At 65.8% G+C, this 230,686-nt stretch carries 195 protein-coding genes and 1 pseudogene (2 of these 196 cut by a window edge); 96 read left to right on the top strand and 100 right to left on the bottom strand.

Going from position 1 to position 230,686, the window contains the following annotated elements:
* The 3 genes in view from FHW58_RS06430 to FHW58_RS06420 are tightly spaced (at most 2 nt apart) and all read left to right on the top strand, a layout consistent with a single transcriptional unit that may run on beyond the window.
* On the top strand, positions 1-407 hold the 3' end of the coding sequence (locus tag FHW58_RS06430; protein WP_179672229.1) for a glycosyltransferase family 4 protein. Its footprint begins 661 nt before the window's first position; the window shows 407 of its 1,068 coding nt (coding positions 662-1,068); its start codon lies beyond the left edge, outside the window; it ends in the stop codon at positions 405-407.
* Complete coding sequence (locus tag FHW58_RS06425; RefSeq protein ID WP_179672228.1) at positions 397-1,800, top strand: MBOAT family protein; 1,404 nt, start codon at positions 397-399, stop codon at positions 1,798-1,800. Before FHW58_RS06430 ends, FHW58_RS06425 begins: the two co-directional genes overlap by 11 nt.
* A gap of 2 nt (positions 1,801-1,802) precedes the next feature.
* A complete protein-coding gene (locus FHW58_RS06420; protein WP_179672226.1) occupies positions 1,803-2,957 on the top strand; it encodes a hypothetical protein in 1,155 nt (384 codons plus the stop codon).
* Here the strand turns inward: FHW58_RS06420 and FHW58_RS06415 are convergent.
* The 13 genes from FHW58_RS06415 to FHW58_RS06355 form a co-directional block, all read right to left on the bottom strand.
* The gene (locus FHW58_RS06415) at positions 2,944-3,681 is read right to left on the bottom strand and encodes a class I SAM-dependent methyltransferase (RefSeq protein ID WP_179672224.1); all 738 of its coding nucleotides are present in this window, start codon (positions 3,679-3,681) and stop codon (positions 2,944-2,946) included. The genes FHW58_RS06420 and FHW58_RS06415 overlap by 14 nt on opposite strands.
* Positions 3,682-3,690: 9 nt before the next feature.
* Positions 3,691-6,117: a glycosyltransferase gene (locus FHW58_RS06410; protein WP_179672222.1), complete on the bottom strand. Its 2,427-nt coding sequence runs from the start codon at positions 6,115-6,117 to the stop codon at positions 3,691-3,693.
* Positions 6,114-7,322 (bottom strand): TIGR04063 family PEP-CTERM/XrtA system glycosyltransferase, encoded by a 1,209-nt coding sequence (locus tag FHW58_RS06405; RefSeq protein WP_218892714.1) that lies wholly within the window; start codon positions 7,320-7,322, stop codon positions 6,114-6,116. Before FHW58_RS06405 ends, FHW58_RS06410 begins: the two co-directional genes overlap by 4 nt.
* Positions 7,322-9,247: an XrtA/PEP-CTERM system amidotransferase gene (locus FHW58_RS06400; protein WP_179672218.1), complete on the bottom strand. Its 1,926-nt coding sequence runs from the start codon at positions 9,245-9,247 to the stop codon at positions 7,322-7,324. Before FHW58_RS06400 ends, FHW58_RS06405 begins: the two co-directional genes overlap by 1 nt.
* Positions 9,248-9,249: 2 nt before the next feature.
* Positions 9,250-10,410, bottom strand: a complete 1,161-nt coding sequence (locus tag FHW58_RS06395; protein ID WP_179672216.1) for a TIGR03088 family PEP-CTERM/XrtA system glycosyltransferase — start codon at positions 10,408-10,410, stop codon at positions 9,250-9,252.
* A complete protein-coding gene (gene xrtA / locus FHW58_RS06390) occupies positions 10,397-11,884 on the bottom strand; it encodes an exosortase A (protein WP_179672214.1) in 1,488 nt (495 codons plus the stop codon). The genes FHW58_RS06395 and xrtA overlap by 14 nt, the downstream gene beginning before the upstream one ends.
* A 182-nt stretch (positions 11,885-12,066) precedes the next feature.
* Entirely contained in the window at positions 12,067-13,308 is a 1,242-nt protein-coding gene (locus FHW58_RS06385) for a TIGR03087 family PEP-CTERM/XrtA system glycosyltransferase (protein WP_179672213.1), read from the bottom strand.
* A 4-nt stretch (positions 13,309-13,312) separates the two neighbouring features.
* Positions 13,313-14,350, bottom strand: a complete 1,038-nt coding sequence (locus FHW58_RS06380; protein WP_218892632.1) for a FemAB family XrtA/PEP-CTERM system-associated protein — start codon at positions 14,348-14,350, stop codon at positions 13,313-13,315.
* Positions 14,347-15,177: an XrtA system polysaccharide deacetylase gene (locus tag FHW58_RS06375; RefSeq protein WP_179672211.1), complete on the bottom strand. Its 831-nt coding sequence runs from the start codon at positions 15,175-15,177 to the stop codon at positions 14,347-14,349. Before FHW58_RS06375 ends, FHW58_RS06380 begins: the two co-directional genes overlap by 4 nt.
* Positions 15,174-16,319, bottom strand: coding sequence for a non-hydrolyzing UDP-N-acetylglucosamine 2-epimerase (gene wecB, locus FHW58_RS06370; protein ID WP_179672209.1), 1,146 nt, complete (start codon positions 16,317-16,319; stop codon positions 15,174-15,176). Before wecB ends, FHW58_RS06375 begins: the two co-directional genes overlap by 4 nt.
* A gap of 12 nt (positions 16,320-16,331) precedes the next feature.
* Positions 16,332-17,861 (bottom strand): TIGR03016 family PEP-CTERM system-associated outer membrane protein, encoded by a 1,530-nt coding sequence (locus FHW58_RS06365; RefSeq protein ID WP_179672208.1) that lies wholly within the window; start codon positions 17,859-17,861, stop codon positions 16,332-16,334.
* Positions 17,845-18,579, bottom strand: a complete 735-nt coding sequence (locus tag FHW58_RS06360) for an XrtA-associated tyrosine autokinase (protein WP_179672206.1) — start codon at positions 18,577-18,579, stop codon at positions 17,845-17,847. Before FHW58_RS06360 ends, FHW58_RS06365 begins: the two co-directional genes overlap by 17 nt.
* 10 nt (positions 18,580-18,589) lie before the next feature.
* Positions 18,590-20,113, bottom strand: a complete 1,524-nt coding sequence (locus tag FHW58_RS06355) for an XrtA system polysaccharide chain length determinant (RefSeq protein ID WP_179672204.1) — start codon at positions 20,111-20,113, stop codon at positions 18,590-18,592.
* Positions 20,114-20,235: 122 nt separating this feature from the next.
* Here FHW58_RS06355 and FHW58_RS06350 point away from each other — a divergent pair, with 122 nt between their 5' ends.
* Together FHW58_RS06350 and FHW58_RS06345 are read left to right on the top strand one after the other, a co-directional pair.
* Positions 20,236-20,832 (top strand): XrtA/PEP-CTERM system exopolysaccharide export protein, encoded by a 597-nt coding sequence (locus FHW58_RS06350; protein WP_179672202.1) that lies wholly within the window; start codon positions 20,236-20,238, stop codon positions 20,830-20,832.
* Positions 20,833-20,920: 88 nt separating this feature from the next.
* Positions 20,921-21,655: a long-chain N-acyl amino acid synthase gene (locus tag FHW58_RS06345; protein WP_179672201.1), complete on the top strand. Its 735-nt coding sequence runs from the start codon at positions 20,921-20,923 to the stop codon at positions 21,653-21,655.
* Here FHW58_RS06345 and FHW58_RS06340 read toward each other — a convergent pair.
* From FHW58_RS06340 to prsT, 3 genes are read right to left on the bottom strand one after another with little or no spacing between them, the layout of a single operon-like run.
* Positions 21,624-22,385 (bottom strand): serine protease, encoded by a 762-nt coding sequence (locus tag FHW58_RS06340; RefSeq protein ID WP_179672200.1) that lies wholly within the window; start codon positions 22,383-22,385, stop codon positions 21,624-21,626. The genes FHW58_RS06345 and FHW58_RS06340 overlap by 32 nt on opposite strands.
* Positions 22,382-24,382 (bottom strand): hypothetical protein, encoded by a 2,001-nt coding sequence (locus tag FHW58_RS06335; RefSeq protein ID WP_179672199.1) that lies wholly within the window; start codon positions 24,380-24,382, stop codon positions 22,382-22,384. Before FHW58_RS06335 ends, FHW58_RS06340 begins: the two co-directional genes overlap by 4 nt.
* A gap of 5 nt (positions 24,383-24,387) precedes the next feature.
* Positions 24,388-26,937, bottom strand: coding sequence for an XrtA/PEP-CTERM system TPR-repeat protein PrsT (prsT, locus tag FHW58_RS06330; RefSeq protein WP_179672198.1), 2,550 nt, complete (start codon positions 26,935-26,937; stop codon positions 24,388-24,390).
* 133 nt (positions 26,938-27,070) lie between these two features.
* Between prsT and FHW58_RS06325 the strand changes: the two genes are divergently transcribed.
* Together FHW58_RS06325 and FHW58_RS06320 are read left to right on the top strand one after the other, a co-directional pair.
* Positions 27,071-28,351: a nucleotide sugar dehydrogenase gene (locus FHW58_RS06325; RefSeq protein WP_179673298.1), complete on the top strand. Its 1,281-nt coding sequence runs from the start codon at positions 27,071-27,073 to the stop codon at positions 28,349-28,351.
* Positions 28,351-29,412 (top strand): SDR family oxidoreductase, encoded by a 1,062-nt coding sequence (locus tag FHW58_RS06320; RefSeq protein ID WP_179672197.1) that lies wholly within the window; start codon positions 28,351-28,353, stop codon positions 29,410-29,412. Before FHW58_RS06325 ends, FHW58_RS06320 begins: the two co-directional genes overlap by 1 nt.
* Here the strand turns inward: FHW58_RS06320 and FHW58_RS06315 are convergent.
* The 13 genes from FHW58_RS06315 to FHW58_RS06255 all read right to left on the bottom strand — a co-directional run bounded on the left by FHW58_RS06315 (position 29,369) and on the right by FHW58_RS06255 (position 41,731).
* Positions 29,369-30,775, bottom strand: a complete 1,407-nt coding sequence (locus FHW58_RS06315) for a SpoVR family protein (protein WP_179672196.1) — start codon at positions 30,773-30,775, stop codon at positions 29,369-29,371. The genes FHW58_RS06320 and FHW58_RS06315 overlap by 44 nt on opposite strands.
* Positions 30,772-31,893, bottom strand: coding sequence for a DUF444 family protein (locus FHW58_RS06310; protein ID WP_179672194.1), 1,122 nt, complete (start codon positions 31,891-31,893; stop codon positions 30,772-30,774). The genes FHW58_RS06315 and FHW58_RS06310 overlap by 4 nt, the downstream gene beginning before the upstream one ends.
* A 1-nt stretch (position 31,894) precedes the next feature.
* The gene (locus tag FHW58_RS06305) at positions 31,895-33,829 is read right to left on the bottom strand and encodes a serine protein kinase (RefSeq protein WP_179672192.1); all 1,935 of its coding nucleotides are present in this window, start codon (positions 33,827-33,829) and stop codon (positions 31,895-31,897) included.
* An 82-nt stretch (positions 33,830-33,911) separates the two neighbouring features.
* Complete coding sequence (locus tag FHW58_RS06300; RefSeq protein ID WP_179672191.1) at positions 33,912-34,823, bottom strand: LysR family transcriptional regulator; 912 nt, start codon at positions 34,821-34,823, stop codon at positions 33,912-33,914.
* Between the two features lie 70 nt (positions 34,824-34,893).
* On the bottom strand, positions 34,894-35,193 hold the full coding sequence (locus FHW58_RS06295) for a hypothetical protein (protein ID WP_229265065.1): 300 nt from the start codon (positions 35,191-35,193) through the stop codon (positions 34,894-34,896).
* Between the two features lie 452 nt (positions 35,194-35,645).
* Positions 35,646-36,014, bottom strand: a complete 369-nt coding sequence (locus FHW58_RS06290) for an Hpt domain-containing protein (RefSeq protein ID WP_179672189.1) — start codon at positions 36,012-36,014, stop codon at positions 35,646-35,648.
* Positions 36,015-36,074: 60 nt separating this feature from the next.
* Positions 36,075-36,947, bottom strand: coding sequence for a proteasome-type protease (locus FHW58_RS06285; RefSeq protein ID WP_179672188.1), 873 nt, complete (start codon positions 36,945-36,947; stop codon positions 36,075-36,077).
* A gap of 42 nt (positions 36,948-36,989) precedes the next feature.
* Positions 36,990-37,790 carry a transglutaminase family protein gene (locus FHW58_RS06280; RefSeq protein ID WP_179672187.1) on the bottom strand — a complete coding sequence of 267 codons (801 nt, stop codon included), beginning with the start codon at positions 37,788-37,790 and terminating at the stop codon, positions 36,990-36,992.
* A 14-nt stretch (positions 37,791-37,804) separates the two neighbouring features.
* The gene (locus FHW58_RS06275; protein ID WP_179672186.1) at positions 37,805-38,752 is read right to left on the bottom strand and encodes an alpha-E domain-containing protein; all 948 of its coding nucleotides are present in this window, start codon (positions 38,750-38,752) and stop codon (positions 37,805-37,807) included.
* Between the two features lies 1 nt (position 38,753).
* Positions 38,754-40,184 carry a circularly permuted type 2 ATP-grasp protein gene (locus FHW58_RS06270; RefSeq protein WP_179672184.1) on the bottom strand — a complete coding sequence of 477 codons (1,431 nt, stop codon included), beginning with the start codon at positions 40,182-40,184 and terminating at the stop codon, positions 38,754-38,756.
* 99 nt (positions 40,185-40,283) lie between these two features.
* Complete coding sequence (locus tag FHW58_RS06265) at positions 40,284-40,814, bottom strand: PRC-barrel domain-containing protein (protein ID WP_179672182.1); 531 nt, start codon at positions 40,812-40,814, stop codon at positions 40,284-40,286.
* A 118-nt stretch (positions 40,815-40,932) separates the two neighbouring features.
* A complete protein-coding gene (locus FHW58_RS06260; protein ID WP_179672181.1) occupies positions 40,933-41,235 on the bottom strand; it encodes a hypothetical protein in 303 nt (100 codons plus the stop codon).
* A 115-nt stretch (positions 41,236-41,350) separates the two neighbouring features.
* The gene (locus FHW58_RS06255) at positions 41,351-41,731 is read right to left on the bottom strand and encodes a hypothetical protein (protein WP_179671056.1); all 381 of its coding nucleotides are present in this window, start codon (positions 41,729-41,731) and stop codon (positions 41,351-41,353) included.
* On the opposite strand from FHW58_RS06255, the gene FHW58_RS06250 reads away from it, so the two are divergent.
* Positions 41,640-42,572: a ferritin-like domain-containing protein gene (locus FHW58_RS06250; RefSeq protein WP_373996636.1), complete on the top strand. Its 933-nt coding sequence runs from the start codon at positions 41,640-41,642 to the stop codon at positions 42,570-42,572. The genes FHW58_RS06255 and FHW58_RS06250 overlap by 92 nt on opposite strands.
* On the opposite strand, the gene FHW58_RS06245 is transcribed toward FHW58_RS06250, so the two are convergent.
* The 4 genes from FHW58_RS06245 to FHW58_RS06230 all read right to left on the bottom strand — a co-directional run bounded on the left by FHW58_RS06245 (position 42,569) and on the right by FHW58_RS06230 (position 45,332).
* Complete coding sequence (locus FHW58_RS06245; RefSeq protein WP_179672179.1) at positions 42,569-42,949, bottom strand: DUF2147 domain-containing protein; 381 nt, start codon at positions 42,947-42,949, stop codon at positions 42,569-42,571. The genes FHW58_RS06250 and FHW58_RS06245 overlap by 4 nt on opposite strands.
* Positions 42,950-43,011: 62 nt before the next feature.
* Entirely contained in the window at positions 43,012-43,815 is an 804-nt protein-coding gene (locus FHW58_RS06240; protein WP_179672178.1) for a PP2C family serine/threonine-protein phosphatase, read from the bottom strand.
* Positions 43,816-43,968: 153 nt separating this feature from the next.
* A complete protein-coding gene (locus FHW58_RS06235; protein WP_179672176.1) occupies positions 43,969-44,724 on the bottom strand; it encodes an anti-sigma factor domain-containing protein in 756 nt (251 codons plus the stop codon).
* Complete coding sequence (locus FHW58_RS06230) at positions 44,721-45,332, bottom strand: sigma-70 family RNA polymerase sigma factor (protein ID WP_179672174.1); 612 nt, start codon at positions 45,330-45,332, stop codon at positions 44,721-44,723. Before FHW58_RS06230 ends, FHW58_RS06235 begins: the two co-directional genes overlap by 4 nt.
* Before the next feature lie 167 nt (positions 45,333-45,499).
* Here FHW58_RS06230 and tssA point away from each other — a divergent pair, with 167 nt between their 5' ends.
* Genes tssA through FHW58_RS06145 form a run of 17 tightly spaced genes read left to right on the top strand, consistent with a single transcriptional unit; the run spans position 45,500 to position 68,058 of the window.
* Complete coding sequence (tssA, locus tag FHW58_RS06225) at positions 45,500-46,564, top strand: type VI secretion system protein TssA (protein WP_179672173.1); 1,065 nt, start codon at positions 45,500-45,502, stop codon at positions 46,562-46,564.
* 43 nt (positions 46,565-46,607) lie between these two features.
* A complete protein-coding gene (tssB, locus tag FHW58_RS06220) occupies positions 46,608-47,117 on the top strand; it encodes a type VI secretion system contractile sheath small subunit (RefSeq protein WP_179672171.1) in 510 nt (169 codons plus the stop codon).
* Positions 47,118-47,120: 3 nt separating this feature from the next.
* On the top strand, positions 47,121-48,623 hold the full coding sequence (gene tssC, locus FHW58_RS06215; protein ID WP_179672169.1) for a type VI secretion system contractile sheath large subunit: 1,503 nt from the start codon (positions 47,121-47,123) through the stop codon (positions 48,621-48,623).
* Between the two features lie 39 nt (positions 48,624-48,662).
* Positions 48,663-49,142, top strand: coding sequence for a type VI secretion system tube protein Hcp (locus FHW58_RS06210; protein WP_179672167.1), 480 nt, complete (start codon positions 48,663-48,665; stop codon positions 49,140-49,142).
* Between the two features lie 12 nt (positions 49,143-49,154).
* Positions 49,155-49,664, top strand: coding sequence for a type VI secretion system baseplate subunit TssE (gene tssE / locus FHW58_RS06205; protein WP_179672165.1), 510 nt, complete (start codon positions 49,155-49,157; stop codon positions 49,662-49,664).
* Complete coding sequence (gene tssF / locus FHW58_RS06200) at positions 49,661-51,511, top strand: type VI secretion system baseplate subunit TssF (protein ID WP_179672164.1); 1,851 nt, start codon at positions 49,661-49,663, stop codon at positions 51,509-51,511. Before tssE ends, tssF begins: the two co-directional genes overlap by 4 nt.
* The gene (gene tssG / locus FHW58_RS06195) at positions 51,496-52,518 is read left to right on the top strand and encodes a type VI secretion system baseplate subunit TssG (protein ID WP_179672162.1); all 1,023 of its coding nucleotides are present in this window, start codon (positions 51,496-51,498) and stop codon (positions 52,516-52,518) included. Before tssF ends, tssG begins: the two co-directional genes overlap by 16 nt.
* 13 nt (positions 52,519-52,531) lie before the next feature.
* Positions 52,532-55,189 carry a type VI secretion system ATPase TssH gene (gene tssH, locus FHW58_RS06190; RefSeq protein WP_179672161.1) on the top strand — a complete coding sequence of 886 codons (2,658 nt, stop codon included), beginning with the start codon at positions 52,532-52,534 and terminating at the stop codon, positions 55,187-55,189.
* Positions 55,190-55,192: 3 nt separating this feature from the next.
* Positions 55,193-55,684, top strand: coding sequence for a GNAT family N-acetyltransferase (locus FHW58_RS06185; protein ID WP_179672160.1), 492 nt, complete (start codon positions 55,193-55,195; stop codon positions 55,682-55,684).
* The gene (locus FHW58_RS06180; RefSeq protein ID WP_179672159.1) at positions 55,681-56,385 is read left to right on the top strand and encodes a hypothetical protein; all 705 of its coding nucleotides are present in this window, start codon (positions 55,681-55,683) and stop codon (positions 56,383-56,385) included. Before FHW58_RS06185 ends, FHW58_RS06180 begins: the two co-directional genes overlap by 4 nt.
* The gene (locus FHW58_RS06175) at positions 56,373-58,355 is read left to right on the top strand and encodes a type VI secretion system tip protein VgrG (protein WP_218892630.1); all 1,983 of its coding nucleotides are present in this window, start codon (positions 56,373-56,375) and stop codon (positions 58,353-58,355) included. Before FHW58_RS06180 ends, FHW58_RS06175 begins: the two co-directional genes overlap by 13 nt.
* 13 nt (positions 58,356-58,368) lie before the next feature.
* On the top strand, positions 58,369-60,228 hold the full coding sequence (gene tagH / locus FHW58_RS06170; RefSeq protein WP_179672158.1) for a type VI secretion system-associated FHA domain protein TagH: 1,860 nt from the start codon (positions 58,369-58,371) through the stop codon (positions 60,226-60,228).
* A gap of 13 nt (positions 60,229-60,241) precedes the next feature.
* Positions 60,242-61,576, top strand: a complete 1,335-nt coding sequence (gene tssK / locus FHW58_RS06165) for a type VI secretion system baseplate subunit TssK (protein WP_179672156.1) — start codon at positions 60,242-60,244, stop codon at positions 61,574-61,576.
* Between the two features lie 3 nt (positions 61,577-61,579).
* Entirely contained in the window at positions 61,580-62,869 is a 1,290-nt protein-coding gene (icmH, locus tag FHW58_RS06160; RefSeq protein WP_179672155.1) for a type IVB secretion system protein IcmH/DotU, read from the top strand.
* Positions 62,870-62,882: 13 nt separating this feature from the next.
* A complete protein-coding gene (gene tssM, locus FHW58_RS06155; RefSeq protein ID WP_179672154.1) occupies positions 62,883-66,392 on the top strand; it encodes a type VI secretion system membrane subunit TssM in 3,510 nt (1,169 codons plus the stop codon).
* A complete protein-coding gene (gene tagF, locus FHW58_RS06150; protein ID WP_218892629.1) occupies positions 66,374-66,976 on the top strand; it encodes a type VI secretion system-associated protein TagF in 603 nt (200 codons plus the stop codon). The genes tssM and tagF overlap by 19 nt, the downstream gene beginning before the upstream one ends.
* Before the next feature lie 26 nt (positions 66,977-67,002).
* Positions 67,003-68,058, top strand: a complete 1,056-nt coding sequence (locus tag FHW58_RS06145) for a hypothetical protein (protein WP_179672152.1) — start codon at positions 67,003-67,005, stop codon at positions 68,056-68,058.
* Positions 68,059-68,060: 2 nt separating this feature from the next.
* On the opposite strand, the gene FHW58_RS06140 is transcribed toward FHW58_RS06145, so the two are convergent.
* From FHW58_RS06140 to FHW58_RS06100, 9 genes are all read right to left on the bottom strand, one after another.
* Positions 68,061-69,446: a serine/threonine-protein kinase gene (locus FHW58_RS06140; protein WP_179672151.1), complete on the bottom strand. Its 1,386-nt coding sequence runs from the start codon at positions 69,444-69,446 to the stop codon at positions 68,061-68,063.
* Positions 69,439-70,320 carry a DUF3365 domain-containing protein gene (locus tag FHW58_RS06135; protein ID WP_179672149.1) on the bottom strand — a complete coding sequence of 294 codons (882 nt, stop codon included), beginning with the start codon at positions 70,318-70,320 and terminating at the stop codon, positions 69,439-69,441. The genes FHW58_RS06140 and FHW58_RS06135 overlap by 8 nt, the downstream gene beginning before the upstream one ends.
* Before the next feature lie 3 nt (positions 70,321-70,323).
* Complete coding sequence (locus tag FHW58_RS06130) at positions 70,324-71,118, bottom strand: hypothetical protein (protein WP_179672148.1); 795 nt, start codon at positions 71,116-71,118, stop codon at positions 70,324-70,326.
* A gap of 82 nt (positions 71,119-71,200) precedes the next feature.
* The gene (locus tag FHW58_RS06125) at positions 71,201-73,570 is read right to left on the bottom strand and encodes an acyl-CoA dehydrogenase (RefSeq protein WP_218892628.1); all 2,370 of its coding nucleotides are present in this window, start codon (positions 73,568-73,570) and stop codon (positions 71,201-71,203) included.
* Between the two features lie 105 nt (positions 73,571-73,675).
* Positions 73,676-73,957 (bottom strand): hypothetical protein, encoded by a 282-nt coding sequence (locus FHW58_RS06120; protein ID WP_179672146.1) that lies wholly within the window; start codon positions 73,955-73,957, stop codon positions 73,676-73,678.
* A 73-nt stretch (positions 73,958-74,030) separates the two neighbouring features.
* Complete coding sequence (locus FHW58_RS06115; protein ID WP_179672145.1) at positions 74,031-74,945, bottom strand: bestrophin family protein; 915 nt, start codon at positions 74,943-74,945, stop codon at positions 74,031-74,033.
* Positions 74,946-74,954: 9 nt separating this feature from the next.
* The gene (locus tag FHW58_RS06110; protein WP_179672143.1) at positions 74,955-75,923 is read right to left on the bottom strand and encodes a cytochrome d ubiquinol oxidase subunit II; all 969 of its coding nucleotides are present in this window, start codon (positions 75,921-75,923) and stop codon (positions 74,955-74,957) included.
* Positions 75,916-77,271: a cytochrome ubiquinol oxidase subunit I gene (locus FHW58_RS06105; protein ID WP_179672141.1), complete on the bottom strand. Its 1,356-nt coding sequence runs from the start codon at positions 77,269-77,271 to the stop codon at positions 75,916-75,918. Before FHW58_RS06105 ends, FHW58_RS06110 begins: the two co-directional genes overlap by 8 nt.
* Positions 77,264-79,582, bottom strand: a complete 2,319-nt coding sequence (locus FHW58_RS06100; RefSeq protein ID WP_179672140.1) for an FdhF/YdeP family oxidoreductase — start codon at positions 79,580-79,582, stop codon at positions 77,264-77,266. The genes FHW58_RS06105 and FHW58_RS06100 overlap by 8 nt, the downstream gene beginning before the upstream one ends.
* A 134-nt stretch (positions 79,583-79,716) precedes the next feature.
* Between FHW58_RS06100 and FHW58_RS06095 the strand changes: the two genes are divergently transcribed.
* The gene (locus FHW58_RS06095) at positions 79,717-81,126 is read left to right on the top strand and encodes a PLP-dependent aminotransferase family protein (RefSeq protein ID WP_179672139.1); all 1,410 of its coding nucleotides are present in this window, start codon (positions 79,717-79,719) and stop codon (positions 81,124-81,126) included.
* A 473-nt stretch (positions 81,127-81,599) separates the two neighbouring features.
* Positions 81,600-82,373, top strand: coding sequence for an alpha/beta fold hydrolase (locus FHW58_RS06090; RefSeq protein WP_179672138.1), 774 nt, complete (start codon positions 81,600-81,602; stop codon positions 82,371-82,373).
* 115 nt (positions 82,374-82,488) lie between these two features.
* On the opposite strand, the gene FHW58_RS06085 is transcribed toward FHW58_RS06090, so the two are convergent.
* Positions 82,489-83,505, bottom strand: coding sequence for an alpha/beta fold hydrolase (locus FHW58_RS06085; protein ID WP_179672137.1), 1,017 nt, complete (start codon positions 83,503-83,505; stop codon positions 82,489-82,491).
* Positions 83,506-83,620: 115 nt separating this feature from the next.
* Positions 83,621-84,805 carry a tyrosine-type recombinase/integrase gene (locus FHW58_RS06080; RefSeq protein WP_179672136.1) on the bottom strand — a complete coding sequence of 395 codons (1,185 nt, stop codon included), beginning with the start codon at positions 84,803-84,805 and terminating at the stop codon, positions 83,621-83,623.
* A 180-nt stretch (positions 84,806-84,985) separates the two neighbouring features.
* Here FHW58_RS06080 and FHW58_RS06075 point away from each other — a divergent pair, with 180 nt between their 5' ends.
* Together FHW58_RS06075 and FHW58_RS06070 are read left to right on the top strand one after the other, a co-directional pair.
* Entirely contained in the window at positions 84,986-86,956 is a 1,971-nt protein-coding gene (locus tag FHW58_RS06075) for a U32 family peptidase (RefSeq protein ID WP_179672135.1), read from the top strand.
* A 425-nt stretch (positions 86,957-87,381) separates the two neighbouring features.
* Positions 87,382-90,594 carry a di-heme oxidoredictase family protein gene (locus FHW58_RS06070; protein WP_308937265.1) on the top strand — a complete coding sequence of 1,071 codons (3,213 nt, stop codon included), beginning with the start codon at positions 87,382-87,384 and terminating at the stop codon, positions 90,592-90,594.
* A 97-nt stretch (positions 90,595-90,691) separates the two neighbouring features.
* Here FHW58_RS06070 and FHW58_RS06065 read toward each other — a convergent pair whose 3' ends face one another.
* On the bottom strand, positions 90,692-91,321 hold the full coding sequence (locus FHW58_RS06065) for a DUF1080 domain-containing protein (protein ID WP_179672134.1): 630 nt from the start codon (positions 91,319-91,321) through the stop codon (positions 90,692-90,694).
* A gap of 12 nt (positions 91,322-91,333) precedes the next feature.
* Between FHW58_RS06065 and FHW58_RS06060 the strand changes: the two genes are divergently transcribed.
* Together FHW58_RS06060 and FHW58_RS06055 are read left to right on the top strand one after the other, a co-directional pair.
* On the top strand, positions 91,334-92,233 hold the full coding sequence (locus FHW58_RS06060; protein WP_179672133.1) for an alpha/beta hydrolase: 900 nt from the start codon (positions 91,334-91,336) through the stop codon (positions 92,231-92,233).
* Between the two features lie 40 nt (positions 92,234-92,273).
* Positions 92,274-93,950 (top strand): FAD-dependent oxidoreductase, encoded by a 1,677-nt coding sequence (locus FHW58_RS06055; protein ID WP_179672132.1) that lies wholly within the window; start codon positions 92,274-92,276, stop codon positions 93,948-93,950.
* Between the two features lie 65 nt (positions 93,951-94,015).
* On the opposite strand, the gene FHW58_RS06050 is transcribed toward FHW58_RS06055, so the two are convergent.
* Genes FHW58_RS06050 through FHW58_RS06025 form a run of 6 tightly spaced genes read right to left on the bottom strand, consistent with a single transcriptional unit; the run spans position 94,016 to position 98,634 of the window.
* The gene (locus FHW58_RS06050; protein WP_179672131.1) at positions 94,016-94,312 is read right to left on the bottom strand and encodes an RNA-binding protein; all 297 of its coding nucleotides are present in this window, start codon (positions 94,310-94,312) and stop codon (positions 94,016-94,018) included.
* 12 nt (positions 94,313-94,324) lie between these two features.
* Positions 94,325-95,101: an enoyl-ACP reductase FabI gene (gene fabI, locus FHW58_RS06045; protein WP_179672130.1), complete on the bottom strand. Its 777-nt coding sequence runs from the start codon at positions 95,099-95,101 to the stop codon at positions 94,325-94,327.
* A complete protein-coding gene (locus tag FHW58_RS06040) occupies positions 95,098-96,291 on the bottom strand; it encodes an acetate/propionate family kinase (protein WP_179672129.1) in 1,194 nt (397 codons plus the stop codon). The genes fabI and FHW58_RS06040 overlap by 4 nt, the downstream gene beginning before the upstream one ends.
* 4 nt (positions 96,292-96,295) lie before the next feature.
* A complete protein-coding gene (locus FHW58_RS06035; RefSeq protein WP_179672128.1) occupies positions 96,296-97,237 on the bottom strand; it encodes a phosphate acetyltransferase in 942 nt (313 codons plus the stop codon).
* Between the two features lie 51 nt (positions 97,238-97,288).
* A complete protein-coding gene (locus tag FHW58_RS06030) occupies positions 97,289-97,471 on the bottom strand; it encodes a hypothetical protein (RefSeq protein ID WP_179672127.1) in 183 nt (60 codons plus the stop codon).
* On the bottom strand, positions 97,468-98,634 hold the full coding sequence (locus FHW58_RS06025) for a PepSY domain-containing protein (RefSeq protein WP_179672126.1): 1,167 nt from the start codon (positions 98,632-98,634) through the stop codon (positions 97,468-97,470). The genes FHW58_RS06030 and FHW58_RS06025 overlap by 4 nt, the downstream gene beginning before the upstream one ends.
* 121 nt (positions 98,635-98,755) lie before the next feature.
* On the opposite strand from FHW58_RS06025, the gene FHW58_RS06020 reads away from it, so the two are divergent.
* Entirely contained in the window at positions 98,756-100,948 is a 2,193-nt protein-coding gene (locus FHW58_RS06020; RefSeq protein WP_179672125.1) for a TonB-dependent siderophore receptor, read from the top strand.
* Here the strand turns inward: FHW58_RS06020 and FHW58_RS06015 are convergent.
* Both FHW58_RS06015 and FHW58_RS06010 read right to left on the bottom strand, forming a co-directional pair.
* On the bottom strand, positions 100,945-102,318 hold the full coding sequence (locus tag FHW58_RS06015) for a DUF2799 domain-containing protein (RefSeq protein WP_179672124.1): 1,374 nt from the start codon (positions 102,316-102,318) through the stop codon (positions 100,945-100,947). The two genes, FHW58_RS06020 and FHW58_RS06015, sit on opposite strands and share 4 nt — an antisense overlap.
* 52 nt (positions 102,319-102,370) lie before the next feature.
* Positions 102,371-103,060 carry an SDR family NAD(P)-dependent oxidoreductase gene (locus tag FHW58_RS06010; protein WP_179672123.1) on the bottom strand — a complete coding sequence of 230 codons (690 nt, stop codon included), beginning with the start codon at positions 103,058-103,060 and terminating at the stop codon, positions 102,371-102,373.
* A gap of 107 nt (positions 103,061-103,167) precedes the next feature.
* Between FHW58_RS06010 and FHW58_RS06005 the strand changes: the two genes are divergently transcribed.
* On the top strand, positions 103,168-104,082 hold the full coding sequence (locus tag FHW58_RS06005) for a LysR family transcriptional regulator (protein ID WP_179672122.1): 915 nt from the start codon (positions 103,168-103,170) through the stop codon (positions 104,080-104,082).
* A gap of 3 nt (positions 104,083-104,085) precedes the next feature.
* On the opposite strand, the gene FHW58_RS06000 is transcribed toward FHW58_RS06005, so the two are convergent.
* From FHW58_RS06000 to FHW58_RS05990, 3 genes are all read right to left on the bottom strand, one after another.
* Positions 104,086-105,864, bottom strand: coding sequence for a sensor domain-containing phosphodiesterase (locus tag FHW58_RS06000; RefSeq protein WP_229265063.1), 1,779 nt, complete (start codon positions 105,862-105,864; stop codon positions 104,086-104,088).
* A 15-nt stretch (positions 105,865-105,879) separates the two neighbouring features.
* Entirely contained in the window at positions 105,880-107,541 is a 1,662-nt protein-coding gene (locus tag FHW58_RS05995) for a methyl-accepting chemotaxis protein (protein ID WP_179672120.1), read from the bottom strand.
* Positions 107,542-107,720: 179 nt separating this feature from the next.
* A complete protein-coding gene (locus FHW58_RS05990; protein ID WP_179672119.1) occupies positions 107,721-108,944 on the bottom strand; it encodes a hypothetical protein in 1,224 nt (407 codons plus the stop codon).
* A gap of 56 nt (positions 108,945-109,000) precedes the next feature.
* On the opposite strand from FHW58_RS05990, the gene FHW58_RS05985 reads away from it, so the two are divergent.
* The gene (locus tag FHW58_RS05985; RefSeq protein WP_179672118.1) at positions 109,001-109,489 is read left to right on the top strand and encodes a hypothetical protein; all 489 of its coding nucleotides are present in this window, start codon (positions 109,001-109,003) and stop codon (positions 109,487-109,489) included.
* On the opposite strand, the gene FHW58_RS05980 is transcribed toward FHW58_RS05985, so the two are convergent.
* From FHW58_RS05980 to cyoA, 8 genes are read right to left on the bottom strand one after another with little or no spacing between them, the layout of a single operon-like run.
* Positions 109,470-110,060: a 2'-5' RNA ligase family protein gene (locus FHW58_RS05980; protein ID WP_179672117.1), complete on the bottom strand. Its 591-nt coding sequence runs from the start codon at positions 110,058-110,060 to the stop codon at positions 109,470-109,472. The two genes, FHW58_RS05985 and FHW58_RS05980, sit on opposite strands and share 20 nt — an antisense overlap.
* Positions 110,057-110,596 (bottom strand): response regulator transcription factor, encoded by a 540-nt coding sequence (locus FHW58_RS05975; RefSeq protein WP_179672116.1) that lies wholly within the window; start codon positions 110,594-110,596, stop codon positions 110,057-110,059. Before FHW58_RS05975 ends, FHW58_RS05980 begins: the two co-directional genes overlap by 4 nt.
* Positions 110,593-111,978: an ATP-binding protein gene (locus FHW58_RS05970; protein ID WP_179672115.1), complete on the bottom strand. Its 1,386-nt coding sequence runs from the start codon at positions 111,976-111,978 to the stop codon at positions 110,593-110,595. Before FHW58_RS05970 ends, FHW58_RS05975 begins: the two co-directional genes overlap by 4 nt.
* Entirely contained in the window at positions 111,959-112,744 is a 786-nt protein-coding gene (locus FHW58_RS05965; RefSeq protein ID WP_179672114.1) for an SURF1 family protein, read from the bottom strand. Before FHW58_RS05965 ends, FHW58_RS05970 begins: the two co-directional genes overlap by 20 nt.
* Positions 112,741-113,142 (bottom strand): cytochrome o ubiquinol oxidase subunit IV, encoded by a 402-nt coding sequence (gene cyoD, locus FHW58_RS05960; RefSeq protein WP_179672113.1) that lies wholly within the window; start codon positions 113,140-113,142, stop codon positions 112,741-112,743. Before cyoD ends, FHW58_RS05965 begins: the two co-directional genes overlap by 4 nt.
* Entirely contained in the window at positions 113,139-113,768 is a 630-nt protein-coding gene (cyoC, locus tag FHW58_RS05955) for a cytochrome o ubiquinol oxidase subunit III (RefSeq protein WP_179672112.1), read from the bottom strand. Before cyoC ends, cyoD begins: the two co-directional genes overlap by 4 nt.
* Positions 113,761-115,767, bottom strand: a complete 2,007-nt coding sequence (gene cyoB / locus FHW58_RS05950; RefSeq protein WP_373996635.1) for a cytochrome o ubiquinol oxidase subunit I — start codon at positions 115,765-115,767, stop codon at positions 113,761-113,763. The genes cyoC and cyoB overlap by 8 nt, the downstream gene beginning before the upstream one ends.
* Entirely contained in the window at positions 115,764-116,759 is a 996-nt protein-coding gene (cyoA, locus tag FHW58_RS05945; protein ID WP_179672110.1) for a ubiquinol oxidase subunit II, read from the bottom strand. The genes cyoB and cyoA overlap by 4 nt, the downstream gene beginning before the upstream one ends.
* Before the next feature lie 134 nt (positions 116,760-116,893).
* Here cyoA and FHW58_RS05940 point away from each other — a divergent pair, with 134 nt between their 5' ends.
* Both FHW58_RS05940 and FHW58_RS05935 read left to right on the top strand, forming a co-directional pair.
* On the top strand, positions 116,894-118,258 hold the full coding sequence (locus FHW58_RS05940; protein ID WP_179672109.1) for an MFS transporter: 1,365 nt from the start codon (positions 116,894-116,896) through the stop codon (positions 118,256-118,258).
* Positions 118,259-118,448: 190 nt separating this feature from the next.
* Complete coding sequence (locus FHW58_RS05935; protein WP_179672108.1) at positions 118,449-120,245, top strand: thiamine pyrophosphate-requiring protein; 1,797 nt, start codon at positions 118,449-118,451, stop codon at positions 120,243-120,245.
* On the opposite strand, the gene FHW58_RS05930 is transcribed toward FHW58_RS05935, so the two are convergent.
* Positions 120,242-121,933: a methyl-accepting chemotaxis protein gene (locus tag FHW58_RS05930; protein WP_179672107.1), complete on the bottom strand. Its 1,692-nt coding sequence runs from the start codon at positions 121,931-121,933 to the stop codon at positions 120,242-120,244. The genes FHW58_RS05935 and FHW58_RS05930 overlap by 4 nt on opposite strands.
* A 220-nt stretch (positions 121,934-122,153) precedes the next feature.
* Here FHW58_RS05930 and FHW58_RS05925 point away from each other — a divergent pair, with 220 nt between their 5' ends.
* From FHW58_RS05925 to FHW58_RS05885, 9 genes are all read left to right on the top strand, one after another.
* Positions 122,154-123,752, top strand: a complete 1,599-nt coding sequence (locus FHW58_RS05925; RefSeq protein WP_179672106.1) for an inorganic phosphate transporter — start codon at positions 122,154-122,156, stop codon at positions 123,750-123,752.
* Between the two features lie 14 nt (positions 123,753-123,766).
* The gene (gene ppk2 / locus FHW58_RS05920; protein ID WP_179672105.1) at positions 123,767-124,687 is read left to right on the top strand and encodes a polyphosphate kinase 2; all 921 of its coding nucleotides are present in this window, start codon (positions 123,767-123,769) and stop codon (positions 124,685-124,687) included.
* Positions 124,688-124,764: 77 nt separating this feature from the next.
* A complete protein-coding gene (locus FHW58_RS05915; RefSeq protein WP_179672104.1) occupies positions 124,765-125,763 on the top strand; it encodes a DUF5700 domain-containing putative Zn-dependent protease in 999 nt (332 codons plus the stop codon).
* A 24-nt stretch (positions 125,764-125,787) separates the two neighbouring features.
* Complete coding sequence (locus tag FHW58_RS05910) at positions 125,788-126,147, top strand: glyoxalase superfamily protein (protein ID WP_179672103.1); 360 nt, start codon at positions 125,788-125,790, stop codon at positions 126,145-126,147.
* Positions 126,148-126,197: 50 nt separating this feature from the next.
* Positions 126,198-126,608 (top strand): hypothetical protein, encoded by a 411-nt coding sequence (locus FHW58_RS05905; protein WP_179672102.1) that lies wholly within the window; start codon positions 126,198-126,200, stop codon positions 126,606-126,608.
* A 589-nt stretch (positions 126,609-127,197) separates the two neighbouring features.
* Positions 127,198-127,557 (top strand): ankyrin repeat domain-containing protein, encoded by a 360-nt coding sequence (locus FHW58_RS05900; RefSeq protein ID WP_179672101.1) that lies wholly within the window; start codon positions 127,198-127,200, stop codon positions 127,555-127,557.
* A gap of 239 nt (positions 127,558-127,796) precedes the next feature.
* Complete coding sequence (locus tag FHW58_RS05895; RefSeq protein WP_179672100.1) at positions 127,797-128,156, top strand: hypothetical protein; 360 nt, start codon at positions 127,797-127,799, stop codon at positions 128,154-128,156.
* A 6-nt stretch (positions 128,157-128,162) separates the two neighbouring features.
* Positions 128,163-128,990 carry a hypothetical protein gene (locus tag FHW58_RS05890; RefSeq protein ID WP_179672099.1) on the top strand — a complete coding sequence of 276 codons (828 nt, stop codon included), beginning with the start codon at positions 128,163-128,165 and terminating at the stop codon, positions 128,988-128,990.
* A gap of 35 nt (positions 128,991-129,025) precedes the next feature.
* Complete coding sequence (locus FHW58_RS05885; RefSeq protein WP_179672098.1) at positions 129,026-129,616, top strand: DUF4337 domain-containing protein; 591 nt, start codon at positions 129,026-129,028, stop codon at positions 129,614-129,616.
* 90 nt (positions 129,617-129,706) lie between these two features.
* Here FHW58_RS05885 and FHW58_RS05880 read toward each other — a convergent pair whose 3' ends face one another.
* The 3 genes from FHW58_RS05880 to FHW58_RS05870 all read right to left on the bottom strand — a co-directional run bounded on the left by FHW58_RS05880 (position 129,707) and on the right by FHW58_RS05870 (position 134,357).
* Positions 129,707-132,034, bottom strand: coding sequence for a GH92 family glycosyl hydrolase (locus FHW58_RS05880; protein ID WP_179672097.1), 2,328 nt, complete (start codon positions 132,032-132,034; stop codon positions 129,707-129,709).
* Between the two features lie 95 nt (positions 132,035-132,129).
* On the bottom strand, positions 132,130-132,999 hold the full coding sequence (locus tag FHW58_RS05875) for a MurR/RpiR family transcriptional regulator (RefSeq protein ID WP_373996634.1): 870 nt from the start codon (positions 132,997-132,999) through the stop codon (positions 132,130-132,132).
* Positions 133,000-133,136: 137 nt separating this feature from the next.
* Positions 133,137-134,357 carry a cyanophycinase gene (locus FHW58_RS05870; protein ID WP_179672095.1) on the bottom strand — a complete coding sequence of 407 codons (1,221 nt, stop codon included), beginning with the start codon at positions 134,355-134,357 and terminating at the stop codon, positions 133,137-133,139.
* 149 nt (positions 134,358-134,506) lie between these two features.
* Here FHW58_RS05870 and FHW58_RS05865 point away from each other — a divergent pair, with 149 nt between their 5' ends.
* Positions 134,507-135,835, top strand: a complete 1,329-nt coding sequence (locus tag FHW58_RS05865; protein WP_179672094.1) for an amino acid permease — start codon at positions 134,507-134,509, stop codon at positions 135,833-135,835.
* A 52-nt stretch (positions 135,836-135,887) separates the two neighbouring features.
* Here the strand turns inward: FHW58_RS05865 and FHW58_RS05860 are convergent, their stop codons facing one another.
* Together FHW58_RS05860 and FHW58_RS05855 are read right to left on the bottom strand one after the other, a co-directional pair.
* Positions 135,888-136,796, bottom strand: coding sequence for a polysaccharide deacetylase family protein (locus tag FHW58_RS05860; protein WP_373996665.1), 909 nt, complete (start codon positions 136,794-136,796; stop codon positions 135,888-135,890).
* Between the two features lie 101 nt (positions 136,797-136,897).
* The gene (locus FHW58_RS05855) at positions 136,898-137,593 is read right to left on the bottom strand and encodes an SDR family oxidoreductase (RefSeq protein ID WP_179672092.1); all 696 of its coding nucleotides are present in this window, start codon (positions 137,591-137,593) and stop codon (positions 136,898-136,900) included.
* 174 nt (positions 137,594-137,767) lie between these two features.
* On the opposite strand from FHW58_RS05855, the gene FHW58_RS05850 reads away from it, so the two are divergent.
* The 4 genes from FHW58_RS05850 to FHW58_RS05835 all read left to right on the top strand — a co-directional run bounded on the left by FHW58_RS05850 (position 137,768) and on the right by FHW58_RS05835 (position 144,587).
* Entirely contained in the window at positions 137,768-138,268 is a 501-nt protein-coding gene (locus FHW58_RS05850) for a TspO/MBR family protein (RefSeq protein WP_179672091.1), read from the top strand.
* Positions 138,269-138,392: 124 nt separating this feature from the next.
* Positions 138,393-140,603 carry a TonB-dependent receptor gene (locus FHW58_RS05845; protein ID WP_373996633.1) on the top strand — a complete coding sequence of 737 codons (2,211 nt, stop codon included), beginning with the start codon at positions 138,393-138,395 and terminating at the stop codon, positions 140,601-140,603.
* A 4-nt stretch (positions 140,604-140,607) separates the two neighbouring features.
* Entirely contained in the window at positions 140,608-143,676 is a 3,069-nt protein-coding gene (locus FHW58_RS05840; RefSeq protein WP_179672089.1) for a hybrid sensor histidine kinase/response regulator, read from the top strand.
* Entirely contained in the window at positions 143,673-144,587 is a 915-nt protein-coding gene (locus tag FHW58_RS05835; RefSeq protein WP_179672088.1) for a diguanylate cyclase domain-containing protein, read from the top strand. Before FHW58_RS05840 ends, FHW58_RS05835 begins: the two co-directional genes overlap by 4 nt.
* Here FHW58_RS05835 and FHW58_RS05830 read toward each other — a convergent pair whose 3' ends face one another.
* Together FHW58_RS05830 and FHW58_RS05825 are read right to left on the bottom strand one after the other, a co-directional pair.
* Positions 144,588-145,751 carry a glycerate kinase gene (locus tag FHW58_RS05830; RefSeq protein ID WP_179672087.1) on the bottom strand — a complete coding sequence of 388 codons (1,164 nt, stop codon included), beginning with the start codon at positions 145,749-145,751 and terminating at the stop codon, positions 144,588-144,590. It abuts the gene before it with no gap.
* A gap of 9 nt (positions 145,752-145,760) precedes the next feature.
* Complete coding sequence (locus tag FHW58_RS05825; RefSeq protein WP_179672086.1) at positions 145,761-147,086, bottom strand: MFS transporter; 1,326 nt, start codon at positions 147,084-147,086, stop codon at positions 145,761-145,763.
* A 129-nt stretch (positions 147,087-147,215) separates the two neighbouring features.
* Between FHW58_RS05825 and FHW58_RS05820 the strand changes: the two genes are divergently transcribed.
* Entirely contained in the window at positions 147,216-148,313 is a 1,098-nt protein-coding gene (locus tag FHW58_RS05820) for a sugar diacid recognition domain-containing protein (protein ID WP_179672085.1), read from the top strand.
* Positions 148,314-148,456: 143 nt separating this feature from the next.
* Positions 148,457-149,845, top strand: a complete 1,389-nt coding sequence (locus FHW58_RS05815; protein ID WP_304506253.1) for an amino acid permease — start codon at positions 148,457-148,459, stop codon at positions 149,843-149,845.
* A gap of 42 nt (positions 149,846-149,887) precedes the next feature.
* Here the strand turns inward: FHW58_RS05815 and FHW58_RS05810 are convergent, their stop codons facing one another.
* Positions 149,888-150,322, bottom strand: a complete 435-nt coding sequence (locus tag FHW58_RS05810) for a nuclear transport factor 2 family protein (protein WP_179672084.1) — start codon at positions 150,320-150,322, stop codon at positions 149,888-149,890.
* Positions 150,323-150,397: 75 nt separating this feature from the next.
* On the opposite strand from FHW58_RS05810, the gene FHW58_RS05805 reads away from it, so the two are divergent.
* Positions 150,398-150,955, top strand: coding sequence for a flavin reductase family protein (locus FHW58_RS05805; RefSeq protein WP_179672083.1), 558 nt, complete (start codon positions 150,398-150,400; stop codon positions 150,953-150,955).
* 36 nt (positions 150,956-150,991) lie between these two features.
* Positions 150,992-152,299, top strand: coding sequence for a sodium:proton antiporter (locus FHW58_RS05800; protein WP_179672082.1), 1,308 nt, complete (start codon positions 150,992-150,994; stop codon positions 152,297-152,299).
* Here FHW58_RS05800 and FHW58_RS05795 read toward each other — a convergent pair.
* Genes FHW58_RS05795 through FHW58_RS05775 form a run of 5 tightly spaced genes read right to left on the bottom strand, consistent with a single transcriptional unit; the run spans position 152,292 to position 157,448 of the window.
* The gene (locus tag FHW58_RS05795; RefSeq protein WP_179672081.1) at positions 152,292-153,356 is read right to left on the bottom strand and encodes a tartrate dehydrogenase; all 1,065 of its coding nucleotides are present in this window, start codon (positions 153,354-153,356) and stop codon (positions 152,292-152,294) included. The two genes, FHW58_RS05800 and FHW58_RS05795, sit on opposite strands and share 8 nt — an antisense overlap.
* A gap of 52 nt (positions 153,357-153,408) precedes the next feature.
* On the bottom strand, positions 153,409-155,709 hold the full coding sequence (locus FHW58_RS05790) for a xanthine dehydrogenase family protein molybdopterin-binding subunit (protein WP_179672080.1): 2,301 nt from the start codon (positions 155,707-155,709) through the stop codon (positions 153,409-153,411).
* On the bottom strand, positions 155,672-156,694 hold the full coding sequence (locus tag FHW58_RS05785; RefSeq protein WP_179672079.1) for a xanthine dehydrogenase family protein subunit M: 1,023 nt from the start codon (positions 156,692-156,694) through the stop codon (positions 155,672-155,674). The genes FHW58_RS05790 and FHW58_RS05785 overlap by 38 nt, the downstream gene beginning before the upstream one ends.
* The gene (locus FHW58_RS05780; protein ID WP_179672078.1) at positions 156,691-157,209 is read right to left on the bottom strand and encodes a (2Fe-2S)-binding protein; all 519 of its coding nucleotides are present in this window, start codon (positions 157,207-157,209) and stop codon (positions 156,691-156,693) included. The genes FHW58_RS05785 and FHW58_RS05780 overlap by 4 nt, the downstream gene beginning before the upstream one ends.
* Positions 157,206-157,448, bottom strand: a complete 243-nt coding sequence (locus tag FHW58_RS05775; protein ID WP_179672077.1) for a hypothetical protein — start codon at positions 157,446-157,448, stop codon at positions 157,206-157,208. The genes FHW58_RS05780 and FHW58_RS05775 overlap by 4 nt, the downstream gene beginning before the upstream one ends.
* 165 nt (positions 157,449-157,613) lie before the next feature.
* Here FHW58_RS05775 and FHW58_RS05770 point away from each other — a divergent pair, with 165 nt between their 5' ends.
* The 9 genes from FHW58_RS05770 (at position 157,614) to FHW58_RS05730 (ending at position 167,499) form a co-directional block, all read left to right on the top strand.
* Complete coding sequence (locus FHW58_RS05770; protein WP_179672076.1) at positions 157,614-158,642, top strand: acyl-CoA dehydrogenase; 1,029 nt, start codon at positions 157,614-157,616, stop codon at positions 158,640-158,642.
* Positions 158,630-159,517: a PIG-L deacetylase family protein gene (locus FHW58_RS05765; RefSeq protein ID WP_179672075.1), complete on the top strand. Its 888-nt coding sequence runs from the start codon at positions 158,630-158,632 to the stop codon at positions 159,515-159,517. Before FHW58_RS05770 ends, FHW58_RS05765 begins: the two co-directional genes overlap by 13 nt.
* The gene (locus FHW58_RS05760; protein ID WP_179672074.1) at positions 159,514-160,116 is read left to right on the top strand and encodes a bifunctional 2-polyprenyl-6-hydroxyphenol methylase/3-demethylubiquinol 3-O-methyltransferase UbiG; all 603 of its coding nucleotides are present in this window, start codon (positions 159,514-159,516) and stop codon (positions 160,114-160,116) included. The genes FHW58_RS05765 and FHW58_RS05760 overlap by 4 nt, the downstream gene beginning before the upstream one ends.
* Positions 160,113-160,826, top strand: a complete 714-nt coding sequence (locus tag FHW58_RS05755; RefSeq protein ID WP_179672073.1) for a glycosyltransferase family 2 protein — start codon at positions 160,113-160,115, stop codon at positions 160,824-160,826. The genes FHW58_RS05760 and FHW58_RS05755 overlap by 4 nt, the downstream gene beginning before the upstream one ends.
* Positions 160,827-160,965: 139 nt before the next feature.
* Positions 160,966-162,282 carry an Nramp family divalent metal transporter gene (locus FHW58_RS05750; protein WP_179672072.1) on the top strand — a complete coding sequence of 439 codons (1,317 nt, stop codon included), beginning with the start codon at positions 160,966-160,968 and terminating at the stop codon, positions 162,280-162,282.
* A gap of 111 nt (positions 162,283-162,393) precedes the next feature.
* On the top strand, positions 162,394-163,236 hold the full coding sequence (locus FHW58_RS05745) for a universal stress protein (protein WP_179672071.1): 843 nt from the start codon (positions 162,394-162,396) through the stop codon (positions 163,234-163,236).
* Between the two features lie 13 nt (positions 163,237-163,249).
* Positions 163,250-163,948, top strand: a complete 699-nt coding sequence (locus tag FHW58_RS05740; RefSeq protein WP_179672070.1) for a Crp/Fnr family transcriptional regulator — start codon at positions 163,250-163,252, stop codon at positions 163,946-163,948.
* 2 nt (positions 163,949-163,950) lie between these two features.
* A complete protein-coding gene (locus FHW58_RS05735) occupies positions 163,951-164,694 on the top strand; it encodes a Crp/Fnr family transcriptional regulator (RefSeq protein ID WP_229265062.1) in 744 nt (247 codons plus the stop codon).
* Between the two features lie 126 nt (positions 164,695-164,820).
* On the top strand, positions 164,821-167,499 hold the full coding sequence (locus tag FHW58_RS05730; protein ID WP_179672069.1) for a bifunctional acetate--CoA ligase family protein/GNAT family N-acetyltransferase: 2,679 nt from the start codon (positions 164,821-164,823) through the stop codon (positions 167,497-167,499).
* Between the two features lie 118 nt (positions 167,500-167,617).
* Here the strand turns inward: FHW58_RS05730 and FHW58_RS05725 are convergent, their stop codons facing one another.
* A complete protein-coding gene (locus FHW58_RS05725; RefSeq protein WP_179672068.1) occupies positions 167,618-168,640 on the bottom strand; it encodes an SDR family oxidoreductase in 1,023 nt (340 codons plus the stop codon).
* Positions 168,641-168,821: 181 nt separating this feature from the next.
* Between FHW58_RS05725 and FHW58_RS05720 the strand changes: the two genes are divergently transcribed.
* The 5 genes from FHW58_RS05720 to FHW58_RS05700 all read left to right on the top strand — a co-directional run bounded on the left by FHW58_RS05720 (position 168,822) and on the right by FHW58_RS05700 (position 176,026).
* Positions 168,822-171,068: a bifunctional diguanylate cyclase/phosphodiesterase gene (locus FHW58_RS05720; RefSeq protein WP_179672067.1), complete on the top strand. Its 2,247-nt coding sequence runs from the start codon at positions 168,822-168,824 to the stop codon at positions 171,066-171,068.
* A gap of 111 nt (positions 171,069-171,179) precedes the next feature.
* The gene (locus FHW58_RS05715; RefSeq protein ID WP_179672066.1) at positions 171,180-172,064 is read left to right on the top strand and encodes an ATP-binding protein; all 885 of its coding nucleotides are present in this window, start codon (positions 171,180-171,182) and stop codon (positions 172,062-172,064) included.
* 25 nt (positions 172,065-172,089) lie between these two features.
* The gene (locus FHW58_RS05710; RefSeq protein ID WP_179672065.1) at positions 172,090-173,355 is read left to right on the top strand and encodes a hypothetical protein; all 1,266 of its coding nucleotides are present in this window, start codon (positions 172,090-172,092) and stop codon (positions 173,353-173,355) included.
* Complete coding sequence (locus FHW58_RS05705) at positions 173,348-175,384, top strand: hypothetical protein (protein ID WP_179672064.1); 2,037 nt, start codon at positions 173,348-173,350, stop codon at positions 175,382-175,384. The genes FHW58_RS05710 and FHW58_RS05705 overlap by 8 nt, the downstream gene beginning before the upstream one ends.
* Before the next feature lie 9 nt (positions 175,385-175,393).
* Positions 175,394-176,026, top strand: a complete 633-nt coding sequence (locus FHW58_RS05700; RefSeq protein WP_179672063.1) for an OmpA family protein — start codon at positions 175,394-175,396, stop codon at positions 176,024-176,026.
* A 2-nt stretch (positions 176,027-176,028) separates the two neighbouring features.
* Here FHW58_RS05700 and FHW58_RS05695 read toward each other — a convergent pair whose 3' ends face one another.
* Positions 176,029-176,223: a DUF1653 domain-containing protein gene (locus FHW58_RS05695; RefSeq protein WP_179672062.1), complete on the bottom strand. Its 195-nt coding sequence runs from the start codon at positions 176,221-176,223 to the stop codon at positions 176,029-176,031.
* A 36-nt stretch (positions 176,224-176,259) separates the two neighbouring features.
* Positions 176,260-177,279: an aldehyde reductase gene (locus tag FHW58_RS05690; RefSeq protein WP_179672061.1), complete on the bottom strand. Its 1,020-nt coding sequence runs from the start codon at positions 177,277-177,279 to the stop codon at positions 176,260-176,262.
* A 56-nt stretch (positions 177,280-177,335) separates the two neighbouring features.
* Here FHW58_RS05690 and FHW58_RS05685 point away from each other — a divergent pair, with 56 nt between their 5' ends.
* Positions 177,336-178,298 carry an AraC family transcriptional regulator gene (locus FHW58_RS05685; protein ID WP_179672060.1) on the top strand — a complete coding sequence of 321 codons (963 nt, stop codon included), beginning with the start codon at positions 177,336-177,338 and terminating at the stop codon, positions 178,296-178,298.
* On the top strand, positions 178,295-178,663 hold the full coding sequence (locus FHW58_RS05680) for a cupin domain-containing protein (RefSeq protein WP_179672059.1): 369 nt from the start codon (positions 178,295-178,297) through the stop codon (positions 178,661-178,663). Before FHW58_RS05685 ends, FHW58_RS05680 begins: the two co-directional genes overlap by 4 nt.
* Here FHW58_RS05680 and FHW58_RS05675 read toward each other — a convergent pair.
* On the bottom strand, positions 178,660-179,754 hold the full coding sequence (locus FHW58_RS05675) for a calcium:proton antiporter (RefSeq protein ID WP_179672058.1): 1,095 nt from the start codon (positions 179,752-179,754) through the stop codon (positions 178,660-178,662). The genes FHW58_RS05680 and FHW58_RS05675 overlap by 4 nt on opposite strands.
* A gap of 59 nt (positions 179,755-179,813) precedes the next feature.
* Positions 179,814-180,416 (bottom strand): TetR/AcrR family transcriptional regulator, encoded by a 603-nt coding sequence (locus tag FHW58_RS05670; RefSeq protein ID WP_179672057.1) that lies wholly within the window; start codon positions 180,414-180,416, stop codon positions 179,814-179,816.
* Positions 180,417-180,501: 85 nt separating this feature from the next.
* Here FHW58_RS05670 and FHW58_RS05665 point away from each other — a divergent pair, with 85 nt between their 5' ends.
* From FHW58_RS05665 to FHW58_RS05635, 7 genes are read left to right on the top strand one after another with little or no spacing between them, the layout of a single operon-like run.
* Complete coding sequence (locus FHW58_RS05665) at positions 180,502-181,782, top strand: NAD(P)/FAD-dependent oxidoreductase (RefSeq protein WP_179672056.1); 1,281 nt, start codon at positions 180,502-180,504, stop codon at positions 181,780-181,782.
* Positions 181,782-182,546 (top strand): DUF1365 domain-containing protein, encoded by a 765-nt coding sequence (locus FHW58_RS05660; RefSeq protein WP_179673291.1) that lies wholly within the window; start codon positions 181,782-181,784, stop codon positions 182,544-182,546. The genes FHW58_RS05665 and FHW58_RS05660 overlap by 1 nt, the downstream gene beginning before the upstream one ends.
* A complete protein-coding gene (locus FHW58_RS05655) occupies positions 182,543-183,748 on the top strand; it encodes a cyclopropane-fatty-acyl-phospholipid synthase family protein (protein ID WP_179672055.1) in 1,206 nt (401 codons plus the stop codon). Before FHW58_RS05660 ends, FHW58_RS05655 begins: the two co-directional genes overlap by 4 nt.
* Complete coding sequence (locus tag FHW58_RS05650) at positions 183,717-184,340, top strand: chalcone isomerase family protein (protein ID WP_179672054.1); 624 nt, start codon at positions 183,717-183,719, stop codon at positions 184,338-184,340. Before FHW58_RS05655 ends, FHW58_RS05650 begins: the two co-directional genes overlap by 32 nt.
* Complete coding sequence (locus FHW58_RS05645) at positions 184,337-185,635, top strand: MFS transporter (protein ID WP_179672053.1); 1,299 nt, start codon at positions 184,337-184,339, stop codon at positions 185,633-185,635. The genes FHW58_RS05650 and FHW58_RS05645 overlap by 4 nt, the downstream gene beginning before the upstream one ends.
* Positions 185,632-186,165 carry a DUF3833 domain-containing protein gene (locus FHW58_RS05640; protein ID WP_179672052.1) on the top strand — a complete coding sequence of 178 codons (534 nt, stop codon included), beginning with the start codon at positions 185,632-185,634 and terminating at the stop codon, positions 186,163-186,165. Before FHW58_RS05645 ends, FHW58_RS05640 begins: the two co-directional genes overlap by 4 nt.
* Positions 186,153-186,929 (top strand): SDR family NAD(P)-dependent oxidoreductase, encoded by a 777-nt coding sequence (locus tag FHW58_RS05635; protein WP_179672051.1) that lies wholly within the window; start codon positions 186,153-186,155, stop codon positions 186,927-186,929. The genes FHW58_RS05640 and FHW58_RS05635 overlap by 13 nt, the downstream gene beginning before the upstream one ends.
* Here the strand turns inward: FHW58_RS05635 and FHW58_RS05630 are convergent.
* A complete protein-coding gene (locus FHW58_RS05630) occupies positions 186,926-187,360 on the bottom strand; it encodes a DUF2177 family protein (protein ID WP_179672050.1) in 435 nt (144 codons plus the stop codon). The two genes, FHW58_RS05635 and FHW58_RS05630, sit on opposite strands and share 4 nt — an antisense overlap.
* 153 nt (positions 187,361-187,513) lie before the next feature.
* On the opposite strand from FHW58_RS05630, the gene FHW58_RS05625 reads away from it, so the two are divergent.
* The gene (locus FHW58_RS05625; RefSeq protein ID WP_179672049.1) at positions 187,514-188,812 is read left to right on the top strand and encodes an MFS family transporter; all 1,299 of its coding nucleotides are present in this window, start codon (positions 187,514-187,516) and stop codon (positions 188,810-188,812) included.
* Here the strand turns inward: FHW58_RS05625 and FHW58_RS05620 are convergent.
* Together FHW58_RS05620 and FHW58_RS05615 are read right to left on the bottom strand one after the other, a co-directional pair.
* Positions 188,809-189,438, bottom strand: coding sequence for a M17 family peptidase N-terminal domain-containing protein (locus FHW58_RS05620; RefSeq protein WP_179672048.1), 630 nt, complete (start codon positions 189,436-189,438; stop codon positions 188,809-188,811). The genes FHW58_RS05625 and FHW58_RS05620 overlap by 4 nt on opposite strands.
* Positions 189,439-189,520: 82 nt before the next feature.
* A complete protein-coding gene (locus FHW58_RS05615; RefSeq protein ID WP_179672047.1) occupies positions 189,521-190,927 on the bottom strand; it encodes an amidase in 1,407 nt (468 codons plus the stop codon).
* A gap of 110 nt (positions 190,928-191,037) precedes the next feature.
* On the opposite strand from FHW58_RS05615, the gene FHW58_RS05610 reads away from it, so the two are divergent.
* Positions 191,038-192,006 (top strand): AraC family transcriptional regulator, encoded by a 969-nt coding sequence (locus tag FHW58_RS05610; RefSeq protein ID WP_179672046.1) that lies wholly within the window; start codon positions 191,038-191,040, stop codon positions 192,004-192,006.
* Positions 192,007-192,099: 93 nt separating this feature from the next.
* Here the strand turns inward: FHW58_RS05610 and FHW58_RS05605 are convergent, their stop codons facing one another.
* The gene (locus FHW58_RS05605; RefSeq protein ID WP_229265061.1) at positions 192,100-192,561 is read right to left on the bottom strand and encodes a GNAT family N-acetyltransferase; all 462 of its coding nucleotides are present in this window, start codon (positions 192,559-192,561) and stop codon (positions 192,100-192,102) included.
* 278 nt (positions 192,562-192,839) lie between these two features.
* Between FHW58_RS05605 and FHW58_RS05600 the strand changes: the two genes are divergently transcribed.
* On the top strand, positions 192,840-194,669 hold the full coding sequence (locus tag FHW58_RS05600; RefSeq protein WP_179672045.1) for a hypothetical protein: 1,830 nt from the start codon (positions 192,840-192,842) through the stop codon (positions 194,667-194,669).
* Between the two features lie 3 nt (positions 194,670-194,672).
* Here the strand turns inward: FHW58_RS05600 and FHW58_RS05595 are convergent, their stop codons facing one another.
* From FHW58_RS05595 to FHW58_RS05580, 4 genes are all read right to left on the bottom strand, one after another.
* Positions 194,673-195,470: a MipA/OmpV family protein gene (locus FHW58_RS05595; protein WP_229265060.1), complete on the bottom strand. Its 798-nt coding sequence runs from the start codon at positions 195,468-195,470 to the stop codon at positions 194,673-194,675.
* Positions 195,471-195,568: 98 nt separating this feature from the next.
* Entirely contained in the window at positions 195,569-197,647 is a 2,079-nt protein-coding gene (locus FHW58_RS05590; protein ID WP_179672043.1) for a LamG-like jellyroll fold domain-containing protein, read from the bottom strand.
* Between the two features lie 65 nt (positions 197,648-197,712).
* The gene (locus FHW58_RS05585; protein ID WP_373996632.1) at positions 197,713-198,246 is read right to left on the bottom strand and encodes a heme-degrading domain-containing protein; all 534 of its coding nucleotides are present in this window, start codon (positions 198,244-198,246) and stop codon (positions 197,713-197,715) included.
* Between the two features lie 10 nt (positions 198,247-198,256).
* A complete protein-coding gene (locus tag FHW58_RS05580; RefSeq protein WP_179672041.1) occupies positions 198,257-199,009 on the bottom strand; it encodes an SDR family oxidoreductase in 753 nt (250 codons plus the stop codon).
* A 116-nt stretch (positions 199,010-199,125) separates the two neighbouring features.
* On the opposite strand from FHW58_RS05580, the gene FHW58_RS05575 reads away from it, so the two are divergent.
* The gene (locus FHW58_RS05575) at positions 199,126-200,016 is read left to right on the top strand and encodes an AraC family transcriptional regulator (RefSeq protein WP_229265059.1); all 891 of its coding nucleotides are present in this window, start codon (positions 199,126-199,128) and stop codon (positions 200,014-200,016) included.
* A gap of 57 nt (positions 200,017-200,073) precedes the next feature.
* On the opposite strand, the gene FHW58_RS05570 is transcribed toward FHW58_RS05575, so the two are convergent.
* Complete coding sequence (locus FHW58_RS05570; RefSeq protein WP_179672039.1) at positions 200,074-202,659, bottom strand: bifunctional aconitate hydratase 2/2-methylisocitrate dehydratase; 2,586 nt, start codon at positions 202,657-202,659, stop codon at positions 200,074-200,076.
* A 285-nt stretch (positions 202,660-202,944) separates the two neighbouring features.
* Here FHW58_RS05570 and FHW58_RS05565 point away from each other — a divergent pair, with 285 nt between their 5' ends.
* Entirely contained in the window at positions 202,945-203,523 is a 579-nt protein-coding gene (locus FHW58_RS05565) for an FxDxF family PEP-CTERM protein (RefSeq protein ID WP_179672038.1), read from the top strand.
* Positions 203,524-203,571: 48 nt separating this feature from the next.
* Here FHW58_RS05565 and FHW58_RS05560 read toward each other — a convergent pair whose 3' ends face one another.
* Entirely contained in the window at positions 203,572-206,511 is a 2,940-nt protein-coding gene (locus FHW58_RS05560) for a sensor histidine kinase (RefSeq protein WP_179672037.1), read from the bottom strand.
* Between the two features lie 72 nt (positions 206,512-206,583).
* Positions 206,584-208,305 (bottom strand): ubiquinone-dependent pyruvate dehydrogenase, encoded by a 1,722-nt coding sequence (gene poxB, locus FHW58_RS05555; RefSeq protein ID WP_179672036.1) that lies wholly within the window; start codon positions 208,303-208,305, stop codon positions 206,584-206,586.
* 217 nt (positions 208,306-208,522) lie between these two features.
* Here poxB and FHW58_RS05550 point away from each other — a divergent pair, with 217 nt between their 5' ends.
* The gene (locus FHW58_RS05550; protein ID WP_179672035.1) at positions 208,523-211,501 is read left to right on the top strand and encodes a sensor histidine kinase; all 2,979 of its coding nucleotides are present in this window, start codon (positions 208,523-208,525) and stop codon (positions 211,499-211,501) included.
* Between the two features lie 6 nt (positions 211,502-211,507).
* Here FHW58_RS05550 and proX read toward each other — a convergent pair whose 3' ends face one another.
* The 3 genes and pseudogenes from proX to proV all read right to left on the bottom strand — a co-directional run bounded on the left by proX (position 211,508) and on the right by proV (position 214,770).
* Positions 211,508-212,539, bottom strand: coding sequence for a glycine betaine/L-proline ABC transporter substrate-binding protein ProX (proX, locus tag FHW58_RS27325; RefSeq protein ID WP_373996664.1), 1,032 nt, complete (start codon positions 212,537-212,539; stop codon positions 211,508-211,510).
* Positions 212,525-213,538 (bottom strand): annotated as a pseudogene (proW, locus tag FHW58_RS27410) (glycine betaine/L-proline ABC transporter permease ProW); the annotation flags it as partial. The gene proX and the pseudogene proW, both read right to left, overlap by 15 nt.
* Entirely contained in the window at positions 213,535-214,770 is a 1,236-nt protein-coding gene (gene proV, locus FHW58_RS05540; RefSeq protein WP_179672034.1) for a glycine betaine/L-proline ABC transporter ATP-binding protein ProV, read from the bottom strand. The gene proV and the pseudogene proW, both read right to left, overlap by 4 nt.
* A gap of 307 nt (positions 214,771-215,077) precedes the next feature.
* Here proV and FHW58_RS05535 point away from each other — a divergent pair, with 307 nt between their 5' ends.
* Complete coding sequence (locus FHW58_RS05535) at positions 215,078-215,896, top strand: hypothetical protein (protein ID WP_179672033.1); 819 nt, start codon at positions 215,078-215,080, stop codon at positions 215,894-215,896.
* A gap of 10 nt (positions 215,897-215,906) precedes the next feature.
* On the opposite strand, the gene FHW58_RS05530 is transcribed toward FHW58_RS05535, so the two are convergent.
* Positions 215,907-216,692: an ABC transporter substrate-binding protein gene (locus FHW58_RS05530; RefSeq protein WP_179672032.1), complete on the bottom strand. Its 786-nt coding sequence runs from the start codon at positions 216,690-216,692 to the stop codon at positions 215,907-215,909.
* A 694-nt stretch (positions 216,693-217,386) separates the two neighbouring features.
* On the opposite strand from FHW58_RS05530, the gene FHW58_RS05525 reads away from it, so the two are divergent.
* The 11 genes from FHW58_RS05525 (at position 217,387) to FHW58_RS05475 (ending at position 228,331) form a co-directional block, all read left to right on the top strand.
* Entirely contained in the window at positions 217,387-218,049 is a 663-nt protein-coding gene (locus FHW58_RS05525; RefSeq protein WP_179672031.1) for a sigma-70 family RNA polymerase sigma factor, read from the top strand.
* Between the two features lie 29 nt (positions 218,050-218,078).
* The gene (locus tag FHW58_RS05520; RefSeq protein ID WP_179672030.1) at positions 218,079-221,273 is read left to right on the top strand and encodes a hypothetical protein; all 3,195 of its coding nucleotides are present in this window, start codon (positions 218,079-218,081) and stop codon (positions 221,271-221,273) included.
* Complete coding sequence (locus FHW58_RS05515) at positions 221,257-221,901, top strand: tail fiber protein (protein ID WP_179672029.1); 645 nt, start codon at positions 221,257-221,259, stop codon at positions 221,899-221,901. Before FHW58_RS05520 ends, FHW58_RS05515 begins: the two co-directional genes overlap by 17 nt.
* An 89-nt stretch (positions 221,902-221,990) precedes the next feature.
* Positions 221,991-222,719, top strand: a complete 729-nt coding sequence (locus FHW58_RS05510) for a hypothetical protein (RefSeq protein ID WP_179672028.1) — start codon at positions 221,991-221,993, stop codon at positions 222,717-222,719.
* Between the two features lie 95 nt (positions 222,720-222,814).
* Complete coding sequence (locus tag FHW58_RS05505; RefSeq protein WP_179672027.1) at positions 222,815-223,441, top strand: hypothetical protein; 627 nt, start codon at positions 222,815-222,817, stop codon at positions 223,439-223,441.
* Positions 223,442-223,510: 69 nt separating this feature from the next.
* Positions 223,511-224,146 carry a hypothetical protein gene (locus tag FHW58_RS05500; RefSeq protein ID WP_179672026.1) on the top strand — a complete coding sequence of 212 codons (636 nt, stop codon included), beginning with the start codon at positions 223,511-223,513 and terminating at the stop codon, positions 224,144-224,146.
* Positions 224,147-224,187: 41 nt separating this feature from the next.
* Positions 224,188-224,712 carry an EndoU domain-containing protein gene (locus FHW58_RS05495; RefSeq protein ID WP_179672025.1) on the top strand — a complete coding sequence of 175 codons (525 nt, stop codon included), beginning with the start codon at positions 224,188-224,190 and terminating at the stop codon, positions 224,710-224,712.
* A gap of 88 nt (positions 224,713-224,800) precedes the next feature.
* Positions 224,801-225,232: a hypothetical protein gene (locus FHW58_RS05490; RefSeq protein ID WP_179672024.1), complete on the top strand. Its 432-nt coding sequence runs from the start codon at positions 224,801-224,803 to the stop codon at positions 225,230-225,232.
* A gap of 57 nt (positions 225,233-225,289) precedes the next feature.
* The gene (locus FHW58_RS05485) at positions 225,290-225,628 is read left to right on the top strand and encodes a hypothetical protein (protein ID WP_179672023.1); all 339 of its coding nucleotides are present in this window, start codon (positions 225,290-225,292) and stop codon (positions 225,626-225,628) included.
* Between the two features lie 76 nt (positions 225,629-225,704).
* Positions 225,705-226,907, top strand: coding sequence for an efflux RND transporter periplasmic adaptor subunit (locus FHW58_RS05480; RefSeq protein ID WP_218892626.1), 1,203 nt, complete (start codon positions 225,705-225,707; stop codon positions 226,905-226,907).
* Complete coding sequence (locus tag FHW58_RS05475; protein WP_229265058.1) at positions 226,904-228,331, top strand: efflux transporter outer membrane subunit; 1,428 nt, start codon at positions 226,904-226,906, stop codon at positions 228,329-228,331. Before FHW58_RS05480 ends, FHW58_RS05475 begins: the two co-directional genes overlap by 4 nt.
* 14 nt (positions 228,332-228,345) lie before the next feature.
* On the opposite strand, the gene FHW58_RS05470 is transcribed toward FHW58_RS05475, so the two are convergent.
* Positions 228,346-229,080, bottom strand: coding sequence for an SDR family oxidoreductase (locus tag FHW58_RS05470; protein ID WP_179672022.1), 735 nt, complete (start codon positions 229,078-229,080; stop codon positions 228,346-228,348).
* Positions 229,081-229,151: 71 nt separating this feature from the next.
* Here FHW58_RS05470 and FHW58_RS05465 point away from each other — a divergent pair, with 71 nt between their 5' ends.
* Complete coding sequence (locus tag FHW58_RS05465; RefSeq protein ID WP_179672021.1) at positions 229,152-230,063, top strand: AraC family transcriptional regulator; 912 nt, start codon at positions 229,152-229,154, stop codon at positions 230,061-230,063.
* Positions 230,064-230,070: 7 nt separating this feature from the next.
* Here the strand turns inward: FHW58_RS05465 and FHW58_RS05460 are convergent, their stop codons facing one another.
* On the bottom strand, positions 230,071-230,686 hold the 3' portion of the coding sequence (locus tag FHW58_RS05460) for a TetR/AcrR family transcriptional regulator (protein ID WP_179672020.1). It continues 2 nt past the right edge of the window; only the last 616 of its 618 coding nucleotides appear in the window; the start codon is cut by the window's right edge — 1 of its three bases falls inside, at position 230,686; it ends in the stop codon at positions 230,071-230,073.

The following is a 230,686-nucleotide window of genomic DNA, read 5'->3' as shown; positions in this document are numbered from 1 at the left end:
AAAAACTGCTCGCCTCGCCCAAAGTGCGGTGGCTGGGGCAGCTGGAACATCATGACCCCTTGCTGGCCAGCGCGTATGCGGCCGCGTCGGTCGTTGCCTTGCCCAGCCAGGGCGAGGTGTTTCCACTGTGCGTGCTGGAGGCGCTGGCTGCCGGCACGCCGGTCGTCATGACCGAGGAGAGCGCGCTCATCCTGCCGGACAGCGCTTTCGCGCTCAGGCAGCTGCGCTGGAATGATACGGCATCGCTGTGCGAAGCGGTTCAGCAGCTGATCGCCTTGCCGCCGGACCGGGCCGCCGTCAGCGCGCTGGTGCGCGCGTTCACCTGGCGGCGCGTGGCGCTGAAAATCGCCGACTGCTATCAACAGTTGCACGAGCGCAGGCAGCGAGGCCAGGCCGATGCTGTTTAACTCGTTCAGCTTTCTGTTTCTCTATCTGCCGGTGGTGCTGGCGGGGTACTTCGTGCTGCTGCGCTGGCGCCCAGCGTGGATCGCCGGCTGGCTGGCGCTGGCGTCGCTGTTTTTCTATGGCTACGCGGATACGCGCTACCTGCCACTGCTGCTCGGCTCGATTTTGTTCAACTATTGGTGCGCGCGGCATCGGCGCTTGCTCGTGTTCGGCGTGGTGGTCAATCTGGCTTTGCTGGCCTACTACAAATACGCCAATTTCTTCCTGCCGGGGCCGGGCTGGGACATCATCCTGCCGGTTGGCATCTCGTTTTTTACCTTCACGCAGATCGCTTACCTGGTCGACTGCCATCGTGGCGGCAACGGCGAGTACCGGCTGGTGCATTACACGCTGTTTGTCAGCTATTTTCCGCATCTGATTGCTGGCCCGGTGCTGCATCACAAGGAAATGATGCCGCAATTCGACCGGCCGGCGCGCCTGGACATGGCCGACGTGGCAATTGGCTTGTCGATTTTTGTCGTCGGATTGGCCAAGAAGGTGCTGCTGGCCGATCCCATCTCGGTGCTGGTGGGGCCGGTTTTCACGCCTCACGCGCAGCCACAGTGGCTGGAGGCGTGGATTGGTACGTTGGGCTACACTTTCCAGTTGTATTTCGATTTTTCCGGCTACTCGGACATGGCAATCGGCCTGTCGCGGCTGTTTGGTGTGCGGCTGCCGCTGAATTTCGATTCACCGTACAAGGCGGCCAACATCAGCGACTTCTGGCGGCGGTGGCACATGAGCTTGTCGCGTTTCCTGCGCGACTACCTGTACGTGCCGCTCGGCGGCAACCGCCACGGCCCCCTGTGCCGCTACCGCAACCTGATGCTGACCATGCTGCTGGGCGGCCTGTGGCATGGCGCCGGCTGGACGTTCGTGGCCTGGGGCGCGCTGCACGGCGCCTACCTGGTGATCCAGCACGGTTGGCAGGCGCTGACGCGTGCGTCCGCGCCGCGCTGGTGGGGACGCTGGCTGACGCTGCTGGCGGTCATGGTGGCCTGGGTGGTGTTCCGCGCGCCGGATCTGGCGACCGCCGGCGAAGTGCTGCAGGGGCTGGCCGGCGCCAATGGCGTGTCGTTGCCGCGCGGCCTGTCTGGCCTGGCGCCGCAATTGGCAGCGCTGGGCTGGCATCCGGCATTTGACGGCATCCGCTGGATCGACGCCGGCGGTCCGGCGCTGCCGACGCTGCTGGTGGCGATGGTGCTAGCGTTTTACGCGCCGAATACGCAGCAACTGTTCGGATTGTCGATGCGCTGGACGCCGGCGGTCTGGCGCAGCGCGGTCACGGCCACGGTGTTTCTTTGCTGCCTGTTCAATATGAACAAGGTCAGCGAATTCCTTTACTTCCAGTTCTGATCATGGCCACCCAAGCCGCATGGCGCCGCTATGTCCTCGTGTTCTGCGGCATCGGCCTCAGCGTGACCGGCGCGGTGGCGGCGCTGAATTATTACGTGGACCCGTACCTGATACACCAGTGGGATACCGCGCACCTGCTGCGCCTGTTGCCCGGGCGCGAAAAGCTCAGCCCGTGGGGCAAGACCTACGCGCTGGCGCGGTTTCGGCCGCAGGTGCTGTACATCGGCAATTCTCGCACCGAGCTGGGCTTGCCGGTGCGGACGGCCGTGTTTGGACCGCAGCGTGTGTTCAATGCCGCGCTGTCGGGCGCCTCGCTGGGCGACGCGGCCGCGATGTTGCGCCACGCCGCCGCCGTCAGTCCGCTGCGCACGGTGGTGTGGGGCATCGACGCGCCGTCATTTTCCATGGAAATCGGCAATACCGATTTTGACCGCGCGTTGGTGGCGGCCGACCGCTATTATCTGGTCCGCCGCGGCCTGATCAACCTGAAACGCGCCCTCAGCGTGGACATGACGCTGGATTCCATGCGCGTGCTGCGTGGCACATTCGGCCATATTTGCCAGTCCAGCCTGGCGTTGTACGGCCAGCGCGATGGCCGCTGCGTACAAGACCGCATCGACAGCCTGGGTGGCACCGCCGCCGCCATCGTGCCGCGCGTCAGGGATTTTGCGCGCGGCGCCGGGCCCACCGAGGACGCGATGCGCGAGTTGACGATCCGCGTGGTCAGCGTGTGCCGTGCTGGCGTCCGCCTGCGCTTGTACGTCAATCCCACCCATGCGATGACCAGCGATGCGCTGTACTGGGCCGGAAAATGGGCGGCGCTGGAGGCGTGGCAGGCGCGGCTGGCAGCGCTGGCCGACCGGCAGCGTCGCCAGGGCTGCGATGTACGCGTGTTCGACTTTTCCGGCTTTAACGCCGTGACGACCGAGCCGCCGCCGCAAGTCAGTGGCAAGCACGAGATGCTGAATTATTGGGAAACCTCGCACTACCGCACGCGCGTTGGCGAGATGATACTGGCGCGCCTGTTTGGCGATGGCGACTTTGGCGTCGAGCTGACGCCCGCCACGCTGGCGCCGCATCAGGCCGCGCAACGTGCCGCGCGCGACCGCTATCACCAGTTGCATCCGGTGGAAACTGCGCTGGTCAGGCAGCGTTGACCAGCACCGCGCAACCTTTCTCGCACACGCGCGAGGACAGCTTCAACGCCGCAAATTCCCGCTGCCAGCGCTGCACGATGGCGGTTTCGTCGCTGCGCGCCGCGTCGTCCAGGAAAATGGCGGCGTCGACGGCCAGCCGCGGAAACAACAGCGGCCCGGCGGGATACCGCGCGAGCGCCCGCGTGAATTGCGGCGGACCGTCAATGACCAGCATGTCAATGCCTGTTTCCGGCAGGGCGCCGATGTCGTACCACGGCCATGGCTCGCCGGAAAGCTGGTGCGGCACCAGCGGCGCATCCAGTACGCGCGCCCAATCCTGCAAGCCATGGTGGCGCAGTTGCTGCCGCGTTAGCTCGGCGTAGTGCGGATCGTGCTCCAGGCTCAGCACCTTGCCGGCGCCGTTCAGTTGCATGCAACGCGCCAACACCAGCGTTGATGTCCCGCTGCTGCATTCCACCACGCACAGCGGCCGCGCCATGCGCGCGTGACGCGCCACCTGCAGCAGAAAATCCGGCGATGCGGCCCAGTCGCGGGTGGCGGGCAGGCTGGCTTTCAGTTTCAGCTCGACATACAGCCCTTGCAGCGCTTCGAGCTGGCGGAATTGGGTGACGCTGTCCTGTCGCGCCTGGTCGCGCAGGCCGAACAGCAGCAAATGCGCCTTGCGCAGCTTGTACAGGGTGTACAGCAGCAACGCCAGCGTCAGGGAATGGAGCAGCATGGCCATGGTTGGTCCTCAGTGCGTCGCAACTTTGCTGATGACGTAGCGATGCTTGCCGGACGCTTCTGTCGGGATCGCCGCCACTTCCTCGATGACGATATCAACCGTCGCGCCCAGCCGCGCGCGGAACTGCGTCACGATGCTCAGGCGCAGCGGCGCCGGCAACCCATCCACGCTCACCAACAGCACGCGGGTGCAGTCCAGCGTTTCCTGGATGATTTTGAAGGCGCGCACTTGTGGCAGATCGCGCAGGATGTAGATCAGCGCCAGGCCGTGCATCACGGTGCCGTCGCGGGCCACCACGAAATCGGTCACGCGGCCTTCCACCCGTTGCAGCAGCGGCAGGCCGCGCCCGCAGGGGCAGGGGCGGGGATCGAGGGCGCCGATGTCGCCGGTGGCGTAGCGGATAAAGGGAAAATCGCGGCTGGCCAGGTGGGTAATGACGATGGCGCCGCTGTCGCCCGGCGGCACCGGTTGGCCGTGCGTGTCCAGGATTTCGACGATAACGTCTTCGGCGGTGATGTGCATGCCGCCTTCCGGGCATTCGTGCGCGATGAAGCCGGCGTCGCGCCCGCCGTAGCCGTTGGCAACCGGCGCGGCGAAGGCGCTGCTTAACTGGGCGCGCTGGTCCTCGTACAGGCGCTCGGCGGTGACAAACACCACTTTCACACCCAGCCGGTCCAGCGTGATGTGGCGCGATTGCGCGTGCTGCACCAGCAGGCACATCACGGATGGGTAGCCGAACAGCATCGCCGGGCGCTGCCGTTGCAGGCGCGCCAGGTAATCGTCCAGCCGGGTTGGCGACAGGTCGAAGGCGGGCAGCAGGTCGCTGCGCAAGAGCCGGTCGCGGCGGGCGCGCCACAGGTCTTGCGCATGCAGTTCGATCGGCGAGCCCCACAGCACCGCCTCGCGGTCGCCGATGTCCACGCCCCACCAGCGGGTGGCGCGCCATTTCGCCGCCACGTCATGGCTGACGCGCTGCTTGCCGAGGTAGAAGATCAGCGGCTCGCCACTGGAGCCGCCCGTGGTAAAACGCTGCAGGCGTGTGGCGGTATCCGAGCGGAAGTCGTCGCGGTGATCGTTGATGTGCGACTTGCGCAGAATGGGTAACGCGCGCAGGTCGCGCAGGTCCTGCACGCGGGTGGCATCGAAGCCGATGCGGGCATACAGTTGACGGTAGTAGGGCACGTGCTCAGAGGCGTACAACAGCAGTTCGCGCAGGCGCGCCAGTTGCAGGCTTGCGATCTGGCCGGGCGACCACCACTGGCTGGCCTCCATCGCCTGCCGTAGCGCCACGCTGTGGTGGCGCTTGACCCATTCGTGCAGCGGAAACAGCAGTGTGGAAACCAGCGCCGTGTAGGCAGACTGCCGCGGTCGCCGCAGCACCCGCCTGTATTGCGCAAACAATCGGGGCCGCACGTTTTGCCAACTGAAACGCTGGGCGCCGGCCAGGCCGTTTGCGGCCAGACGTTGCGCCAGCGCGTGGTCTTCCAGCACAGCCAGCATGGCGCTGGCCATGCCGTGCGCGTCGCCCGGCGGCGCCAGCAGGCCGTCAACGTCGGCGCGGATCAGGTCCGGCACGCCGCCGACGGCGGTGCTGACCACCGGCACGCCGCTGGCCCAGGCTTCCAGCACGGAATTCGGCGAATTGTCGGCCAGGCTGGGGTTGAGCGCCAGATCTGCCCGCTGGTAATACGCTGGCATGGAAGCGTTGTCGATCTTGCCGGCGAAGCGAACGGCATGCTGCTGCCGCAGGTCTGCGGTCAGTTGGCGCAGCCGCTCTAGCTCCGGGCCTTCGCCGCAGATGGTCAGGCTGGCGTGTGGCAGGCACTGGCGTACCAGCGTGAAGGCGCGCAGCGCCGTGGCGTGGTCGTAGAGCGCTTCCAGATGCCGGGTCACGAGGATGCGCGCCTGCCCGGCCGTCCGCTCGGCAGGGCGAAATCGCGCCAGATTGACGATGTTGGGTACAATTTGCACGCTGATACCATAAGCGCCAAATACCCGCGCGAGATAAGCAGACGGCACGATGACCGCGTGCGCGCGCCGCAGGCTGAAGCACACCAGCAACGCGCTGCGCGCCAGAAAAGCCGGCGCCTCGCCGCCCCTGTAGTTGACCACCACGCCGGTGCCGCGCAGCCGTCCGATCCAGATGGCCGGCGCGGCGTGCAGGTGCCAGGACCAGCCGGAATTGGCCATCACGTGCAGCAGTTGCGCCCGCCCGGCGGCGCGCCACAACTGCCACAGATACGGCAGCAGGCGCAGTCCCGCCCGCACGCCACGCACCCGCGCCGCCCAGGCCGGTCGCCAAGGTGGGTTGACCTGAACCAGTTCCACATCGGCGCCGGCCTCGCGCAGCAGCGCCGCCAGTTGCGCGGTCTGATTGGCCATGCCACCGGCCGGCGGCGGCAATGGGCCGATCAACGCGATGCGGATGTCGTTCATGGCGTGGGCGCCAGCAGGCGCTGGTAGACGTCGGCGTAGCGCGCCACGCTGCGCTGCCAGCTGCGTTCGCTTTCGATGTAGGCGCGGGCTTGCCGGCGCAGCGTCGGCCACATGGCGGTGTTGTCCAGCAGGGACGATACCTCGCCGGCCAGCGCGACGGCATCGCCGGCTTTGAACAGTATGCCGGTCTTGCCGTGTTCGATCAGTTCGCGGTGTCCGCCTACGTCGGAGGCGACCACCAGGCGGCCCTGGGCCATCGCTTCGAGTGGCTTCAGCGGCGTGACCAGTTCGGTCAGCCGCATCGGCAGGCGCGGGTAGATCAGGATATCGATCAGGCTGTAGTACTCGGCGATCTCCCCATGCGGCGCCCGGCCGGCGAAGACGACCTTGTCGCCCAGGCTCAGGCGCTGCGCCAGCGTTCGCAGCTCGCTGCCCTGTGGACCGCCGCCAACCAGCAGCAGCTGTAGCGATGGCGCCGCCGCCAGCATGCGCGGCATGGCCCGCAGCAGCAGCGCCAGGCCCTCGTAGGCGTAGAATGAGCCGATAAAGCCCAGCACCACTTTGCCATGCACGCCGAGGCGGCGCGCCAGCACGCGGTTGGGGGGCGGCGCGGCGCGAAAGCGGCCGCTGTCCACGGCGTTGGGGACAACGGTGACGCGTACCGCTGGAATGCCGCGCGCGATGATGTCGTCGCGCAGACCGTTGCAGATGGTGGTGATGGCGTCAACGCGGCGCAAGGCGTAGGTTTCCAGCGCGCGGGTCAGCCGGTAACGCAGGCCGCCGGCACGGCTGGTGCCATGGTCGGCGGCGGCGTCTTCCCAGAAGGCGCGGATTTCATACACCACCGGAATGTGCAGCATGCGGCCGACGCGCAACGCGGCGATGGCGTTCAACGCGGGCGAGTGCGCGTGCAGCACCTGCGGCCGCGCGGCTTGGGCGATCTGTCGCAGGCGGCGGGTCAGGCCGGTCATGATGGCCCACTGTCCCAGCAGCGGCAGCCGTGCCCACCAGCGCCGGTCGGGCGGCGTGCGGAAGAAATGCCAGCCGTCGACCTGCTGTTCGGCTTCGGCCGAGCCCTGCTTGGCGCTGGTCAGGTGCAGCGTGTCCCAGCCCATGCGCCGTTGCTGACCGAGAATGGCCAGCGTGCGGAAGGTGTAGCCGCTGTGCAGCGGCGCTGAATGGTCGAGGATGTGCAGGATGCGCATCATGCCGCCTGCTGTTCGATATGGTGACCGGGCGTTTGCTGCATCTGGCGCAGAAACGATTCAAACATCAGCAACGACCACAGCGGCGCGCTATGGTCGCGCAGGCCGGACTGGTGCTGTTGCATCAGTTGGTGCACGTAGCCCATGTTGAACATTTCGCTGGCGGCCAGCACCGGACTGGCGAGACTGCGCTGCAGGCGCGCGCGCAGCGGGCCGCGGAGCCAGTCCGCCAGCGGCACGGAAAATCCCATTTTCTGCCGGTGCAGCAGTTCTTCCGGCAAGTGCGGGGCCAGCGCCTGCTTGAACAGATATTTGCCGATGCCGCCGCGCAGCTTGAGTTCGGGCGGCAGGCCGGAGATCCACTCCACCAGCGGATGGTCGAGCAACGGCACGCGCACTTCCAGGCCGTGCGCCATGCTGGCACGGTCAACTTTGGTCAGGATGTCGCCGGGCAAATAGGTCTTCAGGTCCAGGTATTGCACCAGCGACAGCGGATCGTCGGCCGGACAGTTGCCCGCATGCCGGCGCAGGACGTCCACCGCGTGGTAGGCGCCAAGGTCGCGCCGCAGCGCCGGGCTGAACAGTTGCGCGCGCATCTCGTCCTTCATGATGCTGATGCCGTGGAAATAGGCGGCTACCGAGTCGCGCGCCAGCGCTTGCAGCGTGCTTTTGGCGCGCAACGGCCGCGGCGCCCAGTCGGCCTTGGGATACAGCCGGCCGAGCGTGCCAAACAGCGGCTGGCGCAGGCGCAGGGGCAGCAGCGCGCGCCAGCGCTCCTCGTGCAGGTGCCAGCGGTAGCGGCGGTAGCCGGCCAGGTTCTCGTCGCCGCCGTCGCCGGATAGCGCCACCGTCACGCGCTGGCGCGCCAGCTGGCAGACGCGGTAGGTCGGCAGCGCGGAGCTATCGGCAAACGGCTCGTCGTACAGCGTGGCGAGATGATCGATGAGGTCGGTGTCGTGCTGCGCGACGCGTTGGCTGTGGTGGTTGGTCTGGTAGCGTTCGGCCACCATTGCCGCGTAGCGCGATTCGTCGAACGCGGCATCGTCGAAGCTGATCGAGCAGGTGTTGACCGGGGCGTCGCTGGTTTGCGCCATCAGCGCCACCACCGCGCTGGAGTCGACGCCGCCGGACAGGAAGGCGCCCAGCGGCACCTCGGCCACCAGCCGGATGCGCACGGCTTCGCGCAGCCGCGCCAGCAGTTCGTCGGCGGCGTGCTCCTGGCTGATGATGGCGTGGCGCTGGAAGGGCACGTCCCAGTAGCGGCGGCTGGCACCCGGCGCGCTGCCGTGGCGCGCCAGCAGCGTGTGGCCCGGTTCGAGCTTGCGGATCTGGCGGAACACGGTGCGGGGCTCGGCAATATAGCCATAGGCGAAATAGTCTTCGATGGCCAGCGGGTCGAGGTCGCGGCGCAATTGGCCGTGCGCCAGCAGCGCCTTGATTTCTGAAGCGAAAATCAGTTGGCCATTGTCCAGCACGGCGTAGTGCAGCGGCTTGATGCCGAGCCGGTCACGCGCCAGAAACAGGCTGCGCTGGCGCCGGTCCCACAGCGCAAACGCGAACATGCCGCGAAAATGCTCGACGCAGCGCGGCCCCCATTGTTCCCACGCGTGGACGATGACTTCGGTGTCGCAGCGGGTACGGAACAGGTGGCCGAATTGTTGCAGCTCGCGCATCAGCGCGGCAAAGTTGTAGATTTCGCCGTTGTAGACGACGGCCACGGTGTTGTCCTCGTTAAACACCGGCTGCTGGCCGCTGGCGACGTCGATGATCGACAGGCGCCGGTGGCCCAGGCCGATGCCCGGTTCGCGGTGCATGCCGCCCTGGTCCGGGCCGCGATGGCGCTGGATATCGGTCATGCGCTGCAGCAGGGCGGCGTCGATGTCGCTTTGCTGGTAGAGATCAAACATGCCGGCGATCGCACACATGGCTATCCTTTCATCGATGGCGGGTGGATGAGGCGGTCGTACACGGCCAGGTAGGCGTTGGCCATGGCCGACAGGCTGAACTCGGCGAGTACCCGGCGCCGGGCGCGCGCGCCGTGCTGGGCAGCGAGGCCGGGAATGCGGTAATAGTCGGCGATGGCGTCGGCCAGCTGGCCGGGGTCGCGCGGCGGCACCAGTGTCCCGGTCCAGCCGGGCTGCACCAGTTCGGGATTGCCGCCGACGGCGGTGGCCACCACCGGCAGGCCGCTCGCCATCGCCTCCAGCACGGTGTTGGAGGCGCCTTCGGCCAGCGACGGTTGCACGAACACGGTCATGGCGCGCATCAGCCGGGCGACGTCGTCGCGGGCGCCCGGCAACCAGGCCAGCGCGGCGGTGCCGGAGGCGCGCAGCACGTCCTGGCAGGCTTGCCGGCAGGGGCCGTCGCCGATGATGACCAACCGCAGCCGGCTGGTGGCGACGCCGCCTTGCGCCAGCAGCGTCAAAAAAGCATGCACCAGCGTGATGTGGTCCTTGACCTCGGCCATGCGGCCGACGCTGCCGATCACGAACGCATGTTCGTTGACGAAGCCGTGCGGACCGATGGCCGCCGGCGGCCCCAGCCGGGGATGAAAATCGACGCTGTCCACGCCGTTGCAGATGTGGGTGACGCGATGCGGCCGGGCGCCGATGGTACGCACCAGCCAGTCTTCCAGATCCCTGCTGACGGCGATGAAATGACCGATCAGCGGCCGCAGCAACTGGCGCAGCAGGCGGTAGCGCCGGTTGCTGCCGTCCAGGTCGTTGATGTCGCGGCCGTGCTCGCCATGAACGCGCAGCCGCACGCCGGCCGCCGCCGCCAGCAGCTGAGCCTCGATGCCGGAGAGGTTGCGGGTGTGGATCAACTGAGGTTGCAGCCGTTTCAGCGTGTAGTACAGGCGCAGGTAGTGCGACCAGTCCTTGCCTTGTTGCTTGTTGATGCTGATGATTTCGATCGGCCGCTGGATGCGCAGGCGGAAGTCGCTGGCGTCTTCCAGGCAGACGATGGCGTGGCGGTAGCGCTCCGGCGGCAGGTGGTTGATCAGGTTGATCAGGCCGTTTTCCAGGCCGCCGACGTCGAGGCGGTGGATCAGGTGGACGATCAGCGGCGCGGACTCAGCGTTCGACATGGCGCAGTCCCTGTTCAATGGCCGGCAGCATGGCGCTCAGCAGGTCGCGCATGGCGGCTTCGGCGGCGGCCGGCCGCTCGTCGTAGGACGAGGCCAGGATGACTTCGGCGCCGCCATCGTTGCCGCCGGTGAGCTTGGCCTTGGCCAGCATCAGTTTTAATACATGGGGACTGGCGGCTTGGTCGCCGCTTTGGCGATACCAGCGCCATACCAGCAGCTTGTCGCTGGCCGCCTGCTGGACCGATTGGCGCACGGCCAGACGACGGCCGGCAATGACGATGGTGCGCTGCGTGGCGCTCACTTCTTCCCATTGGGGCGCGCCGGACACCGCTGTTCGTTGCACCTGCGTCAGCAGCTCTGCGCCCTCGCGCTGGTGGCGATACCAGGTGAGTTGCAGCGATACGCTGCGCTGGCCATCGCTGTAGTTGTGCGAGATGCGCTGGGGCTGTCCTTGGTGCAGCATCTGCCAGTCACCTGGGCGCATCGGGCCGGCGCGCCAGGGAGGTGGCGGGGCTGCCAGCGCGAGTTGTGGCGGCGGTGCTGTGTCCACCGGTGTGCGTAATATATATGCGGCCAACGGTGGCCAGATCGCGCAGACGGTCATGGCTGCGATGGCGATGCGCGCGAAGCAGGCCGCGGGGGCATTGGCGGTGGGCGGGGCGCATGGGCGAAGTGATTGCGACTCGGCATCGCGCCAGCGTATGCCGCACCAGAACAGCAGCGCCATCACCACGCCGAAGAACAGCCAGCCGTAAATCAGATGGTCAACGCCGGTGGCCAGCCGCATGTCGGTCCAGTGGCCGATCAGCACCACCATGCAAGCGCGCAGGCCGTTGGCGAGAATAGGCAGGGCGAGTGACACCGCGATGAAGGTCAGGCGTTTGCGGGTACTGCGGTAGTTGACGGCGGCGTACAGCATGCCCAGCGCGACCGAGGCGATCAGGTAGCGCAGGCCGCTGCAGGCGTCGGCGACTGACCAATTGCCGGTTGGCAGGGAAATGAAGTTGTTTTCGTGGAAGACCGGTATGCCCATCAGCCGCAGTAATGCCACCGTAAAACTGGCGGTAAAGTCGATCAGCGCTGGCATCAGCACTTCGCCAAACGGCACGGCCAGCAAGGTATAGCACAGTGGGAAGGCGATCGCGGCCGTCAGCGCACGGCCCTGTATGGTGGCCACGGTGGCGATGCCCATGAGGATCAGGCAATATTGCTGTAATACCGGAACGTTGGCCACGTCGGCCAGCAGCCAGACCGCGCCCAGCATCGCCAGCAACAGCAAGCCGGGCGGCCAAGGTTGGCGCGCTACGTCCCGCAACGATGCACGCTGGCGCCAGATCAGCCAGCCGGCTACAGGCAGGACCAGGAAGCCGTGGTTGAAGGTCGGTGATCGCCACCACAGCCAGACCATCGACGCGGCGGTGGATGCATGCATGAGCACGAGGGCGAGCAGCGCGACGGCCAGATAGCCGTGCACGCTGCGCAGCGCCGGCAATGAGCCGTGCGAAGGCGCGGACGGGGGCGCGGGGGCGAACGGGGCCGGTGCCGGGGACGCGAACGGGGACGCGGAGGTGGACTGGGACGTGGACTCGAATTCGGGTGCGATTGCGGGCGCTGGCGCGGGCTGTGGCGTTGCGAGGAGGGCGGCGCGGCGGATGGTCATGGCGCGCGCTCCACTTCCGTCTGTACCAATGGCTCAAGCGCTTCCACGCCCAGCACCCGTCCCAACCGCTGCAAATTGTGGCTCCAACGGTAGTCACTCAGGATCCGCTGGCGGGCGGCCATGCCTATCCGCGCGTCCGGGGCGTGCAGTTGCCGGCAGATGGCACTGATGAACTCCGCACCGCCGTTGGCGCAGATGACTTCGTCGCCATGCGTGGCGGTGATGCCCTCCAGCGCCTGGCGCGAGGCAATCACGATCTTTTGCATGGCCATGGCTTCCAGCACCTTGTTTTGCACGCCTCGCGCGACGCGCAATGGCGCCACCACCAGCGCCGCATGCTGCAGATACGGGCGCACATCCGGCACCGTCCCGCTGACGTGGATGCCGGGCATGCGCTGCAGATCGCGCACCTGCGCCGCCGGCCGCGAGCCGACGATGTGAAATTCCAGCTCGGCATGCTGCGACCGCAGCGCCGGCATCACGCGCTCGGTAAACCAGCTGACGGCGTCGATATTGGGCTCGTAGTCCATCGCCCCGGTGAAAACGATGGCGCGGGCGCCGGCAAACGGCGACGGATGCAGCGACTTCGGCGAGAAATAGGCGCTGTCCACGCCGTTGCAGTAATAATCCACTTTGTCGGCCGATTCCGGCGCGCGGCGCTTGAACAGTTCCGCCTCCGCCGGCGAGACCAGCAACACCCGGTCAAATTCCGCCGCCGCCTTGCGCTCAAATTCCAGCAGCAGCCGGCCCTCGCGCCGATACAGGCCGGACAGCGGCCACTGTTTATTATCGGCATAGCCATGCCATTTCTCCGAGTCGACATCCACCAGATCCAGCACACGCCACAGCGGGCCATGGCGCGTGCTGAACGGCACGTACTGCGCCATCGGCCCGGTATAGGCCAGGCAGACGCCGATCCGGCGCTCGTCCAGCGTCTTGCTGACCCAGCGCTGCAGCGCGGCGTGGCGGAAATAGGGCAAGCTCAGCGCTTCGTCGCGCAACAGCGCCGACAGTCCGGACAAGCGCGCCCAATGCGGCGGCATGCGCACGAGACAGCTGCTGGCACACTGTGTAGCGAGCTGATCGGCGTAGTCGCCATCGTCGTCATGGTCGATGAAGCTGCCGAGGTGGATGCGGAAGTGCTGCCGTAAATACTGCAAGGCGTGGAAAGCGCGTATCTTTTCGCCCTTGTTGGGCGGATACGGCAGCCGGTGGCACAGGAAAAGCAGGTCGCGCATGGCGTCACCCCAGCTGGCGCACGATATGCGGCCCGATCAGGTTGGCCCAGGACAGCGGCAGCATGCGCCACGCCTTGATCATCAGCCGATAGTGCGGGTTGAGCGGCTGGACCTCCTTTAGATGTCTGGCACGATGGAGCTGGTAGTCGTAGTGCAATGGTTCGGGCTCGAAGCCCCAGTTTTTCTTGAAGGCGAAGGAGCCGGTGCCATATTTGCTGCGGCCAAAGTCAAACAGCGTATAGCCGGCGTTGCAGGCGCGGCGCATCACTTCCCAGTACATGAAGTCGTTGGCGGCCAGCTGGCGCGCCTGTTCGCCGCCGCCCCCGTAATAAGGCAGAATCTGCTCGCGGAAACGGAAACTCAGCACCGCGCACACGGTCCGCCCGCCGTGCTCGACGCCCAGCACCTCGCAGTCGTCGGCAAACACCTGTTGCAGCAGCTTGAAATGGCGACGGTTAAACATCGGCGTGCCGAGATGATGCATGCTGCGCGCGTAACAGTCGAAAAAGCGGTCGGTGCCGGCCTCGACAATGCTGATCAGGCCGGCAGCCATGCCCTTGCGTACCATGGCGCGCTGCTTGCGCGGAATCGCCAGCATGTTGGTTTGCTCGTCGGCGTGCAGACGCTTGCGGAAAGTGGCGTACGTGTCGCGGTGCAGCCAGCTGGCGTGATGCGGCCGCAGGTGGCGGTACTCCAGGTGATCGACCTGCAGCCGCGCAGCCAGGCGCTGCGCGGCCTGGTCGACCGCGTCCGCCGCGTCACGATTGTCGGCGGCAATGCCGCCGTAGACGCAGAACGGCAGCGAGCACAGCGTGTTGCCGAACAGCCGGCTCCTGACCTGCGCCAGCGGCAGCACGGCGTGGATATCGCCCTGCGCAGAGGCGGCGTACATGAACCAGGTGGGATGCGAGAAACTCTCTTCCATGATCTGCTGCCAGCCGGCGCGGTGAAAGAAGGTCGCGTCCGGGCAGCGATGGACAAACGCGTCCCAGCGTGCGCGGTCTTGCGATCCCATCAGCCCGACGGTGTAGTGCGGCATCATGCGTGTCCCAGAAAAATGTGGTCGATGCGGCCCCAGCGGAAGTCGCCCAGCAGCCGGTTGATACGCGCTTCCATGCGGTGCAGGTTCAGGTAGTGGCGCATCCGCGTCTTCAGGCCGATGCCTGGCAGCACCGGCTGGCCGGGATCCAGCTCCCAAGGGTGAAAGTAAAATATGCCAGCTTGGCCATCATGCGAATTGATCCTTCGCAAAGCCCAGCGCGACGCGGCGTAGGGCAGCAGCCGGAAATAGCCGCCGCCGCCAGCCGGCAGGTTGCGGCCCAGCAGGCGTACCGTGCTGACCGGCAGCTCCAGCAGGCCTCGTGCGCCACGTGGACGCCAGGCGAAGCGCGGGGCGGCCGGCATGCCGTAATGATCGTGGTGGATCGGGTAGATGCTGGAGCTGTAGTGGTAGCCGGCCTGCTGCAGACTGTCCAGCGCCCACAGATTGGCCTGGCCGATCGAAAAACTGGGCGCGCGGTAGCCCAGCACCGGCTGGCCGCTCAATTGTTCCAGCAACTGCTTGCTGATCGTGATGTCGTGCAGAAAGGCGTCCGCTGTCTGCTGGCTGGCGCGCTGGTGTGCGTAGCCATGGCTGGCCAGTTCGTGCCCTTCGCTGACGATGCGCCGCACCAGTGCCGGATAGCGTTCGGCGATCCAGCCCAGCGTGAAAAAGGTGGCGTGGGTCCGGTGCGCGGCCAGTAGGCCGAGAATCAGGTCGACATTGCGTTCAACGCGGCATGGCATGCGCGGCCAGTCGTCGGGCGCGATATGGTTAGCAAACGCGGAGACCTGGAAGTAATCCTCGACGTCAACCGTCAGCGCGTTCATGGCCGCCGCTCCTGGCGGCTTTGCAGCCAGCTGGTGGTGGCCGCCGCCACACGCCCGGCGGCCTGGCCGTCCCAGTATTGCGGGACGCGGCCGGATTTGCCGCCGTAGCGCAGAATGTCACGGCACAGCGCCAGGATCACCGACGCGTCGCGGCCGGCGATGGCGTTGCTGCCCTCGGCCACCGTCACTGGTCGCTCGGTGTTGTCGCGCAGCGTCAGGCAAGGGACGCGCAGCACCGTGGTTTCTTCCTGCACACCGCCGGAGTCGGTCAGCACCATGCAAGCGTGTTTCATCAGGCCCAGCATGTTCAGGTACGGCTGCGGCGGCAGGCAGGCGATGCCAGGCGCGTCCAGCATGCCGGCCAACTCGTGCCGCTGCAACATCGCGCGGGTGCGCGGATGCAGAGGGAACAATACCGGCAAGTCCTCGCTCAGCTTGACCATGGCCTGCATCAGCGCACGCAGGCGCAGCGGGTCGTCGACGTTGGCGGGACGGTGCAGGGTCAGCAGCGCGTAGTGACCGCCGTCGCGCACGAAGCCGGCCAGATGCGCCTGGCGCAGCACCTCGGCGGCGCTCGGCGCCAGCGGCAGCTGGCGCACCAGCGTGTCGATCATGACGTTGCCGACGAAATGGATGCGGTGTGCGGGAATGCCTTCGCGCAGCAGATTGGTGGTGCCGCTGGCCTCGCTGGTGAACAGCAGCTCGGACAGTTGATCGGTCAGCACCCGGTTGACTTCCTCCGGCATGGCGCGGTCGAAGCTGCGCAGGCCGGCTTCCACGTGCAGCACCGGAATGGCTTTCTTGGCCGCGGTCAGCGCGCAGGCCAGCGTGGAGTTGACGTCGCCCACCACCAGCACGGCGGTGGGCGCGATCTGCTCCAGCACCGGCTCGAAACGGCGCATCACCTCCGCAGTCTGGACCGCGTGGCTGGCGGAGCCGACTTCCAGGCGGAAATCCGGTTGCGCCAGCTCCAGGGTGCTGAAGAACTGGGCGTCCATGTCGGCGTCGTAGTGCTGGCCGGTGTGGACCAGCACGGTTTCGACCTGCGATTCTGGCGGCGCGAAGGCGCGCAGCAACGGCGCCATCTTCATCAGGTTGGGCCGGGCGGCCACCACGCAGGCGATGCGGTAAGGTCGGGACATGGCGGACTCCGGTCAGAATGAGACAATGAGCGTGGCGCCAACGCCGTTTTCGCGGTAGTTGCCGCCGGCGCTGCTGTTGTGGCGCACATGACGCAAGTCGGCGCTGGCACTGATGCGGCTGGATAGCTGGCGCGTCATGCCCACTGTTAGCGCGCTGTTGCGGTCTTCGCGGCCGGTGGTCAGCGATTTGGCACGGTTGTGGCTGGCGCCGATGGTCAGGCTGCCGCGCGCGGACAAGCGCCAGTTCCAGCCGAACTGGAGGCTGTTCTGGCGCGTGCGGTCGGTCAGCGTCAGCTGATCCGGGCCCAGAATGACGCTGTCGATGCCATTGGTGGTCTGGCCGCTGCGGCCGGTGGTGGCCAGATGCACGGCCAGCGCGCTGCGCGGTGTGCTGTAGACGCCGGAAAGCCGGCCTTGCTTCTGCAAATAGTAGCGGTGGCTGAAAAAGTTGACGTTGCCGTCCTTGCCCAGCAATTGGGAAATCGCCAGGAACAACTCGATATTCTTGCGGCGCAGCACCGGATCGGGAATGCGGGTGGCCCACAGCTCCCACAAAAAATCGGTCAACGCGTCGGGACGGACGCTGAAGAATTCGCCGTGCGTGGTGGTGATGTCTTCGGCGTAACTCAGTGTCCAGAACATGCTGCGCAGGCGGTAGCTCGCGTCCAGGCCGTAGGTCTTGCCAAAGAAGCGGTGGCCGATGCTGGCCGACAACCGGGTGCGTGGCGACGGCGTCCACACGGCGCCCAGTGTGCCGAACCTGCCTTGCGGCTGGGCGCTGGCCGAATGGTAGTCCTGCTTTTCGTAGCCGGCGGTACCGAACAGTCCGATGCTGCTGTTGAGTGGATAGCTCAGCGTGAGCGCGGCATTGCTCATGGTGACCGGCGCCAGTGCGGCATCGTCCAGCTGGCTGCGGTGCAGGTTCAGGTCCCAGTTCCAGCCGCGCCCGCCATTGTCGCCGGTCAGTTGCAGCGTGGCGCCGGTGCTGCGCACATTCAGCAGACCGCCGCTGCCGGCATGCTGGTAGTCGTAGCGCACCACGGCGGTGGCCAGTCCGCGGAAATAGTGGCGCAGATACGGACTGATGGCCTGGGTGCGGACAGTGCTGCTGTTGCTGTTGGTCAGCGCTGGATCGATCAGTGGCGGGCCAAACGCCGAGACATTGCGCTGCGCAATGCCAGCGCGGGCTTCGACAAACAACCAGTCGGCCAGCAGTTCCACGTGACCGTTGGCGTCCAGTTGCTGGCTGTCGCGGTCCGGCTGACGCGTGTATGCCACTTTTTGCAGCGTGTAGGCCAGCGCCAGTTGCAGGCGCGGCCCGTCGGTACTGATCAGCACGCCTGGCGAGACCTCGGTGATGAACTGGCCGCGCGCCTGCCCGGCCGGCGCCAGGTTCAGGTTGTCGGTATAGCTTTCGCGCAGACGCACGGTGGGGGTGACGTCCCAGGCCGCTGCGGCCGCGGTGCCGGGCCAGGCCAGCAGTATCAGCAGCGGCAGGCGGCGCGAGGCGCCGCGCGGCGTCAGGCTAATCATAATAACCATAGTATTCGCTGCCCGGAAAGGCGGTGCTCTTGTTGTAGACCAGGTTGACGTTGGGGCACTGCTCGATGTGGCGCAGCGCTTCCTTGACCGCATGCTGGGTGGTGCGCTCGGATTCCACCACCATAAGCACCTGGCCCATGTGCGAGGCCAGCACACTGGCTTCGGTGGTCATCAACAGCGGCGGCGAGTCGAAAATGACGATGCGGTCGGCGTAGCGCTCGGCGATTTCGGTCAGCAGCCGGCTCATGCTGCGGCTGGCCAGCAGCTCGGTGGCGTGCTTGTTGGCGCGGCCGGCCGGCAGAAGGCTGAGGGTGGGCACATTGGTCTTCAGGATGACGTCAGCCAGGCCGGTTTTGTCGCGCAGCAGGATGTCCATCAGGCCCGGTTCCGACGGCAGGCCCAGCACTTTGAGCACCGAAGGCCGGGCAACATCGGCGTCCACCAGCAGCACGGTGATGTCCATTTCCATGGCGATGCTCATGGCCAGGTTGACGGCGCAATAGGTCTTGCCTTCGCCCGGCATGGCGCTGGTGACGACGATCAGGTTGCCGTGGCGGATGGCCGGCGCATCCGCGCTGCCGCGCGCGTTGCGCAGCAGCGGACGCTTGATCATACGGAAATCTTCGGCAACACTGGTGCGACCGCCGTCCTGCGTCACCATGCCCAGCTGTTGCAGGCGGGCCAGATTGATCTCGACATGGCGTGGGGCGGCGGACATGATGCTCTCCTCAACGCAACACAGTGGACGCCAGCACGCCACCGTAGGCGACAAACAGGCAGGACAGGGCGGCGCCGAACACGTATTTGCCGCGTTGGCGCTTGGCGCGCTCGGCCTCGGTCCAGTTCATGGCGATGGTACCCAGCACCGGCAGCCCGGTGCGGTCGCGCAGTTCCTGCGGGCTGAGGAAGGTCGGCCGCACCTGGCTGATCAGCAGTGCCGCCGCCACGCCGGTCAGCAGCGCCCCGCCCAGCGTGATGCTGTACAGCAGAACGCGGTTGGGGCCGATCGGCGTCAGCGGCACGGTGGGCGGGTCGATGATCTTGAAGGACATCATCTCGGTGGTGGAACTGAGGTCGCCGGACAATCTGGCCGCCTCGCGCCGGCTGATCAACTTCTCATAGTTATCCTTGTTGATCTGGTAGTCGCGGTTGAGCTGGGCCAGCTCCGCCTCCACTTCCGGCACGGCGTTGGCCTGGGCCAGCAGGCGCTGATGGCGCAGCGTGTACTCCTGCACCCGGGCGGCGATGGCGGCAACCCGCGCCTCGGCCTCGGTCTGCGCCACTTTCAGCTGTTGCAGCATGGGGCTGTAGTTCTTGCCGGGATCGCCGGTCTGCTTGAGCTTGCTTTCCTCGATCTTGCGTTCTTCCAGCTGCGCCACCAGGCGCTTGGCGGCCACGATGTCCGGATGCAGCTCGGTGTACTGCAGGCGCAACGCGTCAAGACTTTTGTTCAGCACGGAAATGCGGGCGTCGAGTTCGGGATTGTCGATGGCGGCCGGACGCATGTCGGCGCCAAGGATGGGCTCGTCTCCGTTGATTTGCGCGGCGATGGCGTTGCGTGCCTGTTCAGCCTCGGTCAGCTCCAGCCGCGCGGCGTTGAGCGCGTCCGATGACTGCATCAGCTGGCTGCTGTAGTCGCTGCCCTGGCGCGGCAGCACGCCGTTGTTCTTCAGGCGAAAGTCCTTGACGTTGTTTTCCGCCGTCGTCAGCTTGTCTTCGTACGCCTTGATCTGGTCATCGATGAACTGCACGGCCTTGCGCGTTTCGCCGCTTTTTCCCTTGAAGCTGCCTTCGACAAAAATGGTCAGCAGCGACTGCACGACGTCGCGCACGATGCGCGGATTGCGGTTGTTGTAGGTGATGGTGTAAATGTCCAGGTTGCCGGTGCCGTTGATGCGGATTTTGTTCATCAGTTCGTCGAGCTGCTGTTGCTGCTCGCGCGGCGTGCGGGCGCTGATGTCCAGGTCCACCATGCGCATCACCCGTTCGATGTTGGGGCGGCTCAATAGTGTGCGGCTCATGATGGCGACCTGCTGTTCGATATTCGGCATGCTGGTCATGCCCGCCAACAGGGGCTTGAGAATGCTTTGGGTGTCGACAAACACGCGCGCGGTGGTCTGGTAGTCGTCCGGCAGCATGGCCACCTTGGTCCAGCCGAGCGCGGCCACCAGCCAGGCGATGGACACGGCATACCAGCGGTACTTCCAGATCCCTTTCAGGCTGGACATCAGCTGACTGATGAGCTCCTCCATGTTGCAACTCCGGTGACGGATGGCAGGATTCAAATTATATTTTTCTCAACTGGGCACTCGTTGAGGCACATCAAGCAGAGGCCGGCCAGATTTCTGAATCATTGCAGCGAGGAGGAAACATCATGCGTGCACTCATATGCTTGCTGGCCGTGCTACTGTCCGCCTGTGCCCACCGCGGCATCCCGCTGGACGCACCGCCGGCGCCGCCGTTGCAGGGCGACTACCAGATTGGCGCCGGCGACACCGTCAACATCAATGTCTGGCGCAATCCGGAAGTGTCGCTCAGTGTGCCGGTACGGCCGGACGGCAAGATCACCACGCCGCTGGTCGAGGATTTGCAGGCGGCCGGCAAAACCGCCACCGAACTGGCACGCGACATCGAAAAGGCGCTCGGCAAATACATCCAGCAGCCGATGGTGACGGTGATCGTCACCAGCTTTGTCGGCCCGTACGCGCAGCAGATCCGGGTAATCGGCCAGGCCGCGCGGCCGCAGGCGCTGGCCTACCGGCAGGGCATGTCGCTGATGGATGTGCTGATCGCGGTCGGCGGCATCACCGATTTTGCCGCCGGCAACAAGGCCAGCATCATCCGCACGGTGAACGGCCAGCGCCAGACGGTGCCGGTGCGCCTGCAGGATTTGCTGCGCGATGGCGATATTTCAGCCAATGTGGCGGTACTTCCGGGCGACATCCTGGTGATACCGGAAGGCTGGTTCTAGGGGGCGGCGAAATTTTTTTGAGCATCGACGGAACTTTCAAACTCAGCGGGTGTCTCATGCATATGTACCACCTGAAAGGAAGCCAACCGTGCAATATGACGATGCTATTGTTTCTTTCGAGGTCGAAGGCGACCTTGTTATCGGCGAAGGAAAGGCCGAAGCCGCGTTAGATCACGCCCTGGATCAGCAACTGTTCCATATCCGTATGGCCAACTCGCAGGGGCGGCGCGAAGCGGCCAGCCTGCTGCTGAAAAAAATGTATGGCTGGCGTGGCTATGCAGTCGATCACGGCGTGACCCATGCACCAAACAAAATCACGCTGTTTGCCGAAACCGGCGGCCAGACCGTCGGCACCATGTCGCTGTGCCTGGACAATGACGACATCGGCCTGCCGGCCGACGAAAATTTCCGCGACAAGCTGGACGAGCTGCGCGCCCAGCATCGCCGGCTATGCGAGCCCTCGCGGCTGGCCATCGACAAGGGCGTGTCCAAGCGCGTGTTTGCCGCGCTGATCCACATTTCGTATATATATGCGCACAACATCCATGGCTACACCGATTACGTGATTGAAGTAAACCCGCGCCACGTCATGTTCTACAAGCGCATGCTGGGGTTCCGCGACTTTGGCGGCGAGCGCGAGTGTACGCGCGTGGGCGCGCCGGCCGTGCTGTTGCGGCTGGAACTGGAATACATGGGAGAGCAAATCCGCAAATTCGGCGGCTTGATGGAACAACATGGCAGCGAGCGATCGTTCTATCCCTATTTTTTCCCGACCTGGGATGAGCCGGGTATCACCGGCCGTCTGATATCGGGGGCGACTTGAGATAGTTGGCCGGTATCGCATAGGTGATACCGCTGGGGGCGGTGATCGCCGACTCTTTCACGCCCTTGACGAAGACCATGTTGACCACGCCGACCACTTCGCCAGTTGCCGGATCGAACAGCGGACTGCCGCTGCTGCCGGGATAGGCCGTACCGTCCAGCTGAAACACGGCATAGCCGGGCTTTTGCAATTGACGGGCGGTCTTGCCATCGAGTTGCCTGGCGGTGATGGCCGGCGTGGCCAGCGGCGTGATGGCGGAGACAATGCAGCGATGCGTCACATGGTTCAGCCCGAGCACCATGCCGAGCGGGAAGCCCATGAAGGCCAGCGCTTTGCCTTCGCGCACCTTGCTGGAATCGCCGATGCGCAGCGCGGGCAGGGGACTGCCACGGGTGATGCGCAGCTTGGCTAAGTCGTGGTCTCTGTCCATGGCGATCAGCGTGGCGGCGCGGAAATGCGCATTGGCGGCGGTGCGTACCAGCACGCCTAGCGTGGCGGTCTGGCCTTGGTCGACGAGATCGTTGACCACGTGCGCGGCGGTGATGACGGTCAAGCCGTCGCCGATTACAAAGCCGGTGCCGATGAAGCTGACCGCCGGTCCGCGCGTCTGCTGCAGGCTGCCGATGCCGACTACCGATGGCTTGACCTCTTCAATCATCTGGCTCAGGTCGTCCGCCCGGGCGCCGGCAAGTAAACTGAGCAGAAAGACGATGCGGCGCAGGGTTTTCATCGGGTACTCCTTGTTTGCAGCGCTGCCGCGCACAATAGCAGGGTGGACAGCAACGTGAGGCGGGGGACATCGACCAGGCTGTCGAACAGGCCGACAATCTGGAAAGCGACCAAGGCGGCCAGCCAGGCGGTGTCGCCCCGTCGCAGCAAAACGCTGACCGCGCTGAGCAGCATCAGCCCGTAACCGGCCACGCCGGGCCAGCCCAGCTCAAAATACAGATTGAGCGCGAGATTCTTGATATGCCAGGGCAGGTGATTGCGGTCACTGCTAAAGAACCAGTAATCGTTGGCGTCGGAAAAGCTGCCGTTGCGCAGCAGTTCACGGCCTTCCGGCATGCTGCGCAGGCTGACGTTATCGATATCGAGCACCGCCTGCCTGCCCTCGGCGGCAATTTCCAGTTTGACCGGAAGGCTGTCGCCCCCTAATCGGCCGGCATGCAGCGGGAACTGGTAGCGTTGCCACCCGGAGGCATGCGGGATCTGCCGCAGCGGCACCGCCACGCAGTTTTGTGGATACAGGAGCTGCCGCTGGCAGACATTGACATGCAGGAAGGCTGGTGGCCCGTGGTTGGCAACATCGATGCCCAGCATGTATTGCTGCCCCGGCGTGACGGTCACCGGTTGCAGCATGCGCAGCAACTCGCCGTAGCCGGCCGCGTACTCACCGGCGATCAGGCGCAGATGCCGATTGGGGCCTTGATCGATCAACTGGTAACTGGGCGGCACTTCGCGCTGCGGGTTGTGCCAGTACCAGGTGGCGGGAAATGTGCCGAAGCCCATGCCGAGCCAATTTGTGGCGGTGTCATCGTTCATGATGGCTAGTGCTTGTTGCCAGTGCTTCAGGCGGACTGTCCAGTCGTTGCCGACGGTGCTGAAGCGTTCGTTGACATAATAGCCATGGTAGAACGGTATGAGTGGACCCGATACGAGCATGGCGGCCAGTATCAGCGTTGGGCTGCGGCGGGCAATGGCCATCAGCAGTAGTGTGGCCAGGACCAGCATCGGCAGGTAGGCCCGATAGCCGCCGAGGCGAAACGCAAGCTCCAGCGTTGCCAACGTTCCCGCGCCAGCGGCGATCAGTCGCGGGCGGCGCCATGTCTTGCCGGCTGCCACGATGATAAGCGCGGTTGCCAGCGCGGCGTACAGTCCGCGTGAGAATGTGGCCAGACCGGTGTATAGCGCCAGCGGCAGCAGCATGAGCGCGGCCAGAACGCGGATCGGTGTGCTGCGGTCGAGTAGCCAGGCTGCCAGCAGCGGTGTGGACAGGGCCAGGTAACCATCGAGCGCAGCGCCGCCGGTGTGCATCGCGGAAAATGGCGCGCTGATGCGGTATGCGCTGGCGAAATTCAGCAGGCCGGGAAACTGGATGCGTTCGCGAATGGCGGCGGTCGTGACCATCAGCAAGCCCAGCATCATGCCCGGCAGCAGGTATTGGCGCATGCCGCGCAGGTCCGCGCCGACGGCGTGGCGTAGGGGCGGTAGCAGTATCAGCGTCCAGAGCCAACCCTTGGCGACCCGCAAGGCGTTGGCGGAACTCAGGTAGTTGTTGAAGGTGTTCACGTCTAGCGGCGGCCATGGCTGAAGGCCGCGCCACAAGCCGATTGCGCATGACGTCGCCATCAACAGCAGCCCGGCGCGGAAGAGGGGGGGCCATGTTGGCAGGTCCGCAAGGTCGCGCGGTAGGCGCCACCAGGTGATGGCGGCCGTGAGCATCAGAAGCAGGTCGATTTCTTCCAGAAAGAACCAGCCGGTCGCGGGGGCCAGATCCAGCACCGGCAACAGCGCGGGGAGGGCCGCCAGCCACGCGGACGGACGCCGCCAGAGTAACAGCGCATAGGCGATGAGTACCGCTAACAGCCAGTATCCGGCCAACTGCCCGCCCGCCAGCGAGGCGCTTGTGGCCGGCGTGTCTGCGATTGGATAGACAGACAGCGATAAGGCTAGCGCTGCAAAAAATGCCACAGCCGCGATTCTGGCGGCGCAGACGCGCATCGGCATGACGGCTACTGTGCCAGCAAGGCCAGCACGGCGTCGCGGCGGTCGTAGCCTTTGGTGGCCAGCAGCGGCTCCAGTTGCTGGCGCGCGCCGCGCTTGTCGCCGGATTTCGCGAGCGCCACGCCGTAGTGATAGCGGATTTCCGCATTGTCCGGCACCTGTGCCAAGGCCTGCTTCAGCAACGGCAGCGCGCGCGCCAGCTTGCCTTGCTCGACCAATACCCACGCCAGCGTGTCGGTGACGATGGCGCTGTTTGGCGCCAACTGGTGCGCCTTTTCCGCGTACTCCAGCGCGCGCGGATCACGTTGCTGCTGATACAGCCACGCCAGATTATTCAATGCGATCACCTCCGTCGGCACCTGCTTGACGACCTGCTCAAACTGCGCAATCGCGGCCGGATAGTCCTTCTGTGCCAACAGGCTGCTGGCAAAATAGACCCGGGTCGTGACATCGCTGCCGTGGCTGGCCAGCCATTGCTGGACCCGCGAGCGCGCCTCGTCGGTTCTGCCGGCCTGCACCAGTGCGCCGTAAAGTGCCAGCAAGGCCGTGCTGCTCGGACGCTTGTCATAGTCTTGCTGATACAACGCCAGCGCCTTGCTCAAGGCCTGCGCCGCGCCTTCCTTGTCATGGACTTCGGCGCGCGCGCCCGCCAGCTGGTGCTGCACCAAAGGCGAGTTCGGCTGCAGCACCGCCAGCTTGTTCCAGTTGTCCAACGCCGCCTCGTCCTGGCCGATACGCGACTGCAGCGCGGCAACCAGCGCCACCACCTGGGCATTGCCGGGATTGGTCGCCTGCAGCTTTTGCGCCAGCGTCAGCGCCTTTTGTACCTCATTGTTGCGAGAGTAGAAATGCGCCAGCCGCATCGACGGTTCCAGCGCCTCCGGCTTGGCCTGCACGGCCCGTTCCAGCCACGTTTGCGTCTGCTTCAACTGGCCTTGTTTCAAGGCCAGGTCCGCCAGCGCCAACATGATAGCGGTATTGTCCTGGTCCTTGGCCAGCGATGCTTCCATGCGCTTGCGCGCCGCCTCCGGCTTCTTGTCCTTCAGATCCATGCTGGTGAGATTGTCCAGCGCCGGCAGAAACAGTGGATCGATGGCCAGCGCGCGCTCGAAGCTGGCGCGGGCGGCGGCTGGATCGCTTTTGATCAACAGCACGCCGCCTTTCAGGTTCTGCACCATGGGATTTTGCGGCGCCTGCGCTTCCAGCCGCTTGACGGTATCGAGCGCCTTGTCGTACTGCTTGTTGCGGATCTGGCTCAGCACCAGCAGCGTGGCGACCCGCGACGATTTGCCATCGAGCCCGGCGGCGTGCTCCAGTTCGGCGACAGCGCGGTCAGTATCGCCCATGCCCATATGGCTCATGGCCAGGGCCGCGTGCAACAGCGGCGTCTGCGGCGCCAGCTTGCTGGCGCGTTCAAAATACTCGGCCGAGCGGGCATATTGCCGCAGACGCATATAGAGTTCGCCGGCCAGCGTCATCATCTCCAGATCCTGCTGCTGGCTGTCGAACAGCGGCGCGACGACCGCCAGCGCCTGCTCCGGCGAGCCACTGTTCATCAGCGTGGACGCCAGCAGCTTGCTGGCGTAGGGATTGCCGGGATTGGATTCGAGGAACTTGCGCAGGTGCTGCTCCGCCTGCGTGTAAGCGCCCTTGCTGCGCAATACCGCCCCCATCAGCAGATTGCTGGGCAGGTGGTCCGGCGCGGCGCGCAGCACCATGGCCAGATGATCCTGCGCGGCGGTCATCTTGTTTTCGCGGAATTCCAGCAGCGACAGCGTGTAGATCAGCATCAGGCTGTTGGGTGCGGCCTGGCGCGCGATGCTCAACTCCTTGCGCGCCTCGGCCAGCTTGCCGGACTGGATATACAGATTGGCCATGTCCACATGCGGCTGCAATTGCACCGGCCGCAATTGCAAGATGCGTTGGTAGGCGGCCAGCGCCTCGTCATTTTTGTTTAGCAGGCGCAGGATGTCGCCGTGCAGCCGCAGCGCTTCGATATTGTCGGGCTGTTGCGCCAGCACTTTTTTCACCAGCGCCCGCGCGCCGTCCGGATTGCCATCCAGCAGCGCCAGGCGCGCCTGGCCGAGCAGGGCGGGCGCGCTGTCCGGATGGCGCAACATGATCTGCTCGAATGCCGCCCGGCCTTCGTCCAGGCGGTTCAGGCCCAGCAGCGCGTGGCCGCGCAAGGCCTGCAACTGCGGCTGCTGCTGGTCGGCGGGGATCTCGTCCAGCACTTGCTGATACAAGCCCTGCTGCAACAGCGCCTTGCCCAGCAGCGGCCGCACCTCGCCGGGATTGATGCCCAATTCCAGCGCGCGGCGCAATTCCTTGTCGGCCGATTGCACGTCGCCGGTGTCCAGATACAGCTGGCCGAGCATCAGGCGCGCCTTGCCGTCGGACGGCGTTTGCTGCAGCGCGTTCTTCAACTGAATCACGGCGGCCCTGGCCTCGCCGCGCGCCATGTGTTTGCCGGCCTCGGCCAACAGATCGCTTTCACTGTGCATGCGGCTGCACGCGGCAAGCATCAGCACCACCCACCAGACACGCAACAGGCCCATGACGATCTCCCCGAAAACCCTAGAGTAGGAACGATCGCCTCAGCACTCGTTGATCGACCGCAAACGGCCGAGCAAAAGGCGCTCGTAGAATCGGTTGACGCAGCTGTTCAACGCTCTGGAAAAAGGTGCCGAAATGGAAGTGGTGGCCGTGGTCGGACTGGGATATGTGGGCTTGTCGCTGGCGGTGGCGTTTGGCACACGCCGTCGCACCATCGGGCTGGACCTGTCGGCACGCAAGGTGGCCAGCTACCGCCGCGGCGTCGATCCGGCGGGCGAAGTCAGCGCCGCGCAGTTCGGCGCCGCGCGCTGGCTGGAACTGGGCTGCGATGCGGCCGCCCTGGAAGAGGCCGACTACATCATTGTTGCCGTGCCGACACCGGTGGACGCGGCGCACAATCCCGATTTCAGCGCGCTGTCGGCCGCCAGCCAGTCGGTAGGCCGGCACATGAAGGCTGGCGCGGTGGTCATCTACGAATCGACGGTTTATCCGGGCGCCACCGAGGAAATTTGCGTGCCGATACTGGAGCAATGTTCCGGCCTGCGCTGGCAGCGCGATTTCCACATCGGTTTCTCGCCCGAGCGCATCAATCCTGGCGACCAGGAGCACCGGCTGGCCACCATCCGCAAAATCGTGTCCGGCGACGACCAGGCGACGCTGGAGCGCGTGGCGGCGCTGTATGAGGAGGTGGTGCTGGCCGGCGTGCACCGCGCCTCCAGCATCAAGGTGGCCGAGGCCGCCAAGGTGATCGAAAATACCCAGCGCGACCTCAACATCGCGCTGATGAACGAGCTGGCCATCATTTTCGACCGGCTGGACATCGACACGCTGGAAGTGCTGCAAGCGGCTGGCACCAAGTGGAATTTCCTGCCTTTTCGCCCCGGCCTGGTCGGCGGGCACTGCATCGGGGTCGATCCCTATTACCTGACGCACAAGGCGGTGATGCTGGGCTACCACCCGGACGTGATCCTGGCCGGCCGCCGCATCAACGACAACATGGCCAAGTTCGTGGCGGAAAAAACGGTCAAGGAAATGGTGCGCGCCGGCTTCAAGCTCAAAGGTTGCCACGTCAACGTGCTCGGTCTGACATTCAAGGAGAACTGCCCCGACCTGCGCAATTCCAAGGTGGCGGACCTGATCCGCGAACTGCAATCCTATGGCCTGCACGTCCACGTGCACGATCCGGTGGCGGACGCCGACGAAGCGCTGCACGAGTACGGCATCAAGCTGGAAGCCTGGGACGAGTTGCCGGCTGCCGAGGCGGTCATCAGCGCGGTTGCCCACCGTGAATTGTCGGCGCGGCCGCTGCGGCAGATGCTGGACAAGATCGCCCCCAGCGGCTGCTTCATCGACCTCAAATCCCAATTCGATCCTGATCCGCTGCGCAACAGCGGCCGCAGCGTCTGGAGGCTGTGATGAGCGATTACGACAACGGCACGCCGGCCGCCAGCGCCTACCAGGTCGTACGGGAACGGCTGGAAGGCGAACAATTGCGCTGGGTGATCACCGGTGTGGCCGGCTTCATCGGTTCCAACCTGCTGCAGTCGCTGCTGGAACTGGGGCAGCGCGTGGTCGGCGTCGACAACTTTCTTACCGGCTACCGGCACAATCTGGAGCAGGTGCGCGAGCTGGTCGGGCCGCTCGCCTGGCGCTGCTTTGAGCTGATCGAGGGCGACGTGCGCGACACCGCCGTCTGCCGCCAGGCCTGCGACCGCGCCGATTACGTGCTGCACCAGGCGGCGCTGGGTTCGGTCAGCCGGTCGATGGCCGAGCCCTTGCTGTGCAACGACATCAACGTCAGCGGCCAATTGCAGGTGCTGGACGCGGCGCGGCATGCCGGCGTGCGGCGCGTGGTGTATGCGGCCTCCAGCGCCACGTACGGCGACCATCCGGGTCTGCCCAAGGTGGAGCAGCATATCGGCTGTGCCTTGTCGCCGTATGCCTTGAGCAAGTACGTCAACGAGCTGTACGCGGGCGTCTACGCGCGCTGCTACAGCATGGAGACGATCGGCCTGCGCTACTTTAATGTGTTTGGCCCGCGCCAGGATGCCAACGGTGCCTACGCGGCGGTGATACCGCAATGGATCGCCGCCATGATCGGCAAACGCCAGCTGGTCATCAACGGCGATGGCGAAAGCAGCCGCGACTTCTGCTACGTCGCCAACGCCGTACAGGCGAATCTGCTGGCGGCGCTGACCGACAAGCGCGCGGCCGTCAACCAGGTCTACAACGTGGCGCTGAACGCGCGCACCAGCCTCAACGAGCTGTACCTGATGCTGCATGCCTTGCTGGTGGAGCGTCATCCCCATTTGCGCGATTACCAGCCGCAATACGCGCCGTTTCGCGCCGGCGACGTGCGGCATTCCCAGGCGGATATCAGCAAGGCCGTCAACCTGCTTGGCTACGCGCCAACGCATGACCTGCGGCGCGGGCTCAAGCAGGCCTTGCGCTGGTACGAACAGCATCTGACGGCGTAGCCCGCAGCGTGCGCGCCGAGCCGCGAAAATCCACCGTGTGCAGCGTTACCGGGCGCCGCCAGACGTGGGCGACATAATTCAGCACCTGTTCGGCCTGCACCATATCGAGGCCGCGGCCGTCGCGCGCATGGTCGTGGCGCAGCACCAGGCTGAAATCGTCATGCATGCGCTCGACCACGATGCACGGCGCGCCGTAGTTGTATTTGGGGCCGAGGATGGCTTCGTGGACCTCGTGCAGGTCGCGGCTGATGACGCGGGTTTCGCCATCCGCCCGGGCCTGGTAGCTGAACAGGTCGAGTTGCCCGGCCAGTTTTACGCCTAGATGGTTGCGGATGAAACCGAAATCATCCTCTTCCGCAGAGATGCGCCGGGCGGCGGCAATGCCGTCGCGCTCGATGATATCTTCCCAGATCGCAAAGCCCAGGTGGTAGGGATTGATGGTCAGGGCCAGTTGCTGCTCGTTGCCGTGGGGACGCACCACATCGGAATGCGCGCGCAGCGCTTGCAGGTACAGCTGCGGCGGCAGGAAGTCGGCCTCGCGCAGCAGGCGCGCATGCCAGTAGGAGGCCCAGCCTTCGTTCATGATCTGGCAGGCGTGGACCGGAAAAAAATAGTAGGACTCCTCGCGCACCGCCAGGAAGATGTCGCGCTCCCAGTCCTTGAGCTCGGGCGCGTAGCGGGCGATGAACCACAGCAGGTCCTGCTCGGGATGGGGCGGGAGCTGGCGTTTGCCGGACGATACCGGCGTGGGCGCCGGCGCCGATTCGCCGGGCAGCGCATGGTAGCGTTGGCGGAAGCGGTCCGGCGCCGGTGTTGGGCTTGCCGTTGCCGCGTCGGCCGGCCGGTCGGGGTAGGGCGGCCGGTAGAGCGGCTGGTGGATGTCGATATGCGCTTCCAGCGCCAGCGCGGCATCCAGCACGGCTTCCACCGCCGGCTGGCCGTGGCGCAGTAGCGCGTCGTCCAGATGATGGGCGCGGGCGGCGCTTTGTTCGAGAATGTGGCCGCCAGCCATGCTCATGCAGCGCGAAAACAGCGCGTTGCGCTTGACGAAGTCGGCATGGCCGATCACATGCGCGGTGACCAGCACGTTTTCCGCCAGCGAATTGCGGTCCATCATGTAGGCGCGGCAGGGATCGCCAGGAAACATCACCTCGAAGATGCGCGAATGGCCCATGTGCTGGTGCAGCAACTGGTGCATATAACGCAGGCCGAACGACCAATGGTGCATGCGCACCGGCACGCCGTAGACGGCGATCTCCAGCATGAAGTTTTGCGGCACCAGTTCAAAGTCCACCGGATAATAATCCAGCCCGAGGCGGGCGGCCAGCGCATGGAGTTTGGCCGTGTACGCGTCCAGATTCATGTGGCCGCCTGTTGCATGAGGAATTGCCGGATGGCGGTGAACACGTCGTCGCCGTTGGCCAGCACGGCGCTGGACATCGGCAGTCCCTGGTGCTCGTGTTGTTTCCACAACCGGCCCATTTCGGAGTCCTGCATGCGCGGCATGCCGGGCAGCGTTTCCACATAGGCCATGTGGTTGAGCTGTGTGGCCATGGCGCCGAGCAGGGTTTCGCAGGCCGCGCGGTCTTCGGCGAAATTGTCGCCGTCGGAGGCGTAGAACAGGTAACTGTTCCAGCCAGCCGCATCGTAGCGCTGGCGCAGCAACTCCAGCGCCAGCTGAAAGCCGGTGGACGCCATGGTGCCACCCATGCCGCTGATCTGAAAGAAATCCGCCTCGCTGAATTCCCAGGCTTCCGCCGCGTGCGCGAGGAAGCGGGTGTCGACGCGGTGATACTTGCGGCGCAGGCCGTGTAGCGCCAGGAAGAAAAAGGTCTTGGCCAACTGGCGCTCGGCCACTGTCATGCTGCTGGACACGTCGAGCATGAAGAATAGCACGGCGCGGTTGCCGGGCCGCGGATGCTCAAGCAGTTGCCGGAAACGCAGGTCGTCGTTGGTGAAGGGCGGCAGCTGCGGCTGCACCGCGCGGCGCTTGACGGCTTCCTTGACGGTGCGGCGCCGGTCCAGCCGCGAACGCGCGCCGCGCTTGTCCCAGCCCTTGCGCACCAGCTGGGCGTCGTCCAGTGCCGAATTACCGCGTGGTTTCAGTTGCGGCAGTTGCAGGTCTTCCCACAGCCAGTCCATGATCTCATCAACGGAAAATTCCATCAGCAGCGTGATGTCGCCGCCGTCGTTGCCGGCGCCATTGTCGTCCTCGTCGAACCACGGCGAACGCAGGATGTCGCCCGGCTGGCCCGGCCCTTGTCCGGCGCCGGTGGTGCTGTGCTCGCTGGAGAGGCGGAAACGCGCATGCTCCAGCAGCTTCAGCGGCACCTGCACGCCATGCCGGCCGGCGCCGGTCATCAGCTCGGGACCGGACAGGACCTCGGGCAGATGCTGGCGCACCGCCTCGCGCACCTTGTCGTTGTGGCGCAGCCAGTCGCGCGCGCCGCGGGAAAACAGGTCGTACCAATCGTGGTGCATATCACTCCTGTGCCAACAGCGTGGTGACGTAATTCAGCGCTTCGCGCGCACAATGGTTGTCATAGCCGTACTCGTCCACCAGGCGCTGCTCGACGGCCGAGATTTTGGCGCGCACCTCGTCGTCCGGCCGCTTGGCGGAGCTGACCAGGCGCAGCACGTCGCGCCGTTGCTCGAACAGATACTGCTGCAGCGCATCGCGCAATTGCGCGTGACTGCCCAGGCCGAAGCGTTCGCCGCGCTTGTAGGCGCTCATGGCCTTGCGCACCACCTCCTGCCGGAACGACTGCTTGCCGGAATCGGAAATATGGATTTTTTCCTCCACCGCGCGCAGGAAGCGTTCGTCCGGCCGCCGTTCCTCGCTGGTGATCGGATCCCTGACCTGGCGGTTGTCCAGCATCGCCTCGACCTCGTCCAGATACTTGTCCAGCAGATCGGATACTTCCTGCTCAAACGACACGAACAAGGCCTTGTGCACATCCTCTTTCACCCAGCGGTTGTAGAACTCCTTGCGCGTCATCACCAGATAATCGACCCAGCGCCGCTTGCGCGACGATTCGATGCGGGCGTCGCTTTCTATCGCATCCTTCAGCGCCAGCAACAGGTCCATGGTGCTGATGCTGTTGCGCGACGACTGGATGATGGCGTGCGACAGGCCATTGATGACAAACCGCGGCGACACGCCCGACAAGCCCTCGTCCGGCGAGCGCTCCTTGTTGCGCACCCGCAATGCCTCGTTGTGATGCACACCGTCGACCTCCTCGCCGCCGTGGATGCGCACCCGCCTGGCCAGGTCGCTCTCGCGCTCCTCGCCCTCGTGCAATCGGCTCAGCACGGCAAACACGGCGGCCGCATGCAGTACGTGGGGATCCAGATGCACGTCGCGGAAGGCCGGCGCCGCCAGGATCAGCTTGCGGTATATCCGCGCTTCCTCGCGGTAGTTGAGGGTGTACGGCACCTGCACGATGACCATGCGGTCCAGCAGGCCCTCGTTTTCGCTTTCCAGCAAAAACTTGCGGAACTCCGCCAGGTTGGTGTGGGCCAGAATGGTTTCGTCCAGATAAATCAGCGGGAAGCGGGCGACCTTGACGTTTTTTTCCTGCGTCAGCGTCAGCAGCAGGTACAAGAACTCGCGCTTGACCTTGAGGATTTCGATCATTTCCAGCAGGCCGCGGCTGGCCGCATACACCGTGCCGGACCACGACCACGCGCGCGGGTCGCCCTCGTCGCCGAATTCCGCCACGCGCGACAGGTCGACCGAACCGACCAGGTCGGCGATATCGGCGGTATTCGGGTCGTGCGGCGCGTAGGTGCCGATGGCGCTGCGACCGGCCTCGGAGATGAAGATGCGCTCGACCGGCATGCGCAGGAAGTCGCCAGCCAGTTCGTTCTCCAGCCGCGCGCGGCAATGCGGACACAACTCGCCAGCCACGTCGACGCCATAACTGTCACGGAAACCGGTGCGCAAGGTGTACGGCACCAGGTGCAGCGGCGATTCGCGCACCGGACAGCCGGCGATGCCATACAGGGCGCCGGCGTCGGTGTAGCTGTACTCTTCCAGCCCGCGCTTGAGGCGGATCACCAGCGTCGACTTGCCGCCGGACGGCGGCCCCAGCAGCAGCAACAGCCGCCGCCCGACTTCCGAGCCGGCGGCCGCCGCCTTGAAATAGTCGGCCACGCGGGCCAGGGCGTCGTCGATGCCGAACAGTTCATCGGCAAACAGCGGGCAGCGCAGCTTGCCGTCACCGCCATCCTTGCCGCTCCAGCGCAGCATGTCCCAGATATATTGATGCGAGGTGCGGGCGAACTGCACGGGCGCGGCCGGCAGCACCTGTTCCAGAAACTCGGCAAAGCTGCCGCGCCAGTGGCCGGCGCGGTGTTGCTGCGTGAATGCGTGCAACTGGTCGCGAAATGCTGCCCGGGATTGTGTGGTTTCCATCGTCGCCTGTCCTCCGCAAACTGCGAGTATCGGCGCTCAGGCAGCCAGGCGCATGATCTGCCTCAAACGGAAAAACGGAACTTTAAGCCACGCGGTCCCACGGCGGCGTGCCGGACAGCTCTTGCACCAGGAAGTCAATCATCACCCGCACCTTGGCGCTCAGATGGCGCCGGCTTGGATAGACTGCCAGCACATCCATCTCCGGCAGGTGATAGTCGGGCAGCACGCGTTGCAGGCGGCCGGCGCGCAGGTCGGCGCCGACCAGGAACGTGGGCTGCCAGATGATGCCGAGGCCGCCCAGCGCGGCGGCGCGTGCGGTGTCGCCGTTATTGGTGTGCATCACGCACGGCATGCGCACTGAGTGCGGCTGGCCGGCGGCGTCCAGCATATGCCACGCGTCGGCGGTGGCGGCGTAGCTGTAGCCGATGCCGTCGTGCTGCAGCAGGTCGGCCGGTGAGCGCGGCATGCCGCGCTGCTGGATGTAGTCGGGCGAGGCGCACAGCACGTTGTGCGAGGTGGCCAGCTTGCGCGCCACATTGGACGCCGCGCCGGCGCGCGAAATGCGCACCGCCATGTCATACCCTTCCTCGACGATGTCGACCACGCGGTCGATCAGTGACACGTCCAGCTCCACCTGCGGATACAAACGCATGAATTTGGCCCACAGCGGCGCCAGGTGCAGCACGCCGAAACTGAGCGGCGCGTTGATGCGCAGCACGCCATGCGGCTGCAAGGCGGCCGAGGAGACGATGGCTTCCGCCTCGGCCACATCGTCCAGGATCGACTTGGCGCGTTCGAACAGCGCCTCGCCGCTCGACGTCAGCGACATCTTGCGCGAGCTGCGGTTCAGCAGACGGGTCTGCAGGTGGGCTTCCAGGTCGCTGATGTAGCGGGTGACGTTGGCGGGCGAGGTGTCCAGCGCCTCGGCGGCGCGGGCAAAGCCGTCGCGCTTGACGACTTCCACAAACACTTCCAGCGCGCGCAGGCGGTCCATGCATCACTCCCCAAGAAAAAAGCCGCGGCACCGGAGGGTGGGCGGCTTGTTCATTGACGATAGGGCGGCGTCAGTGGGCCACGTAATTGGCGGTGGCCGCTTCCTTGAGCACGCGGCCGGCGTTCAGCGCGCTGCCGGCGCTGCCGACGCGGCTGGTACCGGCATCATGCGCCATGCCCACCAGGCCAACGGCGGCCTGGGCGTCGCCGGCGCTGGCGGCGCGCTCGAACAGCTGCATGGCTTCGCGGCGCTTGTCCGGGTGCGACAGGTAACGCAGCGCCAGTTCACGCTGGGCGACAGGGGAGCCCTGATCGGCCCATTCCTGCAGGCGGCGCTCGGCGGCCGGCTGGCCGGCGGGACCGATCTGCATGGCGGCGGCTTCGATCACCGTCGGCGATGGAATTGCATCCTCTTGAGCCTGGCAGGCTATCAAAGCGCCGATACTCACCAGCACCGCAGATACCAACACACCAGACTTGTTGAATAATTCCATAAATTAGACCTTTGTTATAAAGCAGTCGTACTCAGTGTACATCTGTCACGATGCATTGCACCATTATACTTGCGTATCGGCAAATTGTCACATGCACAATAACTTGCGAAATGAAACGTCAGGCGCGATTCTACAAAGTTGTTGCAAATCACGGCGCACATTCGGCAAGTGCTGGCGATATTAGCATGAAGATTTTGCGCAACTCGTCTGTACATGGCAAACAGGGGTAACAATTGTAACCATTCGTTAATGGCAAAAAAGTTACGCTCGAGCAGCAGCCTGCTGTGCGCTGCAGCATGCGTCCGACTTCATAAATCGTGAATGATGCGTCAGGCGGCGGGCGTTGCGCGCCGCAGCCAGTCGTCGGCTTCGTGCAGCACCAGCTGGTATTCGGATTCCAGCGCGGCAAACAGGGAAGGGATGAGTTCGGTCTGGCGCTCGGCGATGGCCTGCTCCAGCTTGAGGGACGCGGCCACCAGCCGCTTGGCGCCCAATGCGCCGATGGAGCCGCGCAGGCTGTGGAAAATCTTGCCGGCCTCGGGCAGGCGGCCCTCGCGCAGCAGGGCGCCGGCTGTTTCAAACGGCGTCATGCGCGGCGCGCAGGCGTCGCGGACGATCTTGGAGACGATGGACAGGGCTTTGTCGTCATTGCCCATGTATTTCAACAAGGTGTCGACCGAGAAGATGGCGTCAGACATGCGGTGCTCCGTGATGGCTTGCTTTTATACTACCATAGGCCGGGTGGGCCACCGGCCGCATTACTGCTGTCCATCGTAAAATTGCTGGGACAAGGTCTGCAATGGCGGACTGGCCACGGTCGGCGCCAGGCCGGCCGGCGGCGTCACCCGCACCGGCTTGCTGCCAGTGTTGGTTGAATGCAACACATTGCCCGGCGTTTCGGGCGCGGCGTTCCACACCGGCGCCTCCAGCCCTTCGAAAACGCTCTTCAACTGATGGCCCCAGGTGTTGCGGATCATCTGGAAGTACTCGTTGCGGTCATCAATTGTTACAAAATGGGTCACGGCCAGGCGGTCGCTCTCGTACACCAGCAAGTCCAGCGGCAGGCCGACCGAGACGTTGGAGCGCAGCGTGGAATCCATGGAAATCAGCGCGCACTTGGCGGCGTCGTCCAGCGAGGTGGTGGGCGTCACCACGCGGTCGATGATGGGCTTGCCGTATTTGGCCTCGCCAATCTGGAAATAGGTGTTCTCGTCGTGCGCCTCGATGAAGTTACCAGCCGAGTAAATCTGGAACAGGCGGCAGCGCTCGCCCTTGATCTGGCCGCCGAAAATGATGCTGACATTGAATTCGATGCCGAAATCGGCCAGCGACTTGGCCTCGCGCTCGTGCACCTGGCGCACCGCCTGGCCGAGGATGCGGGCCGCCTCGTACAGGCTGGGCACGGTCCAGATGCTGTGGCCGTCATCGGTCTTGAGTTCGGACAGCAGCTGGCGGATCGATTGCGAAATCGACAGGTTGCCGGCCGTCATCATCACCATCATGCGGTCGCCGGGCACCTCGAACACGCTCAGTTTGCGGAATGTGCCGACCTGGTCGACGCCGGCGTTGGTCCGCGAATCCGATAAAAACACCAGCCCGGCATTCAGGCGCATGGCCACACAATAAGTCATCGTCGCAAAGTATTGATTAGAAGTATCGTTATTTTACATCGCTCACTGCGGGACGATCTGTACGTCGACGCTCAGAGACTCCGTGCCGCCGCCGCGCCGCACGCCGCGCACCGGCGCCGCGCCGTCATAATCACGGCCGATGGCCAGGCGGCAATAGGCGTCCGTCATCAGCCGCGCATGGGTGACGTCGATGCTGACCCAGCCGGTAAAGTCCTTGTCCTCGGCCCAGGCGTCGACCCAGGCGTGGCTGGCCGCGTGGCCGGTGTTGCCGGGATCGATGTAGCCGGACACGTAGCGCGCCGGAATGCCATGCGCGTGGCAGCAGGCCAGGAACAGGTGGGCGTGGTCCTGGCACACCCCTTGGCCGAGGGCAAGGGCGTCGCTGGCGGTGGTGGACACGGCGGTCGCACCGCTTTGATACCGGACCGCACCAAAGATGTGCTCGGCGAGGCACATCAGGTCGCGCGTCATGGCCTTGCCGTCTGGCAAGCAGGACGCCGCCAGCTCGAGGATGCCGGGGGTGGGCGCCGTCAGCCGCGTCGGCACGGTGAAGATCAACGGCGACAGCGCGTCGGCGACGATGCGGCCGCGATCCGGCGTCACCGTGTCCACCACGCCGCTGGCGACAATCGACAAGGCCTGGTGCGGCGCGTCCATGGTCATCATGTTCGACAGGTTGCCGTAGGCGTCGGTGTAGCTGTGCATGTGACCGGGCGCCGACAGGTTCCACGTCAGCACATGCTGTTGCGGCTCCACGCGCGGCGTCAGGTGCAGCTGCTGGATGGTGTAGGCCAGCGGCAGCGTGTAGGTGTAGCGCGTTTCATGCCGTATCGTCAGTTGCATGGGAAGCCTTTCGCTTATGCCGCCAGCGGCACCAGGAAGTCGCGGCTGACGCGGTTGCCCAGTTCGTAGATATTGGCCAGGAAGCGGGTCAGGTTGTCGTGCAGGCCTTCCGCCAGGATGTCGTCGATCTTGCCGAATTGCAGCTCGGCACGCAGGCGGCCGGCGAAACGTTCGGTATCGGCCGAGACGTCGTTGCGCACTTCGTGCAGATTCTGCACCACCTCGTCCATGCAGGCCAGCAGCGAGCGCGGCATGTCGCCGCGCAGCATCAACAATTCGGCGATGCGGGCCGGGGTGATGACGTCGCGGTAGACCTTGCGGTAAATTTCGAAGCCGGACACCGAGCGCAGCATCGCGCCCCAGTAATAGAAGTCGCGCTGGCTCATGTTTTCGCTGCTGTCCTGGGCGCCGCCGTGGTATTTGACGTCCAGAATCCGCGCGGTGTTGTCGGCGCGCTCCAGGAAGGTGCCGAGGCGGATGAAGTGGATCGCCTCGTCGCGCAGCATGGTGCCCAGCGTGACGCCGCGCGACAGGTGGGAGCGGTACTTGACCCATTCGAAGAACTTGCTCGGGTCGGTTTCCAGCCAGTCGCTTTTCAGGCGGCGCTGCATGTCCAGCCAGGTCTGGTTCTGGATTTCCCACACTTCGGTGGTCAGCGTGCCGCGCACGGCGCGGGCGTTTTCGCGCGCCTGCGTCAGGCAGGCCACGATCGACGACGGGTTGCCCGGATCGCGCACCATGAAGTCGATCACCTCGCGCCCCTCCAGCGACTGGTATTTCTGGTCGAATGCGTACTGCAGCTCGGAGATGCCGAGCAGGGCGCGCCAGCCGCGGGCGTTTTCCTCGTCGGACTGCGGCAGCATCGAGGTTTGCACGTTGACGTCCAGCATGCGCGCGGTGTTTTCTGCGCGCTCGGTGTAGCGGGCCATCCAGAACAAATGGTCGGCGGTTCGGCTCAGCATCTTATTTCTCCAGTATCCAGGTGTCTTTGGTGCCGCCGCCCTGCGACGAGTTCACCACCAGCGAGCCTTCCTGCAGGGCCACGCGCGTCAGTCCGCCCGGCACCATCGAGATCGTCTTGCCGGACAGCACGAACGGCCGCAGGTCGATGTGGCGTGGCGCGATGCCGGTGTCGACGTAGGTCGGGCAGGCGGACAGGGCCAGCGTGGGCTGGGCGATGTAGCCGTCCGGCCGGGCGATCAGGCGCTGGCGGAATTCTTCGATCTGCGCCTTGGTCGAGGCCGGCCCCACCAGCATGCCGTAGCCGCCGGCGCCGTGGACTTCCTTGACCACCAGTTCCGGCAGGTTGGCCAGCGTGTAGGCGAGGTCTTCCTTCTTGCGGCACTGGTAGGTCGGCACATTGTTCAGCACCGGCTCTTCGGACAGGTAAAACTTGATCATGTCCGGCACGTACGGGTAAATCGACTTGTCGTCCGCCACGCCGGTGCCGATGGCATTGGCCAGCGTCACGCGGCCGGCGCGGTAGACCGACAGCAGGCCCGGCACGCCGAGCGAGGAATCCGGCCGGAACGCCAGCGGATCGAGGAAATCATCGTCCAGCCGGCGATAGATCACGTCCACGCGCTTGGGCCCGCGCGTGGTGCGCATGAACACGGTGTTGTCGCTGACAAACAAATCCTTGCCCTCGACCAGTTCCACGCCCATTTGCTGGGCCAGGAAGGCGTGCTCGAAGTAGGCCGAGTTGTACATGCCGGGCGTCATCACCACCACGGTCGGATCGGTGATGCCCATCGGCGCCACCGAGCGCAGGTTGTCCAGCAGCATGTCCGGGTAGTGGTCGACCGGCGCGATCTTGTTGCGGGCGAACAGTTCCGGGAACAGCCGCATCATCATCTTGCGGTCTTCCAGCATGTAGGAGACGCCGGAGGGCACCCGCAGATTGTCTTCCAGCACGTAGAACTCGCCCTGGCCGGCGCGCACGATGTCGACGCCGGCGATGTGGGCGTAAATATCGGACGCCACGTTGATGCCCTGCATCTCCGGCCGGTACTGCGCGTTCTTGTAGATCTGCTCGGCCGGGATGATGCCGGCCTTGATGATGTTCTGGTCGTGGTAAATATCGTGCACGAACATGTTCAGCGCCTTGACGCGCTGTACCAGCCCGGTCTGCAGGTGTTTCCATTCCGAGGCCGGAATGATGCGCGGGATGGTATCGAACGGAATCAGGCGCTCGGTGCCGGCGTCGTCGCCGTAGACGGCGAAGGTGATGCCGACCCGGCGGAACGTCAGGTCCGCCTCGGCACGCTTGCGTTCGATGGTATCGGCCGACTGGCGCTGCAGCCAGCCGCAGAACTCGCGGTAGTGCTCACGCACTTCAGCGCTGGCGGTGTGCGCCAGGCCGTCAGCTGTCATTTCATTGAAGAATTTTGGCATATCGAACATTCCCAGTTAAGCACGATTACTCTTCTATCAAGAAACGTGCCAACGGGAATGCCCGATTTTGGTGCAAGCGCCTGGGCCGGGCGCCGTCAATCAGATGTTGCCGATGCCGCCGCTGCGCGAGCCCGGATTGGTCGTGGTGGTGCTGCTGTAGCCCGGATCGCTTTGCAGATTGGCGCTGCCGCTGCCCATCACGCTGCCGGTCGAGGTGACGCCGCCGGCGATGTTCTGCTGGGTGCCGTAGAAGCTGTGCAGCTCGGTGTTGAATTCGGTGCTGGCCATGTCCGGCCAGTCATCCTTGTCAAAGCCCGGCGCGTTTTTGAGGTGCTCTTTGGACACGTCCAGCAGGAAGCGCTTGTTGTCGGTGTCCAGTTGCAGCGCCTGCCATGGCACGGCGAACAGCTTGTCGCCCATGCCCAGCCAGCCGCCGAAGGACAGCACGGCGTAGGCCACCTGGCCGCTGCGCATGTCCAGCATGATTTCCTTGATGTCGCCGAGGTCTTCGTCCTGGCGGTTGTACACATCCTCACCGATGAGCGTGTCAGCGCCCATCAGGCGTGGGCCCGGGCCGTTTGCGTCGTCGCTGCGATAGATGCCGTAGGTGTCGCGGTCTAGATAGCTCATGATGGTCTCCAATGGTTAGTGAGGTCCCGTGCCTGACGGCGCGGTGACAGGCCATATCATGCGGCGCGCACGATAGCTGAGGTATCGGTGCGCGCGCAGTGTCGCTGTAGGACAGGGATTAGTTCCTTGGTAACACTGGCGACCCACACGGCTTATCGACACCCATCCCCCACGTCAGCACCTCCATCTTTTGCAGCGGCACCTTCACTTCCTTGTCGCCCGATTTGACGATGAGCAGGAATTCGGTGCCAACCCGGCTGGCCAGTTTTAATGGATTAACGCAACCAGGATCTTTTTCCGCAGTGGCGGCGCAAGTCCCCGGCACCAGCACGTTGAGCCCCTTGCAGGCGGGTTCTTTCACGATCAATGCGGTATTGGTCAAACCACCAAACGACAAATTGGAGAAGATCGCGGTCGGCAAACTTTTCGATTCCGACGGCATCGCCAGGTAATGATGGGCAGGCACAGCGAAACGCCGATATAGGCCGCATAGGCTCTGGCAGTGATGTCATCGTGCGAGGGCGCGCGGAAGCGCATTAACGCGAGTCCCCAGAACACCAGAAACAGGCGCCAGTCACGCCGCAGAGGACGGCGCGCAACACAAACAACCTGAATGTTGTCTGGTCGTCGTCCTTTCTTTCGCTGCGTATCATCAGGCTCGGGACGTTAAAGATTACCATCAAAATCGCGCTGAGAAATACGCCCACCAAGGCCACGGCCAGTAAAAATGATGACGCGGTCTTGAGGTCAAGGTCGGGGAGGTAGCCTAGTTGCGCAAAATAGACCAGTGCAATCAAGCCTCCAATTATCAAGGCGAGATTCCACATGGTGATGAAGGGATTTTTCAGCGTCGCATCCAGCAGGCGGTGGGTGATCGACGGCTTGTCAGCGGCAGGGAGGTCTTGTTCGGGTGTCATAATATCGTCAGAGTTGAAAAATGAAGTGGATAAACACGTGAACACCGAATTACGCGCACGCGCATTGCAATGCCTCACAGAGTCTGATCCCGCTGTAAAAGTAGCAGCAGTCAACGCGCTATCAAATGATGTGGAACAACTTATTGCTACCGTTGATCCGCAGATGACGCTGGTGGCGTCGATGCAAATTCCCGGCCGGCCGGCGCGGCCGCAGCTGGTGTCGCCGCGCTTGCTGGGGCGGCGGTCGATGAATACGCCGGAGGGAAGGGCGATGCTGGTGCACGCGCTGGCGCATATCGAGTTCAACGCCATCAATCTGGCGCTGGACGCGGTCTGGCGCTTTGGCGGCATGCCGGCCGCGTATTACACCGACTGGCTGCAGGTGGCGCGCGAGGAGGCCTATCATTTCTCGCTACTGGACGCGCACTTGGGCACGCTGGGCTACCGCTACGGCGACTTCAGCGGGCATGACAGCCTGTGGGAAATGGTCGAGAAAACCACCGGCGATGTGCTGGCCCGCATGGCGCTGGTGCCGCGCACGATGGAGGCGCGCGGCCTGGATGCCAATCCGCCGCTGCGCGCCAAGCTGGCCCAGGCCGGCGATATGGAAGCTGCCGCCATCCTCGACATCATTTTGCGCGACGAAATCGGCCACGTGGAAATCGGCAATCGCTGGTACGGCTATCTGTGCCGATTGCGTGGACTGGAACTGATGCCCACCTACGCCGCGCTGGCACGCCAATATGAAGCGCCGACGCTGCGCGGCCCGTTCAATCTGGAGGCGCGCCGGCAGGCGGGCTTTACCGAGGCAGAGTTGCGCGCGTTGACGCAGGCGACCTAGGGTTTGCTGCCGCCATCCGGCGCGCGCCATGTCTGCGTCTGGCCCATGAGGCGCGAGCCGATGTAGCCGTCCTTGCCCAACTGGCCGCCGATGCCGAAACTGAGCGCGCAATTGTAGTTTTCGCGGTCCTCGCGCGCGCCGAGGTTGCGCGTCCAGGCGTCGCGCTGCGGCGCGGTGCGGCGGAATTCTTCGCGCAGGCCGCCGCTGGACGATTGCGCGGCCAGCTTGTCGTCGCGCGCAGCCGCATCCAGCGCTTTCAGTGACAGGCCGCTGGCGCCGCACAGACCGTTCGCGCAGGCACCATCCGCCGGCGCCGCCCACGCCGGCTGGCCCAGGCTCAAAGCCATGGCCATGGCGGCAATTAACTCAACCTTCATAGAGACTCCTCGCTGTCAGACTGGTGGCATGGTAACTCCTATGCGATTAAATCGCAACCGAATCACATGCAACGCGCTAGCAACGTGGTGATGTTGTCGCGGCTGCTGTGGTGCTTGGCCAGCGCGATCAGTTCGCCGCACAACGACGTCAGCGGTAGCGGCAGTGCCAGCACTTGCGCCAGTTCCGCGTGCGGCGCCCAGCCATGCAAGCCATCGCTGCACAACAGCAGCAGGTCGCCGGTCTGCAGGGCGTGCAGCGAAATATCCGGCGTCAGCGATGCCGCCGGTCCCACCGCCTGCAGCAGCAAATTATGCGGCGGCAGCCCTCCGGGCGCGCCGGATTCCAGCGCCAACTGGTAAGCGGTCTGGTCGCGCGTCAGCTGCGCCAGTTCGCCATCGCGATAGCGGTACAGGCGACTATCGCCAACATGAAACAGCAGCAGCGCGTCCATGCCCGGCAGTTCCAGAAATCCCGTCAATGTGCAGCCCATGCCGGCGCCATCGGCGTGGCCGCGCGCGCGGTTTTCCGCATACAGTTTGGCATTGGCGTGCTGTATGGCCTGGAGCAGGGCGGTGGTGTGGCGCCAGCGCGGATTGACGGCGGTGGCATCGGGATCGTCGGCGTCAACGCCAGTGGCGCGGGCAGGGTGGGCGTCACATAGGCGGGCCTCGCGCAAGCTGGCGTGCAGCGCCGACAGCGCGCCGGCGCTGGCCACTTCGCCAGCCTGGTGGCCGCCCATGCCATCAGCCACGGCCGCCAGGCCGAGCGCGGGGTCGATCAGGAAATCGTCTTCATTGTGACGGCGCACGTCGCCGGTATCGCTCAGTCCATGGATCTCCGTCAGGCGGAGGGCGGGCTGCGTCATCAAACTTGCTCCTTGCAGGCGTGGCGCCGGCAAGATGCCGCCGCGTCTATCAGACAGATACGCGGCGGCGGCGCAAACGGATGCGGTCAGCGCAAGAAAATCTGCGCGAATAACTCTTTCGATAGGTTTATTCGCGGCGCGCTTCGGTTACGCTTACCAGAACTTGACGCAATGCCCCGACAGCACGAATGGCGACGCGGGCGTTGCGGCATTCGGGTCGGTTTCAAACGACACCGCCAGCAGCTTCACCTTGAAGAACATGTCTTCCGCTGGCTGATTCAAATGGATCGTGACATTGCCGCTCGCCGGCACATCCGTGATCGGGATCGGCGCGCCATTATCCATCGGCAGCGCCCACATGCGCGCCACCATGCCAGGCGGTATCACCAACGGTTTGAGCAGCTTGATGGTCATCGTGTGCCCGCGCCGGTGCGATCCCGCCGTCAGCACCGCGTCGCCCTTGGCGTCGCTGAGTATGCCGACATAGCTGGCGGGAAGGCTGGCGTTTGTATGGTGCATGCCGAAGATGCCGGCATTCTGCTTGACCAGTCCGAACGCCAGCACCGCGCCGAGGCAGAATGCCACCGCCGGCCGTCCCCAGCCATCGAGGCTGCCGCGCAGCTTGTGCCACCAGCCACTTGGCGCGGTGGCCGCCGCGGCGGAGGGCGCCACATGCGGCCGGGGCTGGGTGTGCGCGGCGATGGCGTCCCACACGGCCGATGGCGGCGCCACCGGCTTGACAGCGGACGCCAGCGGCGCCAGCTCATTATTCCACGCGGCCACCGCGCGCTGGGCCTGCGGCGATTCCGCCAGCAGGCGCGCGAAACGCGGTCGGGCGCGCGCGGCCATGGTACCCAGCACATACGCGCCGGCCAGGCGATCCAGCAATTCCGGACGTTCGTAATTCATCGCGACCCTTTCGGCGTCGCCGGCTGCGACGAGGACTCGACACATTTGCGCAGCCGCTCAAGGCCGCGCCGTACCCATGCCTTGGCCGTGCCCAGTGGCACCTGCAAATGTTCCGCCAGCTCGGCATGCGACATGCCGTTGTAATACGCAAGCGCCAGCGACTGGCGGTGCGGCGCTTCCAGCAGGGACAGGCAACGATTCAATTCCATTTTCTCCGTGGCGGCAGCATACAGTTCATGCGGATCCGCATGGTCTGCCGCTTCTTCATGGGCGGGTTCCGACGACGTTTCGTCGAGGACAACAGTGTTGTCGAATTCTAACTTGCCCCTGCGCAGACGGTCCAGCGACTTGTTGCGAACGATGCTGATCAACCACGTCATCGGCGTCGACAAGGTGGCGCTGTAGCCGCCGGCCTGCTGCCAGACATTGATGAAGGCGTCCTGCAGGATTTCATCGGCCAGCTCTTTCTTGCGCACGAAGCGCAGGGCCACACCATACAGGTGGGCGCTGGTGAGATCGTAGAGCTGCTTGAACGCGGCGTGGTCCTGCAACGAGACGCGCTGTAGCAGTATCACCAGACGCTGATTTTCCGGTGTGTGGTTGTCCATAGGCTGACTCGGGGTTTCGGAGTTCGTGGATTAATTGGCGGGCGGATTATAGCCGCACTTGTCTTTCGACACGCGTTCATCTGTGCGCGCCAAAAAAAATTTACACGCGCCTGCATCCAGTTGCGCATCGCTTGCGTAAATCCCGATACAAGCATACCGGAGCACGCATGAGCGCGATTACCCCTTTCGATGTAGCGTCACTGAGCGCAGCCTTAAATGAGGCCGCGCCTTGCGGCGACAATCTGGAATACGACCCGCAATTTCTGGCGGCGGAAGAGGCGGCGCGCGGCACGCCGGAAGTTCAGTATGGCAGCACCATTACGCCGGCCACGCCGCCGGACTGGCAGGCGGTGCGCGCGCAGGCGCTGGCGCTGATGACGCACAGCCGCGACCTGCGTCTGGCGATGCTGCTGGCGCGCGCGCAGTTGGCGCTGGATGGTGTGGCGGGCCTGGCGTCGGCGCTGGCTCTGCTGTCGGCGCTGATCGAGCGGCACTGGGACCACGTGCATCCGCAACTGGATGCGGACGATGACCATGATCCGACCCTGCGCATCAACGTGCTGGCGGCGCTGTGCGATGGCGCCGGCTTGCTGCGCGATCTGCGCGAGACGCCGCTGGCGCGGGTGCGCGCGGTGGGCAGCGTCACCCTGCGCGATATCGATCTGGCCGGCGCCGACGGTGCGGCCGATGACGATGGCCAGCAGCGCAATGCGCAGGCGATGCTGGAGGCGGTGTTTTCCGCCGCCGACCAGCGTGAACTGGCCGACACGGCGGGCGCGTTGCGCGCGTGTGCCGCCAGCACGGCGGAGATCGAGCAGCGGCTCACGCAGCTGGCGGGCGTTGGCCATGCGCTGGATTTGTCGCCGCTGTCGTCGCTGCTGCGGCGGGCGGAAGGCATCGTCACGGCGCATGTGCAGGCGCTGGCCATACCCGGCGAAGGCGGCGCCGGCGGCGCGACCGCAGCTGGCCACGCCGGCGGCGCGGCCGCCGCTGGTGCTGGTGCTGGCGCCACAGCGCGCGCGGACCAGGTCAGTAACCGCGCCGACGTCACCCGCATGCTCGACAAGCTGTGCGCCTATTACGCCGCGCACGAACCTTCCAGCCCCGTGCCCTTGCTGCTGCAACGCGCGGCGCGGCTGGTCGACATGAATTTCACCGAATTGCTGCAGGACCTGGCGCCGGAAGGCCTGGGCCAGTTGTCGCAGATCAGCGGTGTCCGCCATGAGGGCTGACGCCGTCACTCAACAAACCCACATCAATCAACGGAGGTCAGGCGTGGCAAAAGAAAGCAGTCAGAAGTTCATCGGGCGCAACCGCGCGCCGCGGGTGCAAATCGAATACGACGTCGAGGTCTACGGCGCCGAAAAAACCGTGCAGCTGCCGTTCGTCATGGGCGTGTTCTCGGACCTGTCCGGCAAGCCGGCCGAGCCGCTGCCGCCCGTGGCCGAGCGCAAATTCCTGGAAATCGACATCGACAACTTTGACGAGCGCCTGAAGTCGATGAAGCCGCGCGTGGCCATCGACGTCCCGAACACGCTCACTAACGAAGGCCGCCTGCCGGTCGAGCTGACCTTCGAAAGCATGGACGACTTCACGCCCGGCGCCATCGCCCGCAACGTCGAGCCGCTGCGCAAGCTGCTGGAGGCGCGCGCCCAGCTGTCCAACCTGCTGACCTACATGGATGGCAAAACCGGCGCCGAGGAACTGATCGCCAAACTGCTCAACGACACCGCCTTGATGAAGGCCTTGAGCGCCGCCCCGAATCCCGCTTCGCAACAAGGATAAACCATGGCCATCGCCACCACTGAACTGAACCAACCGACGGCGGCCGCCGCCGCCATTGACGCCGCCGACAGCGACTTCGCCAGCCTGCTGCGGCAGGAATTCAAGCCGCGCACCGACAAGGCGCAGGAAGCCGTCGAGAACGCCGTGCGCACGCTGGCCGAGCAGGCCTTGCAGGATACCGCCCTGGTATCCGGCGACGTGCTGGGCACGATCGAAGGGCTGATCGCCCAGCTGGACCAGAAACTGTCCGAGCAGATCAACCACATCCTGCACCACGACGACTTCCAGGCAGTGGAAAGCGCCTGGCGCGGCCTGCACTACCTGGTCACCAACACCGAGTCGGACGAATCGCTGAAGATCCGCGTGCTCAACGTCTCCAAGCAGGAGGTGCACAAGACGCTGCGCAAGTTCAAGGGCGTGGCCTGGGACCAGAGCCCGATCTTCAAGAAACTGTACGAGGAAGAATACGGCCAGTTCGGCGGCGAGCCGTACGGCGCCTTCGTCGCCGACTACTATTTCAACAACAGCGCGCCGGACGTCGAGCTGTTGACACAGATGGCCCAGATCAGCGCCGCCGCGCACGCGCCGCTGATTACGGCCGCCGACCCCGGCGTCATGCTGATGGACTCCTGGCAGGAACTCGCCAATCCGCGCGACCTGACCAAGATTTTCCAGACGCCCGAACACGCCGCCTGGCGCACCTTCCGCGCCTCGGAAGACGCGCGCTACGTCGGTCTCGCCATGCCGCGCTTCCTGGCGCGCGCGCCGTACGGCGCCAAGAGCAATCCGGTGGAGGCATTCGACTTCGAGGAGCGCACAGGGCAGGCCGGCAGCAAGGACTTCACCTGGGCCAACGCCGCCTACGCGATGGCGGTCAACATCAATCGCTCGTTCAAGCACTACGGCTGGTGCTCGCAGATCCGCGGCATCGAGTCCGGCGGCGCGGTGGAGGGGCTGCCGGTGCACACCTTCCCGACCGATGACGGCGGCGTCGACATGACCTGCCCGACCGAAATCGCCATCAGCGACCGCCGCGAGGCCGAGCTGGCCAAGAACGGCTTCATGCCGCTGGTGCACAAGAAAAACAGCGACTTCGCCGCCTTCATCGGCGCGCAGTCGATGCACAAGCCGGCCGAATACGACGATCCGGACGCCACCGCCAACGCCAACCTGGCCGCGCGCCTGCCGTACCTGTTCGCCACCTGCCGCTTCGCGCACTACCTGAAGTGCATCGTCCGCGACAAGATCGGCTCGTTCAAGGAACGCAGCGACATGGAAATCTGGCTCAACAACTGGATCGGCCGCTACGTCGAGCACAACCCGGCCACCGCAACCGAAGCCGACAAGGCGCGCAAGCCGCTGGCCGGCGCCGAGGTGGTGGTCGAGGAAATCGAGGACAACCCCGGTTACTACGGCGCCAAGTTCTACCTGCGTCCGCACTACCAGCTGGAAGGCCTGACCGTGTCGCTGCGGCTGGTGTCCAAGCTGCCCTCGGCCAAGGCCTAAGCCGCGCCGTCTCCCACTCATCATTCATAAAGGTACAACATGATCCTGCTGAAATTCGCCACCCAGATCAAGGGCACTTCCACCGTCGCCGGCCACACCGACTGGATCACCATCGACGCCATCCAGATGGGCGTGGGCCGCGCCATCTCGGTCAGCGGCGGCGGCACCGACCGCGACACCAGCAATCCCTCGTTCTCCGAAATCAGCCTGACCAAGGCCACCGACATCGCCTCGGCCGACCTGTTCATGCAGGCGGTGTGCGGCAAGAGCCTGGGCAAGGCCGAGCTCCACTTCATCCAGACCGGCGGCCAGGACAAGAAACAGCAAGTGTTCCTGACCATCGAGCTGGACAGCCCGATTATAAGCTCGTACTCGGTCAGCAGCAGCGGCGAGCGTCCGACCGAAACGTTCTCGATCAACTTCACCAAGATCAGCTACAAGTACGACTCCTTCACCGGCGCCACGGTCGTCACCGGCACGCCGAAGAAGTGGGACCTGGAAGCCAACGCGGTCTACTGATCGGGCACTCCCATGGCAGAACTGCTCAGTACCGACCGCCTGCAGCCCGCGCTGCTGGACCGCCTGACCGACGATGCGCCGCAAGCGCAGCTGGAGTCGCGCGACCAGCGCGTGCTGTCGATGCGCGGCTTGCGCAAGGCGGTGCTGCGCGACCTGGGCTGGCTGCTGAACAGCACCGGCCTGGCCGCTGTGCAGCCGCTCGACGGCACGCCGCTGGCGGCGCAATCGGTGCTGAATTTCGGCTTGCCCGACCTGACCGGCAAGACCGCGTCCGGACTGGACCGCGCCGCGCTGGCGCGCCGCATCCGCCAGGCGGTATGGGACTTCGAGCCGCGCATCCTGCGCGACAGCCTGCGCGTGGTGGCGCTGGCGCCTGGCGCGGCGGCCAACCAGGTGGCGTTTGAAATTCACGGCGAGCTGTGGGGCCAGCCGCTGCCGGAACGGCTGTACCTGAAAACCGAACTGGATCTGGAAATCGGCGAACTGCGCCTGTACGACCTGGACGCCGGAGGCGCGCCATGAATCCGCAACTGCTGCGCTACTACGAAACCGAACTGCAGCACCTGCGCGAGCTGGGCGGCGAGTTCGCGCGCGACTTCCCCAAGATCGCCGGCCGGCTCGGGTTGGAGGAACAAGCCTGCGCCGATCCCTACGTCGAGCGTCTGCTGGAGGGCGTGGCGTTCCTGGCCGCCCGCGTGCAGATGAAGGTGGACGCGGAATTCCCACGTTTCACCAACCACCTGCTGGAACTGGTCTATCCGCAGTATCTGGCGCCGACGCCGTCGATGGCGGTGGTGCAGCTGCAGCCGGACATGGGCGAGGGCAGCCTGGCGCGCGGCTTCACGGTGCCACGCGGCAGCGCCTTGCACAGCCAGTTGGGCAAGGATGACCAGACGGCCTGCGAATTCCGCACCGCGCACGCCGTAACGCTATGGCCGGTGGAGGTGGCCGCGGCCCGTTATACCGCCTGTGGCCCCCAGCTCAACGGTATCGACCTGGGCCGCTTCGGCCCGGTCAGGGCGGCGTTGCGCCTGCGCTTGCGCACCGGCGCCGGCCTCACATTCAGCGACCTGGCGCTCACTTCGCTGCCGCTCCACCTGCGCGGCGGCGACGCCTTGCCGGCGCGGCTGATGGAGGCGCTGCTGGCGCAATCGGCCGGCATCCTGGCCATGCCCGCCCACGAGGCGCCGGCGTGGCACAGCGTGATCGCCCGCGAACAGCTGCGCGCCATCGGCAGCGGCGACGACGAAGCGCTGCTGCCGCCCAGCGCGCGCGCCTTCCAGGGCTACCGGCTGCTGCAGGAGTACTTCGCGCTGCCGCAACGCTTCCTGTTCGTCGAACTCGGCGGATTGGACGGCGCGGTGCAACGTTGCGCCGAGACGGAACTGGATATCGTGGTGCTGCTCAAACGCCACGAGCCACAACTGCAAGCGCTCAACGCCGCCAACATCGGCTTGTACTGTACGCCGGCGATTAACTTGTTCCCCAAGCGGGCCGACCGCGTCCACCTGTCGGACCAGCAATCCGACTACCACGTCGTGCCCGACCGCACGCGGCCGATGGATTACGAGATTTACGAGGTCCGCGCTGTCACCGGCTACGGCAGCGGCGCCGATGCCGTGCAGACTTTCGCCTCCTTCTACCACGCCAACGACCAGCGCCCCGGCGCTTATTACCAGCTGCGGCGCGATACCCGGCTGCAATCGGAACAGCAGCGCCGCCACGGCGCCCGCTCCAGCTACCTCGGCAGCGAAGTATTCCTGACGCTGGTGGACGCCGGCGCCGCGCCGTACAACAGCAATCTGCGCCAGCTGGGCGTCGAGACGCTGTGCAGCAACCGTGACCTGGTGCTCAGCATGCCCCTTGGCGGCGGCAAGACCGATTTCACCATCGGCGCCGGCGCGCCGGTACGCTCGGTGCGCTGTGTGGCCGGACCCAGCGCGCCGGCGCCATCGCACGCGCAGGGCGACACCGCGTGGCGGCTGGTCAGTCATCTGTCGCTCAACTATCTGTCGCTGCAGGACGAGGATGCGGGCGCCTTGCGCGACATGTTGCGCCTGTACTGCCGCGCCCATGACACCGCCGCCCAGCGCCAGATTGACGGCGTACGTTCTGTGCAAGCCGACAGCATCGTGCAGCGCCTGCCGCTACCGGGTCCCATCAGCCACGGCCGCGGCTTGCAGATCACCATTACGCTGGATGAGATGGCGTTTGAAGGCAGCAGCATTTTCATGTTGGGCATGGTGTTGGAGCAGTTCTTCGCCAAGTACGTGAGCCTGAACTCATTCACCCAGACCGTCATCCGCAGCGCCACGCGTGGCGTGATCATGACCTGGCCGCCAAGGATAGGGCGATGCGAGATTCTGTGACCGTGCTGCAGCGCCTGCAGCAGCAACCCGCCGCGTTCGACTTCTACGCGGCGCTGCGGCTGATCGAGTGCAGCCATCCGCAACTGCCGCGCATCGGCCAGGCGGCCAGCCCGCGCGACGAGGCGCTGCGGCTGGGCCAGCAAGCATCGATGGCATTCGCGCCGGCCATGCTGGCGGCGCTGGAGCGGGAGGGCGACGCCGCGCCGCGCCTGCTGGTCGAATTTTTCGGCCTGCTGGGCGCCAACGGCCCGATGCCGCTGCACCTGACCGAATACGTGCGCGACCGCCAGCGCAACAGCGGCGACGCCACGCTGGCGCGTTTCCTGGACCTGCTGCAGCACCGGATGATCAGCCTGCTGTACCGGGCCTGGGCCAGCGCCCAGCCCGCCGTCAGCCTGGACCGGCCGGACGCCGACCGCTTTGGCGGCTATCTTGGCGCGCTGATCGGCATCGGCATGCCGTCGCTGCGCCAACGGGACACGGTGCCGGACAGCGCCAAGCTGCACTACGCCGGCCGTCTGGGCCCGCAGACGCGCAACGCCGACGGTCTGGCCGCTGTGCTGAGCGACCATTTCCGGTTGCCGGTGCGGGTCCAGCCGTTGTGCGGCCACTGGATGCGGCTGCCGGCCGATGGCTTGACGCGCCTGCGCAGTGGGCCGGAGGCGGCGACACTCGGCCACACCACGGTGCTGGGGCGCCAGGTCTGGAACACGCAGCACAAATTCCGCCTGTTGCTCGGCCCGGTGGACCAGGCACGCCTGCAGGAGTTCCTGCCGGGCGCGGCCGGCATGCGGCGGCTGACCGACTGGGTGCGCCAGTACGCCGGCCTGGCGCTGGACTGGGACGTGCAACTCATCGTCAAAAAAGACGCGGTGCCGCGCCTGAAGCTGGGCAGCGGCGCGCAGATCGGCTGGAATAGCTGGCTGATCAGTAAAACACCCGAGCGGGACGACCACCAGCTGCGCCTGGCGCCGCGCCGTCGTGCCGCTGCGGCCGACATCACTTGAAAAGGAATCTGGAATGGCCGACATCAGCCGTGTTGCCCTGTTTGGCAAATTAAACAGCCTGTGCTATCAGGCGATGGAAAGCAGCACCGTCTTCTGCAAACTGCGCGGCAATCCATATGTGGAACTGGTGCACTGGCTGCATCAGTTGCTGCAATTGCAGGACAGCGACCTGTTGCGCATCGTCCGCTATTACGACATCGATCCGGCGCTGCTGGCGCGCGACCTGACGGCGGCGCTGGACCGGCTGCCGCGCGGCGCCACGGCCATCACCGACCTCTCGCCGCAGCTGGAGGAATGCGTGGAACGCGCCTGGGTCTACGCGACGCTGATGTTTGGCGAATCGCAGCTGCGCTCCGGCCATCTGGTCATTGGTCTGCTGAAGACGCCCGGCCTGCGCAATGTGCTGGGCGGCCTGTCGCGCGAGTTCGGCAAGATCCGCATTGACGACCTGACCGGGCAGTTCTCCACCGTGTTGCAAGGCTCGCCGGAGCACGGCCTGCGCGCCACCGACGGCTACCAGGCCGACGCGCCAGGCGAGGCGTCCGCCGCATTGCCGCCGGCGGCCGGCCAGCAGCAGGCGCTGGAACAGTTCACCACCGACCTGACCGCGCAGGCGCGCGAGGGCAAGATGGATCCGATCGTCGGGCGCGATGATGAAATCCGCCAGGTCATCGACATCCTGATGCGCCGCCGCCAGAATAATCCGCTGCTGGTGGGCGAGGCGGGCGTGGGCAAGACGGCGGTGGTGGAGGGGCTGGCGCAGCGCATCGTGCGCGGTGACGTGCCGCCGGCGCTGCAAGCGGTGCAGTTGCTGGTGCTGGACGTGGGGCTGCTGCAGGCCGGCGCCAGCATGAAGGGCGAGTTCGAACAGCGCCTGCGCGCGGTCATCGACGCTGTGCAGGGCAGCGCCAGGCCGATTATCCTGTTCATCGACGAGACGCACACGCTGGTGGGCGCCGGCGGCGCGGCCGGCACCGGCGACGCCGCCAACCTGCTCAAGCCGGCGCTGGCGCGAGGCATGCTGCGCACCGTTGGCGCCACCACCTTCGCGGAGTACAAGAAACACATCGAAAAGGACCCGGCGCTGAGCCGCCGCTTCCAGACCGTGCAGGTCGACCAGCCGGACGAGGCGCGCGCGCTGCTGATGCTGCGCGGCGTGGCTGCCACCATGGAGCGGCACCATCGGGTCGACATTCTGGATGAGGCGCTGGAGGCGGCCGTGCGGCTGTCGCATCGCTATATTCCCGCGCGCCAGTTGCCGGACAAGGCGGTCAGCCTGCTGGACACGGCCTGCGCCCGCGTGGCGGTCAGCCTGCATGCGACGCCGGCGCCGGTGGACAACAGCCGCCGCCGCATCGAAGCGCTGGAAACCGAGCTGGCCATCCTGGCCAACGAAACCGCGATCGGCATCGAGACGGCGCCGCGCGTCGAGCAGACCGAACGCCAATTGGTGACCGCGCGCCTACAACTGGGCGAGCTGGAACTGCGCTGGAACGGGGAGCGCGAGCTGGTGCAGCGCATCGTCGCCCTGCGCCGCCAACTGCGCGCCGACGCGGCTGACGCGGTCGACCGCAACGAGGCGCTGACGCAGCTGCGCGCGCTGCAAGCGGAACTGGCCGGGTACCAGGGCGAAGCGCCGCTGATGCTGGCCACCGTCGACCAGCAGGCCGTCGCCGCCGTGGTGCAGGACTGGACCGGCATCCCGGTTGGCCGCATGGTGCGCGACGAAATCGACAACGTGCTGCAACTGGCCGACACGCTGTCCCGCCGCATCATCGGCCAGCGCCACGCGCTGGACATGATCGCCCGCCGCATCCAGACCGCGCGCGCCGGCCTGGATAATCCGGGCAAGCCGGTCGGCGTCTTCCTGCTGGCCGGCACCTCCGGCGTCGGCAAGACCGAAACCGCGCTGGCCCTGGCTGAAATCCTGTATGGCGGCGAGCAAAACATCATCACCATCAACATGAGCGAATACCAGGAAGCACACAGCGTCTCGTCGCTCAAGGGCGCGCCGCCGGGTTACGTCGGCTACGGCGAAGGCGGGGTGCTGACCGAAGCCGTGCGCCGCCGCCCGTACAGCGTGGTGCTGCTGGACGAAGTGGAAAAAGCCCACCCGGACGTGCACGAACTATTCTTCCAGGTCTTCGACAAAGGCTGGATGGAAGACGGCGAAGGCCGCGTCATCGACTTCCGCAACACGCTGATCCTGCTGACCACCAACGCCGGCACCGACCTGATCACCCGAATGTGCGCCAACCGTGCCCACCCACCGGCGCCGGACGCCATCGCCGCCGCGCTGCGCACGCCGCTACTGCAAGTGTTCCCGCCGGCGCTGCTGGGCCGCGTGGTGACGATCCCATATTACCCGCTCAGCGACGACATGCTGGGCGCCATCATCCGCCTGCAACTGGACCGCATCGCCCGCCGCGTCAGCGAGCAGCACAAGATCCCGTTCACCTACAGCGACGCCGTAGTGGCGCTGATCGCCAGCCGCTGCACCGAACTGGAAAGCGGCGGCCGGATGATCGACGCCATTCTGACCAACACGCTGCTGCCCGCCGTCAGCGGCGAATTCCTGCGCCGTCTGCTGGCGGGCACGCCGGCCAGACAGGTCGCGGTCGACGTGCGCGCCGGCGACTTCAGCTACCAATTCGACGCCATCGAGGAGTGAGCGATGCCCACCGTTTTTACCTGCGAACAAGTGGAACAGGCCGACTTCCGCATCCACTATGTCGATGCCTGCATGCTGGGCGACTCCACCGACCAGCAGAAAGTGCTGTCCAATATCTGGATGCTGACCGAGCGCCGCGGCGCCACCGGCAACGGCGAGACCGTAGTGTATTTCACCGCCTTCAATCCGGAGCGGGAGCCGGTGGCCTTGCTGGTCATGGCCAACAACAACGGCAGTTGGGTGATTGAAGACCTGTTTTCCGGCCAGGCGGGTGCCGGCAGCGCACTGGCGCGCTTCGCCATGCAATGGGCGATCCGCGACTACGGCGCCACCGCCAATCGGGAAATCACGCTGACTTCGCTGAATGCCACCTCTTGCGCGTTCTGGCAGAAAATGGGATTCAGCATGCGCAACCCACTCGACAGGGGACATGGCCTGATGATTTATCGCGTGCCAAACAGCCGTCCCGCCACGCCAGCCGGAACCAGCGCATGACCGCCGTCGCTCAATTCCTGGCCGACGCACCGCAATTCCTGCGCAATAATCACGTGCAGTTCAAGGGACAGAGTCCGCCAACCGCAGGGCGTTACTGGTTTTTGCTGATTCCGGTGCAGAGCGGCGCGCGCCGGCGGCTTGGCGTGTTTCTCGGCAAATCAATCGGCAAGGCGGACGCCGGCGCCTACGAAATCCGCTACCGCGACGCCAGCATGCTGTCCGCCGACGCCCGCCGCGACGGCATGGAATTCGAGGCGCAATGGAGCGGCTATCTGGCCGGGGGCAAGGCGCAATGCGCGCTGGACAGCTCCGGTCCGGGCATCATGCTGACGCCGGAACTGACCGGCTGCGCGATCGCCTTTGCCGCCACGCCGGACGGACGAGCGCGCTTCAGCCATTACAACTTGAAGGACGGCAGCCGCACGCTCGATGGCGCCGGCATGGTGAGCGCGGCGCGCGACGACTACGCCGGCAACCGGTTCGGCGTGCTTACCAAGGAACACTACTACGGCAAGAGCACGGCGGACATGCGCGAAGGCGGCGCCGCCAGTGTCCGTCCGCATGCGCGCGCCAGCGCCAATATCATCGGCTGGCGCAAGGGCGGCCAGTGGACATTCTGGAGCCAGTACACCGACATGAAAGGCCAGGTGCGGCAAATTCTCGACGTGCGGCAATTGGCGCCCGGCGCGTGGACGGGCTGACGGCGATGGCGACCACCCAGAACCAGCGTCAGATCGCGGTCACCTGCGTGCTCGGGCCGGACGTGCTGCTGCTGCGCCGCATGCGCGGCAGCGAGGCCTTGTCGCAGCTGAGCGAATACCAGCTTGACCTGTACAGCGAACGGGCCGACCTGCAGATCGACGAGCTGCTGGCCACATCGGCCACGATTAGCGTCGACCTGCCGCACGGCGGGCAGCGCTATTTCAGCGGCCTGATTACGCGCTTTGCGCTGACCGGCCGCCAAGGCCGTTACAGCACGTATCAGGCCACGGTGCGGCCATGGCTGTGGTTCCTCACGCGCGCGTCGGACTGCCGCATTTTCCAGGAGCGCAGTGTGCCCGACATCGTCAAGACGGTGTTTGCTGCCTACGCGATTGCCGATGTGGACACCTCGGGCCTGAGCGGCAATTATCAGCCCTTGCCGTACTGCGTGCAGTACCGCGAGACGGACTTCAATTTCGTCAGCCGCTTGCTGGAGAGCGAGGGCATCTATTACTACTTCCGCAGCGGGGCCGGCCGTCACACCATGGTGCTGGCGGACTCCTACGGCGCCCACAGCGCCGCGCCGGGCTATGCCAGCTTGCTGTACATGCCGGCCGCCGACCATGCGATGCGCGAGAGCGAGGTGGTGTACGAGTGGTCGATGGATGGTGAAATCGAGCCGGGTGTGCGGACGCTGCAGGATTTCGATTTCGAGAAGCCGTCGGCCAATCTGCTGGTCAAGTCAACCGTTACGCGCGCTTACGCGCAGTCGCGTCACGAGCTGTATGACTATCCGGGCAATTACACCGAACGCGCCGCCGGCGAGACGCGTGCGCGTGTGCAGCTGGAGTCGCGCCATGTCAGTTATCAGCGTGTGCGCGGCGCAACGCGGGCGCGCGGACTGTATCCGGGCTGCCTGTTCCGGCTGACCGAACACCAGCGGGGCGACCAGAACCGCGAGTTCCTGGTGACCAGTGCGGTCTACACCTTGTCATCGGACAGTTACGAGCCAGTGCGGCCGTCCGAGCCGGAGCCGGTGTTGAGTTGCAGCTTTGGCGCGCTATCGAGCCAGACCGAGTATCGGCCGGCCAGCACGGCGCGCAAACCGGTGGTGCGCGGACCGCAGACCGCCATCGTGGTCGGCAAGGCCGGCGAGGAGATCTGGACCGACCAGTATGGCCGCATCAAGGTGCAGTTTCACTGGGATCGGCTGGGGCAGGAGGACGAGGCCAGTTCGTGCTGGGTGCGGGTGGCGCAGGGCTGGGCCGGCAAGCGCTGGGGCGCGCTGTTTGTGCCGCGCATCGGGCAGGAGGTGGTGGTCAGTTTTCTGGAGGGCGATCCGGATCGGCCGCTGGTGACGGGCAGTGTCTACAACGCCGAGCAGATGCCGCCGTATCCGCTGCCGGCGCAGGCCACGCGGTCGGCGATACGCAGCAATTCGTCGATTGGCGGTGGCGCGTACAACGAGCTGCGGTTTGAGGACAAGCGGGGGGCGGAGCAGTTGTATCTGCATGCCGGCCGCGACCTGGAGCAGCGGGTGCGCCAGGATGCGCTGGCGTGGATGGGGCGTGATCGCCATCTCAAAGTGGGCCGCGACAGCCATGAGCAGGTTGGCGGCGACCGCCACCTGACCGTGGAGGGCGACCGGCGCGAGGCCACGCGCGGCTCGTTGTCGCATGCGGTCAGTCAGAACCTGCTGCTGCAAAGCGGCTTGAAGGCGGCGCTGCATGGCCAGACGGTACACATCAAGGCTGGCATGAATGTGGTGATCGAGGCGGGCGCCAGTATCACGCTGAAGGCGGGGGCTTCGTTTCTGACAATCGGCCCGGCGCTGATTGTCGCGTCCAGTATGCCGTTGCCGATGCCGCAGGCGGCGCTGGCGGCCGATGCCGCGGTGCTGGCGGCAACAATTGTGCCGCCACCGCCGCCGCCTGTCGCGCCGCAAGAGGCGGATCCTGGAAATCAATAAGCGAGGGACTGTTATGAGTATCACTTATCCACGGCTGGTGTTGCGCGGCCAGAGTTATCGTCAGCAGGCCCTGGCCGGCGCGCTGGAGGCGTCGTTTGACATCGGCGGCGGTACGCTGGGACGGGGAGCGGGCAATCAGCTGGTGCTGGAGGATCCGGGCAAGTACATCTCGCGCAGCCATGCGGCGGTGACGTGGCGCGATGGGCGGTTTTATCTGGCGGATGTGGGGGCCAATCCGACCATCGTCAACGACCAGCCGTTGGGGACCGGCGCGCAGATTGCGCTGGCCGATGGCGATTGCCTGGTGATCGGCGATTATGTGTTGCTTGCAGCGATAGAGATGCAGCCGCCCGCTGCCGTCGAATCCGATGCCACCATGCTTGTGCCACCGCGCGCGCCGCTGCCGCTGCCGCCTTCACAACCGGCGCCGCTGTCGCCGATTGCATCGATTGAACCGATTCAGGCGACCGAGCCGATTGCGCCGCTGCTGGCGCCGCCCACGTCGGCGAGGTCGCCGTCGGTCAGCCCCTCGTCGGTCAGCCTGCCGACTGTCAGCCTGCCATCGGCCAGCATGCCGTCGGACGCGCTATCGTCGGCACGCATTCTGGACAGCCGCCATGACGGCGCCGACATGCATGATCCGCTTGGCCTGAACCTGTTTGGCGACCTCACGCCAGCACACGGCAGCGGAGCAGGGCAGTCAGCCGCGCCGCGCTATCGTGGCGCCGAGGCCGATCATCTATCGCCAGAATGGCAAGCCTTCACCATGCCGCCGGCATATGCGGCGCCGACTCCCGCCCTCACGCCAACATTCGCGCCCGACCGCTCACCAGGCGCCGGCGCCCGGCCGGCAGCCTCGGCATCCACAGCGATTCCCGCCGACTACGACCCGCTGGCCGACTTCTTGCCATCCGCGCCGTCAGCATCTCCAGCCGTTGCGACCATGGCCGCCGCCGCACGTCCCCCCGCACCGTCGCCCACGCGCGCACCAGCGTCCGCGCCCGAACCGACGGCCGCACTCGCGCCCGCACCAGCACGAGCACTCGCGCCCGCACCAGCACGAGCGCCCGCGCCCGCACCAGCATCGGCGGACGCACCAGCATCAGCGGACGCACCAGCATCGGCGTACGCAGCCGCCCCGGCGCACGCGCTGGCCCGACCGGCGGCGCCGCCAGCAGCCGCCCCAGCGCCCGCGATGCTGGACGCTCACATCGCACCCAGCACACCGCTGCCGCCCACCGCTGCCGGCGCCAGCGAGCTCTCCATCCTGCAAGCCCTGCTGGAAGGCCTGGGACTCCCCAACCTGCACACCAACCGTGCCCCCGACGCCCTGGCCCGCGAACTCGGCCAGATGCTGCGCGCGGCCACCGCCGGCACCATGGAAGTGCTGATGGCCCGCGCCCTCACCAAGCGCGAAAGCCATATCGACATGACCATGATCGTCCCGCGCGCCAACAACCCGCTGAAATTCTTCCCCGACGTCGACACCGCGCTGACCCAGATGCTGGGCGCCCAGATCCCCGGCTACCTGCCGCCGGTCGACGCCATCAAAGGCGCCTACGACGACCTCAAAGCCCACGAACTGGCCGTCATCGCCGGCATGCGCGCCGCACTGGCCGCCGTGGTCCAGCGCTTCGATCCGGCCCGCATCGAACAACGCTTGAGCGACCCCGGCCGCATCGACAAACTGCTGCCCGCCGCCCGCAAGGCGCGTCTGTGGGACCGCCTGGTGCAATCCTACGGCGAACTGGCGCGCGACGCCGACGAAGACCTGCAACGCCTGTTCGGCGAAAAATTCTCGCTGGCCTACGAACAGCAAGTCGCCAGACTGCGTGAACAACGCGCCAGCGACCCCACCTCCACCCTGATCTGAACGAGACCCACCCATGTCATGGAATAGTAAAGTCATCTGGTCCGAAGGCATGCTGCTGCAACCCCAGCACTTGCAGCAGCATGACCGCTACCTGCAATCCCAGCTGGACGCCCGCAGCAGCCCGCTGCGTCCCTACGCCTGGGGCGTGTCGAAGCTGGAAATCGACCAGCAGCAACTGGCGCTGGGCAAGCTGGCGATCCAGTCCCTCAGCGCCATCCTGCCCGATGGCACCGCCGTCGGCCTGCCGGTGGAAGACGAACCGCCACCACCACTGGAAATCCCGGCCGACGCGCGCGACGTCACCGTTGTGCTGGCCCTGCCGGTTCGCCGCCACGGCCTGCCCGAAGTCGACGACCGCCCCAGCCACGACAACTTCGCCCGCCACCGCAGCGCCGAATACGAAGCCTGGGACAGCAATGGCCTCGACAACAGCGCCGTCATGAGCATCGGCAAGCTACGCCTGCGGCTGGCCCTGGAAAGCGAGGTCGCCGATGCCTACACCACGCTCGGCGTGGCCCGCATCGTCGAACGCCGCGCCGACCGCCAGGTGGTGCTGGACACCAGCTATTGCCCGCCGGCCCTGCAGGTCGGCGCCGCCGCGCCGCTGGCCAACTTTGTCGATGAGCTGCTGGGACTGCTGACCCAGCGCGGCGACGCGCTGGCCGCGCGGCTGGCGCAGCCCGGCGCCAACGGCGCGGCCGAAATCGCCGACTTCCTGCTGCTGCAACTGCTCAACCGTAGCCAGCCGCTGATCGCCCACCTGGCCGCCACGCGCAGCCTGCATCCGGAAGCACTGTATCGCGTGCTGGCGCCGCTGGCCGGCGAACTGGCCACCTTCACCCAGGCCGACAAGCGCGCGCCGTCCTACCCGCCATACCGTCACGACGCGCTGGCGGCCAGCTTCGCGCCGCTGATGCTGGACCTGCGCCGCGCGCTGTCGGCCGTGCTGGACGCGCGCGCGGTGCACATCCCGCTGGAACAGCGCCAGTTCGGCATCCGCGTGGCGGTGCTGCCGGACCAGGAACTGCTGCGCTCGGCGAATTTCGTGCTGGCGGTGCAAGCGCAAATGCCGCCCGAGGCGGTGCGAACCAGCTTCCCGCCGCAAGTGAAGATGGGCTCGGTGGAAACGATCCGCGACCTGGTCAACCTGCAACTACCCGGCATCGTGCTGCGGCCGCTGCCGGTGGCGCCGCGCCAGCTGCCGTTCCTGGCCGGCTATACCTATTTCGAACTGGACCGCGGCAGCGACTACTGGCAACAACTGCGCAACTCGGCCGGCTTCGCCATGCATGTCGCCGGCGAATTCCCCGGCCTGCAACTGCAATTCTGGGCCATCCGCCAACAATAAACCATGAACAATCTCTCTCTCGACGCCGACCCGGACCGTACCGTGCTGATGCCCACGCCGGGCGGCCGCAAGCCTACCGCGCCACCGCCGGTACCGCCCGTCACGCGCAGTGGCGACGCCGTGGAGCTACACGGCAACGGCCTCAATCCGCTGGTGCGCGCCGCCAACACCTTGCTGGACCTGGTGGTGCCGCTGCGCTTCGTCACCACGCCGCCGGACATGGAACTGCTGCGCACCCGGTTGACGCAGGAGATGCGTGCCTTCGAAGCCGCCGCCCGCGCCGCCCATGCCGACGCCGAAACCGTCGCCGCCGCGCGCTACGCGCTGTGCACCTTCCTCGATGAGACCATCGCCAGCACGCCATGGGGCGGCGGCGTGTGGAACAGCCGCAGCCTGCTGGTGGCATTCCACAACGAAGCCTGGGGCGGCGAAAAATTCTTCCTCATCCTGCAGCGCCTGAGCCAGGATGCGCGTGCCCATCTGGATGTGCTGGAGCTGATGTACCTGTGCCTGTCGCTCGGCATGGAAGGGCGCTACCGCGTGCTGGACCGGGGACAGGATCAGCTGGCGACCTTGCGCCAGCGGCTGTTGTTGCTGATCCAGCAGCAGCGCGGTCAATACGAGGCCGACCTGTCGCCGCACTGGCGCAGCAGCGTGCCGGCGCAGCCGGCGTTGCGGCGCGTGCCGCTGTGGGTGATGGCGGCCGTGGCCGGCGCGCTGCTGCTGGTGCTGCAGTTGAGCTATAGCTGGCTGTTGAACCGCGGTTCGGATCCGGTATTTGCCCAGCTCGGCGCTCTGCGGCTGGCCTCGCCCCGCGCCGTCGCCGCGCCAGCCTCGGCGGGGCCGGCGCCTGTGCGCATGGCGCGTTTCCTGGCGCCGGAAATCGCCGAAGGCCTGGTCAGCGTGACCGACACCGCCGACCGCTCCACCGTCACCCTGCGCGGCGACGGCGTGTTCGCCTCCGGCAGCGCCGACGTATTGCGCAAGGTGGAGCCGGTGCTGATCCGCATCGGCGACGCCTTGCGCACGGTGCCGGGCAAAGTGCTGGTGGTCGGCCACACGGACAACACCAAGCCGGCGCTGTCGGCGCGGCTCGGATCCAACTATGACCTGTCGATCGCCCGCGCGCGCAGCGTGGCCGCGTTGCTGGCCGACCGCTCCGGTCCCGCCAGCCGCTACACCAGCGAGGGGCGCGGCGACACCGAGCCGGTGGTCCCCAACGACAGCGAGGCCCACCGCGCCCGCAACCGCCGCGTCGAAATAGTCGTCCTGACGCCGCCGCAGCCACAATGACGGAACAACGCCTATGAAGAAATTAATCGACTGGCTGCTGAAGCCTGGGGTATTGCTGACGATCGGCCTGCTGTTAATGGCCTTGCTGATCTGGGTGGAGGGGCCGCTGCTGGCGTTTGACGGCAAGGAACCGCTGGCCAGCGCCGCCGCGCGCTGGACGCTGATCCTGCTGATGCTGGGCACGGTCGCCGCATGGCGGCTGTGGCGGCTGTACCAGGCCCGCCGCGGCAATCAGCAACTGGCCGCCGCCGTCAGCGCACCGGCGCCGGGCGCGGCGGAGTCCGCCGCCGAAGTCTCGCTGCTGGGCGAACGTATGCGGGAAGCGCTGGCCGTGCTGCGCAAAGCCTATCCGGGCTGGAAAATGCGCGGCAACTATCTGTACCAGCTGCCCTGGTACATGTTTGTAGGCGCGCCCGGCAGCGGCAAGACGACCGCGCTGACGCACTCCGGCCTGCAATTTCCGCTGGCCGACACAATAGGCGCGGGCGCCATCGGGGGCGTTGGCGGCACCCGCAACTGCGATTGGTGGTTTACCGACGAAGCCGTGCTGCTCGACACCGCTGGGCGCTACACCACGCAGGACAGCCACGCCGAGGCCGACAAAGCCGCCTGGACCGGCTTCCTCGGCCTGCTAAAGAAATACCGCCGCCGCCGTCCCGTCAACGGCGTTATCGTCGCCATCAGCGTGGCGGATCTGTTGCAGCAGGGGGAAGCGGGACGGCAAACGCAGGCGCAAGCCATCCGCGCCCGCATCGAGGAGCTGCATGAGCAACTGGGCCTGGCGCTGCCGGTCTACGTGGTGGTCACCAAGAGCGACCTGCTGGCAGGATTTGCCGAGTTCTTCGAGCCGATGGGCCGCGACGAACGTGCCCAGGTCTGGGGCATGACGTTTGCGCTGGCCGCCGACGGCTCGCCGGCCGCCGCCCTGGCCGCGTTCCCGGGTGAATTCGCCGCGCTGGAAAAGCAGTTGCAAGCACGCGTGCTGGAGCGCATGCAGCAGGAGCGCGACTTGCAGCGCCGTGCCTTGCTATACCGCTTCCCGCAGCAGTTTGCCGGCATCGGCGAGGTGCTGGGACGCTTCCTGCATACGGCCTTCGAGGCCAACCGCTACAAGCAGCCGGCGCTACTGCGCGGCGTGTATTTCACCAGCGGCACGCAGGAAGGCAGTCCGATCGACCGGGTCATGGCGGCGCTCGCGTCCAGCTTTGGCCTGGGCCGCAAGGTCCTGACGGCTGGCGCCGGCAGTGGTCGCAGCTATTTCATCACGCGGCTGCTGCGGGAAGTGATTTTCAAGGAGGCAGGCCTGGCGGGGCCGGGCCAGGCCGCCGAGCGGCGCCATCGATGGCTGGCGTGGGCCGGCATGGCCGCCGCCGGTGTGCTGGCGCTGTTGCTGGCGCTCGCGCTGACCGTCAGCTATGGCCGCAACCAGCGCCTGATCGCGCAATCCGCGACGGCGGCGGCCGATTTGCGCCAGCTGGCTGCCGCCACGCCGGCCAACGGCAACGCACTGGCCGTGCTGCCCTTGCTGAACGCGGCCCGCGCGTTGCCGGCCGGTTACGCCGAGCGTGACGACAGCGTACCGTGGCTGAACCGCATGAGCTTGTATCAGGGCGCCAAGCTGGGCGATGGCGCCATCGCCGCCTATCAGCGGCTGTTGCGCAGCACGCTGCTGCCGCGCATCGTCGCCAGCATGGAAGATGCGCTGCGCCGTGGCGACGCCAACAATCAGGACTTCCTGTACGAAACGCTGCGCGTCTACCTGATGCTGGGCGATCATCGTCACCTGGATGCGGCGTCGGTGCAGGCATGGGTGGAATTCGACTGGCGCGGCGGCCTGCCGGAAGCCACCGAGGCGCAACGCCAGCAACTGCTGGCGCACACGGCGGCCTTGCTGGAGTCGGCGGACGAGGCCGAGCCGGTGGCGCTGGACGCGGCGCTGGTGGCACAGGTCCGGTTGACGCTGGCCAGCATGCCGCTGCCGCAACGCATGTACAACCGCCTGAAGCGGCAGGCCGGCACGACGCGGCTGCCGGCCTTCAGCGTCAACGGCGCGCTGGGACGGGACGGCTCCGGCGTGTTTGCCCGCAGCAGCAGCGCGCCGCTGTCGCGCGGCATCAGCGGCCTGTACACAGTGGCGGGTTACCGCCAGGTGGCCGATCTGGCCTGGCAAGCGGTGGCTGACGTCGCGAGGGACAACTGGGTGCTGGACCGGCAGGAAGCCAGCACCGCCGCCAGCGGCCTCGACCAGATGAAGGCGGCGGTGCTGCAACTGTATTTTGCCGACTATATCAGCCAGTGGGACGCCTTCCTGGGCGATCTGCGGCTGGTGCCGTTGAACAGCCTCGATCAGGCGGCGCAGGTGGCCAACGTACTGGCGGGCGCCGACTCACCGCTGCGCGCGCTGCTGCAGGCGGCTGCCCGCGAGACCACGCTGGAAGGCGTGCGGCCGGGCGCCGCTTCCGCCACGGTGGACAAACTGGTGCGCGACAAGTTCAACGCCGCGCGCAAGCAACTGGCCGCCGCGCTGGGTACGGAAGAGGCGGCCCCGGCCGAGGCGGCGCCCCTGCATCCGGTCGACCAGCACTTCGCCGCGCTGCACCGGCTGGCCACCGGCGCCGCGCCCACGCCGCTGGACCAGACCCTGGCCCTGATCAAGGATGCGGCGCTGTACTTCGACGCCGCCGACAGCGCCCGCCGCAGCGGCGCACCGGCGCCGGCCGCCGATGCCCTGACGCGGCTCAAGCGCGGCGCCGACGGCCAACCCGCGCCGCTGCAAACCCTGCTACAGAACATCGACAACGCCGGCAGCGGCCTGGCCCAGGGCAGCGAGCGCGCGCGCCTCAACGCCTTGTGGGCCAGCAGCGCGCAATTTTGCCGCGATGCCATCGCCGGTCGCTACCCGCTGGTGCGCGCCAGCCAGCGCGACGCCACGGCCGACGATTTCGGCAAGTTCTTCGCGCCCGGCGGCTTGATGGACGACTTTTTCACCCGCAACCTGGCGCCCATGGTGGACATGAGCGGCCCGCAATGGCGCTGGCGCGGCAACGGCGGACCGGCCGGCATCTCGCAGGACGCGTTGGACCAGTTCCAGCGCGGCGCGAAGCTGCGCGACATGTGGTTTGCCGCCGGCGCCCGCCAGCCGTCGCTGCGCTTCGACCTGAAACTGCTGAACGCCGATCCCGCCCTGTCACAGCTGACGCTGGACGTGGACGGCCAGCCGTTGAGTCTGCAATCCGGCCAGCCGGCGCGCGCCGTGGCGATGCAGCTGCCAAGCGGCAAGGGCAATGGCCAGGTGCGGTTTGAGGCCAGCCCAGCGCTGCGGGGCGACTGGCACACCGAAGGGCCCTGGGCGTGGCTGCACCTGCTGGACCGCGCCACCGTCGAGCCGCTGCAGGGCGAACACTTCCGCCTGAACTTCGCGCTGGACGGCCATCCGGCCGTCTACGAGCTGACCGCCAGCAGTGTCATCAATCCATTCCGGCGCGAGGCGATGGAGCAGTTCCGTTGCCCGGCCACGCTATGAGCGAGGCGCCCGGCTATTTCGGCAAGGTCGCCACGCAGGGCGACTTTGTCAGGCGCCGCCTGCCGGCCGATTTTGTCCGGGGATGGGACGACTGGCTGCAGGCCGGCATGTTGCATAGCCAGCAGCAGCTGGGCGAGCGCTGGCTGGCGGTGTACCTGAACTGTCCGGTGTGGCGCTTTGCGCTGGCGCCCGGCGTGTGCGGGGCGGCGGCCATGGCCGGCGTGATGCTGCCGGGCGTGGACCGCGTCGGCCGCTACTTCCCGCTGACGGTGGCCGCGCCGATGGCGGCGGGCCAACCGATGCGGGCCGAACTGTTCAAGCGCGCCGACGGCTGGTTTACCACCGTCGAACAACTGGCGCTGAGCAGCCTCGAAGGCGGTTTTTCGCTGGAAGGCCTGGATGCGGCGCTGGCGGTGTTGGCGCCGCAGCACCGCGCGCCCCGTTGTGCCGACGTGATGCGCGGACGGGCGCTGTTCTGGACCGCTGGCGCCATGCCGCCGGCCGAAGTCAGCTGCGTCGGCACGGCGCTGCCGACGCCGGCGGTGTTCTGCGAGATGTTGTCCGCGATGGGCCAGCTGGCCTGATTATCCAACCAAAACAGAGGGGCGTCATGCCGATTTTCTCCTATCAGTCATTCAATGCCGGGAACTCCAAGGTGCACGACCTGAACTCGCTGACCGCGCAGGCGCTCACCGTCGAGGCGCATGATCATCTTGCCGCCGCCACGGCGCCGTCGCGGCTGGTGTTTCCCACCTTGCCGGATCAAGCCATTCCCAACGGACCGCCGGCGGAGCGCCACAAGCTGCCAGTGCAGGGGCCCGCCCATCTGGTGGCGCCGGCGCCGCAAGGGACCATTGCCAAGGGTTTCGCCACCACCACCTTTTTTGACATGATGAAGCACAAGGTGCTGCAAAACCGGCAGGCGCTGTTCCGGCAGATGCAGGGGATGCCCGACGTGACCGCCTTTGGCGAACTGGATGGCGGTCACGCCGATTTCAGCCGCATGAATGAATATGTGGTGAGCAAGATGGCCGGCGCCACCAGCAATGACAAGGCTTGCAACAACTTCACCGTGTATTGCGCGAATGGAGCCAACGCCGACTGCGTGGGCCAGGGCGAGGGCTGGTACGCGATTCGCTATCTTGGCTATGTGGTGGTGTTCGTCCACGTGCCCAACAAGTTGATGAAGTCGCCCAAGCCGCCGAAGCAGGGCGCGGTACGGGGTGTCGCGGCGCAGCGGCAGACTGTGGCAGCCGCCAAACCGTATGCGCGGCCTGCAGGCGGCCAGAGCACCGAGGACCGGCTGGTGAAGTTTTACCAGGATATCGCCAGCACGATCATCCGCAATGGCGGCGGCACCATCGATCTCATCATGGGTGATACCAACCAGTCCAGCGGCGGCGTCACGCCCAGGGTGGTCAGCAAGGCCACCGGGCTGACGTTCAATAATGCGCACGCCGGCGCGATTGTGCCCATCGACAGCTACAACGTCAGCGTCGGCGGCACCAATGCCAAGGGCGACAAGCTATACGACGTGGCAGTGTATAACGCGGCAACCGTCAAGGTGAGCAAAGTCTGCTACTGGTCGCAGCTGGCGCCGTTCAACAACGGCAGCGCGGTGGCCGCCGTGACCGACCACATGGGGCTGGCGATCCAGATTGAATAGCGTTAGCTGCTGGCGGCCTGCGCCAGGAAGCGGGCGCGCGCCGCCGGGGCGTCGATCTGGCCGGCGAGCAGGTTGATCAGCTCGCTGCGACTGGTGGCCTGGCGCAGGGCGCGCTTGACGACGATGCTGGCGATGGGTCCGATGGCGCTGGCCAGCATTGGCGTCAACATGCTGGCCAGGGCGAGCATGGGCAGCGTCGGCGCCAGGGTGGCCGTGCCGGCGCTGGCACCGGCGGTGGACAGGTCGACGCTGGCGGCCGGCAGGTGCAGGCCCTGGATTTCCGCCAGTTGCTGCCGGAAGCTGTCCTTGGCCTGCGGCGACGGGATGTGGCGCAGCAACTGCTGTCCGAGCACCTCGAAATCCGCCGCGGCCGGGGCCAGCTTGCGCAGCAGCAGCTTGGCCATGGGGCCGATCTGGCGTGTCAGCGCCGCCTCCAGCGCGGGCAGGGCGGGTTGCAGCCATGCGGGATAGTTGACCGTGGCGCCGCCAGCCGTGCCGGCCAAGGTGGGCGCTGCCGTGCGCTCGATGCGGGGTGCGGGCGCCAGGATGGTCGCATCCTCATCGGACGCATGCTGTAGCGCGCTTGCGAGTGCCAGCTGAAAGTCGCGGGCCGAGGCATAGCGCTGCTCGCGGTCTTTTTCCAGCGCCCGCATCAGCACCGCGTCCAGCGCCGCCGGCAGGCCGGCGTTGACGCTCGACGGCGCCGGCGGCGTGTGATGCAAGACCTGCTGCATCACCGTGGCGGCGGCGCCGGAAAACGGCCGCTGTCCCGTCAACAGCTGGTACAACACCACGCCGGCGGAAAACACATCGCTGCGCCCGTCGATGGCCTCGCCGCGAAACTGCTCGGGCGACATATAGCTCGGCGTTCCCAGCATGGCGCCGGTCTGCGTCAGCGTCGACGAGTCAATCCGGGCGATGCCGAAATCGCTGATCTTGATGCCGCCGTCGCGCGTGACCAGCAGATTGGCAGGCTTGATATCCCGATGCACCACGCCATGCTCGTGCGAATAGGCCAGCGCCGCCAGCAGCTCGCCGCCCCACGCCAGCGCCTGCGCCAGGCTGCACGATTGCGCTGCCAGCAGCGCCGACAGCGGTGTGCCGTCGACAAACTCCATGGCGATGTAGGCCAGCTCGCCGGCCTCGCCGTATTCGTACACGGCCACGATGTTTGGATGCATCAGGCGGCCGGCCGCCTGCGCCTCCTTGCGAAAGCGTTCGACCAGCTCCACCGCCTGCTCCGCATCGCCCGGATCGCGCCGCACCGTCTTCAGCGCCACCGCGCGTTCGATCAGCGGATCATGCGCGCGGTACACCGTCCCCATCGCGCCTTGGCCAAGCAGGCCGTCGATGCGGTACTTGCCTATCTGAACGGGTAATTCACTCATCGAGCATCTTCATCGCGCTGACCAGGCTGGTGCGCATGCGGTCAAAGGATTGCGACAGCTGCGCCAGCTCGTCGCCGTCGCGGATATCGAAGGCGGCCGCGTCGAACTGCCCCAGGCTGACCTGGTCGGCAATGCGCGTCAGCTTGCGGATGCGGCGCGTGACGAACCAGTGCACCGTCACGTTCAGCGCCACGAACAAAAAGGCGAACACGCCGAGCAGCGACTCCATGTAAGTGATCAGCAAGGTGCGGGCGCGCTGCAGCGGCACCGTCATCGGCACCGACACGATTTGCGCGCCCACCGTTTCATTCAGCTTCCAGCCGAAGCCGTTGGCGCTGCCGTAAATGTCCAGCATGGTCTTGGGCGCGGCATCCGGCGTGCTGTGACAAGCCAGGCAGGCGGCGTCGGTGATGCGGATCGGGCGCGCGATGTACAGCGCCGGGCCGCCGGCCGTCTGCCGCTCGCCGACCAGTTCCGGCGTGGCCGGATGGGCGCGTAGCGTGTTCACCAGCGGCGTTTCCCACTCATTGGCGCGGTTGCGCGGGTTGGTCGGGTTGAGCGTGGCCTGCTTGTAGCTGTAGTCGGGATATGCTTTCAGCAACTCGTTCAGGTGCTCGATGGCGGCGAAGGTGGGCACCGCTTCGGGCAGGAACTCGAACTTCATGCGGTTGTCCAGCAACGGCACGATATGGGCAGCGGTGTATTTGCCGGCGGCGTTGGACGCCTGCATCAGCAGCCGGGCGTTGGCCAGCGTTTCGTCGCGGGCATTGCTGACCAGTAGCTGGTTGGTCACCACGCTGGCGGCGGTAAAGCCGATCAGCGCCACCACCAGGAACACCAGGTTAAATTTGATAAACAGCGAGGATTTTTTCATGGATCAGAACAGGGTGTTGTTGATGGCCTGGCTGGTGCGTTTTTTCGGCGCGGCCGGCGGCGTGGTGGTGACTGGCATGGCCGGCAAGACGGCGGTGGCCTGGCTCGCCTGGGCGGTCGGGCGCCAGTCAGGGTCATCGGCGGCGTTGGCCTCGCGCACCGGCGCCAACTCGGCCGGACGAACCCGGTTGCCGATCGCCACCAGCGGATCGAAGAAAGCGCGCGGCATCTCGCCGATGAACAGTTTGGGCGCGCGCGGCATGACCTGCAAAGCCTGCGTGCCGCGGCGGAGGGCGTACTGCTCGCGCCCCACCGTCTGCGGCCCGTCGATGGCGCCGCGATCGGTTTCGGTCAGCGGCAGCTTGCCTTGTTCGACGAACAACTCGCTCTTGTCCGGCGCCACGTGGACGATGACGCTGCCCTGATCCGCGCGCAGACTGAGCTGGCCGGCGGTGGCGCTCAACTGGCTGTTGGCCGGTTTGACGGCGGCCAGCTTGAACCAGCCGCGCAGCAGGCTGACCGCCGGCGTGCCCGGATTGTTCTCCAGCACGACGCTGCTGTCCGGCCCGAGCGCCATCAGCGCGCCATTCGACCATTCGATTTGCAGGCCGCGCTGGCCGGCAGCGACGATATCGCCCGGCAGCAGGCTGGCGCCGGGCGGGGCGTCGTAGACGGTATTCTTGCGGATCAGTTTGGCCGACGTTTCGGCGTGGGACAGCAAGGCCCGCTGTGCCTGCGCCGGCAGGGCCAGCATCAGCAGCGCGGGGAGCAGCCAGCGGCGAAAATCGGGTGTATCCATAGGGTGAACAGCGGATGGTTTGACGGTTTAACGTCACTTACGCACCATCCGCCGTTCTGGATGCACTTCTAAAGAACTATTTTTACGCCTCGGCCGGCACTGGCTGGGGCGACGACATGCGGCGCCGCTGCTCGGCGTCGGCCGCGGCGTTGAGGTCGGGCGGGAAGTCGTCCACGTGCACCGACAGATCGGTGTAGCGGGCAAAGTCCGACATCGCGCGGCGTTCCTCCGGCGTCATCAGTCCCTTGGCCGCGGCGTCGGCGATCCAGCCTTCCATATCGGGCAGGCTTTGCGGAATCGGCGGCAGCTCGCCGGACTTGATGGCCGGCTTGAGGCGGTGCTCGATGCCATCGACCATGTGCAATAGCGCAAACGCCAGCTCGCCGCACGCCACCGGATCGCGCAGATCGTCGGCCAGGTAGCCGCCGGCCAGCAGTCGCTCGCGGGCGTCGCCGTGGGTCTGCATGGCGGCGGCCACCTCGGCGCCGAGGCGGTCGGACGGCGCCGTGTAGGGCAGCCCGAACGGGAACACCAGCAGGCGCGCCAGCCAGGCGGCGGGGCGGTTGGGGAAGTTGTCCAGCACGCCGTCCAGCGCGGCCTGGGCCTTGACCAGCGCGTCCCGCACCGACCAGTGCACGTAGGCGGCGTCCGCCTCGTGGTGGCCGTCGTCCTCGTAGCGCTTCAGCGTGGCGCTGATCAGGTACAGCATCGACAGCACGTCGCCCAGCCGCGCCGAGATGCGTTCGCGCCGCTTCAGGTCGCCGCCCAGCGTGAACATCGACAGGTCGGTCAGCAGCGCGAACGCGGTCGACAGGCGGCCGACGGCGCGGTAATACACGCCCATCTCGTCCGAGGCGCGGCGCGGCACCGGCGCGGTCAGGGCGCCGGTCAGGCCATACCACAGCGCTCGCACGGCGTTGCCGAAGGTGAAGCGCATGTGGCCGAAGAAGGAGGCGTCGAAGTCGTGCAGGCCCTTGCGCTGGTCGGCGTCGGCGGTGGAGCGCATCTCCTTCAGCACATAGGGATGGGCGCGGATGGCGCCCTGGCCGAAGATGATCAGGCAGCGCGTCAGGATATTCGCGCCTTCCACGGTGATGGCGATGGGGATTTGCTGGTAGGCGCGCGCCAGGAAGTTGGACGGCCCCATGCAGATGCCCTTGCCGCCGAGGATATCCATGCCGTCATTGACCACCGCGCGGCCGCGCTCGGTCACATGGTGTTTGGCGATGGCGGAAATCACCGCCGGCTTTTCGCCCAGGTCCACCGCCAGCGCCGACAGGCGGCGCGCCGCGTCCATCATGTACAGGTTGGCGCCCATGCGCGCCAGCGCTTCCTGCACACCCTCGAACTTGCCGATGGCGGTGTTGAACTGGCGGCGGATGGCGCAATAGGCGCTGGTGCCGCGCACCGCCAGCTTGGCCGTGCCGACGCTGGCCGACGGCAGCGAAATCGCCCGGCCGGCGGCCAGGCATTCCATCAGCATGCGCCAGCCCTTGCCGATCTGGCTCGGGCCGCCGATGATCCAGTCCATCGGGATGAACACGTCCTTGCCGCTGGTGGGGCCGTTCTGGAACACGGCGTTCAGCGGCCAGTGGCGGCGGCCGATCACCACGCCGGGATGGTCGGTGGGAATCAGCGCGCAGGTGATGCCGGGCTTGGCGTCCGGCGGCAGCAGCTGGTCTGGGTCGACCACTCGGAACGCCAGGCCGAGCAGGGTGGCGATCGGGCCCAGCGTGATGTAGCGCTTGTTCCAGCTGATGCGCAGGCCCAGCACCTCGCGGCCTTCGTGCTGGCCCATGCAGACCACGCCGGTGTCCGGAATGGCGGCCGCGTCCGAGCCGGCGTAAGGGCTGGTCAGGGCGAAGCAGGGGATTTCCTCGCCCTTGGCCAGGCGCGGCAGGTAGTAATCCTTTTGCTGGTCGGTGCCGTAGTGCAGCAGCAGCTCGGCCGGGCCAAGCGAATTGGGCACCATCACCTGCACCGCCAGCGCCGAGCAGCGCGTGGACAGCGCCATCACCACCTGCGAGTGCATATAGGCAGAAAACGCCTTGCCGCCGTAGTGCTTGGGGATGATCATGCCGAGGAAGCCCTTGTCCCGGGCGAATTGCCAGGCGGCGGCCGGCAGGCCCTGCCACACTTGCGTGGCTTCCCAATCGTCCACCATCTCGCACAGCTGGCGCACTTCGTTGTCCATGAAGGCCTGCTCCTCGGGGCTGAGGGCGGGACGCCTGAGTTCCATGAATTTGTTCCAGTCCGGGCGGCCGGAGAACAGGTCCGCATCCCACCAGGTGGTGCCGGCTTCCAGCGCGTCGCGCTCGGTGTCGGACATCGGCGGCAGGATGCGCTTGAACAGCGCGTAGATGTGCGGCGTGATCAGGCTGCGCCGCAGCGGCGCGTAAGCGAACAGTATAAAGGTGGCGGCGACGATGGCCGCAACGATCCATAGCATCATGGCAATCTCCTCTTTTAGGCGGAAGATACGCCGGTGACGGATGGCCGACTGTACGCTTGCGCTCATAGCGGCACGCGCGCCGGCGAATTGGAGGAATTGTTGAGATCAGGCCCCGTTCAGCCGCGCCTGCGCCAGCCTGAGCTGCTCTTTCAGATCGTGATTTTCCTGCGTCAGGCGTTCGACAGCGCGCTGGGCGCGGTCCAGTTCGGCCAGCAGGCGGCGCGGCGAGCCGTCGTCCGGCAATTCTTGTAACGCGTTACGGGAATTGGCGATGGCGATCTTCTCCTCGCGCTTGCGGTCACGATAGGCTTTCTGCCGCTCGGCGCTGCTCATCGCCTGGCCCGTCACCGGGCGGCCACGTTTCTTGCCCTCTGCCGCTTGCTCCACCTGTCTGCCTCCCCGGGATTAAAGTAACGCGTTGCGTTAATTTATCCCGAGTTCACAGGCGAAGGCAATCACTTTAATGCAGCCGGTACTTGCTGTCGGCCTTGGCCTCGGCCGGCACCGGCAGGTCGCACAGTTCCAGCACCGAACGCTCGATGGTGCGGCTGATGGCGCCCAGCGCCAGGCTGTTGGGCGCGGTGCCAAAGGGTTCGGCGATTTCCTGCGCGATCGCTTCCAGCGCGAACAGCGTGTAAGCCACCAGCACGGAGATCAGCGGCGTGGCGTTGCCGATCGCGTGCTCCAGCCCAAACGGCAGCAGGAAGCAGTAGGCGTAGATGGTCCGGTGCAGCAGCACGCCGTAAGGGTAGGGGATGGGCGTGCTGGCGATGCGCTCGCAGCCGCCCACCGCTTCGCCCAGGTGGTTGAGCTGGGCGTCCAGCATCCACATGGTTTGCCCGCCCTGCGGCAGCCGCTCGGTGACGCCGTGCAGCGTGCGGCGCAGGTCGCGCAGGATGAAGATGGGACGGTAGTTGCAGGCCGAGAGCTTGGCCACCTGATCGGGCGGCAGCAGCCGTTCCAGGTCCGGCTTCGGGTCGCTGCCGCGCAACTGGTGGCGCAACAGGTGCACGAAGGCCACCAGCTGGCCGGCAAACACTTCGCGCTCGACGCTACCTTGCGGCAGATAAGCCAGTACCTGCGCCGTCAGCGCCCGCGCCGAGATCAGGATATTGCCCCACAGCTGGCGCGCTTCCAGGTAGCGCTGGTAGCTGGCGTTGTTGCGGAACGCCAGGAAGATCGCCAGGCTAACGCCCAGCAGCGAAAATGGCGCCGTGTCCAGATGCAGGTGATGACCGACGACGCGTCCGTCCTCGTACAAGGCGGCCAGGCTGACCAGCAGCATCAGCAGCAGCTGCGGCAGCACGGCCGGCAGCACCGAGCCATTCCACACCAGCAGCATGCGGAACCAGTTTGCCTGAGGGCGGACGATCATGACGACTCCTTAATGTTCCAGCTGCACGCGGCCGCGGAATACGTGGTATTGATACAGGTTGTAGCCGATCATGACCGGGAACACGACCGCGATCCCGCACAGCATGAAGGCCATGGTGGCGCTGTCCGACGCGGCCTGCGCCAGCGACAGCTTGCCCGGCACCAGGTCCGGGAACAGGCTGACGCCCAGCCCGGCGAACGACGCCAGGAACAGCCCGATGGCACCCCGGAACGGGCCGCGCTCCGAACCGATGTGCAGAGCATACACCACGTAGGCGCCGGCGAAGGCCGCCAGCAACGCCAGCGCCAGCAGCAGCGGGAACACGCCCGGCTGCATCCAGCGGCCGTGGCCGATGTCGCTGTACAGCATGGTGCCGGCGGTCAGCACGGCGGCCGCGCCAAACGACAGCAGCAGCGAGATCAGCGCGTGGCGGCGCGAGGCCGTCACCAGCTCGCCGTGCGCCTTCTTGATCAGGTAGGTCGAACCGAGCAGCGCGTAGCCGGCAATCACGCCGACCGCGCTGATAGCGGCAAAGCCTGCCGGCACCAGGCCCGGCGCCAGGCCGGTGATCACTTCGCCCAGGATCACGCCCTGGCAGCCGGCCGCGCTCAGGCTGCCGATGCCGAACACCAGGTCCCAGCCGCGCCGGCTGGTAGTGGCGGCGTGGCGGAACTCGATGGCGCCGCCGCGCATGATCAGGCTGGCGATCAGCACCATCACCGGCACGTACAGTTGTTCCATCAGCGTGGCGTAGGCCAGCGGGAAGGCGCCGAACAACGCGCCGCCCAGCACCACCAGCCAGGTTTCATTGGCGTCCCAGACGTGGCCGATCGATAAAAACATCTGGTCACGCTCGGTTTCCTCGCGCGAGAAGAGGCTGAGGATGCCGACGCCCAGGTCGAAGCCGTCGGTGATCACGTAAAAGGCCAGCATCAGGCAAATCAGCCCGAACCAGGCATAGGTCAGAATCTCATGCATGGGGAATCTCCTCGAATTGGGGGCCGTTGCGCTGCCATTTGCGGGCAAAGATGAAGAAGGTGGTCAGCAGCACGATGTAGAACACGATGAACATGGCGATGCTGGACATGACCGCGTCCGGCGCCACAGCGGAGGCCGAGGCGCTGGTGCGCAGCAGGCCGTAAACAGTCCATGGCTGGCGGCCGACTTCGCGCACGATCCAGCCGCATTCGACCGCGAGGTACGGCAGCGGGATGCACAGCACCCAGGCCAGCAACAGCTTGCGTTGCGCCAGCAGGGCGCTCAGGCGGCCGCGCGCCTTGCGCAGGCCGAACGCGGTCCATACCGCCAGCAGGGCCAGCGCGAAGCCAACGCCGGCCATCACGCGGAAGGCGTAGTACAGCAGCGGCAGCGCGGGCGGCTGGTCGGCCAGGGGAATGTCGCGCATGCCGGTGACCTTGCCGTGGATGTCGTGGGTGGCCAATACGCTCAATACGCCCGGCACTTCGATCGACCAGTCATTGCGCTGTTCCTTCTGGTCGGGCCAGGCCAGCAGCGACCATGGCGCGGCGGTGCCTGGCGCATTGGTGACCCAGTGGCCTTCGATGGCCGCGCCCTTGGCCGGCTGGTGCTCGAACACTTCGCCGCCGCTGGCGTCGCCGATCAGCACCTGCAGCGGCGCCACCACCACCAGCATCATCAGCGCCATCTTGAACGACTTGGCAAAGAACTCGGGGTGGCGCTGGCGGAACAAATGCCAGGCCGAGATGCCGGCCACCACGCACAGGCCGGTTTCCAGCGAAGCCAGCCACATGTGGCCGACGCCGAAGCCCATGCCGGGGTTGAAAATGGCGTCGAAGTAGCTGGTGACCACCACTTTGCCGTCCTGCACGGCAATGCCGGCCGGGGTCTGCATCCAGGAGTTGGTGACCATGATCCAGAACGCCGAGATGGTCGAGCCCAGCGCCACCATCGCCGTGGCGAACAGGTGCACGCCGCGCGGCACCTTGTTCCAGCCCCACAGCATCACGCCAATAAAGCCGGCTTCCAGCATGAAGGCCATGGCGCCCTCGAAGCCGAGGATGTTGCCGACGAACTGGCCGGTGAAGGTGGAGAAGGGCGCCCAGTTGGTGCCAAACTGGAATTCCATCGGGATGCCGCTGACCACGCCGACGGCGAAGTTCAGGATCAGCAGCTTGCTCCAGTAGCGTACATGGTGGTAGTAGATAATCTCGCCGCGCCGCACCCACAGCGCTTCCATCAGCAGAATGAAGGCCGACAGGCTGATGGTCAGGATCGGCCACAGGATGTGGAAGATGGCGGTCAGCGCGAACTGCGCGCGCGACAGCATCAGGCTGGCCTCATGCATGGCTGCCTCCCTGCGCCGGGTGCAGCAGCACCGGGATCGACTTCGAGGTCGGGGTGTTGGCGATGTCGGCCACGCTGTCCAGCGGCACCAGCGGATTGGTTTCCGGGTAGTAGGCGCCGACGCAGCCGCGCGGAATGTCGTACTCCACCAGCAGGAAGTTGTCGGCGCGGCGCTCGATGCCATCCGGCCAGACGGCGGTGACGTCGACCCGGTCGCCCGGCTTGAAGCCCAGCATGGCGATGTCCTCGCGATTGATGAAGATCACCCGGCGCAGGCCGAACACGCCACGGTAACGGTCGTCCAGGCCGTAGATGGTGGTGTTGTACTGGTCATGCGAACGGGTGGTCATCATGGTCAGCAGGCGTTTGCCGTGGAGGGCGCGGGCGCGGTGGATCGGCGTGTCGCGGTCGACCGGATGCGGCAGGAACTGCGCCTTGCCGCTCGGCGTGGTCCATTCACGCTCGCGCGAAGCCACTTTCAAGTGGAAGCCACCGGGCTGGGACACGCGCTGGTTATAGTCGTAGAAGTCGTCGAACACTTTTTCGATTTCATCGCGGATCAGCGCATAGTTGGCGGCCATGCCCAACCAGTCGAACCTGGCGCTGCCCAGCGTGGCGTGGGCGATGTTGGCGACGATGGCCACCTCCGACATCAACTGCGGCGAGGCCGGCTGGTTGATGCCGAACGAGATGTGCACCATGCTGACCGAGTCCTCCACCGTCACGCCCTGGGCGACGCCGTTTTGCAGGTCGATCTCGGTGCGGCCCAGCGTCGGCAGGATCAGCGCGTCCTTGCCGTGCACCAGGTGGCTGCGGTTCAGCTTGGTGGCGACGTGGACCGTCAGCTCGCAGCTGCGCAGGCCTTCGAAGGTCAGCGGCGTGTCCGGCGTGGCCATGGCGAAGTTGCCGCCGAGGCCGATGAACACCTTGACCCGCTTGTCCAGCATGGCGCGGATGGTGTTGACCACGTCCAGGCCGTGATGGCGCGGCGGCTCGAAGCCATACACCTGTTTCAGGCGGTCGAGGAAGGCCGCCGATGGCTGTTCCTCGATGCCGACCGTGCGGTCGCCCTGCACGTTGGAGTGGCCGCGCACCGGGCACAGGCCGGCGCCGCGCTTGCCGATGTTCCCGCGCATCATCATCAGGTTGGACAGCATCTGGATCGTCTGCACCGAGTTCTTGTGCTGGGTCAGGCCCATGCCCCAGGTGCAGATCACGCGCTCGCTGCGGGCGTACAGCTGCGACAGCTCCTCGATCTGCTCGCGGCTGATGCCGGATTCCTCCACCAGCACGTGCCAGCTTTCGTCGCGCAGGTCGCGGGCGAAATCGTGGAAGCCGATGGTGTGCTGGGCGATGAAGTCGGTATCCAGCACGCGCGGCAGGCCGGCCGCCACTGCCTGGTCATCCAGCTCCACCACGCGCTTGGCGATGGCCTTGATCAGCGCGAAGTCGCCGCTCAGCTTGGGCTGCACGAACACCGACGAGATGCGGGTGGCGCCGTTGGTGATCATTTCGGCCGGGCTTTGCGGGTCCTGGAAGCGTTCCAGGCCGCGCTCCTTCAGCGGATTGATCGAGACGATGGTGGCGCCACGGCGCGCCGCCTCGCGCAGTTCGCCCATCATGCGCGGGTGGTTGGTGGCGGGATTCTGGCCGAACAGCAGCAGCGTGTCGGCGTGTTCAAAGTCATCCAGCGTGACCGTGCCCTTGCCGACGCCGACCGTCTGCGGCAGGCCGCGGCTGGTGGCCTCGTGGCACATATTGGAACAGTCGGGGAAGTTGTTGGTGCCGTACATGCGCACGAACAGCTGGTACAGATAGGCGGCCTCATTGCTGGCGCGGCCGGAGGTGTAGAAGGCGGCCTGGTTCGGGTCCTGCAAGGTGGACAGGTGGCGCCCTATCAAACGGTAGGCATCGGCCCAGGCGATCGGCTTGTACTTGTCGCTGGCGGCGTCGTAGACCATCGGTTCGGTCAGGCGGCCGTGCTGCTCCAGCTCGTAATCGGACTGGCGCAGCAGCTCGGTGACGGTGTACTGATCGAAGAAATCGGCGCGCACGCGCTTGCTGGTGGCCTCCGCCGCCACCGCCTTGACGCCGTTCTCGCAGAACTCAAAGGTGGAAGTGTGGGCGCGGTCCGGCCAGGCGCAGCCGGGGCAGTCGAAGCCATCTGGCTGGTTCTGCGCGAAGAGGGTGCTCAGGTTGCCGGCGCTGACGCGCTCGCGGTACAAGTTCAGTGCGACGTATTTCAGTGCGCCCCAGCCGCCGGCCGGGTTGGGGTAGGGGGCGACATGCCCTTCTTTTTCGCTGTTTGCCATGATGGACTCCGTTTATTGCGTAGCGGTAGTGTCCTCCGGCAACGCGCTATGCTGGGAGTACAGAAACCAGCGTCATCGAGCAGTACAGTGTGCGGTACAGTACAGTGACTGTACTGCTGGGATATACTGGTTTCATGAACCTGTACGAAACACTCGCGGCCGACATCGAGGGCCAGGTCAAGCGCGGTGTGCTGCTGGAAGGGGAGCGCCTGCCATCGGTACGCCAGACCAGCCAGCACCGCAACCTCAGCATCAGCACCGTGCTGCGCGCCTACTCGCTGCTGGAAAGCCGCGGCGTGATCGAGAGCCGGCCGCAGTCCGGCTACTTCGTGCGGCCGCCGCTGCGCGGGGTGGCGCGCGATGTGGTGCCGGCGCCGCTGGTGCTGTCGTCGGCGGTGGATGTCAGCCGGCTGGTGCTGTCGACGCTGCGCAGCATCCGCAGCCACAACGCCGTGCCGCTCGGCACGCCGTATCCCGATCCGGCGCCGTATCCGTGGCCGCGCATCAGCCAGTACGCCAACGCCATCGCCCGCCGCAACCAGGACTGGACGGTGATGGACGACCTGCCGCCGGGGAATCCGGAACTGATACGCCAGATCGCCCGCCGCCACATGGAGAATGGCATGGCGGTCGATCCGTCCGAGATCATCGTCACGGTGGGCGCCACCGAGGCCATCAACCTGTGCCTGCAGGCGGCGGCGCGGCCGGGCGACACCATCGTGGTCGAGTCGCCGACGTATTACGCCTTCCTGCACGCCATCGAGCGCATGGGCATGCGGGCGCTGGAGGTGCCGACCGATCCGCGCGACGGCATCAGCATCGAGGCGCTGCGCACGATCCTGTCGCAGCAGCGGGTGGCGGCGTGCATGGTGATGCCGAATTTCCAGAATCCGCTGGGCTTCCAGATGCCGGACGCGCGCAAGCGCGAGCTGGTGGCGCTGCTGTCGCAGCACGACATTCCGGTGATCGAGAACGACGTCTACCACGAGCTGTATTACGGTGACAGCCATCCGACGTCACTGAAGGCCTACGACACCAAGGGACTGGTGCTGCATTGCTCGTCGTTCTCCAAGAGCTTGACGGCCAATTACCGCATCGGCTGGGCACTGCCGGGGCGTTACACGGCGCAGGTGGAGAAGCTGAAGTTCCTGAACACGCTGGCAACGCCGTCGCAGCCGCAGATGGCCATCGCCGAGTATCTGCAAAACGACGGCTACGACCGTCATCTGCGCAAAGTGCGCAAGGGCTACGAGCAGCGCGCGCGCATGATGGCGGCGGCAGTGACGCGCTTTTTCCCGGCCGGCACCAGCGTGTCCACGCCGCAGGGCGGCTATGTGCTATGGGTCGGGCTGCCGCAGGGCGTGGACGCGATGCGGCTGTATGCGCTGGCACTGGAGCGCAAGATCACCATCGGCCCCGGCCACATGTTCTCGGCACGCGGCAGCTACACCAATTACATCCGTCTCAACTACAGCTATCCGTGGTCGAAGGAGATCGAGCAGGCGGTCCGCACGCTGGGCCTGCTGGTGCGCGATCTGCTATAGCCGCTCAGCCGCCGACCAGCGACATGCGCACGATCTTGTGGACTTTCGCCGCCGGAGGACTGGCGTCGCGCAGTTCGGAATAGCGGTCGGCGCGGGCACGCCATAGACAGCCGCTCGGCCGCGGTCATAAAGGGGAAGTCCGGTCCGTAGCTTTCCTTGGGCATGCAGGCGCGGTGTGTTTCAAGAGCGCTTGTCGGAATGGATGACCGAATTCTGTCCGGGCGCGAATGCCACGCCCAATATGTGGCAGCTACTGGAGTTCGCCGGCGTGACCAACTCATCCCGCCAACGCCGCTGACGATTCACGTTGACCGCAAGGCAACGGGGAGGGTGATTCGACGCGGCGAAACCGGCTTATGCCGATTACACGGTTGTAATATTGGCGTCATGCGTCTGTCAGATGGTGCGCGGCATACTGAATCCATTGATCCGGAAGTCGTAAATTCCGCCATTCACCAAACAAGGAAATTATCATGAAACGACGCATATTCACGGCCGCCGCCGTCGCCGCACTGTTTGCCTCCAACCTGAGCTTCGCACAAACCGCGCCGGTACAAAAGGCTACCGTCCAGGCCAATAACGTGGTGCTGGTGCACGGCCTCTACGCGGACGCCTCCAGTTGGTCTGAAGTCATTCCGTTGTTGCAAAAGGCCGGGCTGCACGTGACGGCCGTACAAAATCCGCTGACGTCGCTGGCCGACGACGCCGAGGCCACGCGCCGGATTCTGGCGCTGCAGGACGGTCCCACCGTGCTGGTGGCGCACTCGTACGGTGGCATGGTCATCAGCCAGGCGGGGACCGATCCCATGGTGTCGGCACTGGTGTATGTGGCGGCGCGGGCGCCGGACGCCGGCGAAGACTACGGTGCGCTGGCCGGCCGTTTTCCGGCGGCGCCAGCCAGCGCCGGCCTGATCAAAACGCCGGATGGCTACGCCCAACTGAGCGAGAGCGCATTCCTGCATGATTTTGGCGGCGATCTCGATCCAGTCAAGGCGAAAACGCTGTACGCGGTGCAGGGACAGGCTTCGCAATCGATCTTCTCGGCGCGCACCACACAGGCCGCATGGCGGGTCAAGCCCACCTGGTACGCGGTGTCGACCAACGACCGCACCATCAATCCGGACTTGCAGCGCTTCATGGCAAAGCGGATGGGGGCGCAGACCATTGAAGTCGCCGGCAGCCATCTGGCGCTGATTTCGCATCCACAGGAAATTGCCGATCTGATCTTGAAAGCCACAGGGCGATAAGCGGGGCGCGGGCGAATACAGGTGATTTTACATAATATAAATTATGCGAAATTATCGAATTGTCTTGGTGGTTATCGTAACGCGTTACGATAACCACCCATAGCCATCATCCAGGTCAGAGCTTGCCGACCGCGATGATGGCGTCGGCGAATACCTTGGGTGCTTCCTGCGGCAGATTATGGCCGACGCCGCCCGGCACCTGGATATGCTTGTACTTGCCGGTGAACTTGGCGGCGTACGCTGCCGGGTCCGGGTGCGGCGCGCCGTTGGCGTCGCCTTCCATGGTGATGGTCGGCACGGTGATGTTCGGCAGCTTGGCCAGCTTGGCTTCCAGGTCGGCGTATTTGGCTTCGCCTTTTTCCAGCCCCATGCGCCAGCGGTAGTTGTAGATCGTCACCGCCACGTGGTCCGGGTTCTCCAGCGAGGCCGCGCTGCGCTCGTAGGTGGCGTCGTCGAAGCGCCATTGCGGCGACGCGGTTTTCCAGATCAGCTTGGCGAAATCGTGGTGGTTCTTTTCGTAGCCCAGGCGGCCGCGCTCGGTCGCAAAATAGAACTGGTACCACCATTGCAGTTCGGCGGCCGGCGGCAGCGGCTGTTTGCCGGCTTCCTGGCTGCCGATCAGGTAGCCGCTGACGGCGACCAGCCCGGTCACGCGTTGCGGCCACAGCGCGGCGACCACGTCGGCGGTGCGGCCGCCCCAGTCATAGCCGGCCAGCGTGGCCTTGTCGATTTTCAGCGCGTCCATCAGCGCGATCAGGTCGACGCCGAGCGCCGCCGGTTCGCCGTTGCGCACGGCCTTGGGGTTGAGGAAGCGCGTGGTGCCGAAACCGCGCAGGTGCGGAATGATGACGCGGTAGCCGGCCTTGACCAGGATCGGCGCGACGTCGATGAAGCTGTTGATGTCATACGGCCAGCCGTGCAGCAGGATGACGACCGGGCCGGTGGCCGGGCCTTCGTCAACGTAGCCGACGTCCAGGTCGCCGGCCTTGATTTGCTTGATGGTCTTGAAGGTGGCCAGGCCGGCGGCGCCGGTCTGCGCGTGGGCGGCGCCCGGCGCGATGGCCAGCGAGGCGGCAAGGGCAAGCGCTGCCGTGGCGAACAGGCGGCGCGCAGGTTGGGTGGTTTGGTTCATTGACGCTCTCCGTAAATAAAGATGAAAGTACCCTGCTCTGTCGATGTCGATGCCACAGATCGAAAGGTGTGTCGATGATAGGGATCCGATCTTTTCCTGTAGTCATACGATCGGGTTAGCGTATCCGGCTATTTGGGGAGGTACGTTCCGATGAGGCCAGGAGTTCGTCATGCCGTTCGTTGTCGGTCTTGTGCAGGTAGGCGGCGGTGGTGGCGATGCTGGCGTGGCCGGCGGTTTCCTGCAGCGTCTTCAGCTGGACGCCGTTGTTGGCGTGGTTGGTCAGCATGCTGTGGCGCAGCCAGTGCGCGGACGCCTGGCGCAAGGTGGCCCCCATGTCGGCGTCGCCCAGGCTGTCGGCTTCGCCGGCGGCCGCCGCGAAAATCGCTTTAAGCGCGTCGGAGGCGGCTTCGTCGGTGATGCGCGCCATCGCTTCGCCACGGCTGGACAGCACCAGCGGCGTGGCGTCGTTGCGCGCGGTGTGCGGCGCCAGGCCGTAGGCGGCGCGGTAGTGCCGGTACGCGGCCAGCATCTCGGGCGGCACCGGCAGGCGGCGCGGCTTGTTGCCTTTGCCGAGCACGTCCAGCCACCAGCGGCCGTTGCCCTCGGTGTACAGCGCGCCCATGTTGGCGCTGACGATTTCGTTGAGGCGGGCGCCGGTGTGGATGTAGGCGGTCAGCAGAAAATGGTCGCGTGCGCGCTGGCGCACGGTGGCTGGCGTCGGCGCCTCGCGGCGGTTGGCGACGTCGAGCGCGAGCGCCAGCGCGTCCGGCGTCAGGTAGCGCGTGATGCGGTTGACGGTCACGGTTTTCACATGCTTGACCAACGCCGCCGGGTCGCGCCGCAGATAGCCGGTGTGGGTGGCGTAGGCAAACAGGCCTTTGACGGCGATCATCGCCTGGCGCCGGCTGGCGTCGGACAACGGACCGCTGAATGGCCGGTAGCGCGGATCGCTGCGCGGCCACTTGGTGGCGGACACCCAGTCAGCCGGCGGCGTCTTGAGAAATTCCTTGTAGCTGTTGAGGTCAGCCACGGTCAGCTGGCGCAGGGTTTTGCCGGCCTCCTCCCGGCACCAGGTCAGGAAGCGGAACAGTTCCTTCTGGGTATTGGCCATCGATTTTTCGCCCAGTTCGCCGTGACTAATGAATTCGCGGGCAATTTCGCTGTCGGTGCGGGCATCGGTGATGGCGTCCTCGGCGATGGTGCGCAGGGCGTCCGGGTCGCGCTGGCGGCGTTCGGCCGCGCCGCCGCTGCGGGCCGGAAAGGGATCGAGGTTGATGACGTCAAATTTCTTTGGAGGCATTGCGGAATACGGGCTGAATGTAGCGCCCATTATACAGTATTTCATACAGTACATTAATCGACAATATAGGTAGTAATGTCGATTAAATGACGCGAGCTGCCGACGCGGAAATCCCGCAAACAATGACTTAAGACCTTGATTTCGCTATAATTCCCGCCTTCATACGTAAGGAATGCCGCCATGACCCTGCTCGCCCACCAGCTTGAACTGCTGTCGCCCGCCAAAACCGCCGAGATCGGCCGCGAGGCCATTCTGCATGGCGCCGACGCCGTCTACATCGGCGGCCCGGCCTTCGGCGCGCGCCACAACGCCAGCAATTCGATCGAGGACATCTCCAGTCTGGTGGCGTTTGCCCACCGCTACCGCGCGCGCATTTTCGTCACGCTCAACACGATTCTGCATGACGCCGAACTGGAAGCGGCCCGCAAACAGATCTGGCAGCTGTACGAGGCCGGCGTCGATGCGCTGATCGTGCAGGACATGGGCCTGCTGGAAATGGACCTCCCCCCTATCCAGCTGCACGCCAGCACCCAGTGCGACATCCGCACCATGGAAAAGGCCAGGTTCCTCGGCAATGTCGGCTTCTCGCAGCTGGTGCTGGCGCGCGAGCTGACCATCGAGCAGATCCGCAAGATCCACGCCGAGGTCGATACGCCGCTGGAGTACTTCATCCACGGCGCGCTGTGCGTGGCCTACTCCGGCCAATGCTACATCTCGCACGCCGACACCGGCCGCAGCGCCAACCGTGGCGACTGCTCGCAGGCCTGCCGCCTGCCCTACACGCTGAGCGACAGCAAGGGCCGCGTGGTGGCGTATGAAAAACACCTGCTGTCGATGAAGGACAACGACCAGAGCCGCAACCTGGAGGCGCTGATCGATGCCGGCATTCGCTCCTTCAAGATCGAGGGCCGCTACAAGGACATGGGCTACGTGAAGAACATCACCGCCCACTACCGCCTGCTGCTGGACGAGATCCTGGAACGCCGCACCGAATTCACCCGCGCCGCCAGCGGCCAGACCAGCATCCTGTTTACGCCGGACATCGACAAGAACTTCCACCGCGGCCACACCGATTACTTCGCCAACGGCCGCCAGGACGAGATCGGCGCCTTCGACAGCCCCAAATACGTCGGCGTCGAGCTGGGCACGATCACCCGCATCGCCACCGACCATTTCGACATCGTCACCAACGCCGCCATGGCCAATGGCGACGGCCTGAACTACATGCACAAGCGCGAAACGGTCGGCATCCAGGCCAACACCGCCAAGCTGCTCGGCGACAGCGAGGAAGGCCAGCTGTGGCGCGTGTTTCCAAATGAGCCGATCAGCGCCCTGCCCGGCCTCAAGGTCGGCCTGTCGGTCAACCGCAATGGCGACCGCCAGTGGGAAGCGGCGCTGAACAAGAAATCGGCCGAGCGCAAGGTCGGCCTGCACCTGACGCTGAGCGAACAGGACGGCGGCCTGCGCCTGGATTTGTGTGACGAAGACGGCTACCTGAGCAGCACCGACGCCGCCATCGTCTTCCAGCCGGCGCAGAACGCCGAGCAGGCCGAGGCGTCGCTGCGCGCCAGCCTGGGCAAGCTGGGCAACACCATGTTCCGTGCCGACAGCGTCACGCTCCAGCTGTCGCGCCCGTGGTTTGTGCCGTCGGCGGCGATCAACGCGCTGCGCCGCGACGCCATCGAGGCGCACGAGGCAGTGCGGCTGGCGGCCTGGGACCGGCCGCAGCGCAAGGCTGCGACCGAACCGCCGGCCGTGTACCCGGAGACCCAGCTCAGCTACCTGGCCAATGTCTACAACGAGAAGGCGCGCGCGTTCTATCACAAGCACGGCGTGCAACTGATCGCCGCCGCCTACGAGGCGCACGAGGAAGCCGGCGAAGTGCCGCTGATGATCACCAAGCACTGCCTGCGCTTCTCGTTCAACCTGTGCCCCAAGCAGGCCAAGGGCGTGCAAGGCGTCCAGGGTCAGGTGCGGGCCGAGCCGATGACGCTGGTCAGCGGCGACGAGACCTACACGCTGCGCTTCGACTGCAAACCGTGCGAAATGCACGTGGTGGGGGCGATGAAGCCGGGCATCCTGAAGTCCGCGCCGCCGTCCAACATCCCTTACAGCCCGCTCGTTTTCCACCGCCAGCGCCCGCGCGCCTGAGCCGTCCGGCGGCCCGGCGGGCGGCCTCGCGCCGCACCGCCGGAGTTGCTATCAAAGTTGCTATCAAATCAGCAAGAATCGTTTGCAATCCTTCTAGCCAGAACGACACGTGTTTTGGTGTCTTTGATATGAACTTCCATCAAATTCACCATCAACGCAATATTCTGCCGCGCCATTGATATACCTCTAAAGATTTGTTGCACGAATGCGCAAATGGCTTGACAGTCAACATGTCGAAAGCTACATTCACGCTTGTTGCTATGCGGCAATTTATCGGATTCAAGTACTTGAATCATTCGTGCGCGACGAAAACATTTTTTGATGCAGAATGCGCGTCGTCACGGCGATGAGCCGTTGGCAATCTTTCCATTTCAGCCGAAAGCCAGGGGATTTATATGACAAACTTGCCACAAGGAAAGCGATCTTTGGAAAGCTTTCACAAATTAACGAGGACAGCGTTACCCATCGCCATCAGTCTGGCGCTTGCTGCGTGTGGCGGCAGCAGTGATAGCACCACCAGCAGCAGCAGCGGCGCCCGTCTGATGGGCATGCTGAAGGCGGCGGCCACGCCAGAAGTGGCGCTGACGCCGGTCGGCGCCACCGCCAGCTCGATGGAGCGCGGCGACCTGAACGCCACCGCCGCCATCGACAACAACGATGGCACGCGCTGGGGCAGCGGTTTCACGGACAACGAATGGCTGACGCTGGACTTCGGCCAGTCGCAGGCCATCAACCGCGTGCACATCAACTGGGAAAACGCCCACGCCACCGAATACGAGCTCCAGGTGTCGGACGACAATTCCAACTGGACCACGCTGAAGCACGTCAGCAACAGCAACGGCGGCGTCGAGGACCTGACCGGGCTGAACGGCCAAGGCCGCTACCTGCGCATGCAGGGCATCAAGCGCTCGACCGGCTACGGCTACTCGATCTTCGAGATCGTGGCCTACTCGGGCGGCGACGGCGGCACCGGCACCGGCGACGGTGGTAGCGGTACCGCGCCACCGGACACCACCCAGCCGCAGCAGCCGGTCGACGTGACCAAGCCGGGCGTGGCACTCAAGCCGGTCAAGGTGACCTCGTCGGCGGTGGAAGGCGGCAACACGCCGGACCTGACCATTGACGGCAAGCTGAACACCCGCTGGAGCAGCCTGGCCGACAACGGCGCCTGGATCCAGTTCGACTTCGGCGCCAAGACGCAAGTCGGCTACATGAAGCTGACCTGGGAAAACGCCTACGGCAAGCAGTACAACCTGCGCGTGTCGGACGACGGCCAGAACTGGACCCAGATCCGCAGCGTGACCAACGGCCAGGGCGGCACCGAGGAGTTCTTCAACCTCGGCGTCAACGCCCGCTACATCCAGCTGCAAGGCGTGCAGCGCGCCACCCAGTACGGTTACTCGCTGTTTGAGGTCGAGTTCAAGACGCCAGGCAGCGACAACAGCCTGGCGGCCGACGCCACCACCTCGGCCATCCCCTTCCCCGCCAGCGGCGCCAGCCTGACGCCGCTGCCGAGCTACGCGTCGCCGATCGAGTCGACCCAGTTCACGCTGGCCGACGGCACCATCGTCACCCGCTGGGGCGCGCGCGGCGTGGGCCGTCACGGCCGCGAGCGCGGCGAGGACTGGAACGAAATCGGCTACGGCCCGAACGACACCGTCGATCCGGTCACCGGCCTGCCGCAGGACAAGGGCCCGGGCGCTTACCTGATCTTCGTGCCGAACTACTTCAAGAACCGTACCTGGGGCCTGGAGATGATCGACAACAGCCGCGTTGCCGGCGTCACCAAGCCAACCCTGATCTTCAACGAGTATCACCAGACCCAGGGCCTGCGCGGCAACACCGTGTTCTTCCGCCGCTTCGACGATCCGGGCAGCACCGGCTACGGCTGGATGGTCGGCCGTCAGATCGTGGAAGACAACAACCAGCCATGCGACCCGGTCGCCTACCCGGCCAACTTCAAGCTCAACTCGGCGAACGGCATCAACAACGGCTGCACGCTGCTGATCAAGGAGTACCCACGCCACAACAACCTGAACTCGGCCGGCTTCCCGGACGGCACCACGGCGGACGCGCGTCCGCTGAAGATCGGCGACGTCATCGAAGCCGGTCCGTCGATGTTCGCGGTGCAGGCGGCGATGCAGGCCAAGGGCGACTTCGGCGGCTTCCGCTACTACGCCAACGAGTGGACCTATGTGGTGGGCCAGGGCCTGCGTCCATGGTACGGCATCCAGCCGCGCCTGAACTCGACGCCGATTCCGGACCAGTACCTGCAAGGCGGTACCGGCTCGGTGTCGTATGACTACGCCGACAACGGCGACCACATGTTCCAGCAGCCGCAGAACAACATCGGCATGCAGAACATGCAGCGCTTCGTCGAAGGCCGCCGCCTGGTGCACACCAACTTCACCACCGGCATGCACAACGAGCCGGGCAACGACCGTTATGATCCGGCCGTTGGTCTGCAAGGCCAGCGTTACGGCCAGTCGGCCTGTATCGGCTGCCACGTCAACAACGGCCGCAGCCCGGCGCCGATCGCCGTCAACCAGCGCCTGGACAACCTGACCGTGCGCGTGGCGGTGACCGATGCCACCGGCAAGCAGTTGCCGCATCCGCAGTACGGCACGGCGGTGCAGATGAACGCGGTGTCGTCCAACGGCGCGGCGCAGAACTGGGGCCTGGGTGTGCGCGTGGCCAACTTCATCTCCAGCATCGCCAAGCTGGCCGACGGCACCGCCGTCGAGCTGCGCAAGCCGGTGCTGGCGTTCGAGGGCCCGACCCCGGATACGGTGTCGCTGCGTTCGGCGCAACCGATGCTGGGCGTCGGCCTGCTGGAAGCCATTCCGGAAGCGGACATCCTGGCCAAGGTGCGCAGCACCCCGGACGAGGACGGCGTCAAAGGCGTGGCCAACTACGTGTTCGATCCGGAAACCGGCGCCACCCGCCTGGGCCGCTTCGGCTGGAAGGCCGCCAAAGCGACCTTGCGTCACCAGGCCGCCGCCGCGCTGGTGCAGGATATGTCGGTGACCTCGTCGCTGTATCCTAACCGCGCCTGCCTGACCGATCCTGCCGGCTGCAAGTCGCTGCCTGCGCAGAAAGGCGTCAGCGAATCGGAGCTGACGCTGATCACCCAGTACCTGTCGCTGGTGGCAGTACCGGCACAGCGCGCGCTGTCGAGCGGTTTCCCGAAAGGCGTATCGCCGCTGAAGGATCTGGATGTTGATCCGGCCAAGATCGCCAAGGGCACGACCGTGTTCCAGGGCCTGCGCTGCGCTGCTTGCCACACCGTTGACCAGAAGACCGGCAACGGCAGCCTGTACGCCGAACTGCGCAACCAGAACATCAAGCCGTACACCGACCTGCTGCTGCACGACATGGGCGACGGCCTGGCGGACAAGTTCGTGGAAGGCCAGGCCAAGGGCAATATGTGGCGTACCTCGCCGCTGTGGGGCATCGGTTATGCCGACAGCGTCATGGGTTCGGCAGGCAAGGCCGGCTACCTGCACGACGGCCGCGCACGCAACCTGACCGAGGCGATCATGTGGCACGGCGGCGAAGCGACCAAATCGCGTCAACGCTTTGAAAACCTGAGCGCTGCGGACCGCGATGCACTGCTCGCGTTCCTGAAGTCGCTGTAAGCTTTCCTTAGTAGTTCCGTTGTTGTTTGAGGCCGGCCACCGCAAGGTGTCCGGCCTTTTTTCTTGATCGAGGCCTGTGGCGATAGCCTGCGCCTGCTCAGTCGAGCGGCGTGAGCTCCACGTGACGCAGCTCGTAGGGCGTGCCTTCGAGCTGGAAGCCGATGCGGCCGGCGGCCGGCCGCACCTGCGTCACGCGATTTTGCGGCACGCCGTTGATGGTCACCTCCACCGTCCCATCCTGGCTGACGATATCGCACGCGTTCCACTCGCCCGCCGGCTTTTCGCTATCGGCCGCCGTGCGGGCCTTGATGCGCGTGTCGGTGCCCGGCTTGCTGGTCAGCGGCTCGGCGAAGCTGGCCGCCGCCATCGGCAGCAGGTCGCCCACGTTGCCATGCTTGGTCTGCACCTGCAGGCTGACCGGCCACACACGGTCAAACGCGCCGGGACTGATATGCAGCAGCACCCCGCCATTACCCGGCTTGCCGGTCCAGCGCCACTCCACGTGCAGCTTGTAGTTGCGATAACTCTGGCTGGTGGCCAGGAAGCCGGCCGGCTTGCCGTCGGAGGCGATCACGCCATCCGGCAGCACGTGAAACGCGTCGCCGACCACCGCCGCCGGCGTGGTTTGCAGCTCCCAGCCGCTGAAATCGCGCCCATTAAACAGTTCAACCGCGCCCGCACCCTGCACAGACAGCGTTAATATGACAGCACCGACCAATTTGCCCACCACGTCTCCTCCATGAAAAAACTGCTTGTTATCCTGATGCTGTGCGCCACCCGCCTCGCCTCCGCCACGGCCGACATCCCGCTCTGGCCCGAGGGCGTGCCCGGCCAGCGCGACATCGGCCCCGAAAAAACCGGCGACGGCTATACGTCCAACGTCAGCGTCCCGGCGCTGACCATGGTGCGCCCGGCCGTCGACCGCGCCAACGGCACCGCCGTCATCATCTGCCCCGGCGGCGGCTACGTGCGCATGGCCACCGCCCGCGAGGGCGAGCAGTACGCGACCTGGCTCAGCAGCCTTGGCGTCACCAGTTTCGTGCTCAAGTATCGCATGCAGGAGTACGGCCATCCAGCACCGTTACAGGACGTGCTGCGCGCCGTGCGTCTGCTGCGCTCGCGCGCGGCGGAATTCGGCATCCGCCCAGACCGCATCGGCGTCATGGGCAGCTCGGCCGGCGGCCACCTCGCCGCCAGCGCCGGTACACTGTACGATCACCCGCTGGGCCGTACCGGCGCGCCGCTGGACAGTGTCAGCGCCCGCCCCGACTTCCTGATGCTGATGTACCCCGTCATCACCATGCAAGACCCCTACGCCCACGCCGGCTCACGCAAGGCGCTGCTGGGCGCCGCGCCGTCGGCCGACAACCTGGCCCTGATGTCGCTGGAAAAACAGGTCAGCGCCAGCACCCCGCCCACGCTGCTGATCCACACCCAGGCCGATACCGCCGTCCCGGTGGAAAACAGCATCCTGTTCTACCAGGCGCTGACGCGCGCCCACGTGCCGGCGGAGATGTATCTGCTGGAACGCGGCAGCCATGGCATGGGCATGCGCGAAGGCCTGGGCACCTCGTCGCTGTGGCCGCGCCGCGCCGAGGAGTGGTTGCGCGAAAGGGGTCTGCTAAAAGTCTCACTTTAGCCACTGGTTTCCCCGCGCCCAAACACGCTAGACTACCGCCATGACCATCTACGACACCTTCAAGAACCGCACCGCGCAGGCCCTGCCCAGGCTGTCGCCCGCCGAGATCCGGCGCATCCAGCGCTTCGGCGCCCAGATGTGCTTCCGCGATGGCGAACGGCTGTTCGAGGCGGGCCGCGGCGCCTTCGGCCTGTACGTCGTGCTCAAGGGCGCGATCCGCATCAGCCGTTACGATGGCCTGGGCAACAGCTCGGTCATCACCGAGCATGGCGTGGGCGAATTTGCCGGCGAAATCAGCCAGCTGGCGGGCGCGCCGTCGCTGGTCAACGGCCACGCCGTGGGAGAAGTCGAGGTGCTGGCGCTGACCACGGAATCGCTGCGCGCCTTGCTGATCGCCGAGGCGGAGCTGGGTGAGCGCATCGTCCGCGCCTTCATCCTGCGCCGCGTCGAGCAGCTGGACAACAAGGACGGCGGCGTGGTATTGGTGGCCACGCCCGGCCACGCGCGCATGCATGCGCTGCAGGGCTGGTTGAACAGCAATGGCTTGCCGCACCGGGTGCTCGATCCGCGCAGCGACGAGCAGGCGCGCGCGCTGGTGGAGCGTTATCAGCCGGAGGCGCACGACTGGCCGCTGGCGGTCTGCCCGGATGGCGGCGTGAAGAAAAATCCCACCGTGGTCGATCTGGGCCGCTGCCTCGGCACCCTGCCGACACTGAGCACGGAGGAAGTGTGGGACGTGATCGTGGTGGGCGCGGGACCGGCCGGTCTGGCGACCGCCGTGTACGCGGCGTCGGAAGGCTTGTCGGTGCTGGTGCTGGAAACCCGCGCGTATGGCGGCCAGGCCGCCGCCAGCGCGCGCATCGAGAACTATCTTGGCTTCCCGACCGGGATCTCGGGCGGCGCGTTGGCCGGCCGCGCGTTCGTGCAGTCGCAGAAGTTCGGCGTCAAGATGGCGATCCCGGCGCCGGCGGGACGCCTGCTGTGCGATACCTATCCGATCAAGGTGGAGATGTGCGGCAGCCTGACGCACCTGCAAGGCCGCACCGTCGTGCTGTCGTGCGGCGCGCGCTACCGCCGACCTTCGCTTGCCAACCTGAAGCAGTTCGAGGGCAAGGGCGTGTATTACTGGGCTTCGCCGCTGGAGGCGGGGCTGTGTGCTGATGATGAGGTGATTCTGGTGGGCGGCGGCAATTCGGCCGGACAGGCGGCGGTGTATTTGTCGGGCCATGCGGCCAAGGTGCATATGCTGATCCGCAAGAACAGCCTGGCGTCGACCATGTCCAGCTATCTGATCGATCGCATCGCGGCCACGCCGAATATCGAGTTGCATACAGAGTCGGAGATCGTCGCGCTAGAGGGCTGCGATGAGGAGGGACTGGAGCAGGTGGTGGTGCGGAATCATCGCAGCAAGAGCGAGGCGGTGCACCATATCAAGCATGTGTTCCTGTTTATCGGCGCCGACCCGAACACCGGCTGGCTGGCCGATTGCGGTGTACAGGTGGATGACAAGGGCTTTATTTTGACGGGCTTTGATGTGCCAGGCGAGTCGGCCGGGGAACGCGCGGCGCTGGAAACCAGCGTGCCCGGCGTGTTTGCCATTGGCGACGTGCGGGCGCGTTCGACCAAGCGGGTGGCGGCGGCTGTCGGCGAAGGCGCGGCGGTGGTGGCGCAGATTCATGGTTTTCTGGCCAAACCCGCACCGCCACGCAGGGTCTGACCCCGTTCGGGGTCAGACCCTTAAGTGGTGACGCCGGCGTATCGCTAAAAGCTGGCGGGGTGGATTCAGGCGATGTTGATGCGCTGGTGTGGCTCCAGCTCGTGGAATTCGTGGTACACGTCTTCCTGGTGCAGCGGGATGTAGAAGTGGAGCTTTTTCCCGCGATGAAAGACCCCTCGTAGCTGATTGCAAACGTTCCATACGTGTTCGTAGGAGTCGTGGACCTCGATCAGCGCCCACGGGTTGTCTTCTTCCCCCTGCCGTATCATGCTGACCTGCTTCACGTGAAAAAACGGCTTCAATCCTTCGGTGACGCTGTCTTCACACGCGTCGCAGTGCAGTCCGGATAAGATGATTTGCATGCTGCCCTCCCCTCAGGCGATGATATTCAGGCCGCCGTCCACATACACCGTGCTGCCGGTCAGCCGTCTGGCGTACGGCGACGCCAGGTAGGCGCAGGTGTTGCCGACATCGACGATGTCGACCAACTCCCCGATCGGCGCCCGCGCCACGGCATCGCTCAGCAAATGGTCGAAGTCCTTCAGGCCCGACGCCGCCCGTGTTTGCAACGGCCCCGGTGATATGGCGTGCACCCGGATGCCGCGTGGCCCCAGCTCGTACGCCAGATAGCGGCAGGCGGCTTCCAGCGCGGCCTTCACCGGCCCCATGACGTTGTAGTTCGGGACCACTTTCTGCGCGCCGTGATAGCTCATGGCGAACAGGCTGCCGCCCTCCGACATCAGCGGCACCGCCAGCCGCGCCATGCGCACAAAGGAGTGACAGGAGACGTCCATCGCCTGCAGGAAGCCGTCCAGCGAGCATTCCAGCAGGCCGCCGCGCAGATCGTCCTTGGGCGCGTAGGCGATGGAATGCACCACGATATCCAGCTTGCCTTCCAGCGCCAGCACGGCAAACACTTGTTCCAGCTGGCCGGGCTGCGTCACGTCCAGCGGCAGCAGCCGCGCGTCGATCTGTTGCGCCAGCGGCGCCACGTGCGGCAGCGCTTTGTCGTTCAGGTAGGTAAGCACCACCTCGGCGCCCAGTTTGCGGAAGGCCAGCGCGCAGCCCCACGCGATCGAATGTTCGTTGGCCACGCCCACCACCAGGGCGCGCTTGCCGGTCAGGATAGGATAGACGGTGTCCGTGTTCATGCCGCCTCCACCACGTCCAGCGCATGGCGCGCGATCATCAGTTCCTCGTTGGCCGGCACCACCCACACGGCGACCTTGCTGTCCGCCTTGCTGATGCGGGCGATGCCGCGCGGGTTGGCGGTGTTGGCCGTGTGGTCCAGTTGTACGCCCAGCCAAGCGGCGTCGTAGCAGACGGCGGCGCGCAGCGACACGCTGTTTTCGCCGATGCCGCCCGAGAATACCAGCGCGTCGATACCGCCCAGCGCCGCCGCCAGCGAACCCAGTTCGCGGCCGATGCGGTAGACCATCAGGTCGATCGCGGCCTTGGCGCGCGGATCGTCGCTCTGTTCCAGCGTGCGCATGTCGGACGAAATGCCGGACACGCCCAGCAGGCCGGATTGCTGGTACATCAGCTTCTGCACCGCCGCCACGTCCATGCCCAGTTCCTGCATCAGATACAGCACCACGCCCGGATCAAGCGCGCCGCAGCGGGTGCCCATCGGCAGTCCGTCGACAGCGGTAAAGCCCATGGTGCTGGCCACGCTGCGGCCAGCGTCCATGGCGCACATGCTGGCGCCATTGCCGAGATGCGCGGCCACCACGCGGGCATGCGCCAGGCCGGGATCCGCCTGCGGCAGCACACTGGCGATGTATTCATAGGACAGGCCGTGAAAGCCATAGCGCCGCACGCCCAGTTCCGTAATCGTTGCCGGCAGCGCGAACGCCTGCGCCTCGGCCGGTTGGCCGGCGTGGAAGGCGGTGTCGAAGCAGCCGATTTGCGGCACGTGTGGCGCCATCGCCATCACCGAGCGCACCGGCGCCAGGTTGTGCGGCAGGTGTAATGGCGCCAGCGGCACCAGCTTTTCCAGTTCATCGACCAGCGCGGCGGTCAGCAGGATCGGGCCGCTGTGCGCCACGCCGCCATGGACGATGCGGTGGCCGACCGCCACCACCCGATGCCCGTCGAGATGCGTCTGCGCGAAGTCGATCAGGAAGCGCATGCCGCCTTCGTGGCCCAGCGGGCCGTCCCGCCAGTGGCGCTCGCCCACCACCTTGTTGCCGGCATCCTGGGCGATAAAGTGGGCCACGCCGCTGTACAGGTTTTCTATCTTGCCGCGCATGGTCAAATCCAGCGCGGGGCCGCTGTACATGGAGAACTTGATGCTGGACGAGCCAGCGTTAATCACGATAACGCTATCGTTGGCCAGCATGGCGTCAGCTCCCCAGAATACGGGCACCGGACAGTTTGCTGTGCGCGACCAGCACAGCCACCGCACACGACGCCAACCGTGCCTGTACAGAATCCGCACGGCTGGTGAGGACCACCGGTACACGCGCGCCCAGCACGATGCCGGCCGCGCTAGCGCCGGCCATGAAGGTCAGGCTCTTGGCCAGCATGTTGCCGGCCTCCAGATCCGGCGCCACCAGCACGTTGGCCTGGCCGGCCACCGGCGACACCAGGTGCTTGATGGCGGCGGCCTGCGGATCGATGGCGTTGTCCATCGCCAGCGGGCCATCCAGCAGCGCGCCGGTGATCTGGCCGCGGTCGGCCATCTTGCACAACGCGGCGGCGTCGATGGTGGATGGCATTTTGGAGCTGACCGTCTCCACGGCGGCCAGGATGGCTACCTTCACGGGATCAAAACGCAGCACATGCGCCAGGTCGATGGCGTTTTGCACGATGTCCACCTTGTCGGCCAGCGTGGGGACGATGTTGACGGCGGCGTCGGTGATGATCAGCGGTTCGGCGCGCTCCGGCACGTCCATGATGAAGCAGTGGCTGAGGCGGCGCGCGGTGCGCAGGCCGGTGGCGGTGGCCACCACGGCGCCCATCAGTTCATCGGTGTGCAGGCTGCCTTTCATCAGCGCGGTGGCCTGGCCTTCGTGGATCAGCTGCACCGCGCGCGCGGCCGAGGCGTGACTGTGTTCGGTATCGATGATGGGCAGCGCCGAGATGTCCAGCCGGGCGGCGTCGGCGGCTTCGCGGATGCGGGCCGTGGGGCCAACCAGGATCGGTTTGATCAGCCCCATTTCCGCCGCGTCGAGCGCGCCTTCCAGCGCGTTGCGATCACAGGGATGGGCGACGGCGACCGTCGCCGGGCCCGCGTGCCGCGCTGCAGCGATCAATCGGTCGTAATGCGGGTGCGGTCTTTCCATGCGATCTCCTCAGTAAGGCAGCATGGGAATGATACAACAACTGCAAAAAAATCAACCGTTTCTTGTGCGCCGCCGCAAGCCGTACCACAGGCATAACAGTACCGGTACACCCAGCGCCACAGCGGAGACGTGGTCCCAGATACCGTCCCCCACCAGGGCCGACACCAGTCCAATGACAGTCAGAATCGCCAGCGCGATCGGTGCGCCCCACATGCGCATGAATGGGCCATTCATCGCGCCTCTCCTTCGGTCGCCAGTACCGGCGTACCCTGCTCTTCGATCCTGGCCGGCGCCGCCGCGCGTGCCGGTGCGGGCGCGCCGCGTTTCAGCCACAGATACAGGCCGCTGCCCAGTACAAAGATGGTGATGACGTCCAGCGCCGCCCACAGGAACTGCATCCACGCGCCGCCGTAGTCGCCAAAGTGCAGCGGCTGCGAAATCAGCAGGCCGGTGAGATACCAAGGCAGGTTGCGGCGGTCGGTGATCTCGGTGGTCTGCGCATCAATCAACACCGGCTTGTACAGGCGCGAAGTCAGCGCCTCGTCGCCGCGCATGAAGATGCCATAGTGGTGCGGGCTGGTGAACGGCGTACCGGGGAAGGCCACGAAACCAATCTTCATGCCCGGCTCCGCCGCCACCGCGTTTTCCAGCGATTTCTGCATCGAGCCAAGCCGGGTCGGCGCCGGCATGCCTTTGTACGGCGCCACCATCTCCGCCATCTCGGTCGCCTGCCAGTATTTCAGCATCAGGTCTGCCCAGGTGTTGATCATGCCGGTGGCGCCGACCACGAAGGCCCAGGTCAGCGTGACGATGCCCAGCATATTGTGCAGGTCCAGCCATTTGACGCGCGGACCGCGCTCGCGCCGCACCTCGCCAAATTCCAGCTTGCGCATGAACGGCGCGTACAGCACCACGCCGGAAATAATGGCGATCACCAGCAGCAGGCCCATGAAACCGAGGAACAGCTTGCCCCACAGGCCGGCGTACAGGTCGACGTGCAGGTGGAACATCACGCCCAGGAAGCTGCCTTCGAAGCTAGGTTCGCCCAGTACCTTGGCGGTGCGCGCGTCCACGGCAACCGACTTGAAGGCTTCGTCGGTCGGATGGTCGCCCATCGTCAGATACCAGATGCTGGCGTCGTCCGGCTCCTGCGACAGGTACATGGCAACCTTGTTCGGATACAGCGCCTTGCCGGCGGCGATCACATCGTCCAGGCTGGCCCTGGGCGTATCGGCGGGCATGGCCGGCGCCTCGATGGCGTTGCCCAGCAGGTGATCGATCTCGTGGTGATAAATCAGCGGCAGGCCGGTGACACACAGCAGCAGCATGAAGACAGTGCAAACCAGGCTGCTCCATTTGTGTACCCATGCCCAGCGGCGGACGGTGATTGGTGTCATTTTGTTATCCAGTTACTGTACTTAGTTAACAATGATAATGCAAATTACTCTCATTCAGCGACAAAAAAAGCGTCGCGGGCGTTATAATTGAGAATCGCTCTCATTTACTTAGTAAAACGCCATGCCTAACAAGAACCTGAAATTGTCCCCATTCGCCCTTGCCGCCATGCTGCTGGTTGCCGCCACCGCGCGGGCACAGACCGGAAGCGGCACCGCCGCCGACAGCGCCGACCAGCAAGTCCAGACCGTCGTGGTCAGCGCCTCGGCGGACGCGTCGGCCGGCGGCCTGTCCAAGAACTTCGCCGGCGGCCAGGTGGCGCGCGGCGGCCGCGCGGGCCTGCTGGGCAATGTCGACATCATGGAAGCGCCGTTCAACACGCTGAACTTCACCTCGGCCCTGATCCAGGACCAGCAGGCCCGCAGCGTGGCGGACGTGCTGCAGAACGATCCCTCGGTGCGCGTGGCGCGCGGTTTCGGCAATTTCCAGGAGTTGTACGTGATCCGCGGCTTCGCCGTCAGCTCGGACGACCTGGCATACAACGGCTTGTACGGCGTGCTGCCGCGCCAGTTCGTGGCGTCGGAACTGCTGGAGCGCGTGGAAGTTTTCCGCGGCGCGAACTCCTTCCTCAACGGCGCCGCGCCGGGCGGCGGTGGCATCGGCGGCTCCATCAACCTGCTGCCTAAGCGTGCCGGCAACAACCCGCTGACCGAGGTGACGGTGGGCGTGGAAAGCGGCGGCCAGGGTTACGCGGCGGCGGATATCGCGCGTCGCTTCGGTCCGGACAACGCGGCCGGCATCCGTGTCAACGTGGCGCGCCGCGACGGCGACACCGCCGTCGACAAGGAACACCGCGAACTGACCGTGGCCTCGGTGGGCCTGGACTACCAGGGCCGCGACTTCCGCCTGTCGGCGGACCTGGGCAATCAGGACCACAAGCTGAATTCCCCGCGTCCGGCCGTCAACGTGGCCGCCGGCATCGCGCTGCCGGCGGCGCCGGACAGCACCAGCAACTGGGCGCAGAACTGGACGCACTCGAATGAACGCGACACCTTCGGTACCCTGCGCGGCGAATGGGATCTGGGCCAGGACACCGTGGCCTGGGCCGCCTTCGGCGCGCGCAGCGGCGACGAGAACAACGTGCTGTCCGAGCCGACCGTCACCGCCATCGACGGCACGGCCAACGCCTACCGCTTCGACAACGCGCGCCACGACAACGTCCGCACCGGCGAAATCGGCGCGCGCACCAAGCTGCGCACCGGCAGCGTGGGCCATACCATCAGCGCCAGCGCGTCGAGCTACTGGCTGGAGTCGAAGAACGCCTATGCGTTCAGTACCTTTGGCGGCATCGCCACCAACATCTACAGTCCGATCGACGTCAGCGCCCCGCCCGCGACCTTCTTCACCGGCGGCGTGTTGAGCAATCCAGGCCTGACCGCCAAGACCATCCTGTCCAGCTACGCGCTGGCTGATACGCTGTCGATGCTGGACGATAAGCTGCTGCTGACCGTCGGCGCGCGTCACCAGACCATCAAGTCGGACAATTATGACTACAACACCGGCGCCGCCACCTCGCACTACGACCAGAGCAAGGTGACGCCGATGGCCGGCGTGGTGTATCGCCCGCTCAAGTCGGTGTCGCTGTACGCCAACTACATCGAAGGCCTGCAGCAAGGCCCGACCGCTTCCGGCACCGCCATCGACAACGTCGGCGAGGTGTTCTCGCCATACGTGTCGAAGCAGAAGGAAGTCGGCGTCAAGTACGACGTGGGCACGCTGGGCGCGAGCGCCGCGCTGTTCCGCACCAACCAGCCTTCGGCCTACGTGCAGAACAACCACTTCGGCGTGTTTGGCGAACAGCGCAACCAGGGCCTGGAGATGACCGTGTACGGCATGCCGCTGCGCGGCCTGCGCCTGCTGGGCGGCCTGACGCTGCTCGATGCCAAGCAGCGCGTGACCGCCGGCGGCGTCAATCAGGGCAAGGACGTGATCGGCGTGCCGGATACGCAGCTGAACATCGGCGTCGACTGGGACGTGCCGGGCGTGCGTGGCCTGAGCCTGAACGCGCGCACGGTGTACACCTCGTCGCAATACGCGGACGGCGCCAACACCCAGGAACTGCCGTCGTGGACGCGCCTGGACCTGGGCGCCAGCTACGCCACCCGCATCCTGGACCGCAACGTGACGTTCCGCGCCCGCGTGGACAACATCACCGACAAGAGCTACTGGGCGTCGGCCGGCGGCTACCCGGGTTCGGGCTACCTGATCCTGGGCGCGCCGCGCACCATCTCGGTGTCGGCGACGGTCGGCTTCTAATAGATCTCGCGGCGCAGGCGCTGCATTTGCAGATCGTGACGCTCGATCCAGCGGCGGGCGTCATCCAGTTGCCGCTCCAGCCGCTGCAGATAGTCGTTTAACTCACGCCGCTCCTGCTCGCGGCGACGGTCCTGTTTGGCCGTGTCGTCGTTGACGGGACGGTCTTTCGCTTCCTGTGCGGCGCGGATCTCGCGCTCCAGTTTCCCCAGGCGATAGCGGGCGTCGCGCGCGCGATTTGCCAGCTCGTTCGCCTCCGCCACCGCCTGCTGGTACTTGGCGGCGGCCACCTCGTAATCCTGTCCGCTTACATACGCGTGTTTCAGCTGGTTCTGCACCGCCGGCGCGCATACCTCCACCGCCATGCCGCTGTTGGCGCGGCCGCGCTCAAAGGCGTTATCCGGCACGCAGTAGCGCGCGTTCTCGCGCTGCCAGGCCTGGGTGTAGGCATCCTCAGTGCCGGGGATGGCGAACACGCCGTCACGGCTGGCGTTGCGGATGCGTTCTTCCAGCAGGAAGGGATGGCCATACCCATCGGCCGCGCCGGTATCGCGCCAGTAAGCCAGCAGGCGGCTCTCCCAGGCCTGGCGGTATTCCTGCTCATGGATTTTCAGGCCCTTGGCCTTGGCCTCGCGTCCGCGCTGGCCAAACTCCTTGCCGCTGGTGGCATCCTGCGTGCCGAGATTGCGCCAGTAGTTGACGATCTCCGCGCTCCATGCGGTGCGGTAGGCATCCTCCTGCACGTCGACGCCGGCGCTGCGCGCGGCGGCGGCGCGGTTGCGGAACTCGCTGTCCGGGATCCCACTTTTGGCGTCGGAATAGCCCGCGTCCGACCAGAAGGTGCGGTTGCCGGCGCGCCAGCCGTCGGTATAGGCCGCATCGTCAAAGCGCAACTGCGCGGCGGCGGCATTGGCGCGGCGGGGTTCCTTTTGCGTCGATGGCAGGCCGTCGGTGCCGTCGCGCAGGCCGGTGTTGCGCCAGTAGGTGGTATTGCCGTTGGCCCAGCCGGCGTCGTATGCGGGACGGTTCAGCGGTGTCTTGTGCTTGCGGACCTCGTCACTGCCGACGCGCTGCTCATACCGGGGCTGCTGGCCTTGCACGCCGTCCTGCTGGCCCAACGCCTGCCACGCGTCCCAGTTGCCTTGCGCCCAGCCGGCGGCGTAGCGGGCGGCGGCATCGGTGGCGGCCGGCTTGTCGGCGTGGTCGTCGCAGAAGTCCTTGCGCTCGGCGTAGCTGGCCGGCTCGCCGGTCACGCCGTCCTTGTGTCCGATGGCGGTCCAGTCGCCAACCTTGCAGTCGGCGATGCGCTGCTGGGTGGACTGGCATCCGGCCAGCAGCAACATCAGGGGAATCAGGCGCAGTGTGGTTTTCATGGCGCCGATTATAATGCCAACTTTGCAATCCGGGCCAGTGCTGCCGGCGCGTCTACCACGGCACGGTGCGCCCCTGGTAATCGAGGTATTCCAATCCCGGCCGGCCCAGCTTCGTCAGCATGACGTTGACCAGCGACGGGATACTGTCTTCGATGCGCAGCGGCGCCTCGTCGCCACCCAGTTCGGTGCGCACCCAGCCAGGCGCCATGGTCAGCATCGGCCGCCGCGCGCTGTCCTGCCGCGCCGCGAAGCTGCGCATAAACTGGTTCAGCGCCGCCTTGGTGCCGCGATAGAGTTCGCGCTGCCCCGCATGGTTGTTGGCAATGCTGCCCTGGCCCGACGACATCACGCCCAGCAGCCCGTCCGGCCGCACGCACTCCGCCAGCGTTTCCAGCACGCGCATCGGACTCAGGGCGTTGGTGATCATCAGGCTGACGAAATCTTCGGTCGATACTGCGCCGATGGTCTGGGTGGGATCGGGATTGGTGGTGCCCGCGTTCACAAACAGCGCGTCGAAAACCCGCCCGGCCAGCCGCTGGCGCAGCGCGTGCAACTGGCCGCTGTCGGTGATGTCTAGCGTTTCGATGTCGATCCAGCCGGGATGCGCGTCGGACAGGTCATGCAACGGCGTTCGCGCGCCGGCGCGCACGGTGCCGACGACATGCCAGCCTTTGGTGATGAATTCCGCCGCCATCGCGTGACCAAGTCCACGCGAGGCGCCAATTAACAGGAGAGTGGGCATGGCCTGATCCTTTGTTTAAGAACACCAGCACATGATAGTCCCTCGCCGGCATTGCACCAGACGCCTGGCGTGCAATCCACGATTGCATGCGACGCTATAATCGGCCCATGACGAATATCGACCTCAATCTGCTCGTCGCGCTGGAAGCGCTGCTGACTGAGCGCAGCGTGACCGGCGCCGCGCGCCGGCTTGGCCTGAGCGTGTCTGCGATGAGCCGCACGCTGACGCGCCTGCGCGCAGCCACCGGCGACCGCTTGCTGCTGCAGGCTGGCCGCGCGCTGGTGCTCACGCCCTATGCCGAGCAACTCAGCCAGCAAGTGCCGGCGCTCGCGCGCCAGGTCCAGGCGGTGCTGCGTCCCGCAGATCAGCAATGCGACCCGGCCACGCTGGAGCGCAGCTTCACCATCCGCGCTGGCGAAGGATTCGTCGACCTGGCGGCCGCGCCCTTGATGACCAGGATACACCGCGCCGCGCCAGGCGTGCGGCTCCATTTCGTGGCCAAGCTGGATTGGGATGCGCAGCCGCTGCGCGATGGCGCCATCGACCTGGAAATCGGCACGGTGCGCACCACGGCGCCGGAAATCCGTGCGCGCCTGCTGTTCCGCGACCGCTACGTCGGCGTGTGCCGCAAGGGCCATCCCTTGCTGGACGGCGCCGAGATCGACGCCAGCCGCTACGCGCGGTTTGGTCACGTGGCCGCGCAGCGGCCCACGCCGGTCGATGCCGCGCTGGCGGCGATGGGATTGAAGCGCGAGGTGCTGATGACCGTTGCCGGCTACACGCACGCCATGCAAGTGGCCCGCAACTCCGACCTGCTGGCGGTGGTACCGCATTCCTGCCTGGGCAACGCCTTGATGCCGGAGTACGCCGCCGCCAATGGACTGCAAAGCTTCGCGCTGCCGGTGCCAACGCCGCCCTTCAACGTGTCCGCCATCTGGCATCCGCGCCTGGACCGCGACCCGGCCCACGTCTGGCTGCGCGGCGAAATCACCGCCCTGTGCCAGGCCGCCTATCCCGCCTGAGACTCAGGCGGCGATGGCGACGTGGCGGTCGCGATGGGCGATCGCGTGCGCCAGGAAGGCCGTGGCGTTCATTGGTTTGGCGAAGTGGTAACCCTGTGCCACGTCCGCGCCCCAGGCGCGGATCAGGCCCAGTGACTGCTCGGTCTCCACGCCTTCCGCCACCACCTGGTAATCCAGCTCGCGCGCGAGGCCGATCAGCGAGCGCACGATGCGCTGGTCGCGCGGATTGGCGTCCACGTGGCGTATCAACGACTGGTCGACCTTGACCACCGTGGCCGGCACTTTCTGCAGGTAGGCAAAGTTGCTGTAGCCGGTGCCGAAATCGTCCAGTGCCAGCGTCATGCCCAGGTCGCGGATGCCATGCAGCGCCTTCAGGATATCCGGGCCCTCCATCCACATGCCCTCGGTGCACTCGATTTCCACGTAACGCGGATCGACGTGGAATTCGCGGCAGGTCGCGGCCAGCCGCTCGACGATGTCCGGCTCCTCGAAATTGTAGGCCGACAGGTTGATCGCCAGCTTGATCATATTGCCCGCCGCGTGCCACTCGCCCAACTGGCGGATGGCGGTGTGGATGACCCAATGGGTCAGTGGCCCGATCAAGGCGGTCTTCTCGATCAGCGGAATGAACTCCGCCGGCGACACCGGCCCCAGTTCCGCGTGGTTCCAGCGCAGCAGCGCCTCGGCGGCCTTGCAGGCGCCGGTGTTCAGTTCATGCTTGGGCTGGTAAAACAGCTCGAACTGGTTGCCGGCGATGGCCTGGCGCACATCATTCAGCAGCCGGAAGGCGCGCTTCTGCTGCTCGTCCTCGGCGTTGCTGTAAAAGCTCCAGCGCTGCTGATTGACCATGGCCTGATTGATGGCTGCCGCCGCCTTGCGCGGCGCGTCGTTGGCCGAGTTGGGGCACAGGTCAAACGCCACGATACCGCCGAAGCTGGCCAGCGAGATCGGGATATTCAAGCCATTCAGCGGCGCTTCGAGCGCCGCGTCCAGGCTATGCAGGTAGGCGATGAAGCCCTCGGTGTCCTCGTCGCGCGACAGGATGGCAAAGCGCGCATCGCTCAGGTGATACACCTGCGCCCTGCCCTCGAACAGCCGCATCAGCCGGGCGCCGACTTCGCGCACCAAGGCATCGTAGACGCCGGCGCCCAGCACGCGGATGATTTCGAACGACTTGGCCGGATCCGGCATGGCGATATCGGCCAGCACACGGTCCTGGCCCGGATACAGGCGGCCTTGCGCGGTCAGGTCGGCAAACAGCTGATACTTGTTGGGGATGCCGCTCACGGCGTCAACGTGGCCGACAGCGCGGCCCAGCGTAATGTGCGACATCACCAGCGACGCCAGCCTGGCCAGCTTTTCCTTCTCGGCGGTGTTCAGGCTGCGCGGACTGGTGTCGATCACGCACAGGGCGCCGATGGCATACCCCTCGGCGGTAATCAGCGGCGCGCCGGCGTAGAAGCGCACGGCTTGCGGGCCGGTCACCATCGGGTTATTGGCAAAGCGCGCATCCAGCAGCGTATCCTCGATCACCAGCACGTTGGGCTGCTGGATGGTGTAGTGGCAGAAGGTCTGATCACGCTCGCTGTTCGGCGGGCAGAAGCCGACGGTGGACTTGAGCCACTGGCGGTCGCCGTCGAGCAGCGAGATGTAGGCGCCCGCCACGCCAAACATCTCCATCGCCAGCCGCGTGATGGCGTCGAAATACTCGCTGGTGTTGGTGTTCAAAATGCCCAACTGGTGGAGCGCCTGCAGGCGCTCCGGCTCGGAATTCTTGAGCAAAATCTCCTGCATCGCCTACGCCCCCACTGGCGCCGGCAGCAGACCATGGGCTGGTGCCTCGGCGCGCGCGGTGGCACGCGCGGGCTGCGCATGCCAGCCTTCGCGCTGGGTCTTGAAGACGCTGACCGCGTTGTTCAGATGGGCGGCCTGCTCCTGCAGCACTTCCACCTCGCCGGCCGCGTGTTCCACCAGCGCGGCGTTCTGCTGCGTCACCTGGTCCATCTGCGCGATGGCGCGGTTGACTTCCTCGATGCCCACGCTTTGCTCGTTGCTGGCCAGCGTGATGGCGCCCACCATGTCACTGACCTGCTTCACGCTATGCACGATGTCGCGCATGGTGGTGCCGGCGTGTTCCACCAGCTGGGTGCCGGCGTGGATCTTGGCGACCGATTCGTCGATCAGCGTTTTCACTTCGCGCGCCGCCGTGGAGCTGCGTTGCGCCAGGTTGCGCACCTCGGTCGCCACCACGGCGAAGCCGCGGCCCTGCTCACCGGCGCGCGCCGCTTCCACCGCCGCGTTCAACGCCAGGATGTTGGTCTGGAAGGCGATGCCGTCGATGACGCTGATGATTTCCTCGATCTTGCGCGACGATTCGTCGATCGAATTCATGGTCTGCACCACTTCGCCGACGATCTCGCCGCCCTTGCTGGCGATATCCGAGGCATTCTGCGCCAGGCGGTTGGCGTCGCGCGCGCTGTCGGCGTTCTGCTTGACGGTGGAGGTCAGTTCTTCCATCGCCGACGCGGTTTCCTCCAGCGAGCTGGCCTGGTCTTCGGTGCGGCCGGACAGGTGCTGGTTCTGTTCCGAAATCTCGTCGCTGATGCTGCTGACGGCAACGGCGGCTTCGTGCACCTCGGTCACGGTGGCGCGCAGGTTGCGGCTCATCTTCACCAGCACCGCCATGATGCTGTCCTTGTCGGTGCCGCGCAGTTCCACCTCGTGATACAACTCGCCGCGGTCGACCGCGTTGGCCAGCGCCTTTACTTCGGCCGGTTCGGCACCCAGCGCGTGCAGCAGGTACTGCGTCACACGCCAGGCCACCACCACGCCGATGGCGATGGCGATGGCCGCCGCCACGAAGGCCAGCGACTGGAAGTTGTGGGCGCCCTTGCGCGCCAGTTCCGACTCGGCCTCGGTCTGTTTTTCTTCCTGGTCGATAAAGCCGTTGATGCTGGCCAGCCAGTCGGTGAAGGCCGGCTTGGCCTGATCCAGCATCATTTTGCGCGACGCTTCCATATCGCCGGCGCGGCGGGCGTCGATGATCTTCTTCACCAGCGGCGCGGCCTGGGCTTCGCTCTGCTTGATCTTGGCCAGCCACTCACGTTCTTCCGGCGTGATCTTGGCCTTGGCGCCACTGAACAGCGCGTCCATCGGCTGCGCCGAGCGCTGGTAGTCGGCATCCAGTTTCTCGATCTGGGCAATGACCGAGGAGATTTCGTTATCGCCCACCAGGGTGACATCGCGCAGCGCGATCGCGCGGTCGTGCACACTGCCGCGGAAGTTGATCGCATACCGCTGTTTGACGTTATTGACCTCGCTGATGTGCTGCAGGCTGTTGTCGATGGCGTTGACCTTGAAGACGCTGATCGCCGTCAGGATCAGCATCAATACCAGCACGATGCCGAAGCCGATGCTCAACCGTGCCGCCACGCTAATTTCGTTCTTATTCGTTTCCATTGCATTCCCCAGTAGGACAGACGACGGCCATCTTATTTCGTTTTGGCAATTTCGTTAAATGGATTGATTAAATCCTTGCAATAGTCATTGCCTATTAATAATGGCCGTGCATCAACTTGGTTGAAACTTTACTACTTCGAGCCGGGGAAAACACCTCCCTAACGAGGTAGTGCAAAGCCCTAAAACTGCCAGCGCAGCGAGGCCGTCAGGCTGCGCTCGGATTGCAGCGGCGCTTCGGCGATCAGCCGGCGGGCGGAGCGTTCGCTGCGCACCAGCAGCGCCTCGCTCATCAGAGACAAGCTGTCGGACAGCGGCCAGTGGTAGGCCAGCGCGACGCCGTGGCCGTTTTCGTCGTTCGGATCCTGCGGCAGGACGTCGTGGCCGCGCGTGCGAAAGCGGTCGTAGCGCACCGCCGCCGTGCCGGGACCCAGCGGATGGCTGGCCAGCGCAAACCAGGACTGGTAGTCCAGCGCCACCGCGTTGGCGCCCATCAGCGTATCGCCGCGCACGACCTGCATCGCCAGCTCCCACTGGCCGCGCGGCCGCCAGACGGCGCTGACGTGGTCGAATCGCGTGCGCCAGCTGTATTGCCAGTCCTTGACCACCAGCGGGTCGCCGCGGTTATCGTAGTGCAGCGCGGCCAGCTCCAGCCGGGTGCCGAGATTGACATTGGCGCCGACATAGTAGCCGAGCCGCCCATCCACCTCGCGGAACGGATGGATATCGCGCCACTGGCGCGGAATCGGGCCGGAGCGCCGGTACACCGGCAGGTCCGGCAGCTTGACAGTGTCGAAGCGGCCGGCGATACGGTCGCTGATCGACCAGCCGCGCCATGCCAGCAAGGTGCCGGCCGGATCGTTGCCGGTATAGACGGCGGCCAGCACGCCCACGTCGTAAGGCGCGTCGGCATAGCGGCCCAGCCGGCGGGCGCTCCACTCCACGCCGTTGGTGCGCAGCTCTTCGCCGATCCAGCTATTGATGGCGGAGCTGGAGATGGTGTGCTTGGGCACCCAGCCGATGCTGTCGTAGTCGATTTCCACGCTGGTGGGCGGGAAGAAGAAACCGGCCTTGACGCGCGTTTTCCATGCGCCGGCCGGCACCGGGTTCCATGCCAGCCAGGCCTCGCGCACGTCGACCACGCCGCGGTGCTGCTGGTCGGCGCTCAGTTCCAGGCTGCCGCTGATGGTGTCGGTGAGGTCGGCGTCGCCATGCAGCACGGCCTGGCCGATGCTGAAGCGCGGCGAATCGGCGTCGTAGCGGGTCTTGCCCATGCCGCTGTCAAGGAAGCTGCGGCTGGCGTCGGAATCGACGGCGCGCACGTCGAGCAGGCCGCGCCATTCGGCCGCGTGGGCACAGCCGGCGGCGAACAGCACCAGGGCAAGGGAGCGGGACGGGGTTATCATGGCCGCATCATACACGGCTATAATCGCAGTCCTCAATATGACGAAGAAAGCTTCGGATGATTAAACGTGTGCGTATTGCCGGGCTGGCGCTGCTGGCCTGCATCTCCGGCGCGGCCATGGCCGACGGCTTCGAGACCATCGAATCGCAGCCGCTGCGGGAAGTCTGGCTCAACGGCGGCTTCTATTCCTATCACTTCCAGCGCGACAAGGGCCTGAACGACAGCAATCCGGGCCTGGGCGCGGAGTGGCGTTTCTCGACGGTGGCGTCGGCCACGGTGGGGCGTTTCTACAACAGCGACCGCGCCTACTCGAACTACGCGGGCGTCTACTACCAGCCGTGGAAACTCGGCCCGGTGCGCATCGGCGCGGTGGTCGGCGGCTTCAATGGCTACCCCAAAATGCGCGATGGCGGCTGGTTCCCCGCCGCCATCCCTACCCTCAGCTACGAATACGAACGCGTGGGCGTCAACGTCGCCATCGTCCCCTCGTACAAGGACCGCCTGTACGGCGCGCTGTCGATCCAGCTCAAGCTGAAGGCATTCTGAAACGCGCCAGCACGTTGTAGGGACGTGCCTGGCCGATGTGACTGTGCAGCAGCACGAACTCGCGCACGGTCCACGCCACCGGCGCCACCGGCTGCGGCGGCGCTGTCACATCGTCGTACAGCAGCGTGACGTGGGGCGTGTAGCTGTGCGGATTGCCGGCAATGCCGGCCTTCAGCAAGGCGCCGGCCAGGTTGCGGTACAGCGCCGTGGCGCCGACCACGCCGTCGCCGCCGGTCAGCACGAACGGCCGGTTGCGGGCGCGGTTGACGAAGGTTTGCGCGGTGTCGAAGCTGACCACGAATGGCGGCGTGACCGCCGCCAGCGACGATGCTGCCGCCGAGGCGCGCGCGATCAGCGCGTCCGGCATGCCGGCGAAATCGCCCAGATTACACAAGGTGCAGTGCAGCTTGGCGTCGGCGATGGGACGGCCCTGCATGCCATGCCGCGCCTTCAGCTCCGCCGTCAGCGCGCCGATAGCGGCGCTGGCGACGGCGTCCGGTGCCAGCGCAAAGAAGAGGCGGTCGGTCAGCCTGGCCGGTGGCTCGAAGTCGAACAACGATTGCTGGCTCATTTGACGCGCTGCTTTTCCAGCTTGCGCGCCAGCGTGCGGCGGTGCATGCCCAACCGGCGCGCCGCCTCGGAAATGTTGAAGTCCGTCTCGGCCAGCACGGCGTGGATGTGCTCCCACTCCAGCGTCTTGACCGAGGTGGCGCGCGACGTCAGTTCCAGCTCGGCGGCGCCGGCCACGTGCTCGAAGGCGGCCTCGATATCGTCGGTATTCGACGGCTTGGCCAGGTACTGGCAGGCACCCAGCTTGATCGCCTCCACCGCCGTGTTGATGCTGGCGAAGCCGGTCAGCACCACGATCAGCATGTCCGGGTCGTGCTCGTGCAGCATCTGCACGCAAGCCAGGCCGGACGAATTGCCCTTCAGTTTCAGGTCCACCACGGCGTAGCCGGGCGAGTGGTCGACCAGCAGCGCGCTGGCGTCGTCCACGTTTTCCGCCAGCAGCACCTTGTAGCCGCGCCGCTCGAACGAGCGCCCCAGGGTGCGGGCGAAGGCCGCGTCGTCCTCCACCAGCAGCAAAACTCGGTCTTCTGTGGTCATGTCGTTTGTTGTTCCGTTTTGATTTCAATGGCGGACAGCGGCAGCGTCAGGCGCACACGCGCTCCGCCCTGCTCGCGATTGGTGGCCGTGACCTCGCCGCCCAGCGTGCGCGCCACGTTCAGCACCAGGAACAGTCCCAGCCCGCCGCCGGGACGGCCCTTGCTGGAATTGTACGGTTTGCCCAGCTGCGCCAGGATGGCCGGCGCGAAGCCGGGCCCGTTGTCGGTCACCTGCAGCACCAGCATGCCGCCCTCGATGCTCGCTTCCATGCGCAGCCATTCCGGCGACGCTTCCAGCGCATTATCCAACACATTGCAGATCATTTGCTTCAGGGTGGAATCGGACACCACCGGCACGTCGATGGCGATGCGGTTTTCCAGCTCGAACGCCAGCACCGGCCGGCCGACGCGCCACTCGGCCACCACCTCGTCGAGGAAGGTGTTGAGCGTGGTGGCGGTCGACGATTCGCCGCGCGCCTCGCCGGCCGACATCAGGATGCCGCTGACGATGGACTTGCAGCGCTGGAGCTGCGTCTGCATCTCGGCGATTTCCTCCAGCAGCACCGGGTTGCCCTTGAACTCGGGCATGCGCTTCCAGTCGCCCAGAATCACCGCCAGCGTGGCCAGCGGCGTGCCCAGTTCGTGCGCGGCGCCGGACGCCAACAGGCCCATACGGACGATGTGCTCCTCCTCGGCCGCGCGCTGGCGCATGTCCGACAGCGCCGCCGCGCTGCTGCGCATGTTTTGCATGATGCGGTTGATGAAGATGACCAGCAGCGCCGCATCCAAGATAAAGCACAGCAGCACGCCCTGCACGTACAGGCTGAAGATGCCCAGCGCGTGATCCTGCGGCAGTTGCAGCGGCTCGGAGAACAACGCCAGCCCGGCGATGCAGGCGCAGGTCACCAGCACGATGGTCCAGGTCGACCACGTCTCCAGCAGCACCGCGCCCAGGATCACGTGCAGCAGGTACAGGAACACGAAGGGATTGGTGGCGCCGCCGCTCAGGTAGAGCTGCGCCGTCAGGCTGGCGATGTCCACCGTCAGCGCCAGCAGCAGTTCGCTGTTGGACACCACCTGGTTTTCCTGCCAGCGCAAGATGCTGGCGACGTTGAAGGCGATCAGGCAGGCCAGCACGTTCAGCATGGCCGGCATCGGCAGCTGCACGCCCAGCAGGATGGACGCGGTGGCGATGGTGGTGATCTGGCCGATCACGGCGATCCAGCGCAGCTGGATCAGCTGCTGCATGTTCTTGTGGCCGGCCGCGTGGGAGATATTGCTGGCGGAGGCGTTGGCCGACGCCAGCGGTTCGACTACCGGAAGACGGGGACCGGGCCGGGCCCGGCCACCGTCGTAGGGATTACTATTTTTGTTTGCGCGCATCTCGGATTACCCATACCGTCGCCCCGGCCACCATCAGGGCCAGTGCGTACCAGGTGATAGCATAAACCAAGTGGTTGTTGACGAAGGAAATAACTGTCAGGCCGCCAACCGGCTGCTCGCCGTTGACCGGTCCCGCCGCCGTGGCCGACGCCGCGTCGGCATCGACGAAGTACGGCGCCACCGCCGGCAGGCCGCGCGCGCGGGCGATGGCCTGCACGTCGCGGGTGTACCAGTAGTTGCGCGCCGGTTCGTTCTGGCGCAGGCGGCCGGCGATTTCGCTCAGCCGCAGCAACCCGCTGACCGTCAGCGCCGGGCCGCTGGCGGCGCGGCAGGCGTCGGCCGGCGCCATCGCCGGCGCCGGCTGCGGTTTCCAGCCGCCGACGCCGGCCGGCACGAAGCCGCGGTTGACCATGACGATGGCGCCGTCCGCCGTGCACAGCGGCGTCAGCACCCAGTAGCCGATGCCGCGCTCCAGCGACGCCAGCACCTGCGTGGTTGCGCCGTGCAGCAGCACGCCGCTGAGCTGCACGCGGCGGTAGTCGTCCGCCTCGGCATTCAGTTGCGGCCATTGCGCCATCGACGGCGCCGGCACCGGCGCCGCGTGCACGCGCCGGTCGACGCGCTCGATCAGCGCCAGTTTCCATTGCAGCCGGTAGACCTGCCACGTTCCTAAAGCAAAAAACCCTGCAAACATCACCCCGGCCACGAGGACCAGGATGACGCGCAGGGCGCGGGAACGTTGGCGCTTGGAGGCGCCCGTCATCATTGCATGTCTTGCATGTTATGCATGTCGTTGCCCATCGATGGCATCATGTTGATGTTCATGTGGTACATGACCCAGATCGAGCCAGCCAGCACGATCACCAGCAGCACCAGCGTGAACAGCGTGGCCAGCATCGACCAGCCGCCTTCCGCCTTGCCGTTCATGTGCAGGAAGTAGACCATGTGCACCAGCACCTGGATCGCGGCGAAGCCGAGGATCACGATGGCGGTGGTGCTCGATTTGTCGAAGGCCTTGGTCATCACCAGCCAGAACGGAATCGCGGTCAGGATCACCGACAGGATGAAACCGATCGCGTAGTCCTTCAGGCTGCCGTGGTGGCCGTCATCGCCATGACCGTGGCCGTGGTCGTCGTGGCCGTGGTGGTTGTGTGGTGCGCTCATGGCAGGACTCCCATCAGATAAACAAAGGTGAAGACGCCGATCCAGATCACGTCCAGGAAGTGCCAGAACATCGACAGGCACATCAGGCGGCGGTTGTTTTCAGGCGTCAGGCCGTGCTTGATCAGCTGGAACACCAGCGTCACCAGCCACACCGTGCCGAAGGTCACGTGCAGACCGTGGGTGCCGACCAGCGCGAAGAACGAGCTGAGGAACGCGCTGCGCTGCGGACCCGCGCCTTCGTGGATCAGGTGCAGGAACTCGTACATCTCCAGGTACAGGAAGCACAGGCCGAAGGCGCCGGTGATCAACAGCCAGGCGATGGTGGCCTTCAGGTTCTTGCGCTGCGAGGCGATCATGGCGAAGCCGTAGGTGATCGACGACAGCAGCAGGAAGCCGGTGTTCAGCGCCACCAGCGGCAGGTCGAACAGCTCGGCGCCGGTCGGACCGCCGGCGTAGCTGCGGCCCAGCACCGCGTAGGCCGCGAACAGGCCGGCGAACAGCAGGCAGTCGCTCATCAGGTAAATCCAGAAGCCCAGCAGCGTGCCGTTCTCCGGATGGTGGTCACGCACGTAGTAACGCGCGCTTGGTTCTGCGCTCAGGGCGCCGTTTGCGTGAATGTCAGACATGGCTTTCCAGGAAACGAGTGTGCGCGTCTTCGGTGCGGGAAACTTCATCCGCCTTGATGTAGAAATCGCGCTTGTAGTTGAAGGTGTGGACAATGATCGCCACCAGCATGCCGGCGAACGCCAGTGCGGCCGGGATCCACATCGACCAGATCATGAAGAAGCCAAACACGCCAGCCAGCGCCGAGATGATGAAGCCGGCGGCGGTATTCTTCGGCATGTGGATGTCCACGAAGCCGTTCAGCGGACGCTTGTAGTTGTTGGCCTTCATGTCCGACCAGCTGTCGCTGTCATGCACCACCGGGGTGAACGCGAAGTTGTAGTCCGGCGGTGGCGACGAGGTGGCCCACTCCAGCGTACGGCCATCCCATGGATCGCCGGTGACGTCGCGCAGCTTGGCGCGGTCCTTGATGCTGATGGCGATCTGCAGCAGGAAGGCGCCAATGCCGGCGGCAATGATCAGCGCGCCAATGGCGGCGATGATGAAGTAGATCTGCAGCGACGGATCATCGAAGTGGTTCATGCGGCGGGTAACGCCCATGAAGCCCATGATGTACAGCGGCGTGAAGGCGACCCAGAAGCCGACCAGCCAGCACCAGAACGACACCTTGCCCCAAAACTCGTTCAGCTTGAAGCCGAAGGCTTTCGGGAACCAGTAGTTGATGCCGGCGAACAGGCCGAACACCACGCCACCGATGATCACGTTGTGGAAGTGGGCGATCAGGAACAGCGAGTTGTGCAGCACGAAGTCGGCCGGAGGCACGGCCAGCATCACGCCGGTCATGCCGCCGATGACGAAGGTCAGCATGAAGCCCACGGTCCACATCATCGGCACGGTGAAGCGGATGCGGCCCTTGTACATGGTGAACAGCCAGTTGAAGATCTTGGCGCCGGTCGGGATCGAGATGATCATCGTGGTGATGCCGAAGAACGAGTTGACGCTGGCGCCCGAACCCATGGTGAAGAAGTGGTGCAGCCACACCAGGTAGGACAGCACGGTGATCACGACGGTGGCGTACACCATCGAGGTGTAGCCGAACAGGCGCTTGCCCGAGAAGGTCGAGACGATTTCCGAGAACACGCCGAACACCGGCAGGATCAGGATGTACACCTCGGGGTGGCCCCAGATCCAGATCAGGTTCACGTACAGCATCGGGTTACCGCCGAGCTCGTTGGTGAAGAAGTTGAAGCCGGCGATACGGTCCAGCGACAGCATGGCCAGGGTGATGGTCAGGATCGGGAAGGTGGCGACGATCAGCGCGTTGGTGCACAGCGCGGTCCAGGTGAACACCGGCATTTTCATCATCGACATGCCCGGCGCGCGCATCTTGACGATGGTGGCGATCAGGTTGACGCCGGACAGCGTGGTGCCGACCCCGGCCACCTGCAAGGACCAGATATAGTAATCCACCCCGACATCCGGCGAGGCCGCGATGCCCGACAGCGGCGGGAAGGCCAGCCAGCCGGTCTTGCCGAATTCGCCGATGAACAGCGAGATCATCACCAGCACGGCGCCAAAGGTGGTCATCCAGAACGAGAAGTTGTTCAGGAACGGGAACGAGACGTCACGCGCGCCGATCTGCAGCGGCACCACGTAGTTCATCAGGCCGGTCACCAGCGGCATCGCCACGAAGAAAATCATGATCGTGCCGTGGGCGGTGAACACCTGGTCGAAGTGGTGCGGCGGCAGGAAGCCCGGATTGTCGCCGAAGGCGATGGCCTGCTGCGCGCGCATCATCAGCGCGTCGGCGAAGCCGCGCAGCAGCATGATGATACCCAGCACCATGTACATGATGCCGATGCGTTTGTGGTCGATCGAGGTGATCCAGTTGCGCCACAGCGGGCCCCACAGACGGAAGTAGAACATGGCCGCCAGCACGACGAGGCCGCCAAGGGCCACGCCGGCAAAGGTGCCAATCAGGATCGGTTCGTGGAACGGAATTGCGTCCAGCGACAGCCGCCCCATCATCAGGTTGGTCGAGTTGAGATCAGACATGGTCATTCTTTACGGGTAGGTTGAGCAGTGGCGGCGACAGCGGGTTCGCACACGTCTTTCGGCAGGTTTTTGGCCGCTGCCGCTGCTTTGATGCGCGTCGCATCCTGGTGCATCTGGGTGTTGATGCAGACCGCGCCTTCGGCCACGCAACGGTTCAGGATCAGGTCATAAATGCCCTTGTCCACGTTACCGAAGTGCATGATCGGGTGCTTGATGGTCGGCTTGTCCAGCGACAGCACTTCCGCGCGGTTCAGCACGGTGGTGCTGGCCTTGGTCTTGGCCACCCAGGCGTCGAAGTCGGCCTGCGACACGCCGTGGTACTTGAAGCGCATGTCCGAGAAGCCGGCGCCGCTGTAGTTGGCCGAGAAGCCGTCATACACGCCTACCTTGTTCATTACCGCGTTCAGTTGCGTCTCCATGCCCGGCATGGTGTAGACCATGCCGGCCAGCGCCGGAATGTAGAACGCGTTCATCACCGAGGTCGAGGTCATGTGGAAACGCACCGGCACGTCGACCGGGGTCACCAGCTCGTTGACGGTGGCGATGCCCTGCTCCGGATAGATGAACATCCATTTCCAGTCCATCGACACCACCTGCACCTCCAGCGGCTTGACGCCGGCGGCGATCGGGCGGTTCTCGTCCAGGCGGCTCAGCGGACGGTAGGGATCGAGCAGGTGGGTGTAAATCCACGTGATCAGGCCCAGCACGATGATGATCAGCAGCGGCGCGCCCCAGATCAGCAGTTCGAGCTTGGTCGAGTGGTCCCAGTCTGGCTTGTACTCGGCGGAAGTATTTGACTTCCTATAGCGCCAAGCGAACAGACAGATGAGAAACATGACAGGTACGATGATCAACAGCATCAGCAACGTTGACACAACAACAAGATGTGCCTGCTGCGCTGCGATATCCCCGGACGGATTCAGCACGACCGTATCGCAGCCAGCGAGCCACAGTAACGGTGCGAGGAGCAATCCACGACGAACGATAGGAGGAATCATGCGGTAATTTAGATTACAGATTGTTGGGAACATGCTACTGTACTCACGACGGACTGTTCTTGCCATTGGACACTTTGTCCTACCCGCTTGGACACCCCCGTGATAACAATTACTTAACACGAGACAAAGAGACTATGGCTAACACGACTTCTATCAATGACGTCCAAGCCGTTCAGGCTGGAGTCCACGAACATCACCATCAAACGAGCCCTGGCGCACGCAGTATCAATGCCAGGGATGGGCATATCTCTCCCGGGGAAATCGCCATCGGCGTGGTCATCGGGCGCGCTTCAGAATACTTCGACTTCTTCGTTTACGCCATCGCTTCAGCGCTGGTATTCCCGTCCGTGTTCTTTCCATACGACAGCAGGTTAGACGGCACACTATACGCTTTCGCGATTTTCGCGCTTGCTTTTATCGCCCGCCCGATCGGAACTGTGGCATTTATGGCAGTTCAGCATCGCTTTACCCGTGAAACCAAGCTCACCCTGGCACTGCTTATTATGGGGGTTTCCACGGCCGGAATCGCCTTCCTTCCGGACTATGCCAGCCTGGGGACCTCGTCCCTGGTGATTCTGGCCATCTTGCGGATTGGACAAGGAATCGCCCAGGGAGGGTCCTGGGACGGCCTGCCGTCGCTGCTGGCGCTCAACGCGCCCGAGCACAAGCGCGGCTGGTACGCCATGCTGGGCCAGCTGGGCGCGCCGATCGGCTTCATCATCGCCGCCGGCCTGTTCTCATACATGATGGCCAACCTGAGCTCGCTGGACTTCCTCGAATGGGGCTGGCGCTATCCGTTCTACGTGGCGTTTGCCATCAACGTGGTGGCGCTGTTCGCCCGCCTGCGGCTGGTGACCACGCATGAATACTCGCACCTGCTGGACGAGCACCAGCTGGATCCGGTGCCGGTCGGCGAGCTGCTCAGTTCGCAGACCCGCAACGTCATCATCGGCGCGCTGGCTGCGCTGGCCAGCTACGCGCTGTTCCACCTGGTGACGGTGTTCCCGCTGTCGTGGATTTCGCTGACCTCGCAGCGCTCGATCGCCGGCTTCCTGCAGGTGCAGATGGTGGGCGTGACGCTGATGGCGATCGGCATCATCATCTCCGGCTACGTGGCCGACCGCGTCGGCCGCCGCCGCACGCTGGGCACGCTGGCGACGATGATCGGGATTTTCAGCCTGTTCGTGCCGTTCCTGATCGGCGCCGGCCAGCACGGCGAGGACGCCTTCATCCTGATCGGCTTCTCGCTGCTGGGCCTGTCGTACGGCCAGGCGGCCGGCGCGGTGACGGCACAGTTCCCGCAGCGCTTCCGCTACACCGGCGCGGCGCTGACCAGCGACTTCGCGTGGCTGGTGGGTGCAGGCTTTGCGCCGCTGGTGGCGCTGGGGCTGTCGTCGCACTTCGGTCTGGCGTATGCCGGCGTCTACCTGCTGTCCGGCGCCGTCAGCTCGCTGGCCGCGCTGAGCATCAATCGCGCCTGGAACATCCGCGATAATTAAAAAGCACCCCGACCGAAGGGTCTGACCCAAGGTCCGGATAGGGGCTGCGCCCCGCCGGCCCTGCGGGCCGGCCCCTGACGCCTGCGGTGTGCGGGTTTCACCGGTGCCCTCCGCGCACGTTATCGCTGCGCAACTGTCAACCTCCCGGCTAGAATCACCCCATCTTGCGACTTTGGGTCAGGGGTGTGGCATGTCAACAACAGTAGGCGACTTCATCTTGAAAAGGCTGGCCGACTGGGGCGTCAAGCGCATTTACGGCTACCCTGGCGACGGCATCAACGGCGTCATCGGCGCCTTCGGCCACACCCAAACCGGCATCGAATTTGTGCAGGTGCGTCATGAAGAACTGGCGGCCTTCATGGCCTGCGCCCATGCAAAATTCAGCGGCGAGGTCGGCGTCTGCCTGGCTACCTCCGGCCCCGGCGCCATCCACCTGCTCAACGGCCTGTACGACGCCAAGCTGGACCACCAGCCGGTGGTCGCCATCGTCGGCCAGCAGGCGCGCATGGCGCTCGGCGGCGACTACCAGCAGGAAGTCGACCTGCTGTCGCTGTTCAAGGACGTCGCCCACGACTTCGTGCAGATGGCCACCACGCCAGCGCAAGTGCGCCACCTGATCGACCGCGCCGTGCGCATCGCCATCGAACGCCGCACCGTCACCTGCGTGATCCTGCCCAGCGACCTGCAAGACATGAAAGCCGTCGAAACGCCGCCGCGCGAACACGGCAGCGTCCACAGCGGCATCGGCTACACCGGCCACGCCGTCGCCCCGCGCCACGAAGACCTGCAACGCGCCGCCGCCGTGCTCAACGCCGGCAAGAAGGTCGCCATCCTGGCCGGCGCCGGCGCCCTGCATGCCACCGACCAGTTGATCGCCGTGGCCGAACGGCTCGGCGCCGGCGTCGCCAAGGCGCTGCTCGGCAAGGCCGCCGTGCCGGACGACCTGCCCTACGTCACCGGCGCCATCGGCCTGCTCGGCACCAAGGCTAGCTGGGACCTGATGAACGAATGCGACACCCTGCTGATGGTCGGCTCAGCCTTTCCCTACGCCGAATTCCTGCCCAAGGAAGGCAAGGCGCGTGGCGTGCAGATCGACATCGACGCCCGCATGCTCAACCTGCGCTACCCGATGGAAGTGTGCCTGATGGGCGACAGCGCCGCCACGCTGGAGGCCTTGCTGCCGCTGCTGGAGCCGCGCACCGGGCACAGCTGGCGCCAGCGCGTCGAAAGCAACGTCGCCGACTGGTGGCAGGTACTGGAGGCGCGCGCCATGAACGCCGCCAAGCCGATCAATCCGCAGCGCGTGTTCTGGGAACTGTCGCCGCGCCTGCCGGACGGCGCCATCCTGACCTGCGATTCCGGCTCCTGCGCCGGTTGGTACGCGCGCGACCTCAAGCTGCGGCGCGGCATGACGGCCTCGCTGTCCGGCGGCCTGGCGTCGATGGGCTCAGCGCTGCCGTACGCGCTGGCCGCCAAGTTCGTGCACCCCGAGCGGCCGGTGATCGCGCTGCTCGGCGACGGCGCCATGCAGATGATCGGCATCAACGCCCTGATCACCATTGCGGCCCGCTGGCGCGACTGGGCCGATCCGCGCATGGTGATCATGGTGCTCAACAACGGCGACCTCAACATGGTCAGCTGGGAGCAGCGCATCACCGAGGGCGACGCCAAGCTGGAAGCCTCGCAGACGCTGCCGCCGTTCCGCTACGCTGAGTACGCCCAATTGCTGGGCCTGCGCGGCATCCGCGTCGACGACCCGGAGCAAGTAGCGTTCGCGTGGGACGACGCGCTGACGTCGCGCGTGCCGACCGTGCTGGAAATGGTCACCGATCCCGACGTGCCGCCGCTGCCGCCGCACGTCTCGGCCACACAGGGCGCGCACTACCTGCGCGCCATGCTGCGCGGCGACGCCGACGCCACCGGCGTCATCACCGCCACCATCAAGGAAGTGTGGGACGGCCTGTTCCCGGGCCGCGGCAAGGGCTAGAACTGCTGCCAATCGTCGCCGGCCGTCACCGGGGCGCGGGCGACGGCGCGCGGCGCCCGCGTCAGCCGCGCCGTGGTGGCGTCGGCCGTGGCGTTGGCGGTGATGGTGGCGCGCAGCGGCCGCAGGGCCGGGGGCCGCGCCTCCTGTGCCGTCCCCAGCCGGAACACATGCACCGCCTGCGCCAGGTGTAGCGCCTGCTCGTGCATCGATTCGGCCGCGGCGGCGGCCTCCTCCACCAGCGCCGCGTTCTGTTGCGTCACCTGGTCCATCTGCGAGATGGCCTGGTTGATCTGCTCGATACCAGCGTTCTGCTCCTGGCTGGCCAGCGCGATCTCGGCCATGATGTCGGTCACGCGCTTGACGCTGTAGACGATCTCATCCATGGTACTGCCGGCCTGGTCCACCAGGCGCGCGCCGGCGTCGACCTTGCCGACCGAATCATCGATCAGTGCCTTGATTTCCTTGGCCGCCGCCGCCGAGCGCTGCGCCAGCGTGCGCACCTCCGAAGCCACCACCGCGAAGCCGCGCCCCTGCTCGCCCGCGCGCGCCGCCTCTACCGCCGCGTTCAGCGCCAGAATATTGGTCTGGAACGCAATGCCATCAATCACGCCGATGATGTCGACGATCCGGCGCGACGACGCATTGATCGAACCCATGGTTTCCACCACCTGCGACACCACCTGGCCACCGCGCAGCGCCACCTCGGACGCCGACACCGCCAGCGCATTGGCCTGGCGCGCATGGTCCGCGCTCTGCTTGACGGTCGAGGTCAGCTCCTCCATCGACGACGCCGTCTCCTCCAGCGAACCGGCCTGTTCCTCGGTGCGCGACGACAGGTCCTGGTTGCCGCTGGCGATCTGGCGCGAGGCGGTGCCGATGCTGTCGGTGCCGGCGCGCACCTCGCCAACGATCGCCGCCAGGCTCGCCGTCATCGTCTGCAAGGCCGTCAGCAACTGGCTGACCTCGTCGCGTCCACGCACCTGGATGCTGTGCGTCAGGTCGCCCGCCGCCACCGTCCGCGCGGCGTCGACGGCGGCGTTGATCGGCCGCGTGATCGAGCGGGTAATCAGCAGCGCCAGCGTGGTTGCGGCAAACGCGCCCAGCAGCGTGGCGCCGATCAGGAAGCGCACGGCAAACGTGTAGTCGCCGTCAATCTGCGCCACCAGCGCGGCGTTCTGCTGGTCTTGCAGCGCGACCATCTCGTTGAGCAGCGCGAAGGTGCCGTCCTGGTGCTTTTGCACCGAGTTCAGCAGGAAAGCCGGCGCCTCGGCCGCCTTGCCATCGTTGACCAGCTGCACCACCTGGCCGAGGCGGCGCAAGGTCTCCGGCGCCTCGGTCCGCAGCTGCGCGTAGACCTGTTGGGCACGCTCGGTGCGGATCAGCGTCCCCAGCCGCGCCATGCTGGCGTTGAAGTTTTTCTGGGCGCCGTCAATGCGCGCCTGCATTTTGGCTTGCGTCTGCTGGTCGGTGTACAGGATGATGTTGCGTGCCGACCGGGCGATCAGGTTCAGTTCGCTCAGCATGGCATGCGACAGCGCGATCTTGGTGTTGTTTTCATTGACCACCACATCCATGCGCGCCTTGGTGTCGGCCAGCGACGACCAGCCGATGTAGGCAATCACCAGCAGCAAGGCCAACACCGCGCCAAACGCCAGTTGCAGGCGCGCGCCGATTCTCAAATTATTCATGTTCAGTTCTCAATGGGGACAAGACAATGCGGCGGGGCTGGGCCGGGGATGCGGTCTGGCGACCGGCATGCGGTGCGCGTCACGGGGCAGGCATGGAGCGACAGTGTAATGGCATTGTTGCCCAATGGCAAATCTTTTAACAGCGCTGGCGGGGCGGGTCATCACCCCGTCACAATCCGAATGTACAGTCAGTTTCCATTTTTGCACTGGAGTTGACTGCATGAATACTGTCGTCCAACCTGCCCGCCCAAGCCCCGCGGACAGCAAGAACACGCCGCTGACTGCTGCCATCTTCGTCCTGCTGCTGGTGGCCGGATTGCTGTACAGCGCCTTCAGCCTGCGTGCCGACGTCTCCGAGGCCGGACCGGTGGCCACCAGCTGGCTGCCCTACATCCTGCTCGGCGTGGCGCTGCTGATCGCGCTGGGCTTTGAATTCGTCAACGGCTTCCACGACACCGCCAACGCGGTCGCCACCGTCATCTACACCAACTCCATGCCGGCCAACGCCGCCGTGGTGTGGTCCGGCTGCTTCAACTTCCTCGGCGTGCTGACGTCGAGCGGCGCGGTCGCCTTTGGCATCATCTCGCTGCTGCCGGTGGAACTGATCCTGCAGGTTGGCTCCAGTTCCGGCTTCGCCATGGTGTTCGCGCTGCTGATCGCCGCCATCGTCTGGAACCTCGGCACGTGGGCGCTCGGCCTGCCGGCATCGTCGTCGCACACCATGATCGGCTCCATCCTCGGCGTCGGCATCGCCAACGCCTTGATGCATGGGCGCGACGGCACCAGCGGCGTCGATTGGGCGCAGGCCTCCAAGGTCGGTTACTCGCTGCTGCTGTCGCCGCTGGTGGGCTTCGGCTGCGCCGCCCTGCTGCTGCTGGCGCTGCGCGCGCTGGTCAAACGCCGCGAACTGTACGAGGCGCCGCAGGGCAATACGCCGCCGCCGTGGTACATCCGCGGCCTGCTGATCCTGACCTGCACCGGCGTCTCCTTCGCGCACGGCTCCAACGACGGCCAAAAGGGCATGGGCCTGATCATGCTGATCCTGGTGGGCACGGTGCCAATGGCCTACGCGCTGAACCGCGCGCTGCCGGCCGACCAGGTGACGCAGTTCGTCGCCGTCACCCAGGTCACCCAGCAGTCGCTGCAAAAGTACATCGTGCCTGGCGCACTGCCGGCCGCCGAGCCGCGCACCGCGCTGTCGACCTACATCCGCACCAAGGACTATACCCCGGCCGTGCTGCCGGCGCTGGCGGCGCTGACCGCCGACATCGGCCAGGCCGTCAAGCAGCATGGCTCGCTGGCCAAGGTGCCGGCGGAAACCGTGGGCAATGTGCGCAACGATATGTACCTGGCCGCCGAAGCCATGCGCCTGCTGGACAAGAGCCACGCCGTGCCGTTCGACGCCGACGCCGCCGCCAACCTCAAGGCCTTCAGGAAGCAGCTGGACGACGCCACCAAATTCATCCCGCTGTGGGTCAAGGTGGCGGTGGCCATCGCCCTCGGCCTGGGCACCATGGTGGGCTGGAAGCGCATCGTGGTTACGGTTGGCGAAAAAATCGGCAAGTCGCACCTGACCTACGCGCAGGGCGCGTCGGCCGAACTGGTGGCCATGGCCACCATCGGCGCGGCCGACATCTACGGCCTGCCGGTATCGACCACGCACGTGCTGTCGTCCGGCGTGGCCGGCACCATGGCGGCCAACCGCTCCGGCCTGCAGTGGTCCACCGTACGCAACCTGGCGCTGGCCTGGGTGCTGACCTTGCCGGCCGCGATCTTGTTATCCGGCTCGCTGTTCTGGCTGTTCTCCCACATCTTCTGACATCAGGAATACCCATGCAATTGAACGAACAAGAGCTGCTGGAACGCGTCCAGCGCGAGCTGACCGACAGCTACGACGAAGAACTGGAGATGGAACTGGAAGACCGCGAAATCGATCCGGTCACCAAGCAAATCATCGAGCGCGAGCGCAGCGCCGAAGCCAAGGAGGCGCGCCGCCTGTACTTCCGCGAGCTGTTCCGCCTGCAGGCGGAGCTGGTCAAGCTGCAGGACTGGGTGGTCCACACCGGCCACAAGGTGGTGATCCTGTTTGAAGGCCGCGACGCCGCCGGCAAGGGTGGCGTCATCAAGCGCATCGTCCAGCGCCTGAATCCGCGCGTGTGCCGCGTGGCCGCGCTGCCGGCGCCAAGCAGCCGGGAACGCACGCAGTGGTACTTCCAGCGCTACGTGTCGCACCTGCCGGCGGCCGGCGAGATCGTGCTGTTTGACCGCAGCTGGTACAACCGCGCCGGCGTCGAGCGTGTGATGGGCTTCTGCACCGACGACCAGTACGAAGAGTTCTTCCAGACCGTGCCGGAGTTCGAGCGCATGCTGGTGCGCTCCGGGATCCAGGTCATCAAATACTGGTTCTCGATTTCCGATGAAGAGCAGAACGCCCGCTTCCTCGGCCGCATCCACGATCCGCTCAAACAGTGGAAACTCAGCCCGATGGACCTGGAATCGCGCCGCCGCTGGGAGGAATACACCCGGGCCAAGGAAGTGATGCTGGAGCGGACCCATATTCCCGAGGCGCCGTGGTGGGTGGTGCAAGGCGTGGACAAGAAAAAGGCACGCCTCAACTGCATCCATCACCTGCTGGGGCAAATGCCGTACGAAGAAGTGACGCACCCCGAGATCGAGCTGCCCGAGCGCGAATACCACGATGACTACGTGCGCCGCCCGGTGCCGCCCGAAATTATCGTGCCAGAAGTGTATTAAGCTGCTAAAGTTATCAGCTTTATACATTTCCGCATGGGGGATGGATGGTCCGGATTTGCCGCTGGCTGCTTTTACTGTTGCTGTGTTCCTCCGGCGCCCGCGCCGGCCAACTGAGCTTCAGCTTCGATTTCGAGAATGCCCGGATCGTCAGCACGGCGATCAGCAGCGGCAACTTCAACCTCCCCGCTGGCTTCTGCGACAGCGACGACGCCAAGGCGCTGATCCGCAAGCTGCGCCTCAAGGATTGCGAGGCGCTGATCAGCCGCTTCAAGGCGCTGCGCGACAAGCAGCAGCCGCGCGCCGTGGCCAGCGCGCTGGCGGCGGAACTGTCCCGGCCTGGCTACGGCAAGTACGCGCCGCTGGCGGTGGAAGTGACGCGCCAGCTGAACGAATACATTCCGCCCACCTTCGCCGCGCAACTCAGGGTGCGCTTCATCTTTGGCAGCAACTCGGCCGGTTTCGCCTTCGACGACGTGGACGACGTCTACGTCGACATGATGCGCTTCGGCGACGCCTCCACCCAGGAGCTGGCGGAGACCGTCGCCCATGAGCTGTTCCACGCGGTGCAAAACCACGTGATGCCGCCCGAGAACCTGCCCAAGGCCGCCGGTGCCGCCAGCGTCACCGGCCCGCTGTGGCTCAATCACTTGCTGAATCAACTGGCGCGCGAAGGCACGGCCGAACTGTTCACCCATCCGATCATCGACCGCGCGCCGACGCCCTACTCGGCGCTCAAAATCGCCGGCATCGAGCGCAACAACCGCCGCATCGGCGGCATCCGCACCCTGTTCGAGACGCTGGGCTGGCGTATGCTGCTGGTGCCGCCGGAGAATGAAGACGCGTACGACAACATCTACGGCATCATGTTCTACACCGACTTCGACGAAACCGCCTATGACCTGGGCTGGCTGATGGCCTCCACCATCATCCGCCAGGATGGAAAAGGCGCGATCTTCGATCTGCTCAAGCGGCCGCCCAAAGAATTCCTGCTGCGCTATCAGGCCATCGCGAGCAAGGAAGGCAAGCTGCCGCTGTTCAGCGCGGAATTCGTCCAGCAAGTGCAGGCGCTCAGATAACGCGGCCACGACAAAGGAAACGCCATGAGCCTCGGCACCATCACCCCGATCCTGCGGTTTTTCGACGAAGCGAAAACGCGCGAGTTCTACCTCGACTTCCTCGGCTTCCAGGTCGATTGGGAGCATCGTTTTGAAGACGGCATGCCGCTGTACATGCAAGTATCCAAGGACGGCTGCGCGCTGCACCTGAGCGAGCATTTCGGCGACTGCTCACCCGGCGCCGCCATCCGCATCGGCACCACCGACGTCGACGCCTACCAAGCCGAATTAATCGCCAAACACTACAAGAACGCCCGTCCCGGCGTGGAAGACGTGCCCTGGGGCGGACGCGAGATGTCGATCCGCGACCCGGCCAGCAATCGCCTGACCTTCTACAACCGTTGAGCAATGCCACCTCTGCGTTGGGCGCGGCTGAATTCAAACCTGAAGAACTCATGGACACATTAAAAGACATCGTCGAGTTTCGCTCGATTCAGTTCGCCCCACTTCTGCCGGATGAAGCGCAAGTAAATCCCGGCGTGTACGGTGCGGAATTGGCGTTCTGGTTAAGCACCTTCCTTGCCGGGCTGGGTGTCATCACCAGTTACCCTCAGCACGAAGACTGGGGCTGGTACGTCGACTACACAACAGACAGTGGTGCCGAGTTTGCGATCCACTGCGGGAATGTCGACGGTTCGAAAGACCAGTGGTTGCTCTCGCTACGCCCGATCCCTAGAAAAATGTTTGGCCGGGATAAACCGCCATTTGCTGATGCCGCAAAACTCATTGCCGGCATACGAACGGCTGTCGGCGCGTTAAATTCGGCTTCGGAAGTTGTCTGGCACTGGGATAACGCCAACACCTGAATTGCATAGCTCAGACGTGATCTCAGCCGAACTGCCAGTTGCCTAAAGTTCTGGATGACCACTACCGGCCAACACATCCGTTGTCATTGCCAGATGGAGCGCTGGGGGGCGAACTGGCGCACGTTGGCTGCCATCTGGCTATGGAAGCGTGCCCGTGCCTTGGACACCGGCGTTTCATTTTCTACGCTCGAAAGTATCACTGAGACACTGTTGCGGTCACTGTAGATGGTTTCCGCTTGCATGGGAGTGCCTTGCGCTGCAGGGTAGCTGTGTTTTGGCCCGGCGACGGGAGCCCTGACCGACACGCTCGATGCAATAACGCGCTTTGACATCCAGCCATCCATCTGAACGTGACAATTCGTGAACATTTCCTTTGTGCAACTTGATATACTGGTAGCTCTTCATGGCCGAAAAACGCTGTGCCACGCTCGCGACCCGAGATTCTTCTTTAGTTGCTGTGGTTGGAACTGCTTCTCCCTGTCATATGGCTCCAATGATCGGCGGCAGCGCGATGGTGCCGGCGGCATGCTGTTTTGTGGCGTAATTTCACATTTATTTTTCTATGTTAAAAACTTATGCGATTAGTCTGATGCTGTTGATGATCAGCGGTGCTGTGTCGGCGGACGATGCCAAATGTTCCAGTGCGCGGCCTTGCATTGAGGTGAAAGTCATGAGCCAGACCATAAAAGTCATGGAACATGGTGCCAATCCCAACGTGAGTTCGCGCCGCAGTGATGTCCCGTTGAATACAGCGATTTATTGGGGCAAGCGGGAGGTTTTCGACTTGCTATTGCAGTATGGTGCCGACGTCAATATCAATCTCGACAGTACCAGCCCAAACGGACGTACGCCTTATGAAATGGCGATTAAACGCAATGACACATATATGGTAAATGCGCTATTGCGCGCAGGTGCAAAGCCTGTGGGGCCTCGGGCGCCTGAAAAGTAAATCTTTAGTAATTTCAGCGGTTTATATAAATTCTGCTTGGGCCGATGGCGATTAAACGACGCCCTCCAAAAAGCTAAAGACTACCGGATGGCACACGGCTTCTTTTGAGCTTGCACGTCGTGGGATTGCGATTGGAGTTGGTAGCCGCCTGGCGCAATGTTACGATGCGATGACTGTATTTCGTCTGCTTGCTCGTCGAATCGATACACCTGCCGGAGTCTCGGCACAAAGGATACATCATGCGTTTACTGATTTTTATCGCCGCCGCCCTTCTGTCGTCCCAGGCGCTTGCCGGCACCAACTGCAGGCCGCTGTCGCAGGCGCCGGCCACCATCGCGTTGACGGCGCAGCATGGCGTGACCACCATGCGCTCTACCGACAAATTCGTCGCCACCTCCGAACCGCAGCCATTCAGCTCGCCCAACTTCAGCTTTTCGATCGTGGCCGTGTCGTCCTGTAACGAGGGCCTGGAAATCAAACTGCTGCAGACGAGCGGTGACTCGCAGCACTTCCTGCAGTGGAACCAGTCGGTCGTCGTCAACGGCAAGGCCGGCACCGACCACCACATCACCGTCACGGCGAAGCGCGCAAGACAATAAGGCTCAATGAAGTCGGCGCTCCTATTGGCCTGTATGGCCGTCCCTCTCGCCAGTGCGCAAGACTTTGCGGTGCAAAAGTACGGGGACATTCTGGTGTTTGACGGCGCCATCACGCCCGCCGCCTACGAGGCAATCAACGCCACCATCGACGACGGCGTCGACTTGATGCTGGTACGTTCCATTGGCGGCGACGCCGCATCCGGCCTGGCCATCGGTAAAAAACTCAGGGACAGGAACATCACGGTGGTGGTCAACGAATACTGCCTGTCCGCCTGCGCCAATTACATTTTCATCGGCCCGAGCAGGAAAAGCCTCAACCCTGGCGCGGTGCTTGGGTTCCACGGTGGCCTGACAGGATCACCAGCACCCACAATGGCCGCCGAGGATTATCCGCTGGTCAGCCAGGAAGATCTGATCACGTTGCGCAAGCAGATGGCAAGGTTGTATGACGAAGAAACCGCTTTTTATGCCCGCATTGGCTTCGACCCGGCACTGTTACGAAAGTCCTTCGACCTCACCCGCCTGGATGCGACCAACCAGTACATCGCGCTCACTGCGGGCGAGAGCACCACGTTCTACAGCTTCGCCCAGGCCGATGAGGCGAGGCGCAGGATTGCCGCTCTGGCGGCGGAGCACGCGTCTTACACTTATCGCGTTGAGAACAGCCGCACCTCCGCAACGCGCTTTTATTTTCCCAGTCTGGCGACGCTGCGAAATGCCGGCGTCACCGGCGTACAAAACTATCCTTACCCGGCCGATGTCCGGCAACTGCGGACGGTGGAACAAGACGTGGGCCGCGACTTGCCCGGTCTGAATCTTGCGAGCGATATTTAGGTTATGCTGGCGGTTTTTTACTCACCGTAAGCATCATGGAACCACTCGACATCGTCGATACCCAAAACGAGACCGCCCAGACCAACCGCAAACTCAACGCCACCGTCGCCATCACCGTGGCGCTGCTGGCCACCTTCATGGGCATCTGCAAAGTCAAGGATGACAACATCAACCAGAGCATGCAGCAGGCGCAGGCCAACCGCGTGGACCATTGGGCCTTCTATCAGGCGCGCAACGTGCGCGAGGAAGTGGCCAAGGCCACGGTGGTGCAACTGAAGCTGGCGGCAGCGGGTCGTCCCGCCGCCGAGCAGGCGGCTTATCAGGACGCCATCCAACAATACGAAAACCTGGCGCAGGACCAGGAACTCAAAAAGGCGCAGGCCAAGGCGGAAGCGCAAAACGACCAGAAGGCCTATGATGACGCCAACTTCAAGGACGATCAGTTCGACCTGTCGGACGCTCTGCTGGCCATTGCTCTGTCGCTGTTTGCCATTACGGCGCTGACGCAGATGTGGGCGCTGTACGCGGCGGCGCTGGTGCCCACCGCGTTCGGGGTGCTGATGGGACTCGCCGGCCTGCTCGGCTGGCCGATCCACCCCGGCGCCCTGATCGCGCTGCTGTCCTGACCCTCCCCGTCGTTCCGGCGAAAGCCGGAACCCATGCTGAGCGTGCCGTCAGGCGAAGAATGGATTCCGGCTTTCGCCGGAATGACGTGGTCAGTATGCGGTCTGGGTGTAAGGACGCGCCGTCACCGCCTTGCCCCACTCCGCGTTCGGCTGGCTGGCCATGGTGAATACCAGCTCGCCGCCGGCCGTGATCTGCTCATGGCGCAGGAAGCTTTGCGCCAGCGGTTTGCCGTTCAGCGTGACGCCGGCCACGTAGATGTTCTCCTTGCTCAGGCCCACGGCGCGGATGGTGAAGCGCTTACCGTTCGGCAGATTCAACACCGCCTTGTCCATGAACGGCCGGCCGATCACATACTCGTTGCTGCCCGGCGCCACCGGATAGAAGCCCAGCGCGGTAAAGGCCAGCCAGGCCGACATCTGTCCCAGATCGTCGTTGCCGGACAAGCCGGCCGGCGTGGTGTTGTACTGCGACGCCACCACCTGCGTCAGACGCGCCTGCGTCTTCCACGGCGCGCCAGCGTAGTTGTACAGATACGCCACGTGGTGCGACGGCTCGTTGCCGTGCGCGTAGTGGCCGATCAGGCCGGAGATGTCCTCCATGTGCGCATACACGTTCTCATCGACCTTGGCGTCGAACACCATGTCGATCTTGTCCTGCAGCGCCTTGTCGCCGCCCAGCATCTTGATCAGGCCCGCGTTATCGTGCGGCATATACCAAGAATACTGCCACGCGCTGCCCTCGGTGTAATCGCTGCCGAAATTGGACAGCACCGGATTGAATGGCTCGCGGAAGGTGCCATCCGATTTCTTCGCGCGCAGGAAGCCGGTCTTGACGTCAAAGGAATTGCGGTAGTTCTGGGCGCGCTGGTAGTAGCGGGCGGCGATGTCCTTCTTGCCCATCTTCTCCGCCATGCGGGCGATGGTCCAGTCGTCAAACGCGTACTCCACGGTCTTGGACGCCGCCTCCGGCTCCAGGTCGATCGGTACATAGCCGAGCTTCATGTAGTACTGCAGGCCGCCGTACGGACCATATTCCGCGCTGCTGGTCATGGCCTTCAACGCCTCGTCCGCGTCGAAGCCCTTCAGACCCTTCATGTAGGCGTCCGCGATCACCGGCACCGCGTGGTAGCCGATCATGCACCACGTCTCCAGTCCATTGAACTGCCACACCGGCAGGATGCCGTACGGGCTGGCTTTCTGCGACTCGATCAGCGAACGGACGAAGTCCACATTGCGCTGCTCCGGCTGGATCAGCGTCAGCAGAGGATGTAGCGCGCGGTAGGTGTCCCACAGCGAGAAGGTCGAGTGGTAGCGGAAGCCCTTGGCCTGATGCACCTCGTTGTCCGGACCGCGATAACGGCCGTCGCGATCCATGTACAGGCTGGGCGCCAGCATGCTGTGGTACAGCGCCGTGTAGACCATCTTGCGCATGTCCGGCGCGGCCTCGATGGCGACGGCGCCCAGCGCCTCGTTCCACGCGGCCGACGCCTTGGCGCGTTCGGCGTCGAAGTCCCACCCCGGCATCTCGGCCAGGTTGGCGATGGCGCCCTCCTCGCTGACGCCGGAGATGGCGACCTTGATTTCCAGCTGGCCGTCGGCCGGCACGCCGAACATCAGCGACGCCGCCAGCGATTTCCCTTCCACCATGGCCTTGTCGCCCGGGCCGCTGCCCGGACCGGCAAAGCCCTTGTATTCGATATCGCGCTCGAAGTTGCGCAACTCGCGCGCGGTCAGCGGATGCGAGAACTGGATGGCGAAGTACAACTGGCGCCCGGCCGCCCAGCCGCGCGTTTCGCGCATGCCGGTGATCAGCGTGTTGTCGCGCACGCGCAGGCGTGACCACAGATTCTTGGCGGCGTAATCGTAGATGCTGCTGCGCAGATCGAGCATCACCTTGGCCTCGGCGCCTTTGGCGTAGCGGTAGCGGTGCAGGCCCACGCGCTCGCTGGCGGTCAGCTCGACATCGACTTCGTTGTCGGACAGGCGCACCGCGTAGTAGCCCGGCTCCGCGCGCTCGTCCTTGTGGCTGAAACGCGAGCGATAGCCGCTGAACGGCCGCTCGGGGTAGCCCGGCTCCCATTTGGTTTCGCCCGTGTAGGGCATCAGCAGCACGTCGCCCAGGTCGGAGTGGCCGCTGCCCGAGAAATGGGTGTGCGAGAAACCGAGGATGCTGTCGTCGTCGTAGCGGTAGCCGGACGCCCAGGGATAACTCTGGCGGAACGGCCGCACCTGCGTGTCGGGACTCAGCTGCACCATGCCAAAGGGGCGCGTGGCGCCGGGGAAGGTATGGCCGTCGCCGCCGGTGCCGATGAAGACATCGACCGCCTGCGCCGGCGTGGTCTGGGCAAACGAAGCCGCCGGAATGGCCAGTGCCAGCGCCAGTGCGCTGGCCGGGAAGAAGGATTTAATCGCGTTCATTGAGCATCCGCTATCAAGACGATCCGACTTTATAGCGCGTGCCCGGGCCCCGGTCAATCGCGAGAGCGCGGAAGGGCCGATGTTTAGTATTTCAGCTAAACAGCGGGGCCGATCAGGTAGTCCGCCATCACCTCGCTGAGGCGCGCGGCCTTCCTGACGTTGGCCTTGTTGGACACCATCAGCGAGGCCACCAGCGCCTCGATCACCGCCACCGCCGCCACATAGCTGCCCGGCAGCACGCCGTGGGCGCTGCTGGCGTACAGCGCGTGGTCGGCCAGTGCCACCAGCGGCGCGGTCGGCGCGTCGGTGATCGCCACCACGCAGGCCTTGTGGTTGCGGGCGAACTGCGCCAGCCGCATAGTGTCCCCCGCGTAGCGCGGGAACGACAGCGCCACCAGCACGTCGCCGCGCTCGATGTGCACCAGGCGGCCGGCGGCCGTCTCGTTGCCGCCGGCGCCGGCCATGTCCACCACGTGCTTGCAGTACGGTTGCAGGTGCAGCGCCAGCAGCGAGGCAAAACTGGACGACATGCCCAGTCCCAGCACGTAGACAGTGCGGGCGCCGCCGATCTTGCGCGCCACCTCGTCCAGCGACTGTTGCGACAATGCGCTGTGGGTGGCGGACAGGTTGGCGCGCGCGTACTCGATACTGGCCTCGCCGGGCGACACGGCTCCCTTGCGGCGGACGATGGAACTGCGCAGCTTCTCCACCGGCTGCATGGCCGAATGCAGGGTTTCGGCCAACGCACTGCGCATGGCGCCATAGCTAGCGAAGCCGATGTCGCGCGCGAAGCGGCTGATGGTGGCGGTGGAGACCTGGCAGCCTTCGGCCATCTCCTCGATCTTGAGCGCGGTGCCGCGCATCGGATTGCGCATCAGGTAGTCCGCTATGCTGCGGTGGGAGGCGGAGCCCTCGGCCCGCACCGCCGTCAGCACCTGCCCCAAGGCCGATTGTACGAAAGCCACGTCCGCCCGAACCGATTTACCTGATGTCATGCCCCACTCGACCTTGAAAAAAAAGCGCAAGCATACTTAAATTTCAGGCAACTGGGAACTAGGTATTAATGCGTAAATCGCTTTCTGACGAAAATGTAATGCGGCGGTCAGTGATACCAGGGCTGGGTGATCTTCAGCGGCCGCACATCCATGCGCAGGTCGAGGATGGTGTAGGCGTCAGAGGTGGCCGACTCGTAGCCGACGCTCTGCGCATCCTTGCTCAGCTTGAACTCGAAGCCGAGGTCGGGACGCGGGTCGCCCGGCGCCGCCGTGGCAATGCCGATCGCCTCCTTGCGCGAATTGTTGATCAGCTTTTCCATCATCACCAGCACGGTGTTGTGGCCCAGGATATCGGCCGAATAGACCTGTTCATCCAGGTACGGGTTGGCTGGATCGAGCTTGCCGTCCTTCTTGTCGCTGGACGGCGTATAGTGGCGCGTCAGCAGGTTGTAGCGGTCGCCGCGATCCAGGTAGCTGATGCGGGCGTTGGTCAGGTTGAAGTCTTTTTCGCCGCCGTTGGTGGAGGCTTGCGTCAGGTCCAGCAGCAGCGCGCCCTGGTAGCCGATGACTTCCACATTGCGCTCGCCATCGATGATGACGGCGGTGTTTTCATCGATGCCCAGGCCCTGCTTATAGCCCTTCTTCAGCATGGCCGGCAGCATGCGCGCGAAGCGGCCGCGCGCCAGCAGGTGCTGGTCGACGAATAAGTCCTTGCCGACGAAGCCCAGGCCCGGCGCCAGTTCCTGGCCGTCGTTGACGCCCACGCTCAGGGTACCCAGCACGGTCCTGGCCTCGTAATACATGGTGGCGCTCATGATGGCGGCGCCGGCGCTGCTGCCGGCGACCACCCCACCCTTTTGGTAGACGTCCCAGATGGCCTGCAGCACCGCGGTACGGCTGCCGTCCGGACGCACCAGCGCCTTGGTGATCAGGCCCTGGTCGCCGCCGGCGAAGTAGACGCCGCCGGCCTCGCGGATCGAACGCGCCAGCGTTTCATCTTCGGCATCGCGCTGGTAGTCGCGGTCCTTGAAGCGCACCGCCACCGGCACGGCGAAGGCCGAGGCGCCATATTTGTTCAGGGTGTTGACCAGGTTGGTGCCAGAGCGCAGCGGGTTGCCGGCCGCGCTGGGCATCACCGCGATACGCGCGCCCTTGCCGCCGGCCAGTTCCACCAGCCTTGACCAGACCTCGCCGTTATCGGCCCTGACCGCGCCGCCGGCGATCAGCAAGTGGCCCTTGGGCGGCGCCTCGGCGGCGTTCGACATCTGCATGTACAGCGCAATCAGCGACACGCACAAGACGCGCACCGCCTTGACAAAACTCGTCATACCATATTCCTTGTCTGGATGTTGCGCGTAATTATACCTGCGCCATACGCGGAATAAGGGCACCGTATGACCGGCCCGCTGGCGCCGATCTGGAGCCGGCCGCAAAGTTGTGCGAGAATTAATTTTTCCAATCTCGCACAGGACACCCGATGAGTGAACTTAAGCGCGGCCTGAAAAGCCGTCACATTCAGTTGATCGCGCTGGGCGGTGCCATAGGCACCGGCCTGTTTCTCGGCATCGCGCAGACGATCCAGATGGCCGGTCCGTCGGTGCTGCTTGGCTACGGCGTGGCCGGGCTGATCGCCTTCTTCATCATGCGCCAGTTGGGCGAGATGGTGGTGGACGAGCCGGTGGCCGGCTCCTTCAGCTACTTCGCCGACAAGTACTGCGGCCACTGGGCCGGCTTCATGGCGGGCTGGAACTACTGGGTGCTGTATGTGCTGGTCAGCATGGCCGAGCTGTCGGCGGTCGGCATCTACATTCAATACTGGTGGCCGGCGGTGCCAACGTGGATGTCGGCGCTGGCCTTCTTTGTCATCATCAACGCCATCAGCCTGTTCAACGTCAAGGCGTTCGGCGAGATGGAATTCTGGTTCGCCATCATCAAGGTGCTGGCGATTGTCGGCATGATCGCCTTTGGCGCGTGGCTGCTGATCTCCGGCGACGCCGGGCCACAAGCCACGGTGGCCAATCTGTGGCAGCACGGCGGCTTCTTCCCGCACGGCGTCGGCGGGCTGGTGATGGCCATGGCGGTCATCATGTTCTCTTTCGGCGGGCTGGAACTGATCGGCATCACCGCGGCCGAGGCGGATAATCCATCGCACACCATTCCCAAGGCGACCAATCAGGCCATTTATCGCATCCTGATCTTCTACATCGGCGCGCTGGGCATCCTGTTGTCGCTGTACCCGTGGCAGAAAGTCGTCACCAGCGGCAGCCCGTTCGTGCTGATCTTCCATGCGCTGAACAGCAATGTGGTGGCACACGTGTTGAACGTGGTGGTGCTGACGGCCGCGCTGTCGGTATATAACAGCGGCGTCTATTCCAACACCCGCATGCTGTATGGCCTGGCGAAGCAAGGCAATGCGCCGCGCGCGCTGTTAACGGTCAACGCGCGCGGCGTGCCGCTGACGGCATTGGGCGTGTCGGCGCTGGCCACCGGGGTGTGCGTGGTGGTCAACTACTTCATGCCAGCCAAGGCGTTCGGCTTTTTGATGGGGCTTGTGGTGTCGGCGCTGATCATCAACTGGGGCTTGATCAGCTGGATCCACTTGCGCTTTCGCGCGCAGAAAAAGGCCGCCGGCCAGCAGACGCAATTCCGCAGCCTGGGCTACCCGCTCACCAACTACCTGTGCCTGGCCTTCCTCGCGGCGATTCTCGCGGTGATGTATCTGACGCCGGATCTGCGCTTGTCGGTCTACCTGATTCCAGCGTGGCTGGCGGCGCTGGCCATCGGCTACCGGCTGCGCCGGCGCTAGTTAGCATGTGTTTGCCGGACGGCGACGCCCTGACCCGGCGGCCTCGCCGTGATCAGATGGTTTCGCTCTCACGCAGCGTCAGTGGGCTGGCCAGCGCGTAACGTGCGATATCGTCTTTGCGCATGAACGCCACACCCGCCTTGCCGCGCGCATAGGTGAGGAATTCATCCCACGCGCGCACCATCTGTGGCGTGCCGCTGATGCGGTCGTGCGCGCTGATCGACATCATGCGGCGGCGTGTGCCGGCCTCCTCGTACAACTGGTCAAACTCGCCCTTGATCTGATCCAGGAACTGCTGCGGAGAATAATTACGGCCTTCGATCAGCAGAATATCGTTGTTGCGCAGCGTGTATGGCACCACCACGAAGTCCTTGCCATCCACCTGTTCGATAAACGGCTCGTCGCGGCTGACATCATCGATGTGATAAACGAACCCCAGCTCCTGCAGCAGCGACAGCGTGTTCGGACCACGGCGCAGCCAGTTGCAGTTGTAGCCGACCGTGCGCTCGCCGGTGGCCTGCTGCACCATGTCGCGGCCGGCGATGAGGAAAGCCCGTTCGTCGTTGCGGTTCATCGCGTACTGCGAGCTCCAGCGCGGGCCATGGCCGGACGCTTCATGGCCGCGCCGCACAATCTCGCGCGCCAGCTCGGGATGGCGTCGCGCCGCCTCGCCGATCATGTGCGACGTCACCTTGACGCCATGCTTGTCCCACAGGTCCAGCATGCGCGGCACGCCTTCACGGTAGCCGTAGGCGAACCAGGTATTGGCCACCGCGTCGGACTTCACACTGGCCGGGAAGTCGACTTTCGGGAACGGCGAATCGGCGCCCTTCGGCGGCTGACCGCCGGCTTCAAACTGCATCGAAATCGAAATCACCAGCCGCGCGCCGTTGGGCCAGAACTGGCCGTCCGCCTGAGTGCCTTTCGCCGCACCTTTCGCCGCGCCACCGACCGCCGTAATGGCGTCCACCGCTCCGGCATCGCCCACCACGCCAGCCGCCACCGCCGCCGCGCTACCCGCCGCCTGCGCCAGGAACCGGCGGCGCGCGCCCGCCACGGGGCTCACAGCAAACCTCCGCCGTCCACATCCACCACCGCGCCGGTCATGAAGCCATTCTGCATGATCATCAGATACGCCTGGGCCAGATCGCTGCCCTGCCCCACACGGCCCACCGGCAGACCGGCGCCCGCGCGCTGCGCCATGGCGCCACGTTCCGCGTCGCTCATCTCGCCCCACATGCCGGTTTCCACCATGCCCGGGCTGACCACATTCACCCGTAACGGCGCCAGTTCCTTGGCCAGCGTCTTTCCCATCGCTTCCACCGCCGCATTCATGGCCGACTTTACCAGCCCGCCCGGCACCGCCTTGCGCGCCAGCAGGCCGGAGGTCAGCGTCACCGAGCCGCCGGCATTCAGATACCGCGCCGCGTGCTTCACCGCGCGCAACTGGCCGAACACTTTCACGTCGAATGCCGCCATCGCCTGCTCCGGCGCCAGGTCCGCCAGGCGCGCGGACGGGATCACCGGCCCCGCCGTCAGCACCAGATGATCGAACTCCCCCACGCCGGCAAAGAAGCGTTGTACCGCCGCGTCGTCCGTCACATCCAGCTGCGCCGACTCAATATGCGACGGCCACTCGGCCGGCGTGGCGCGCCGCCCGGCCGCAATGACGCGCGCGCCAGCCGCAGCCGCCTGCTCCGCCACGGCCCGCCCGATCCCGGACAGGCCCCCAATCACCACCACCAGCTGATTCTTCATGATGCACTCCAGTGAAATAACAGTGTGGCCATTGTGCGCCGCGAACAGCGCGCCGATAATTGGCCCGGCCCTTGAATGACCTTCAACGCCAGATTGAAGATCGGTTGAATGCCGCACAGACCGCGCCGCGCCCTGCCGCCACCATTTGCCCACCTTAGACCGGAGGGAAATCTCATGTCCACCCACGCTTCCGCCCCGCACCGGCCCTGGCAACTCCCCGCCCTCGCCGGCTGGCTGGTGCTGACTTTTCTGTTTGCCGCCATAGGCGCCTACGCCTCCGCGCAGGCGGCAGACTTCTACCTGCAACTCGACCGTCCCGCCTGGGCGCCGCCGGCGTGGCTGTTCGGCCCCGCGTGGACCGTGCTGTATCTGCTGATGGGCATCGCTGCCTGGCGCGTTCAGCGCGCGCCGGGCAGCACCCGCGCCGAGCTGACGCTGTACACCGTGCAGCTGGCGGCCAACGCACTGTGGACCTGGCTGTTCTTCGCCTGGCACCTTGGCGCGTGGGCGTTTGCCGAGATCCTGCTGTTGTGGGTGCTGATTGCCGCCACCATCGCGGCCTTCTGGCGGCGCGACCGCTGGGCCGGAGTGTTGTTAGTTCCCTACATCGCCTGGGTGAGTTTTGCGACCTGTCTCTGCTACAGCATCTGGCAAAGGAATCCCGGCGTGCTCTAAATGTGATGTTTTTGTCCAGATAGTTGAAAGTCCAACTACGAAATTGCAAGCCAACCTGCTACACTCGTAAGCTTTGCATTTGAGACGCAGCTGTCGTTTTAAAAAAACAATGATAAAAGCAACGGTGCCGCCCACTCCAAAACACCTGATTTTCTCCCTGCCGCTGATGTTGATGCTGGCGGGGACGGCGCGCGCGCAGCTCCAGGAAGTGACGGTAACGGCCCAGCGTGCGCCCTCGCTGGAGTCCAGAACGCCGGTGGCCATGACCACGCTGAGCGCCGCGCAAATGATCGAGGACGGCATCGACAACCCGGCCGCCCTCGGCGCGCGCCTGCCGAATGTGGAACTGGACAATGCCGCCGACGGCCTGCGCATCACCATCCGCGGCGTCTCCAACGCGGACACGACGGAGAAAGGCGATCCTTCCGCCGCCTTTCTGCTGGACGGCGTCTACATCGCGCGGCCACAAATCCAGAACCTCAGCTTCTACGACCTGGAACGTGTGGAAGTGCTGCGCGGCCCGCAAGGCACGCTGTATGGCCGCAACACCACGGCGGGCGTCATCAACGTGATTTCCAAAGCGCCGACGAACGTGCTGGAAGGATGGCTCGCCAGCGAGATCGGCAACTACAACAGCCGCAAGGCCAGTGCCATGATCAACCTGCCGGTCAACGACCGTCTGTCGCTGCGCGCGGCCGTGGCATGGAACCAGCATGACAGCTACCTGACCAACGGCCAGCGGACGGCACACGCGCTGGGCAAAGACCGCGACGACTTGTCGGCGCGCCTGTCGGCCCGGCTGAAGATCAACCACGGTGCCACGCTGCTGCTGCGCTACGACCGCAGCAAGGTGGATGACAACAACGATAGCTTTGTCCCCGATACCAATTTCTACACCGGCATCGCCAGCGGTCATCCGGTGTGGTACGGCGCCAGTACCGGCACGCAGCTGACCAATGGCTTCGTGCCGCCCAACGCCGTGCCAGAACAAGGCTACAGCCACAAGACCACCGACGGCATTAGCGCCGACCTGGCCTGGGATATCGGCCCGGCCACGCTGTACTATCTGGGCGCGCACCGCCACTACGATCACGACGCGCTGGCCAATTTCTACTACCGCGTGGCGCCCACGCTGGCCCTGGGCGTACGCCAGAACTTCAGCGGCTCGTATGCGCAAAACTCGCATGAGCTGCGGCTTGCCACCAATGGCGAACGTCAGCTCTCCGCGCAGGCGGGGGTTTACTACTTCCGTGAGCAGTCGTCGCAGACCTACACCTTCCGCGATCTGACGCCGCTTGGCCTGCCGCCATACTATGTTTTCCCGCATGGCCCCACCATCGCCACCAGCAAGGCGGTGTTTGGCCAGGCCACTTACCGCATCACTGACAAGCTGCGCGCCACCGCCGGCGCGCGCTACACGGACGACAGCAAGTCGCGCGCCGGCTCCACCAATTTCCAGCAAGGCCCGGTGTTCAATCCGGCCACCGACTTCGCGCTGCTGAACGCCGCCACGCTCAACACGCACCAGACCACGTGGCGGCTCGGCGCGGATTACGACCTGGCCCCATCCACGCTGCTGTACGGCGCCATCGCCACCGGCTACAAGGCCGGCGGCTTCAACGACGGCTGCCTGGCCGGCTCGTCGCAACTGGGCCTGCGCTGTCCGGCGGCCATCGCGGTGCCGGCAGAGACGCTGCTGTACAAGCCGGAAACCGTGCGGTCCTACGAAGCCGGAGTTAAAACGCGTTTCTGGGATAAGCACGCCAGCCTCAATCTGTCCGCCTTCCACTACGATTACAACAACCTGCAACTGTCCGGCGTCGCCATCGTCGCCGGCGCGCCGCGCTTCGTCACCGCCAACGCAGGCCAGGCCAGCGTCAAGGGGCTCGAAGCCGAAGGCCAGGTCGCCGTCACGCCGCGCGATCGCGTCAGCTACGCGCTGGCGCTGCTGGACGCGCACTATGTCCGCTATCGTCCCGACGGCCTGCATGACTGGGCTGGCAAGCACCTGGACCGCTCGCCGCCGCATACGTTCACACTGGGCTACGAACATCGCTTCGGGCTGCCCGCCGGCGAACTGACGGCCGGCCTGCGCACGCGGCGCAGCGCCTCATCGATCATCGCCGTGCCATCGCAACTGCTGCAGTACCGCATTCCGGCCTACACCGAAAGCGACGCCACGCTGCACTATCGGCCGAACGGCGCCGCATGGAGCGTGCTGGCGCGCGCGAAGAACATCGAAAACAAGGTCCGCCCCATCGCCATCGACAGCTTCGGCATGACGGTGCCGGGCGATCCGCGTACCGTGGACGTGCGCGTGGACTACCGCTTCTGACGCCATGCTGAACGTTCTGGCCCGCTACCTGCTTCTGATTGCCGCGCTGACGCTATCGGCCTTCGCCGGTGCCAGTCCCTTGCTACTCAACGCCCAGCACAGCCACGTCGCCGCGTGGCCGGCCGTCACCCTGTTGACGGATGCCGACGGCAGCCTGACCGCGGACCAGGCGCTGGCCGCCGCCGACCGTTATACGAAACCCGACGGCGCCTACGCCACCCTGGGCGTGCGCAAGGAAGTGGTCTGGCTGCGCATCCCGGTCACGCTCAGCACCAGCGCGGAAAAGGAATGGATACTCGCCATCGACTACGCGGTGCTGAACCGCGTGGACGTCTACGTCGCCGACAAGGGCGGCATCCAGTCGCATCAGATCATCGGCAACCTGCAGCCGGAGCCCCAGGGCGTGCCACGGTCACGCGTGCCGGCAGCGCTGCTGCACCTGGCGCCCGGCGCCGAGCAAGTGGTACTGCTGCGCGTGCAAAACGTCGGCGCCATGATCCTGCCTGTTACGCTGTCGCGTCCCGGCGTGTTCCATGGCCACGCGCTGAATGAGCAGATGCTGCAAGGCGTGCTGACCGGCCTCAGTCTGTGCCTGCTGCTGTATGGCCTGGCGCAGTGGGTCACGCTGCGGGAACCGCTGTATGGCAAATTTGCGCTGCTGGTGGCCGGCACCACCCTGTTCTCCATCGAATTCTTCGGGATGGGGAACCAATATCTGTGGACGGACAACGCCTGGATGAGCATCCACGCCGGCGGCGTGTTCGCGCTGATGGCGTCGTGCGGCGCCTACCTGTTCGTCGAACAGGCGCTGGCGCGTGCCGGCAAGGATCGCATCTTCAGCCGCCTGATGAAAACCGGCGCCGTGCTGTGCGTCCTCGGCGCGCTGGCCTACATCACCGACATGATCGGAGTCGACACGCTGGTCGCCATCGTCAGCACGCTCGGCATCCTGCCCATGCTGCTTGGCCTGCCCGGCGCCTACCACCGCGCCCGCCATGGCGACGCGGTCGGTATTTACTTCCTGCTCGGGTGGGCGGTGAGCTTCGTGTCGTCCGCGATACTGAGCCAGGTCATCGGCGGCAAGGTCGACGCCAATTTCTGGACCATGCATGCGCTGCAGTTCGGGAATATGTTCGACATGCTGATCTTCACCCGCATCCTTGGCCTGCGCACCAAAGCCATGCAGACGGCCATGCTGCGCGCGGAAGAAGCCACCCGCACCAAGTCCGAATTCCTCGCGCACATGAGCCACGAGATCCGCACGCCGATGAACGCCATCATCGGCATGAGCCGCTTGGCGCTGATGACGGAGCCCAATCCCAAGCTGCAAAACTATCTGGGCAAGATCCTGGCCGCAGGCGAACACCTGCTGGCGGTGATCAACGATATCCTCGACTTCTCCAAGATCGAAGCCGGCAAGCTGGGACTGGAGTCGGCGCCGTTCGAGCTGCGCGAGCTGCTGGACCATCTGGCCTCGCTCACGGTCATCAAATCCGATGCCGCCCGCGTGGAGCTGAAGATGCGCGTGGACGACAGCGTGCCGCCACGGCTGGTCGGCGACCCATTGCGACTGAGCCAGGTGCTGATCAACCTGACCAGCAACGCCGTCAAATTCACCGAGCGCGGCGAAATCAACGTCGCCGTCGAGATGATGGACAAAACAGCGGACACGGTGGCGCTGCGCTTCTCGGTGTCCGATACCGGCATCGGCATGCGGCCGTCGCAGGTGGCGGGCCTGTTCGAGTCCTTCCACCAGGCCGGCGCCACCACCACCCGCAAATATGGCGGCACCGGCCTGGGCCTGAGCATCTCGCGCCAGCTGGTGGAGTTGATGGGTGGCGACATCGAGGTCACCAGCACGCCGGGCATGGGCAGCCGCTTCAGCTTCATCATCCGCCTGGGCATCGCCGATGCCGGCAGCGCGCCGGTCGGCTGGCCACTGCACCATCGTCAGCAGCAGGCGCCGCGCGAAATGCGGCGCTCGGACAACGCCGGCATCGCCATGCGCGACCTGTCGGCGCTGGACGGCGCCCGCATCCTGCTGGTGGAGGACAACGCCAACAACCGCGAGGTGGCGCTGGACTTCCTGTCCGCCGCCCGCATGCAGATCGACGTGGCAGAACATGGCGGCGAAGCGGTGCGCATGGTCGAGCAAGGCAACTACGACCTGGTGCTGATGGATGTGCAAATGCGCGAAATGGACGGCCTGACCGCCACGCGGCAGATCCGCGCCATGCCGCGCCACCGCGATCTCCCGATTGTCGCCATGACCGCCTACGCCATGGCCGGGGACCGCGACAACAGCATCGCCGCCGGCATGAACGACCATATCACCAAGCCGATCGCGCCGGAGCAGTTGTTCCGCACGCTGATCCGCTGGATACCGCAGGCGCGCCTGGCCGAGCGCCGCGCTGTGGCCAGCGTCGCCATTCAGTCCGCGCCGCCGCCGGCAGGCCAGGCCGACGCCGGCGCGCCGCTGCCGTCGATTCCCGGCGTCGACTGGCAATTGGCATTGGAGAGTGTGGATCGGCAGCGCCCGCGCCTGGACAAACGCATACGCGGCTTCCTCGTTGAATACGGCCGCGCGGCCGCCGAGGTGCGCAAGGCCATCGCCAGCGGCAGCCATGATGCGCTGTACAACGTCACGCACAATCTCAAATCCACCGCCGCCTACATCGGCGCCTTCCATCTTGCCGCGCAAGCGCAAGCGCTGGAACAGGCACTGCGCAACGGCGACGGCGCCGCGCTCGCGGCACTGGCGGCCGAACTGGCCGACGGCCTGGACGTGGTGGTTGCCGGCCTGGCGCAACTGGGCGAATCGCCTGCGCCGCCGCGCTACCGCGATGGCGATGCCACGCTGCTGATCACCCGGCTGGAAGCCCATCTGCGCGCCGACGACGCGCGCGCCGAGGACGTGCTGGCGGAACTGCGCGCGCTGCCGCTGATCCAGCGCCACCCTGCGCAACTGGCCGCCATCCAGCGCGCCGTGGACGACATCGAATATCAGTCCGCGCTGGCGCCGCTGGCGGCGCTGGCGCGGACGCTGCACAACGAACTGGAAGAAAGCCCATGAACTTTACGGGAACCCAAAAGGTACTGGTGGCGGACGACGACATCGTGAATCGCCAGGTCTTGGCCGAGCTGCTCAAGCCGGAGCACACCGTGCTGCTGGCGAAGAACGGCGAACAGACGCTGGAACGCGCCGCGCGCCACCTGCCGGACCTGATCCTACTCGACGTGGTGATGCCGGATATGGACGGCTACGAGGTGCTACGCCGCCTGCGCGCCGACGCGCATACCGCGCACATCACCGTGATCTTCATTTCCGGGCTGGCGCGCCCCGAGGACGAAGCCAATGGCCTGAAGATGGGCGCGGCCGACTACATCTCCAAGCCGTTCAACGAAACGGTGGTGATGGCGCGCGTGGCGATGCACTTGCAGATGGTACGCCAGCGCCGCATGCTGGAGCATCTGGCGCACGTCGACGGCCTGACCGAACTGGCCAACCGCCGCCGTTTCGACGAGGTGTATGAGGCGGAATGGCAGCGCAGCCGCCGCAGCGGCCGGCCGCTGTCGCTGGCGCTGCTGGACATCGACGCCTTCAAGCAGTACAACGATCACTACGGCCACCCGGCCGGCGACCGCGCGCTGCGCGCCGTGGCCCGCACCGCCGCTTCGGGTCTGCGCCGTCCGGCCGACCTGGCCGCGCGCTACGGCGGCGAGGAGATGGTGCTGCTGCTGCCGGATACCGAAGCAGCCCAGGCGCAGCAAGTGGTCAGCTGCATCTGCGGCGCCATCGCCGAGTTGCGGATTCCGCACGAGGCCTCGTCGGTGGCCCCGGTGCTGACGGTGAGCGCCGGCGGCGCCACGCTCAACGCGGCGACGGCCGAAACCGGCAGCGAACTGTTTGCCGTCGCCGACCACCTGCTGTATCAGGCCAAGAAGGCTGGCCGCAACCGCGTCGAGTGGCGCCTCGGCGCCTGATCAAGGCGCGCCGCGTGCCGCCGGACCGATGTCGGCGCCAATGCGCAGCGTGGCGGCGATATTGCGGGCGGCGTTGCGCACATTGGCGGCGGCCGACGCCATCGCCTCCTCCACCGTGACGGGCCGGCTGACCGAACCGAAGGCCGCCACGATGCCGTGATCATGCACGGCCGCTGCGCCAGTCCCCAGCCCGCCGGCGATGGCAATCACCGGCTTGCCATGCCGTTGCGCCACGCGCGCCACGCCCACCGGCGTTTTGCCATGGATGGTCTGGCCGTCGATGCGGCCCTCGCCGGTGATGACCAGGTCCGCATCGGCCACCGCCGCGTCCAGGCCCACGGCCGCCGTGACGATCTCGCTGCCGGGCCGCAGCCGGCCGCCGAGGAACACCAGCATGGCCGCGCCGATGCCGCCGCCGGCGCCGGCGCCCGGCACCTCGGCCACCTGCTTGCCGGTGTCGCGCGCGATGATGCTGGCGTAGTGGCGCAAATTGTCGTCCAGCCGCGCCACCATCTCCGGCGTCGCGCCCTTCTGCGGACCGAAGATGGCGGAAGCGCCCTCCGGTCCCACCAGCGGGTTGCTGACGTCGCAGGCCACATCAAACACGCAGGCCGTGATGCGCGCATCGAGACCGGACAGGTCGATGCGGTCCAGCATATTCAGCGCGCCGCCGCCCGGCCCGAGATCGGTGCCGGTGGCGTCCAGCAGCCTGCCGCCCAGCGCCTGCAACATGCCGGCGCCGCCGTCATTGGTGGCGCTGCCGCCGATGCCGAGCACGAAACGCCGCGCGCCGGCGTCGAGCGCATTCAGGATCAACTGGCCGGTGCCAAAACTGGTGGTGCGCAGCGGATTGCGCTGCGACGGCAGCACTAGTTCCAGCCCGCTGGCGGCGGCCATTTCAATTACCGCCGTCTGGCCATCACCCATCAAACCGTAAAACGCGGACACCGGATCACCCAGCGGACCGGTGACGCGCAAGGCCACGCGCTTGCCGCCGCTGGCATCGATCATGGCCTGCACCGTGCCTTCGCCGCCGTCCGCCACCGGCAGCTTGCAATACTCGGCGTTGGGGAAGATTTCGCGGAAGCCGGCCTCGATCTCGTTGGCCACCGCCATCGCCGTCAGGCTCTCCTTGAACGAATCGGGCGCTATCACTATTTTCATACGCGGCTCTTAGCGGTTGACCAGCTTGGCGGGAATGCGCAGCACCAGAATGGCGCCCACCAGCAGCACACTGGACAGGATGTACAGCGCCACGTCGGTGCTGTTGGTCGCGTCCTTGATCCAGCCGACCAGGAAGGGGCTGACGAAACCGGCAATCTGGCCCAGCGAATTAATCAACGCCAGGCCGCCCGCCGCCGCCGCGCTGCCCAGGAAGGCCGCCGGCAGGGACCAGAACAGCGCCAGCGCGGTCAACGCGCCCATGGTCGCCATGCTCAAGCCGATCATCACGATCAGCGCATTGCTGGAGAAGTTCGCGGCCAGCATCAGGCCAATCAGGCCCATGACCATCGGCAGGTTGACGTGGAAGCGGCGTTCGCGGCGCTGGTCCGCCGAGCGGCCGGCCCATACCATGAACACGGCGGCCGCCAGATAAGGCACGGCGCTCAGCCAACCCACCGTCTGCGCGCTGTCGAAGCCCAGCGACTTGATGATCGACGGCAGCCAGAAGTTAATCGCGTACACGCCCATCTGGATGCAGAAGTAGATGACGCCCAGCGTCCACACGGCGCCGTTCTTCAGCACCGCGCCGAACGACTGGCCGACGGTGCTGACGGCGGCGCGCTCGCGCTCATCGGCCGACAACGCCGCCTGCATGGCGGACTTCTCGTCGGCGCTCAGCCACTTCGCCGATGCGATGCCGTCGTTCAGATAAAGGAACACGCCCACGCCCAACAGCACGGTCGGCAGGCCTTGCAGCAGGAACAGCCACTGCCAGCCGGCCAGGCCGCCCTGGCCGGCCGAGAAGTGCGACAGCATCCAGCCGGACAGCGGGCCGCCGATCAGGCCCGAAATCGGAATCGCCGACATGAACAACGCCATCACCTGGCCGCGCTTGCGCGTCGGGAACCAGTGCGTAAAGTACAGCACCATGCCGGGAAAGAAGCCGGCTTCCGCCACGCCGGTGAAGAAGCGCAGCACGTAGAACGACAGCGGCGACGACACGAACATGGTGCAGGCGGACAGCGCGCCCCACGCGATCATCATCACCGAAATCCAGCGTCGCGCGCCGATCTTGTGCAGGATGAGATTACTCGGCACGCCACTCAGCACATAGCCGATGAAGAAGATGCCGGCGCCCAGGCCATACACGGTATTGCTCAATTTGAGCGCATCGAGCATCTCCAGCTTGGCAAAGCCGACGTTCACGCGGTCCAGGTAATTGAACAGGTAGCAGATGAAGATAAAGGGGATCAGGTGCCAGCTGGCTTTTTTATAGGCGCCGTCGAGGATGGCGGGCGCCGGCCAGGCCTGGGCCGAAGTGGTGGAAGTACTCATGCGGGTCTCCGGTGTCTTTTAATGATAACGCGATTATCTGGAATCGATCACAAAAAAGCATTGGACCAATGCCCGAATCTGCCGGCCCGCCGCCCTCAATTCCTGTGCAAATGCACTAAAATGAGCAGCATGAACATCTTGAGCACCGCGCTGGCGCAGGACATCGTCACCCGTACCATGCGCATCATTCCGTACAACGTCAATGTGATGGACGCCAACGGCAGCATCATCGCCAGCGGCAATCCGGCCCGCATCGGCGAACTGCATGCCGGCGCGCTGCTGGCGCTGGCCAAGAAACTGACGGTGGAAATCGACGAGGCCAGCGCAAGGAACCTGCACGGCGCCCAGCCCGGCATCAATCTGCCGCTGACGGTGCACGGCCAATTGTGCGGTGCGGTAGGCCTGAGCGGCGCGCCCGACGACGTGCGCCAGTTCGGCGAACTGGTACGCCTGACCGCCGAGATGATCCTCGAACAGGCGCAGCTGGCCGGCGAACTGCAGCGCGACTCGCGCTACCGCGAAGCCTTCGTCCTGAACCTGATCAATGGCGACCACGCCAGCACAGCGGACCTGGACGCGTGGGCGCATCGCCTCGGCGTCAGCTTCGAGCGCCCGCACGCGGTCTATCTGCTGGAAGTGGCGGACGCCGACCTGCAGGCACTGCAACTGCGCCTGCAGGCGCGCGTGCCGTCCGCGCTGACCGCGGCGGCAGGCCCGCAGGAGCTGGTGATCCTTGACTTTGACGACATCCAGTCCCACGACCGGCAACTGCATGCACTGGGCGCCATCGTGCGCGACATCTGCCCGCAGCCGCACACGCTCACCATGGGCATTGCGCTGCGAGGCATCGCCGGCGTGGCGACGTCGTACCACAGCGCCAGAACCGCCGCCCGCATTGGCCGCCAGCGCCATCCGCGCCGTCACCAGCACAGTTACTACGATCACGCGCTGCCTGTACTGCTCTCCGGCCTGAACACTGGCTGGCAGGCGGCGCAGCTGCGCGCGCCGATCGAAAAGCTCGGCCGCAACAAGGATATGCTGCAACGCACACTGGAAGTCTGGTTTGCCCACGACGGCCATCCGGCTGCCACCGCCGAGGCGCTGCACATCCACCGCAACACGCTGGACTACCGCCTGCGCCGCATCGGCGAGATCACCGGCCTCGATCTGGCCCGCCTGGAAGACCGTTTTTTACTCTACATTTCCGTGCTCTTGTCCAGTGGCTGAAACTGAATGAATGCGGTTTATACACATAAAACAACAACTACGGAAATGCGTAAAACTTGCTGTATTATTCCCGCTTGCCCAAAAAGCAGCCCACAAGGCGGGCCTTGGGACACACCAAAACACAAAAAAGCACGGGAGCTATTTTGAGCATTTTTAGAACGAAGAATCTGGATGACATGATTGCCACCGCGCGCAAGCCGGGCGGATTGGCAAAGGTACTTGGTCCGTTCGACCTGATCTTGATGGGTATTGGCGCTATCGTCGGCACTGGCATCTTCGTGCTGACCGGTACTGGCGCCGTCACCGCCGGCCCGGCGCTGACGCTGTCTTTCGTGGTGGCTGCCATCGCCTGCTGTTTCGCCGCCTTGTGCTACGCTGAATTTGCCTCGACCGTGCCGGTGGCCGGCTCCATCTACACCTATTCCTATGCCACGCTGGGCGAACTGGCCGCGTGGATGATCGGCTGGGACCTGCTGCTGGAATACGGCCTGGCCACGTCCGCCGTGTCGGTCGGCTGGTCGGGCTACTTCCAGTCGCTGATGTCCGGCTTCGGCATCCATCTTCCGGTAGCGCTGACCGCCGCTCCCGGCGCCCTGCCCGGCGTGCACACGCTGATCAACCTGCCCGCGCTGGTGATCATGCTGGTGCTGACCGCGATGCTGAGCCTTGGCGTGCGCGAATCGGCGCGTCTGAACAACGTCATGGTGGTCATCAAGATCGGCGTGGTGCTGCTGTTTATCATCGTCGGCGCGCGTCACGTCACGCCGGCCAACTGGCAGCCGTTCATGCCGTTCGGCGTCAACGGCATGCTGAGCGCCTCGGCGCTGGTGTTCTTCGCCTTCATCGGTTTTGACGCGGTGACGTCGGCAGCGGAAGAGGTCAAGCGTCCGGAACGCGATCTGCCGATCGGCATCATCGGCTCGCTGGCCGGCTGCACGGTGCTGTACGTGATCGTGTCGGCCATCATGACTGGCATCGTGCCGTACAAGGAATTCCTCGGCATCGACCACCCGGTCACGCTGGCCCTGCAGCGCGCCGGCGAGAACTGGTTCGCCGGCTTCGTCGACCTGGGTGCGATCCTGGGCATGACCACCGTGATCCTGGTGATGGCTTACGGCCAGACCCGCATCATCTTCGCCATGTCGCGCGACGGCCTGCTGCCAAAGCGCCTGTCGTCGGTGCATCCGAAATATCAAACCCCGTTCTTCGCCACCTGGCTGGTGGGCATCGTATTCGGCCTGCTGGCCGCCGTGGTGCCGCTGAACGTGCTGAGTGAGCTGGTCAACATCGGCACGCTGGCCGCGTTCACGCTGGTGTCGGTGGCGGTGGTCATCCTGCGCAAGAAGCGCCCTGACCTGAAGCGCGCCTTCCGCTGCCCAGGCGTGCCGGTGGTGCCGGCACTGGCGGTGGTATTCTGCGTGACGCTGATGGCTTACCTGAGCTGGATCACCTGGGTCGCCTTCGGCATCTGGCTGGTCATCGGCCTGGTGATCTACTTCACCTACGCCCGCAAGAACTCGGCGCTGAACTGATCACACAGCCGGCGGTTGGCTCCCTTCCGGCCGCCGGCAACCTCACTTCAGATTCATCGTTTGCACCGACAGCAGCCTGCACTCCCCCGCCACCGTCACGTACGTGCGCATGAACTGATAGCGGTTGCTGCGCCAGGTCTGGCCGTCCGCATTCCACTGCTCGGTGGTACTAACGCCGCGCAGCACCACCGTATCGCCTTGCACGTGCGCATGCACGTCGCTGGTGACACGCGACTTGTACACCACCGGCCTCGCCAGCCGCGCCAACAACGACGCCCGCGTTTCGATCTGCGAGCCTAGCGTATGCACCCACACATAATCATCGGCCAGCAGCGTTTGCAGGAACGCCACATCGCCCACGCGTAACGCCTCCTCATACTGCGCATCGCGCGCGATCAGGGCATCGACGGGCAGGCACGGCGCGGCCGATACCGCCAGGGGCAGCGTGGCCGCCAGGGAGAACAGAAGTGTTTTCATGCCATCGAGTATAACGCCGCATCGTGCCCTACCCCACAGACTTGCCGAACAAACTCTCCTATTCTGCAAGCCATGATGAAAAAATACCGCAAGCAGCACTACGACGTCGCCAACATCCGCCGCCTGCTGGAGCCGGGGCCGGTAGTGCTGGTCAGTTCCGCCTGGGAGGGCAAAACCAACATCATGACCATGGGCTGGCACATGATGATCGGCTTTACGCCCGCGCTGTTCGGCTGCTATATCGACCCGAGCAACCATAGCTACGACATGGTCGTGAACAGCGGCCAATGCGTGATCAACCTGCCCACCGCCGACCTGCTGGAACAAGTCATCGGCATCGGTAACTGCAGCGGCGCGGACACCGATAAGTTCTCCCTGTTCGGCCTGACCGCCATGCCGGCCGAGCAAGTGGCGGCCCCGCTCATCGCCGAGTGTTACGCCAGCTTCGAATGCCGGCTGGCCGACGCCCATCCCAATCCCAACCATCCCTTGTTCGTATGGGAGGTGGTGCGCGCCCACGTCGCCGCCACGCCCAGGCTGCCGAAAACCCTGCACTACCGGGGCGATGGCGAATTCATGGTCTCCGGCCGCGAAATCGCCACGCTGGAGCGTTATCCCAACCAGCGCCGCTAGCGCCGCCACTACCGCCACAAGGGCTTGCGAGACGCCATGAACACCAACCACTGGTTCCTGCTCATCGGCCTGCTGATGCTGGCACGCGGCCTGGCCGCGACGACAATTTCGCGCTCGCCGTTCACTTCCGCCATCGTCTACCTGGCGGTGGGCATCCTGCTCGGCCCGAGCTGCCTCAATCTGTTCCGTTTTTCCCCGACCGAGGAATCCGGCCTGCTGGAAATGCTGGCCCAGATCGCGCTGCTGGTTTCCCTGTTTTCCGCCGGCGTCAAGATGCCGGTGCCGTTCACGCTGGCGCGCTGGAACGCGCCGCTGCGCCTGGCCTGGGTGTCCATGACGCTGACGGTGGCGCTGGTGGCGCTGTTCGCGTACTACGTGCTGCATCTGCCCGCCGGCGCCGCCGTGCTGCTGGGCGGCATACTGGCGCCGACCGATCCGGTGCTGGCCACCGACGTGCAGGTGCGCCACGCCGGCGACAAGGACGAGCTGCGTTTCAACCTGACCTGCGAAGCCGGCATGAACGACGGCAGCGCCTTCCCCTTCGTGCTGCTGGGCCTCGGCATGCTGCACATCGACGATGCCGGCGGCATCGCCAACGTCGCCCAGCACCATCTGCGCTGGCTGCTGGTGGACGTGCTCTGGGCCACGGTGGGCGCGGTGCTGGTCGGCGCGGCGGCCGGCGCCGGCCTGGCGCGCCTGGGCTGGCGCATGCGCGTGATCGAACCACGCCATGAAATCATGGACGACCTGGTGGCGCTGGGCCTGATCGCCATCGTCTTCAGCGTCGCAAGCCTGATCAAGGCGTCCGGCTTCCTGGCGGTGTTCTTCGCCGCCGTGGCGCTGCGCCAGACGGAATTGAAGCTGGCCGGCGCGCCCAAGGACCGCCAGGGCCTGCGCGAGCCGGAACTGGCCAAGTCGGAGGTGGCGCAGGCCAGCGACAACAAGGACGTGCCGATGGTGGTCAGCGCCGAGGCGCTGGTGTTCAAGGAGCACCTGGAGCGCCTGTCCGAGCTGACGCTGGTGCTGCTCCTGGGCGGCATGATCTCGCTGCGCGAACTGCCTTACGAAACCATCGGCGTGGCCGCCTTCCTGTTCGTGGTGGCGCGGCCGCTGGCGGTCTACGTGGGCCTGATGGGCAGCGGCACCGGCAAACGCATGCGCGCCCTCATCGGCTGGTTCGGCGTGCGCGGCATCGGCTCCATCTTCTACCTGGTGTTTGCGATGGAGGCCGGCCTGCCGCCCAAGCTGGCCACGCAGCTGACCGGCATCTCGCTCGGCGTGATCATGCTATCCATCGTCGTGCACGGCTTCAGTGTGAAGCCGCTGATCGACGACGCTAAATGATCGCAGCAGCGATGGCCATGCCCACTTCCGTGGTGCTGGCCGTGCCGCCCATGTCCGGCGTGCGCGGACCATCGACCAGGCAGCGCTCGATGGCGGCCACCATCGCATCGTGCGCCGCGCTGTGGCCGAGGAAGTCCAGCATCATCGCGCCACACCAGATCATGGCGATCGGGTTGGCGATGTTCTTGCCGTAGATGTCCGGCGCCGAGCCGTGCACCGGCTCAAACAGCGAAGGAAAACGCCGCTCCGGGTTCAGGTTGGCCGATGGCGCGATGCCGATGGTGCCGGCGCAGGCTGGCCCGAGGTCCGACAGGATGTCGCCAAACAGGTTGGACGCCACCACCACGTCAAAGCGCTCCGGCGACAGCACGAAGCGCGCCGCCAGAATGTCGATGTGATATTTATCGTGACGGACCTCCGGATAGCTGGCGCCCATCGCATCCACGCGCTCGTCCCAGTACGGCATGCTGATCGAAATGCCGTTGGACTTGGTGGCCGACGTCAGGTGCTTCTTTGGCCGCTTGCGCGCCAGCTCAAACGCAAACTTCAGCACCCGGTCCACGCCGGTGCGCGTAAAGATCGCCTCCTGCAGCACAAACTCGCGCTCCGTGCCGGCGAACATGCGGCCGCCGACGCTGGAATATTCGCCCTCGGTATTCTCACGTACGATGACCATGTCGATATCGCCAGGCTGCTTGTTCGCCAATGGACAAGGCACGCCTGGCAGCAGCCGCACCGGCCGCAGGTTGATGTACTGGTCGAACTGGCGGCGGAACTGCAGCAGCGATCCCCACAGCGACACGTGGTCCGGCACCGTCTCCGGCCAGCCGACGGCGCCGAAGAACAGCGCGTCGAAGCCCTGCAGTTGCGCCATCCAGTCGTCCGGCATCATCTTGCCGTGCTTCAGATAATAGTCGCAGCTCGGCCACTCGAAGCTGGTCCACTCGATGGCGATGCCGAAGCGCCTGGCCGCCGCTTCCACCGCGCGTATCCCTTCCGGCATCACCTCCTTGCCGATACCGTCGCCCGCGAGTACCGCGATTTTATGCACAGTCATTACCGCTCTCCCTCATGGAAAGCCCTAGCATAAACCGATTGCTGCCCGCTTGCTATCGCATCAATTTATCCGGCGTGAATGGCGTGGCGCGTTCGCGGCGCCCGGTGGCGTGATAAATGGCGTTGCTGATGGCCGCCGCCACGCCAACCAGGCCAATCTCGCCGACGCCCTTGGCGCCGATGCGGCTGACGATGCGGTCATCCTCGTGCACGAAGATCACGTCGATGTCATGAATGTCCGCATTGACGGAGACATGGTATTCCCCCAGGTTGTGGTTCATGAATCGGCCCAGGCGGTGATCGCAGAACGTCTCCTCGTGCAGCGCCTGGCCGATGCCCCACACCACGCCGCCGATGATCTGGCTGCGTGCGGTCTTGGCGTTGATGATGCGCCCCGCCGCGATGGCGCTGACCACGCGCGTCACCCGCACCGTGCCGAATTCGGGATCCACGCGCACCTCGCAAAACACCGCCGAATGGGTCGAGCGCTGGTATTTCATCTGCTTGAGCATATTCGGCAGCATCAGGTACTTTTCTTCCAGGCGCTGCTCGCCGCTGCCGGCCACGATGTCCGTGATCGCCACCGCCACAGCCGGCTGGGAAGCCAGCCGCACCGCGCCACCCGAGAACTGGACGTCGGCAAGCCGCGCCTTCCCCAGGGGCGATGACGGCATCTGCTTCGCCAGCTTCAGGAGTTTTTTCTGCAGCTTCTCGCACACGCCTTGCACCGCCGAACCGACCGTGGCCACGTGCGACGAGCCGCCTTCGATGGGCGCCACCGGCAGCGTGGAGTCGCCCAGCTGGAAGCGCACCTTCTCCAGCGGCAGGCCCAAAGCATCGGCGGCGATGATGCACATCGCCGTGTACGTGCCGGTGCCGATATCGGTGGCGGCGCTGCTCACCACCAGTGAGCCATCCGCATGCAACACGGCGCTGGCGCGTGCAAACATCTGCATGGCGTCCCATACGCCGGTGGCCATGCCCCAGCCGATCAGCTCCCGCCCTTCGCGCATGGTGCCCGGGGCCAGTGGGCGCTTGTCCCAGCCGAAGCGCGCCGCGCCTTGCTCGTAGCAGGCGCGCAGCTCCTTGGTGGAATACGGCAGGCCACGCGCCGGATCCATCTCCGCGTAATTTTTCAGGCGCAGCGCCAAGGGATCCATGTTCAGCGCATACGACAGTTCGTCCATCGCCACTTCCAGCGCATACACGCCGTGGGCGGCGCCTGGCGCGCGCATGTCTATCGGGCTGGCATGGTCCAGATCCACCAGATGGTAGCCCAGCCGCACATGCTCGCACGCATACAGCTCGCCGGACCAGTTGACCACCACTTCCACATAGTCTTCCATGCGCGAGGTTTCGGCCACCGCCTCATGGATAATCGAAGTCAGCGTGCCATCCGCCTCGGCGGACAGCCGCACCCGTTGCACGGTTTCCGGCCGGTGGCCAAACGTGAACATCTGCTGGCGCGTCAGCACCACCCGCACCGAGCGCTCCAGCTTCAGCGCGGCCATCACCGCCAGCGGCAACTGGTATTGCGGCCGCAGTCCCGAACCGAATGCGCCGCCCACGTAAGGATTGCGCACCGTGACCTTGTCCTTGCCCAGCCCGAAAACGTGCGACACGTACCAACGGCTGTTTTGCGAACTTTGCGTCTTGTCGTAGATGGTCAGGTGGCCGTCGGCATCGCGGATCACCGTGCTGGCGAACATTTCGAGCGGATTGTGGTGTTCAACGCCGCTGTAATACTCGCCTTCGATGCGGATGGCCGCCTTCTCCCATACCTCGTCCGCATGGCCCTTGGGGTCGGGCGGCGGCGTGTAGCCGGCCTTCATGCGGCTGGGCGTGTACGAGCGTTCGCGGTTTTCCGTCAGCGACGTCGCATGCGGTTCCGCCTCGTAAGCCACCTCCACCAGCCGCGCCGCGTAGCGCGCCGCTTCGAAGGTCTCGGCCACCACCAGCGCCACCGGTTGGCCGCTGTAGGCGACCTTGTCGTCGTACAGCGGCCGGAATGGCGAGCCGCCGGGCGCCGTCATGTCCTTGTAGAAGATGTCGAAGGAGCGGATGCGCGGCCGGTTCAGGTGCGTGATCACCTCCACCACGCCGGCCACCGCCAGCGCCGCGTCGGCGCGGATGGCCGTGATGCGGCCGCGCGGAATGGTGCCGCTGACCACCACGCCGTACAGCAGCCGGTCGGCGGGATGCTCGGCCGCATAACGCGCCTGCCCGGTGACCTTGTCACGGCCATCCACGCGCGAGACCGGCATGCCGATGGTGACGGCGCCCGTTCCCTCATCCGCGGCGGGTGTGCGGAGTGCTTCAATCAGCTCTGTCACGTTCGCTCCTTGTGTTGTCATGGGTTGCCGCCGCAGCCTGTTCCAGGGCGCGTGCCACGGCGCGCCGGGCCAGCGGAATCTTGAAGTCGTTCTCGCCTTGGCCGCGTGCGCCGGACAGCAGCAGCTCCGCAGCCTCGGCAAAATGCGCGGCGTCGGCGGGCTGCCCGACCAGCAGGGCTTCCGCCGCCGCTACGCGCCACGGCTTGTGGGCCACGCCGCCCAGCGCCAGGCGCGCCTCGCGCACCATGCCATCGTCGCCGATATCCAGCGCCGCCGCCACCGACACCAGCGCAAACGCGTACGACGCGCGGTCGCGGATTTTCAGGTAGGCGAAATGCGCTGCGAACTGCGCCGCCGGCGGCAATTCGATCTGGGTAATCAGCTCGCCGGGCGCCAGCGTGGTGTCCAGTTCCGGGCGGTCATCCGGCAGGCGATGGAAATCCGCGAACGGTATCTGCCTTTCGCCCGCCACCGAACGCACATGCACGACGGCGTCCAGCGCCGCCAGCGCCACGCACATATCGGAAGGATGCACCGCGATGCATTGCGGGCTGGCGCCAAGTACGGCATGTTGCCGCGTCAGGCCGCCGATCGCCGCGCAACCACTGCCCGGCAGCCGCTTGTTGCAGGGCGTGGCCACGTCGTAAAAATAATGACATCGCGTGCGCTGCAGCAGGTTGCCGCCGTTGCTGGCCATGTTGCGGATCTGCGGCGACGCGCCGGCCAGAATCGCGGCGGTCAGCAGCGGATACTGCGCGCGCACCAGCGGATGGTAGGCGGTGTCCGCGTTGCGCGCGGTGGCGCCGAGCAGCAGGCCGCCCGCCGCCGTGGGCGCGATCGCGTCCGCCGGCAAGCCATTGATGTCGACCAGCGCCGCCGGCCGCATCACGAATTCCTTCATCAGGTCGATCAGATTGGTGCCGCCGGCGATGAAGCGCGCACCGCCAGCGGCATGCGCCAGTGCCTGGTCGGCATCGGCAGCGCGGAAATAGGTAATCGGATTCATGCCGGCACCGTGCCAGGCAGGTACGGACGATCCGGATCGTCCTCGCGCTCGGGCAGGCCCATGACCTCGGTCACCGCCGCCACAATGCCGGGATAGGCGCCGCAGCGGCAGATGTTCCCGCTCATCAGCTCACGCACCTCGGCCACCGTGCGCGCCTGCCCTTCGTTCATCAGCCCGACGGCGGAGCACAACTGGCCCGGCGTGCAGTAACCGCACTGGAAGGCGTCATGTTCGATGAAGGCCTGCTGCAGCGGGTGCAGCCGCGCGCCATCGGCCAAACCTTCGACCGTGGTGACCTGCTGCCCATCCTGCATGACGGCCAGCGTCAGGCAGGCGTTGATGCGCTTGCCGCCCACCAGCACCGTGCAGGCGCCGCACTGGCCATGGTCGCAGCCTTTCTTGGTACCCGTCAGACCCGCGCGTTCGCGCAGCAGATCCAGCAACGATACCCACGCTTCCACCTCGAACTGCCGGGACTCGCCGTTGATCTCCAGGCGAACAGGATATGTGGTCATTGGTTTCCTTCCTCGTTTTTCAGGACGCCGCGCACGTTGGTCACCATCAGGCAGAGCTGCAGTGCGATCAGGGCCCAGGCTTCGTCATGCCAGCCCCACGCGATCCACAACCCGTTGCTGACCAAAAAAGTGATGAAGCCGGCCTTGCGCCGCCATGGCTGGCGCGAGCCGACCATCAGCCCCGCCGCCACGGTCACCGCCATGGCCGGCCATTGCAGCAGATCGATCCAGTCACCCATCGATGCATGTTCCCCGTTGATCGTGAAGTGCCAGCATGGCTGATCGGCTGCCGTCGGTATGTGCGGCAGCACACGGCCACCGGATGCGGTATGGATGAGTGAGCGGACTAACAGACAACGACAACGGGCGCGACAGATGATTGTCTAAACAATCAGGACATTGGCATGAAAATCGACCGTCTCCCCTATGCGTCCGCGCACACGCTGGGCCACGCGTTGGCACAGCTGGATACGCGCCTGCCGCCCGGCGAGCAGCTGGCGCAATTGATCGCCGCCGGACAGGACCAGCTGCCGCAGCCGGGCGGCGGCGCCACGCTGCAGCGCTGGCAATGCCTGGCGCTGGCCGCGCATCATGATCTGAGCCTGGCCAAGCTGTACGAGGGCCACACCGACGCGCTGGCCATTCTGGCAGAGCTGAACGGGCCGTCGCGTCCGGGCGCGGCGTGGGGCGTGTGGTGCGCCGAATCGCCGGAGGCGGCGGTGGTGCTGCGGCGCGACAGCGTGGGGCAGTATGTCATTTCGGGACGCAAGCAGTGGTGCTCCGGCGCGACGGCGTTGAGCCATGCCCTGGTCAGCTGCCACGACGCCTACGGCGAGCGGGCGCTGGTGGCGGTGGCCTTGCGCGATCGCGGCGTCACCATCACCGATGAGGGCTGGCACGCGGTCGGCATGGCGGCCACCGCCAGCGTCGACGTACTGTTTGACGAGGCGCCGGCCATTCCGGTCGGGCAGCCGGGCGAGTATCTGAGCCGCGCCGGATTCTGGTATGGCGGCGCCGGGATTGCCGCCTGCTGGTACGGCGCGGCGCAGGCGCTGGCCGAGTATCTGTTCGGCGCGGCCCGCGCGCAAACCAAGCCGGACCCGCACCGGTTGGCCCATCTCGGCGAAGTGGACGTGGCGCTCGCCTCGGCGGCCACGCTGCTGCGCGCCAGCGCGTCCGCCATCGACCGCGCACCGGGCGCGTACGCGGGCCGCACGGCGATGCGCGCACGGCTGGCGGTGGAAGCGGCGGCCAGCGACGTGCTGCGCCACGCCACCCGCGCGCTGGGCGCCGCGCCGCTGTGCCGCAACGCCCGTTTTGCCAAGCTGGCGGCCGATTTGCCGGTATTCCTGCGCCAGAGCCACGCGGAGCGCGACCTCGCCACGCTCGGCGGACTGCTCACACAACTGGAGGACGCACCATGGGCATTGTGAGCGCACCGCAAGCGCACCCGCAAGCGCGCCACGCCGCCGGACATGGCCTGGCATACGGCGTCGCCGCCCAAGCCGACCGGCCCCTGGTGCGCAATGTCGGTGCCGCCGTGAGCGATGCCAGCCAACGTCAGATCGCCGGACGGGGCACGCCGGACGCCGACTGGCAAGCCTGGCCCGGCCTGGCCGCGCTGCCGCCAGTCACGGCCGCTGAACTGGCACCACGCGGCCGCGCCATCATCGTGGCGCCGCACCCGGACGACGAAGTGCTGGCCTGCGGCGGCCTGCTGCAACTGCTGCACGCCCAAGGCACGCGCACGGTCCTGCTGGCCGTCACCGACGGCACCGCCAGCCATCCCGGTTCAGATCTGCTGACGCCCGCCGCCCTGGCGCGCCTGCGGCCGCAGGAGACCATCGCCGCCATGCAGACGCTGGGGCTCAACCACAGCACTGCGCCGCAGATCATGCGCGCCCGCCTGCCGGACGGCCAGGTCAGCACCCACCTCGATCAATTGCACACCCTGTTGCTGCAACTGCTGCGGCCTGACGACACCGTCTTTGTCACCTGGCGCCAAGACGGCCACCCGGACCACGAAGCCTGCGGCCTGGCCGCGGCGCTGGCCGCCCGCACGTGTCGCGCCAGGCTGGTCGAAATGCCGGTCTGGAGCTGGCACTGGGCCGCGCCGGGCGACCCGCGCCTGCCATGGCAGCGCGCTTGCCGCCTGCCGCTGGACGACGACACCCTGCGCCGCAAGCAGCAAGCCGTCCAGTGCTTCCAGACCCAGCTCCACGACGACCCGACCACCGGCCACACCGCCATCCTGCCGCCCCACGTGCTGGCGCGCCTGCTCCACCCCTACGAAATCTACTTCACATGAACGCCCACTTCCAGCAGCTCTACGAGAAAAACGACGACCCATGGCAGGTACGCCAGCGCTGGTACGAACAGCGCAAACGCGCCCTGCTGCTGGCCAGCCTGCCCGCGCCGCACTTCCGCCACGCCTTCGAACCGGCCTGCGGCAACGGCGAGCTGACCACCTCGCTGGCGCGCCGCGCCGACACCGTTACCGCCAGCGACGTGTCGCCGGCCGCCGTGCAACTGACCCGCGACCGCGTCGCCGGCCTGGGGCCAGGCCGCGTACACGTCAGCTGCCAGCGCGTGCCGCAGGACTGGCCCGTCGGCGCCGCCTTCGACCTGATCGTCATCAGCGAGATGGCCTACTATCTCAACGCCGACGATCTGGAACAGATGCGCCAGCGCTGCATCGACACGCTGGCCCTCAGCGGCGCGCTGGTGCTGTGCCACTGGCGCCGCCCCTTCCATGACCGCATGCAAAGCGCGGATACCATCCACGCCGCCTTCACAGCCAGCCCACAACTGCACCACCTCAGCCGCCACGAAGAAGAGGACTTCCTGCTGGACGTGTGGTCGCGCGATCCGCGCTCGGTGGCCCAACGGGAAGGAATCGCAAAATGATCGGCATCGTCATCCCTGCCCACAACGAAGAACGCTACCTCGACGCCTGCCTGCGCGCCGCCCGCGCCGCCGCCGCCGACCCGGCGCTGCATGGCGAAGCGGTGCGCATCACGGTCGCGCTGGACAGCTGTACCGACAATTCGCGCGCCATTGTCGAGCGCCACGCCACCGAGTCGGGGCCGCGCTGCCTCATCGACCACGTGTCCGTGGACGCCCGCAACGTCGGCATCACCCGCGCTGCCGGGGCGCGCCACATGCTGCACCACGGCGCCCGCTGGCTGGCCTTCACCGACGCCGACACCGAAGTGGCGCCCAACTGGCTCGCCGAACAGTTGCGGCTCAATGTGGACGTGGTGTGCGGCACTGTAGCGGTACACGACTGGTCGCCGCACCGGGACAACGCCGACCTGCTGCGCAACCACTTCCATAACAGTTACACCGACGCCGACGGCCACCGTCACATCCACGGCGCCAACCTCGGCGTGGCGGCCGACGCCTACCTGCGCGCCGGCGGCTTTGCCCCGCTGGCTTGCAGCGAGGACGTGGCGCTGGTGACCGCGCTGGAGCGCACCGGCGCCCGTTTTGCCTGGAGCGCGGCGCCACGCGTGACCACCAGCGCCCGGCGCGACGCCAAGGCGCGCGGCGGTTTTGGCGATACGCTGCTACGCTATGTCGAAACTGCCCGCGCCGCTTCGGCGGCCGGCATGTGACGCGCCCGGCCCAACATACCGTACCACTACAGATCAGGACGTAGCCAGCCACCGCCGCCACGCAGCCCCGGCAACCATGCCGCCACCAGCAGCACCAGCCACACAACTGCAGGCCGACGGCGGCCGCAAAGGAGTCCCCATGGCGCCACCTGTGATGTCCACACCGCGCGACCCCGCCACCACCGGCGCCAACGGCGAGCGCAGCGTGGCCGTGCGCCGCGACGGTCCATGGTGGCGGCGCTTCCTCAGCTTTATCGGCCCCGGCTACCTGGTGGCGGTCGGCTACATGGACCCCGGCAACTGGGCCACCGACCTCGGCGGCGGCGCCGCCTACGGCTATGCGCTGCTGTGGATCATCGGCCTGTCCAGTTGCATGGCAATGCTGCTGCAGATCCTGTCGGCGCGGCTGGGCATCGTGGCGCAGGCCGATCTGGCGCAGCTGTGCCGCCGGCACGCGTCGCGCCGCTCGGCGGTGGCGCAATGGCTGCTGTGCGAAATCGCCATCTGCGCCTGCGACCTGGCGGAAGTCATCGGCACCGCCATCGCCCTCAAGCTGCTGTTCGGCATCCCGCTGACCTACGGCGTGGTGCTGACCGCGCTCGACGTCTTCGCCATCCTGTGGCTGCAGCAGCGCGGCTTCCGCTATCTGGAAGCCTTCATCATGGCGCTGCTGGGCGTGATCTTCGTATGCTTCGCCATCAACCTGGCGCTGGCCGAACCGGCGTGGCGGGCGGTGGCCGCGGGCTTCATTCCGTCGACCGAGACGGTGACCGATCCGGGCATGCTGTACCTTGCCATCGGCATCATCGGCGCCACCGTCATGCCGCACAACCTGTACCTGCACTCGTCCACGGTACAGACGCGCCGCTTCAGCACCAGCGACAACGGCAAGCGCAAGGCCCTGGCCTTCGCCGCGGCCGACGTGGTGGTGGCGCTCGGCCTGGCCTTCCTGGTCAACGCCGCCATCCTGATTACCTCGGCGGCCGTGTTCCACACCAGCGGCCACGCCGACATCGCCGACCTGGAACAAGCCTACAAGCTGCTCGGCCCGCTGACCGGCACCGCGCTGGCCAGCATCCTGTTTGGCGTGGCGCTGCTGGCGGCCGGTCTGAGCTCATCGGTGACAGCCACGCTGGCCGGGCAGATCGTCATGGAGGGCTTTGTCCAGATTAAACTGCCGCCGTGGGCGCGGCGCCTGATCACCCGCTCGGTGGCGATCGTGCCGGCGCTGTTTGTCACCATTGTCTACGGCGACCACGGCGTCACCAGCCTGCTGATCCTGAGCCAGGTCATCCTCAGCCTGCAACTGCCGTTTGCCATGTGGCCGCTGATCCGCTACACCAGCACGCCGGCCATCATGGGCCGCTTCGCCACGCCGCGCCCGGTGGCCTGGCTGGCCTGGACCATGATGGCCGTCATCGTCAGCCTGAACGGCGTTCTGCTATCGCGGCTGTAGCGCCGCGTCAACCGGCCAGCGCAATCATTTATCCGGGCAAATTTGATCCAGATCATAAAAATTGTCGATGAGCTTTGATAGCCTGATGACGGTCATCACAAGGAGCTCATCATGTCGTACAAAAACATCCTGGTCCACGCCGACCTGTCGCCCCACGCCGCGCACCGCTACGCGCTGGCCAGCCAGCTCGCCTTCCTCCACGACGCCCACCTGGTCGGCGCCGCCTTCACCGGCCTGGCGGTGGAGGTCTACCGTAACGCCGCCTTCGCCTACGGCGGGGTCATGCTGGCGGCCGAAGACGTCCAACGCGTCAAGGACCACGCCGGGCAGGCGCTGGCCGCCTTCGTCGCCGCCGCCGGCGGCACCGGCGCCAGCTACGAACGCCGCCTCAGCGATGACGACGCCGAAACCGGCCTGGTGCTGCAGGCACGCTACGCCGACCTGCTGGTGGTCAGCCAGAGCGATCCGGCGCTGAACGGGCCGGACTGGCTGCGCAGCCTGCCCGAGCATCTGGCCCTGCACAGCGGCCGTCCGGTGCTGCTGGTGCCATACGCCGGCCGCCACGCGCGCATCGATCAGCACGCGCTGGTGGCCTGGGACGGCAGCCGCGCCGCCACCCGCGCCGTCACCGACGCGCTGCCGCTGCTGCGCCGCAGCCAGCGCGTGACGCTGGCGGTGTTCAACCCCGACCACCAGGGCACGCACGGCGAACAGCCGGGCGCCGACATCGCCCTCTACCTGGCGCGCCACGGCGTGCGCGTGGAAGTATCGCAGCAACGCACGCCGGCCGGGCTGGACATTGGCAACGCCCTGCTGTCGCTGGCCGCCGACTGCGGCGCCGACCTGCTGGTGATGGGCGCTTACGGCCACCAGCGCTGGCGCGAGATCGTGCTGGGCGGCGTCACCCGCCGCGTGCTGCAATCGATGACGCTGCCCGTGCTGATGGCGCACTGATCGGAGCGGTTTCATGCGTTTGGATAGTTACCGCAGCAATTGCGACCGCTGCATCCACCTGCCGCTGTGCGAGGGCACGGCCGACGCCGACCAGATCGCCGGCCATCGCCTGCGCGTGCGCCGGCACGACAGCCTGTACCGCATGGGCGAATCGCCGGGCAACCGCCTGTACAGCATCCGCTCGGGCAGCTTCAAGCTGCTGATGACGCGGCCCGGCGGCGAGCAACAGGTGATTGGCTTCGCCATGGCGCCGGAGTTCCTCGGCCTGAACACGCTGGGCGCCGCCGGCCACAGCGCCTCGGCGGTGGCGCTGGAGGACAGCGAGGTGTGCGTCATCGACTGGGACCGCCAGGCTTTCCGGGGCCGCCGCCAGCCCATGCAACGGGCCGGCCTGCATACGCTGCTGGCCGGCGAAATCCGCCGCGCCCAGCGCGCCACGCTGCTGCTGCACCACACCCATTCGCGCCAGCGGATGGCCGACCTGATGTTGAGTTTATCGAATGCGCACCGCAGCAACGGCTACTCGCCGGTGCGCTTCCGCCTGCCGATGTCGCGCTGCGATATCGCCAGCTACATCGGCGTCAGCGCGGAGTGCGTCAGCCGGCTGCTGGACCAGTTCCGCCGCCAGGGCATGGTGGCCTTGCAGCGGCGCGAGCTGACGCTGCTCGATCCGGACGCGTTGCGCCGCGCGGCCGCTGGCGTGGAAGGCTGATCATGGCGCACCGAACTTGGCGGGCGACGCCGGCGTTGGCGGATGGCATGCGCCGCTGCCACGACTGCCCGCTCAACCTCCTGTGCCAGGACGATGCCGCGCCGGCCGGCGACGGCGGCGATGCCTGCCTGCGCCAGCGTTGTGTGCATCTGCGCAGCGGCGAGCACCTGTTCCGCGTGTCGGACGAGGTGGACCATTATCTGCACATCATCCGCAGCGGCGATATCAAGCTGTATCAGCATGGGCGGGATGGCGGCCAGCACATCATCGAGTTTCTCGGCGCCGGCGCGTGGGTGGGATTGGAGTCGCTGGACGAGCACCAGCGTCACGCCGGCGCCGTGGCGCTCACCGATTGCGAGATCGCCAGCGTGCCGTATGCGATGCTGATCGCGCTGCTGGACCGCCAGCCGCGCAGCGCCGAGGCGTTCGGGCAGCTGCTCAGCGCGACCATCGCCCGGCACCAGCAGCACGCGGCGATGTTGCGCAGCACCTCGGCGGTACAACGGGTGGCGCAGTTTCTGCTGGCGCGGCTGGCGCAGGCGCATGGGATGGCGCGCGCGACGCTGCCGATGTCACGGCAGGATATTGCGGATTACCTGGGGTTGACGTCGTCCACGGTCAGCCGCTGCCTCAGCGCGCTGCGACGGCGCGGCTGGCTGGCGATGGGGCAGCGCGCCTTCACGCTGCCGGGCCTGCACAATGTGGAACAAGTCGCCGCCGGCGCGCCCCTGGCTTTGGATGGTTGATTGAGTGACGCCGTCCGCCCCAAAAGGACGGGGTCTGACCCCTGTGCCCCGCCGTGCGGGGTGAACGGCTCCAGCACCCTGATTTGCCGTATAGTGTGGGCTGCCACTCATTGTCGAGAAAAGTTCATGGATCTGCATTACCTCAGCCCCCTGTTTGCGCCCAAATCCATCGTCGTCTTCGCCGGTCCGCCGGACCAGCCGGAGCGCCAGACCGCCTACGGCCGCAGCCTCTGCGCCCAACTGCGCGACGGCGGCTACGACGGCACCCTGACCTTCCTCGACGTCAGCATGACCGGCACCCTGGCCGACCTGGTGCAGTCGCGCGCCGACCTGGCGCTGATCGCGCTGCCACACGATGAACTGGCGTTCGCGCTGGAGGTGGCCGGCCGCATTCAATGCAAGTCGGCGCTGATCGTCTCGTCCAGCGTGGCGCCCGAACTGGCGGCCGAGCTGCACGCCATCGCCCGCAAGCACGGCCTGCATCTGCTCGGCCCCAACAGCCTTGGTTTCCAGCGCCCGCGCCTCAGGCTCAACGCCGGCGTGGCCGGCAAGCTGGCGCAAAGCGGCAGCCTGGCCCTGATCTCGCAATCCGGCGCGCTAACGTCGGCGATCCTGGACTGGGCCGGCATCAACTCGGTCGGCCTGTCGGCCGTGGTGTCGCTCGGCCCCAACACGGCGGTCGACCTGGCACAGACGCTGGATTTCCTCGCCACCGATCCGGCCACCGAGAGCATCGTCATCTACATGGAAGGCATCACCGACGCCCGCCGCTTCCTGTCGGCGCTGCGCGGCACCGCCAACACCAAGCCGGTGGTCATCATCAAGTCCGGCAACGCGGCGGCGGCCTCGCGCGCGGCGGCCACCCACTCGGGCATGCTGATCGGCAGCGACGAGGTGTTTGACGCGGCCCTGCGGCGTACCGGCGCGGTGCGCGTCAACACCTTCGTGCAGCTGTTCTCGGCCGCCAAGTGCCTGGCTTCGCGCTACCGCCCGGTCGGCCCGCGGCTGGCGGTGATCAGCAATGGCGGCGGTCCCGGCGTGCTGGCGGCCGACTGGCTCGGCCAGCTCGGCCTGCAACTGGGCCGCCCGGGCGCCGACGCCGCCAAGGCGCTGGCACCGCAACTGCCGGTGCACGCCACGCTGACCGACCTGCTCGATCTGTCGGAAGAAGCCGGCCCTGAGCACTACGCAGCCGCCATCCGCGCCTGCGCACAGGACGCCAATGTCGACGGCCTGCTGGTGATCTACTCGCCCAAGCTGGACGGCGATCCGACCGCCATCGCCCACAGCGTGGCGGCCGCCGCCAAGGGGCTGGGCAAGCCGCTGCTGGCCTGCTGGATGGGCGATGAGCGCGTGGCGCCCGGACGCAAGGTGATCGGCCAGGCCGGCCTGGCCACCTTCCGCACGCCGGAGGCGGCGGTCGATGGCTTTGGCAACATCGCCGCCTTCTACCAGAACCAGCAACTGCTGCAACAGACGCCGCCGCCACTGTCGCAACTGGCCAAGCCAGACCTGGAGGGCGCGCGCCGGCTGGTCGAGAGCGTGCTGGCCGAGCGCCGCAGCGTGCTGACCGAGATGGAATCCAAGGCCCTGCTGGCCGCCTTCCACATCCCGATCACGCCGACCATGCCGGCGCGCAGCGCGGCCGAGGCGCAGCTGATCGCCGCGCAGCTGGGCTACCCGGTCGCGCTGAAGATCGATTCGCCCGACATCGCCCACAAATCCGAGGTACAGGGCGTGGTGCTGAACCTGGGCGATGCCGCCGCGCTGGGCGCCGCCTACGGCGACATGCTGGCCAATGTGCGCCGCCTGCAACCGGAGGCGCGCATCAACGGCGTGACCGTGCAGCGCATGGCCGGCAAACGTGATGGCCGCGAGTTGTATATTGGCGTCGCCAGCGATCCGTTGTTTGGGCCGGTGATCGGCTTTGGCGCCGGCGGCACCATGGTCGAGTTGCTGAATGACCGCGCGGTCGAGCTGCCGCCGTTGAATCCCTTCCTGGCACAGCGCCTGATCGACCGCGCGCGGGTTTCCGCCACGCTGGGCGAATGGCGCGGCGCGCCGGGGGTCGATCACCAGGCCATCGAGCATATTCTGTTAAGGGTGTCGGAGATGGTGTGCGAGTTGCCGCAGTTGCGTGAGCTGGACATCAACCCGCTGATCGTCGACCAATTCGGCGTGCTGGCGGTGGATGCGCGCGTGGTGGTGGGCGTGGCGCCGCCGTCGGCGCAGCGGTATGACCAGTTGGCGATCATGCCGTATCCGTCCAGCTACGCGCGCGAGTGGCCGATGCGCGGCGGCGGCCAGTACACGCTGCGCCCGGTGCAGCCGACCGATGCGGAGATGCTGCAGGCGCTGGTGCGCGGGCTGTCGGACCAGTCGCGCTACAACCGGTTTGCATCGTCGCTGCGCGAGCTGTCGGCGCAGATGCTGGCGCGCTACACCTTGATCGATTACGACCGCGAGATGGCGCTGGTGGCGGTGCTGACCACGCGCACGGCGGATGATGACGGCAGTTTTACCGAGACGGAGCAGATCATCGGCGTGTCGCGCTATATTGCCAATCCGGATCGCAGCAGTTGCGAGTTCTCGCTGCTGGTGGATGACAAGTTCAGTGGCCAGGGTTTGGGCACGCGGCTGATGCTGGAGATTATGGATGTGGCGCGCGACAAGGGCTTGAGCGAGATGGTCGGGCTGGTGCTGCGCAAGAACCGCGGCATGCTGCGGCTGATGAGCAGTCTGGAATTCCAGATTCGTCCTTATGAGGATGATCCGGAATTCCAGTTGTGTACCAAGCAGCTGTAAACCCGCACGGCCTGGTGGGGTCTGACCCCGCCGGGGTCAGACCCCTAAGTGGTGGTGCTGGCGTCGTGGCTAAAGCGCGCGGGTTGGATCGTGCGGCGGCCGCCGGCCTGGCTAGCTTTTACCCCTTCTTTGCCGTTGGGGTGCTCATCTTCCACGCCGCCAGCAGCGCGCCGCCGGCCAGCAGCGACCACGTCAGCGGCTTGCCGCGCGTGGTCAGCCACGTGTAGGGCGAGCGCTCGAACACCTTGCCACGCCCGCCCTGCCGCTGCTGCAATTCCTGCCCGTTCGGCTGATACAGCGCGTCGCTGCGGTCCGGCGCCGATGGCTGCGGTTTTTGCTGCTGACTGAACATCAGCAGATTCATCACCTTGTCCAGCATGCGCGGCATGGTGTGGCCTTCCATCGCAAAGATCTTGGAAGCGCCGCCGGCGAAAATATCGCGCTGCGGATGCTCGGCCGCGTACAGAATCGCGTCCGCCACCACCTCCGGCGCATACAGCGGCGCCGGCAGCTCCGGCTCGTTCTTCATGTAGTTGCGCGCGTGGCTGGTGAACAGCGTATCGATGCCGGCCGGCTTGATCAGCGTGACCGAGATCGGCACACCATCCTTTTCAATCTCCATGCGCAACGAATCCGTGTACCCCTTCACCGCATGCTTGGAGGCCGAATACATGCCCTGCAGCGGCACCGACACCTCGGACAACTCGCTGCCCAGGTTGATGATGGCGCCGCCCTTGTCCTTCATCAGCTCCAGCGCCGTCAGCGAGCCGTGCACCACGCCCCAGAAATTGGTCTGGAACAGCTGCCGCTGGTCCTCCAGCGGCACCTCCCGGTGCCGGCCATAGATCGACACGCCGGCATTGTTCACCCACGTATCGATGCGGCCGAAGCGCTCGACGGCGGCGCGGCCCAGCGCGGTCACCTCGTCACGCGAACCGACGTCGGTCGGCACCGCCAGCGCCTCGCGGCCCTGCCCGCGCAACTCGGCAACCAGCTGATCGAGCGCGTTGCTGTCGCGCGCCGCCAGCACCAGCCTGGCGCCCTTTTCCGCCGCCATGCGCGCGGTGGTCAGGCCGATGCCGCTGGTGGCGCCGGTAATCACCATCACCTGCTGGTCGAGTTTCTTTAATCGTATAGCCATCACGTCCTCCTTGCGCTGAAACGACCAGTGTCTGCCCGCCCGCCGGGCCACTCTGTACGGCCGCACACGGAGCGCGTCAACATTTCCTTGATCTCGGACATTTTTTTGCGGCCGCGTGCAGGCTAGACTGGCGGTTGCGCGCGGTGCGCACCCGCGCGCCGGCCCGACTACAGGAAGCCGCATGCTTGCAGAGCCCAGCGAACTGGACCGTATTGTCAGCCACATGATGCCCACCGACGCCGACATCCGGCAACGCCTGCGATTCCTGGAAATGACGCAGGACGATATCCAGTTGCTGCGCGCGATTCATCCCCTGCTGCAAGCGCGCTTGCCCGAGCTCATCGCCAGCTTTTACCGTCATCTGCAAACGGTGCCGGTGCTGCGCGTCATGCTGCAAGATCCGGCGGTGCTGGACCGGCTGCACCGTCTGCAAGGCGCCTATTTCCAGTCGCTCACCGCCGGCGACTACGGCGCCGACTACGTGCGCCACCGCCTGCGCGTGGGCCTGGCGCACCAGCGCATCGGCCTGGCGCCGGAATGGTACATCGGCGCCTACCGCAAATACATCGGCGACCTCGGCCCGGTGCTGGCCGAGCTGCTGCGCGACCGCCCGGCGCAGTTCCTGCCCACCTATACCGCCCTGATGAAGGTGGTCAGCTTCGACATGGGCCTGGCGCTGGACACCTACATCCAGGCCAGCCGCCAGCAGCTGCGCGACAGCGAAGCGCGCTTTCGCGGCGCCTTCGGTCAGGCGGCGGTGGGCCTGGCGCAGCTGTCGGCCGACGGCCGCTGGCTGCGCGTCAACCGCAAGCTGCAGGACATCGTCGGCTACACCGAGGAAGAGCTGCGCGGCATGCACGTGGCCGACCTGGTCAGCGCCGAGGAATGGCAGATCGACGCCCCGCTGCTGCGCGCGCTGGCGCATGGTGAGCTGGAAACATCGTCACGCGAGAAGCGCTATCTGTGCAAGGATGGCCGCCGGGTCTGGGTCAAGGCCACCGTCACGGCCATGCAGCCGGACAGCGGCCATGCCTCGCTGGTGGCGGTGATCGAGGACATCTCGCAACGCAAGCAGTTCGAGGAAGAGCTGATGCACCTGGCCCGCCACGACGCCCTGACCGGCCTCGCCAACCGCACGCTGTTGTTGGACCGCGTATCGCAGGCCATCGCCCAGGCGCGCCGCAGCGGCAACCAGGTCGCCATGCTGTTCCTCGACCTGGACCGCTTCAAGACCATCAACGACAGCCTGGGGCACGACGCCGGCGACCGCGTGGTGATCGAAGTCGGGCGGCGCCTCAAGCAGGCGGTGCGCGACGCCGACACCGTGGCCCGCTTCGGCGGCGACGAGTTCGTGGTGCTGCTGCCGGAACTGCCCACCGAGGACGTGGCCGCCGCGCTGGCGCAGAAAATCCTCAACGCCCTGTTCGAGCCGATGCTGATCCACGGCCACGAGCTGGCGCCGGCCTGCAGCGTCGGCATCAGCCTGTACCCGCGCGACGGCGACGACGGCAAGACGCTGCTGAAGAACGCCGACGCCGCGCTGTACCAGGCCAAGGCCATGGGGCGCGGCAACTACCAGTTCTATGCGCAGGAGATGAATGCCCGCACGCTGGACCGGCTGACGCTGGAAAGCGGCCTGCGTCACGCGGTCGAACGGGGCGAGCTGCAATTGAACTACCAGCCGCAGATCGACCTGGCCAGCGGCGCCATTGTTGGCGCCGAGGCGCTGCTGCGCTGGCACCCGGCCGGCCAGCCGCTGGTGATGCCGGACGCCTTCATCGCCATCGCCGAGGAAACCGGGCTGATCGTGCCGATCGGCGAATGGGTGCTGCGCACCGCCTGCGCGCAGCAGGTGGCATGGCAACGGCACGGAGCCGCCGACCTGCGGGTGGCGGTCAACTTGTCGGCGCGCCAGTTCCGCCAGCCCGACCTGGACATCATGGTGGCCCGGGTGCTGGCCGACACCGGCTGCCCGGCCGGACGGCTGGAGCTGGAAATCACCGAATCGGTGTTGATGGAACGCCCCGACGGCGCCGCGCAAACGCTGCAGCGCCTGAGCGACATGGGCGTCCAGTTGGCCATCGACGATTTCGGCACCGGCTATTCCAGCCTGTCGTACCTGAAGCGCTTTCCGATCAACGCACTGAAGATCGACCGCTCCTTTGTGCGCGACATCCCTGACGACAGCGACGACGCCGCCATCGCCGGCGCCGTCATCGCCCTGGCCCACAGCATGGGCCTGACGGTGGTGGCGGAAGGCGTGGAAACCGTGCAGCAGCGCGACTTTCTGCGCGCGCTGCGCTGCGACCAGGCGCAGGGCTTCTACTTCAGCCAGCCAATGCCGGCCGAGTCGTTGGCACGGCATGTAACCGGTGGTCATAAAAACCTCATGGTCGAAGTCACAAATAAATTTCCTTTTACTAACTAGTTTTGATAATATTACTAGAAGGAAAAATATCTTTCCTAATGGCTGGTTGCGACACCATCTGTCGTGTGCCTTCGTAACATAGGCCACAGTATCAACAAAGGAAAGACTACCATGACGCAATTTCTGACCAGCACACCGCGCCACCAGCTGGAGCGCGACGTGATCCTGTCCGACAGCACGGCAGTGCAATTGCAAGAATGCCTGGCCAAACTGCGCTTCCACAAGACCATTTACAAGGACTGGAACTTCGAATCGGTCGATCCGATGGGCTTGTGCACCGTGCTCAACTTCTATGGCCCGCCGGGCACCGGCAAGACCATGACGGCGGAAGCGGTCGCCGGCCAGTTGGGCATGCAATTTCTGTCGCTCGGCATCTCCGAGCTGGAAAGCAAATTCCTGGGCGACACCGCCAAGAACATCCGCGCCGCCTTCGACACCGCGCGCGAGGAGCAGGCGGTGCTGTTCTTCGACGAGGCCGACACGCTGCTGGGCAAGCGGCTGTCGTCGGTAACGCAGGGGGTGGACAACGAGGTCAACGCCATGCGCTCGACCCTGCTGATCGAACTGGAGCGTTTTGACGGCGTGGTCATCTTCGCCACCAATTTCGAGCGCAACTATGACTCGGCGTTCCGCAGCCGCATCAGCTACCACATCCATTTCGACCTGCCGGACCAGGCCGCGCGCCAGCGGCTGCTGGAGCGGCTGCTGGTGCCCGCCATTCCGCTGGCCGCCGAGCGCGGCGCCCTGCTGGCCCACCTGGCCGAGCTGACCGATGGCTTCTCCGGGCGCGAACTGCGCACCTGCATGCGGCTGGCCTTGCCCAAGGCCCTGCTGGCCGCCGAACAGGGCGGCAGCGCGCCGGCGCTGGCGGCCCGGCATCTGGAAGAAGCCGTCGCCGAAGTCCGCAAGGCCATGGCCGAGGTCGGCGCACCGGTGACGCCGGCACACCTTGACCACAGCACCAACACCGCCCGCCGCATGCTTGGCGTGGCTTGATGATCACCAAGAAAGGAAAGTAGAGATGGGTTTGTTGAGCTTTATATCCAGCGCAGCCAGTTCGGTCGTCAGCGCGGTCAGCAGTGTCGCCAGCGCCGTGTACGATGGCGCCAAGAGCGTCGTGCGCGAGGCGATCTCGTTCATCGCCAACAAGGGCGAGGGCCTGATCGCCACCGTCAAGGAGACGTGGGGCAAGGTCAAGCCCTATCTGCAGAAAATCAGCCCCTTCCTGCAGGGCATTGCCAAGCTGGCGCCCTATCCGTGGCTGAAGGGCGCCATCCTGGCGGTGGACAAGGGTCTGACCGCCCTGCTGGCGCTCGAGAACAGCCCGATCCTGAAGAAGCTGGAGCGCGCCGCGCAATGGGTCATCAAGCTGGCCCAGCGCCTGGACCGCAAGCTGAGCGCGATGGAAGAAGCCGAGGCGCGCGAACACCAGCAGACCTTTGACGAAGCCAAGGCGCACACCCAAGGCGGCAAGCACGCCGGCACCTTCGACGTGGCCGCCATGCTGAACGAACTGGCGCTGGTCAAGGCCGGCATCGCCAACCTGATCGACGAGGGCCAGACCGTCACCGACATGGAACACTATCTGCGCCTGCGCGCCACCCAAAAGCTGATGCGCACGGTCGAGGACAAACTCAGCGTGGCCGCCTCGCTGGAGCACATCACGGCCGACGACATCTTCCTGGTCAAGGTCGGCGCCAGCTTGCTGTCGGATGCCCCGCAACTGAGCGAAGTCGACGCCGAGCGCCTCGACGGCATCGTCCTGCAGCGCTTCGGCACCAAGCTGACGCCGTTCGTGTTCGAGGAAATGCACAAGATGTGGCAGTTGGATCTGACCGAGGACGAGCGCCAGTGGAAACGCATGGTGACCGTGCTGAACACGGCCAAGGCCAAGCTCAAGAATCTGCAGTTCCAGGCCAAGGTGACCCAACTGTCGGCCGCGGACCAGGCCACGCTGGACCATCTGGCCGCCGAACTGCCGGAACAGATGCAGGCCAACGAAGACCTGATGAAGCGCAACCTGGAGCGCGAAAACTATATCTCGGCCACCGAGGGCTTCCTGCAACTGCTTGAGAAGTCGCCGGAGGAATTGCGTGCCAGCGGCCAGGAATACCTGCTGACGCAGGGCAAGGCGGTGGGCGAGGTGCTGATCGCGTGCGCGCAGCACGGCACCCGCTGGCATCAGTTGTCGCCCGAACAGCAGGCGCTGATCGGCGATTTCGCCAACATCTTCCGCGAAGCCAGCATCAAGCGTGGAGAAGCACTGGTGGTGGAATGCAATGGCTGATTCCATCCTTCTCACGTTCCTGAAACCGGAATTCAGCGCGTCGGTGCATGGCGTGCTGCAAACCAGCTTTGCGCTGGTGTTTGTGGCGGCGCTGTTCGTCACGCCGTGGCTGGTCTGGCGCGCGGCCCGCAACGAGCAATGGCAGCGCCGGCTGGACGTCATCGACCGCGAGGCCGGTCCGGCCGCGGCCTACGGCTCGCCGGAAGAACTGAGCGGCGCGGTGGCCACGCCCGCCGAGCGCTGGGCGGATGTGCTGCCCAGCCTGTTGCTGGTGTTTGGCCTGCTCGGCACCTTTATCGGCCTGGGCCTGGCGTTGACGGAAGCGGCTAGCGTACTCAACAACAGCCAGCATGCCGCCGGCGCCAATCCGCTGGACAACCTGACGCCGATCATGAATTCGCTCGGCTCCAAGTTCAAGACCTCGACCTGGGGCATCATGGCGTTCCTGACCCTGAAGCTGTGGTTCATGCGCAATCCGTACGAGGAACGGCGGCTGCTGTGGGCGGCGCAAAAGGTGCAGGCGCACGCGGCGCACGCGGCCGAGCAGGCGGCGCAACGGGAAGCGGCCGAGCGCCAGCGTCTGATCGACACCATCGCGCAGTCCAACGATGCCCTGCTGGCGGGCCAACGACAAGCCGTCGAGCACGCCGGGCTGCGTCATGCGGCATTGCTGGAGCTGCAGCAGCAACTCGCGACCCGGCACCTGGACGCGTTGACCGGCGCCAGCGCCGCCCAGTTGGCGGTACAGGAGCGCGCCATCGGCGCCATCACGCAGGCCGGCGCCGCGCAGCTGGCAGCGCAGGAGCGCGCCATCGACGCCATCACGCAGGCCGGTGCCGCGCAGCTGGCGGCGCAGGAGCGGGCCAATGACGCCATCGCGCAGGCCGGTGCCTCGCAACTGGCGGCGCAGGAGCGGGCCATTGATGCCATTACGCGGGCCGGCGCGTCCCAGGTGACGGCACAGGAACGCAGCGCCGAGGCCGTGCTGGCCCAGTTGCAGCGCGGCGCGACGGCGGCCGAACTGCAGGCCGAGCGCGCCGAGCTGCAACTCCGGCGCCTCGACGCGCTCCAGGAACACACCGAGGCCACCCGCGACGCCATGCACAATTTCGTCGACAGCGTCCAGCACAATATCGGCACCATGGCCAGCGCCGCCGACAACATGTCCACCGCCGCCGCAGCCGCCGGCCAGGCCAGCGTCGACCTCGGCGAAGTGATCCAGGACTTCCGCACCACCATGATCAGCGTGCTGGACAGCATCAAGTCCGACCTCGGCGCGTCGATCAACACCATGCAGACCGATTTCGGCACCAATATGACGGCCATGTCGGCCAGCCTGGCGCAGGCGACCAGCGGTATCGAAAATGCGATCACGCATCTGTCCAGCGGCGTCAGCAACACGATCGAGACGCTCAAGCAAGCCAGCCAGCAGTCGGTCGATTTGCAGCTCAAGGCGCAGGCGACTTTCGCTGCCTCCGGCGAGGAGTTGATGGCGTCGCTCGGCGAAGTGCAGAACTACGTGCAGCAAATGCAGACCAGGACCGAGTCCGGCCTGCGCTCGGTGTCCGACGCTGGCCAAAAGATGGCGCACGCCATCGCAACATTCGCCGCACTGCAAGACGCGGTCATTGAAAGCAATGTGCGCAGCAAGGAACTGGTGGAGCAGAACCGCAGCACCTCCGAGCACCTTGGCCAGCTGATCGTCGGCATCGCGCAGCGGCAGGAATCCGACCAGCAACTGGTGACGCTGCTGCAACAGGCTACCCTGGCAATCGGACAGCCGGCGCGCTTGGCCGACGAATCCGTCCAGCGCCTGACCAGCGCGCTGAATCAGCCGGCGCACATGGCGGACGAGTCCATCCAGCGCCTGGCGTCCGCCCTGACCAAGCCGGCCCGCGTGGCGGACGAGTCCATCGACCGTCTGGCCACCGCGCTGACCAGGCCGGCCCACGTCGCGGACGAGTCCATCGAGCGCCTGGCCGCCGCCGTTGGCCGGCAGGTGCGCGCGGCAGACGCCACGCCAGTATAAGGACACGCGATGAAAGACAAGCCAAGTGAATGGATCGTCATCGCTGACCTGATGTCCGGCGTGGTGGCGGTGGTGATGCTGATGTTGGTCGTCTCGCTGGTGCAAAAGCAGGCCGCCGAGCAACGCCTGAGCGAAGGCGCCGATGCCCAGCAGCAGCAAATCCGCACCGTGCTGGGCCAGATGGAGGCGGCCTTCCAGCAGGAAGGCGCAGCACGCTACGTCGCCATCGACAAGGCGGCCGGCAAGGTCACGCTGCTGGAGCACGCCTTCCGCAGCGGCAGCGCCTGCATCGAGCCGGCCGCCAAGGCCGCGTTCGCCCAGGTACAAGACCGCATTGCCGCCTACCTGGTGGAATTTCAGGCCGGCCAGATCTACGTCGAGGGCCACACCGACGACCAGAAGGTCAAGGGGCCGGTGACCGATCTGCGCAACTTCTGCACCGTCTACGACGACAACTTCACGCTGTCGGCAGCGCGCGCCCGCGAGGCCCGTTTGCTACTGATTGGGCACACCGGTGCCGAGGCGGCCAAGCGCGTGGTGGTGGCCGGCTTTGGCGACTCGCACCCCCTGCCCGGCCTGTCGCCCAGCAACGAGCGCAACCGCCGCGTCGAACTGCGCTTCGTCAACGGCGCCGGCCACTGACCTCAGGCATCGGGAATCACGGCAAAGCGCTGCACGCGTTTGCCGTCAACTTCCACTTCCTCGAAAAACACCGTGCGCGGACGGCACCAGACGGTGCCGTTCGCGGCGCGGTAGACGATCAGCGGCGTCAGGTCGGCCTCCATCGTCGCCTCGCAAACCAGTTCGTACTCGCCGCCTTTGTAATGCCGGAATCGCATGTTGTCCATCGCTGAAAAATCAAAGACGGCATTCTATTACAATCCCAGCGACCGCAGGCTGGCGGCGGTTGCCAGGATCGCCTCTTCGCGGGAGCGCGGCGTCCAGCCCAGCAGGTGGCGCGCCTTCTCGCCGCTGGCGTTAAGGTTCAGGCCCAGCAGCGGCAACAATCCGCGGATCGGCGGACTGAACAAAGCGCTCAGCCGCATGAACCAGTCGGGGAGCATGCGGGTGGACACCTTGCCGGCCGCGTCGCCCAGCTGGGTGCGCAGCAGCGCGGCGATGTCCGCCAGCCACAGGCTGTCGCCGGAGGTGGCGAGAAAGCGCTCGCCGTGGGCGGCCGGATGCAGCATGGCGCGCAGGTGCAGGTCGGCCACGTCGCGCACATCGACCACGCAGGTATTGATCCTCGGACAGCCGGGCTGGCCGTCCAGCATGTTCTTGATCAGGCGGATCGAGTGCGAATAGTCGGCCCCCAGCGCCGGGCCGAGCACGGTCACCGGATTGACGGCGGACAGCTCCAGCCCGCCGCCCTCGCGCGCGATGAAGTCCCAGGCGGCGCGCTCGGCCAGCGTCTTGGACTTCTGGTATGGCGCCACGTTGCCGGACAGGTTGCTCCAGTCGGTTTCATTGAACGGCCGCGTCATCGGCGGGTGGCCCGCAAACACGGCGCCGAACGCGGAGGTCAACACCACGCGCCTGACGCCGGCCCGGCGCGCGGCGCGCAGCACCCGCAGGTTGCCCGCCACCGCCGGCCGCACCCAGTCGTCCTCGGTGGCGTGCGCGCCGGACGGCGTCGGCGAAGCGCCGTGCAGCACGTAGGCGCAGCCGGCCACGGCGTCGTCCCAGCCGGCGTCATGTTCCAGGTCGGCCGCGACGAACGACAGCCGCCCGCCCGGCTCGGCGCCGCCCGCCTTGAGCTGGCGCCGCACCTCGTCCTCCCGCGCCAGCGTGCGCAGCGTGGTGCGCACGCGGTACCCGCGTTCGAGCAGCAGCAGAATGCAATGCTGCGCGATAAAGCCGCTGCCACCCGTGACCAATACCCATGTTTCGTCCATCGTGTTCTCCCGTTTAAGTGTAGCCGCCACGATAAAGCCGCCGGGCCGGACTGTGAATGCTTGACAGTGCGTATTACTTGCGCAATAGTGCGGACATGTTTGCTGACCCCATCTCCGACATTCTCAAGCTGATGAACGTGGAAACTCTGGTCACCGGCGGTTTCAGCGCCGGCGGCGCCTGGTCGCTGCGTTTTCCGGTGCCGGACAAGATCAAGTTCTTCGCCGTGGTCCAGGGCAGCTGCTGGGTCGCCATCGACGGCGAGCCGGCACCCGTCCGGTTCAACACCGGCGATGTGGGCCTGCTGTCAGCGCCGCGCGCGTTTGTGCTGAGCAGCGAGCCCGGCCTGCCGCCGGTAGATGCGATGACGGTGTTTGCCGGCGCCGGCACGGGCATTGCCACGCTCGGCGACGGCCAGGATTTTGCCCATATCGGCGGCCACGTGCTGCTGGACGCGGCCAGCGGCAGCCTGCTGGCCGACGCGCTGCCGCCGTGGATCCAGGTGCCGGCCGCGTCGTCGCAGGCGACCAGCTTCCGCTGGCTGCTGGATCAGCTGGTGAGCGAACGCGCCAATGATCTGCCCGGCGCGCCGCTGGCGTCCGCGCACCTGGCGCAACTGCTGTTCATCCAGATTTTGCGCGCGCACATCCAGACCGCCGGCGCCATGCCGGCCGGCTGGCTGCGCGCGCTGGGCGACAGGCGCATCGCGCCGGCGCTGCGGCTGATGCACGGCGACCCGGCGCGCGCCTGGCATCTGGACCAGCTGGCCAGCGCCTGCGCCATGTCGCGCACCACGTTTGCGCTGCACTTCCGCACCAGCGCCGGCGTCGCGCCGCTGACGTATCTGACCGGGTGGCGCATGCGCCTGGCCGAACGGGCGCTGCGCGACGACGACACGCCGGTGGCGGTGGTCGCGCGCGCGCTCGGCTATGCTTCCGAGAGCGCCTTCAGCAACGCGTTCAAGCGCGTCAACGGCAAGTCGCCGCGCACTTATCGCAACAACTTTCATCGACCATCATGACCAATACCGCCATCACCCAGTTCCGCCTGCAATCGCCGGCGCCCGAGTACGATCACCCGCGCGAGGAGCGCCGGCTGCAGGGCAATCCGCAACGCACCACCTGGAACCACTTCAGCAACGCCAGCGGCGAGGTGCATGCCGGCGTCTGGGCCTGCGAACGCGGCAGCTGGCGCATCGCCTTTGCCGATCACAAGGATGAATACTTCTACGTGCTGCAGGGCCGCTGCCGTGTGATCGACGAGCACGGCGTGGCGGCGGAAGCCGGGCCGGGCGACGCCATGGTCATCCCGGCCGGTTTCAAGGGCGTGTTCGAGGTGGTCGAACCGGTGCGCAAGCACTACGTCATCGTCGAGCGCTCGGCTTAGGGAACAATCGTCACAAACAGGTAGACCGCGCAGATGGTCAGCAGCACGGTGCCTTGCATAATCGTGGTCCGTCCCCCGGTGAGCGAGAGCGAGGTGACGATCAGCGACAGCAGCAACAGCACGGTGGATTTGACGTCGATGCCAAGCGTCAGCGTCCAGCCGTTCAGCAGCGCGACGATGGCCACGCAGGGGATCGTCAGGCCGATGCTGGCCAGCGCCGAGCCGAGCGCCAGGTTGAGGCTGGTCTGCAGGCGGTTGGCGCGCGCCGCCTGCAACGCGGCGATGCCCTCGGGCAGCAGCACCACGGCGGCGATGATGATGCCGACCAGCGCCTTCGGCGCGCCCAGTTTCAGCACCGCCGCTTCCAGCGAGGGCGACAACGCCTTGGCCAGCAACACCACGCAGCCGAGGCAGGCCAGCAGCAGCGCGCCGCTGATCCAGGCCATGCGGGCGGGCACCGGCGCCGCGTGCTCCTCCGCGGCCACGCCGCCTTGCGGCAGGAAGTATTCGCGGTGCCGCACCGTTTGCACCAGCACGAAAGTGCCGTACAGCACCAGCGAAATCACCGCGATGAAAATCAGCTGGCTGCTGTTGTACGACGGCCCCGGCGTGGTGATGGTGTAGTTGGGCAGCACCATGGTCAGCACCGAGATGGCGGCCAGCGTCGCCAGCGCGGCGGAGACGCCGGTGGCGGTGAAGCTCTGCTCGCCATGGCGGCCGCCGCCAAACAGCAGGCACAGGCCCACCATGCCGTTCAGGATCAGCATCACGGCCGCGTAGACGGTGTCGCGCGCCAGGCCGGTGGTTTCGGCGCCGCCGGCCACCATCAGCGAGACGATCAACGCCACCTCGATGGCGGTGACGGCCACCGCCAGCACCAGCGTGCCGAATGGCTCGCCGATCTTGTGCGCCACCACTTCGGCGTGGAACACGGCCGCCAGCACGCCGCCGAACAGGCACGCGGCCAGCACGATCAACAGCAGCGGCGACAGCGCGCCCGCTCCTCCCAGTGCCGACTTTGCGCCGAGGGCCAGCCATCCCAGCACGGGCGCGGCGATGGTCCAGATGGGAAGGGAGGACTGTATTTTCATGGGCGGTGGCTCGCTGTGGTAACAGCCCGACAATAGCACAACCCGCGCACCGGACGGCGCTACAGCCCCTTGAATGCCACCGTCAGCATGTGACGGACGATGTCGTCGTCGCTCATCTTACTGAACTTGCTGAGGAATTCCACCGCCGGATCGCAGGTCCGGGCATAGTAGCTGAACAGGATGACGTCGCTGGGCAGCTCGGCGTTGAGGCTGCCGTCCTTCTGCGCCTGCTTGACCAGCGCTTCCAGTTGCCGGTTCAGCTTGACCACCTTCAGCATGTATTTGATGTTGCGCATCAGCATATCGCGCACGTGCGGGCTGGTCGACGGCAGGAACGGCAGTCCGCCGCCCAGCCGCACCCGCAGCGCCCATTCCAGCAGCGCCGACAATTTCTCCAGCGGCGTCAGCCCGGCGTCCAGCGCGGCGATCTGCTCGATGGCGCCGTCCAGCAGGCGGATCATCGCCTCGCCCACCAGTTCTTCCTTGGACTTGAAGTGCTTGTACAGGCTGGGCTTGGAGATGCCGACCGCGCCCGCCACGTCGTCCATGGTCATCAGATCGTAACCCTTGCCGCTCAGCACGGTCGTGGTCGCGTCCAGGATGGCGTTTTCACGCAGCTTGAAGGCCTGGTCCTTGAAGCTGAATTTAGCAAGAATACTCATTGGTACGTTTCGCTACTAATCAGTAGCGTTTCTGATTTATTGGTAGTAATATTAGCACGTCGGTACATTCCAGTATATAAACCTCATGCAAATGCCTCGTCAACGCATCGCCATCGTCGGCGCCGGAATCGCCGGCCTGGCCAGCGCCTACTTCCTGCAACGCCACCATGACGTGGTGCTGTTCGAGGCAGGCGCCTACCTGGGCGGCCACGCCAACACCGTGGACATCACGCTCGAAGGCCAGCAGTGCGCGGTCGACACCGGTTTCCTTGTCTATAACGAGAAAACCTATCCCAACCTGATCGCCCTGTTCGACGAGCTGGGCGTGGCAAGCATCGCCAGCGACATGTCGTTCGGCGTGTCGATGGACGACGGCGCGCTGGAATGGGCCGGCACCAACCTCGACACCGTGTTTGCCCAGCGCCGCCGCCTGGCCTCGCCCGCTTTCCTGCGCATGCTGCGCGATATCCTGCACTTCAACCGCCATGCCGAGGGTTTTCTGGCACAAAGCCTGATCGACGGCGCCACCTTGGGCGAACTGCTGGCGCGCCGGCGCTACGGCCGCATGTTCCGCGACGCCTATCTGCTGCCGATGGCGGCGGCCATCTGGTCGAGCTCGCCAAGCGACATCCTCGGCTTCCCGGCCGCGACCTTCCTGCGCTTCTGCCTGAATCACGCGCTGTTGCAGGTCAACGGCCGGCCGCAATGGCGCACGGTGCGCGGCGGCTCGCGCAACTACGTGCAGGCGATCGCCGCCACGCTGCGCGACTACCGCCTGCACACGCCGGTGCGCTCGCTGCGCCGCATCGGCAACCAGGTGCTGGTCGACAGCGGCGCGCAAACGGAAGCGTTCGATGCCGTGGTGCTGGCCACCCACGCGCCGGCCACGCTGGCGATGATGGCCGACGCCAGCGCGGAAGAGCGCGCCATCCTGGGCGCGGTGCGCTATCAACCCAACACCGCCTGGCTGCACACCGACACGCGGCTGATGCCGCGCAGCCGCAAGGTGTGGTCGGCGTGGAATTATTTATCGACCCGGCAGACCGATGGCAGCCAGCCGGTCTGCGTCAGCTACTGGCTCAACCAGCTGCAAAGCCTGCCGTTCAGCACGCCGGTGGTGGTGACGCTGAATCCGCCCTCGCCGCCGGCCGCCGGGCAGGTGCTGGCGCGCTTCCAGTACGACCATCCGATCATGGACCAGGCGGCGATCGATGCCCAGGGCGCGCTGTCCAGCATCCAGGGCCAGAACGGCCTGTGGTATGCCGGCGCCTGGACCGGCTACGGCTTCCACGAGGACGGCCTCAAGTCCGCGCTGCGCGTTGCGTCCGCCTTCCACGCCGCCCCTGCCTGGGCGACGCTGCCATGATGCCGCAGGCCGCCGCCCAACTGGTCGACGCACGCGTGATGCATTCGCGGTTCAGGCCGGTACTCCATCGTTTCGTCTACCCGGTGTTTTATGTGCGGGTGAACCTGGCGCGGCTGGATGCGTGCCAGTCGTCATGGTTCGGCATCGATCGCCGCCGTCCGCTGTCCATACGCACCCGCGACTATGGCCCGCGCGACGGCTCCGACCTGCAACGCTGGATGCGCGCGCTGCTGGCCACGCACGGCATCCATGCCGATGGCGAGATCTGGCTGCAAACCTTCCCGCGCGTCTTGGGCTACGTGTTCAATCCGGTCAGTTTCTGGCATTGCCACGCGGCCGACGGCAGCCTGCGCGCGGTGCTGGCCGAGGTCAACAACACCTTTGGCGAAACCCACCGCTACCTGCTGCAACTGGACAGCGACGGCCATGCCACCTGCCTGAAACAGATGCACGTGTCGCCGTTCTGCGAAACCATCGGCAGCTACCGGTTCCGCTTCCGACTGGACGGCCGCCGCCCGCGCACCGCGATCGATTACTACGACAGGCAGGGTCTGCTGATCCACACCACCCTGTCCGGCCAGCCGCAACCGATGAGCGCGCGCGCCGCCGCGCTGGCGTTGCTGCGCTATCCGCTGCTGGGGCTGGGCATCGTTTTTCGCATCCACTGGCAGGCGCTGCGCCTGTGGCTGAAGGGCGTGCCCTTCTTCCGCAAGCCGCCGCGCTCGCTTCCACACATCACTGTTCACGAGGAGCCACTCCCATGAGCCAAACGCTGTCGACCACCATCCAGGCCGCCCCGGCCGCCGCCAGGGTGTTCCTGAATCTGCTCGGCCGCATCAGTTGCGGTCATCTGGAACTGATCACGCCCGACCATACGCGCATGGTCTTTGGCAACGCCCATACCGGCCCCGGCGCCACGCTGGCGGTACACGACTGGCGCGCCTGCGGCCGCATCCTGCGCGCCGGCGACATCGGCCTGGCCGAAGCCTGGGCCGCCGGCTGGATCAGCAGCCCGGATCTGGTGACGCTGCTGCGGCTGGCGTTGCGCAACGCGGCGGCGCTGGAGCCGGCGCTGTTTGGCGGCGTGCTGGCGCGCTGCTGGTATCGTCTGCGCCACTGGCTGCGGCCGAATACGCGCAGCGGCAGCCAGCGCAACATCCACAGCCACTACGACATCGGCAACAATTTCTACAAGCTGTGGCTGGATCCGAGCTGGACTTACTCGTCGGCGATGTTCGACGGCGACTACAGCCAGCCGCTGGAGCGGGCGCAGCACCGCAAGTACCAGCGCATCATCGACACCTTGGGCCTGCGCGCCGGCGATCGCGTGCTGGAAGTCGGCTGCGGCTGGGGCGGCTTTGCCGAACAGGCGGCGCGCCAGGGCATTCACGTGCACGGCGTGACGATTTCGCCGTCGCAGCTGGAGGTGGCGCGCCGCCGCATCGACGCCGCCGGCCTCGGCGCGCTGGCGCAGCTGGAATTGCGCGATTACCGGGATCTGGAGGGCACGTATGACGCGATTGTGTCGATCGAGATGTTCGAGGCGGTTGGCGAGCGTTACTGGAAGCAGTATTTCGACACGCTGGCAGCGCGCCTGAAGCCGGGCGGCCAGGCGCTGGTGCAGTCGATCACCATCGACGAGCGGCATTTCGAGCGTTATCGCAGCACGGCGGACTTCATCCAGGAGTACATCTTCCCCGGCGGCATGCTGCCGAGCGTGGAGCGATTTGAGCGCGGCGCGGCGCAGGCCGGCTTGCGTTGCACGGAGCACTATGCGTTCGGGCCGGATTATGCGGAGACGCTGCGGCGCTGGCGTAGCGCGTTTCATGCCACCAGCACGCAGTCGGGTGCGCTGGGCTTCGATACGCACTTCATGCGCATCTGGGATCTGTATTTCGCCTACTGCGAAGCCGCGTTTGACGAGGGCCGCACCGATGTTGTCCAGTTCCATCTGCACAAGGCCTGAGCGGCGCCGGCTGGCCGTGCTGCTGCTGGCCGCGATAGCGATCTGCGGACCGGTGACGGCGGCTGCGGCGCGTGCCGCCGCTGGCAAGGCTGGCACAGCGGCCGCCGATGGTCGCGTAGCGGCCGACGCTGCGCCATGGCGCGCGGTCCTGCCGCAGGCGCAGGCACTGGGCGGCGGCGATCTGACCTTTTTCGGACTGCGCATTTACCGCGCCACCTTGTGGTCGGCGAGCCGGCCATTCGACGCCACGCAACCGTTTGCGTTGCAGCTCAGTTACTACCGCAGCATCAGCCGGGGTCGCCTGGTGAGCACCAGCATGGGCGAGATCCGCCGCCTCGCCCGCGCGCCGATTCCGGACGCCACCATGGCGCGCTGGGAATCGGTGCTGGCCGGGGCCTTTGTCGACGTCAAGGAGGGGGATGAGCTGACCGGCGTCTACCAGCCTGGTCGCGGCATGCAGTTGTATGACCGTCAGCGCCTGCTGGCCGAGGTGGAGGATGATGCCCTGGCGCGCGCTTTCTTCGATATCTGGCTCAATCCGGACAGCCGCGACCAGAAACTGCGTCAGCGCCTGATGGGAACGCAGCCATGAGCAATGCCGCCTACGGTTTGCTGGGCGCGCCGCTGGCGATGGCGGCGTTGCCGCTGTTCGTGCAATTGCCGGCGTATTACGCCACGCATCTGGGCATGGCGCTGGCGCCGCTTGGCGTGGTGCTGTTCATCGCGCGTGGCATCGACATGCTGCAAGATCCGCTGCTCGGGCACCTGCTGGACCGCACACCGGCGCGCCGCAAGCGCTGGATGACGCTCGGCGCTGGCGCGCTGATGCTGGCGTTTGCCGCGCTGTGGCTGCCGCCGGCCGGCGTGCCGACTGGCTGGTGGCTGGCGGTCATGCTGGTGCTGGCGTACGGCGCGCACAGCCTGGTCAACATCGCCTACCTGGCGTGGGGCGCGCGCTTGCCCGCCGCGCTGGGCGGCGCGGCGTGGCGCGAAGGATTGGGGCTTGCAGGCATGTTGTCAGCCAGCCTGATCCCGGCCGCCATTCTCGCCGGCGACCCGGCGCAAATCCGCGCCCGCCTGACGGTCTACAGCATCGCCTTCGCGTTGCTGATGGCCGCAGCCATAGGCGCCCTGCTACGCTACGCACCAGCGCCCCAGCCGCCCACCGCCACCGGAGAGGGCTCCGCGCCTGACGCGACCGCGGAGACCTCCATGGTCGCGGCGATGCCGCAGGCAGGCGCGGGGGGCGGTGGGCGTGAGTCGTGGCTGGCGCCTTGGCGCGAGCTGGCGCGTAGCCGCGCGGTGCGGGCGTTGTTGCTGCCGTACTTCTTCAACGCGCTGGCGGTCGCGATACCGGCCACGCTGGCGCTGTTCTACATCGCCGACCAGCTCGGCGCGCCGCAGCTGTCGGGCATCTTCCTGGCCTGCTATTTCGGCGCCGCCGCCTGTGGCTTGCCCGCCTGGACCGCGCTGGCCCGCAAGTGGGGACCGCTGCGCTGCTGGCGCCTCGGCATGCTGCTGTCCGTGGCTGGCTTCTGCGGCGCCGCGCTGCTCGGCCAGGGCGACCTCGTCCCCTACGCCATCGTCTGCGTCGCCGCCGGCGCCGCGCTCGGCGCCGACCTCGCGCTGCCGCCAGTCCTGCTCGGCCAGGCGCTGGGCGAACAGCTGAGCAACCGGCTGGGCGCCGGTTTCGGCCTGTTCACGCTGCTGGGCAAACTGGCACTGGCCATCGCCGGCCTGACATTGCCGCTGCTGGCCTGGCTCGACTACCGCCCTGGCCACGGCGGCGGCCCGGCCCTGGTGGCGGCCTACGCCATCATCCCCTGCCTGCTCAAATTACTCGCCATGGCCACATCCGGCCGCAAGACCGCAAGGAGTCACCCATGAAACGCATCAGCGCCATAATGCTGGCCGCCCTGCTCGCCGGCTGCGCCGGGCCGGACATCCAGCAATACCGCACCGCGACGCCGGCGCTGGACCCGGCCGACTACTTCACCGGCGTCACCGACGCCTGGGGCATGTTCCAGAAACGCAATGGCGAAGTCACCAAGCGCTTCCACGTTGAAATCACCGGCACCCAGCGCGACAACACGCTGACGCTGGACGAGCGCTTCCGCTACGACGACGGCAGCACCCAGCAACGCGTGTGGCGCCTGGTGCGCGACGGCGACCAGCGCTGGCGCGGCACCGCCGCCGACGTCAAGGGCGAAGCGCAAGGCGAAACCGCCGGCAACGCGCTGCGCTGGCAATACACGCTGCTGCTGCCGGTCGACGGCACCACCTACGAAATGCAATTTGACGACTGGATGTTCCTGATCGACCGCTGCACCATGATGAACCGCGCCAGCATGCGCAAATTCGGCATCGAATTCGGCCAGGTCACGCTGACGTTCCGGAGGCGCGCATGCAACCCTTGAACGCCCCGCTGCGCGACTGGGCCGGCCTGCGCGTGTGGATCATCGGCGCCTCCAGCGGCATCGGCGCCGCGCTGGCGGCCGAAGCGCTGCAGGCCGGCGCCCACGTGGCGCTGTCCGCCCGCCGCGCCGATCGCCTGCAAGCCATCGCCGCCGGCAACACCCGCGCGCTGGCCGTGCCATTCGACATCCTCGACCGCGACGCCTGGACCCAGCGCCACGCCGACATCAGCGCCCAGCTCGGCGGCATCGACCTGATCGTCTTCTGCGCCGCCGACTACCGCCCGGAACGCAGCTGGGACGTCAACCCCGAACGCGCCGCCCTCACGCTGGAAACCAACCTCGGCAGCGTCTACACCGGCCTGGCCACCGTGCTGCCGGCAATGCTGGAACGCGGCAGCGGCGGCATCGCCATCGTGGCCAGCGTGGCCGGCTACTTCGGCCTGCCGAACGCCAGCGTTTACGGCCCCAGCAAGGCTGCGCTGATCAACCTGGCCGAGCTGCTGTACGTCGACCTGCGCCCGCGCGGCGTCAGCGTCTATCTGATCAATCCGGGATTCGTGCAGACGCCGCTGACGGCCAAGAACGAGTTCACCATGCCGGCGCTGCAAACGCCGCAAGCGGCGGCGCGCGCGATCCGCGAAGGCATCGCCTCGGGACGGTTTGAAATCCACTTTCCGCGCCGCTTCACGCTGGCGCTGAAGTTCGTCAAGTGGCTGCCCTACCGGCTGCGCTTCCCGCTGATCTCGCGGCTGGTAAAGCCCTAAGCCCAGCGGCTGGCGACCAACCAGCCGGCCGCCGCCGCCGCCGCGGTCAGCCCCGCGCCCCAGGCGATATCGACGATCGACAGGCCGAGCGGCCACGACTTCAGAATCGCGTAGTTGGTCATGTCGTAGGTGCCATAGGCGATCAATCCCAGCACCAGCCCGTACAACGCGGCCGTCTGCCAGCTGGCCTCGCGCAAGCCCGGCGCCACCGCCAGGAAGGCCACGCCGGCCGCGTACGCCAGATAGAACACGGCCGCCGCCGCGATGCGCGGCTGCGCCAGCATCTGGTCGCCCAGCGCCGCCTTGTAGGCGTTGGCCATGTACAGGCCGATCCAGATCGCATCCAGCACCAGCAGCGTCAACAGCGCGCCGCCGTAAGCGTAGAACCATTGCTGCACGCTGAGTGCCTGAACTGAAGTGGATGGCGACATGGTGAATTCCCGGGTATGAAACGATAACAAGATGGTAGCCGATATCGCGCTTTTTGTTCCGTCTGCTACTGCACATTTCATACCTTTGCCCTCCTGCAGCTTTCACCGGGATGCTTTACAATCGGCCGCAAGCCAAGCACAGAGAAAACAACAATGACCAATACCGAGCATCCTCACTACAGCGCCGAGGAAAAGCGCAAGCGCGTGTTTGCCATCATCAGCGCGTCCTCCGGCAACCTGGTGGAGTGGTTTGACTTCTACGTCTACTCCTTCGCCTCGATCTACTTCGCCAGCCAGTTCTTCCCCAGCGGTGACGCCACCGCCGAATTCCTCAAATCCGCCGCCGTGTTTGCCGTCGGCTTCCTGATGCGCCCGATTGGCGGCTGGTTGTTCGGCCGCATCGCCGACCGCGTCGGCCGCAAGAAATCGATGGTGATTTCGGTGCTGATGATGTGCGGCGGCTCGCTGGCCATCGCCGTGTTGCCGACTTACGCCAGCATCGGCGTCGCCGCGCCCGTGCTGCTGCTGGTGATCCGCATGTTCCAGGGGCTGTCAGTGGGCGGCGAGTACGGCACCACCGCCACCTACATGAGCGAAGTGGCGCTGCGCGGCCAGCGCGGCTTCTTCTCGTCCTTCCAGTACGTGACGCTGATCGGCGGCCAGTTGCTGGCGGTGCTGACGGTGGTGATCCTGGAGCAGTTCCTCAACGACGCCGAACTCAAGGCCTGGGGCTGGCGCATTCCATTCGTGCTGGGCGCGATTGCCGCGCTGGTGTCGCTGATGCTGCGCCGCACGCTACACGAAACCAGCAAGGCCGAGGACATGAGCCACAAGGAGGCTGGCACGCTGGCCGGCATCTTCCGCAACCACACCGCCGCCTTCATCACGGTGATCGGCTACACGGCCGGCGGCTCGCTGATTTTCTACACCTTCACCACCTACATGCAGAAGTACCTGGTCAACACCTCCGGCATGCCGGCCAAGACCGCCAGCGTGGTGATGACCGGCGCGCTATTCCTCTACATGTGCATGCAGCCGCTGTTCGGCGTGCTGGCCGACCGTATCGGCCGCCGCCATTCGATGATGCTGTTCGGCGGCCTGGGCGCACTGGGCACCTATCCCATCCTCGCCATGCTGCACGGGAACAGCAGCCCGGTGGTGGCGTTTGCGCTGATCACCGTGGCGCTGGCCATCGTCAGCCTGTACACCTCGATCGGCGGCCTGGTGAAAGCCGAGATGTTCCCGCCGGAAGTGCGCGCGCTGGGCGTGGGCTTCTCGTATGCGATCGCCAACGCCATCTTCGGCGGGTCGGCCGAGTTCGTGGCGCTGTCGTTCAAGAACGCCGGCCATGAAACCGGCTTCTTCATCTACGTGACCATCATGATGGTGGTGGCGTTCCTGTTCAGCATGCGACTGCCGAAGACGCCATCCTACCTGCATACCGACCACTAGTCGGCTTCCAGCAGCCCCTCAAACGCGGCCGCGAACGCTTCGGCCGCGCCGGGCAGACGCGGCGCACCCACATCAAACGTGCACTGGCGCAGCACCGGGCGGACGGCCAGCCCGGCCGCCGCCAGCGCCAGCTCGGTGCGCAACGCGCCAAGCATCCCCGCCAGCATCACTTCCTGCATGCGTAATGGTCCGTTGTTGGTGTGGCCGGCGTCCAGCACGCTTGGCGCGAAGGCCATGGTTTCGGCGCCGTGGCGGATTGCCTCGCGCATGGCCACTTGCGTTGCCTGGCGCAGGCGCTCGCCGTCCAGCGTGGCCGGGTCGCCGAGGCCGACCACCAGTATTGCCCGCGCCTTGACCGTGGCCGGCAGCCGGGTGATCAGCAAGGTCTGCATGGGCTCGGCGCGGAACAGGCCTTCACCGCGCAAGCGCGTCAGTTCCTTGCCCAGCGCCTGGTCCAGCTCCAGCAGACCGCCGGCGATGGCGGCGCCGTCCACTTCGTGTTCAAACATGCAGGCAACGCTGAAGTCGACGTCGGCGTGCGCGGGTCCCCAGGCGACGACGTCAAACGCCACGCCCTCGGCGGAACCGATGGGCAGGCGGGCAGGTGTGGAGTGGCTGGCGGTCATGGTGCGGATTCCTGATATTGAATGAAGGTCCGATCTTACCGCCTGCACGATTGACCGTGGCCCTGCCTAAAGACAAGGCGCGCTAGTTGAGCACCGCCTCGATGCGCCTGGCCGCCTTGAACAACTGCCCTTCCGCGCCTGGCGCGCACAGCACCGAAATGCTGGGCGGCAGGCCGCTGATCGGATCGCGGAACTTCCAGGCCGGGATGGCGATGGCCGGCAGGTCAAGGTAATTGCCCATCGTGTGCGCGGTGAACAGGCCGTTGATGCCGGGCTTGAGCGAGAGCTTGTTCATCTGGCCGTGGCGCGGCGCGAGCAAACCCAGCGTCGGCAGCACGATGACGCCGTCCGTTCCCAGCATGGCGTGGTAGCGCGTGCGCGCATCAGCAAACCGGGCGGCCATTTCCCACACTTTGGCGGCGCTGCGCGGCCTGAGCAGGGGCCCGATCAGCGTCCAGCGCAACAGGCCGGCGTCGACGGTCGGCTTGCCGATCAGTTGCGCCAGCAGCTCCGTGAACGGCGAGTAGCGGCCGTGACGCTCGTTGGACAGCAGGCGCAGCCAGTCGGTGTAGAAATCGTCAAGTATCAGCTTGGGAATCTGCAGGTAGAGCTGGCGCGTGTCGGCAAAGTCGTGCGCCTCCTCGCGGTAGCCTTCGCCCAGCAGCGCGCCGGTAGCGGCGGCCAGCGCCAGCTCGATGCACGGCGCGCGCATCGTCAACGGGAAGTTGCGTGGCGCGATCAGGCGGCCGGGGGCGCTGGCGGCGGCGACCGGGCGTTCGGCGATCACGTTGTACACCAGTTCGGCATCGCGGACGCTGCGCGTGAGCGGCCCGAGCGCCAGCCAGCTGCGGGTGTTGCCGCTGACCGTCGGCCAGGTGCCGCGCGGGTTGACGGCGCCCGCATGCGGCTTGAAGCCGACCACGCCGCAAAACGCCGCCGGAATGCGGATCGAGCCGAGAATATCGGAACCGACGCCAAACACCGAGCCGCCCGAACCGACCAGCGCGCCCTCGCCGCCGCTGGAACCGCCCGCCACGCGGCGCAGGTCAAGAGGATTGCTGGTGCGGCCAAAACGCGGGTTGCTGGATTCCGCCGTCATCGCAAACTCCGGCACATTGCTGCGGGCGATGACGATGGCGCCGGCCGCCTTCAGCCGGCGGACGATTTCCGCGTCTTCGGCATGCGTCTCCGGCGCCATGCGCAGCGAGCCGGCGGTGACCTGCTGGCCCGCCAGTCCGAAGGTTTCCTTGACGCTGCAAGGCAGCCCGAACAGCGGCAGCGAACGGTCGCCCGCCTGGTCCATCTGCCGCGCCAGCGCCATCGCCTGGTCGCGGAAGATGTGCGTGGCGCCGTTCATTTGCGCCTGGGTGCGCTCGATGCGCGCCAGGTGCGATTCCACGATCTGCGCCGAGGTCAGTACGCCGCGCCGCAGGTCCGCCAGCAGCGCGGTGGCGTCCGGCTCCAGCAGGTTACGCTTAAAATCATGCATGGACTTTTGTAATTGATGATCCCAAGCTATTATGCGGAGCAAGACCCGCACAGTCTTGAGGGAATTCCTCCCACATTGAGAATTCGCGCATATTCGGAGCCAGCCACGCCATGGGGCAAGTCAAGGTCGCCATCGTACTGCCGTTGTTGAACTACTTGCGCCGTCATCAGCTTGCGCATGAACTACTGGTAGTCGACGATGCGGCGCAGACCATGTCGTGCGAGGCGTGGCTGGCGTTGTACCAGCGCGCCATCGCGGCCAGCGGCGACCCGGCGCTGCCGCTGCGCGTCGGCGCCGCCATGCAGCCCAGCGATTACAGCATGCTTGGTTTCGCCGCGATGAGTTGCGTGACGCTGGAACAGGCCATCCACGTCATGCTGCGCTACGAGCGGCTGGTGCAGGAGGTCAACGCCACTGGCCTGGTGGTCGGTGACAGCGAGGTCGCGCTGCAATGGCTGCCGTATCTCGGGCCGGTGTCGCCGATCTTCATGCAGCTGGCGCTGGCGTCGTGGGCGGCGATGGCGCGCCGGTTGACGGGCCGGCCGCAGCAGGCGTTCGAGGCCCACTTCAGTTTTCCGCCCCCGCCGCACGCCGACGTGTATCAGGAGATTTTCGGCAAGCCGGCGCGCTTCTCGCAGCCGATGACCAAGCTGGTATTCGAACGCGACCTGCTGAGCCAGCCAGTGCTGTTTGGTGATGCGCAGACCAACCAGATCCTGTTGCAGAAGGCCGAGGAACAATTACAGCAAGCGGGCGCGGTCAGCATCGTGTGCAAGGTGCGGCAGCGGCTGGCGGCCGGCGGCAAGCTCGGGGTCGAGGCGGTGGCGGAGGATTTGCGGATGTCGCCGCGCAAGCTGCAACTGCTGCTGGCCAATGAAGGCAGCAGTTTCCGCAAGCTGCAGCACGAGGCGCTGTTCCAGCGCGCCAAGGATTATCTGGCCGATCCGGCCATCAGCGTTAGCGAGGTGGCTTTTTTGCTCGGCTATTCGGAGCAGAGCCCGTTTCAGAACGCCTTTAAAAACTGGGCCGGCATGACGCCCGGCGCGTGGCGCAGGAATGCGGTTGCGCGGCGCGTTTGAGCGTTGGCGGGAATCGCACAACCCGCACGGCGGCGAACTGGGGTCAGACCCCGTACGGGGTCTGACCCCGACCTTTTCGGGTTACGACAACTCTCAATCCATCGACGCGACTTCGTTCGCCAGTGAATAATACGCATCGTTGCCTTCGATCCGGTCCTGGGTCCATCCTTGCCGGGCATAGAAGCGCTCGGCCCGCGTTCCCACACCGGTGCTCAAGCGTATCACCGGATGGCCTTGCGCGAACAGCCAGTCGGCGGCGAGGTCGAGCAGTCGTCGTGCATGTCCCTGCCCTTCGTAGCGCGGCGACATGAACAGCGCCCAGATCGCGCCATGCACGTTGTCCGCATAACTGAAGCCGGTGATTTCACCATCGGCCTCGGCAACCCAGCCGCGTCCGAGCTTGTCGAGATAGTCCTCGTACATCTGCCGCGTGATGCGGCCTGGGTCGGACAGCGCATTTTCGCTGACCGCCAGCCGTATGCGCGACATCGCGGGAATGTCGTGCTGTTGGGCGCGGCGAAAAATGACTGTGCTGCGCTCAGGCGTTAACGGCATTGCGAACGCTCGAGATTGCCACAAGTGATGGCGAGTTGGCAGATAGCCATCGATACCTCTACAGTTGGAAATTATGCATATCAATTTATCATATTGGGAAGTTTGCAAAAAGCCTCATCTCAGCTATTGCGCGTAAATGGTGTTCATTGCACAATGTTCCGATGACGCCATCGTCCCTCCTCCGCCGTGCCGTGTTGCTCGCCTGTGCGCTTAGCGCGCACGCCGGCGCGCAGTCGTTTGCGCCGGACTATTTCAAACAGTTTCAGGCGTCGACGGCGATGGACATGGTCAGCCGCCTGCCGGGCTTTGTGTTCGATGGCGGCAACGTCGGACGCGGTGTGCCCGGCAACGTGCTGATCAACGGCAAGCGCCCGACCGCCAAGACCGACGCGCTGGGCGACGTGCTGGGCCGCATCCCGGCCGCAGCGGTCGAACGCATAGAGGTGATCAACGGCGGCGCCAACGGCATCGATATGCTGGGCTACCCGACCGTGGCCAATCTGCTGTTGAAACAGATGGATCTGGTCTCCATCAGCACCACCGCCTCCACCTCGATCCTGCCGGACGGCACGCTGACGCCCTCCCTGGAAGGCAACTACAACCTCAAACGCGGCGACCAGAACATCACCGTGCTGCTGGCCCGCAGCCGCTCGCCCGACATGGCGCAGGGACTGGGCACGCGCACCACCGTCTTCACCGGCCCGACGCCCGCCGCCCAGGTGCGCGTGGCCGGGGCCGGCGTCGCCGAGAACACGGCGGTCAAAGTCGGCTACGGCCAGGGTGTGCTGGACGGCCAACTCACGTGGAACGGCGCGCTGACGCCATGGACCTACCAGTCGCAAGCAAGCTTCGACGCCGCCACCCATTCGCAGACCAGCAACGACAATGCCGGCCACACGCGCGAACAGGGCCTGACCTACAGCCGCGACCTGGCCCGCGGCGCCAGCCTGGACCTGAAGGCGCTGTACCGCACCTCGGAAACCAGCGCCGAATCGGCCACCATCAACGGCGCCGACACCTCCCACGCGTACACCAACACCTCGGCCACCGAACAGGTGCTGGGCGGCCAGGTCAGCTGGCAGGCCGGCGATGGTGTCGTCATCCGGGGCGGGCTGGAGCGCGCGGTCAACACCAATGACACCAGCGCCAGCTATCAGGCCAACGCCTGGGTGCAGGAATCGCGCGTCGAGGGCCAGCTGTCTTCTGCCTGGCAGGTCGACAATGCGCTCAGCGCCGAAGCCGGACTCAAGGTCGCCCACTCGATCCTGACGGTGGGCGCCGATCAGCCCGAAGCCAAAGGCCACCTCTACCCCAAGCCGCGCCTGCGGCTGTCGCTGTCGCCGCTGCCGTCGCTGCAACTGCGGCTGCGCATGGAGCGCGAGGTCAGCCAACTGAATTTTGGCGACGCGGCCGCCTACTTCGACCCCGCCAACAAAACCATCCGGGGCGATTACCCGGACCTGGTGGCGGCCAAGACCTGGCTGTGCGAAGGCGCCATCGAGTACAAGTTCTGGGAACGCGGCACGGCCGTGCTGAGCTACACGCAGTCGCACATCAGCGATGCCATCGACCGCATGCCGGTACGCACCGCCGCCAGCACCTATGACGTGGCCGGCAATATCGGCGACGCCAGCGCCGACAGCGTCACCGGCCTGCTGAATCTGCCGACCGACAACCTGGCGCTGCCGCAGGGGCTGCTGAAGCTGTCGACCACCTGGCGCTCGTCCTCGGTCACCGATCCGGTCACGCAGGCGACGCGCCGGCTGTCCGGCGAAACGCCGCTGTCGTGGCGCGTCGAGTTCTCGCAGGACCTGCCGCAGCAGCGCACCAACTGGGGCATCTCGGTGGACAACGGCTGGAGCAACGACAGCTGGCAGGTGGCCGAGCGCGACAGCAGCAGCGGCTCCGGCTGGGCGCGCGCGTTCGTCAACTACAAGCCGCAGCCCAACCTGGTGCTGACGCTGGAGCTGAACAACCTGGCCGGCCGCACCATCAGCTACGACCGCACCCACTACGCCGGCGACCGCCTGGCCAGCGTCGATTTCGTTGAGCACAACATCACCCGCACCCAGCCCTACGCCATGCTGCGGCTGCGCCGCGACTGGTAGCGGCTATTCCCAAGCGCGCGCGGCCGAGCGGTAGCCGGTCCAGGTAAAGCCGACGCCGACGGACCAGCCGCTGTTGCGACGGAATAAGGGACTGTCACGGTTGGCGGCGTGGCTGTAATTATCGTAACGCCCGAAACCGAACACGCGCCAGTCCGGCGACACCCGGCGCGACAGGCTGGCGCCCAGCCGGGTCATCATGAAGCCGCCGCCGGCGTGGTAGGCGGGCCGCACGGCGGTGGCGTACTGCGGCGCCACTTCATAGAAATATTGGTTCAGGCGGGCGTCGCCGGCCACCACGCCGAGATTGACGTCGCTCTGCCATTTGCCGCCGTCGCTGGCGGTTTCCCACACCAGGCGTGGCTCCAGCACCAGTCCCTGGCGGCGCAAGCCATTGCCCAGTTCAACCGGCGCCCGCAGCGGCACCTCCAGCCGCCCCCGGCTCCCCGGCGCCGGCTCGGCCAGCGTCACGTTGAGACGCGGGCCGAATTCCAGCAGCGACTTCAAATCAGGCATGCCGGCGCGGGCTGCCACGTGATCGGAGCGCGCCGGCAGCGACAGCGCAAAACCGACGTCGAATTCGACCCGCTCGGTGGCGAGCAGCCGCGCGTTGACGCCCGAGCGATCGGCGCGCAGCACCTTGCCGCGATACATCACCAAGGGCAAGACCAAGACGCGCGAGGAACGGTCTTCCGCCCCTGGATAAGCCGGTGTGGCAGCGGCGCCACCAAACACGCCGACCTCCCACAGCGGCAAGTCGGTCGCGCGTTGCTGCGCCAGCGCAGGAGCGGTTAGCGCCAGCATGGTTATTGCCCATCCGCAACGTCTTACCATCGGCACCCTCTCCCAAGATCGTTTCGGGAAATTCTAGCAGTGCGGGCAAGACGGCAACGCCAGCTTGCTTAGCTGCGGCGCGCGGTCAGCCACTGGCTGGATGGCAGCGCGGCGGCGGCCACGCGCACCTCGCCGATGTTGCCGAAGAAACCGTCGGCGCGCGCGCCATCCCACGCGCCGCCGCCCACCACCCACGGCGACGAGGACGACAAGGTGGCCAGGCCGACGACGTTGCTGCTGTTGCGCAGCACCGGCGCGCCTTCCACGTACATGACGGTGTCATGCGTCGTTGGGTCGTTGACGATGGCGATGTGCACCCAGTTGCCGGCAATGATCTCGCCCGACCAGCTGGCCATGGCGTCGCGCTGGCCGCTGACGGCCGGCACCACTTCCCACTGTACTTCGCGCAGGCTGGAGATGGCGAACAGCAGCGGCGGCGATTCCGGGTCGCCGCCGATAAAGCCGCTCAGGTCGCCACGCTTGCCGTCGCGCGTCATGATGTTCATCCATGCATGCTTGGCCTTGTCCCAGGCCGGATTGATCTTGATGAAGGCTTCGATCGTGTAGCCGTTGGTGGCGAAGGTTTGCGCGTTGATGGCGGCGCTGGCGTCAGTCAGGAAATAGCTGAGGCGCGGGGCGTTCTTGTCGGTGTTGAGGAAACTGACCGAGCCGGGCGCCGACGACAAGCGGTGGTGATCGCTGCTCCAGACGATGTCGCCATCCTGGGCGCCGACGATGCCGCCCTTGTTGAGCTGGTCGCGCGTGAGCGGATTGGCGCCGGTGACGTCGTTAATTTTTGTGCCGGCCGGCACCGCCGCGCCGTCTGCGCCACCGTAGAAGCGCCAGTGCGCCACGGTGGATGCCACTTTCGGATAGTCGTCCGTATCCTTCGGCAGCACTGGCTCGACCAACGCCGGCTCGGTATAGCCCTTCAGCACCAGCGCCTTGGCCTGGTCCACCAGCGACGACGCGATGGTGGCCTTGCCGGCGCTGAAGCCCGGGTTGAAGCGGGCGAAGCGCTGGGCGAAGTTCATGTTGATGGTGAAGCTGTGGTTGCTTTCGGTGAGCACCGCGCGGTCGAAGGCGTTCAGCGTGTCGGCCGGCTTCATCGGCACCCACGGCGAAAACGACAGCACCTTGATCTGGTTGTTGGTCAGGTCGAACTCGTACAGGCGCATCAGGCCGTTGCCGCCCTGGTAAGCCATCTGGTAGTCGACCACCATTTCCTCGACGGCGTTGCCGAAGTTGTTGGTCTTGGTCAGGCGCGCGCCGCCGTGGTGATGACCGTTCAGCGTCATGAAGATCTGGTCGTTATCGCGGATCAGCTTTTCCCATAGCATTTTGCCGTAGCCGGTTTCTAGCGGGCTGACCGCGTCCGGCGCAATGTTCAGCAACTGGTGATTGACCAGGATGCACGGCAAGGTCGGATGGTCGGCGAGCACCTTGCGCGCCCAGGCGATGCCGGCGTCCGAGATGCGCCAGGACAGCGACAGCACCAGGAACTGCTGGTCCTGCGCCTTGAAGATATGGTACTCGTGGAAGCCGGTATCGTCGCGCGCGCCGAACGTGGCCTGGCGGGCCGCGCGCCGGGCGCCGAACCATTGCAGGTAAGGCTCGTTGGCCAGCACGCGCTGGGTGTCGGTGCCCTTGGTGGGGTCGCTGTCGTAGTCGATGTCGTTCAACACATCATGGTTGCCGGCCAGGATGGAATATGGCACCTTGGCCACTTCCAGCACCTGCATGGCGCTGTCCGCCACCTTCCACTGCTCCGGCTTGCCGACCTGGTCGACCACGTCGCCGAGATGGATCAGGAATGGGATGTTGAGCGCCTGCGCGTTGCGGGCGACCCAGCTGGTCTGCGCCGCGTACGGCTCATTGCCGTAGTGGCGCTCATACTGGTTGCTTTCGCCGGAAGTGGCGTAGCGCGAGTAAAACTGCGTGTCCGGCAGCACCGCCAGCGCAAAGCTCGAGATCTGCGTGCTCGGCGCTGGCGATGGTGTCGGCGATACCCCGCCGCTATTCGCTGCGGCGTTGTCGCCGCCGCATCCGGCCAGCAAGCCGCCCACCGACAGGCCCGAGGCCAGGCCCAGTTTCAATAACGACCTGCGCTGCGCATCCTGTGCCGCGCCCAAGTCCTTGTTTTCCATGCTGCGCTCTCCGCTGAGTAAAAGCGCCTATGGTATTTTTCCTTCGTTACTTGCATATGACAAGTTCAATCGGGTTGCAAATACGCCTTCAGCGCGGCCACCACCAGCGCGTGGTCGTCCGGTCCCGGCAGGCCGGTGACGGTAATGGTGCCGATGTGCTGGCCACTCTTGAGGATCAGCGGGAACGAGCCGCCGTGGGCGGCGTAGTCCTTCATGTCCAGCGACGGAATCTTGTCGTAGTCGCCGCCGCTGTTCTTGATCTCGGTATGCGTATAGAAGGAACTGTGGCCAGTGCGGTTGACCAGGTTGCTCTTGCGGCGTATCCAGTTGGCGTGGTCAGCGGTCATGCCGTCCATGCCGAAGTAGAACAGCATCAGCCCGTCGCGCGTGACGTTGACCGCCACCTTCTGGTTGGCCGCGCGCGCCAGTTCGACTACCTTGTTCCCAAGCGCCAGCGCGGTGTCGCTGTTGAAGCTGTCGAAGCGCAGCACCTGTTCCTGGCGCGCCAGCGCGTCGAGTTGGACATCATTTTGCGCAAACGCCAGCTTCAGCGGCGCGACAAGCAGCAAGGCTGCGATCAAGGTGGCTTTGGTTCTCACAAGGTCTCCGTTAAGCGTTGTTATTTCGGGATAATAACGCCAAAGTGTCCGCGCCGGCAGCAAAACGCAACCGTCCCGACACGTCATGGGCCGCTTGCCACACCGCTTCCGCCACATCCCGTTCCTGCGTCACCGCCGTCAGGCCGGACAGCCCTGCAAAGATGTTGTGCGCGAGCGGCTCGTAGGCCTGCGGAATCAAGCCCTGCATGCGCTGTTGACCGTTGGCGGTAAAAGCGGTGGTCGGCCCGTAGCCAGGTTCGATCAGTTTGACCTGCACACCAAACTCGCCCAGTTCAAACTGCAGCGAGTCCGTAAAGCCCTCGATCGCCGTCTTGCTGGCCGTGTAGGCCGCGACCAGGGGGAACGGCGCCAGCGTGGCGCTGGACGTGACGTTGATGATGCGGCCGGCACGGCGTGCGCGGAATTGAGGAATCACCGCCTGGCACATCGCCATCACACCGAAAGTGTTGGTTTCGAAGACGTCGCGCACAGTGTCCATGGGCGTCGCCTCGAACGCGCCGAACAGCCCGATGCCGGCATTGTTGACCAGCACATCGATCGGACCGGCCGCTTCGATCGCGCGGGCAATGCTGTCCGGCCGGGTGACGTCCAGCGCCAGCACCTGCACATGGGCTTGATCCGCAAACAGTTGCTCGCGCGGCGTCCGCATCGTGGCGACGACCTTCCAGCCGTGCTGGAGGAAATGGCGCGCGGTGGCCAGACCGTAGCCGGAAGAACAACCAGTGATCAGTACAGTTTTCATTGCTAACTCCTTGTTGTGGGTGATTGACCAGGAGCGAACGATAAACGATGATGACCGGATGATCGATGGCCAAAAGTCCGCAAATGTTTAGTCCAAGTCCACATTCGTCCGACCTATTGTCTGAACTCGTTCAGTTGCTCCGGCCACATGCCGCGTTCGCCAATATCCTCAGCGGCAAAGGCGACTGGGCGGTCCGCTATACGGAGTACGGCCTGCCGAGCTTCTGCATCATGCTGGCGGGAAGCGCCCTGCTGGCGGTGGACGGCGAACGGGCGATCACCATCAGCGCCGGGGATTTCGTGCTGCTGAAAGCCACGCCAGCCTTCACCTTCTCCAGCTTCGGCACTGCGCCACCGGTGCTGCTCGACCCGCATCAGGTCGGCGCGCAGCATGCCGACCTGCGTTACGGCGATCCGCATGGCGAGCCGGAGATGCGCTCGCTGGGCGGGGCGTTCGTATTCGACTGCGACGATGCCGGACTGCTGCTGTCGTCACTGCCGCGCATGGTGCATGTCCGCAATTCCGCGCGGCTGGCCATGCTGGTGCAGATGGTGAAGGAGGAATCAAGCGCTCAACAGGCGGGCAACCAGTTCATGCTGTCTCACCTTGCCGGGATGCTGCTGGTCGAGGCCATGCGTTGCGCGTCGGCCGGCAACGCGCCCCCAGGCTTGCTGCGCGGCCTGGGCGATGACCGCATCGCGCCGGCGTTGAAGCAACTGCATGCGAATGTCGGTCATGGATGGAGCGTCGGCCAGTTGGCAAGCATCGCCGCCCTCTCCCGTTCGGCCTTCTTTGAGCGCTTCACCCGTCTCGTTGGCAGCGCACCGATGGAATATCTGCTCCTGTTGCGCATGCATGTCGCCAAGACACTGCTGCGGGCAAACGAGCTGTCCGTGGCCGTCATCGCGGAGCGCGTGGGTTACGGCTCCACCAGCGCCTTCAGTGCCGCTTTCAGCCGGCATGTCGGCATGGCACCAAGCCAGTATCTCAGGCAAGCCGGCCCATAAAAAAACCCCGATAAGTCGTTGCCAACTTATCGGGGTCCGGGTGAGACGTCTGAAAGGTCAGACTTTCACTTCATCCGCCACCGCGCGGAATTCTTCGATCTGGTCGAAGTTCATGTAGCGGTAGATGTCGGCGGCGTTCTTGTCGATCACGCCGATGTGCGACATGTACTCTTCCTTGGTCGGGATGCGGCCCAGCGCCGAGCACACCGCCGCCAGTTCGGCCGAACCCAGGTACACATTGGTTTCGATACCCAGGCGGTTCGGGAAGTTACGGGTAGAGGTCGACATCACCGTGGCGCCCTTGCGGATCTGCGCCTGGTTGCCCATGCACAGCGAGCAGCCTGGCATTTCCATGCGCGCACCGGTGCGGCCCAGCGTGCCGTAGTGGCCTTCGGCGGTCAGCTGTTGCGCGTCCATCTTGGTTGGCGGCGCGATCCACAGCCGCACCGGGATGTCCGACTTGCCTTCCAGGACCTTCGAGGCGGCGCGGAAGTGGCCGATGTTGGTCATGCACGAGCCGACGAACACGTCGTCGATCTTGTCGCCGGCCACGTCGGCCAGGGTCTTGACGTCGTCCGGGTCGTTCGGGCAGGCCACGATCGGCTCGTGGATGTCGGCCAGGTCGATCTCGATGACGGCGGCGTATTCAGCGTCGGCGTCCGGCGCCAGCAGCTGCGGGTTGGCCAGCCAGGCTTCCATGGCCTTGATGCGGCGTTCCAGCGTGCGCTTGTCCTGGTAGTTGTTGGCGATCATCCACTTCATCAGCGTGATGTTGGAGTTCATGTACTCGATGATCGGCGCCTTGTCCAGGTGCACGGTGCAGCCGGCGGCCGACCGTTCGGCCGAGGCGTCGGACAGTTCGAACGCTTGCTCGACCTTCAGGTCCGGCAGGCCTTCGATTTCCAGGATGCGGCCGGAGAAGATGTTCTTCTTGCCTTTTTTGTCCACGGTCAGCAGGCCTTGCTGGATGGCGTACAGCGGAATCGCGTTGACCAGGTCGCGCAGCGTCACGCCCGGCTGCATCTTGCCCTTGAAGCGCACCAGCACCGATTCCGGCATGTCCAGCGGCATGACGCCGGTGGCGGCGGCAAACGCCACCAGGCCGGAACCGGCCGGGAACGAGATGCCGATCGGGAAGCGGGTATGCGAGTCGCCGCCGGTGCCGACGGTGTCCGGCAGCAGCAGGCGGTTCAGCCACGAGTGGATCACGCCGTCGCCCGGGCGCAGCGCCACGCCGCCGCGGTTTTCGATGAAGGTTGGCAGTTCGCGGTGCATCTTGACGTCCACCACCTTAGGATAGGCGGCGGTGTGGCAAAACGATTGCATCACCAGGTCGGCCGAGAAGCCCAGGCACGCCAGGTCTTTCAGCTCGTCGCGGGTCATCGGGCCGGTGGTGTCCTGCGAGCCGACGGTGGTCATCTTCGGTTCGCAGTAGGTGCCCGGACGCACGCCCTGGCCTTCCGGCAGACCGCAGGCGCGGCCGACCATCTTCTGCGCCAGCGAGTAGCCCTTGCCGGTGTCGGCCGGGTTCTGCGGCAGGCGGAACAGCGTCGATGCCGGCAGGCCCAGCGCTTCACGCGCCTTGCCGGTCAGGCCGCGGCCGATGATCAGCGGAATGCGGCCGCCGGCGCGCACTTCGTCAAACAGCACGTCGGACTTGACCTTGAATTCGGCGATGACCTGGCCGTTCTTCAGCGCCTTGCCGTCGTATGGACGCAGTTCGATGACGTCGCCCATTTCCATCTGCGACACGTCCAGCTCGATCGGCAGCGCGCCGGCGTCTTCCATGGTGTTGTAGAAGATCGGGGCGATCTTGGTGCCCAGGCAGACGCCGCCGAAACGCTTGTTCGGGATGAACGGGATGTCTTCGCCGGTGAACCACAGCACCGAGTTGGTGGCGGACTTGCGCGAGGAACCGGTGCCGACCACGTCGCCGACGTAGGCCACCAGGTGGCCCTTGGCCTTCAGCGCTTCCAGCTGTTTCAGCGGGCCGACTTTGCCCGGCTCTTCAGGATTGATGCCGGGGCGCGGATTTTTCAGCATCGCCAGCGCGTGCAGCGGGATGTCCGGGCGGGTGGTGGCGTCCGGGGCCGGCGACAGATCGTCGGTGTTGGTTTCGCCGGAGACCTTGAACACGGTCAGGGTCAGGCTTTGCGGTACTTCCGGACGCGAGGTGAACCACTCGGCGTCGGCCCACGATTGCAGCACGCCCTGGGCGCGCGCGTTGCCTTTATCGGCCAGTTCCTTGACGTCGTGGAAGTAGTCGAACATCAGCAGGGTTTTCTTCAGGCCTTCGGCGGCGACGTCGCCGACCACGTCATCGGCCAGCAGGTCGATCATCGGCTTGATGTTGAAGCCGCCCAGCATGGTGCCCAGCAGCTTGGTGGCCAGCGCGCGCGAGATCAGCGGCGAGCTGTCGGCGCCCTTGGCCACGGCGGTCAGGAAGGCCGACTTGACCTTGGCGGCATCGTCCACGCCCGCCGGCACGCGGTTGGTGATCAGGTCGACCAGGAAGGCTTCCTCACCGGCCGGCGGATGCTTCAGCAGTTCGACCAGGTCGGTGGTCTGGGCTGCCGACAGCGGCAGCGGAGGGATACCAAGGGAGGCACGTTCGGCAACGTGCTGGCGGTAAGCAGCTAGCATAAGAGTTCTCGTCAGGTTGATTGCAGGGCAGGCAGCGCTCGCTCGCCTGTTCCGGGCGCTATTGTACACCAACAAGTCTTATATAAGACATATAACATGAGACAGCAAACGATTTGAGTCATTTACGCCACGGCAATATTTTCGACGTTGTATTTGTTTCCATGTTGCGAGTTGTGTTAAGTATCACACAGTTGACGTTGGAACATCACTTTATTCTTGATGACACCGGATAAGGGTGTCCGGAAATTATTGATAGCACAACGCTAACTTCTACGGAACTTAAAAATGAAAATCAAAAATATCTTGCTCGCTTCGATGATTGCAGGCGCTTCGCTGATCGGCTCGTCCGCTTATGCAGCAACTGTGGGGAAAACCGTCGACTTGTCGCTGGAATCGGATATGGCGGGTGGCTTCAATGCTCACTTCGGCAACGCCTTCGCCAGCATCGATACCAACAACCTGTTCGTCGACAAATATAAGTTCACGCTGAGCGGCAACTACGACTCGGCCGCTTCTCTGACGTCGGTCTTCCTGAAAGCAGGCACCATCAAGAACCTGCAGATCACCGATTTCAGCCTGGTGCAGTTTGACCCGTCGACCAACTCCGTCCTGCACACCTACGCAGGCATGGACGCCACCACCGGCACCACCGACACCTGGGAAATGAGCGCCACCGGCCTGACTGCCGGTAGCTACTACATCCAGGTGGGCGGCAAGGTGCTGGGCAACGGCGGCGGCACGTACGCTTCCGACCTGACCATTGCCATGGCGCCGGTACCAGAACCAGAAACCTACGCCATGCTGGGCGCCGGTCTGGCCTTCATGGGCTTCGTGGCCCGCCGCAAGAAAGCCAAGGCAGCGTAACACCACCCTGCTCCCCACGAACGCCGCGACTGACATCGCGGCGTTTTTTTATGCCGTGTAAGCCGCGCCGGCAGGAATGGCGAAGCGGATCACCGTGCCGCCGCCCGCGCGCGCCTCGATGGCCAGTTCGCCGCCAAGATTGGCAACGCGTTCGCGCATGCCGGTCAATCCCCAGTGGCCGGCGCGGCCGTTGACCGCCACCGCGGCAGGTATGCCGACGCCGTCGTCGCTGACGGCGCCATGAACCGCGTCGGTCGCCAGGTCGAGCACGACGTCGATGTGCGCCGCCCGCGAGTGGCGCGCGGCGTTCGCGGCCGCTTCCCGCACCACCTGGAACAACTCGCGCGCGACCTGGCTTTTCAGCTTATCCAGGTGGCCGCCGACCGCCACTGCCAGCCGCCCGGCCAGCGACGGCTCCATCGCCTCCAGCGCCTCCTTCAGGCCGCACAGCACCGCGCTGGCGATCTCCGGCGTGCGCAACTCCATCACCTCGTCGCGCGTGTCTTCCACCAGCTTTTCAGCCTGCTGCAGCACGTGGTCCAGCGTGCGTTGTTCGTGGCTGTCGTGCGGCAGGCGCATCAGCACGGTGTGACAGCGCAGTATCAGCGTGTGCATGCCTTGCAGCAGATTGTCGTGCAGCGTGCGGGCGATGCGCTGGCGCTCGCCCAGCCGCGTCGCCGCCTTCTCCGCCTCGCGCGCGGCCACCGCCTCCATCCGCCAGCGATACACCACGCTCACGCCCAACAGCCCGGCCGCCGCCGCCAGCAGCCGGAACCACCACGTCTGCCACACCTGCGGCTGGATGCTGAAGGTGACGCTGGCGCCCTGCTGGCTCCAGACGCCATCCTCGTTGGCGGCGATGACGCGGAAGGTGTAGCTGCCCGGCGCCAGGTTGGTGTAGCGCGCCGAGCGCTCGCCGTGCGGCGCCTGCCAGCCGGCGTCCACGCCGCCGAGCTGGTAGCGGAACGCCACCCGCTCCGGCACCGACAGCGCGGTGGCGGCAAACTTGATATCCACCGCGCTGGTGCCCGGCACGAAGCTGAGCGTGCCGCCAGGGCTGTAGGTGGTGTCGCCGGCGTGCACCGCGTCGATCAGCACGGTGGGCGCCTGCCGGTTGCGGCGGATGCCGGCCGGATCGATCCAGCCGACCTGCGACAAGGTGGCATACACCACCCGGCCATCGTGCGCCAGCGCCAGCGTCGGCAACGGCCGCAGCTGCGCCGGGTGGCCGTGCACGCCATCCTCGAAGTTGAAGATTTCCCAGTCCACGCGGCGGCCGCTGTCGGCCCAGAACGCTGCCAGTTCGGCCCGCGTGATGTGAACGATGCCGTCCAGCCCGTGCAGCCACAAGTCGCCCGCGCGGTCCTGCACCATGCCGGAGATGCCGAGGAAGGCGCTGGCCTGCGTTGGCCGCAGCGGCCGCAGCCGCGCGCCGTCGACCCAGGCCACGCCGGCCTCGCCGCCCGCCAGCAGGCGCCCGTCTACCTCCAGCAGGCTGAAGACATTGCCGATATTGACGTCCTCGCCCTTCGACACCGGCCGCACCGCGTCGCCGACAATCTCCGCCAGGCGGCCGCCGACAAAGCCGATCCAAATCCGCCCCGACGGCCCGGCATACAGATACACCGGCGTCGGATCGCCCCCGACCGCCTCGGTGCTGACATGGGTCCACTGGCCGTCGGCAAAGCGGTACAGCCCCTGGCGCAGGATCGACACCCACACCACGCCGGCCTTGTCCACCGTCAGCGTCTGCACCTGCCGCCCCGGTGGCGTGTCCGCCGGCAGCGGCCAGGTGGTGACGCCAGCGCGCGTGATGTGCGACAGGCCGGACGCCGAACCGGTCCAGACGCTGCCGGCATGCTCGCGCCACATCGCCATCACCCCGGCCAGCCTGGGGCCGGCCTGGTGGCCGTCGGCGGTCAGGCGCAGCAGGTGGTCTTCGCCATCGCCGGCAACATACAGATCATCGTCCAGTCCGCGCTGCACATAATAGAACAGCCAGTCGCGCGGCACGCCGGCCTCGTGGATGCGTTGCGCGCGGTAGCGCTCGATACCGTTGGCGGTCGCCACCCAGAAATTGTTCTCGCGGTCGATCAAGGTGCGCGTCACCAGCCGGCCCAGGCTGCCGCCGGCCTCGAATGACTGCGCCACCGTCAGCTTGCCGTCCGGCGCCTCGCGCAGCAGGCACAGCCCGGCGTCGTCGCCCACCCAGGCCCACAGCGTGCCGTACGGGCCGTCCCACAAGCCGTGCGAACGGTCGGTCTTGGCGGGAATCTGCAGCGCCACCGGCGGCTTGCCGGCTTCGGCCTGCACCGCCTTGCCGCCGACCTCGGCCGCTAGCCGGCCGCGCACCAGATTGGGCACGGCGCCGTAGGTCACGGCAAACGCCGGCGTGAAGGCGCTGGCGCCACGCGCCCGGCTGTAGAGTTTCCAGTCCACCGTGACCCAGGTGGTCTGGTCACGGTCGATGACGATGGCGTTGACGATGCCGTCGGGCAGCGCCTGTGCCGCCAGCCGGCGCCACACCTTGCCGTCGAAAGTGGCGGCGGCCCGCTGCGTGCCGACGTACAGCAGGCCGTCCGGCGCGCGGCGCAGCACGTGCACGGTGCCGGCCGGCAGGCCGTCGGCGCCGCCGCTGTAATGCGTGGCCGCCGCCGGCGTCAGCGTGGAGAGGCCGCCGAACTGGTAGCCGACCGCGATGCCGCCCTGGATGGCCTCGACCGCCACCACATTGTTGGAGCGCAGGCGGTGGCCATACACGCGCTCGACGCGCTGGAAGCGCTCGCCGTCATAGCGGTACAGGCCGTTACCGGTGGCGAACCACAGCAAGCCGTCATCGCTTTGGGCGATGCGCCACACTGCCGTGGGCGCGCCCTCGGCCTGGGTCCAGCTACGGCGCTGGAATGCGAGCTCGCCGGGCGCGCTGGCGGCGCAGGCGCACCCCCAGCACAGCCACGCGGCGAGCGGCAAAATCCAGCGAACAGCCATCCATGCCCCTTTGATGATGCAAACCTCAAAGAATACATGAGATGCGGTGTGTCCATCCAGCCCTGGTCACCATCAGCGCAGCAGGTTGACCTTGGCCAGGTCGATCAGCTCGGCCGCGCGGCCGTCCAGCACCGCCTTCAGCATGAACAGGCCGAATTTTTGCGCTTCGTCCACCGTGGTGGTCGGCGGCAGTATCAGTTCCTGGCGCGCGCTGAGCACGTCCACCAGCACCGGCCCGTCGTGCGCCAGCGCTTCGCGGATCGCGCCCTCCAGCGCCTGCGGATCTTCCACGCGGATGCCGCGCACGCCCATTGCCTCGGCCATGGCCGCGAAGTTCGGATTCTTCAGGTCGCAACCGGTGTCAAGGAAGCCGTTGGCCTTCATCTCCAGCTCCACAAAGCCCAGCGTGCCGTTGTTGAGCACGATGATCTTGACCGGCAGGTTCATCTGCGACAGCGTCAGGAACTCGCCCATCATCATCGAAAAGCCGCCGTCGCCGGAGAACGAGATCACCTGCCGGCGCGGATGCGACGCCTGGGCGCCGATCGCGTGCAGCATGGCGTTGGCCATCGAGCCATGGTTGAACGAGCCGACGATGCGGCGCTTGCCGTTGACCTTGAGGTAGCGCGCGGTCCAGGCGATCGGCGTGCCGACGTCGGCCGTGAACACCGCGTCATCCGCCGCCAGCTCGCTGACCACGCGCGTGACCGCCTGCGGGTGGATATGGCGCGTGCCCTCGTCGATGACGGCCAGCTTGTCCAGATCCTTGCGCGCCTCGGCGTAATCGGCCTGGGCGCGTTGCAGGAAGCTGCTGTCGGTCTTCTGCGTCAGCTTGGGCAGCAGCGCGGCCAGCGTGGCCTTGACGTCGCCCAGCAGGCCCAGCTTGAGCGGGCAGCGGTTGCCCAGCGCTTCCGCCCGCACGTCGATCTGGGCGATCTGCGCCTGCTCGGGGAAGAACTGGCGGTACGGGAAGTCGGCGCCCAGCACCAGCAGCGTGTCGCAGCTCTTCATGGCCTTGTAGCCGGAGGCGAAGCCCACCAGCCCGGTCATGCCAACGTCGTACGGGTTGTCATATTCGATGTGCTCCTTGCCGCGCAGCGTGTGCACGATGGGCGCGTGCAGCGTGTGCGCCAGTTGCATGATCTCCGCGTGGGCGCCGGCGCTGCCGGCGCCGCAGAACAGCGCCACCCGCTCGGCGCCGTTCAGCATGTCCGCCAGCTGGCCGATGTCGCTTGCCGGCGGCAGCGTCACCGGCTGGCTGGGCAGCAGCCACTGCGGCGCCACCGCGTCCAGCGCTTGCAGCGCCACATCGCCCGACATCACCACCACCGCCACGCCCTTTTTGGCCACCGCGACGCGCATGGCGCGGTGCAGGATCTGCGGCAGCAGCGCCGCGTTGGACACCAGCTCGACGTAATGGCTGCACTCCTTGAACAGGCTTTCCGGATGCGTGGCCTGGAAATAATCGATGCCGATCTCGGTGCTGGGAATGTGGGCGGCGATGGCCAGCACCGGCACGCCGCTGCGCTGGCAGTCGAACAGGCCGTTGATCAGGTGCAGGTTGCCGGGGCCGCAACTGCCGGCGCACACCGCCAGTTCGCCGGTCAGATGCGCCTCCGCGCCGGCCGCGAACGCCGCGCCCTCCTCGTGGCGCATGTGAATCCAGTCGATGGCGGCCTCGCGGCGCAGCGCGTCGGTAAAGCCATTGAGCGAATCGCCGACCACGCCATACACGCGCTTGACGCCCGCCTGGGCCAGCGTGTGTGCCAGATATGTTGCCGCATTGCTGCTCATATTCAACCTCCTTAGTCGGTCTGATGATGGGGTGAGACGAGTGTAGTGGACCGCTCAATCGTGCTCATCTCCTATTGGTCCAGTCCACTCCCTTGCCGGGGGATACGCTTGCCTGGCGATATCGAAATTGCGTTGTAACGCCAGCCGCGATGAATTTATACTGTCATCCGTGACAATATGACGCTAACTATTTAATAGTTCGCTACAATTAAGCCATATGCAATATCTCCGTGCCCTCCTGCTGACCTTGCTGTTGTGCTGGCTCCAGCTGGCCGCCGCCGCGCCGGCGCGCGCGCCGCTGCTCGCCGATTTCAATCACAAGGCCTGGGGCGCCGAGGAAGACGTGCCGATGGACGTCATGAAGTTCGCCCAGACCGCCGATGGCTGGCTGTGGATCGCCACCTCCAACGGCCTGTGGCGCTTCGACGGCGCGCGCTTCGAGCGCGTCAGCAGCGTCTATGGCCACCCGCTCAAGTCCGAGCTACTGATGGGCATTAACACCACCGCCGATGGCGCCCTGATCGTCGGCTACCTGATGGACGGCATTTCCGTCTTCCGCCCGGCCTCGGTGCAGTCCTTCACCGACCGCGACGGCCTGCCCAGCAGCATGTTGTACCACATCGAGCCGGCGGCGAACGGCGCCATGTGGGTGGCCACCCGGGGCGGCGCCGCCTATCTGCCGCCGGGTGGCACGCGCTTCCAGGCGCTGGGCGCCGACGCCGGCCTGCCGGCGCTGCCGCACCAGACCTACCAGGTGCTGCTGGCCCGTGACGGCGCGCAATGGATCGCCACCGCCGACGGCGTGTTTTTCCGGCGCGCCGGCGCGCGCCGTTTCCAGCCAGCGTGGCCGCGCGCCAAGCTGTGGGGGCTGGCCGAAGCGCCGGACGGCACCCTCTGGGGCGCCGACCAGGCGCGGCACTATTACCGCATCGCCACCACCGCGCCGGCCGACCCGGCGGCGCGGCCGCAACCGGCATTTGACGGCCGCGGCATCTGCTTCGACCGCCGCGGCAATATGTGGGTCGCGCATGACGACGCGCTGGAGCGCAAGCTGTCGCTGGACGGTCACGACGCCAGCCAGTTCCTGACCGTCCAGAACGGCCTGAGCGGCACCATCCCCGGCGCCATGTTCGAAGACCGCGAGGGCAATCTGTGGGTCGGCACCTCGACCGGCGTCGACCGCATCCGCGCGCACCGCTTCCGCACCGCCTTCCCCGGCCACGCCTTCGAGCAGCCGCAATTGCTGCCGGCGCCTGACGGCAGCGTCTGGCTGGGCGGCGTCGATATCGACCTCAGCCGGCTGGACGCGCCGGCCAAGGTACAGACGGTGGCGCCGTTGCGCTTTGACGCGGCCGCCTGGGACAGCGCCGGCGGCCTGTGGTTCGCCAACAAGCAGGGCCTGCACCGGCGCGCGGCGGACGGCACCGTCAGCAGCCAGCCGCTGCCCTACGCGCTGCGCGACCGCGCCGCGCAAGCCATCCAGCCGCTGCCCGACGGCGCCGTCTGGATATCGTATTTTTCCGGCGACTTGTACAAGGTGGCCGGCGGCCAGTGGATCCGCAACGGCGGCCTGGCCGGGTTGCCGGACGCGATGACCACCGTGTTTGCCACCGGCGCCGACCAGGCCATCTGGGTCGGCCACGCCAACGGCACGGTCACGCTGCTCAGCCCGGACGGCGTCCGTATCCTGCAAACCCTGGGCAAGCCGCAGGGTCTCAACGTCGGCACGGTGTACGCGATCTACCGCCACGGCGCCGACATGTGGATTGGCGGCGAGCAGGGGCTGTTCGTCTACCGGCAAGGCCGCTTCAGCCGGCTGACCGGCCAGCACGGCGAGCGCTTCCGCAGCATCGCCGACATCGCCCTCCTGGCCAACGGCGACCTTTGGCTGAACGGCAGCGACGGCGTCTACCATATCGCCGCCACCGAACTGGCCGGCTGGCTGGCCGGGCGGCGCGCCGAGGTCGACTTCGAGCGTTTCGGTTTCCAGGACGGCATCCGTGGCCGTCCGATCGGCTTCTTCCCGTCGCTGGCGCAGGGGCCGGACGGCACGCTGTGGATCGCCACCGCCAATGGCGTCACCTATGTCGATCCGGCCCGCCTGGCGCGCAATCCGCTGCCGCCGCCGGTCCTGGTGCGCGGCGTTGACGCCGATGGCCGCCATTATCCGTTGACGCCCGGCCACGGCGCCGCGCTGGCGCTGCCGGCCGGCAGCAGGGAAATGGCGGTCGCTTTCACCGCGCTCAGCCTGTCGATCCCGGAGCGGGTGCGTTTCCGCTACCGGCTGCTGGGCCTGACCGACCAGTGGCAGGAAGTCAAGGGCCGGCGCGAGGCCTTCTACACCAACCTGGCGCCGGGCGACTACCGCTTCGAGGTGTCTGCCGCCAACGAGGACGGCGTCTGGGCCACGCACCCGGCCACGCTCGACATCCGCGTAGCGCCCACCTTCATGCAGACGCCGTGGTTTTACGCCCTGCTGTGCGCGGCCGTGGCAGCGTGCGCCTACGGCATTTACCTGGCGCGCATCCGGCTGGTCACGCGCCAGCTGAAGGAGCGCTTCGTCGGCCGCATGGCCGAGCGCGCCCGCATCGCCCGCGCCCTGCACGACACGCTGCTGCAAAGCGCCCAGGCGCTGATCCTGAGCTTCCAGTCGTCGGCGCGCACCCACGCGCCCGGCACGCCCGAGCGCGAACGCATCGAGCGCACGCTGGACCTGGCGGAAAAACTGCTGGCCGAAGGCCGCGACCAGATCATGGACTTGCGCGCCACGGCGGCGCCGGACGAAGTGGTGATGGCGCTGAAGCAGTTCGGCAAGGAGCACACCGACAATGGCAAGCGCGCCTTCTCGGCCCACGTCAGCGGCAAGCCGGTGCGGCTGCGGCCCGGCATCTGCGAGGAAGTGTATGCGATCGGCCGCGAGGCGCTGTACAATGCCGCGCGCCACGCCGAGGCACGCAACATCTGGCTGGAATTGCGCTACCGGTCGCGCCACCTGACGCTGACGGTGCGCGACGACGGCCGCGGCATCGACGCCGACGTGCTGCGCGACGGCCAGCGCGACGGCCACTGGGGCCTGGTCGGCATGCGCGAGCGCGCGGCCGCCATTGGCGCGCAGCTGACCATCACCAGCACGCCCGGCAAGGGCACCACGGTGGCGATGGTGATCGCCGCCCGCAACGCCTATCTGAGCGACTGAGCGCCGTCAGCGGCGGGCTGGCCCCGGCGCGGCGGCTGCCAGCGCCTGCGCGATCCAGCTGTCGAACAGCGGCTGGTGGTATTTGATCCAGCCGTCGGTATGGCGGGCGATGTCGGCCTCGCTGCTTTCGCCCGCGCGCATGCGCTCGTTCTGGGCGCTGATGTCGGCAATCGGCAATCGCATCACCTCAAACAGCTTGACGGCGGCCGGATTCGCCGCCGCCCATGCGCGGTTGACCACGATGCGCGTGGTGTTGATGGGGAAACCGTAGTCGCTGCCGTCGTCCAGGCGGGTGCTGGCCCGCTGCGGGTTGGCCGAGAAAGGCACCTGCAGCCACACCACGTCCCTGCCCGGCACCAGCACGCCGCTGACCCAGTAGGGCGTCCACGTGTAGTACAGCACCGGCTCGCCGCGCCGGAAGCGGCTGAGGGTGTCGGCCATCAGCGCGGCGTAGCTGCCCTGCACGTGCCTGACCGTGTCGCGCAGCTTGTACGCGTCCAGATGGTGCTCGATCATCGCCTCGCAGCCCCAGCCCGGATTGCAGCCGGTCAGGTCGGCCTTGCCGTCGCCGTCGTGATCGAACAGCCTGGCGAGGCCGGGGTCGCGCAGCTGCTCGATGTTGGTGATGTTGTAGCGTTCGGCCGTGGCCTTGTCGATCAGGTAGCCCTGCGCGGCCGGGCCGGCGTATTGGCCGACGCGCAGCAGTTTGGCATCGCCGCCGGCGTTGTCGTAGTAGCTTTGGTGCAGCGGATCCCAGTGCACGGCGAGAAAAGTGGCGTCGCCGTTGGCCACGGCGATGTGCGCGGCCGGATAGTCGACCTCCTGTATCGGCTGGGTTTCGTAGCCCAGCTTTTCCAGCGCGCGGTTCACCAGCATGGTCTGAAAGGTTTCCTCGGCCATCGCGCTTTGCAGCGCCTGCACCTTGATGCCCTTGCCCGGTTGCGCCATCGCGCCGCCCGCGCCCAGCGACAGTGCCAGCACCACCAGCGCCAACACGGCGAGGCGCTTGGCCGTGCCGCCCCCTGCCGCGCCGCGCACCAGCCGCAGCACCAGGCCGGCCGGGCCGGTCTGATACCAGTGGCGCACGCCACGGCGCGGCTGGCCCAGCGCCTGCGTCAGGCGGTCGAGCATGATGGCCAGCAGCACGATGCCCACGCCGCCAATGGTGGCAAGGCCCATGTCCAGCCGGCCGATGCCGCGCAACACCATCTGGCCCAGGCCGCCGACCGCGATCATCGACGCGATCACCACCATCGACAGCGACAGCATCAGCGATTGATTGATGCCGGCCATAATCGACGGCATTGCCAGCGGCAACTGCACGCGCGACAGCAACTGCCACGGCGAGGCGCCGTATGCGCGCGCCGCCTCGACCAGATCGGGCCGCACCTGGCGGATACCGAGATTGGTCAGGCGCACCAGCGGCGCCAGCGCGAAGATGATGGTGACGATCACGCCGGGCGCGTTGCCGATGCCAAACAACATCACAACTGGCACCAGGTAGACAAAGGCCGGCGTGGTCTGCATGGCGTCCAGCAGCGGACGCAGCAGATTCTGCGCGCGGTCGCTGCTGGCCAGGCATATCCCCAGCGGCAGGCCGATCAGCAAACAGAAAGCAAGCGAGGTCAGCACCAGCGACAACGTCACCATCGCCTCCGGCCAGACGCCCAGCAGCGCCACCAGCAGCAGCGCGGCCACCGTGCCGACGGCCAGCGCGCGGCTGGTGAACTGCCAGGCCAGCAGGCCGATGACGGCGATGAGCGCCAGCGGCGGCGGCGCCGTCAACGCGTCGCCGACGCCGCTCAGCGTGGCGTCGATGGGGATGCGCACCAGCTGGAAGAACGGGCGGCAATGCGCGACCACCCAGCCGAGGCCGTGGTTGATCCAGGATTCCAGCGGCAGCGCGCCGTCCAGCAAATGGGCGCTGCCGGCGTGGGTGGTGGTGGCGGCCGGCTTGGCGGCGTCCAGCCAGGCGGTGTCTGTGGGGGGCGTTGGCAGCCATGGGTTGCTAGCCGTGCTTGTTGCGGTAGAGGTCATGCAGATCCTTTCTCATTCGGTTGCGCGGCGACCGGCGGCGTATCTCGGTCGAGGAACTTCAGCAGCGTGGTCTTGCTGATGGCGCCGTGGAAGCCGCCATCGTCCGCCACCACCGGCACCGCGTACGGCAGCTGCGCCACCTGGCCGAACAGGCCGGCCACCGGCGCGTCGGCGTGGATCGGCTGCACGTCTGGCAGGAAGGCATGCGCCAGGCCGAGCGGGCCGGCATGGCCATCCAGCGCCGTGCGCAGCGAGTCGGCCGACACCACGCCGAGAAACTTGCGGCCGGGATCGACCACGTAGGCATAACCGCGATCCTGCTCCTCCAGCATCGACAAGGCGGCGCGCGCGCCGCGCGTGGGCGATTCCGACACCACGATCTGGCTCTTGCGGGCGATCTCGCTGGCCTTGAACACGGCCGCCGCGTCAACGCCGCGCACGAAGTTGCGCACATAGTCGTTGGCCGGGCGGCGCAGGATTTCCTCCGGCGTGCCGACCTGCACCACGTGACCATCCTTCATGATCGCCACGCGGTCGCCGATGCGCATCGCCTCATCGAGATCGTGCGAGATGAAGACGATGGTGCGGCGCCTGATCCGCTGCAGGCGCAGGATTTCCGACTGCATGTCGGTGCGCATGATCGGATCCAGCGCCGAGAACGCCTCATCCATCAACAGGATCGACGGATCGCAGGCCAGCGCGCGCGCCAGGCCCACGCGCTGCTGCATGCCGCCGGACAGCTCATCCGGATAGCTGCCGGCATAGGCCGCCAGGCCCACCTGCTCCAGCGCCTGCCGCGCCAGCGCGTGGCGTTCGGCCTTGGGCATGCCGGCCAGCTCCATGCCGAAGGCCGTGTTGTCGAGCACAGTCAGCTGCGGCAGCAGCGCGAACGACTGGAACACCATGCTGATGTCCTCGCGGCGCAAGGCGCGCAGTTGCGCGTCCGGCAGCGTGTTGATGTCCTGGTTGTCGATGAGGATGCGGCCGTCGGTCGGCTCGATCAGACGGTTCAGCATGCGCACCAGCGTCGACTTGCCCGAGCCGGACAAGCCCATGATGACAAAGATCTCGCCGGCCTCGATGGTCAGGTTGGCGTCGAACACGCCGATGGTGCAGCCGGTGCGGGCCAGGATGTCCTGTTTGGGCGCGCCTTGACGCACCAGTGCCAGCGCCGCGTCCGGCTGGTCGCCGAACACCTTGAACACATGCTCGATGATGATTTGTTTAGCCACGTTGTGGTTCTCCTTCGGTTGAACGAACGGAATGACACCTCGCGGGCCACAGGCCTGCGATGGGAATCAGCGGAGTAGGACACGGGGACCGGAGCAGAAGCCGGTCTGCCAGGGTGTCAGCGTGGGCGCGAGGCCCGATCATGCGGGGATTTGTTGTAAATAGACGTCAATTATAGCCTAAAACGCATGCAAAGTCCACCAAGTGCTTGACTTAACACAGGTTCATGGCGTGTCCGCCAGAGGTGCGCGGCAGCAGAACACGCCGGCATAGTAGGCTACAATGCCCCTTTTCGCCGGAGTCGCGGAAATGTTTTTCAAGCTGCGATGTATTTGTCTTTCCGCCCTGTTTTTGTCCTCGCCAGCCGTTTCGGCTGCCACGCCAGCCCCGCTCGAATTACGTATCGCCGTGGTGTCGGACGGCCGGGCGGACTACTTCGTGCGATTGCTGGAAGAGTCCTTGAAGCTGATTCAGCAGCCCTACCACCTCCAGTACGTCAAAGACCTGCCCGCCCGGCGCATGTGGCATATGCTGGGCCGGGACGACATCAACCTCTTCTACGGCATGCAGACGCGGGAGAAGGATAACGACAACAACCTGGTTCCCGTCCGTAACGGGCTGACCAATGGCCTGGTCGGCCAGCGGGTGCTGTTGATCCGCCCTGCCGATGCGCGCGTTTTCGCCCAGGTCCGTTCCGTGGCCGACTTAAAGCATACCGGACTCATTGCCGGGTTCGGCACCGGCTGGGGCGACACCAGGGTGTGGAAGACGGCCGGCTTGCCGCTGTACGAGCACGCCGCGCCGTGGAGCACGGTGTATGCGATGGTGGCGGCCGGCAATCGCCACGTCGATTACCTGCCGCGCGGCGTCATCGAGGTGCTGACCGAGGCGCGCTCGCATCCCGAACTGGTGGTGGAGCAGCATTTGCTACTGGAGTATCCAGCCGACTTTGGTTTCTACCTGAGCCCGTCTGCCGCCGCCTACCGCCCCATCATCGAGCGGGCGTTGAAGGCGGCCGAGACCAGCGGACTCAAGGCGCGCCTGATCGACGAGGCCTTCGGCGCCGATATCAGGGCGCTCAATCTGAACCGGCGCTTGCAACTGCGTTTGCCGCCGGCATCAGACTGAGCACAAGCTGTCAGGGTCTGGCGCCAGGGTGTGCGATCGCGCGCTTTGCCTCGGCGGTCGTCACGTAACGCTGCAATATGCGCAGCAAGGTGCCGTCGTCCCTGATGCTGATGACGGTCGCTCGCCAGCGCTCGCTCTCTTCCGGCAGGAAGTTCTTTTTGGACAGCGCGATGCAACCGACGATCGGCGGTGCGGCGGGAAACCAGTCGACAGTGCGGACCGCCGCGCTCATGCCGCGCACACGCAGTTCGCGCTCATACTGCAACGGCACGGCGAAAAAGCCGGCGATCCGGCGGTATTTGAGCATGTCGTACAAGGACGACGGGTCGGCGAGCAGATCCAGGCGGCCGCCGCGCGCGAGCGCGCTGTTCCATTCCTCGTAGCGTTCGCCGTGATACAAGCCGCGCACCGCGCCGAAACGCAGCGTGTCCTCTGCAAGGAATTGCGCGCTGGTCAGCGTGGCGGGAGCGTCGGCGGCCAGCACCGCCATCCACTTCTGCTGCAAGTACGGAAAAAACCAGGCGTACCCGCTCCGCTCGTCATTCGCCAGGGACGACATCACCATGTCGATTTCGCCTGTCCTCAGCCACACATAGGCGCGCACGCGCGGCAGCACAATGGTGGAGAAACGGCACCCGGTGCGCCGCCCTAGCTCGTCCAGCAAGTCCTGATCGATGCCCTTGCCGTGCGAGTACAACATGCCGTCCTGATACATCGCGACCTTCAACGGCCGGTCCGGGCACGTCACCGGCGCAGCACCGGCCTCAGCCGCCAGCCCCACCAGTGCCGCCAGCATGCCGGCGCGGACACGCCATACCCAGCTATTCGCCCTGCCTGGTTGCCTGTGCATGCAATTCCCTTTCATGGCCCGGAGGCTCCAAGCTTTTCAACAACATACGGGACTTTGCGGCCCCAGGCAATCCATGGGCGGCGCTGTTGGAGTGTTGAGTGCGCCTGACGACGTGGCCACAGTCCAGTTGATATTGAAGACCTCGGCGTCTGCCCCCTGGAACAGGCCGGCTGGATACCCCAACGCTGTTTGGAGCAAGCCGCCGCAGCGCACGCCGGTTGGATCACGTCGATCAATGATATATCGGCGATCTTCCACCTACAGCGGGCTATCCCCTAAGGACTAGCGATCCAGCGGCGGTAAGGGCTTGCCTCTTTATAAACACTAATTTACACTTTATTACTAAAAATCAGGTTCGCCATTAGTATTTTACGCCACGCGCAGCATCACTGATCTTTACTCATAAATAATAGTCACAAATAATAACAATCCTGACTTCAACATAATATCTTCACATATAACCGATTACTTCGTCTTTCCGGCATGGATGAGCAGCTGCACAGGAGCTGGATACCAATGCCGGGGCGTGTTTCACTTTTACGTATTCAATTCACGCCTGTCATGGACACAGTCGCCGGCTGTGTAGCTTTCATCTGCCCAAACGCATCCCCCTTGTCTGGACCGATGAAAAGGATATGCCGTGAAAAGAAACGATATATATGCTTTTGCAGAGACCGCCGACTACAATATCCATATTGATAATATCAGCGCAGATCCAAACACCGACAGCGATATTCAATCCCTGGTAATTAATTACAAAACATTCTTGATGGGAAGATGCAGAAAATTGACCCATGGCAATCTACATGACGCCAACGACCTGTTCAGCCGAGTCATGCTGAAAGTCTGCAGCGAGAGCCCACAACAATTGCGCCAGGTGCGCCACATGGGCGGCTGGCTGAGCCGCATCGCCTATAACCAGTTCATCGATGACCAGCGCGAACGCCAGGCCGATGCCCGCCGCGACGGCGGCCTGAGCTACCTGAGCGAAACCATCGGCTTGAGCGCCCTGTCCGCCGAGCAGGAATATCTGAACGCCGAACTCAGTCACCAGTTGGGGCTGGCCTTCGAGGCACTGCCGGAGCGTCTTCGGCGCGCCGCCTACATGCGCTTTTGCGAAGACGCCCCCTACGATCGGATCGCCGCTGATCTGGCCATTACGCCCGCCAACGCCCGCAAGCATATCCAGGAAGCCCGGCGTCTGCTCGGCGCCCGCGTGCGCCGCTACGTTGGCAATGAGCTGCTGCCGCAACGCGCGCCTGGCCGATCCGCAACGCTGTCGCTGCTGCACTACGCCGAATAAGCCATCATCCCCACGCCAAGGAGCAAGCCATGAATGAGGCACTTGCCGAGGTTCGCCCGGACGCCATCGAAAACAATTACGCTGTTGGCGCGCTGCATGTGCACTGGCGCGCCACGCGGCGCGCCGAGGCCGGCTGGCACGTCCATTGCCTTTTACGGCTGGGCGCGGAGCCGGAGCCGCCGGCTGCGGCATCGGCATTGGTCATACTGACGCCAGAGGCGCCACTGGGCGAGTTCCACCTGGATGACGGGACGGAACGTGCGCACGGCGCATTGACGCTGAGCGGGCACGCGCATCACCGCCACGACAGTACCTTGGCGCTCGACCTGTATCACGGTCACATGGAAGAGATCAAGGCCCGGCTGTGCAACTGGCGCGTCTGCCGCCCGTGCGATAACGTCGCGCCAACCGAAGGCAGCGCGACGCTTGATCCGGCAGGACAGCTGCGCGCCGACTGGACCATCACCGGTGCGGCCGACGCCAACCAGAAGGTCATCCTGGCACTCAGCAGCGCGGATGGCCGCCAGCACGCGAGACGCGCGCTGACCCCGCGCCAGCCCGAATGGCGCCAACTAATCCGGCACGACAGCGCCGCCACCGAGGTGATGTTGCGCACCCACTTCCATGCCGACGGCACCATCGCGCTCGACAGCGTCATCTTCCGGTCCGACACACCGGTGCATCATGTGGTGCTGGCCACCCTGCCGGGCGACGTTGCGCCGCCTGATCCCCGCCCGGGCCCGGCGCCGTGGCCCGAGCCGGACCCCGACCATGCAGAGCAGGTGGCGCTGGAGGCACCACGTATCTTTGCGCCGTTCACCTATCCGCGCGCGCTGCGTGCGCCAAGCGCGGCCCAGCAGGCCCGCCGCTTCTTCAGCATCGCCAATGCGGGCCCCCTTCAGCAAGCGCTGGCGACAGACAAGGCCAAGCCGGACCGCGCCGCCATGCAGGCGGCCGCGCAAGCCTTCATCTCGCCGCCATCGGGCACCACCAGCGACTACGTGGCGCGTATCGGCAGCCTGCCTGGACCGATGGGCAGATTACACGGCGAACCGGTGTGCGCACTCCTGTCACTGCGCCCGGCGACCGCGGAAGCACTGGTCACAGCCATGGAGGCGCTGCTGGGTGTGCCGGTCACAACGTTTCTCGCCTCGCCGGACTACGCCTCGCAGTTGGCCAGCCTGCAGGACAGCCTGACAGCGCTGCTGGTCACCGCCACGCCGCTGCCGCACCACGCCTCGGCGCTGACGCGGGCGCTGATGGTATGCCACGCGGCCGAATGGCTGGCAGCCGTGCAGAAACTGGCCCAGGCAGGACGGTCATCTCCGGCCGAGGGCCACCACGCGCCGCGCCGCTTGCGCGAAGTGCTACAGGCGAGTGTGCTGCTACCTTCCACCATCTTCCCGCTGCCGCAGCCGCCAGCCGCCAGTACCGTGGCGGCGCTCGGCTATGCCGACCTGCAAGTGATCCGCCAACGGCTGAAAGGCTACAGGCTGGGTGAGCTGGCGCATGTGGAAAACGTGATGCGCGGGGAGACGCGCGAAGAGTTGCGTCAACAGCGCGACATCAGCGACGATCTGCAGCGCGACCGCCTACTGGACATCGACGATGCGCGACAGCAGCTTGGCTACCACGGTGGCGCCCTGCAGGCAGAAACCAACGCCAGCAATCCAATCAGCGAGCTGAAACGGGAGTTTGACAGCCTGCAACAACAGTACGCCAGCGATGGCTTGTCCGTGACCGTCAGCGGCGGCTGGACCGACACCGTCGACGGTCCCGCCGCGCTGCAGCGGCAGGCGGCGCACTATGCGCGCCAGTTGCTGGACCATGCCTGCCATCGTGTTGCGCGCAAGATTGGCCAGGAACGCCGCCAGCGGATGCGGCAAGAATTCAGCCTGCAACAGCGGCGCCGCTTCCACAACGAGGCTGGCGACGCCCATCTGACCGGCTTATATCACTGGGTAGACCAAGTACACCGCGCGCATGTTGAACATCTCGGCACGCGACTGATACTGGAATATACCTTGGCCGCGCCGGCCGCCAACTTCATCGCCCGCAGCAACGCGCTGCATGGTTGGAACCTGACGGTGCCGCCCCCACCGTGGCAGGCGTCGGAAGGGGTGGCGGCGGTGACGTCGGCCTATGACCTAACGCGCGACAACTATCTGCCACTGGCGCGCCGCTACGGCGCCGACGTGGCGCCACCGCCGCCGTCGCGGCGCCTGGTCAGCGCCAGCCTGGGCGCCGCGCCGCCGCAGCCGCTGACCACGCTGACGGTACCGGAGGGCTACCAGGCCAGTGCGGCCAGCGTGTCGTATGCATGGAGCGTGACGCCGACGGCAGCGAGCGTCCCGCCGTCATTCGACGTTCTGGTCGGCGCGGCCGCGCTGAAGATCGACCCGTCCAGCGCCGTCAACCCCGGGGTGCTGCCGGTACCGAACTGGCAGCCGTGCAGCGGCGCCGTGCCGGCGGGCGCCGTCGCCATCGGTCTGAGCTACGCGCTGATCGTGACCCTGGAATGCGACTGCGTGGATGAGGCGCCACCGTTCCGCGCGTGGCAGCACGACACGTACGCCGCCATCATGCGCGCCTACCATGACTGCCAGCAGCAGACGGAACGCGTGATGGGCGAGCTGGCGGCCAACGCCTCCGGCAGCGACGCCGGACGGCTGGAAACCGAATACGCGGCGCTGCGCCAGGGCGCCACCGACGCCCTGAGCGCGCCCGGCATCGCCATCGCCACCGCCACGGACCGCCTTACGCCAGACCAGGCTGCATTTGACCTGCTGCCGTTTTTCCGCCAGGCGGTGGCATGGGCGGAGATGAGCGTCCGCTATGCCGGCGCCAGCGACGCCAGCGGACTGGCCAAGGCGCGCGACGGCGGGCTGGCAACAGCGGGCGACGACAGCTTCCGCCAGTTTCTGCAAGCGGCATCGGCGCGCCTGCTGCTGCCGGTGCGCCCGGCCTTCATCGTGCCGATGTTGTACTACCTGTCGTCCAACGGCAGCTTCTGGCTCGGCGAATCGCAGCTGTGCCCGGTGCTGGAAAGCGACCTGGTACTGGCCAACGAGTGGAAGACGCTGGGGCCGCGCGCGGCCACGGTCAGCGCCGGCAGCGACTGGGAGGTTGCGATCGCGACCGCCATGCTGATGCTGCGCCAGGACGACCGCCTGCCCGCCGCGGTGCCGGCGACTGAGGAGCCCGACCATGATGCCGGTGCCTGAAGCGGTCCCGGTCGGCACCATCGTGCCGTACGCCGCGCCGATCAACAACCCGACCGATCCGCAAGGCGCCAGCTATCCGGATTATCAATCGCAAGCCTACAACCTGCGGCTGGAGCGCCAGGGCTGGCTGGTGTGCGATGGCCGCCGCGTGGCGGTGGCGCGCTATCCAGAGCTATTCCGCGTGCTCGGCTATATCCACGGTCAGGATGGTCCCGGCTGGTTCCTGCTGCCCGATTATCGCGGCCGCGTGCTGCGCGGCGTGAACCTCGGCGCCCAGGGGCCGGACCAGCTGCCGCGCGATCCGCAGGCCGACAGGCGCGGCGCCGCAGGCAGCGGCGGCTGGCAAGGCAACCAGGTCGGCTCGGTCCAGGACGACGCGTTGCAGGCGCATCAGCATACCTATCGACAAGCGGTTTCGTCGGCCACCGGAGGCCAGGGCCCGGCCGTCTACAGCCTATCGACCACGACGCCCACCGAGAACACCGTCGTTCCGCCAGACTATACGCCAGCGATCACGATCCGCGAGGCGCCGGAAACCCGCGTCAAGAACGCCTATGTCAACTACCTGATCCGCTACACCAGCGGGCGGCCGCGTGGCTTGGGCGGCCTCATCGGCTTCGATATCTGAAAACAGTTTTCACACCGGCGCCGCGCGGCGCGTCTTAGCAGCACAACACCGGCAACGCTGATACTGCCGACGAAGAGAAAGGGAACATCATGGGACTGTCTTACACCCTCAGGAACCAGCTTGGCCACGCGGCCACCGCCACCGTGGTACTGGTACCCAACCGGCTTGACAGCAAGCCGACCGCGCCGTGCAAGGCGCCGGGCGCCGATGCGCCGGACGGTGAACCGGCCAGCTTCGTGTATTACCCATGGCAGTACCTGAATCCATCGGCAGACGCGCACGAGTCGTTCTACCACGACAGCGGCATGTCGGTGGTGGTGCGCAAATCCGACCCCAGCGGCCAGCAGATTCGCAGCCGCAAGACGCCAGTCACGATCGGCGGCAGCTACGTCCTGGCGATCGGCGCCGACAACATCGTGCTGCAAGCGCTGCGCGCCAACACCCAACGGTATGTCGAGATCGTCACGCCGCCCGCCAGCCTGGGTGACGGTACGGTGAAGATCGAATGGTATCTGGGCGGCAGCAACCTGGACAAGGCGCGGCTGGTGGCCGCCACCGTCAACGTCGGTCCCGGCACGCGGGCCTTCTTCCAGCCCGACCCAGGCGCGCTGCTGTTCCTGGCGGTCGCCAGCGACAGCAAGTCCGACAACCGTAGCCGTCCCTACGCCGTGGACGAGGCACGCGCGGCCACCGTTTGCCCCTACATGCCGCCCAGTTACGCCACCGAAGTGCAGGTCGCCATGCAGCCGGCGCCACCCGCCGCGAGCGCGCCGGTGCGCTACCTGTTCAACCCGCCGAAGGCAGTCCACACCGCCTGAGCGGCCCTTCCCCCGGCGCCGGATGAAATCGCGGACTCGTCATCCGGCGCCGTTTTTCGCAGAGTCCGCAGCAATGTCCAACCAAGGAGCAAGTGATGACTAAGTTCAACGTCAACTACAACGTCGGTCCCGACGAATTGCATGGCAAAACCGTGCTGGTCTTCCTGAAACCGCAGAACCCGCAACGCAACTACCAGATCCACGCCTGGCAGGTGCTGACCGGCTCGGCCGGCGCCACCGAGTCGTTCGACTACGAGGCGCTGATCTCCACCGACGTCAGCAGCACTGGCGTGAACGACAACAAGATCATCTCCGGCCGCCAGGCCATCGCGCCGGGCCAGCTGCTGTCGGCGGTCAGCCCCAGCGGCCTGTCGCCGCTGCTGCAGCCGGCCGCCACCTCGCTGGCGCAGACCAAGCTGACACCGGAACAGTGCGGCGTCATCAACCAGACCAATCCGTACATCCAGTTCGACAGCAACTGGTATGTCAACGACAAGCCGGTGGTGACCATGCCGTACGTCGACACCAACATGACCGTCAGCTTCGAGTACCTGCCCAACTTCTACTTCATGGTGGCGACGCCGCCGATGGTGGGCCAGACCTACATCGTGCAGAACTTCTCGGACATGACGCAATACACGATGCCGATCACCGCCACCGAAGTGGACGTCACGCTGAGCCGCAACCAGGGCCTGTGGACCTTCGACTTTAACGCCAAGTAAGCCAGCCAGCCGTGTCCGCCGCCATGGAGGCGGACGCGGTCGTTCCCAACCTATGCCAAGGGGAGCTTCATGATTGAATGCACAGTCCATTCCGACGTTGAGGACATGCGCGGCAAGCGCGTGCTGGTGTTCCTGCGGCCGCAAGCGCCGCAGCTGGATTACCAGGTGCACGCCTGGCAGCAGCTGGAAATTTCCTCGGGCGCCACGGTGCAGTTCCAGTTCGATCCGACGGTCGGCGCGCGCATCGTCAGCGGTCCGCGTCACAACCGCATCTGGTCGGCGGAGAAGGCGGTGGCGCCCGGCCAGCTGCTGCGCATCGTGCGGCGGGATCTGCTGGCGCCCACACTCGAAGAGGCGCCAACCGGCATGGCGTTGCAGCGCCTGATGCCGCAACAGTACGGCGTCTACAACGAAACCTATCCGTACACCAGCGTCAGCTGCGTATGGCAGGTCAGCGGCAAGCCGGTGGTCACCATGCCCAATCTGGACTGGGGCATGACGTGCACATTCTGCTACGAACCGGTGCTGTACTTCATGATCGCGGCGCCGATGCTATCAGGCGAAAACTTCAGCGCGCTGGCGTTCACCGACATGAAAGCGTACAAGCTGCTGCCGGGCCTGTCCACGCTGGATGTCACCGTCAGGCGCGACCAAGGCCGCTGGATGTTCAGTTTTATCAGCGACCTGGACGAGCAGTTCGAGTAACTCTTCCCATCCCGTACCACCTCACCTACAAGGAGAACATCATGCTATCCAAAAAACTCGCCGCGTTTTACGCCGCAGCACTGCTCGCCCTCGGCCTGTCCAGCGGCACGGCATCGGCACAATGCCCCATCGCGCAATGGACCGGCGGCGTGCCAAACATCAACCAGCTACACATTTTCTGCGGCGAGATCGCAGGCAACGGCGATCCAAAAGGCTATCACTCCAAAGTGTATCTGCCACCAACCAATGTTGTCGCCTTTACCGGCCCGGCTGCTCCAGTCGCCAATGGGATATACACCAGCCAGGTTTACTTCAACAACCTCACCGACAAGTTTTCGACCTTTTTCCCGGACTCCTGTAACCAAGCGCAAATTCTGGCCTCGGTGCGCTATGCCTTTGCGAACCCCATCGCCCTTCCGGGGGCCGGCACGGTGGGCTGGGGCGTTGGCCCCTCCGCTCCGGCAGCCCCAGGGGGCCTGTACTGCCGCGGCACTAACGGGAATCCATTCAATATCCGCCTCGGCATACTCGCTAACGGCAACATCAACACCGCGTTCCCGAACTAAGCATCCGGCGTAACTGCTCTCGTGCCTGACCGGGCGCGGCCGCGATCTGCCGGCCGCGCTTTTTATCAAGTATCGAAAAGGGACCATCATGCGTCGTCTCGCTCCATTAGCTCTCGCTTTCTCGCTCAGCCTGCTGGTGCCAGCGGCCGTGCTCAACGCCGCTCCGGCGTCAGCCAATCCGGGCCTGTTCGTGTGGAAAACCACCAGACTTGCCCCCACCATCACGCGCGAAGAGGCCGAAGCCATCGCCAGCCGCTATCTGAAGCAGGACATCAAGCCCGACGAGGCCCAGTTCGTCTCCATCACTTATTCGGAACGCCGCGACAATGTCGAGCGGACGTTTTTCCACGGCTGGCGGCTGTACTACGCCAAGGCAGTCTCCCCCACGGCAACCGGGGGGCAGCCAGGCACCACGCTATTAGTCAATGGCATACCGGCCGTATCTGGTGGCTTCGCCACCAGCGCGCCATTGTGGAACGCCAAATCGGTCGTCGCCGACATACCCGGCCCCGCGCGATGACCGCCTTGTAGTACCATACAGGCAATGCGGTTCTACCTCCACAGTTAAGAGACGTCTATGACCGACTCCTACAGCATCTTCCGCGACGACACTGGCCGTCTGCAGATCACGCCGGGCCCCGGCGGCGACGTGTTGGTCGCTGACTTCCTGCAAACCGACATCCGCGACAGCACCGTCTACTGCGACCTGGTGCTGGCCATGCTCAAGCGCAATATGGCGGGCCGGCATAGCGAGCAGGACCGAACCATCGGCAACATCTATCGCCTGGACGTCAACCGCGACCAGGCAACGCTGACCAACATCCACGACGAGCAGGCGCCGGCTGCCAGCATCGCCAGCGCGGACTTGCTGGCATTGATGCAGCAATGGCGAGCACATTTGCCGGATCGGCCATAAACGCGGCACCATCGGCGGCGCGATACCTGTGCATGAATGCGCTAAAATAATCGCTGCTTTTAACGATGTAGAACCGATGAACGACTCACAAGCCGGCGCCCGCCGCCCCACCCGCCTGACCGCAGCCACACTGGTGCTGGCGCTGACTGCCCCTCTCTCCTTTGCCCAAGCGCTGAACGCGCCGGCCGCGCCGCCGCAGGCCGCCCCGGCGGTCGAGAGCAAGCTCGATACGATAACAGTCCAGCGCGGTGATCTGCAGCAGACGGTCGACGCCATCGGCAAGTTGCAATTCCGGCAGTTTGCGGATGTGAACGTCCAGGTCGCCGGCCAGATCAAGGAGGTGCTGTTCGCGGTCGGCGACGCGGTGCGGGAAGGTCAGCCGGTGATGGAGATCTCCCCCACCGTCCGCGCCAGCCAGGTGGAGAGCAACCGCGCGCAAATGGCCCGGCTGCGCGCCGAACTGGCGGACCAGCAAGCCCAGACCGACTTTGCCGAGTTGCAGTTCAAGCGGCAGACCCAGCTCAAGGCACAAAATGCCACGCGCGATGAAAGCGTCGAGTCCAGCCGCATGAATCTGTCGTCGGCGCGCGCGCGGGTGGATGCCATCAACGCGCAGATCCAGCAACTGGAGGCGACGCTCAAGTCCGACGAGGAAAACAGTCGCCACAAGCAAGTTCTGGCGCCGCTGTCGGGCACCGTGGTGGCGCTGAATGCGCGGGCGGGACAAACGGTCGGCGCCGGCCAGCCGGGCGCGCCCTTGATGCGCATTGCCGACCTGTCGCAACTGACGGTGCAGGCGCGCGTGGCGGAGGTGGATGTGACGCGCCTGAAGCGCGGCATGACGGCCAATTTCCAGACGCCCGGTTATCCCGGCCGCACCTGGTCGGGCAAGCTGCGCCAGGTGCTGCCCGTGCCCGCCGACGGGACCGCCGAGCAAGGCAAGCAGACGTTTTACAACGTGCTGTTCGATGTCGATAATCCGGAGCAGGAACTCATGAGCGGCATGACCGCCCAGGTGCAGTTCGTCGTCGCCCAAGCCAAGGATGCGTTGCTGCTGCCGGTTAATCTGCTGGGCAAGCGCGATGCGACGGGAATGTACGAGGTCCACGTGGTGAATGCGGAGCGGCGCATCGTCACACGCAAGGTGAAAATCGGCGTGCGCACGGCGCAGCAGGCGCAGGTGCTGTCGGGCCTGGACGCGGGCGAGCAGGTGCTGGTCGGTCCGGTGCCGACGCCGGCGCTGCAACCCAGGCCGGCGGCGACGGTGGGTGCGCCATGAGGCAACGCGTGGTGCGGCACAAGCAGATACAAGTTGAAACGCGGCGCCCAGGCGCGCTGGCGGCATGCCTGGCCGGCATGCTGCTGGCCGGGTGCGCGCACAAGATCCCGGTGGCGGAGCCGCCGCCGGCGGTCGAATTGCCAGCCGGCTGGTCGCAGTCCGGCACGCCGGCCAGCCACGAATGGCCGGATACAAACTGGTGGCAACGCTTTGGCAGCGACGAGCTGAGCCAACTGGTGCGCGAGGGCCAGGACAGCAACCTGGAACTGGCGGCCGCGTTGTCGCGGGTGCGCCAGGCGGCGGCGCAGGCGCGGATCGCCGGGGTCGCGCTGCTGCCGTCCGTCGATGCCTACGCCGGCGCCAGCAGGGATCTGCCGATCACCGGCAACCACAACGCCAATGTATCCTCAACCGGGCAGTTGCAGGTGTCTTACGAACTCGACTTTTGGGGCAAGAACGCCGCCGGTGTTGCCGCGGCGGACGCTTCGCTGCGGGCCAATTTCTATGATCGGCAGACGGTGGCGCTGACGGTGACCAGCGGCATCGTGTCAACCTATCTGCAAATCTTGTCGCTGCACGACCGCCTGATCGTGGCGCGCGAGAATGCCCGGACGGCGCAGCATGTGCTGTCGCTGGTCGAGGCCCAGAGCAGCGTTGGTGCCGCCACGTCGGTGGACCTGGCGCGTCAGCGCTCGGCGGTCGCCAGCCAGCAGGCCGCCCTCCCGGCGTTGCAGCAACAGGAGCGCGAGGCGCAATCCGCGCTGGCCATCCTGCTAGGCAAATCGCCGCAGACATTCCGCATCAGCGACAGCGGCCTCGACACCATCCGCCTGCCTGAAGTCACGGCTGGCATGCCGTCCGAGCTGCTGTCGCGGCGGCCCGACATCCGCCGCTCGGAAGCGCTGCTGGCGGCGGCCAGCGCCAACGTCGACATGGCGCGCGCGGCCCTGTTTCCCAGCATTCGGCTGACCGGATCGACCGGCACGCAAAGCAGCGCCCTGGTGTCGCTGCTCAACGCCCAAAATCTGTTCGCCAATGTCGGCGCCTCGCTGGTGGCGCCGATCTTCGACGGCGGGCGTTTGCGGACCGAGCGGGACCTGGCCATCGAACAAAAACAGGAACTGGTGCAGAATTACCGCGCGACCGTCCTGTCGGCACTGGCGGAGGTGGATACCGTGCTGGGCCAGATCCACAGCCTGGACGAGCAGCGCCGGCTCAAAGAGGTGGAACTGGAGCAGTCGCGTGTGGCGTTCAATCTGTCCGAGATCCGCTACAAGGCGGGCGCGGAAGACCTGATGACCGTGCTCGACACCCAGCGCAGCCTGGCGGACGTGCAAAACGAACTGGGCATCCTCAAACTCAAACGCCTGCAGGCCACGGTGTCGCTGTACAAGGCGCTCGGCGGCGGCTGGCAGGCGGGTTGAGGAACGGCCAATACTCAACCCTGCGCCGTCGGGCGTATGACGATGCTGCCGACATCCACCTCTGGCGGCTGCTCCAGCGCAAACAGGATGCCGCGCGCGATGGCATCCGGCGCCATCGCAATGTCCGCCAGCCGCTCATCAACCAGTTTTTTTGCCGATAGATCCGTGATGCTGTCACCAAAATTAGTGGCAACCATCCCTGGCGAGATTTCAGTGACGCGCAGATGGGGGCCGGCCTCCTGCCGCAATGCTTCGGTTGCCGTGCGCACCGCGTTTTTCGTGGCGGCATAGACGCCCATTGTGGGCAGGATGCGAATGCCGGCCGTTGAAATGACATTGACCACGTGCCCGCTCCCCTGCTGCGCAAACACGGGCAACGCCGCGGCGATGCCGTACAGCGTGCCGCGCAAGTTAATATCGATCATCAGGTCCCAGTCGTCGACGCGCAAGGCGTCAAACCGCGAAATCGGCCCCACGCCGGCGTTGTTGATGATGACATCGAGCTTGCCGCCTTTTTTAACCGCGAGTGCCACCAGTTCTTCCAGCGCGGCGCGATGCCGCACATCGGTCACCTTCCACGCGGTCCTGCCACCGGCAGCGCTGATCTCCTGCGCCACCGCTTCAAGCGCCGACGCGGTACGCGCGCCCAGAACAACCAAGGCGCCCTGCTGTGCCAGCAACTTCGCTGTCGCACGGCCGATGCCGCTGCTGGCGCCCGTGATCACGACAACTTTGCCTTCGATACCCATGATGATTCTCCCAAACAGATAAGCACCCCATGATATGATCGATCGATTAGACCAGCTATGCTTGTTCATCCATGAAGTTATCGCAATCGTCCAAACCTGCGCGCGATCCCTTGTCGGATGTGCTGGAAGTGCTCGGCGCAAAAGTGACAAGGCTGACCCGCATGGAAGCGGCCGGAGAATGGGCGCTGGCATTTCCCGCGATCGACAGGCTCAAGTTTGTGGCCATGCTGCGTGGCAGCCAGTGGATGGTGCTTCCCGGGCGCGAGCCGCAGCTGCTGCGCGAGGGAGATATCTGCCTGATTGGCCGCACCGCCTATGTGGTGGCCAGCGATCCGGCGCTAACACCGCTCAATGGCCAGGACTTTTACGGCGCAAATTGTGACGTTGCGCGCTTTGGCGGCGACGATACGATAGGCATCGGCGGAAGCGTCACTTTCGCCGCCTCCAATGCCGACTTCCTGCTCGACCGGTTGCCGGAATTCCTGATTGTTCCCCGCGCTTCACCCGCGTCTGCGGCGATCGCGGCGCTACTCGCACTGGTCAGCAAGGAGCTGGAACGCGACATGATGGGCAGCGAAGTCGTCACCACAAGGCTTGCGGACGTGCTTGTCGTAGAGGCGATCCGTGCGTACGCGGCACATGCCAGTCCACTGGAAACAGGCTGGCTTGGCGCTGTGGCGGATCTGCGTCTCGGCAGAGCGCTGCGGGCGATACACGACGATCTCGCGCAACCGTGGACGGTGGCGGGACTCGCATCAGTCGCTGGCATGTCACGCGCCGCCTTCTGCGCCGAGTTCACGCGCCGCATAGGCCAGCCACCGCTGGCCTACTTGCGCGCATGGCGGCTGACCACTGCCCGTACGGCCTTGCTGCGCAGCGACGCAACGGTCGCGCTCGTAGCAAGCAGGGTCGGTTATACATCACAGAGCGCGTTTACCCATGCATTCCGACGCGCCTTCGGCTGCGCACCGAAATCCCACTGATCCGGCCTCAGCCTTGAGCAAGCGCGGCGTCCCAGATGGCCATGGCGTCATCGACAGCCTTCTTCATCACCGCGTAACGGACACCATCGCGGGCCAGGACTGAGATGCCCAGGAAGAAGCTGTCCAGGGCAATCGACAACGCATTCGGATCGGTGGTGGCGCGCAGCTCGCCGCTCTCGATTGCGCGTTCCACACAGGAGCGGAAGCCCGCGCGCGTGCGGTTGCGCACATCGCGCAGCGGTTGCGTGACGGCCTCGCCACCCGAGGCGCCTCCCCCCATCGAACCCAAGGCAACCATGCAGCCCCTGGGGTGTCCCGCCTCGAACTGCATTTTTGCCGACCGGTGGAGCGCCAGTGCCACGCCCTCGCGCGGCGGAATCGAGGCGTCATGGAGACTCCTGGTGATGTGGCCATAAATCTCCATGTATCGCCCCAACGCCTCTTTGTACAGCGCCTCCTTGGACTCAAACGCCGCGTAAAAGCTCGGCGCGGAAATGCCCCCGCCCATGGCCGCCTTGAGTTGCGCCAGCGAGGTCGAATCGAAACCGTTCTCCCAGAACAGGTGCATGGCCGCTGTGAGCGCCGCATCGCGGTCAAATGTCCTTGGTCGTCCCCGTTCAGCC

The organism is Duganella sp. 1224, assembly GCF_013408245.1.
Classification (GTDB): domain Bacteria; phylum Pseudomonadota; class Gammaproteobacteria; order Burkholderiales; family Burkholderiaceae_D; genus Rugamonas.
Note: the sequence above shows the minus strand (reverse complement) of the source record. Positions and strands in the feature narration are given on the sequence as shown.

Coding starts and splice junctions, on each gene's coding strand:
- FHW58_RS05565 (WP_179672038.1), top strand. CDS start 202,945: ATGAAAATCAAAAATATCTTGCTCGCTTCGATGATTGCAGGCGCTTCG.
- FHW58_RS05895 (WP_179672100.1), top strand. CDS start 127,797: ATGCGTTTACTGATTTTTATCGCCGCCGCCCTTCTGTCGTCCCAGGCG.
- tssH (WP_179672161.1), top strand. CDS start 52,532: ATGGCCGACATCAGCCGTGTTGCCCTGTTTGGCAAATTAAACAGCCTG.
- wecB (WP_179672209.1), bottom strand. CDS start 16,319: ATGTCCCGACCTTACCGCATCGCCTGCGTGGTGGCCGCCCGGCCCAAC.
- FHW58_RS05465 (WP_179672021.1), top strand. CDS start 229,152: ATGAAGTTATCGCAATCGTCCAAACCTGCGCGCGATCCCTTGTCGGAT.
- FHW58_RS06240 (WP_179672178.1), bottom strand. CDS start 43,815: ATGACGCAGCCCGCCCTCCGCCTGACGGAGATCCATGGACTGAGCGAT.
- FHW58_RS05855 (WP_179672092.1), bottom strand. CDS start 137,593: ATGAAGAATCAGCTGGTGGTGGTGATTGGGGGCCTGTCCGGGATCGGG.
- FHW58_RS06420 (WP_179672226.1), top strand. CDS start 1,803: ATGGCCACCCAAGCCGCATGGCGCCGCTATGTCCTCGTGTTCTGCGGC.
- FHW58_RS05985 (WP_179672118.1), top strand. CDS start 109,001: ATGATTAAACGTGTGCGTATTGCCGGGCTGGCGCTGCTGGCCTGCATC.
- FHW58_RS05870 (WP_179672095.1), bottom strand. CDS start 134,357: ATGACGAGTTTTGTCAAGGCGGTGCGCGTCTTGTGCGTGTCGCTGATT.
- FHW58_RS06100 (WP_179672140.1), bottom strand. CDS start 79,582: ATGGCAAACAGCGAAAAAGAAGGGCATGTCGCCCCCTACCCCAACCCG.
- FHW58_RS05885 (WP_179672098.1), top strand. CDS start 129,026: ATGGAACCACTCGACATCGTCGATACCCAAAACGAGACCGCCCAGACC.
- FHW58_RS06030 (WP_179672127.1), bottom strand. CDS start 97,471: ATGAATGGCCCATTCATGCGCATGTGGGGCGCACCGATCGCGCTGGCG.
- FHW58_RS05805 (WP_179672083.1), top strand. CDS start 150,398: ATGAAAAAATACCGCAAGCAGCACTACGACGTCGCCAACATCCGCCGC.
- FHW58_RS05685 (WP_179672060.1), top strand. CDS start 177,336: ATGCTTGACAGTGCGTATTACTTGCGCAATAGTGCGGACATGTTTGCT.
- FHW58_RS05825 (WP_179672086.1), bottom strand. CDS start 147,086: ATGAGTACTTCCACCACTTCGGCCCAGGCCTGGCCGGCGCCCGCCATC.
- FHW58_RS05900 (WP_179672101.1), top strand. CDS start 127,198: ATGCTGTTGATGATCAGCGGTGCTGTGTCGGCGGACGATGCCAAATGT.
- FHW58_RS05485 (WP_179672023.1), top strand. CDS start 225,290: ATGACCGACTCCTACAGCATCTTCCGCGACGACACTGGCCGTCTGCAG.
- FHW58_RS05780 (WP_179672078.1), bottom strand. CDS start 157,209: ATGACCACATATCCTGTTCGCCTGGAGATCAACGGCGAGTCCCGGCAG.
- FHW58_RS05650 (WP_179672054.1), top strand. CDS start 183,717: ATGTTGTCCAGTTCCATCTGCACAAGGCCTGAGCGGCGCCGGCTGGCC.
- FHW58_RS05755 (WP_179672073.1), top strand. CDS start 160,113: ATGATCGGCATCGTCATCCCTGCCCACAACGAAGAACGCTACCTCGAC.
- FHW58_RS05785 (WP_179672079.1), bottom strand. CDS start 156,694: ATGAATCCGATTACCTATTTCCGCGCTGCCGATGCCGACCAGGCACTG.
- FHW58_RS06035 (WP_179672128.1), bottom strand. CDS start 97,237: ATGGAAAGACCGCACCCGCATTACGACCGATTGATCGCTGCAGCGCGG.
- FHW58_RS06315 (WP_179672196.1), bottom strand. CDS start 30,775: ATGAATCTGGACGCGTACACGGCCAAACTCCATGCGCTGGCCGCCCGC.
- FHW58_RS05700 (WP_179672063.1), top strand. CDS start 175,394: ATGAAAGACAAGCCAAGTGAATGGATCGTCATCGCTGACCTGATGTCC.
- FHW58_RS06395 (WP_179672216.1), bottom strand. CDS start 10,410: ATGTCGAACGCTGAGTCCGCGCCGCTGATCGTCCACCTGATCCACCGC.
- FHW58_RS05905 (WP_179672102.1), top strand. CDS start 126,198: ATGGACACATTAAAAGACATCGTCGAGTTTCGCTCGATTCAGTTCGCC.
- FHW58_RS05475 (WP_229265058.1), top strand. CDS start 226,904: ATGAGGCAACGCGTGGTGCGGCACAAGCAGATACAAGTTGAAACGCGG.
- icmH (WP_179672155.1), top strand. CDS start 61,580: ATGAACAATCTCTCTCTCGACGCCGACCCGGACCGTACCGTGCTGATG.
- tssK (WP_179672156.1), top strand. CDS start 60,242: ATGTCATGGAATAGTAAAGTCATCTGGTCCGAAGGCATGCTGCTGCAA.
- cyoA (WP_179672110.1), bottom strand. CDS start 116,759: ATGATTCCTCCTATCGTTCGTCGTGGATTGCTCCTCGCACCGTTACTG.
- cyoB (WP_373996635.1), bottom strand. CDS start 115,767: ATGACCATGTCTGATCTCAACTCGACCAACCTGATGATGGGGCGGCTG.
- FHW58_RS06020 (WP_179672125.1), top strand. CDS start 98,756: ATGCCTAACAAGAACCTGAAATTGTCCCCATTCGCCCTTGCCGCCATG.
- tssM (WP_179672154.1), top strand. CDS start 62,883: ATGAAGAAATTAATCGACTGGCTGCTGAAGCCTGGGGTATTGCTGACG.
- FHW58_RS05980 (WP_179672117.1), bottom strand. CDS start 110,060: ATGAGCCAGCAATCGTTGTTCGACTTCGAGCCACCGGCCAGGCTGACC.
- FHW58_RS05865 (WP_179672094.1), top strand. CDS start 134,507: ATGAGTGAACTTAAGCGCGGCCTGAAAAGCCGTCACATTCAGTTGATC.
- cyoD (WP_179672113.1), bottom strand. CDS start 113,142: ATGAGCGCACCACACAACCACCACGGCCACGACGACCACGGCCACGGT.
- FHW58_RS05990 (WP_179672119.1), bottom strand. CDS start 108,944: ATGATAACCCCGTCCCGCTCCCTTGCCCTGGTGCTGTTCGCCGCCGGC.
- FHW58_RS06210 (WP_179672167.1), top strand. CDS start 48,663: ATGATCCTGCTGAAATTCGCCACCCAGATCAAGGGCACTTCCACCGTC.
- FHW58_RS05515 (WP_179672029.1), top strand. CDS start 221,257: ATGATGCCGGTGCCTGAAGCGGTCCCGGTCGGCACCATCGTGCCGTAC.
- FHW58_RS05830 (WP_179672087.1), bottom strand. CDS start 145,751: ATGAAAATAGTGATAGCGCCCGATTCGTTCAAGGAGAGCCTGACGGCG.
- FHW58_RS06180 (WP_179672159.1), top strand. CDS start 55,681: ATGACCGCCGTCGCTCAATTCCTGGCCGACGCACCGCAATTCCTGCGC.
- FHW58_RS06230 (WP_179672174.1), bottom strand. CDS start 45,332: ATGGACAACCACACACCGGAAAATCAGCGTCTGGTGATACTGCTACAG.
- FHW58_RS05930 (WP_179672107.1), bottom strand. CDS start 121,933: ATGAATAATTTGAGAATCGGCGCGCGCCTGCAACTGGCGTTTGGCGCG.
- FHW58_RS05790 (WP_179672080.1), bottom strand. CDS start 155,709: ATGACAACACAAGGAGCGAACGTGACAGAGCTGATTGAAGCACTCCGC.
- FHW58_RS06275 (WP_179672186.1), bottom strand. CDS start 38,752: ATGCTGAGCCGAACCGCCGACCATTTGTTCTGGATGGCCCGCTACACC.
- FHW58_RS06285 (WP_179672188.1), bottom strand. CDS start 36,947: ATGACTTATTGTGTGGCCATGCGCCTGAATGCCGGGCTGGTGTTTTTA.
- FHW58_RS06270 (WP_179672184.1), bottom strand. CDS start 40,184: ATGCCAAAATTCTTCAATGAAATGACAGCTGACGGCCTGGCGCACACC.
- FHW58_RS05850 (WP_179672091.1), top strand. CDS start 137,768: ATGTCCACCCACGCTTCCGCCCCGCACCGGCCCTGGCAACTCCCCGCC.
- FHW58_RS05910 (WP_179672103.1), top strand. CDS start 125,788: ATGAGCCTCGGCACCATCACCCCGATCCTGCGGTTTTTCGACGAAGCG.
- FHW58_RS05925 (WP_179672106.1), top strand. CDS start 122,154: ATGAATACTGTCGTCCAACCTGCCCGCCCAAGCCCCGCGGACAGCAAG.
- FHW58_RS06140 (WP_179672151.1), bottom strand. CDS start 69,446: ATGAGTGAATTACCCGTTCAGATAGGCAAGTACCGCATCGACGGCCTG.
- FHW58_RS06305 (WP_179672192.1), bottom strand. CDS start 33,829: ATGGAAACCACACAATCCCGGGCAGCATTTCGCGACCAGTTGCACGCA.
- FHW58_RS05770 (WP_179672076.1), top strand. CDS start 157,614: ATGAAAATCGACCGTCTCCCCTATGCGTCCGCGCACACGCTGGGCCAC.
- FHW58_RS06060 (WP_179672133.1), top strand. CDS start 91,334: ATGAAAAAACTGCTTGTTATCCTGATGCTGTGCGCCACCCGCCTCGCC.
- FHW58_RS05625 (WP_179672049.1), top strand. CDS start 187,514: ATGACCAATACCGAGCATCCTCACTACAGCGCCGAGGAAAAGCGCAAG.
- FHW58_RS06375 (WP_179672211.1), bottom strand. CDS start 15,177: ATGAACGCGCTGACGGTTGACGTCGAGGATTACTTCCAGGTCTCCGCG.
- FHW58_RS06245 (WP_179672179.1), bottom strand. CDS start 42,949: ATGAAGGTTGAGTTAATTGCCGCCATGGCCATGGCTTTGAGCCTGGGC.
- FHW58_RS05970 (WP_179672115.1), bottom strand. CDS start 111,978: ATGCGCGCAAACAAAAATAGTAATCCCTACGACGGTGGCCGGGCCCGG.
- FHW58_RS05695 (WP_179672062.1), bottom strand. CDS start 176,223: ATGCGATTCCGGCATTACAAAGGCGGCGAGTACGAACTGGTTTGCGAG.
- FHW58_RS05520 (WP_179672030.1), top strand. CDS start 218,079: ATGAATGAGGCACTTGCCGAGGTTCGCCCGGACGCCATCGAAAACAAT.
- FHW58_RS06385 (WP_179672213.1), bottom strand. CDS start 13,308: ATGCGCGACCTGCTTTTCCTGTGCCACCGGCTGCCGTATCCGCCCAAC.
- FHW58_RS05605 (WP_229265061.1), bottom strand. CDS start 192,561: ATGCCGTTAACGCCTGAGCGCAGCACAGTCATTTTTCGCCGCGCCCAA.
- FHW58_RS05630 (WP_179672050.1), bottom strand. CDS start 187,360: ATGTCGCCATCCACTTCAGTTCAGGCACTCAGCGTGCAGCAATGGTTC.
- FHW58_RS06130 (WP_179672148.1), bottom strand. CDS start 71,118: ATGGATACACCCGATTTTCGCCGCTGGCTGCTCCCCGCGCTGCTGATG.
- FHW58_RS06075 (WP_179672135.1), top strand. CDS start 84,986: ATGACCCTGCTCGCCCACCAGCTTGAACTGCTGTCGCCCGCCAAAACC.
- FHW58_RS05820 (WP_179672085.1), top strand. CDS start 147,216: ATGAACATCTTGAGCACCGCGCTGGCGCAGGACATCGTCACCCGTACC.
- FHW58_RS05595 (WP_229265060.1), bottom strand. CDS start 195,470: ATGCTGGCGCTAACCGCTCCTGCGCTGGCGCAGCAACGCGCGACCGAC.
- FHW58_RS06090 (WP_179672138.1), top strand. CDS start 81,600: ATGAAACGACGCATATTCACGGCCGCCGCCGTCGCCGCACTGTTTGCC.
- FHW58_RS05765 (WP_179672075.1), top strand. CDS start 158,630: ATGGGCATTGTGAGCGCACCGCAAGCGCACCCGCAAGCGCGCCACGCC.
- FHW58_RS06290 (WP_179672189.1), bottom strand. CDS start 36,014: ATGTCTGACGCCATCTTCTCGGTCGACACCTTGTTGAAATACATGGGC.
- FHW58_RS05590 (WP_179672043.1), bottom strand. CDS start 197,647: ATGGAAAACAAGGACTTGGGCGCGGCACAGGATGCGCAGCGCAGGTCG.
- FHW58_RS06095 (WP_179672139.1), top strand. CDS start 79,717: ATGAACCTGTACGAAACACTCGCGGCCGACATCGAGGGCCAGGTCAAG.
- FHW58_RS06320 (WP_179672197.1), top strand. CDS start 28,351: ATGAGCGATTACGACAACGGCACGCCGGCCGCCAGCGCCTACCAGGTC.
- FHW58_RS06360 (WP_179672206.1), bottom strand. CDS start 18,579: ATGTCCGCCGCCCCACGCCATGTCGAGATCAATCTGGCCCGCCTGCAA.
- FHW58_RS05510 (WP_179672028.1), top strand. CDS start 221,991: ATGGGACTGTCTTACACCCTCAGGAACCAGCTTGGCCACGCGGCCACC.
- FHW58_RS06325 (WP_179673298.1), top strand. CDS start 27,071: ATGGAAGTGGTGGCCGTGGTCGGACTGGGATATGTGGGCTTGTCGCTG.
- FHW58_RS06355 (WP_179672204.1), bottom strand. CDS start 20,113: ATGGAGGAGCTCATCAGTCAGCTGATGTCCAGCCTGAAAGGGATCTGG.
- FHW58_RS05495 (WP_179672025.1), top strand. CDS start 224,188: ATGCTATCCAAAAAACTCGCCGCGTTTTACGCCGCAGCACTGCTCGCC.
- FHW58_RS06410 (WP_179672222.1), bottom strand. CDS start 6,117: ATGAACGACATCCGCATCGCGTTGATCGGCCCATTGCCGCCGCCGGCC.
- FHW58_RS06110 (WP_179672143.1), bottom strand. CDS start 75,923: ATGCATGAGATTCTGACCTATGCCTGGTTCGGGCTGATTTGCCTGATG.
- FHW58_RS05835 (WP_179672088.1), top strand. CDS start 143,673: ATGAACTTTACGGGAACCCAAAAGGTACTGGTGGCGGACGACGACATC.
- FHW58_RS06340 (WP_179672200.1), bottom strand. CDS start 22,385: ATGAAAACCCTGCGCCGCATCGTCTTTCTGCTCAGTTTACTTGCCGGC.
- FHW58_RS05750 (WP_179672072.1), top strand. CDS start 160,966: ATGGCGCCACCTGTGATGTCCACACCGCGCGACCCCGCCACCACCGGC.
- FHW58_RS06040 (WP_179672129.1), bottom strand. CDS start 96,291: ATGCTGGCCAACGATAGCGTTATCGTGATTAACGCTGGCTCGTCCAGC.
- FHW58_RS06295 (WP_229265065.1), bottom strand. CDS start 35,193: ATGCAGATCGGTCCCGCCGGCCAGCCGGCCGCCGAGCGCCGCCTGCAG.
- FHW58_RS06405 (WP_218892714.1), bottom strand. CDS start 7,322: ATGCGCATCCTGCACATCCTCGACCATTCAGCGCCGCTGCACAGCGGC.
- FHW58_RS05725 (WP_179672068.1), bottom strand. CDS start 168,640: ATGGCTATACGATTAAAGAAACTCGACCAGCAGGTGATGGTGATTACC.
- FHW58_RS05810 (WP_179672084.1), bottom strand. CDS start 150,322: ATGAAAACACTTCTGTTCTCCCTGGCGGCCACGCTGCCCCTGGCGGTA.
- FHW58_RS06145 (WP_179672152.1), top strand. CDS start 67,003: ATGCCGATTTTCTCCTATCAGTCATTCAATGCCGGGAACTCCAAGGTG.
- FHW58_RS05505 (WP_179672027.1), top strand. CDS start 222,815: ATGACTAAGTTCAACGTCAACTACAACGTCGGTCCCGACGAATTGCAT.
- FHW58_RS06365 (WP_179672208.1), bottom strand. CDS start 17,861: ATGGTTATTATGATTAGCCTGACGCCGCGCGGCGCCTCGCGCCGCCTG.
- FHW58_RS05500 (WP_179672026.1), top strand. CDS start 223,511: ATGATTGAATGCACAGTCCATTCCGACGTTGAGGACATGCGCGGCAAG.
- ppk2 (WP_179672105.1), top strand. CDS start 123,767: ATGCAATTGAACGAACAAGAGCTGCTGGAACGCGTCCAGCGCGAGCTG.
- FHW58_RS05795 (WP_179672081.1), bottom strand. CDS start 153,356: ATGACTGTGCATAAAATCGCGGTACTCGCGGGCGACGGTATCGGCAAG.
- FHW58_RS05610 (WP_179672046.1), top strand. CDS start 191,038: ATGGGGCAAGTCAAGGTCGCCATCGTACTGCCGTTGTTGAACTACTTG.
- FHW58_RS05745 (WP_179672071.1), top strand. CDS start 162,394: ATGTCGTACAAAAACATCCTGGTCCACGCCGACCTGTCGCCCCACGCC.
- FHW58_RS05975 (WP_179672116.1), bottom strand. CDS start 110,596: ATGACCACAGAAGACCGAGTTTTGCTGCTGGTGGAGGACGACGCGGCC.
- FHW58_RS05615 (WP_179672047.1), bottom strand. CDS start 190,927: ATGCATGATTTTAAGCGTAACCTGCTGGAGCCGGACGCCACCGCGCTG.
- FHW58_RS06010 (WP_179672123.1), bottom strand. CDS start 103,060: ATGCCCACTCTCCTGTTAATTGGCGCCTCGCGTGGACTTGGTCACGCG.
- FHW58_RS05680 (WP_179672059.1), top strand. CDS start 178,295: ATGACCAATACCGCCATCACCCAGTTCCGCCTGCAATCGCCGGCGCCC.
- tssA (WP_179672173.1), top strand. CDS start 45,500: ATGAGCGCGATTACCCCTTTCGATGTAGCGTCACTGAGCGCAGCCTTA.
- FHW58_RS05645 (WP_179672053.1), top strand. CDS start 184,337: ATGAGCAATGCCGCCTACGGTTTGCTGGGCGCGCCGCTGGCGATGGCG.
- tssF (WP_179672164.1), top strand. CDS start 49,661: ATGAATCCGCAACTGCTGCGCTACTACGAAACCGAACTGCAGCACCTG.
- FHW58_RS06425 (WP_179672228.1), top strand. CDS start 397: ATGCTGTTTAACTCGTTCAGCTTTCTGTTTCTCTATCTGCCGGTGGTG.
- FHW58_RS05535 (WP_179672033.1), top strand. CDS start 215,078: ATGTTTTTCAAGCTGCGATGTATTTGTCTTTCCGCCCTGTTTTTGTCC.
- FHW58_RS05570 (WP_179672039.1), bottom strand. CDS start 202,659: ATGCTAGCTGCTTACCGCCAGCACGTTGCCGAACGTGCCTCCCTTGGT.
- FHW58_RS05660 (WP_179673291.1), top strand. CDS start 181,782: ATGCCGCAGGCCGCCGCCCAACTGGTCGACGCACGCGTGATGCATTCG.
- FHW58_RS06280 (WP_179672187.1), bottom strand. CDS start 37,790: ATGCAACTGACGATACGGCATGAAACGCGCTACACCTACACGCTGCCG.
- cyoC (WP_179672112.1), bottom strand. CDS start 113,768: ATGTCTGACATTCACGCAAACGGCGCCCTGAGCGCAGAACCAAGCGCG.
- FHW58_RS05880 (WP_179672097.1), bottom strand. CDS start 132,034: ATGAACGCGATTAAATCCTTCTTCCCGGCCAGCGCACTGGCGCTGGCA.
- FHW58_RS06265 (WP_179672182.1), bottom strand. CDS start 40,814: ATGAGCTATCTAGACCGCGACACCTACGGCATCTATCGCAGCGACGAC.
- FHW58_RS05940 (WP_179672109.1), top strand. CDS start 116,894: ATGGCTAACACGACTTCTATCAATGACGTCCAAGCCGTTCAGGCTGGA.
- FHW58_RS05580 (WP_179672041.1), bottom strand. CDS start 199,009: ATGAAAACTGTACTGATCACTGGTTGTTCTTCCGGCTACGGTCTGGCC.
- FHW58_RS05995 (WP_179672120.1), bottom strand. CDS start 107,541: ATGGAAACGAATAAGAACGAAATTAGCGTGGCGGCACGGTTGAGCATC.
- FHW58_RS05490 (WP_179672024.1), top strand. CDS start 224,801: ATGCGTCGTCTCGCTCCATTAGCTCTCGCTTTCTCGCTCAGCCTGCTG.
- tssC (WP_179672169.1), top strand. CDS start 47,121: ATGGCCATCGCCACCACTGAACTGAACCAACCGACGGCGGCCGCCGCC.
- FHW58_RS05710 (WP_179672065.1), top strand. CDS start 172,090: ATGGGTTTGTTGAGCTTTATATCCAGCGCAGCCAGTTCGGTCGTCAGC.
- FHW58_RS06255 (WP_179671056.1), bottom strand. CDS start 41,731: ATGACACCCGAACAAGACCTCCCTGCCGCTGACAAGCCGTCGATCACC.
- FHW58_RS05670 (WP_179672057.1), bottom strand. CDS start 180,416: ATGAGTATTCTTGCTAAATTCAGCTTCAAGGACCAGGCCTTCAAGCTG.
- FHW58_RS06400 (WP_179672218.1), bottom strand. CDS start 9,247: ATGTGTGCGATCGCCGGCATGTTTGATCTCTACCAGCAAAGCGACATC.
- FHW58_RS06015 (WP_179672124.1), bottom strand. CDS start 102,318: ATGAAAACCACACTGCGCCTGATTCCCCTGATGTTGCTGCTGGCCGGA.
- tssE (WP_179672165.1), top strand. CDS start 49,155: ATGGCAGAACTGCTCAGTACCGACCGCCTGCAGCCCGCGCTGCTGGAC.
- FHW58_RS05800 (WP_179672082.1), top strand. CDS start 150,992: ATGAACACCAACCACTGGTTCCTGCTCATCGGCCTGCTGATGCTGGCA.
- FHW58_RS06005 (WP_179672122.1), top strand. CDS start 103,168: ATGACGAATATCGACCTCAATCTGCTCGTCGCGCTGGAAGCGCTGCTG.
- FHW58_RS05730 (WP_179672069.1), top strand. CDS start 164,821: ATGGATCTGCATTACCTCAGCCCCCTGTTTGCGCCCAAATCCATCGTC.
- FHW58_RS05560 (WP_179672037.1), bottom strand. CDS start 206,511: ATGGCTGTTCGCTGGATTTTGCCGCTCGCCGCGTGGCTGTGCTGGGGG.
- FHW58_RS06235 (WP_179672176.1), bottom strand. CDS start 44,724: ATGAATTACGAACGTCCGGAATTGCTGGATCGCCTGGCCGGCGCGTAT.
- FHW58_RS05675 (WP_179672058.1), bottom strand. CDS start 179,754: ATGAAAATACAGTCCTCCCTTCCCATCTGGACCATCGCCGCGCCCGTG.
- FHW58_RS06350 (WP_179672202.1), top strand. CDS start 20,236: ATGCGTGCACTCATATGCTTGCTGGCCGTGCTACTGTCCGCCTGTGCC.
- FHW58_RS05775 (WP_179672077.1), bottom strand. CDS start 157,448: ATGGGTGACTGGATCGATCTGCTGCAATGGCCGGCCATGGCGGTGACC.
- poxB (WP_179672036.1), bottom strand. CDS start 208,305: ATGAGCAGCAATGCGGCAACATATCTGGCACACACGCTGGCCCAGGCG.
- FHW58_RS06415 (WP_179672224.1), bottom strand. CDS start 3,681: ATGGCCATGCTGCTCCATTCCCTGACGCTGGCGTTGCTGCTGTACACC.
- FHW58_RS05705 (WP_179672064.1), top strand. CDS start 173,348: ATGGCTGATTCCATCCTTCTCACGTTCCTGAAACCGGAATTCAGCGCG.
- tagH (WP_179672158.1), top strand. CDS start 58,369: ATGAGTATCACTTATCCACGGCTGGTGTTGCGCGGCCAGAGTTATCGT.
- FHW58_RS05640 (WP_179672052.1), top strand. CDS start 185,632: ATGAAACGCATCAGCGCCATAATGCTGGCCGCCCTGCTCGCCGGCTGC.
- prsT (WP_179672198.1), bottom strand. CDS start 26,937: ATGGGCCTGTTGCGTGTCTGGTGGGTGGTGCTGATGCTTGCCGCGTGC.
- FHW58_RS05760 (WP_179672074.1), top strand. CDS start 159,514: ATGAACGCCCACTTCCAGCAGCTCTACGAGAAAAACGACGACCCATGG.
- FHW58_RS05965 (WP_179672114.1), bottom strand. CDS start 112,744: ATGATGACGGGCGCCTCCAAGCGCCAACGTTCCCGCGCCCTGCGCGTC.
- FHW58_RS06105 (WP_179672141.1), bottom strand. CDS start 77,271: ATGCATGAGGCCAGCCTGATGCTGTCGCGCGCGCAGTTCGCGCTGACC.
- tssG (WP_179672162.1), top strand. CDS start 51,496: ATGCGAGATTCTGTGACCGTGCTGCAGCGCCTGCAGCAGCAACCCGCC.
- FHW58_RS05530 (WP_179672032.1), bottom strand. CDS start 216,692: ATGCTGGCGGCACTGGTGGGGCTGGCGGCTGAGGCCGGTGCTGCGCCG.
- FHW58_RS05840 (WP_179672089.1), top strand. CDS start 140,608: ATGCTGAACGTTCTGGCCCGCTACCTGCTTCTGATTGCCGCGCTGACG.
- FHW58_RS06080 (WP_179672136.1), bottom strand. CDS start 84,805: ATGCCTCCAAAGAAATTTGACGTCATCAACCTCGATCCCTTTCCGGCC.
- FHW58_RS05470 (WP_179672022.1), bottom strand. CDS start 229,080: ATGGGTATCGAAGGCAAAGTTGTCGTGATCACGGGCGCCAGCAGCGGC.
- FHW58_RS05550 (WP_179672035.1), top strand. CDS start 208,523: ATGCAATATCTCCGTGCCCTCCTGCTGACCTTGCTGTTGTGCTGGCTC.
- FHW58_RS05480 (WP_218892626.1), top strand. CDS start 225,705: ATGAACGACTCACAAGCCGGCGCCCGCCGCCCCACCCGCCTGACCGCA.
- FHW58_RS05740 (WP_179672070.1), top strand. CDS start 163,250: ATGCGTTTGGATAGTTACCGCAGCAATTGCGACCGCTGCATCCACCTG.
- FHW58_RS05690 (WP_179672061.1), bottom strand. CDS start 177,279: ATGGACGAAACATGGGTATTGGTCACGGGTGGCAGCGGCTTTATCGCG.
- FHW58_RS06050 (WP_179672131.1), bottom strand. CDS start 94,312: ATGCAAATCATCTTATCCGGACTGCACTGCGACGCGTGTGAAGACAGC.
- FHW58_RS05665 (WP_179672056.1), top strand. CDS start 180,502: ATGCAAATGCCTCGTCAACGCATCGCCATCGTCGGCGCCGGAATCGCC.
- FHW58_RS05935 (WP_179672108.1), top strand. CDS start 118,449: ATGTCAACAACAGTAGGCGACTTCATCTTGAAAAGGCTGGCCGACTGG.
- FHW58_RS06310 (WP_179672194.1), bottom strand. CDS start 31,893: ATGCACCACGATTGGTACGACCTGTTTTCCCGCGGCGCGCGCGACTGG.
- FHW58_RS05655 (WP_179672055.1), top strand. CDS start 182,543: ATGAGCCAAACGCTGTCGACCACCATCCAGGCCGCCCCGGCCGCCGCC.
- FHW58_RS05890 (WP_179672099.1), top strand. CDS start 128,163: ATGAAGTCGGCGCTCCTATTGGCCTGTATGGCCGTCCCTCTCGCCAGT.
- FHW58_RS06055 (WP_179672132.1), top strand. CDS start 92,274: ATGACCATCTACGACACCTTCAAGAACCGCACCGCGCAGGCCCTGCCC.
- FHW58_RS05735 (WP_229265062.1), top strand. CDS start 163,951: ATGGCGCACCGAACTTGGCGGGCGACGCCGGCGTTGGCGGATGGCATG.
- FHW58_RS05635 (WP_179672051.1), top strand. CDS start 186,153: ATGCAACCCTTGAACGCCCCGCTGCGCGACTGGGCCGGCCTGCGCGTG.
- FHW58_RS05715 (WP_179672066.1), top strand. CDS start 171,180: ATGACGCAATTTCTGACCAGCACACCGCGCCACCAGCTGGAGCGCGAC.
- FHW58_RS05720 (WP_179672067.1), top strand. CDS start 168,822: ATGCTTGCAGAGCCCAGCGAACTGGACCGTATTGTCAGCCACATGATG.
- FHW58_RS06135 (WP_179672149.1), bottom strand. CDS start 70,320: ATGAAAAAATCCTCGCTGTTTATCAAATTTAACCTGGTGTTCCTGGTG.
- FHW58_RS05600 (WP_179672045.1), top strand. CDS start 192,840: ATGGACATGGTCAGCCGCCTGCCGGGCTTTGTGTTCGATGGCGGCAAC.
- FHW58_RS06335 (WP_179672199.1), bottom strand. CDS start 24,382: ATGCCGATGCGCGTCTGCGCCGCCAGAATCGCGGCTGTGGCATTTTTT.
- FHW58_RS06025 (WP_179672126.1), bottom strand. CDS start 98,634: ATGACACCAATCACCGTCCGCCGCTGGGCATGGGTACACAAATGGAGC.
- fabI (WP_179672130.1), bottom strand. CDS start 95,101: ATGAACACGGACACCGTCTATCCTATCCTGACCGGCAAGCGCGCCCTG.
- FHW58_RS06115 (WP_179672145.1), bottom strand. CDS start 74,945: ATGATCGTCCGCCCTCAGGCAAACTGGTTCCGCATGCTGCTGGTGTGG.
- FHW58_RS06125 (WP_218892628.1), bottom strand. CDS start 73,570: ATGATGCTATGGATCGTTGCGGCCATCGTCGCCGCCACCTTTATACTG.
- FHW58_RS05620 (WP_179672048.1), bottom strand. CDS start 189,438: ATGACCGCCAGCCACTCCACACCTGCCCGCCTGCCCATCGGTTCCGCC.
- FHW58_RS06085 (WP_179672137.1), bottom strand. CDS start 83,505: ATGAACCAAACCACCCAACCTGCGCGCCGCCTGTTCGCCACGGCAGCG.
- FHW58_RS06300 (WP_179672191.1), bottom strand. CDS start 34,823: ATGGACCGCCTGCGCGCGCTGGAAGTGTTTGTGGAAGTCGTCAAGCGC.
- FHW58_RS06380 (WP_218892632.1), bottom strand. CDS start 14,350: ATGATGCCGCACTACACCGTCGGGCTGATGGGATCGCAAGACCGCGCA.
- FHW58_RS06185 (WP_179672160.1), top strand. CDS start 55,193: ATGCCCACCGTTTTTACCTGCGAACAAGTGGAACAGGCCGACTTCCGC.
- FHW58_RS06250 (WP_373996636.1), top strand. CDS start 41,640: ATGGTGATGAAGGGATTTTTCAGCGTCGCATCCAGCAGGCGGTGGGTG.